This window comes from Psychrobacter sp. S4(2024) (assembly GCF_036861305.1).
Taxonomy (GTDB): Bacteria; Pseudomonadota; Gammaproteobacteria; order Pseudomonadales; family Moraxellaceae; genus Psychrobacter; species Psychrobacter cryohalolentis.
The window spans coordinates 459,696-690,381 of record NZ_JAZAQR010000002.1 but is presented as its reverse complement, the minus strand read 5'-3'; the positions used below and the strand labels follow the sequence as shown (position 1 = coordinate 690,381).

General features: G+C 42.4%; 192 protein-coding genes, 3 tRNA genes and 1 riboswitch (1 of these 196 running past the window's edge). Of the genes, 99 read left to right on the top strand and 96 right to left on the bottom strand.

Annotation, left to right across the window (positions count from 1 at the left end; genetic code table 11):
• Both hisB and VLA57_RS07840 read right to left on the bottom strand, forming a co-directional pair.
• Positions 1-620, bottom strand: the 5' portion of a protein-coding gene (gene hisB, locus VLA57_RS07845) for an imidazoleglycerol-phosphate dehydratase HisB (protein WP_011514741.1). The gene continues 55 nt to the left of window position 1, outside the view; only the first 620 of its 675 coding nucleotides appear in the window; its start codon is at positions 618-620; its stop codon lies off the left edge, out of view.
• 197 nt (positions 621-817) lie between these two features.
• On the bottom strand, positions 818-958 hold the full coding sequence (locus VLA57_RS07840; RefSeq protein ID WP_020444528.1) for a hypothetical protein: 141 nt from the start codon (positions 956-958) through the stop codon (positions 818-820).
• On the opposite strand from VLA57_RS07840, the gene VLA57_RS07835 reads away from it, so the two are divergent.
• The 4 genes from VLA57_RS07835 (at position 957) to VLA57_RS07820 (ending at position 3,032) form a co-directional block, all read left to right on the top strand.
• On the top strand, positions 957-1,379 hold the full coding sequence (locus tag VLA57_RS07835) for a hypothetical protein (RefSeq protein WP_011514742.1): 423 nt from the start codon (positions 957-959) through the stop codon (positions 1,377-1,379). The two genes, VLA57_RS07840 and VLA57_RS07835, sit on opposite strands and share 2 nt — an antisense overlap.
• A 122-nt stretch (positions 1,380-1,501) precedes the next feature.
• Positions 1,502-1,577: transfer RNA gene (locus tag VLA57_RS07830), tRNA-Phe, on the top strand.
• A gap of 180 nt (positions 1,578-1,757) precedes the next feature.
• A complete protein-coding gene (locus tag VLA57_RS07825) occupies positions 1,758-2,255 on the top strand; it encodes a DUF4385 domain-containing protein (RefSeq protein ID WP_133104047.1) in 498 nt (165 codons plus the stop codon).
• A gap of 99 nt (positions 2,256-2,354) precedes the next feature.
• Positions 2,355-3,032 (top strand): phosphoglycolate phosphatase, encoded by a 678-nt coding sequence (locus tag VLA57_RS07820; protein ID WP_333954777.1) that lies wholly within the window; start codon positions 2,355-2,357, stop codon positions 3,030-3,032.
• A 27-nt stretch (positions 3,033-3,059) separates the two neighbouring features.
• On the opposite strand, the gene VLA57_RS07815 is transcribed toward VLA57_RS07820, so the two are convergent.
• Positions 3,060-4,610, bottom strand: a complete 1,551-nt coding sequence (locus VLA57_RS07815) for a YifB family Mg chelatase-like AAA ATPase (RefSeq protein WP_133104045.1) — start codon at positions 4,608-4,610, stop codon at positions 3,060-3,062.
• Positions 4,611-5,093: 483 nt separating this feature from the next.
• Here VLA57_RS07815 and hemN point away from each other — a divergent pair, with 483 nt between their 5' ends.
• Complete coding sequence (gene hemN / locus VLA57_RS07810; RefSeq protein WP_442968868.1) at positions 5,094-6,557, top strand: oxygen-independent coproporphyrinogen III oxidase; 1,464 nt, start codon at positions 5,094-5,096, stop codon at positions 6,555-6,557.
• Between the two features lie 74 nt (positions 6,558-6,631).
• Here hemN and VLA57_RS07805 read toward each other — a convergent pair whose 3' ends face one another.
• From VLA57_RS07805 to VLA57_RS07790, 4 genes are all read right to left on the bottom strand, one after another.
• Complete coding sequence (locus tag VLA57_RS07805) at positions 6,632-8,008, bottom strand: esterase-like activity of phytase family protein (protein WP_133104075.1); 1,377 nt, start codon at positions 8,006-8,008, stop codon at positions 6,632-6,634.
• Positions 8,009-8,192: 184 nt separating this feature from the next.
• On the bottom strand, positions 8,193-9,053 hold the full coding sequence (locus tag VLA57_RS07800) for an SPFH domain-containing protein (protein WP_333954776.1): 861 nt from the start codon (positions 9,051-9,053) through the stop codon (positions 8,193-8,195).
• A 15-nt stretch (positions 9,054-9,068) separates the two neighbouring features.
• The gene (locus tag VLA57_RS07795; RefSeq protein ID WP_201530648.1) at positions 9,069-9,566 is read right to left on the bottom strand and encodes an NfeD family protein; all 498 of its coding nucleotides are present in this window, start codon (positions 9,564-9,566) and stop codon (positions 9,069-9,071) included.
• A 399-nt stretch (positions 9,567-9,965) separates the two neighbouring features.
• Positions 9,966-10,496, bottom strand: coding sequence for a porin family protein (locus VLA57_RS07790; protein WP_201530647.1), 531 nt, complete (start codon positions 10,494-10,496; stop codon positions 9,966-9,968).
• 320 nt (positions 10,497-10,816) lie between these two features.
• Between VLA57_RS07790 and VLA57_RS07785 the strand changes: the two genes are divergently transcribed.
• Together VLA57_RS07785 and VLA57_RS07780 are read left to right on the top strand one after the other, a co-directional pair.
• Complete coding sequence (locus tag VLA57_RS07785; RefSeq protein ID WP_333954775.1) at positions 10,817-12,049, top strand: 8-amino-7-oxononanoate synthase; 1,233 nt, start codon at positions 10,817-10,819, stop codon at positions 12,047-12,049.
• A gap of 66 nt (positions 12,050-12,115) precedes the next feature.
• Positions 12,116-12,949 carry a methyltransferase domain-containing protein gene (locus tag VLA57_RS07780; RefSeq protein WP_201530645.1) on the top strand — a complete coding sequence of 278 codons (834 nt, stop codon included), beginning with the start codon at positions 12,116-12,118 and terminating at the stop codon, positions 12,947-12,949.
• Between the two features lie 86 nt (positions 12,950-13,035).
• On the opposite strand, the gene dnaK is transcribed toward VLA57_RS07780, so the two are convergent.
• Positions 13,036-14,979 (bottom strand): molecular chaperone DnaK, encoded by a 1,944-nt coding sequence (gene dnaK / locus VLA57_RS07775; protein ID WP_011514754.1) that lies wholly within the window; start codon positions 14,977-14,979, stop codon positions 13,036-13,038.
• 294 nt (positions 14,980-15,273) lie between these two features.
• Positions 15,274-15,888: a nucleotide exchange factor GrpE gene (gene grpE / locus VLA57_RS07770; protein ID WP_333954774.1), complete on the bottom strand. Its 615-nt coding sequence runs from the start codon at positions 15,886-15,888 to the stop codon at positions 15,274-15,276.
• Positions 15,889-16,490: 602 nt separating this feature from the next.
• Here grpE and VLA57_RS07765 point away from each other — a divergent pair.
• Positions 16,491-17,942, top strand: a complete 1,452-nt coding sequence (locus VLA57_RS07765) for an alpha/beta hydrolase (protein WP_333954773.1) — start codon at positions 16,491-16,493, stop codon at positions 17,940-17,942.
• A 32-nt stretch (positions 17,943-17,974) separates the two neighbouring features.
• Here the strand turns inward: VLA57_RS07765 and VLA57_RS07760 are convergent, their stop codons facing one another.
• The 9 genes from VLA57_RS07760 to fmt form a co-directional block, all read right to left on the bottom strand.
• Positions 17,975-19,123 (bottom strand): metallophosphoesterase, encoded by a 1,149-nt coding sequence (locus tag VLA57_RS07760; RefSeq protein WP_149409120.1) that lies wholly within the window; start codon positions 19,121-19,123, stop codon positions 17,975-17,977.
• 80 nt (positions 19,124-19,203) lie between these two features.
• The gene (locus VLA57_RS07755; protein ID WP_333954772.1) at positions 19,204-20,157 is read right to left on the bottom strand and encodes a metallophosphoesterase; all 954 of its coding nucleotides are present in this window, start codon (positions 20,155-20,157) and stop codon (positions 19,204-19,206) included.
• A gap of 335 nt (positions 20,158-20,492) precedes the next feature.
• Positions 20,493-21,455 carry a TIGR01777 family oxidoreductase gene (locus tag VLA57_RS07750; protein WP_333954771.1) on the bottom strand — a complete coding sequence of 321 codons (963 nt, stop codon included), beginning with the start codon at positions 21,453-21,455 and terminating at the stop codon, positions 20,493-20,495.
• A gap of 143 nt (positions 21,456-21,598) precedes the next feature.
• Positions 21,599-22,243, bottom strand: a complete 645-nt coding sequence (locus VLA57_RS07745; RefSeq protein WP_333954770.1) for an L-threonylcarbamoyladenylate synthase — start codon at positions 22,241-22,243, stop codon at positions 21,599-21,601.
• Between the two features lie 79 nt (positions 22,244-22,322).
• Positions 22,323-23,546, bottom strand: a complete 1,224-nt coding sequence (gene dprA / locus VLA57_RS07740) for a DNA-processing protein DprA (protein WP_333954769.1) — start codon at positions 23,544-23,546, stop codon at positions 22,323-22,325.
• A gap of 54 nt (positions 23,547-23,600) precedes the next feature.
• Complete coding sequence (locus VLA57_RS07735) at positions 23,601-24,698, bottom strand: LysM peptidoglycan-binding domain-containing protein (RefSeq protein ID WP_333954768.1); 1,098 nt, start codon at positions 24,696-24,698, stop codon at positions 23,601-23,603.
• Positions 24,699-25,034: 336 nt separating this feature from the next.
• A complete protein-coding gene (gene thrC, locus VLA57_RS07730) occupies positions 25,035-26,456 on the bottom strand; it encodes a threonine synthase (protein WP_333954767.1) in 1,422 nt (473 codons plus the stop codon).
• A gap of 41 nt (positions 26,457-26,497) precedes the next feature.
• Positions 26,498-28,069, bottom strand: coding sequence for a transcription antitermination factor NusB (locus VLA57_RS07725; RefSeq protein WP_333954766.1), 1,572 nt, complete (start codon positions 28,067-28,069; stop codon positions 26,498-26,500).
• 70 nt (positions 28,070-28,139) lie between these two features.
• Positions 28,140-29,231 (bottom strand): methionyl-tRNA formyltransferase, encoded by a 1,092-nt coding sequence (gene fmt, locus VLA57_RS07720; protein WP_333954765.1) that lies wholly within the window; start codon positions 29,229-29,231, stop codon positions 28,140-28,142.
• Between the two features lie 279 nt (positions 29,232-29,510).
• Between fmt and VLA57_RS07715 the strand changes: the two genes are divergently transcribed.
• Positions 29,511-32,441, top strand: coding sequence for a response regulator (locus tag VLA57_RS07715; RefSeq protein ID WP_333954764.1), 2,931 nt, complete (start codon positions 29,511-29,513; stop codon positions 32,439-32,441).
• 137 nt (positions 32,442-32,578) lie between these two features.
• Here the strand turns inward: VLA57_RS07715 and VLA57_RS07710 are convergent, their stop codons facing one another.
• From VLA57_RS07710 to rpmH, 8 genes are all read right to left on the bottom strand, one after another.
• Positions 32,579-33,250, bottom strand: coding sequence for a riboflavin synthase (locus tag VLA57_RS07710; RefSeq protein ID WP_333954763.1), 672 nt, complete (start codon positions 33,248-33,250; stop codon positions 32,579-32,581).
• A gap of 370 nt (positions 33,251-33,620) precedes the next feature.
• A complete protein-coding gene (ribD, locus tag VLA57_RS07705) occupies positions 33,621-34,676 on the bottom strand; it encodes a bifunctional diaminohydroxyphosphoribosylaminopyrimidine deaminase/5-amino-6-(5-phosphoribosylamino)uracil reductase RibD (protein WP_333954762.1) in 1,056 nt (351 codons plus the stop codon).
• A gap of 99 nt (positions 34,677-34,775) precedes the next feature.
• A complete protein-coding gene (gene nrdR / locus VLA57_RS07700; protein ID WP_020444555.1) occupies positions 34,776-35,234 on the bottom strand; it encodes a transcriptional regulator NrdR in 459 nt (152 codons plus the stop codon).
• Positions 35,235-35,327: 93 nt separating this feature from the next.
• The gene (gene mnmE, locus VLA57_RS07695; RefSeq protein ID WP_133104074.1) at positions 35,328-36,764 is read right to left on the bottom strand and encodes a tRNA uridine-5-carboxymethylaminomethyl(34) synthesis GTPase MnmE; all 1,437 of its coding nucleotides are present in this window, start codon (positions 36,762-36,764) and stop codon (positions 35,328-35,330) included.
• Positions 36,765-37,009: 245 nt separating this feature from the next.
• Positions 37,010-38,704, bottom strand: coding sequence for a membrane protein insertase YidC (gene yidC, locus VLA57_RS07690; RefSeq protein WP_133104025.1), 1,695 nt, complete (start codon positions 38,702-38,704; stop codon positions 37,010-37,012).
• A 218-nt stretch (positions 38,705-38,922) separates the two neighbouring features.
• The gene (gene yidD, locus VLA57_RS07685) at positions 38,923-39,297 is read right to left on the bottom strand and encodes a membrane protein insertion efficiency factor YidD (RefSeq protein ID WP_133104024.1); all 375 of its coding nucleotides are present in this window, start codon (positions 39,295-39,297) and stop codon (positions 38,923-38,925) included.
• 1 nt (position 39,298) lies between these two features.
• Positions 39,299-39,670, bottom strand: coding sequence for a ribonuclease P protein component (rnpA, locus tag VLA57_RS07680; RefSeq protein ID WP_133104023.1), 372 nt, complete (start codon positions 39,668-39,670; stop codon positions 39,299-39,301).
• Positions 39,671-39,856: 186 nt separating this feature from the next.
• On the bottom strand, positions 39,857-39,991 hold the full coding sequence (rpmH, locus tag VLA57_RS07675) for a 50S ribosomal protein L34 (RefSeq protein WP_007394757.1): 135 nt from the start codon (positions 39,989-39,991) through the stop codon (positions 39,857-39,859).
• 656 nt (positions 39,992-40,647) lie between these two features.
• Between rpmH and dnaA the strand changes: the two genes are divergently transcribed.
• The 5 genes from dnaA to VLA57_RS07650 all read left to right on the top strand — a co-directional run bounded on the left by dnaA (position 40,648) and on the right by VLA57_RS07650 (position 48,625).
• Positions 40,648-42,093 carry a chromosomal replication initiator protein DnaA gene (gene dnaA, locus VLA57_RS07670; RefSeq protein WP_133104022.1) on the top strand — a complete coding sequence of 482 codons (1,446 nt, stop codon included), beginning with the start codon at positions 40,648-40,650 and terminating at the stop codon, positions 42,091-42,093.
• 160 nt (positions 42,094-42,253) lie between these two features.
• Positions 42,254-43,429 carry a DNA polymerase III subunit beta gene (gene dnaN / locus VLA57_RS07665; protein ID WP_133104021.1) on the top strand — a complete coding sequence of 392 codons (1,176 nt, stop codon included), beginning with the start codon at positions 42,254-42,256 and terminating at the stop codon, positions 43,427-43,429.
• A gap of 166 nt (positions 43,430-43,595) precedes the next feature.
• Positions 43,596-44,804 (top strand): DNA replication/repair protein RecF, encoded by a 1,209-nt coding sequence (gene recF, locus VLA57_RS07660; RefSeq protein WP_133104020.1) that lies wholly within the window; start codon positions 43,596-43,598, stop codon positions 44,802-44,804.
• 499 nt (positions 44,805-45,303) lie between these two features.
• Complete coding sequence (gene gyrB, locus VLA57_RS07655) at positions 45,304-47,919, top strand: DNA topoisomerase (ATP-hydrolyzing) subunit B (RefSeq protein WP_333954758.1); 2,616 nt, start codon at positions 45,304-45,306, stop codon at positions 47,917-47,919.
• A gap of 124 nt (positions 47,920-48,043) precedes the next feature.
• Positions 48,044-48,625: a manganese efflux pump MntP gene (locus VLA57_RS07650; RefSeq protein WP_333954757.1), complete on the top strand. Its 582-nt coding sequence runs from the start codon at positions 48,044-48,046 to the stop codon at positions 48,623-48,625.
• 113 nt (positions 48,626-48,738) lie between these two features.
• On the opposite strand, the gene rlmF is transcribed toward VLA57_RS07650, so the two are convergent.
• Complete coding sequence (gene rlmF / locus VLA57_RS07645) at positions 48,739-49,776, bottom strand: 23S rRNA (adenine(1618)-N(6))-methyltransferase RlmF (protein WP_133104018.1); 1,038 nt, start codon at positions 49,774-49,776, stop codon at positions 48,739-48,741.
• 65 nt (positions 49,777-49,841) lie between these two features.
• The gene (locus tag VLA57_RS07640) at positions 49,842-50,579 is read right to left on the bottom strand and encodes a LysE family translocator (protein WP_133104017.1); all 738 of its coding nucleotides are present in this window, start codon (positions 50,577-50,579) and stop codon (positions 49,842-49,844) included.
• A 216-nt stretch (positions 50,580-50,795) separates the two neighbouring features.
• On the opposite strand from VLA57_RS07640, the gene VLA57_RS07635 reads away from it, so the two are divergent.
• Both VLA57_RS07635 and VLA57_RS07630 read left to right on the top strand, forming a co-directional pair.
• Entirely contained in the window at positions 50,796-51,611 is an 816-nt protein-coding gene (locus VLA57_RS07635; RefSeq protein ID WP_133104016.1) for a crotonase/enoyl-CoA hydratase family protein, read from the top strand.
• 17 nt (positions 51,612-51,628) lie between these two features.
• The gene (locus VLA57_RS07630; RefSeq protein ID WP_133104015.1) at positions 51,629-52,606 is read left to right on the top strand and encodes a hypothetical protein; all 978 of its coding nucleotides are present in this window, start codon (positions 51,629-51,631) and stop codon (positions 52,604-52,606) included.
• A gap of 250 nt (positions 52,607-52,856) precedes the next feature.
• On the opposite strand, the gene VLA57_RS07625 is transcribed toward VLA57_RS07630, so the two are convergent.
• Positions 52,857-53,687, bottom strand: a complete 831-nt coding sequence (locus VLA57_RS07625) for a hypothetical protein (protein ID WP_133104014.1) — start codon at positions 53,685-53,687, stop codon at positions 52,857-52,859.
• A 239-nt stretch (positions 53,688-53,926) separates the two neighbouring features.
• On the opposite strand from VLA57_RS07625, the gene VLA57_RS07620 reads away from it, so the two are divergent.
• Complete coding sequence (locus VLA57_RS07620) at positions 53,927-55,111, top strand: MalY/PatB family protein (protein WP_133104013.1); 1,185 nt, start codon at positions 53,927-53,929, stop codon at positions 55,109-55,111.
• Positions 55,112-55,239: 128 nt separating this feature from the next.
• On the opposite strand, the gene VLA57_RS07615 is transcribed toward VLA57_RS07620, so the two are convergent.
• The 3 genes from VLA57_RS07615 to VLA57_RS07605 form a co-directional block, all read right to left on the bottom strand.
• A complete protein-coding gene (locus VLA57_RS07615) occupies positions 55,240-56,808 on the bottom strand; it encodes an FGGY-family carbohydrate kinase (protein WP_133104012.1) in 1,569 nt (522 codons plus the stop codon).
• Positions 56,809-56,988: 180 nt separating this feature from the next.
• Positions 56,989-58,644, bottom strand: coding sequence for a glycerol-3-phosphate dehydrogenase/oxidase (locus VLA57_RS07610; protein WP_133104011.1), 1,656 nt, complete (start codon positions 58,642-58,644; stop codon positions 56,989-56,991).
• Between the two features lie 230 nt (positions 58,645-58,874).
• Positions 58,875-60,626 carry an FAD-binding oxidoreductase gene (locus tag VLA57_RS07605; RefSeq protein WP_133104010.1) on the bottom strand — a complete coding sequence of 584 codons (1,752 nt, stop codon included), beginning with the start codon at positions 60,624-60,626 and terminating at the stop codon, positions 58,875-58,877.
• Between the two features lie 256 nt (positions 60,627-60,882).
• On the opposite strand from VLA57_RS07605, the gene guaA reads away from it, so the two are divergent.
• Together guaA and VLA57_RS07595 are read left to right on the top strand one after the other, a co-directional pair.
• Entirely contained in the window at positions 60,883-62,478 is a 1,596-nt protein-coding gene (gene guaA / locus VLA57_RS07600) for a glutamine-hydrolyzing GMP synthase (RefSeq protein ID WP_133104009.1), read from the top strand.
• Between the two features lie 149 nt (positions 62,479-62,627).
• On the top strand, positions 62,628-66,443 hold the full coding sequence (locus VLA57_RS07595; RefSeq protein WP_133104008.1) for a hypothetical protein: 3,816 nt from the start codon (positions 62,628-62,630) through the stop codon (positions 66,441-66,443).
• Between the two features lie 196 nt (positions 66,444-66,639).
• On the opposite strand, the gene VLA57_RS07590 is transcribed toward VLA57_RS07595, so the two are convergent.
• The 3 genes from VLA57_RS07590 to VLA57_RS07580 form a co-directional block, all read right to left on the bottom strand.
• The gene (locus tag VLA57_RS07590) at positions 66,640-67,644 is read right to left on the bottom strand and encodes a YhdH/YhfP family quinone oxidoreductase (protein WP_133104007.1); all 1,005 of its coding nucleotides are present in this window, start codon (positions 67,642-67,644) and stop codon (positions 66,640-66,642) included.
• A gap of 86 nt (positions 67,645-67,730) precedes the next feature.
• A complete protein-coding gene (locus tag VLA57_RS07585; protein WP_333954756.1) occupies positions 67,731-68,708 on the bottom strand; it encodes a zinc-binding dehydrogenase in 978 nt (325 codons plus the stop codon).
• Positions 68,709-68,847: 139 nt separating this feature from the next.
• A complete protein-coding gene (locus tag VLA57_RS07580) occupies positions 68,848-69,102 on the bottom strand; it encodes a DUF2798 domain-containing protein (RefSeq protein WP_011512396.1) in 255 nt (84 codons plus the stop codon).
• 252 nt (positions 69,103-69,354) lie between these two features.
• Here VLA57_RS07580 and VLA57_RS07575 point away from each other — a divergent pair, with 252 nt between their 5' ends.
• Positions 69,355-70,074: an aspartate/glutamate racemase family protein gene (locus VLA57_RS07575; RefSeq protein WP_133104005.1), complete on the top strand. Its 720-nt coding sequence runs from the start codon at positions 69,355-69,357 to the stop codon at positions 70,072-70,074.
• Between the two features lie 118 nt (positions 70,075-70,192).
• On the opposite strand, the gene VLA57_RS07570 is transcribed toward VLA57_RS07575, so the two are convergent.
• The gene (locus tag VLA57_RS07570; protein WP_133104004.1) at positions 70,193-71,764 is read right to left on the bottom strand and encodes an MATE family efflux transporter; all 1,572 of its coding nucleotides are present in this window, start codon (positions 71,762-71,764) and stop codon (positions 70,193-70,195) included.
• A 259-nt stretch (positions 71,765-72,023) separates the two neighbouring features.
• Between VLA57_RS07570 and VLA57_RS07565 the strand changes: the two genes are divergently transcribed.
• The gene (locus VLA57_RS07565) at positions 72,024-72,971 is read left to right on the top strand and encodes an alpha/beta fold hydrolase (RefSeq protein ID WP_333954755.1); all 948 of its coding nucleotides are present in this window, start codon (positions 72,024-72,026) and stop codon (positions 72,969-72,971) included.
• A 240-nt stretch (positions 72,972-73,211) separates the two neighbouring features.
• Here VLA57_RS07565 and VLA57_RS07560 read toward each other — a convergent pair whose 3' ends face one another.
• The 5 genes from VLA57_RS07560 to VLA57_RS07540 form a co-directional block, all read right to left on the bottom strand.
• Positions 73,212-74,255, bottom strand: coding sequence for an NAD(P)H-dependent flavin oxidoreductase (locus VLA57_RS07560; protein WP_333954754.1), 1,044 nt, complete (start codon positions 74,253-74,255; stop codon positions 73,212-73,214).
• Positions 74,256-74,525: 270 nt separating this feature from the next.
• A complete protein-coding gene (locus VLA57_RS07555; protein WP_011512403.1) occupies positions 74,526-74,903 on the bottom strand; it encodes a DsrE family protein in 378 nt (125 codons plus the stop codon).
• Positions 74,904-75,149: 246 nt separating this feature from the next.
• A complete protein-coding gene (locus tag VLA57_RS07550) occupies positions 75,150-75,692 on the bottom strand; it encodes an acyl-CoA thioesterase (protein ID WP_020442427.1) in 543 nt (180 codons plus the stop codon).
• 52 nt (positions 75,693-75,744) lie between these two features.
• Positions 75,745-76,797, bottom strand: a complete 1,053-nt coding sequence (locus VLA57_RS07545; RefSeq protein ID WP_133104001.1) for a YheT family hydrolase — start codon at positions 76,795-76,797, stop codon at positions 75,745-75,747.
• A gap of 119 nt (positions 76,798-76,916) precedes the next feature.
• Positions 76,917-77,513: a YigZ family protein gene (locus VLA57_RS07540; protein ID WP_133104000.1), complete on the bottom strand. Its 597-nt coding sequence runs from the start codon at positions 77,511-77,513 to the stop codon at positions 76,917-76,919.
• Between the two features lie 198 nt (positions 77,514-77,711).
• Here VLA57_RS07540 and VLA57_RS07535 point away from each other — a divergent pair, with 198 nt between their 5' ends.
• Both VLA57_RS07535 and VLA57_RS07530 read left to right on the top strand, forming a co-directional pair.
• Positions 77,712-78,416 (top strand): pseudouridine synthase, encoded by a 705-nt coding sequence (locus VLA57_RS07535; protein WP_011512407.1) that lies wholly within the window; start codon positions 77,712-77,714, stop codon positions 78,414-78,416.
• Between the two features lie 325 nt (positions 78,417-78,741).
• On the top strand, positions 78,742-79,827 hold the full coding sequence (locus VLA57_RS07530) for a disulfide isomerase DsbC N-terminal domain-containing protein (protein WP_133103999.1): 1,086 nt from the start codon (positions 78,742-78,744) through the stop codon (positions 79,825-79,827).
• A gap of 136 nt (positions 79,828-79,963) precedes the next feature.
• Here VLA57_RS07530 and VLA57_RS07525 read toward each other — a convergent pair whose 3' ends face one another.
• Positions 79,964-80,617: a DUF2939 domain-containing protein gene (locus VLA57_RS07525; RefSeq protein WP_333954753.1), complete on the bottom strand. Its 654-nt coding sequence runs from the start codon at positions 80,615-80,617 to the stop codon at positions 79,964-79,966.
• A gap of 483 nt (positions 80,618-81,100) precedes the next feature.
• On the opposite strand from VLA57_RS07525, the gene dnaJ reads away from it, so the two are divergent.
• The 3 genes from dnaJ to VLA57_RS07510 all read left to right on the top strand — a co-directional run bounded on the left by dnaJ (position 81,101) and on the right by VLA57_RS07510 (position 84,260).
• Positions 81,101-82,237, top strand: coding sequence for a molecular chaperone DnaJ (dnaJ, locus tag VLA57_RS07520; protein WP_011512410.1), 1,137 nt, complete (start codon positions 81,101-81,103; stop codon positions 82,235-82,237).
• 170 nt (positions 82,238-82,407) lie between these two features.
• Entirely contained in the window at positions 82,408-83,238 is an 831-nt protein-coding gene (gene dapB / locus VLA57_RS07515) for a 4-hydroxy-tetrahydrodipicolinate reductase (RefSeq protein WP_333954752.1), read from the top strand.
• Positions 83,239-83,339: 101 nt separating this feature from the next.
• Positions 83,340-84,260 (top strand): hypothetical protein, encoded by a 921-nt coding sequence (locus VLA57_RS07510; protein WP_333954751.1) that lies wholly within the window; start codon positions 83,340-83,342, stop codon positions 84,258-84,260.
• Positions 84,261-84,355: 95 nt separating this feature from the next.
• On the opposite strand, the gene VLA57_RS07505 is transcribed toward VLA57_RS07510, so the two are convergent.
• From VLA57_RS07505 to erpA, 8 genes are all read right to left on the bottom strand, one after another.
• Positions 84,356-85,531 (bottom strand): type III PLP-dependent enzyme, encoded by a 1,176-nt coding sequence (locus VLA57_RS07505; RefSeq protein WP_011512413.1) that lies wholly within the window; start codon positions 85,529-85,531, stop codon positions 84,356-84,358.
• Positions 85,532-85,773: 242 nt separating this feature from the next.
• Positions 85,774-86,328: a peptide deformylase gene (gene def, locus VLA57_RS07500; RefSeq protein ID WP_333954750.1), complete on the bottom strand. Its 555-nt coding sequence runs from the start codon at positions 86,326-86,328 to the stop codon at positions 85,774-85,776.
• A gap of 235 nt (positions 86,329-86,563) precedes the next feature.
• The gene (locus VLA57_RS07495) at positions 86,564-86,818 is read right to left on the bottom strand and encodes a GlsB/YeaQ/YmgE family stress response membrane protein (RefSeq protein ID WP_011512415.1); all 255 of its coding nucleotides are present in this window, start codon (positions 86,816-86,818) and stop codon (positions 86,564-86,566) included.
• A 313-nt stretch (positions 86,819-87,131) separates the two neighbouring features.
• A complete protein-coding gene (gene mpl, locus VLA57_RS07490) occupies positions 87,132-88,649 on the bottom strand; it encodes a UDP-N-acetylmuramate:L-alanyl-gamma-D-glutamyl-meso-diaminopimelate ligase (protein ID WP_133103995.1) in 1,518 nt (505 codons plus the stop codon).
• Between the two features lie 289 nt (positions 88,650-88,938).
• Positions 88,939-89,562, bottom strand: a complete 624-nt coding sequence (locus VLA57_RS07485) for a copper resistance protein NlpE N-terminal domain-containing protein (RefSeq protein WP_181209327.1) — start codon at positions 89,560-89,562, stop codon at positions 88,939-88,941.
• A 193-nt stretch (positions 89,563-89,755) separates the two neighbouring features.
• Positions 89,756-90,286: a disulfide bond formation protein B gene (locus VLA57_RS07480; RefSeq protein ID WP_133103993.1), complete on the bottom strand. Its 531-nt coding sequence runs from the start codon at positions 90,284-90,286 to the stop codon at positions 89,756-89,758.
• Positions 90,287-90,341: 55 nt separating this feature from the next.
• Entirely contained in the window at positions 90,342-91,925 is a 1,584-nt protein-coding gene (gshA, locus tag VLA57_RS07475) for a glutamate--cysteine ligase (protein WP_442968865.1), read from the bottom strand.
• 405 nt (positions 91,926-92,330) lie between these two features.
• On the bottom strand, positions 92,331-92,711 hold the full coding sequence (erpA, locus tag VLA57_RS07470) for an iron-sulfur cluster insertion protein ErpA (protein WP_011279349.1): 381 nt from the start codon (positions 92,709-92,711) through the stop codon (positions 92,331-92,333).
• A 503-nt stretch (positions 92,712-93,214) separates the two neighbouring features.
• On the opposite strand from erpA, the gene VLA57_RS07465 reads away from it, so the two are divergent.
• The gene (locus tag VLA57_RS07465; protein WP_133103991.1) at positions 93,215-95,206 is read left to right on the top strand and encodes an ATP-binding cassette domain-containing protein; all 1,992 of its coding nucleotides are present in this window, start codon (positions 93,215-93,217) and stop codon (positions 95,204-95,206) included.
• Positions 95,207-95,311: 105 nt separating this feature from the next.
• On the opposite strand, the gene VLA57_RS07460 is transcribed toward VLA57_RS07465, so the two are convergent.
• Positions 95,312-95,674 (bottom strand): septal ring lytic transglycosylase RlpA family protein, encoded by a 363-nt coding sequence (locus tag VLA57_RS07460; RefSeq protein WP_011512421.1) that lies wholly within the window; start codon positions 95,672-95,674, stop codon positions 95,312-95,314.
• A 543-nt stretch (positions 95,675-96,217) separates the two neighbouring features.
• Here VLA57_RS07460 and VLA57_RS07455 point away from each other — a divergent pair.
• Positions 96,218-97,198: a DnaJ C-terminal domain-containing protein gene (locus tag VLA57_RS07455; RefSeq protein ID WP_333954749.1), complete on the top strand. Its 981-nt coding sequence runs from the start codon at positions 96,218-96,220 to the stop codon at positions 97,196-97,198.
• Positions 97,199-97,283: 85 nt separating this feature from the next.
• On the top strand, positions 97,284-97,607 hold the full coding sequence (locus VLA57_RS07450) for a chaperone modulator CbpM (protein WP_011512423.1): 324 nt from the start codon (positions 97,284-97,286) through the stop codon (positions 97,605-97,607).
• An 87-nt stretch (positions 97,608-97,694) separates the two neighbouring features.
• Here VLA57_RS07450 and sstT read toward each other — a convergent pair whose 3' ends face one another.
• The 4 genes from sstT to VLA57_RS07430 form a co-directional block, all read right to left on the bottom strand.
• Entirely contained in the window at positions 97,695-98,897 is a 1,203-nt protein-coding gene (gene sstT / locus VLA57_RS07445) for a serine/threonine transporter SstT (RefSeq protein WP_011512424.1), read from the bottom strand.
• 194 nt (positions 98,898-99,091) lie between these two features.
• Positions 99,092-99,547: a DNA polymerase III subunit chi gene (locus tag VLA57_RS07440; protein ID WP_133103989.1), complete on the bottom strand. Its 456-nt coding sequence runs from the start codon at positions 99,545-99,547 to the stop codon at positions 99,092-99,094.
• Between the two features lie 35 nt (positions 99,548-99,582).
• Positions 99,583-101,262: a leucyl aminopeptidase gene (locus VLA57_RS07435; RefSeq protein WP_333954748.1), complete on the bottom strand. Its 1,680-nt coding sequence runs from the start codon at positions 101,260-101,262 to the stop codon at positions 99,583-99,585.
• 251 nt (positions 101,263-101,513) lie between these two features.
• Positions 101,514-102,119 carry a cysteine hydrolase family protein gene (locus VLA57_RS07430; protein WP_333954747.1) on the bottom strand — a complete coding sequence of 202 codons (606 nt, stop codon included), beginning with the start codon at positions 102,117-102,119 and terminating at the stop codon, positions 101,514-101,516.
• A gap of 463 nt (positions 102,120-102,582) precedes the next feature.
• Here VLA57_RS07430 and VLA57_RS07425 point away from each other — a divergent pair, with 463 nt between their 5' ends.
• Positions 102,583-103,869: an LPS export ABC transporter permease LptF gene (locus VLA57_RS07425; protein WP_333954746.1), complete on the top strand. Its 1,287-nt coding sequence runs from the start codon at positions 102,583-102,585 to the stop codon at positions 103,867-103,869.
• Entirely contained in the window at positions 103,869-105,095 is a 1,227-nt protein-coding gene (lptG, locus tag VLA57_RS07420) for an LPS export ABC transporter permease LptG (protein ID WP_333954745.1), read from the top strand. The genes VLA57_RS07425 and lptG overlap by 1 nt, the downstream gene beginning before the upstream one ends.
• A 94-nt stretch (positions 105,096-105,189) precedes the next feature.
• Here the strand turns inward: lptG and VLA57_RS07415 are convergent, their stop codons facing one another.
• A complete protein-coding gene (locus VLA57_RS07415) occupies positions 105,190-105,798 on the bottom strand; it encodes a class I SAM-dependent methyltransferase (RefSeq protein WP_020442451.1) in 609 nt (202 codons plus the stop codon).
• Between the two features lie 381 nt (positions 105,799-106,179).
• Between VLA57_RS07415 and VLA57_RS07410 the strand changes: the two genes are divergently transcribed.
• Positions 106,180-106,623 (top strand): hypothetical protein, encoded by a 444-nt coding sequence (locus tag VLA57_RS07410; protein WP_333954744.1) that lies wholly within the window; start codon positions 106,180-106,182, stop codon positions 106,621-106,623.
• Positions 106,624-106,746: 123 nt separating this feature from the next.
• Here the strand turns inward: VLA57_RS07410 and xerD are convergent, their stop codons facing one another.
• From xerD to recN, 7 genes are all read right to left on the bottom strand, one after another.
• Positions 106,747-107,685, bottom strand: coding sequence for a site-specific tyrosine recombinase XerD (gene xerD, locus VLA57_RS07405; RefSeq protein WP_333954743.1), 939 nt, complete (start codon positions 107,683-107,685; stop codon positions 106,747-106,749).
• Between the two features lie 108 nt (positions 107,686-107,793).
• Positions 107,794-109,020: a class I SAM-dependent methyltransferase gene (locus tag VLA57_RS07400; protein ID WP_333954742.1), complete on the bottom strand. Its 1,227-nt coding sequence runs from the start codon at positions 109,018-109,020 to the stop codon at positions 107,794-107,796.
• Positions 109,021-109,090: 70 nt separating this feature from the next.
• Positions 109,091-109,351 carry a sulfurtransferase TusA gene (gene tusA / locus VLA57_RS07395; RefSeq protein ID WP_020442453.1) on the bottom strand — a complete coding sequence of 87 codons (261 nt, stop codon included), beginning with the start codon at positions 109,349-109,351 and terminating at the stop codon, positions 109,091-109,093.
• A 60-nt stretch (positions 109,352-109,411) separates the two neighbouring features.
• Positions 109,412-109,939: a hypothetical protein gene (locus VLA57_RS07390; RefSeq protein ID WP_333954741.1), complete on the bottom strand. Its 528-nt coding sequence runs from the start codon at positions 109,937-109,939 to the stop codon at positions 109,412-109,414.
• Between the two features lie 221 nt (positions 109,940-110,160).
• Positions 110,161-110,682, bottom strand: a complete 522-nt coding sequence (ruvX, locus tag VLA57_RS07385; RefSeq protein WP_333954740.1) for a Holliday junction resolvase RuvX — start codon at positions 110,680-110,682, stop codon at positions 110,161-110,163.
• Positions 110,683-110,732: 50 nt separating this feature from the next.
• Complete coding sequence (locus tag VLA57_RS07380; protein WP_201530591.1) at positions 110,733-111,296, bottom strand: YqgE/AlgH family protein; 564 nt, start codon at positions 111,294-111,296, stop codon at positions 110,733-110,735.
• A gap of 130 nt (positions 111,297-111,426) precedes the next feature.
• Positions 111,427-113,106 carry a DNA repair protein RecN gene (gene recN, locus VLA57_RS07375; protein ID WP_333954739.1) on the bottom strand — a complete coding sequence of 560 codons (1,680 nt, stop codon included), beginning with the start codon at positions 113,104-113,106 and terminating at the stop codon, positions 111,427-111,429.
• 549 nt (positions 113,107-113,655) lie between these two features.
• Here recN and ppnP point away from each other — a divergent pair.
• The gene (gene ppnP, locus VLA57_RS07370; RefSeq protein ID WP_011512439.1) at positions 113,656-113,991 is read left to right on the top strand and encodes a pyrimidine/purine nucleoside phosphorylase; all 336 of its coding nucleotides are present in this window, start codon (positions 113,656-113,658) and stop codon (positions 113,989-113,991) included.
• A 204-nt stretch (positions 113,992-114,195) separates the two neighbouring features.
• A complete protein-coding gene (rlmB, locus tag VLA57_RS07365; protein WP_011512440.1) occupies positions 114,196-114,966 on the top strand; it encodes a 23S rRNA (guanosine(2251)-2'-O)-methyltransferase RlmB in 771 nt (256 codons plus the stop codon).
• Here the strand turns inward: rlmB and coaE are convergent.
• From coaE to pilB, 4 genes are all read right to left on the bottom strand, one after another.
• Positions 114,929-115,621, bottom strand: a complete 693-nt coding sequence (gene coaE, locus VLA57_RS07360) for a dephospho-CoA kinase (RefSeq protein WP_333954738.1) — start codon at positions 115,619-115,621, stop codon at positions 114,929-114,931. The two genes, rlmB and coaE, sit on opposite strands and share 38 nt — an antisense overlap.
• Positions 115,622-115,704: 83 nt before the next feature.
• Positions 115,705-116,604, bottom strand: coding sequence for a prepilin peptidase (locus VLA57_RS07355; protein WP_333954737.1), 900 nt, complete (start codon positions 116,602-116,604; stop codon positions 115,705-115,707).
• Positions 116,605-116,629: 25 nt separating this feature from the next.
• A complete protein-coding gene (locus VLA57_RS07350; protein ID WP_011512443.1) occupies positions 116,630-117,853 on the bottom strand; it encodes a type II secretion system F family protein in 1,224 nt (407 codons plus the stop codon).
• 237 nt (positions 117,854-118,090) lie between these two features.
• Positions 118,091-119,803 carry a type IV-A pilus assembly ATPase PilB gene (pilB, locus tag VLA57_RS07345; protein ID WP_333954736.1) on the bottom strand — a complete coding sequence of 571 codons (1,713 nt, stop codon included), beginning with the start codon at positions 119,801-119,803 and terminating at the stop codon, positions 118,091-118,093.
• Between the two features lie 397 nt (positions 119,804-120,200).
• On the opposite strand from pilB, the gene tpiA reads away from it, so the two are divergent.
• The 14 genes from tpiA to pnp all read left to right on the top strand — a co-directional run bounded on the left by tpiA (position 120,201) and on the right by pnp (position 133,818).
• Positions 120,201-121,010 (top strand): triose-phosphate isomerase, encoded by an 810-nt coding sequence (tpiA, locus tag VLA57_RS07340; protein ID WP_333954735.1) that lies wholly within the window; start codon positions 120,201-120,203, stop codon positions 121,008-121,010.
• A gap of 228 nt (positions 121,011-121,238) precedes the next feature.
• Positions 121,239-121,547 (top strand): preprotein translocase subunit SecG, encoded by a 309-nt coding sequence (gene secG, locus VLA57_RS07335; protein WP_011512446.1) that lies wholly within the window; start codon positions 121,239-121,241, stop codon positions 121,545-121,547.
• Between the two features lie 159 nt (positions 121,548-121,706).
• Positions 121,707-121,791 (top strand) — tRNA-Leu (locus VLA57_RS07330).
• A 123-nt stretch (positions 121,792-121,914) separates the two neighbouring features.
• Positions 121,915-121,991, top strand: a tRNA-Met gene (locus VLA57_RS07325).
• A 458-nt stretch (positions 121,992-122,449) separates the two neighbouring features.
• Positions 122,450-122,950, top strand: a complete 501-nt coding sequence (gene rimP, locus VLA57_RS07320) for a ribosome maturation factor RimP (protein WP_333954734.1) — start codon at positions 122,450-122,452, stop codon at positions 122,948-122,950.
• Positions 122,951-123,083: 133 nt separating this feature from the next.
• Complete coding sequence (nusA, locus tag VLA57_RS07315; RefSeq protein WP_011512448.1) at positions 123,084-124,568, top strand: transcription termination factor NusA; 1,485 nt, start codon at positions 123,084-123,086, stop codon at positions 124,566-124,568.
• A gap of 149 nt (positions 124,569-124,717) precedes the next feature.
• Entirely contained in the window at positions 124,718-127,444 is a 2,727-nt protein-coding gene (infB, locus tag VLA57_RS07310; protein WP_011512449.1) for a translation initiation factor IF-2, read from the top strand.
• A gap of 198 nt (positions 127,445-127,642) precedes the next feature.
• Positions 127,643-128,047: a ribosome-binding factor A gene (locus VLA57_RS07305; protein WP_011279383.1), complete on the top strand. Its 405-nt coding sequence runs from the start codon at positions 127,643-127,645 to the stop codon at positions 128,045-128,047.
• A 16-nt stretch (positions 128,048-128,063) separates the two neighbouring features.
• On the top strand, positions 128,064-129,143 hold the full coding sequence (truB, locus tag VLA57_RS07300; protein WP_333954733.1) for a tRNA pseudouridine(55) synthase TruB: 1,080 nt from the start codon (positions 128,064-128,066) through the stop codon (positions 129,141-129,143).
• A 384-nt stretch (positions 129,144-129,527) separates the two neighbouring features.
• Positions 129,528-130,052: a type 1 glutamine amidotransferase domain-containing protein gene (locus VLA57_RS07295; RefSeq protein ID WP_333954732.1), complete on the top strand. Its 525-nt coding sequence runs from the start codon at positions 129,528-129,530 to the stop codon at positions 130,050-130,052.
• Between the two features lie 58 nt (positions 130,053-130,110).
• Entirely contained in the window at positions 130,111-130,269 is a 159-nt protein-coding gene (locus tag VLA57_RS07290; protein ID WP_188004066.1) for a hypothetical protein, read from the top strand.
• Positions 130,270-130,314: 45 nt separating this feature from the next.
• The gene (locus VLA57_RS07285) at positions 130,315-130,494 is read left to right on the top strand and encodes a hypothetical protein (protein ID WP_333954731.1); all 180 of its coding nucleotides are present in this window, start codon (positions 130,315-130,317) and stop codon (positions 130,492-130,494) included.
• Between the two features lie 352 nt (positions 130,495-130,846).
• Positions 130,847-131,113 (top strand): 30S ribosomal protein S15, encoded by a 267-nt coding sequence (gene rpsO, locus VLA57_RS07280; RefSeq protein ID WP_011512454.1) that lies wholly within the window; start codon positions 130,847-130,849, stop codon positions 131,111-131,113.
• Positions 131,114-131,715: 602 nt separating this feature from the next.
• Entirely contained in the window at positions 131,716-133,818 is a 2,103-nt protein-coding gene (gene pnp, locus VLA57_RS07275) for a polyribonucleotide nucleotidyltransferase (RefSeq protein ID WP_333954730.1), read from the top strand.
• Between the two features lie 112 nt (positions 133,819-133,930).
• On the opposite strand, the gene VLA57_RS07270 is transcribed toward pnp, so the two are convergent.
• The 4 genes from VLA57_RS07270 to VLA57_RS07255 form a co-directional block, all read right to left on the bottom strand.
• Complete coding sequence (locus VLA57_RS07270; RefSeq protein ID WP_011512456.1) at positions 133,931-134,503, bottom strand: hypothetical protein; 573 nt, start codon at positions 134,501-134,503, stop codon at positions 133,931-133,933.
• A gap of 43 nt (positions 134,504-134,546) precedes the next feature.
• On the bottom strand, positions 134,547-135,077 hold the full coding sequence (locus tag VLA57_RS07265; protein WP_333954729.1) for a hypothetical protein: 531 nt from the start codon (positions 135,075-135,077) through the stop codon (positions 134,547-134,549).
• Between the two features lie 147 nt (positions 135,078-135,224).
• A complete protein-coding gene (locus VLA57_RS07260; protein WP_133103969.1) occupies positions 135,225-135,482 on the bottom strand; it encodes a YheV family putative metal-binding protein in 258 nt (85 codons plus the stop codon).
• Positions 135,483-137,678 carry a M3 family metallopeptidase gene (locus tag VLA57_RS07255; RefSeq protein ID WP_333954728.1) on the bottom strand — a complete coding sequence of 732 codons (2,196 nt, stop codon included), beginning with the start codon at positions 137,676-137,678 and terminating at the stop codon, positions 135,483-135,485. It abuts the gene before it with no gap.
• 561 nt (positions 137,679-138,239) lie between these two features.
• Between VLA57_RS07255 and VLA57_RS07250 the strand changes: the two genes are divergently transcribed.
• From VLA57_RS07250 to VLA57_RS07240, 3 genes are all read left to right on the top strand, one after another.
• Entirely contained in the window at positions 138,240-139,352 is a 1,113-nt protein-coding gene (locus tag VLA57_RS07250; RefSeq protein ID WP_201530576.1) for an AOC03_06830 family ribosome hibernation factor, read from the top strand.
• A 217-nt stretch (positions 139,353-139,569) separates the two neighbouring features.
• Positions 139,570-140,328, top strand: a complete 759-nt coding sequence (locus tag VLA57_RS07245; RefSeq protein ID WP_041752899.1) for an endonuclease/exonuclease/phosphatase family protein — start codon at positions 139,570-139,572, stop codon at positions 140,326-140,328.
• Between the two features lie 59 nt (positions 140,329-140,387).
• The gene (locus VLA57_RS07240; protein ID WP_201530575.1) at positions 140,388-141,383 is read left to right on the top strand and encodes an NADP-dependent oxidoreductase; all 996 of its coding nucleotides are present in this window, start codon (positions 140,388-140,390) and stop codon (positions 141,381-141,383) included.
• Positions 141,384-141,418: 35 nt separating this feature from the next.
• Here VLA57_RS07240 and VLA57_RS07235 read toward each other — a convergent pair whose 3' ends face one another.
• Genes VLA57_RS07235 through VLA57_RS07225 form a run of 3 tightly spaced genes read right to left on the bottom strand, consistent with a single transcriptional unit; the run spans position 141,419 to position 144,901 of the window.
• Complete coding sequence (locus VLA57_RS07235; RefSeq protein ID WP_011512463.1) at positions 141,419-142,045, bottom strand: alpha-ketoglutarate-dependent dioxygenase AlkB family protein; 627 nt, start codon at positions 142,043-142,045, stop codon at positions 141,419-141,421.
• An 8-nt stretch (positions 142,046-142,053) separates the two neighbouring features.
• Positions 142,054-142,941, bottom strand: a complete 888-nt coding sequence (locus VLA57_RS07230; protein WP_333954727.1) for an alpha/beta fold hydrolase — start codon at positions 142,939-142,941, stop codon at positions 142,054-142,056.
• Between the two features lie 49 nt (positions 142,942-142,990).
• Positions 142,991-144,901, bottom strand: a complete 1,911-nt coding sequence (locus tag VLA57_RS07225; RefSeq protein ID WP_333954726.1) for an ABC transporter ATP-binding protein — start codon at positions 144,899-144,901, stop codon at positions 142,991-142,993.
• A gap of 277 nt (positions 144,902-145,178) precedes the next feature.
• On the opposite strand from VLA57_RS07225, the gene VLA57_RS07220 reads away from it, so the two are divergent.
• On the top strand, positions 145,179-146,027 hold the full coding sequence (locus VLA57_RS07220) for an EamA/RhaT family transporter (RefSeq protein WP_133103962.1): 849 nt from the start codon (positions 145,179-145,181) through the stop codon (positions 146,025-146,027).
• A gap of 173 nt (positions 146,028-146,200) precedes the next feature.
• Positions 146,201-147,103, top strand: coding sequence for a fructose bisphosphate aldolase (locus VLA57_RS07215; protein WP_133103961.1), 903 nt, complete (start codon positions 146,201-146,203; stop codon positions 147,101-147,103).
• A gap of 171 nt (positions 147,104-147,274) precedes the next feature.
• Here the strand turns inward: VLA57_RS07215 and thiC are convergent, their stop codons facing one another.
• From thiC to argH, 3 genes are all read right to left on the bottom strand, one after another.
• Positions 147,275-149,161, bottom strand: coding sequence for a phosphomethylpyrimidine synthase ThiC (gene thiC, locus VLA57_RS07210; RefSeq protein WP_133103960.1), 1,887 nt, complete (start codon positions 149,159-149,161; stop codon positions 147,275-147,277).
• 239 nt (positions 149,162-149,400) lie between these two features.
• Positions 149,401-149,524: riboswitch (TPP riboswitch) on the bottom strand.
• Between the two features lie 79 nt (positions 149,525-149,603).
• On the bottom strand, positions 149,604-149,894 hold the full coding sequence (locus VLA57_RS07205) for an oxidative damage protection protein (RefSeq protein WP_011512469.1): 291 nt from the start codon (positions 149,892-149,894) through the stop codon (positions 149,604-149,606).
• A 145-nt stretch (positions 149,895-150,039) separates the two neighbouring features.
• A complete protein-coding gene (gene argH / locus VLA57_RS07200; protein ID WP_011512470.1) occupies positions 150,040-151,413 on the bottom strand; it encodes an argininosuccinate lyase in 1,374 nt (457 codons plus the stop codon).
• 116 nt (positions 151,414-151,529) lie between these two features.
• Here argH and VLA57_RS07195 point away from each other — a divergent pair, with 116 nt between their 5' ends.
• From VLA57_RS07195 to VLA57_RS07170, 6 genes are all read left to right on the top strand, one after another.
• Positions 151,530-152,681 carry a sensor histidine kinase gene (locus VLA57_RS07195; RefSeq protein WP_201530571.1) on the top strand — a complete coding sequence of 384 codons (1,152 nt, stop codon included), beginning with the start codon at positions 151,530-151,532 and terminating at the stop codon, positions 152,679-152,681.
• A 195-nt stretch (positions 152,682-152,876) separates the two neighbouring features.
• A complete protein-coding gene (locus VLA57_RS07190; RefSeq protein ID WP_011512472.1) occupies positions 152,877-153,614 on the top strand; it encodes a LytR/AlgR family response regulator transcription factor in 738 nt (245 codons plus the stop codon).
• Between the two features lie 183 nt (positions 153,615-153,797).
• Complete coding sequence (gene hemC / locus VLA57_RS07185) at positions 153,798-154,835, top strand: hydroxymethylbilane synthase (protein ID WP_333954725.1); 1,038 nt, start codon at positions 153,798-153,800, stop codon at positions 154,833-154,835.
• Positions 154,836-154,947: 112 nt separating this feature from the next.
• On the top strand, positions 154,948-155,937 hold the full coding sequence (locus tag VLA57_RS07180; protein ID WP_333954724.1) for a uroporphyrinogen-III synthase: 990 nt from the start codon (positions 154,948-154,950) through the stop codon (positions 155,935-155,937).
• Positions 155,938-156,066: 129 nt separating this feature from the next.
• Complete coding sequence (locus VLA57_RS07175) at positions 156,067-157,017, top strand: hypothetical protein (protein ID WP_201530567.1); 951 nt, start codon at positions 156,067-156,069, stop codon at positions 157,015-157,017.
• A gap of 106 nt (positions 157,018-157,123) precedes the next feature.
• Entirely contained in the window at positions 157,124-157,609 is a 486-nt protein-coding gene (locus VLA57_RS07170; RefSeq protein ID WP_201530566.1) for an acyl-CoA thioesterase, read from the top strand.
• 105 nt (positions 157,610-157,714) lie between these two features.
• On the opposite strand, the gene ribBA is transcribed toward VLA57_RS07170, so the two are convergent.
• Complete coding sequence (ribBA, locus tag VLA57_RS07165) at positions 157,715-158,827, bottom strand: bifunctional 3,4-dihydroxy-2-butanone-4-phosphate synthase/GTP cyclohydrolase II (RefSeq protein WP_011512477.1); 1,113 nt, start codon at positions 158,825-158,827, stop codon at positions 157,715-157,717.
• A 312-nt stretch (positions 158,828-159,139) separates the two neighbouring features.
• The gene (locus VLA57_RS07160) at positions 159,140-160,429 is read right to left on the bottom strand and encodes a replication-associated recombination protein A (RefSeq protein ID WP_333954723.1); all 1,290 of its coding nucleotides are present in this window, start codon (positions 160,427-160,429) and stop codon (positions 159,140-159,142) included.
• Positions 160,430-160,758: 329 nt separating this feature from the next.
• On the opposite strand from VLA57_RS07160, the gene VLA57_RS07155 reads away from it, so the two are divergent.
• Entirely contained in the window at positions 160,759-161,256 is a 498-nt protein-coding gene (locus VLA57_RS07155; protein ID WP_333954722.1) for a type IV secretion protein Rhs, read from the top strand.
• 100 nt (positions 161,257-161,356) lie between these two features.
• Positions 161,357-162,322, top strand: coding sequence for a hypothetical protein (locus VLA57_RS07150; RefSeq protein ID WP_333954721.1), 966 nt, complete (start codon positions 161,357-161,359; stop codon positions 162,320-162,322).
• Between the two features lie 79 nt (positions 162,323-162,401).
• Here VLA57_RS07150 and gltA read toward each other — a convergent pair whose 3' ends face one another.
• Complete coding sequence (gene gltA / locus VLA57_RS07145; RefSeq protein ID WP_011512481.1) at positions 162,402-163,682, bottom strand: citrate synthase; 1,281 nt, start codon at positions 163,680-163,682, stop codon at positions 162,402-162,404.
• Between the two features lie 1,031 nt (positions 163,683-164,713).
• Between gltA and sdhC the strand changes: the two genes are divergently transcribed.
• From sdhC to VLA57_RS07080, 13 genes are all read left to right on the top strand, one after another.
• A complete protein-coding gene (gene sdhC, locus VLA57_RS07140) occupies positions 164,714-165,100 on the top strand; it encodes a succinate dehydrogenase, cytochrome b556 subunit (RefSeq protein WP_011512482.1) in 387 nt (128 codons plus the stop codon).
• A 17-nt stretch (positions 165,101-165,117) separates the two neighbouring features.
• The gene (gene sdhD, locus VLA57_RS07135) at positions 165,118-165,504 is read left to right on the top strand and encodes a succinate dehydrogenase, hydrophobic membrane anchor protein (protein ID WP_262880863.1); all 387 of its coding nucleotides are present in this window, start codon (positions 165,118-165,120) and stop codon (positions 165,502-165,504) included.
• 177 nt (positions 165,505-165,681) lie between these two features.
• Positions 165,682-167,532 carry a succinate dehydrogenase flavoprotein subunit gene (gene sdhA / locus VLA57_RS07130; protein WP_011512484.1) on the top strand — a complete coding sequence of 617 codons (1,851 nt, stop codon included), beginning with the start codon at positions 165,682-165,684 and terminating at the stop codon, positions 167,530-167,532.
• 207 nt (positions 167,533-167,739) lie between these two features.
• Positions 167,740-168,450: a succinate dehydrogenase iron-sulfur subunit gene (locus VLA57_RS07125; protein WP_333954720.1), complete on the top strand. Its 711-nt coding sequence runs from the start codon at positions 167,740-167,742 to the stop codon at positions 168,448-168,450.
• An 813-nt stretch (positions 168,451-169,263) separates the two neighbouring features.
• Positions 169,264-172,149 (top strand): 2-oxoglutarate dehydrogenase E1 component, encoded by a 2,886-nt coding sequence (locus tag VLA57_RS07120; protein WP_333954719.1) that lies wholly within the window; start codon positions 169,264-169,266, stop codon positions 172,147-172,149.
• 155 nt (positions 172,150-172,304) lie between these two features.
• Positions 172,305-173,537: a 2-oxoglutarate dehydrogenase complex dihydrolipoyllysine-residue succinyltransferase gene (gene odhB, locus VLA57_RS07115; RefSeq protein ID WP_333954718.1), complete on the top strand. Its 1,233-nt coding sequence runs from the start codon at positions 172,305-172,307 to the stop codon at positions 173,535-173,537.
• Positions 173,538-173,808: 271 nt separating this feature from the next.
• The gene (lpdA, locus tag VLA57_RS07110; RefSeq protein WP_333954717.1) at positions 173,809-175,260 is read left to right on the top strand and encodes a dihydrolipoyl dehydrogenase; all 1,452 of its coding nucleotides are present in this window, start codon (positions 173,809-173,811) and stop codon (positions 175,258-175,260) included.
• A 187-nt stretch (positions 175,261-175,447) separates the two neighbouring features.
• Positions 175,448-176,614 carry an ADP-forming succinate--CoA ligase subunit beta gene (gene sucC, locus VLA57_RS07105; RefSeq protein ID WP_011512489.1) on the top strand — a complete coding sequence of 389 codons (1,167 nt, stop codon included), beginning with the start codon at positions 175,448-175,450 and terminating at the stop codon, positions 176,612-176,614.
• Positions 176,615-176,718: 104 nt separating this feature from the next.
• A complete protein-coding gene (gene sucD / locus VLA57_RS07100; RefSeq protein WP_011512490.1) occupies positions 176,719-177,594 on the top strand; it encodes a succinate--CoA ligase subunit alpha in 876 nt (291 codons plus the stop codon).
• A 107-nt stretch (positions 177,595-177,701) separates the two neighbouring features.
• A complete protein-coding gene (gene galE / locus VLA57_RS07095) occupies positions 177,702-178,742 on the top strand; it encodes a UDP-glucose 4-epimerase GalE (RefSeq protein ID WP_041752904.1) in 1,041 nt (346 codons plus the stop codon).
• A 53-nt stretch (positions 178,743-178,795) separates the two neighbouring features.
• Complete coding sequence (locus VLA57_RS07090) at positions 178,796-179,680, top strand: UTP--glucose-1-phosphate uridylyltransferase (RefSeq protein WP_263241047.1); 885 nt, start codon at positions 178,796-178,798, stop codon at positions 179,678-179,680.
• Between the two features lie 3 nt (positions 179,681-179,683).
• Positions 179,684-181,351: a glucose-6-phosphate isomerase gene (gene pgi / locus VLA57_RS07085; protein WP_263241045.1), complete on the top strand. Its 1,668-nt coding sequence runs from the start codon at positions 179,684-179,686 to the stop codon at positions 181,349-181,351.
• A gap of 37 nt (positions 181,352-181,388) precedes the next feature.
• Entirely contained in the window at positions 181,389-182,801 is a 1,413-nt protein-coding gene (locus VLA57_RS07080) for a UDP-glucose/GDP-mannose dehydrogenase family protein (RefSeq protein ID WP_442968864.1), read from the top strand.
• Between the two features lie 150 nt (positions 182,802-182,951).
• Here VLA57_RS07080 and VLA57_RS07075 read toward each other — a convergent pair whose 3' ends face one another.
• Positions 182,952-184,445: a phosphomannomutase CpsG gene (locus VLA57_RS07075; RefSeq protein WP_333954715.1), complete on the bottom strand. Its 1,494-nt coding sequence runs from the start codon at positions 184,443-184,445 to the stop codon at positions 182,952-182,954.
• A 155-nt stretch (positions 184,446-184,600) separates the two neighbouring features.
• Here VLA57_RS07075 and mazG point away from each other — a divergent pair, with 155 nt between their 5' ends.
• From mazG to yjgA, 8 genes are all read left to right on the top strand, one after another.
• The gene (gene mazG / locus VLA57_RS07070) at positions 184,601-185,464 is read left to right on the top strand and encodes a nucleoside triphosphate pyrophosphohydrolase (RefSeq protein ID WP_333954714.1); all 864 of its coding nucleotides are present in this window, start codon (positions 184,601-184,603) and stop codon (positions 185,462-185,464) included.
• Between the two features lie 73 nt (positions 185,465-185,537).
• Entirely contained in the window at positions 185,538-185,849 is a 312-nt protein-coding gene (locus tag VLA57_RS07065; protein WP_227500748.1) for a ComEA family DNA-binding protein, read from the top strand.
• A 164-nt stretch (positions 185,850-186,013) separates the two neighbouring features.
• The gene (pcnB, locus tag VLA57_RS07060) at positions 186,014-188,275 is read left to right on the top strand and encodes a polynucleotide adenylyltransferase PcnB (RefSeq protein ID WP_333954713.1); all 2,262 of its coding nucleotides are present in this window, start codon (positions 186,014-186,016) and stop codon (positions 188,273-188,275) included.
• Between the two features lie 34 nt (positions 188,276-188,309).
• On the top strand, positions 188,310-188,876 hold the full coding sequence (gene folK / locus VLA57_RS07055; protein WP_201530550.1) for a 2-amino-4-hydroxy-6-hydroxymethyldihydropteridine diphosphokinase: 567 nt from the start codon (positions 188,310-188,312) through the stop codon (positions 188,874-188,876).
• Between the two features lie 67 nt (positions 188,877-188,943).
• Positions 188,944-189,744, top strand: a complete 801-nt coding sequence (gene panB, locus VLA57_RS07050; protein WP_333954712.1) for a 3-methyl-2-oxobutanoate hydroxymethyltransferase — start codon at positions 188,944-188,946, stop codon at positions 189,742-189,744.
• A gap of 51 nt (positions 189,745-189,795) precedes the next feature.
• A complete protein-coding gene (gene panC / locus VLA57_RS07045) occupies positions 189,796-190,659 on the top strand; it encodes a pantoate--beta-alanine ligase (RefSeq protein WP_333954711.1) in 864 nt (287 codons plus the stop codon).
• 59 nt (positions 190,660-190,718) lie between these two features.
• Positions 190,719-191,681 carry an RNase adapter RapZ gene (rapZ, locus tag VLA57_RS07040; RefSeq protein ID WP_333954710.1) on the top strand — a complete coding sequence of 321 codons (963 nt, stop codon included), beginning with the start codon at positions 190,719-190,721 and terminating at the stop codon, positions 191,679-191,681.
• 68 nt (positions 191,682-191,749) lie between these two features.
• Positions 191,750-192,262 carry a ribosome biogenesis factor YjgA gene (gene yjgA, locus VLA57_RS07035; protein WP_333954709.1) on the top strand — a complete coding sequence of 171 codons (513 nt, stop codon included), beginning with the start codon at positions 191,750-191,752 and terminating at the stop codon, positions 192,260-192,262.
• Between the two features lie 150 nt (positions 192,263-192,412).
• On the opposite strand, the gene VLA57_RS07030 is transcribed toward yjgA, so the two are convergent.
• Positions 192,413-193,033, bottom strand: a complete 621-nt coding sequence (locus tag VLA57_RS07030) for a thiol:disulfide interchange protein DsbA/DsbL (RefSeq protein ID WP_011512504.1) — start codon at positions 193,031-193,033, stop codon at positions 192,413-192,415.
• 376 nt (positions 193,034-193,409) lie between these two features.
• On the opposite strand from VLA57_RS07030, the gene ubiG reads away from it, so the two are divergent.
• The 4 genes from ubiG (at position 193,410) to VLA57_RS07010 (ending at position 196,367) form a co-directional block, all read left to right on the top strand.
• Positions 193,410-194,240 (top strand): bifunctional 2-polyprenyl-6-hydroxyphenol methylase/3-demethylubiquinol 3-O-methyltransferase UbiG, encoded by an 831-nt coding sequence (ubiG, locus tag VLA57_RS07025; protein ID WP_011512505.1) that lies wholly within the window; start codon positions 193,410-193,412, stop codon positions 194,238-194,240.
• A 34-nt stretch (positions 194,241-194,274) separates the two neighbouring features.
• Entirely contained in the window at positions 194,275-194,985 is a 711-nt protein-coding gene (locus VLA57_RS07020; protein ID WP_011512506.1) for an HAD family hydrolase, read from the top strand.
• A 116-nt stretch (positions 194,986-195,101) separates the two neighbouring features.
• Positions 195,102-195,977 carry a YciK family oxidoreductase gene (locus VLA57_RS07015; protein WP_333954708.1) on the top strand — a complete coding sequence of 292 codons (876 nt, stop codon included), beginning with the start codon at positions 195,102-195,104 and terminating at the stop codon, positions 195,975-195,977.
• A 123-nt stretch (positions 195,978-196,100) separates the two neighbouring features.
• Positions 196,101-196,367 carry a DksA/TraR family C4-type zinc finger protein gene (locus tag VLA57_RS07010; protein ID WP_011512508.1) on the top strand — a complete coding sequence of 89 codons (267 nt, stop codon included), beginning with the start codon at positions 196,101-196,103 and terminating at the stop codon, positions 196,365-196,367.
• A gap of 120 nt (positions 196,368-196,487) precedes the next feature.
• Here VLA57_RS07010 and VLA57_RS07005 read toward each other — a convergent pair whose 3' ends face one another.
• Entirely contained in the window at positions 196,488-197,675 is a 1,188-nt protein-coding gene (locus VLA57_RS07005) for a CobW family GTP-binding protein (protein ID WP_333954707.1), read from the bottom strand.
• Positions 197,676-197,718: 43 nt separating this feature from the next.
• Complete coding sequence (ompR, locus tag VLA57_RS07000) at positions 197,719-198,483, bottom strand: osmolarity response regulator transcription factor OmpR (protein WP_011279439.1); 765 nt, start codon at positions 198,481-198,483, stop codon at positions 197,719-197,721.
• Positions 198,484-198,901: 418 nt separating this feature from the next.
• Between ompR and VLA57_RS06995 the strand changes: the two genes are divergently transcribed.
• Positions 198,902-201,424 (top strand): Tex family protein, encoded by a 2,523-nt coding sequence (locus VLA57_RS06995; protein WP_333954706.1) that lies wholly within the window; start codon positions 198,902-198,904, stop codon positions 201,422-201,424.
• A gap of 135 nt (positions 201,425-201,559) precedes the next feature.
• On the opposite strand, the gene VLA57_RS06990 is transcribed toward VLA57_RS06995, so the two are convergent.
• Together VLA57_RS06990 and VLA57_RS06985 are read right to left on the bottom strand one after the other, a co-directional pair.
• Complete coding sequence (locus VLA57_RS06990) at positions 201,560-201,967, bottom strand: hypothetical protein (RefSeq protein WP_133103930.1); 408 nt, start codon at positions 201,965-201,967, stop codon at positions 201,560-201,562.
• 463 nt (positions 201,968-202,430) lie between these two features.
• Complete coding sequence (locus VLA57_RS06985; protein ID WP_333954705.1) at positions 202,431-203,729, bottom strand: saccharopine dehydrogenase family protein; 1,299 nt, start codon at positions 203,727-203,729, stop codon at positions 202,431-202,433.
• A gap of 467 nt (positions 203,730-204,196) precedes the next feature.
• On the opposite strand from VLA57_RS06985, the gene VLA57_RS06980 reads away from it, so the two are divergent.
• Positions 204,197-204,352, top strand: coding sequence for a DUF1328 domain-containing protein (locus VLA57_RS06980; RefSeq protein WP_011512513.1), 156 nt, complete (start codon positions 204,197-204,199; stop codon positions 204,350-204,352).
• A 147-nt stretch (positions 204,353-204,499) separates the two neighbouring features.
• On the opposite strand, the gene VLA57_RS06975 is transcribed toward VLA57_RS06980, so the two are convergent.
• The 4 genes from VLA57_RS06975 to VLA57_RS06960 all read right to left on the bottom strand — a co-directional run bounded on the left by VLA57_RS06975 (position 204,500) and on the right by VLA57_RS06960 (position 208,342).
• Positions 204,500-204,793: a 4a-hydroxytetrahydrobiopterin dehydratase gene (locus tag VLA57_RS06975; protein ID WP_133103928.1), complete on the bottom strand. Its 294-nt coding sequence runs from the start codon at positions 204,791-204,793 to the stop codon at positions 204,500-204,502.
• 304 nt (positions 204,794-205,097) lie between these two features.
• A complete protein-coding gene (locus tag VLA57_RS06970; RefSeq protein WP_020442517.1) occupies positions 205,098-205,391 on the bottom strand; it encodes a GNAT family N-acetyltransferase in 294 nt (97 codons plus the stop codon).
• A 182-nt stretch (positions 205,392-205,573) separates the two neighbouring features.
• Entirely contained in the window at positions 205,574-206,920 is a 1,347-nt protein-coding gene (locus VLA57_RS06965; RefSeq protein WP_333954704.1) for a fatty acid desaturase family protein, read from the bottom strand.
• 129 nt (positions 206,921-207,049) lie between these two features.
• On the bottom strand, positions 207,050-208,342 hold the full coding sequence (locus VLA57_RS06960) for a flavin reductase family protein (RefSeq protein ID WP_333954703.1): 1,293 nt from the start codon (positions 208,340-208,342) through the stop codon (positions 207,050-207,052).
• 370 nt (positions 208,343-208,712) lie between these two features.
• Between VLA57_RS06960 and ettA the strand changes: the two genes are divergently transcribed.
• Complete coding sequence (gene ettA, locus VLA57_RS06955) at positions 208,713-210,374, top strand: energy-dependent translational throttle protein EttA (RefSeq protein WP_011512518.1); 1,662 nt, start codon at positions 208,713-208,715, stop codon at positions 210,372-210,374.
• A gap of 91 nt (positions 210,375-210,465) precedes the next feature.
• On the opposite strand, the gene plsB is transcribed toward ettA, so the two are convergent.
• Positions 210,466-213,258, bottom strand: coding sequence for a glycerol-3-phosphate 1-O-acyltransferase PlsB (plsB, locus tag VLA57_RS06950; protein WP_333954702.1), 2,793 nt, complete (start codon positions 213,256-213,258; stop codon positions 210,466-210,468).
• 247 nt (positions 213,259-213,505) lie between these two features.
• Here plsB and ybaK point away from each other — a divergent pair, with 247 nt between their 5' ends.
• Entirely contained in the window at positions 213,506-213,994 is a 489-nt protein-coding gene (gene ybaK, locus VLA57_RS06945; RefSeq protein ID WP_133103923.1) for a Cys-tRNA(Pro) deacylase, read from the top strand.
• Between the two features lie 81 nt (positions 213,995-214,075).
• A complete protein-coding gene (locus VLA57_RS06940) occupies positions 214,076-214,450 on the top strand; it encodes a 5-carboxymethyl-2-hydroxymuconate Delta-isomerase (RefSeq protein WP_020442523.1) in 375 nt (124 codons plus the stop codon).
• A 104-nt stretch (positions 214,451-214,554) separates the two neighbouring features.
• Here the strand turns inward: VLA57_RS06940 and VLA57_RS06935 are convergent, their stop codons facing one another.
• On the bottom strand, positions 214,555-216,375 hold the full coding sequence (locus VLA57_RS06935; RefSeq protein ID WP_333954701.1) for an acyl-CoA dehydrogenase C-terminal domain-containing protein: 1,821 nt from the start codon (positions 216,373-216,375) through the stop codon (positions 214,555-214,557).
• A 407-nt stretch (positions 216,376-216,782) separates the two neighbouring features.
• Between VLA57_RS06935 and VLA57_RS06930 the strand changes: the two genes are divergently transcribed.
• Complete coding sequence (locus VLA57_RS06930; protein WP_201550472.1) at positions 216,783-217,910, top strand: FUSC family protein; 1,128 nt, start codon at positions 216,783-216,785, stop codon at positions 217,908-217,910.
• Between the two features lie 233 nt (positions 217,911-218,143).
• Here VLA57_RS06930 and aroE read toward each other — a convergent pair whose 3' ends face one another.
• On the bottom strand, positions 218,144-219,010 hold the full coding sequence (gene aroE / locus VLA57_RS06925; protein WP_333954700.1) for a shikimate dehydrogenase: 867 nt from the start codon (positions 219,008-219,010) through the stop codon (positions 218,144-218,146).
• A 427-nt stretch (positions 219,011-219,437) separates the two neighbouring features.
• On the opposite strand from aroE, the gene VLA57_RS06920 reads away from it, so the two are divergent.
• Positions 219,438-220,103 carry a hypothetical protein gene (locus tag VLA57_RS06920; RefSeq protein ID WP_201530540.1) on the top strand — a complete coding sequence of 222 codons (666 nt, stop codon included), beginning with the start codon at positions 219,438-219,440 and terminating at the stop codon, positions 220,101-220,103.
• A gap of 3 nt (positions 220,104-220,106) precedes the next feature.
• Positions 220,107-221,099, top strand: a complete 993-nt coding sequence (locus VLA57_RS06915; protein ID WP_333954699.1) for an aminotransferase class IV — start codon at positions 220,107-220,109, stop codon at positions 221,097-221,099.
• Positions 221,100-221,110: 11 nt separating this feature from the next.
• Here VLA57_RS06915 and VLA57_RS06910 read toward each other — a convergent pair whose 3' ends face one another.
• Complete coding sequence (locus tag VLA57_RS06910) at positions 221,111-221,302, bottom strand: DpnD/PcfM family protein (protein WP_262880843.1); 192 nt, start codon at positions 221,300-221,302, stop codon at positions 221,111-221,113.
• A 291-nt stretch (positions 221,303-221,593) separates the two neighbouring features.
• Here VLA57_RS06910 and VLA57_RS06905 point away from each other — a divergent pair, with 291 nt between their 5' ends.
• Together VLA57_RS06905 and VLA57_RS06900 are read left to right on the top strand one after the other, a co-directional pair.
• Positions 221,594-222,160 (top strand): hypothetical protein, encoded by a 567-nt coding sequence (locus VLA57_RS06905; RefSeq protein WP_149408996.1) that lies wholly within the window; start codon positions 221,594-221,596, stop codon positions 222,158-222,160.
• Between the two features lie 59 nt (positions 222,161-222,219).
• The gene (locus VLA57_RS06900; RefSeq protein WP_149408995.1) at positions 222,220-222,714 is read left to right on the top strand and encodes a hypothetical protein; all 495 of its coding nucleotides are present in this window, start codon (positions 222,220-222,222) and stop codon (positions 222,712-222,714) included.
• On the opposite strand, the gene VLA57_RS06895 is transcribed toward VLA57_RS06900, so the two are convergent.
• The gene (locus VLA57_RS06895) at positions 222,711-223,475 is read right to left on the bottom strand and encodes a DpnI domain-containing protein (RefSeq protein ID WP_201550478.1); all 765 of its coding nucleotides are present in this window, start codon (positions 223,473-223,475) and stop codon (positions 222,711-222,713) included. The genes VLA57_RS06900 and VLA57_RS06895 overlap by 4 nt on opposite strands.
• A 169-nt stretch (positions 223,476-223,644) precedes the next feature.
• Between VLA57_RS06895 and mltG the strand changes: the two genes are divergently transcribed.
• Entirely contained in the window at positions 223,645-224,928 is a 1,284-nt protein-coding gene (gene mltG / locus VLA57_RS06890) for an endolytic transglycosylase MltG (RefSeq protein ID WP_333954698.1), read from the top strand.
• A gap of 111 nt (positions 224,929-225,039) precedes the next feature.
• Positions 225,040-225,717 (top strand): dTMP kinase, encoded by a 678-nt coding sequence (tmk, locus tag VLA57_RS06885; protein WP_333954697.1) that lies wholly within the window; start codon positions 225,040-225,042, stop codon positions 225,715-225,717.
• 137 nt (positions 225,718-225,854) lie between these two features.
• Here tmk and VLA57_RS06880 read toward each other — a convergent pair whose 3' ends face one another.
• A complete protein-coding gene (locus tag VLA57_RS06880) occupies positions 225,855-228,149 on the bottom strand; it encodes a cation:proton antiporter (protein ID WP_333954696.1) in 2,295 nt (764 codons plus the stop codon).
• Positions 228,150-228,963: 814 nt separating this feature from the next.
• Here VLA57_RS06880 and VLA57_RS06875 point away from each other — a divergent pair.
• Positions 228,964-230,421, top strand: coding sequence for a Do family serine endopeptidase (locus VLA57_RS06875; RefSeq protein WP_133103914.1), 1,458 nt, complete (start codon positions 228,964-228,966; stop codon positions 230,419-230,421).
• Positions 230,422-230,686 lie beyond the last annotated feature (265 nt).

The window sequence follows — 230,686 nt, the reverse complement described above, 5'->3', positions numbered from 1 at the left end:
CACGCCATACGTAGCGCACGAGCAAAGGCTTTAAAGGTAGATTCGATTTGATGATGACTGTTTTTGCCTTTTAGATTATCTAAATGCACGGTCATCCACGAATGATTCACAAAACCATAGAAGAATTCGCTAAATAAATCGACATCAAAAGTGCCGACATGCGAGCGCGTAAAGGGAATATCCATATGCAGACCTGGACGACCAGATAAATCAACAACCGCACGCGTCAATGCTTCGTCTAGTGGCGCGTAAAAATGCCCATAACGACGGATACCTTTTTTATCACCTAATGCTTTGTTAAATGCTTGACCAAGCGTAATGCCTGTATCTTCAACACTGTGGTGATCATCGATGAAAGTATCACCGGTACATTTGATGTCTAAGTCAAACAAACCGTGACGCTTGATTTGGTCAATCATATGATCCAAAAACGGGACGCCAGTGTCCACAGTACCTTGCCCTGTACCATCAAGATTGACCGTACAGGTCACTTGGGTCTCAGCAGTAATACGCTCAACAGTCGCGATACGTTCAGGGCGACCATGTAAATTTAGTTTTTGCGTAGGATCTTGCTCAGCTGTATTGGGTATATTGGCTGTCGTCGTTAAATTGGCGGTCATGGCTACTCTCTATAAATGAAAAGCGGTCAATAAAATAGGGCGAAAAATGCCCAATATATTCTTACTAGCGTCTAAAATAGATAATAAAACAATCAGGCTAAAAATAAGTTCAATGCTTATTCAAAAAGCCTGTTCAACAAGCCAAAATATGAGGCTTGATGCACACAGAACCTTGTCTATCTTCATCATAGCAAACCCTACCATTTACTGCCATGACCAAGCAGTAAACCACGCACAAAATTCTCGTATTCTGCTAAAATAATAGCTTCAGTTTTATCAATCGTCACCTTTGCTGATTCTATTATGCCTTGCTGTATTAAATTATAGGAATTGAACATGCCTTTAGAAGCCATTGCCATCAATAGTTTGGATGCGCCACTCATCAAAAAGCCTACTCGTGAAAACGAATTAGCCGAGCGCTTAGAGGCGCTCTATGACACCGATGATAGCCAGCCTGATGGTGCTGACGTATTGGCTATTATTGAGCAAGGTTTTAAACGTGGTCAAACGCTGTATGTCGGTATGTTTAATGACAAGCCTATCGCCGCAGTTGCTTGCTTTGATGATGGGCAGACCGATGCCAAACGCTTGCAGTATCTCACCGTACATCTGCAAAATCGCGGTCGTGCGATTGATGCTAAGTTTATCAAACTGGTTTATGATGCTGAAGTCAAAAAAGGCGTGCGTGCATTTGTTGCGGTTGATGCCGAGATTCATCGTATTATGACTGAATACGAGCTACTACGCGTCAAGGATTAATTTTAGCCTAAATAGGCTTATTTCGATGAATCGTTCATTATTTTTGCCCTTTTATCACCTATAATGCAAAAACTGCTTGACAGTAAGCGCTATATTTAGTTTAATAGCGCCTCAACGAAGACGGCTCGATAGCTCAGTCGGTAGAGCAACGGATTGAAAATCCGTGTGTCGGCAGTTCGAACCTGCCTCGAGCCACCATTCGTTTAAAGCATTCTAAAAAGCCTCAAACATCACTGTTTGGGGCTTTTTTTATGTCTGCAATAATAACTCACTTCTATTAATACTCACTTTCACCGATCTATAACATATCTATGCTACATTTAAATCGTCTCAGCTCTTTATACTAAGGCTATCTATGGACAGCTGATAGGTAAAATAATGAGAGAATTTGATTATGACTTGGATTATAAAAATCTAGATTTGCGTACGCAGCCTGAGCTGTACCGTGTCGGTCGCGGTGAACAAGGTGTATTATTGGTAGAGCCTTATAAGTCTGAGATTCTGCCGCACTGGCGCTTTGCTACTCCTGAGATTGCGCTTGAGAGTAGCGATGCCATTTATCAGATGTTTTTGGATTATCTGGCAGCAGATGACTTTGTCGGAGCCGATATGGCACGCAAATTTATCCAGATGGGTTTTACCCGTGCCCGCCGCTACGCCAATCATAAAGGCGGTAAAAAGTATAAAGGGGCGGTCCCTGATGATAAAAAGGGTCAAAGCGGTGCGCATGGACGTGAAGAGCTGCCACGACAAACCGAGGATCCTATCAAAGCAGAGTCGGCACGTATCTTTAAAGAAAAATGGGACTTGTGCCGTGAAAATAAAGATTATTTAGCGATGAAAGCTGAGCACCGTGAGCGCTATAAAGATATTTAATAGGATAGCAACATTAAGGCAGACTGTTTTCTTATGCTATGGTAATCACCACCAAACAAGCATGAATAAAAAATGCAGCACTTTTAACGGGTAGAAATAATGGATAAGCAACTTTTAATTTTTGATTTTGATGGCACCCTTATCGATAGCGTACCAGATTTGGCGGATGCAACCAATGCAATGCTAACGACCCTTGGCAAAACGCCCTATCCTCTCGACAGCATTCGTAACTGGGTTGGTAATGGCTCAAGGATGCTTGTTGAGCGCGCTTTGGTAGGTAAGATAGAGGTTTTAGAGGGTGAATTAGCCAAAGAAGCCGTCGACCATGCTGAGCAAGTATTTTTCGATGCTTATAGCAAAATGGGCGGCAGTAAAACCGTCGCCTATCCAAACGTGGATAGTGGGCTAAAAAAACTACAAGCCGCAGGGTATAAGCTGGCATTGGTCACCAACAAGCCGATTCGTTTTGTGCCAAAAATACTACAATCCTTTGGCTGGCAAGATTTATTTATTGAAGTACTGGGCGGTGATAGCTTGCCTACCAAAAAACCAGACCCTGCGCCGTTATTGCATGTCTGTAAAGCGTTGAATATTAATCCAGAACAAGCAGTGATGATTGGTGATTCGAGAAATGATATCTTAGCAGGGCAAAATGCCAATATAAATACCCTTGGGTTGTCTTATGGCTATAACTATGGGCAAGATATTCGTGAGCTTAATCCTACCGAAGCCTTCGATGACTTTGCGTCTTTGGTGGACTATCTTTTAAAGAGTTAGCCTGTAAATAACCAAACACCAGAACTATTATTTGCTACGATAACTTAGCGCTTCAGATAAATGAACGCTAGTAATATCGGTACTGTCAGCCAAATCAGCAATCGTTCGTGCAACGCGTAATACTCGATGATAACCTCGAGCAGATAAATTTAGGCGTTGTTGAGCAAGCTGTAATAGTTGTTGCTCGCCTTCTCCTAGCTGAATATATTTATCAATCTCACTAGGATTGAGCTCATTATTGACCTTGTTTTGCCGTATTAACTGACGATTATGTGCTGCAGATACTCGAGTACGTACTTGCTCGGACGTTTCTCCCGCCTGAGCATTTTGCAGATCCGCAATCGGTAATGCTGGTACGGTAATATGTAAATCAATGCGATCAAGTAGTGGTCCTGATAATTTATCTTGATAGCGTTTAATCTGCTCCGGTCGGCAGCGACAACGCCCTGAGCCATCGCCATCATAACCACACGGGCACGGGTTCATCGCTGCCACCAATTGAAAATTTGCCGGAAAAGTCATCTGCGAGTTGGCACGGCTAATGGTAATCTGCTTTGCCTCTAACGGCTGTCTTAAGACTTCCAATACCGTACGGTCAAACTCAGGCAATTCATCAAGAAATAATACGCCCTTATTGGCAAGGGTAATCTCACCCGGTTTCGGGCGTGAACCGCCACCGACCAATGCCACCGCTGATATGGTGTGATGAACTTGCCTAAAAGGTCGTGTGCCATAATCATAATCACTATCAGCAACCGAATACGTACTGGCAACCTCTAGCGCATCCTCCGCACTCAAATCTGGCAAAATCGTTGGCAGGCGTGATGCCATTAAAGTCTTACCCGAACCCGGTGGTCCTGTAAATAATAGCGAATGACCACCTGCTGCGGCAATCTCTAAAGCACGACGCGCATGATGTTGACCCTTTACATCCGCCAAATCTACTTGATAGCCTATATGCTGCTGGGTAGGGCTTGGCTCTACTGCCGCTAAGCGCTCATCCGAAAGACTGCTATCGGTAAGTGACTGCAAGTGATTGCATACGGCTTTTAAATTTGTCGCGGCCAATACGGTGATGCCATCGACGCGACTTGCTTCTGTCCCGTTGATAGTTGGGACAATCAATTGCCTTGTGACTGATATCACCTGCTCATTACCTTCTAAAATTTGCTCTGCCAATACCTCAGCTTTTATTGCCCGTGCGACCGCCAAACTACCGCTTACTTGGCGCAGCTCACCATTGAGTGCCAACTCGCCAATAAACTCAAATCCTGCCAGCACCTCTGGATCTAACTGGTCACTGGCTGCCAAAATACCGATGGCTATAGGCAAATCAAGACGAGCACCGTCTTTAGGTAAATCGGCGGGCGCTAAATTAATCGTCAAGCGTCTATTAGGAAACTGAAATCCAGAATTGAGTATCGCTGAGCGTACTCTATCCTTACTCTCACGTACCGCCGCTTCAGGCAAACCAACAATGGTCAATGCCGGCAACCCTTGTGATAGATGTACTTCAATAATCACTTTGGGAGCATGTAGTCCGACGACTGAACGAGTATAGACTTGAGCAAATGACATGAGCCATTCCTAATATAGATATTTATCGATAATAGAGTATTATCAATAAGTGCGCAAATGTTGCGTTTTTTATTTTTGAATGAATCATATCTTAACTCTCTTGTCTAAGGTTTATGTTTCAGATTGTCAAAATTATTTTTGCTTCTATACATAGTGAAGAAACAGTCATAGCTTCTTGGTACTTTAGGACAACCCTAAAGTCTTTTTTATTACCTAACCATACAACCTTATGGGTATATACCAAAGTCATTGTCCATGCCACTATAAGCTGTGATTTGTTATACTAGTCATTACTTATTTCAATCGCTTTTTTATTGGCTTTCTTCAGAAATATAGCTATTAGCAAAGCCATAAACTTGTTAAGCAAAATAGCGATTGATACAGTCAAACGAGGAATCTCGCATGTCAGAACAATTTGATATCAATAGCACACCTGAGCACTCAATTAACGCAAGCGAGCAGCCTACCACGGTGCGTCCTGTTATGCAGCCGGACAATCCCTATGCCAGTACTCGTGGCAGTATCACCAGCAAACAGCTGCCAGCATTCGATCAAGATATCATTAATAAGTATAATCGTTCCGGACCGCGCTATACCTCCTATCCAACTGCTTTAGAGTTTTCTCCGATACCAGAAGGGCTTGAAACAAAAATCCTCCAAGAGCGCGAAGCCCATGCGCCGTTATCGCTTTATTTCCATATTCCATTTTGTCGTCACCTTTGCTACTACTGTGCTTGCAATAAAATCATCACCAAAAAGAACAGCGATGCGGGCGATTATTTAGCGTATTTGATGGCTGAAATTAATCACAAACGCAGCTTATTACGCACATTAGAAAACGGCAAAAAACCCTTGGTTAAACAGCTACATTTTGGTGGTGGCACCCCAACTTTCCTGCAAGACAATGAGTTGATACAACTTTGGGAGTTTTTGCAGACCCAGTTCGAGTTTTTGCCGGAAGACCAAGGTGATTACTCTATCGAAATTGACCCACGCGAGCTCAGTGGCGAGACGCTAAAAGTATTGCGCAATCTTGGCTTTAACCGTGTCAGCTTAGGCGTACAGGATTTAGACGAGACCGTACAAATTGCCGTTAATCGTGTGCATTCAGCAGAGCTTATTGAAAATGTATTAAATGAGGCGCGCGAATTAGGCTTTCATTCTATCAATGTCGATCTGATTTATGGTTTACCACATCAAACGCCTGAAACCTTTGATAAAACCATACGCAGTATTATCGAGATGTCACCAGATCGCTTGTCGGTATTTAATTATGCTCATTTGCCTGAACGCTTTAAGTCTCAACGTCAAATCAAAGAGGACGATTTACCTACTCCATCTGCTAAGCTCACGATGCTCGGTAATACCATCAATACCTTAACTGAAGCCGGTTATCAATATATTGGCATTGACCATTTTGCCAAACCTGATGACGAGCTGGCCATCGCCCAGCGTGAAGGCAAGTTGCATCGTAATTTTCAGGGCTATACTATCATGGGCGATTGTGATTTATTGGGCTTTGGCGTGTCTTCAATCAGTCAAATTTCCAATGCCAACAGCAGTTATATCCTACAAAATCATACTGATTTGCAAGTATATAAAGACAATATTGATGCAGCACGTAATAATCCTACCATCATGCCAGCGGTTAACGTGATTAAAACCTCTATTAAAGATCGCTTGCGTGAATATGTGATTATGAATTTATTGTGTCACGATTATATGGATTTTAGAGACATCAATCAGAAATTTGGCATCGATGCTATTACCTACTTTATTAATGAGATTCAACAGCTTGGTGAAATGCAAGAAGACCGCTTGATTGATATGGATGCTGCTGGCATTCGCGTATTACCAAGAGGTCGCTTATTGGGTCGTAATGTAGCCATGGTATTCGATGAATATCTGGATAAAAAACATAAAAACCGCTTCTCAAAAGCTATTTAACCAAAAACAGACCTCAATCGAGGTCTGTTTTTGGTCAGCGATAAATATTATAACTTATAAACCATTATCCATATCTATTTGGTCGGCATCACAAGATACAGTCGATTGGCATCCTCTATGGTTTTTTCTTTATCTAGGTATTTTTGTTCAATCGTGCTTTTTGCATCCACTATCTCTGTATCTGTCAGCGCAAAATCATCATCATTGAGTAAACCCAATGCGCCGTCTTGCCGTAACCATAATCCTTCAAGCTTATCATGCGGATAATCTAGCGTAGCAAGCACATCGACAACCAAGGTTTTTCTAACAGGCTTTATAGCCATAGTTTCAAGTAATTGCCAGTTTGCTTCGTTTTCTGCAATAAGCTGCTCAAGTGTTTGCCCATTGATAGTCAAGCCGAGATTTTCATCTTGTCTGATAGTTTCAGTAGTTATCACTTCTTCGATATTCGTCGCCTGAGAGATACTAATTTTATAGATTAGCTTTTGTGCCGATTTATCTTGTAGCGGAAACTTGCGGTCATGCTCAATAAGATAAAATTCATGCTCATTGATAGCGACTATCCCTGATGCCACGTGCTCTGCAATTTCAAGACGATATAAATATTGTGCTATCTGACCTGAAATTAGGTTAATAGCAACGATACGCACCAAACTAGAGCCACGACCCGATTTGTCGGGATTGTCCATAGAGGATTCCATGATACCTACAAGCGTAGTCTGGTCGGGCGTAATGGTTAATGCTTCCATGCCACGATTGGCTCGGCGTTTGGTAAACTCTGCCGGTAATAAAAGCCGTTTACCGTTAACGAGTACGTTATTACGCTCATCAGTGGCAAACGCATTGATACGGGCTATCTCCACTCCATTCGCATCATAATGGACAAGATGTGGACCATATTCATCACTGACCCAAAAACTCCCATCTTTGAGTGCTGCCAGCCCTTCAGGGTCTAAACCATCGATATCAGTTTTAATAGGATTGCTCACCGCATCAAACGGTAAGTTTGGATTGACCGTCATCGGTCGACCATCAATATCGTAAGGCGCCTCGTTAGTGCCGCCAAAAGCTTTTGGATTGGGTAACCCAGAAATAGGATTGCCATTACTATCTTTAAGCACAATCTCTTTTATCTTGATAATTTTACCATCAGCCTGCAACTCAAACAGCCCGATATACGGTGTGTAATCTGGCACTAAAAACTGCTTACCTTTACCAGCAATGCCGTCAAAATCTGCATTGGGACCGCGATCGGTGAGTACGTAGAATTGGTTGGCATTGGTTGGATGCGCTGCGGCGTCCGAGCCATAACCACCACCGCGAATCTCTAATTTCTGCTCAGGATAGGCGGCATTGATGTGCGTCGCATCAAGCACGCTATAGGGTAACGGGCAACCTTGTGGGAAATCCTCTATTGAGATTATTCCTGTATTTGGCTTTTGCTCAGTCATGATCATTGACATTGTTATTTTCCTTATTTAGGTATTTTTATTGCTTAGAAAACGATATTTCACGCAAAAAGAATCATCAAAAAAAGTATGAGTAAATTCAGTTCCAAAAAATAGCCAGCGCGTTAGATACTCACTGACTATTTTTAAGCATTAAATTTATAGCATATGATTAAAGGGTGGTGATTTAAACCTTAAGCTTATCACCGACCATGCCTTTTACTGTACTTAGAATGTCAGCGGGTAATACCACCATTTTTGAGTTATCGGACTCAGCCAGCTGACGAATCGCTTTAATATACTGCTCGCCCAGTAAGTAGACAATCGGCATCTCTTCCGTACCCATCGCAGCAGTAATCAGACGGATAGATTCTTCTGAGCCTCTTGCCAGTACCACCTGCGCCTCAGCGTCACGGCGTGAGGCTTCTAAACGCCCATCTGCTTCTAAGATAGCTGCTTGTTTTTGACCATCAGCACGGGTCACTGTCGCTCGGCGTAGACGCTCTGCCGCTGCCTGCTCTTCCATTGACGCCTGCATGGTTTGTGACGGATTAATATCTTGAATCTCTACTGTCTTTAACGTGATACCCCAATCTGCAATATCTTCTGAGATGGCATGCTTTAGCTTCATTTTTATTTCATCACGGCTAGATAAGGCACTATCAAGATCCATCTCACCGATGATTGAACGTAAAGACGTTTGTACCAGATTACGGATACCATACTCATAATCTTCGATGCCATAGACCGCTTTATCAGGGCGAATAATATTAATGTAAGCAACAGCATTAGCGATAATAACGACGTTATCGCGGGTAATCACTTCTTGTGACGGAATATCAAGGACGATGTCTTTGGTCGTGACTTTGTAAGAAACATCATCAACATAAGGGATAATAAGGTTTAGACCTGGCTCTAACGTTTGGCTATATTTCCCTAAGCGCTGTACCACCCATTTATACCCTTGTGGTACGATTCGCACACCTTTAAACACGGTAAAGACTACCAGTGCAACCAAAACCACCATAACAATGCTAAAGCTTTCCATAATTTATCCTTATTATTATACGCGCATATTTTGGTTCACAGCTGCCTTCGATGTCATGCTACTCACAATCAGCTCATTACCAACGATATCTGTTACCACTACTCGATCACCGACTGCCACTTGCTCGCCTCGAGTACGGCACATCCATTCAGCGGCACCCACAATAGGCACATTAAAACGCACCATACCAGCTCTATCTGGCTGCGGCTGCACAATAATCATGCCTGTTTCACCAACGATCACACTGCCGCCAAGTCCTGCTTTAGTACGATCAACCGCTAAAGGTTTGATAAACTTAAACCATGCCAGCAAAAAGATAGCGGAGAGGAGTAACCAGATAATGATTTGTACGGATACCGAAACAGGCAGAAGCCATGCAAGCGCAGCCACTATGATAGCAGCAGCACCAAACCAAAGACTGGCAAAGGTTGGCACAAACATCTCGACAATCAGCAGCGAAAAGCCTAATACCAGCCAATGCCAAGGTTCAATCATCCAAAGAATCTCCATCATTGCTTTATTCCCTATCTTTGTTATCCTAGCTTTCAATGTAGCACATTTACTCCTCTAAGGACGNGCGAAAAGCCTAATACCAGCCAATGCCAAGGTTCAATCATCCAAAGAATCTCCATCATTGCTTTATTCCCTATCTTTGTTATCCTAGCTTTCAATGTAGCACATTTACTCCTCTAAGGACGTTTTAAAAGCGCTATAAAAACAATGTCTTAATCCTATTAACTTTCTTAGTATTAAAGCGCATCCATATTTGCCTTAAACTAAGACTATCTATATTGTGCTTAAAAAAAGCAAAAAAAAACGACCGCCGAAGCGATCGTTTTTTATTTTGGGCGTTCTTATTAATACTTTAATATAAATTAATACTTTAATATAAAGAGATTAAGTATCAAGAAATTAGAACTTTAGCTGTGCACCGACAGTCATAAGATCTGCGTCACTACCTAGCTTGTCATATTCAGCTTCAACACTGAAGTTAGGGTTTACTGAGTAGCCAAGACCAACACCACCAGCTAAACTAGTATCGCTGTCAGAGAAGTTATTAAACGCAGTACCAGTCGCTTCTATTTCAGTTCTTGCAACACCTAGCTTACCTTTAGCATATAGACCAGTATTTGGGAAAGCATAACGGTAGGTACCATAAGCGCCGTAAGTTTTTGCGTCGATGTCACCGCCTCTGTAATCTGCGTCATCTGAGCCTACAAATTCAGCTTCCATACCAAAGTTAGGATCGAAATTGTAGCCTGCATATACGCCATATGCGGTTGGATCATCAGCGCCATCAACGTCTAAATCAAATTGACCGACTTTAGCACCAACGTATGGTTGACCAGTGTAGCCGTTGCCATAAGAAACGGCAGCTTGTGCACCCATGCTTAATAATGAACCGGCTGCTAATGCAATTAGAGTTTTCTGTAGAGTTTTCATGTGTATCTCCTTAAAATCACTGTGGACAAACAAGTTATTTATTCATGTGGAATTTTTAGTCATATCGCCTTGTTTGCTAACGATGTATACATAGTAACAAACCATGTCAGAAACTCTGTCAGTGTTTAATGGTAAGAAAGTTAAGTTTTGCAAGCGTTTATCAATGTTCAAGTTACAAAGGCCGATATATGAAATCTTTTGTTACAACCACTCAGTTTGTGCAATAATCCCTACTTATTCTTGAGACGATTTATTCAGAACCTCATTTTAATAAGTAAAAACCATCAAATAAAAGCGATTAAATAAAAAAAGGGACCTCAATGACTGCTCTTATTATCAATCGTCTGCAAGAGTCGCTCAACGCGCTAAAAGCAGCGAATCAATACCGTCAGATACCTAACTTACAACACCATGAGCGATATGTGATTAGCGAAGGCAATCGATTACTCAATATCGCTAGCAACGATTATCTTGGCTTGGGCAGTAATAAGCAACTCCAGAGCGACTTCCTTAATCAACTCAATCAATTTCCAGTCGATAGCATACCTAGGATGAGTGCCACCTCCTCTAGGCTCTTGACAGGTAACGATGAACATCTGCAAGCATTGGAGTCTGAACTACAAGAATGGTATCAAAACGCTGTAGACAAGAAAAACCTATCCTCATCAAAATCGGTACTGGTATTCAACAGCGGCTACCATGCCAATATAGGTATTTTGCCTGCACTGACGACATTGCCAATCAAAACGCTCATTTTGGCAGATAAACTGGTGCATGCTAGTATTATCGATGGCATACGCCTCAGCCAAAGTAAGCTAGTCAGCTATCGTCGATATCGTCACAACGACTATAAGCATTTAGCCAAATTTATTGAGCAAGCAGATTCAAGTGTTGAGCGCATTATCATTGTCACCGAAAGCATCTTTAGTATGGATGGTGACCGCGCTGACTTGGCGCAATTGGTACAACTAAAAGCAAAAGATGCTCGTATTGAGCTGTATATCGATGAAGCCCATGCTATCGGTATCTTAGGTGATTCAGGTTTAGGATTGGCAGAAGAAACCCAAACACTGGCTGATATTGATTATCTGGTGGGGACTTTTGGTAAAGCTTTTGCCTCTATTGGCGCTTATATCATGTGTGATGATGTCGTCAAACACTGGCTAATTAATCAGATGCGCCCCCTCATTTTTAGCACCGCATTACCACCCATTAATCACGCATGGACACGTTTTATCTTAGCAAAAATGCCAAGCTTAACGGAGCAGCGCCTTCATTTGGCACAGTTATCCGCCACGCTTAGTGACGCTATTCCCGAACGATATCGCGTGTCGTTAATTCATCAAGATGCAGGCTATGCCTCCCCTATCGTGCCTTATATACTAGGCGATAATGCGCTCACTGTCGAAAAAGCAAAGCAGCTACAAGCAGCAGGATTTTATGCCTTACCTGTCAGACCGCCTACTGTTCCTGCCAATACTGCTCGTATTCGCTTAGTGATGAATGCAGCGCTTAGCCATGAGGACTGTCAGCGGCTGATAGCGCATTTATAATGCGATTATTTTTTAGTAACTACTTTCTTTTAGCGTTAAGCGAATTATTTGGATGCAACAAACAACATGAAACCTCCTGCTACACCTGACATCCTCAGCACAAGAAAACAAACCATCGCGCGTCATTTTGCCACTGCTAGCGATTATGACCAGCATGCCCATATTCAAGCGCAAATCTGTCAGCATCTCCTTGCCCTTATCGCTCGTACTAAGCAAGATAGCGTATTTGAAATCGGTGCAGGCACAGGTCAAATGACACGTTTGTTGTCAGAGAACGTTCAAAGTCAGCACTGGTTTATCAATGAGCTGTGTTCTGAAAGGGCAGCGATATTGCAATCGATAGTACCGACAGCTAATATAATAATTGGCGATGCTGAAACCATTGAATTATCCAAAGGCTCTAACTCAATAAACCCTAGTTTGATAGAGCACAGCCTAATAGTCAGTGCAAATGCGGTACAGTGGTTTGATAACCCATTGAGTTTTGTAAAACACTCTACCCAGCGTTTGCGAGCAGGAGGGCAATTAGTCTTTAATACTTTTACGCCAGATAACTTTTTGCAAATTAAGCAACTAACGGGTCAAGGGCTGCATTATCCAGCTATCAGTGAGTGGCAATCAGCATTAGAAGTCGTAGGTTTTGAGAATATCAAACTATTAACTCAGCGCTTTGATGTACCTTTTGCCAATCCCTACGCTGTTCTTAAACATATGAAGCTAACAGGGGTATCGACCAATCAAGCGCAGTCAAGCAGTGGTCAGCCATTTACATGGACCAAGTCCCGTCTAAAACAATTTGAGCAAGATTACTGGCAACAGTTTTCTGAATTAAATAAAGATGGTCAACTTCATGTGAATTTGACTTATGATGTGCTGATGATAAGCGCTTTTAAAGCGTGACATGTGAATTGCAATATTATTAATGAAATAAAAAAACGCACCCTGAAGGATGCGTTTTTTTATTTAACTACTTATTAGCAGTATAATTATTTTTTATCGTCTTCTACTTCAGTGAACTCAGCATCGACCACATCGTCGTCTGCTTGGTTGCTCTCGCCAGCATTATCCGCACCTTGTTGGAACTGGTTTGGATCCATACCTTCGGCGCTAGCGCCTGCATCAGCATAAATCTTCTGGCTAACTGGTAAGAAGGCATTGTCTAATGCTTCAAGCTTGGCTTTGATCTCTTCATGGTCATCTTCTTTCGCCGCTGCTTCAAGCTCAGAGATAGCCGCTTCTACTGATGATTTTTCATCGTCAGATACTTTATCAGCCGCATCTTTTAGCGCTTTTTGTACTGCATGGATACGACCATCCGCTTCATTACGCACTTGCGCAAGATTTGCGAATTTCTCATCTTCAGCAGCATTGGCTTCAGCATCACGAATCATTTGTTCAACTTCTTCGTCCGATAAACCAGAATCCGCTTTGATTTGGATACTTTGAGCTTTACCAGTACCTTTATCCGTCGCTGAGATATTCATGATACCGTCAGCATTGATGTCAAAGCTTACTTCGATTTGTGGCAAACCACGTGGTGCTGGTGGAATATCAGTTAAGTCAAAACGACCAAGCTGTTTATTTTGGTTCGCAATTTTACGCTCGCCTTGATAAACCTGAATACTAACCGCTGGCTGGTTGTCTTCAGCCGTTGAGAATACCTGTGATTTCTTAGTCGGAATCATGGTATTTTTCTCAATGATTGGCGTCAAGATGCCACCCATGGTTTCGATACCAAGCGTCAATGGTGTCACATCAAGTAGCAATACGTCGGTTTTTTCACCAGACAATACCGCACCTTGAATAGCTGCACCGGCTGCTACTGCTTCATCAGGGTTCACGTCTTTACGTGGCTCTTGACCGAAGAATTCTTGCACTTTTTGCTGTACCAAAGGCATACGAGTCTGACCACCAACCAAGATGACGTCGTCAATATCGCCGATTTTTATACCTGCATCTTCAAGGGCAATCTTACAAGGACCCATGGTACGTTGTACCAATTCTTCAGTTAAGCTCTCAAGTTTTGAGCGACTGATAGTAACAACTAAATGCTTAGGACCACTGCTATCAGCAGTGATATACGGCAAGTTTACTTCAGTACTTTGGGCACTTGACAGCTCAATTTTTGCTTTTTCTGCCGCTTCTTTGAGACGCTGCATCGCAAGAGAGTCACCTTTTAGGTTGACGTCTTGGTCTTTTTTGAATTCAGCGACTAAGAAGTCAATCAATGCTGAGTCAAAATCTTCACCACCAAGGAAAGTGTCACCATTGGTCGCTAGTACCTCAAACTGCTGCTCGCCATCAACGTCAGCGATTTCGATGATTGATACGTCAAAGGTACCACCACCTAAGTCATAAACCGCAACAGTGCTATCGCCTTGCTTTTTGTCCATGCCATAAGCAAGAGCAGCTGCTGTTGGTTCGTTGATGATACGTTTTACATCAAGACCCGCAATTTTACCAGCATCTTTAGTTGCTTGGCGCTGTGAATCATTAAAGTAAGCAGGTACAGTAACGACTGCTTCAGTAACGGCTTCACCAAGATAATCTTCGGCTGTTTTTTTCATTTTTTTCAAGATTTCCGCAGAAACCTGTGGTGGTGCTAGTTTTTTGCCGTTGATTTCAACCCATGCATCACCGTTATCGGCTTTGGCGATTTTGTAAGGCACCATACCAATGTCTTTTTGCACGACTTTGTCATCAAAACGACGACCAATCAAACGCTTGATAGCAAAAAGCGTGTTGTTTGGATTGGTGACTGCTTGACGCTTGGCTGACTGACCAACAAGGATCTCGTCATCTTTATAAGCGACAATCGATGGGGTGGTACGCGTACCTTCAGCATTTTCGATGATTTTAACTTTATCACCTTCCATTACTGCGACACATGAGTTGGTTGTACCTAAATCAATACCAATGACTTTACCCATAATGAATTGCTCCTAATTTATTTTTAAATAAAATTTTATTTCATCAGACCGTCGATCACTAGATCGTAGTCGGTCACTTGTTGCTTTATATCGGTTTGCTTATGTATTTTTTCAAGTCGATAGCCATGCAAATAATGCCTTTTGTGTGATTTTTTGTGAAAACCCTCACTAATAATAAGGTTTAGCACAGTTAAAGACTGAATATCTTTTGCCTATATACTCTATAAGCATCTAGGACTACATTGGCGACGTTATATGCTTAGCATACTACCGCTTTAGCGCCTGTCCTACTTACTACTGACCGACACGTACCATCGCCGGACGTAATAAACGTCCATTTAAACTATAGCCTTTTTGCAAGACTGTACCAACAGTATCGGCTGGCGCATCAGCGTCGATACCGACCGCTTCATGAAAATCAGCGTTGAATTTTTCGCCTTGTGGCTCGACCACTTCGACACCATTTTTGTTCAGCACATCTAGCAATGCTTTATGTGTCAGTCTCACGCCTTCAGTAACAGGATCGTCTGCATTGGCGTTTTCAATCGCACGCTCCAAGTTATCCACCACTTCCAAAAGTTCTTTGGCAAATTTCTGTAGTGCAAAACGTTTACTCTTATCCGCCTCTTGCTCCATACGCTTTTGCGCATTGTAAGTTTCGGCATTGGCACGAGCGGTACTTTCTTTAGCTTGTTTAACTTCGCCTTCTAGCTCAGCGATACGGGCTTTAAAAGTATCAAGATCAATATCATTTTCGATGACACTTTCTTCACCAGCATTATTTTGTGGGTCAAATTCTTTTAAAGTCTCTTCTAAGATGCTCTCATCGTGTACCACATTATCATGTGAAACATTGTCATGTGAAACATTTTGATCGATCGATTCGTGGTTGTTATTTTGCTCACTCATGATAACTCCTTGATAGTGTTATAATTTAATAGCGTCATAATTCAATAGTGTCATTATTTAATAGTGTCGTAATAATGATGGAATGTAGCACACAAAAAATTGGCGCAGCGCTCGCCACTCTGTGGTTATTACTAATGCATTTACTCATAATTCATAGGCTTATACTGCCTACTTAACCTTTATTACTGGTTCTTTGTATAACTATATGTAATCACCTTTCAATAGCTGCTTGATAAAGGTTGTGGAGGCAAATTTCAAGCCCCGCGCAAGGAATTTTTCTCACCAATAAAAAACCCTATGCAAATAAAGAAAAAACAGTCGGATATCTATCAATTTCGCATACACATTGCTGATCTTTATTAACCATAAATATGTAGTTAAGCCAACAAAAGGTACAAAAAGTCGTCATTTACTCCCACTCCTTTACGCTTTGTACCCAAACTATTACTAAAGAATACCCAACTTAATTTTCGATTATTTTATGATTGCTATAATCAAAATTGACTGCATAACAGTCATTACACATTTGCCAAATGTCAGCAAAATACTAACAGTGAGTACTTACCATCAATAAGCACTCACCATGATTTTTAAGAGGTGTTATGTCTAATTCAACAGTACTATCAGTCAACACCTTACTCAATAAAGCGGTGAAGACCCTAAATCTTATGTCATTTGGACAAGATAAGAACCCCAAAAGCACTGATATCAATGTATCAGCTGAAATAATAGATATAGAAGAGAGTGCTTTGCAAGATAGTCGCGAGGATAAAAGCTTATCTATCAAAGAAAAGATACTCGAGCACCATCTGATGACCAACTATCAACCGCATCTACTGCACTATGCCATAAAAAGCTTTGGCTGCTTACCTACGCCGATTCTTGAGAGTTTGATAAAGTGTTTAGATGGACCTACTTCAAAGCAATATTTGCATGTTGATGCCCATCTGCGCTTAATACTTGCGGTCAATAGCAAGCTAAAAACGCCTTTGCAGCTGATAGAGATGTCTGAGCTGCGTAAACGCTTTGCAACAGATGCGGTCGCTATGCAAGCACCAAAAGTATGGCAACAAGCTTCTGACAACCTGCTTAGCAATTTGAAACAGTTTCATAAAAAAGGCGATAGCGCTATCAGTTGGCAAGATAGAACGATTGCCAATGCCGACGACGGTGATATGACCATTCGCTGCTATCAAAATGAGACCTCTGATAATGGTTTTGGCTTTAAAAAAGAGCAAACCAGTAATCCTGATGAGACCGTGCTATTGTTTTTTCATGGTGGTGGATTTTGTATTGGTGACCTTAATACCCATCATGAATTTTGTCATGCTATTTGTGAGCAGACGGGTTGGCCGGTCATTAGTGTTGATTATCGCTTAGCACCTGAACACCCTGCCCCTGCTGCCGTAAGAGACTGTATCAGTGCTTATGCTTGGCTGGCTGAGCATTGTGAAGAATTTGGTGCTTTGCCATCACGCATTGTATTAGCAGGTGATAGCGCAGGTGGTGGATTATCTACTTTGATGGCTCAGCAAATCATCACGCCAAATAAAGAGGCTTGGTTAGATCTAGGTGATGAAGGTCAAAAGACCTTTGATATATTACAAGGTTTACCACATCCTATGGCACAGATGCCCTTATATCCTGTGACCGATATTGAGACCGATTATCCAAGCTGGGAGTTATATGGTGAAGGTCTATTACTCGACCATGCTGATGTTGCCATTTTTGATGCCGCTTGTTTAGAAAATAGTCCGTTACCGCGCCAGCATATCCTGACGTCACCGATGCTTGGGGACAATCGACACGTTTGTCCAAGTTATGTCGTTGCGGCAGAATTAGATGTCTTACGTGATGAAGCGTTTGCTTATGCCAATCAGCTAAAGAGTTATGGTATAGCCGTACAAACCCATACGGTACTTGGCGCACCGCATGGATTTATTCACTTTATGAGCGTTCATCAAAGATTAGGGCAAGAAACTCAGCATATCATCACAGGGTTTGCTAATTTTGTGCGTGAAATCATAAAAACAAGGGCGCTATTGAGCGCTTAATTAGAATTTTAATATTTGAGTGCTTATTGATCTTAAATTTGAGTACCTATATTGGTACCTATAAGATTGATTATCCAAATCTCTGATCGGGAGCCTAGTCGAAACGGTATCCCCCAAAATCCATAGCCTGAGGACACCACAAAATGTCCTTTGCCAATGGCTTCATAGCCATAACCCAAACGGTTAATCGCGCTGACGATAAAATTAGCAGGGAATATTTGACCGTTATGGGTATGTCCTGATACTTGTAAATCTATTGGTAGCTGACTGTGTTCGATGATAGCGCTGGGTCTGTGATCTAAAAGAACCACGGGCTCGGTACTATTGACTTGTGCGAGCAGCTCAATCGTTGCGACACGCTGACGCTTGTGATTATCAAAGCGTCCCATTAGCCAGACCACTTCTCCTTGATGGATGAAGTGTGTTGCTTCATCATTTAATAACTGCACGCCCGCCGCGCGTAAAGAGTTACTGATGGGCTGCTCATGACCATATAAATCATGATTACCCAACGTCGCATAGACACCATATGGCAAACTGGCGACAAGTTTTGCCAAGCTATCTTTCATATTATAAGTGTTAAATGCCTGTGTATTGTCATCCATGATATCGCCTGGCATCAATAAGATATCTGCTTGATACTTGCTTAGCATGATATGCAGCCGCTCAATAGCTTTATTACCAAATAGCCGACCTAAATGTAAATCACTAGCGACCGCGATACGCAATGGATTGTTTAAAGGTTTATGAATATGAATCGGCAGCTCACGCACAACGGGTATATAAGCACTATATAAAGCATATGCAAACAGCCCTATAAAAAACAACAGCGCAAAAATGCGTAATCCAGCAGCAATTATCTCTGAATGGTCAAGCGTACTATCAAGCAAGGGGGTTAAAAGCCAAGACCCTCCATACAATATACCAGTCGCTACCGCAGTCAGCATCATGAAATGCATCACTAACATCCAACCACTCATCCAGCGATAGCTATTAGAAAATAGCTTGGTAACGCTTAGTAATAATAAAACATGAGTGATTAAAAACACCCCTATCCATACCGCAATCGATGTAGGTGTAGAATCTATCCAAGGCTGCAGCCACCACTGCAAGCTGAGCGCTGCACCCGTGCTAAAAAGCTCTAGCAGCACAATAATGGTGAGAATAAAGGCGTAACGCATGAGGAAATCCTTGAGCGGGGTTTAAGCACTGTGTGTTTATTCTGAGCTAAATTCATTTAATCACAATATATTGAAGCGCATTAGGTCGGTTGTAAAGTAATCAACCAAATCTCAGAGCGCGTCCCTAGCCTAAATGGCACCGCCCCGATACCATAGCCTGAAGTGACCAAAAACTGGCTACCATTTACTGCTTTAAAGCCATAAACCAAAGGCGTAAACCATTTTAGTAAAACGGTTAAAGGAAATATTTGACCGCCATGAGTATGCCCTGATAAATGTAAATCAACCGGCAAGTCCTTTATTTCTGCTAAAGCCTCAGGACTATGCTCCAAAAACAGCACTGGTTTATCAGTTTGAATGTCGGCCAACAAATCTGCTGCAGCAGGACGCTTAGGGTCTGTCGCATCTGAACGCCCAACCAGCAATACAGCATCATCCAACCATACGCTTGTATTATCAATCACCTGTATGCCAGCACGCTCAATCGCTTCGGCAATCGCAATCTCATTACCAGAGTAATCATGATTACCCAAAGTTGCATAGACACCAAGTGGCGCTCTTAATTTTGATAAATGCTCATGCATATTAGTTTTATCATAAGCATCAGTAGAGTCGTTCATGACGTCACCGGCGATAAGCACCACATCAGGATTTTGCCCATCTATTAGCGCAACCATTTTATCTATCTGCTGATTACCAAACCATCTACCCAAATGGGTATCAGAAACTAAGGCTATTCTCATCGGTTTGACTAAGTTTTTTTCCGTTTTTACCGTCAAATGATGAATGACTGGAGAGTAGGCATTAAACACTGCCAAGCTTATAATCCCCGTATAAACAGCGACTGCAAACGCGCGAATGGATACGTTATTGAGCTTCTGTTTAAAAACCTGAGTATAAATAATAGCAATAATAGCGGTGACCAAACCAGCATACAACAGAAAGCCTTGCAAAATACTGGCGGCCAGATAGACATGAAAGCGCTCTCGCCAAAACTCACTCAGCCCGTAGATAAGAAAAGTATTATTAATCACAAAAATACTGAGGACTAAACTTATACGACTAAAGCGAAATTTTGGTTTGATTAACCACCAAAATATCATACTCGTCATAAACACCAGTAGTTGCGTACCTATTATAAAAAGCCACATAACAAAATTTAACCAGCCAAAGACGCACGTATAGTACGTCAATATTCTTACCTGTTGAAGACAGAGTTTTTGTTTATTGAAACCTGACCCTATTTATGTGCTTATCCCTTTATAAAAACCAAGAAAGCGGATTGTTTCACATGAAACAATCCGCTTTCTTAGTCTATGAAATAGCTATAGCGCTTACTATAGATTTATTATGCCAGGTTTGATGAGGACTATTTTACTGCTTGTTGTTCCAAAGCTTCTTTAAGCGTTTGATGTTTAAACTCAAACCCACTATCAAGCAAGGCTTTCGGCAGCACCTTCTGTCCATCAATAAGCAGTGTCGACATTTCACCAAATATCAGCTTGAGTAAAAACGCCGGCAAAGTAAAAAAGGTCGGACGATGTAGCCAAGCGCCTAATGTTTTGGTAAAAGTATGATTGGTGACAGGATTTAGCGCGGTTAGATTATAAATTTTCATGTCGTTATTGCTTGCTGGATGGAGCGTATTCTCATTAACCTGAAAAGTACTATCATCAAGCTGCTGCTCTATAACAAATGTTACTGCCGCTACCCAATCATCACGACTGATCCAACTCATGATTTGTTGACCATTACCTAACTGCCCACCAATACCCATTTTAAAAGGGGTTAAGAGCTTGCTAAGCATACCGCCTGCAGGATGGATGACCACACCCGTACGCACAAGCGTCACTGGCACACCAAACTCAGTTGCTTGTAACGCCAGTTGCTCCCAGTCATCGCATAACTGATGGGCAAAATCTGTCTGAAAACCACTGCTCTCGGTCAAGGGTTTATCACCTTGATTGCCATACCAACCAATCGCTGAACCACTAACAAGCAATTTTGGCTTTACATGACTGCGGGCAACAAATGCCAGTATATCTTTTGTCGGCTTGATTCGACTGGCTAGCAATTGCTCTTTACGATCGTCACTCCAGCGCGCATCAGCAATACCTGCGCCAGCTAGATTTAAAATCACATCAAAGTATGCATCTGAATTTGCAAGTTCATCATAGGTCATCATCGTGATATCACTAGGATGTGCTTGATTACTATCACGGGTCAACCAAGTAATCTGTAACGCTTTTCCCATCTGTTGGTAGCGCATCAAGAGCTCTTGGCTAAAAGCACTGCCCAAAAATCCCGAACCACCACTAATTAAAATATTCATCACTTATTATCCTTATTATTGATTATATTCTCATCAGTGTGACAAAAAGCACACTATGAAAACAAGGGGACAAGTGTAGACGTTAGGGCTAAGTAATAAGAAGCAGAGATAGTTATGCGAAATTTTGGCTATTAAATATTAAACTATCGAATAACTTGTCCTGTCAATGCATCGCCTATTTGGCTTGGCAATTGATAGCCTAGTGTTTCCCCTTTAAGATAACCAACGCACTCATTTGAGTTTACATTGTCACCTAAGAAATAACTCTGTGCTTCGATGAGTGACAGAGCAGGTAGCTTTCCTGATGGGTTGCAGCTTGTTGAGACGACAAAACCGTAAGGATTGCTAACTGACACCATTTGCGCACACAGTTGCTTGACCAATGGATGATTAATTACACGCACGGCAACACTATCATGAGTACCCGTAATCCACGATGGAATAGTAATCGGCAGATTTTTTGGAATAGGTAGTAGCCAAGTATGCGCTTGTTTGGCAGTAGCGTCTTTCGAATCAGTTTGCCAGCTATCAAGCACCCTTTGACGTTGGTCAATACTCAAACCTTCTAGCAGAGCCGTAATGCGGCTGGGACTATCAGTGACCACAATCATCCCCTTCTCTATTGGGCGCTGCTTAATATCAAGTAGCCGCATGACTGCTTGCTTATTGAATGGGTCACAACCAATGCCCCACACACTTTCGGTTGGGTAAGCAAGTAGCTGCCCCTTTTTAAGCCAAGTAGCCGCTTGAATAGTAGAGTCAGTAATAAGGGGTGTAGATAAGGACATAAATAATGCCTTTAGAACAAAGAGAATAAAAGAGATAGCGTGAATTTATTTTACAAAAAATGCAGTGCTGCAAGTATATTTAAATACGTAAATAGCGTCCACCTTGGACCGTCACTGCGCCCAATAGCTCTAGCTCCATCAACTGCCCAATCAATTGTGCGGGCACAAGATCAGTCACAAGGATAAGTGCATCCAAATCTTGACCATGCCAGTCCAACTTTTCAAACAAGGTGGTTAGATGCTCAGGTACAGTAATACTAGGCGCTGGCTTCACTTCCTGAGGTTTTATTGTTTTTTTAATGGTAGCAGACTGATTAAATACTGACTTATCAAGACTTTGTGCTTTTGAATTATGATCAAGTTGATGCTGCTGAGACTGGCTTGGCAATTGCACACTAATATCATCCAATACTTGCTGAGGATGATAAACCAAGGTCGCACCCTCACGTATTAGATGATGGCACCCTTCAGCATTACTATTGTCTATATGACTTGGAATTGCAAAAACTTGCTTACCTTGCTCGGATGTGAGGCGCGCAGTAATAAGCGAGCCACTTTTAATCGTTGCCTCAGTGACGATGGTCGCAAGGCTCAACCCTGCAACCAAGCGGTTGCGACGTGGAAAAGTATGCTTATGTGGTAGCGTATGCGGTAATAGTTCACTGATGATGCAACCACCTTGCTCAATAATTTGGCTAAACAGACGATCATGATGATTGGGATAATTGACATCAATACCCGTCCCCATAACGCCGACTGTGCGACCTTGGCACGTTACATCGGTCTGTGCCAATGCGCCAAGATGGGCGCGCTTATCCACACCAATGGCAAGTCCACTGGTAATGACGTAGCCTGCTTGTGCAAGATACTGTGCCATATCAAAGGTAATTTTTTGCGCGTGTGCCGTCGGCTTGCGACTGCCAACAATAGCGATTTGCGCCCAACGCAACAATTCACTATTACCTCGATAAAATAACAGCGGCGACGGATCGTAGATTTCTAACAATTGAGCAGGATAATTAGGTTGGTCGGCAAATAATAGACCGTACTTCTCTTCTATCAATGCTTGTTGAATGGTATTGATGCTGGCGCGCGTTTTCTCTGGATGTTCATGACGAGTTAAATGGCTATGATGAATCCCTAATTGACGCCACGACTCTACGCCAGCTTGCCATGCAAGCTGCGCACTATCATAGTTATGAATGAGTTTATGATAAGAGGATAATGACGCATTTAACTCAAACCACAGCGCCAGTATTGCACGCTGCTCATCTGATAAAGTAAAAGTGGCTACCGTCATCATCGTATGACTCTTATAGGCTTATCTAAGATCTGCTCGCTAAAACTTGAGGCAGCGTTATAAATAAGGAGGTGGCAACAGCTGATCACCAACACTCAATGGCAGCTCAGACTCAAGCACATATGCATAGCTGATATTGTCAAAACTATTGAACACCATCACCATACCGCTTGGCTCACTCGGCAAACGTACCGGTGTATCATTGTCCTTGATATCACGTATGACTGCGCCTTTTTGATAAACAGTCAATACATCACCCGGCTTCGCACCATGTATGCGACCCAAGTTAATTGCCACCACACTACCTTTGGCAGCTGAGCTGATAGAATCCATCACACGAACAATCATACCACCGCGATTAACGGTTGCAGGCGTCGGATAAAAGACTGGTGGGATAGCATTGTCTAATTCAACAAATACTCGATCGCCTTCACGAACTTCTTTACCGTAACTGTCGATAAGCTGCAAGCTCGTCACGCCATTGGTTGCCGTAGACGTAACCAATCCCGTTGCCACTTGTGTGACTTCTAAACCAATGACTTTTTGCGTTTTTGGCTCGATATACATCTCGCCTTCACGGTAGATACCATAACGTTGACCTACAAGCAGTGGCACGCCTTTGGCATAAACCTTGTCACCACTAGCCGTAATTAAATTGCCTTTTTTAGAGGCTAGAATATAAGGCGTGGTATTAAAATCTTGCGGATTGACAATCAGTGTCTTATCAAGCCAATGCTGAATGGCAGACCAAGGAATCGGCGGAATGCTATTGACAGCAGAGGTAACAGCGACTGTCGTAGTCACCACATTGCCTGTTAACTGTTTTTCAATCCCTGCACAACCCTCGCCCGTATCAACGCCGATCAGAGTTTTACCTTGTATGACGCATAAAATCAGAACATCATTAGGATAAATAAGATGAGGGTTTTTGATTTGCTTATTGGTCGCCCAAATCTCTTTCCAGCGCCATGGACTATCCAGATAACGTCCTGAGATATCCCACAAAGTATCGCCTTTTTTGACAATATAGCGATTGGGCGCATCCGCTTTAATGGTCGGCGGCGGATTATTAGCGTGGGCGGTGCTCATCAGCATTGCACCACTAAAGGTTGTCACCAATAGCGCTTTTACGATATTTTTTAAGCTCATCTTCATGGTTATATCCACAATATGTAACGCTGGTAGCGCCATAATCAAGGCTACTTAAGTTGGCTTATTCTACCTTTATTTAAAAATAACAACAAAGAATTAAGGAAAAATAAAGACTTATAGCACCTTATCATAACGTCTATAGAGCAGCTATTCAGTGTTAGTGACTGATATGAGTGACAGGTATGATTGCTAAAAAAGCGTCTGGTAAACCGATGACCTACCGACGCGATTTCTAATATTACAATTATATCTACAATAACACAATCATAAACACTTTATTACAATAGTGTAACCTTAGACTGGATATTCATTTTAAAAATTGGCTAAAAATAAAATCAATTAAGCAGGGTTTGGTGTGACCTGTCGACGGATTTGCTCAGCAACCAATTCTGCATCATTATCAAGCACTACCACATGTTGCGGTAAGCTCTCTAAGCCTTCAGTATGCGCTGGGCGAGCTATCTCTATCTGTCCAATAGCTTCAACGATGGTATCAGCAAACTTCACTGGCAGTGCGGTCTCAGCACAGACAATCACCTCACCCTCACGCTGCAATTCTTTGGCAACCTTGATACCATCAGCAGTATGCGGGTCGACTAGCTCGCCATGCTGCTCATAGAGCGCCTTAATGGTTTGTAAGCGGTCATTATGGGTAGATTTACCCGCTGCAAAACCGTAGCGAGTATTGACCGCCTCCATCAAATCAGGCAAATCAAAACCTTGACCGGATTTTACGCCTTCAAATAATTCATGAACGCGGGCGCTGTCTTTATCTAATAATAGATAAACAAAACGCTCAAAGTTAGAAGCTTTAGAGATATCCATTGAAGGACTTGAAGTAATATAGGTTTTGGCAGTCGGACGTGGCTGATAAGCACCTTGATTAAAGAAGTCGTTTAGTACATCGTTCTCATTAGTCGCGACGATTAGACGATCAACTGGCAGACCCATTTCTCGGGCGATGTGACCAGCACAAATATTACCAAAGTTGCCTGATGGCACGCTAAAACTAACCTTTTCGTCGTTACTTGAAGTCACGGCAAAGTAAGCTTTAAAGTAGTAAACAATTTGCGCTAGGATACGTCCCCAATTAATAGAGTTAACCGTACCTAGATTATAAGCCGCTTTGAACTTAGCATCTTGTTGTAGCGCTTTGACAATATCTTGGCAATCATCAAACATACCGTCGATGGCAATATTATGGATGTTATCATCGGTCAAGCTATACATCTGTGCGCGCTGAAATTCGCTCATTTTGCCGTGCGGTGACAGCATAAAGACTTCGATATTCTCTTTGCCGCGTAGTGCATATTCTGCCGCACTGCCCGTATCGCCACTGGTTGCACCAATAATAGTAATACGCGCGTCTTTTCTTTTAAGCACATATTCGAAAGCATTGCCCAAAAACTGCATAGCAACATCTTTGAATGCCAGCGTCGGACCGTTTGATAATCCTAGAATATATAAATTGTCTTCAAGTTTGCGGACAGGAACAATCTCATCAGAGCCAAATATATCAGCGGTATAAGTGCGCTCAATGATGTCTTGCAAATCAGCCGCAGGAATATCAGTCGCAAAGCGCTGCATAATCGCCATCGCAAGCTGTGGGTAGCTCAGCGTACGCCATTCAGTCAGCGTCGCACTATCAATATTCGGATAGTGCTCAGGCAACATCAAACCACCGTCTGGCGCAAGACCCATTAATAGCACCTCACTAAAATCCATCGGCGCTGTCTGACCACGGGTACTGATATATTTCATTAGATTGTCCTGTCTACAATGAGATGATTAATTAAAACAGTTTATTCAGCAGTTTTGTGCAGCAAGGCATAATAAAAACCATCACCACTTTCGCTATCAATTGGCAAGCATTGACGACCAATCGCTTGTTCGATACCCCAATTACAATCGTCGCTAAATTCAATGGCTACTACATTGTTATAGTGAGTCATAAAATCCTGCATCTGCTCAACGTTTTCTTGCTTTAGAATAGAGCAAGTGACGTATAACAAATAACCGCCAACTTTAAGTTGTGGCCATAGATTATGCAAGATATCGGCTTGTAGCAATGCCGTTTGCTCGACGTCTTCTTCGGTGCGCAAGATACTGATATCAGGATGGCGACGAATCACGCCAGTCGCCGTACAAGGTGAGTCTAGCAATATAGCGTCAAATACGAGCTTGCTCTTTTTCTTACCAGCGCCTTGCCATGTCGTTGCGTCAGCACAGACGATATTTAGCTCGATATTTTTCTCAGCTTGCTGTAAGTCGTGCTGACTTAAGTTCAAGCGTTGTAAATTGGTATGAATACGCTCGATACGTGGCGCTTCACTATCTATCGCAGTAATTTTTACTTTTGAAACTACATTAATTGACTCATCGTTTTGTTTCACGTGAAACAGCGAAGACTCTTTTGAGCTAATTAATTCTAACCAATGAGCAAGCTTACCACCCGGTGCTGCACAAGCATCTAAAATACGGACTTCGTCGTTGCTCGTATCCATATCGCCGTCTGCATCATCGTTTTTAACACTCAGCTTATTGAGTAGAGCGCTATGGATAAGCGGTGCTGCAAGCTGAGCATGCATATCTTGTACACTAGCCGCCCCATGGGCAAATTGTGGTAAGGCATTGACTGCAGTGCTTTGATGTAGTCTAAGACCTTTGGTTAATATACTATTAGAAGTGGCTGTATCCGATGAGTTGTCGAGTTGTAAGCCACTTGTTAGCTCAACTAAGTCCGCTTCAACTTCAAACTCCACCAATGCTTGCTGGTAATCTTCTACCGAGGTAACCGCTGTATTCACTCGCAAAAACATTGGCGCAGGTTGACGTAGACCCTGCATCAAATCGTCATACTGCTCACTCCAATCTTGCTTAAGCTGATAGGCAAGCCAATTGGGTAAGCTGTGCTTTTTATCACACTTTTTACGGAATTTACTTGGGTTCTTAGCAACCTTACGCAAGATGGCATTGATTAAACCCGTCGCATGCGCAAATTCGATTTCTTTTGCTGCTTCAACCGTTTCATGAATTGCCGCATGGTCAGCCACTTGCAAATAGAGCAGCTGCGTCAAACCTACTTGAATCGTCGTACGTACTTCTTTTTCATCAATCGAGTTATCAGCCAGACTATCGAGTAGACGCTCAAGGGCATACCACTGGCGCAACGTCGTTAGCAATAACGCATGAGCAAAACCTTTATCCCCATCATGAAGACTATTTAGTAACGGATCAAGGACGCTTGCTAGCGACTGACCATTTTGAATGGCCAGCAAAGTGCGAATCACGCGAACGCGAACGCTACCATTCATGATAAGGTTGCTTGACGGTTTGAGCTTGTTATTTCTTGGCGCAGTGCTGTTTTGTCTCATTAAATTGAATTTCCTTGACGTCTAATAGTTAACGTCTTGTGCGATTTGGATTAGGTATATCTAAATGAAATTATTTTGTCTCTTTACTAAACTGGTCGCCGTCATTGAGTTGACTGCCATGACAAATTTGTTCAGCGCTCACAGGTTTGCTACCTGCAAACTGTAGCTGAGTGATCGCTAAAGTACTGGCTTGCGGCGTATTAGCGTCTATATTAATATCAATATTATCGTTATGACCACAAGCGACTAAGATTGCTTTGCGCCCAACGCTAATAACTGTACCTGCTTGTTTATCGGTTGGTTGCGATGCATTCACAGGTAAACTGGCTAAAATTTTGACACGCTGACCTGCTAAAAAAGTATAAGCACCAGGCCAAGGAGTTAAGCCACGAATTTGTCGTTCAATCACAGTGGCAGACTGCGTCCAATCAATTTCACCTTCAGTTTTGACTAATTTTTCAGCATAATTGGCTTGGCTGTCATCTTGTACTATAGCCTGAGCTTGATAGTGTGGTAAATCTTGTAGCACAGTAATAATGGCAGTCGCACCAAGATCAGCCATTTTATCATGTAGGCTGGCAGCCGTATCATCAGACTCAATACTAGCACTGACTTTATAAAGCATGTCTCCAGTATCAAGCCCTTTATCCATCTGCATAATGGTAATGCCAGTCTCACTATCACCCGCCAATAACGCACGGTGAATAGGTGCTGCGCCTCGCCAACGTGGTAATAATGAGGCGTGGATGTTTAAGCAACCATGAGTCGGCGTATTCAAGACACCAACAGGAAGAATCAACCCATAAGCAGCAACAATCATTACATCGGGTTGATAGTCTTTCAAGGTTTGCCTTGCTGTCACCCCTTCTATACTTGATTTTTTAAAAGTCTCTGGCTGCTCAACAGCGATATCATGTGCCAATGCTACTTGCTTGACCGCAGATGCCGCCAGCTTTTGTCCGCGGCCAGCTTTACGATCAGGCTGACTATAGACCGCTACAATACTGATATTCAATGCCTGTTGCTGCTTGATTAATGCCTCAAGACTCACAGCGGCAAACTCAGGCGTGCCAGCAAATACTACCCTTAACGGCTCTATACACGTCGGTTTAAAGTAATCATTATTAAGAGATACATCAGGAGTACAAGCAAGTGTGGTCATAGTTTAGGCAATATTAATAAGTAATAAAGCTATTATAGGTGAGTTTGTGGCGTTGTGCCATGATTGTAATAGCCACAATCAAGCGCTACTAATGCGTCTGATTATCTTTATAATAGCAATAAGATTCAGTCTCATTTTTCACATTGTCATATACTAGCTAGCTATCAATATTTTTTATTGCTTTGTTGTAGGCTAATAATAAAGAATATAGCAGTAAAATCTAACGAAACCATTTTAAATTTACTGTGTATTATTATGCCGACTTAGGGTCATGCCTTTATGCCACAATTTCAGTCTCTGCAACGCCTGTTGGCTTTCTATACTTTGACATTACTTGCCATGTTGTCATTGTATTATTTCATCATGTTTCATGAGATGAAGAATGAGAGTAAGCAGCACAGTGTAGAGACGTTTCATACCCTGCAGTATCAGATTTCCGAGCTTAACAATCCTATAAACCCTGCCGTCAAAAAGATAGTAGAGAAGCCTTTTTTAGCAGGAATCAGTTATCAGCTGATTTTTATGATGCCCTCCGGCCAAACTTTCATTTACCATCAGACTGAAGCTGATGAACCTGAATTTACGGGGATTATGTTTCCAAGTATTGAGACTTCGCTTTTATCAAATAAGAATACTCATAGCACCTATACGTTATCTAACGAAAAACTAGTCGGAACCATCGAGCTTAAAAGCGGTCATAAATTTTATACCATTTTGCGTCATAAGCCGCTCAATATTAACTGGGTATCTTATCGCTATTGGTTGCCTTTAATGACCGCCATCATGTTTTTTACTTTGGCACTACTATATACCTTAAAACGCCGCGCCAATTGGGTGCAGTTACTGCTTTATACCGACAACTTAAGCAGTCATGCAAAAGAGGCATATACACCACCACCGTTTGTCAGCAAAGAATCTACGCCTGAATTTTTGCAATTGGGTCATGCACTTAGTCGTATCAACTATCAATTGCATAACAATCATCGTCATATTACCACTCTAAAGCATCGCCTAGAGCGTTTGGTTGATCACGCCCCACTACCGATGCTGATGATTATGAGACAAGGTCAAATTAGCTTCTTTAATCAACGTTTTGAGCAAGTATTCTCTACTGCCTTTCAAAATGACAGCAATTATAAATTAACAGATTTTGTTTTTACTGAAGATGAATCCACCCAGTTACTGCTGCAACAACTAGAAAATCTTCGTGTTACGCGTACGCTTATGGTATATGGGCTGGCTAATAAAAAAGCTTATCAGCTACATATTACCCCGTGGTTTGGTGAGCATGGTCAGGTTCACGGTTTTACCGTATTACTGAATAATGTAAATGATTTGACAAGCCAAAACGAACAGCTGCAGCAACAAAATACAGAAATACAGCGACAACTCGATGAATTTAATACACTCAAATCAACGATGGGTCATGACTTACGGCTGCCATTAGAGGCTATGATTGATACTTTGGAACCGATTGATACTAGCGTTTTGACTGTCAAAGAGCACCAGATTGTCAATACTTTGATTGAAACCAGTCATGCTATGCTCATTATGCTCAACGAGATGCTGGATATAGGAGAGATAGAAGTTCGAAAAACTCGTTTGAATATTGAAACTGTCGACATTTATAAAATAGGGCAACATGTCAGTCATTTAGTCACAAAAGATGCGAGACAACATGGGCTTGAATTACTATACTTTTTCACTCCTGATTGCCCTCGCCTCATTGATACCGACCATAAACGTCTGCAGACAATCTTACGTAACTTACTGGATAACGCTATTAGATATACCAGTTCAGGTTACGTTGTACTGACGATTGAAGCTGTGAATACGGAACAACTATCTGCCAAAAATACCATTCTGGTTAATGATTTAGTGAACGGTACAACTAATAAATTAGTGCCTGATAATACTAACAAAAAGACAAACCCAGCGCATGACTGGGTTCGCTTTAGTATCCAAGATAGTGGCATTGGCTTAGAGACAACCCAGAGAGATAAACTTCATAGTTATTTTAATCAAACAGCTCAACTAGAAAATACACAATTAGACCAGTCGAGTTACTCGCAAAAAGCCAGTCAAATTCATACTCAAGTCAGTCAAGCAGATGTAGGACTGACAACTGCTCATAGTTTTGCTAAATTATTGGGTGGTTTTATAGAGTTACACAGCACACCTGATGTTGGAAGTACCTTTGATCTTTATCTGCCTTGCCAAAATCCAAACTATCAACCCATCTACCATCTCAATCAGCAGTTAACGCGATTGCATCTTATTGCCGTCATCAATCAGCCACTTGCCGCTGAACATCTAAAACGCCTATGTACCCATTTATCTATAACAGTCACTATTTTTACATCTACTGATAGCGTGACCCTACAACAGCTCAACGACGAACTGATGCAAAACCAGCGTACACTCGCTCCAATATTGCTCCTCGACTACGATTATTATGAAAGCATTACGCTTGCTTTATCTAATCAATCAAAGATGAAAGATGAAAAAAGCATCCATGCCAATATGGTAGAGGAACAAATAAAAGAAGAAGATTTAGCAAATACGTTATCTAGTAATATTGACAGACAGCATACATTAAATCACTTATTGGCTAATGTATCGCTACCAAAGATATTACTAAGTATGAAGTCTGAGCGCCGCATCGCTTCTATGCTACTGGATAGATGTGATGGATTTTTAACCAAGCCGCTAGATGTGAATTTACTGCTCTCTGAGCTACTGCGCTTAACACTTCCTACCAGACAGATACTCATACAAGCAGCAGATATTAAGTATAACGACAGCGTTGTAGTGTCAGCAGATAATAGGTCTGATGAAATCATCTCACCTCTGATTTTAGTGGTAGAAGACAGTCCTACCAATCAAAAAATTGCCTGCAAAATGCTCGCCAAACTTGGTTATCGTAGCGTGGTGGCAGAAGACGGTCAGCAAGCATTAGATATACTGCAAGCGCAGCGTCGAGAGATTGATCTTATTCTGATGGATTGCCGGATGCCAGTGATGGATGGATTGCAAGCAACTCAGGCAATTAGAGCGCAAGGTGATGATATTCCTATCGTTGCACTTACAGCGAACAATACTGAAGAAGACCGCTCAGCGTGCTTAAAGGTAGGTATGGATGAGTTTTTAGCCAAACCTATTAATAAGGATAAACTACAAGACGTCTTAACAGCACTAATTAAACCCTAAAAAATACCACTAAAACTCATAAAGGATGTTAGTGATCACTTACACAAAACCATGCCAAAAAAAGATAGCTTCCATACTTCTCACTTACTGCTAATATAAAATTTGCAGTAAGATAAGACTGTTGTATCAAATATGACTTACTTCATAAAGCCATTATCTGCTAAAAAAGCTTCAGTAATATTGCTTTGCGGGCTAATATTTGCAGTGTCTTCCTGCGACTTATTTAATAAACGCTCCAAATACCTAGCCACAATATCTACCTCCACATTGACCTTGTCTCCTACCAACCAATGCTGTGCAATATTGGTCACTTGAGCTGTATGCGGAATGATATTGAGTGAAACAATATTATCACGCACTAAGTTAGTCGTGAGGCTAATACCATCAAGAGTAATAGATCCTTTCGTCGCTGTATAATGCGCCAGCTCTTTTGGTATCTCAATTTCGATATATATAGAACGTGCATCCTTTTGCAACTTACTAACGACCCCTACTCCATCGACATGACCTGCGACAATATGCCCACCAAAACGTGTAGTCGGTAGCATTGCCTTCTCTAAGTTGACAATATGCCCCGGTTTCAAATCTTCTAGCGCTGTTCGCGCTATAGTTTCACGTGAAACATCAACGGAGTAATGATTACTACCGAAATCTACAACCGTCAGACAGATACCGTTAGAAGCTATAGAGTCTCCAAGCTTCACATCGCTAAAATCTAAGCCATCAGACTCTATAGTCAAGCGAATGTCGCCGCCTGTAGGTTGCATCGACTTAACCTTTCCCACACTTTCTATAATTCCGGTAAACATATCAACCTCTTCTCATTATTTTATTGTCGTTATAGATAGCTTTTCTCAGTAATAAATGTGCTATATCACATATATTTCGGGATAAACTGTGGATAAGTAACGGATAACACTTACCTGCAAGCTTAAAAGCCTTAGTTATTAACAAGTTATCCACAATTAATATTGTTTTCACTCAATATTTATATATCTAATCACTACTATGCAAGTATTTGATTTTACTATGATTTATTTATAAAATTAACATTCGGCCAAAAAAAAGTTTCATGTGGAACAAAGTTATACACAGTTTCATGTGAAACTAATATTAGTAGTCATTATTTACTCCTAACAATTATATCTTGCATTAAGAGTGTGGATAGATAATTAAAAATTAAATGGGTAATAAGGTCAATTTCAGATCAGAACCAAGTTGTTCATGACATTGAATATCAAAACGCAACTGTTGAGCTAGCGATAAGGGGTTAATGTCAACCATCGCTCGCGCTTTTTGCCCTAACAGACATGGCGCTTGATACACAATCAACTCATCTACCAATTGCTGTTGTAAGAAGCTACCAGCAACACTGGCACCTGCTTCTATCAATACGTCATAACACTGATACTCAGTGACTAATACCTTTAATAACTCTCTTAAATTATCTTCACGCCAATACAGGGTATCTGGGCGACGACATAACTGATAGTCAGACTGTAGATCATGCTTTAAACGACATCGCCTATCAAGTATCACCACTTTAGGATGTGGAACCTCTTCAATTGCTATACCTAGTTGGTTAGAGCGTACATTTAACTGAGGGTTATCGACAATAACCGTTTCGCTACCAGTAATGATAGCCCCACTTTGCGCACGCAGTTTTTGCACGTCTTCTCGCGCAGCTGGACCTGTAATCCACTTTGATTCACCTGTCGCCATCGCCGTACGACCATCAAGGCTGGTCGCAATCTTAAGCCTGACATAAGGCATTTGGGTACGCATGGCTTTTAGAAAACCTTTATTTAACGCTTCTGCCTGCGCGGTAAGGATACCAACCGTCACCTCAATACCCGCTTGTTCTAACAATTTCACACCGCGACCTGCCACCTGTGGATTTGGATCTAGTCCAGCAACGACAACCCGTATAACGCCAGATTCTATCAGTGCTTTTGCGCAAGGTGGCGTACGACCTGTATGACTACAAGGCTCTAAAGTGACATAAGCGGTAGCACCAACTGTTCTTATACCAGCATCTTTTAGAGAAAATACCTCAGCATGCGGCTGACCAGCTTTAGGATGGAAGCCTTGACCGACAACTTCCTCTGCTTGAACAATGACACACCCTACAGCAGGATTGGGTCGAGCGGTATACAAGCCAAGCTTTGCTTGCTCAATAGCAAGCATCATAAAATAGCGGTCTTTCGCATTTTGAGAATGGTCTGAATTTGACATAAAAAAGGGCTTAATAAATGATGAGGGATTATTATCAATGGTTTCATGAAGTAGCATAAAATTATAGGCTTAAGAAAGCATCAAAACCTTAACTCAATGTTATTTATCATTAGGGCGTATATTGGCAATCTCTTGATGAAAAGCATCAATATCCTGAAAGTCACGGTAAACACTAGCAAAGCGCACATAAGCGACATCATCAAGCGTTTTAAGCTCACTCATAATGATTTCGCCAAGCACTTTACTGCTGACCTCACGCTCGCCCATTTGCCGTACACGCTTTTCAATCCGGCTAATCATCCCTTCTTGCTCATCGATAGTAATAGGACGTTTTTGTAGTGGTAATAAAATTGAGCGTCGTAGTTTATCATTATCATAAGGTTCAATCTTACCGCTGGACTTGATAATACGCGGCATCACCACTTCGACCACTTCAAAGGTAGTAAAGCGTTCTTGACAGCTATTACATGAACGACGGCGGCGCACTTGCGCCCCTTCAGCAGCAAGACGCGAGTCGATTACCTTTGTCTCTGACGCATTACAATAAGGGCAATGCATACGGCTTTCCTTGTCTTTATATGAAGCACTATTAAACGAGTCACAATCCTATCTTTACAGCTACATCATTCAAATTTATAACCGTAAATAAGATTACTTACCAATGCAAAAACTGCCAAAAATCTTGCCCAACAAATCATCTGCACTAAATTCCCCGGTAATTTCGCCCAGACTATGCTGAGCTTGACGCAAACTTTCAGCGACTAACTCACCCGCTTTAAAAACGGTTAGCTGCTCATGAGCTTCTGATAAATATTCGGCCGTTCTTCTTAATGCATCTAAATGACGCGTACGAGCTATCAAGCTATTTTCGGGTGGATGAAACCCTACTTTGGCACACAGAGTTTCGACTAAATCATCAATACCTGCGCCTGTTTCACATGAAACATTAACTTGCTCGTAACCGCGATTATGAATCTCTTGTTGCGAAATAGCAGTTATTCCTTTGCTGCTATTATTGTTTAATAAATCACTTTTATTAGCGATAATTAACAAGCGCTTGGCTTCTGGTAGCTCACCAAATAGCTGCTCAGCGAGCTGTAATGGGGTGATTTCTTCTTGAAGATCACGGGTTACATCATAAACCATTAACAGTATATCTGCCTGAGCAATCGCTGTCCGCGCGCGCTCAATGCCGATACGCTCGACCGTGTCTTCTGTCTCGCGCAAACCTGCCGTATCAGTCAAGTGTAGCGTCAAACCATTGAGGACAACAGTTTCTTGTAGTGTATCACGCGTTGTACCCGCCACATCAGTGACGATAGCACGCTCTTGCCCTGCCAAGCGATTGAGCAGGCTTGATTTACCAGCATTAGGTCTACCTGCCAACACCACATGAATACCATCACGTAATAATTGTCCTTGCTTAGCAGTCGCCAAGACCTGCTGGATTTTTTCTTGTGTTTGTTCAAGCTTACCTTGTATGACCCCATCTGATAAAAAATCAACGTCTTCTTCATCAGGAAAATCGATGGCTGCTTCAACATGCAGACGCAGATGAATTAACTGCTCAAGTAGCTGATTAATCTTTTGTGAAAACTCGCCGCTGAGTGACCGAATAGCACTGCTAGCAGCGGCGGCGCTGGTAGCATCAATCGCATCTGCAATGGCTTCTGCCTGTACCAAATCTAACTTATCATTATCAAAGGCACGATAAGAGAACTCTCCAGCGCTGGCTTGTTTTGCCCCTAACTCAAACACACGTGCCAACAACTGATTTTGCAAAATCATGCCGCCATGACCTTGCAGTTCAATAACATCTTCGCCAGTAAACGAGTGCGGACCCTTAAAATACAGCACCAACCCTTCATCGATAACCGTACCATCTGCTTGATAAAATCGGCAGAAGCTCGCCATGCGTGGTTTAAATGCTGACTTACCTGTCAGTGTACAAGCAATGCTATACGCATGTGTGCCAGACAGACGAATAACCCCGACCCCACCCCGTCCAAGCGGTGTAGCAATAGCGGCAATGGTAGGCAGACTCGAAAAACCGAGATTTTTTGATGACTCAGGGGCGGCTAACGCCAACTCTTGGGAATCCACAAGCACTCTCAATAACTAAAAACTCCATTATAGACGGCTTAACGCACACTGACAAAACAATCTTTAAAGAGCGTAATCTCCTCATTGTAAGTCTTTTCCAATATCATCTAGCTTGACTGCAGCGACTATAGCGTAGTCTTAAGTAGGTATTCATACCAGATATGACATTAAGGGCATAAAAAAACCACCGCCGTAGCGATGGTTTTTTAAAATTATAAACTATTAAATGGTTAATCCAGTACCTTAACCGTACGAAGCTTTTGCTCTTCTTCTACTTTTTTATTGACGATATATTGATGCGTCATACTAAATAAGTTATTCACAGTCCAATATAGTACCAGACCTGCTGGGAAGAACAGCATGAACGCGGTGAAAATAATCGGCAAGAATTTCATGACTTTCGCTTGCATCGGGTCAGCTGGCTGTGGATTAAGCTGCTGCTGAATAAACATCGATGCACCCATTAATAGTGGCAAAATAAACCACGGATCCATCGCTGATAGATCTTGAATCCACAAAATCCACGGTGCATGACGTAGCTCAACACTCTCAACCAGTACCCAATACAAGGCTAAGAAAATCGGCATCTGCATTAGAATCGGCAAACAACCCGCCATTGGATTGACTTTTTCTTCTTTGTACATTGCCATCATTTCTTGCGACATTTTCATGCGATCGTCGCCATGCTCTTCTTTTAATGCAGCAAGGCGCGGTGCAATCGCACGCATCTTCGCCATTGAGTAGTAGCTCTTGTTTGAGAACCACATCAATGCCAGCTTCACTAAGATAGTCAATAGAATAATTGACCAGCCCCAGTTACCGATGACTTTATGAATACCATCCAAAATACCAAACAATATCTTTGATATTGGCCATAACAGACCATAATCGACCGTCTGATTTAACCCTACTGCTACATCCTTAAGCTCAGATTGTACCTTTGGGCCTGCGTATAGCGTCGCATTTAAGGTTACTTGCTTGTTTGGTGCAACATTGACAGGCTGACTGTTAAAACCGATAAAGTAATCATCACCTGTTTCGCGGCTAAAGAATTTACCAGTAAAGTTTTCAGGCGTCCATGCTGACACAAAGTAATGCTGCACGATGCCAACCCAACCTTTATCACTGGTTGTGGTCAATTCACCATCATTAAACTTACCAAACTTCAGCTTATTATAGGGATCATCGGGTGTACCCCAAGCGCCGCCCAAATAGGTTGCCATACTAAGCGCACCTTTATCAGACATACCGGGATCTTTACTATCATCACGCTTTAGCTGCGCAAACATCTGACCTTGCCATGCCGCTGTAGAAGCATTTTGAATCTTATAGCTGATATCGATAGGATATTTATCGTGAGTAAAGCTAAAAGTCTTAGTGACTGTCACGCCATCTTTTTTATACGTAAGCGGCACTGATAACGTTTGCTGGCCTTTTTCCATCACGTAATTGTTAGCGGTATGGCTGTATTTGGCACGACCTTCTGCGGTATCGATACCATTTTGACCAATCAGACCAGACTGAGCCACGTAAACGCGGTTACTGTTGTTTTCTAGCAATACAAAAGGCTTATCGCTATCAAGGGTCGCATCATACTGCTTTAGCGCAGCATAAACGATGTCACCGCCTTCTGGATTGATTTTGATGTCATAACGATCAGTAGTGACTGTGATTAGTCCTGCATCAGTAGCAGGTGTAGCAGTCACAGCGCTATCAACTGTACCGTTGTCGACAGGTAGCGTCTGTACTGGAATATCACCTGCTGCACCGCTAGTAGAAGGAATATCGGCTCCTACTGAAGCTGCAGTTTCTGGCACCGTGTCTACAGCTGGGGCATCTGCATAATCATCACGCCATGCCAAAATCAGCAGATAAGCGGTGATTAACATCGCAATGATGATCATCACCCGAAATATCTTTTGCATAAACCTTTCCTAGATTAAAAAATTAGGGAATAAAAAAACTAGGGCATGTGTTATGACCACCACACAGCATTGGCCCAGATAGTGAACGGTAATGTCAGCAGTCAATCACATAAAATGTTCATCATTTTACTAAAAAACGATTCTAAATGATACCAACAGTGTGGATAACTTGTGGGTAACTAGGTAGATATGCTGAAACGCCTAGTAAAGCTTACGTCTTAGGTCAATTTCATCATATGATTTAGGCGAGTAACATAGCCATGATTATCTCGATAAACATAAAAACCGTGAAACTGTCCATGAGCTACTAGATTACGGGACAAGTATTGATAGCGATAAGAAGCTAAAGGTAGAGGCACAAAATCAACTCCATGTCCGCCTAATGGATGACAGCGACTAATGCGTTTTAATAACAGTAAACTCCCATTCCAAACACCATACCAAGCTAGAGCTTGCTTACCATAGTTTGAACAGGTTGGATAATATCGACACCGAGCAGGTAATATGGGACTTATTATTTTTTGATAAAAATCAATAAAATTATATATTAACTTATATAAGTATTTATTTATTATTTTTATAAATAAACTCATATTATTTTTTTTCTATTTTTTTAAAAATATTAATTACTTCCATTTTTATTTCTTTATTACTTAAGCCTTTAACAGAATTTTTAACGATAAAAACAATGTCTTTATTTTCTAAACTAGAAGCTTTTATTCGAAACTGCTCACGTATTTGACGTTTGATTAGATTTCGCGAAACTGCCGTAGGGACTTTGCGCTTGGTGATCGCCATACCGACTCGTGGCTGCTCATGAGTGTTAGTACGCACAAACGCCATCAGATGGCTCTGATGTAGCTTACGCTCAGGCGCGTCAAAGACCTCACGAAAGGCTGCAGGCGTGAGTAAACGCTGCTCTTTAGTAAAGCGGGCATTTAGTGTCGTTGGAGGAGTATTAGACATAGTACAACCTAGTATAAGAGATGATAACGATGGTAGAAATAATAACAAAATATAGAGACAAAAAAAGCGCCGATGTGGGCGCTTTTAATATATGGCTAAGTGTCAGTTGTGATGATTGACTATCGCAATCTATAAATAATAGAAACACAACAAGCACTATGAGCCATGCTTATCGCAATCTACTGATTATACAGTAAGGCGATGACGTCCTTTAGCGCGGCGACGAGCTAAGACCTGACGGCCTTTTTTAGTTGCCATACGAGCACGGAAACCGTGAGTACGTTTACGCTTGATCACGCTTGGTTGGAATGTACGTTTCATAACTCACCTATCAAAATAATGGACTAAATTCGTAATAACGGAGGATTATATCATTGCATAGGATGTGGGTCAATAAACTATTCACTACGTTTTAAAGCAGCGTTATATTGCTCTTCGATTTTTTACTTTTTGTAGAAAGCTGATGGATTTTAAAAACTCATCTAAGAAGTTAGTCATCCTTTGCGTACTTGATGAATTTACTACTGTAAATCTTATTATCTAGTTTGAAAACAATTTGTATTATTGGCGATGATTTTTAAAGTTATCCACAATTTTGGTTGATTCTTATAATAATTAATTGATTAATATATATAGATATTGTTGTTATTGGGGTACTGTTTTTCTGTGGCTAAGTGTTGATTTTCCTTTATAATCAAAAATTTAAGCTATGGGTAACCCTGTGTATAACCTGTGGGTGGAATATGGATAACTTAATATGATTACTTATACACAAAAATATCCACAGGCTTATCCCCAGAAAACAAGGTTTTATCCACAGGTTATTTGTGGTAGATTACTCCCCTATAAGATATAAGGTGTTAGTGTACTTTGTAATAGGTTGTTTAACGTAAACCTCAACGCCTTTTTAAACCTAATTCGATCCATTCTTACAATAAAAAATGCTAATACTTTGAACTATAGGGCTACTGATATTCATGATAGATACAGCAAATATTTGGGATAAATGCCTAAACGACTTACGTTATCATGTCAAAGATAACGTGTTTACCATGTGGTTAAGACCATTGTCAGCTCATCAAGAAAACAACACTTTAATCATTCTTGCACCTAATGATTACTTTGTAACTTACATCAAAAAGAACCACTTAGAGGATATTCAGCAGTTGGTTGCTAAGCATAGTCAGGGAAGTATTGAAGAAGTTATTGTACGTGTTGATAACGCTGGTCGCGATATCGATGATAGTAGCTCGCTGCAATCGGGATCATTATTCTCAGAAGATAACCTCTCCCCTACCCCTTCAAATCATGATTTTGAAACGATTCATCATAATAATGCTAAAGCAGATATCGATGCCAATATGCGTCATGCGGAAGCCATTGACTCTGCTGATGCGAAATCCTTAAATTATTTAAATCCTGATTTTACCTTTGAAACCTTTGTCACAGGTAAGTCTAACAATCTTGCTTATAAGGCGTGCTACGAGCTTGGTAAACGTCAATCAAAAAATCGTCACAATCCTTTGTTTATATATGGACCTTCTGGTTTGGGGAAAACCCATTTAATGCATTCAGTAGCACATCGCTATTTAAAAAATAATCAAACTTTTTATTATTTCACTTCTGAAAAATTTATTAATCAATTGGTTTATTCATTAAGAAATAATAAAATAGAAGACTTTAAAAAGAAAATAAAAAAAGTAGATTTATTAATAGTAGATGATATTCATGTATTAGCTGGAAAGACTAAAAGTAGTAATGAGTTTTTAACATTGTTTGCAGATTTTACTAGTGGTGATAAACAGCTGATTTTGGCATCTGATCGGCATCCATCACAAATGACTGAATTTGACGAGCGCTTTAGATCTCGTTTTTCTTGGGGCTTAACGGTCGCAGTTGATCCGCCTGAAATTGATACGCGCGTACAAATCTTACAAAGGAAAGCCGCCTCTTATGGAATGAGCCTTCCTAAAGAATGTGCGTTATTCATCGCTCAAAATGTTGTTTCTAATGTGAGACGTTTAGAAGGTGCTTTAAACCAGGTATTTGCCAATGCTAACTTAACCGGCGCCCCTATTACTCTTGAAATGGTGCAATATGCCTTAAAAGATATTGTTGCCATGCGCGTACAAGCCGTCAATATGGATAATATTCGTAAAGTGGTCGCTGAATATTATGATGTGACGATTAAGGATATGCTCGGTCGCAAGCGTACGCGTAGTATTGCTAGACCTCGCCAAATAGCGATGGCACTATCACGAGAGTTGACCAGCGAGAGTTTTCCTGAGATTGGGCAGTCTTTTGGAGGACGCGACCACACAACAGTGATGCATGCTTGTGATAAAGTGAATGAATTACGTGCCGCCGATCCAGCGTTTGACAAGGATTACAAGACCCTAGCTTTGATGCTGCAAGCTGGTTAGAAGGCTCTACTATCACTATATTTTAGTAGATAGATATAGTTTATAATGTTGAAAACGGGCGTATACAGACCCCTAATAGATTATCGTCAGTAGACAGGGTATATTAAGTCAATATTCTTTATTTTTACAAAAAGAATCAATCAAATAAGAGTAACTAAGCATGCAATTATCGATTAATCGAGAGTCGTTACTAAAAGCCATTAACTTGATCGCCAAGGCTGCTGATAAACGCCATAATATGGTTATCTTGGGTAATATCAAGCTACAGCTATTTGAATCAGAGCTTGTTTTGACCGCTTCTGATTTAGAAGTAGAGCTGACATCGACGTTGAAATTGCCTGCTGGAGCTTGTATTGAAGCAGGTACGACGACATTGCCTGCCACTAAATTAAGAGATATTTGTAAATCTTTACCCGCTCAAGCACAAGTTAGTCTGATAACTCAAGAAAACCAACGTTGTTTACTAACCAGTGGCAAAAGTCGTTTTACCTTAGGTACATTGCCTAGCGAAGACTATCCAAGTTTGGGTAACCCTGAAAATATCACGCCATTGACGATTAGCCGTAGTCGTCTTATTGATTTGATTCATAAGACCCAATTTGCGATGGCGATTCAAGATGTCCGTTATTATCTAACGGGTATGCTATTTGATGTATCACAGCAGCAGTTAACGACGGTTGCAACCGATGGTCATAGACTGGCATTAGCACGTAGTGTTATTGAAGTCAGTGCTGATTTAAGTATGCAGGCTATCTTGCCACGTAAGGCTGTAATTGAGCTTGAGCGTTTGGCTACCGAGCTGGGCAAAATGCTTGGTGATAAAGACAATGCCGTTACGTTGAGTTTCGGTCGTGAGTTTTTGCAAGTGAGCTTACCATTTGGTGACGTTGATAGTGCAGGGCAGGTTAGTCAGGATTTGATGGTGACTTTTACCGCGCGTCTGATTGATGGTAAATTCCCTGATTATCGCCGTGTGATGCCTAGCAATACAGACAAACTTGCTCTATTTAATCAAGAGAAAATGATGGATGTGCTGCGCCGTGTCGCGATTTTGAGTAATGAGAAGTCTCGCGGAGTAGTCTTTAATTTTGCCAGTGATGGTATGGTAGAAGTACGCGCCAATAATGCAGAGCAAGATGAAGCGGTGGAGATGATTCAAGCTAAGTATCAAGGTGAGCCGATGGAGTTGTCCTTTAATGCTGCTTATCTACAAGACGTGCTAGGTGTCATCCAAGGCGACTTGCAAATGCATATGAGCCAGTCAAATGCATCGGTATTGGTTAATCAGTTAAATGATGAGTTCCATCAGTACGTTATTATGCCAATGCGCATATAATCTATTCTTTAAATGATAGATTATTAAGGTTGAAAGTTATAATTGTTATGGATTTCAACCCTAATCATATTGATGAATTTAAGCTTCCTAAGCTTAAGATTCTATATTTTAATTAAACTTTTGCCTGCTAAAATACAAGCAGGATTTATAGGCGGCTGTCGGTATTATGATTGAACGTCTACAAATCTCTCACTTGCGCAATTTAACGCACATCAATTTATCGCCTGCAGCTTGTAATGTTATTATCGGCGCTAATGGCAGTGGTAAAACCTCGTTACTTGAAGCTATATTCTTGTTATCAAGAGGCAAAAGTTTCCGTCATCATCAGCCTAAACGCTACATTCAACACCATCAAAGTGCTACCACGGTGCATGCCAATCTCAATGACAGCTGTACCTTAGCTATCCAAAAGAAAGCAGATGCAACGACTATTCTGCGTTTAAATCAAACCACCGTTTACAACCAAAGCATCTTGACCGAGCAGCTACCAACATTGCTTATAGACCCATCAACGATGGACATGCTAGAGCAGGGTAGTGCCAGTCGTCGCCAGCTATTGGATTGGTTAGTGTTTCACATGAAACAAGGCTTTCACCCCCAGTGGGTTGCTTATCAACGTCTTTTAAAACAGCGCAATAGTTTACTAAAGCAACGGCGTCATTTAACTCAGGTTCAGCTCGCTGAGCTTAAAGCTTGGGATAAGGGGCTGGCCAGTCATGCAGCGCTGATTCATCATTACCGTCAAGCTATATTTGAAGCTTGGCAGCCTTATTTTTCTAAGAGCATTGCACAGTTATTGCCTGCTTATGCTGAACAATTGAGCTTAAGCTACAATGCAGGCTATGATACTGGTATAGCGCTCGACATACAGCTTAACGAACGCCTAGAGCAGGATTTGCAGTTGGGTTATACCCGTATTGGTAACCATCGTGCTGATATTCACGTACATTGGCGCTCGATAGGCTCAAGACAGATAGCTGATGAGAATCTAAACTCACCTTTATCAGCGGATTCGACTATTAAACTGCCTATTTTAAAAGAGCAGGCGGCTAATATCTTATCTCGTGGAGAGAAAAAACTGTTGATTACGGCATTGCGTTTATCACAATTACCATTGTTGCTTAATGCTAAAACTAATAGCGAGCTATATAACAGTGACGCTAAATTAAGTGCTACACCAGTAGTATTACTAGATGATATTACTGCAGAGCTAGATGATAAGGCGATAGAGATTTTATTATCAACATTAGCACAGCTACCATGTCAGGTATTTATGACCAGTTTGACAGACAGTATTTTACCTTTAGTACATAAATATTGGGAAAAATCTCAAGTGTTTCACATGAAACAAGGAGCTGTTTTACCAGCTCAGTAGCTTTTACTAGGGTACTGATATCTGCGTTATTAATCCTTATTTTATGTCCTTAAGCGCCCGTCCTCTTGCATATTTCACCCTCATTTTATACCGCATTCTGCTACTTAGAAATCGTTCCCTAAACAGTGACTTACAGGCAAAAAAATGCTAAAATAGAGCTTTATTTTTGTCCTATTCTTAGCAAGTTATCTTACCGTTTTATATGGATCTTTATTATTGGTTGTAAGGACTTAAGTTATTGATAATAATGAATTTGATTCAATATTTTTAAACTTCATAGTTTTAAGAATAATCGCAGTATGGATCAAATAGAGTATGCAGACCTGACATATTTTTCAATCTGGTTTTTTGCCTCTATATTATTTTCTAAAAAGCTTGGGCCAACCTTAATAAAGACAGAATCTGACTACAAAACGATATTATAGATAGCATCATTAAGTATCACCACTGTGGTGAGCTGATGATAAACAGCTGATAATGGCTAGATCAAGGAATGCACATGAGTGACTCATTACCTACCGACCACCAGCAATTAACGTCAGACAGCGCAGTTGAGACTATTGCCGCCGCTGTCGCTCCTGAGGTATTACCCTCTGATTACAGCTCGAAAGACATTCGAGTACTGCGCGGACTAGAAGCGGTGCGCGTGCGTCCTGGTATGTATATTGGTGATACCGATGATGGTACCGGCTTGCATCATATGGTCTTTGAGGTGGTGGATAACTCTATCGATGAAGCGCTTGCTGGTCATTGTGATCAAATTGATATCATTATCCACGAAGATGAATCTGTCAGCGTGATGGATAATGGTCGCGGTGTCCCTGTCGACATTCATCCAGAAGAAGGGGTGTCTGCCGCACAGGTTATTATGACGGTACTGCATGCTGGTGGTAAGTTTGATGATAACAGCTACAAGGTATCTGGCGGTCTGCATGGCGTTGGCGTTTCAGTCGTTAATGCATTATCCAAAAAGCTTGAGATGAATATCTGGCGTGAAGGTTATCATTATCATCAGACTTATACTGATGGTGTGCCTGATGGCGATATTCAGCAAATGGAAGCGACAGATCAAACTGGCACACAAATCCGTTTTTACCCTAGTAATGACGTATTTACTGGTACTATTTTTGAATATGATATTTTAGCCAAGCGTTTACGTGAGCTGTCATTTTTAAACTCAGGTGTACGTATTGTTTTGACTGATGAGCGTATTGATAAGCGTCATGAGTTTGAACACAAAGGTGGATTATCAGAGTTTGTCAGCTATATTAATGCTGGTAAAGATGGCATCAATGATGTGTTCCATTTTATCAGTAATCAAGATGATGGTATCAGTGTCGAAGTGGCGTTGCAGTGGACAGATACTTATAACGAAAAAGTGTTTTGTTTTACCAATAACATTCCACAGCGCGATGGCGGCACGCATTTATCTGGCTTCCGCTCAGCACTCACGCGTTGTTTGAATACCTATATGGATCGTGAAAATCTCTTCAAAAAAGAGAAAGTGGCTGCGACTGGTGATGATGCCCGTGAAGGTCTAACGGCTATTGTATCTGTCAAAGTTCCAGATCCTAAGTTTTCGAGTCAAACCAAAGATAAGTTGGTATCAAGTGAAGTAAAATCTGCCGTCGAATCAGCAATGCACGATAAGTTTAATGATTATCTGCAAGAAAATCCAAGCGCTGGTAAATTAATTGCCGGTAAAATCATTGATGCTGCTCGTGCTCGTGATGCTGCTCGTAAAGCGCGTGAGATGACTCGTCGTAAGACCACATTAGATATCGCAGGTCTGCCGGGTAAATTGGCGGATTGCCAAGAAAAAGATCCTGCATTATCAGAGTTATATATCGTGGAAGGGGACTCTGCTGGCGGTTCAGCCAAGCAAGGTCGTAGCCGTAAAACGCAAGCAATTTTGCCTTTAAAAGGTAAAATCCTAAACGTTGAGCGAGCGCGTTTTGATAAAATGTTATCGTCACAAGAAGTCGGTAATCTAATTACTGCACTTGGTTGCGGTATTGGTCCTGATGAATATAATCCTGATAAAGTTCGCTATCATAAAATCATTATCATGACCGATGCGGACGTTGATGGGTCGCATATTCGTACTTTGCTATTGACCTTTTTCTTCCGTCAAACGCCTGAATTGATTGAGCGTGGTTATATTTATATCGCACAACCACCGCTATATAAAGTTAAAAAAGGTCGTCAAGAGCTGTACTTAAAAGACGATGAAGCACTTAAAGCGTATTTATTATCTTCAACGATTGATAATACTAGGCTGCATATCAGTGCTGATGCCCCTGCGATTACTGGTCAAGCGCTAGAGACTTTATTAAACGATTATAATCAAACGCAGTTGATTAAAGCGCGTTTGCAGATTCGTTATCCAGCCGTTTTGTTGGATGCCCTAACGCATACGCCAAAGCTTAGTACTGATATGACGTATGATAAAGATGCAATGCAAGCATGGAAAGATACGCTACAGACTCAGCTTGAGCACTTTGGTAGTGACTTAAACCCTGAGATTGAGCTGGTGAATATCCATGCACCGCAGCCTAAAAATATGGATGCTGCTGCCGCTGATTTACTGGGTATGAAACCTGGCGTTGCCGTTGAAGAAAGTGATAGCTCTGACACTGAAGCGGTAGTCGCAAAAGCACAATGGCTGCCACGTATTACGGTCTATGTGCATCAGTTGGCCCATCATTATTTGCTCGATGCCAGCTTTATCAATTCGGGTGAGTATACTAAGCTGCTGCGTTTATCAGCTGAATGGAATACCTTGCTTGATGAAGATGCTTTTATTCGCCGTGACGCAACAGCGGGTACAACCAAAGACATCCCAATACGTGACTTCGATTATTTGTGGCAGCAAATGATGCTTGACGCGCGTCGTGGTCTAGCGATCCAGCGCTATAAAGGATTAGGCGAGATGAATGCCGATCAGCTGTGGGATACCACTATGGATCCTGAAAACCGCCGTATGCTGCGCGTCAATATTGAAGATGCTATCGCAGCGGATCATATGTTTACCTGCTTGATGGGTGATCATGTTGAACCGCGTCGTATCTTTATCGAAGAAAATGCGTTAACGGTTTCTAATTTAGATATCTAAATGGCATAATATTGTGAATCAATGAAAAACCACCGCTTTGGCAACCAATGCGGTAGTTTTTTAATATCAAGCCTGTTTCACGTGAAACTTAATTGAATAAATGCTTTAAATAATGGATATAGAAATGATCGAAGTTATTTTACTTGCTATAGCATTGGCAATGGATGCATTTGCGGTATCAATTGGTTTAGGCGCTAAGTCCCAAAAACAATCGTCCGCTTATGTTTTACGTTTAGCGGTTTATGCAGCACTGTATTTTGGTATCGCACAAGGCTTAATGCCACTGATAGGGTATTTATTGGGTGCAGTATTGCTAGGCTGGTTGGCGACTGCTGCCCCGTGGATTGGCGGTGGTATCTTGATTTTACTTGGCGCTAAGATGTTATATGAAGCTTTTAATGGTGAGATTGAAGCGGTATTAGAAGACAGTTTTGATAGAAATATGCAAGAAAAAATCAATCATCGCATGATGTTCACATTGGCTATTGCCACCAGTATTGATGCCATGGCAGCAGGATTTACTTTAAATTTACTGGCACTTAATGCGTGGTTAGCGTGCTCCATCATCGCTATTGTTACCGCTGGATTTGGCTTTTTTGGTATCTATTTAGGTAAGTCTTCTGGAACGTGGCTCGAGGACAAAGCTGAAATGCTTGGTGGATTGGTATTGATAGCCATTGGTATAAAGGTTATGTTTATCCGTTAATAAGCACCATTATTTGGATTAATTCTCTACAATAAAAAGCACCCCTTTGATGATCAAAGGGGTGCTTTTTTGTTTCACGTGAAACTATAGTTATTTATAATCTTAATTATTATTTACTCTTCATCAGTATTAAAACGCCATGCAAGTATACGAGTACTTTTTTGACCTTGACTCATCTCGATGATACGCATTTGGGCGACACCAAGTTGTTTCAACAGTAATTGCAGAGGTTTTACGTTTTCTGACTTAGATACCAGTGTCGTAAACCAGCCAACATGCTCAGCGAAATCTTGACTCTCTTTTGCCATTTTGGTTAAAAAGGCAATCTCACCGCCCTCAGACCATAGCTCTTTATGCTGACCACCAAAGTTTAGGTTTTGCGCGGCATTGCCAGACTTTGTTGAGCTACGGCTGATTTGTTCATTTTCATTCTTACCGCGATGTCGTTGTAAATTATGCTGCTTACGGCTATTGGCTTCCATCGCTTCCTCTAATGAAGCATGAAATGGCGGGTTGCAAACAACCACATCAAAGTAATCTTGGCGACCGATGATGTTTTTAAAGATAAATTTAGGCTCAGGTTGCAGTTTGACTTTAACAGCACTTTTTAGCTTTGGATTGGTTTCACAAATCAGCGCGGCGGTATTGACCGAAATAGGGTCGATATCAGAGGCAGTAAAGCGCCAGCCGTAGCTTTGACTACCAATAATGGGATAAATTGCACTGGCACCCGTGCCAATATCTAGGGCGTGGATTTCTTTGCCAGTTGGCGGTGTATTGTCTTTATTCACATGCGTGGTTTGCGCGAGCAGGTCAGCGATATAATGGATATAGTCGGCACGACCAGGGATCGGTGGGCAGAGATAACCTTCAGGAATATCCCAAAATTTCACGCCATAATAATTTGCTAGTAGTGCCTGATTAAGGACGCGCACGGCGGCACTGTCTGAGAAGTTAATCGTCGACTCACCTTTAGGATTGGTAATGGTGTGCTTAGCAAGCTCAGGCAAAGCGCGAGTCAATACTTCAAAGTCATAACGACCTTGGTGCGGATTGCGCGGATGCAGCTGACCGAGTTTTTTGGCGGTCTCAGGCGATCGGTTTCTGTGATTATTGGCGGTCGGGCGACGGTTCATAGGCTTACTGGTCATAGTATCGGGCTTTGATGTTTGAATATAATGCACCATTTTAGCAGATTTCACGAGTCACTAGCGTCTTATCGACTACGTAAAATAAGATTTAATCCCAATATTATCATCGCTGTACCCAATACGCGGTCGATCCAATGTTCAAAACGTTGAAAGCGACGATGAATGGCAGGAATAGATAGTAACATCACCACGGTACTAAACCATGCCATCTGCAAGACCATCATCCATACGCCATAAATAGCCAGTTGCCACAGCGGTATATCGGGTGATAGTACGAGGGTAAATATCGCGACGAAATATACTGGCGCTTTGGGGTTAAACACATTGCAAAAGAAGCCACGGCGCAGAATGGAAGCGGTCGATTCTGTATCAGTAGGCGGTTTTTTATTAGAAATAGCTTTATCAGAAAGCTCGGCATCATTGGTAGAAGTCATTTGCTTAATAAGCATATCTTGTGAAACGTGAGCGCCTGAAGTTATTGGCTCTACTGGATTTGCTAATTCTGATGTTTTTTTCGGTTTGGCTTGAATGCCTTGCCAACCTAAATAAATAAGATAACTGCCACCTAACCATTTAATAGCAGTAAGTAATGGCTGCGAATGGGCAATCACCGTCGCCAGTCCTAGCACCGAATAAGTGATGTGTATCGCAAGACCTAAAGTAATACCAAGGCTACAAATCAAACCCGTGCGTCGCCCTTTTGCCAAGGTTTGCTGCGACACCAAAACAAAATCAGGACCCGGAGAGGCGGCAGCGAGTAGATGAACGCTGGTGATCAGCAAAAAACCGTGCCAAAATTCCATAAAATGCTCTGAGTCATGTCTTGAGTTGGATAATAGTTGCACATTAGCGTAAATGAGGTCAACTGATATTGATACCAGCTATTGATGCTCATGCTAAAACGTTGCTTGCGTTGCACGTAGCGTATGTCTATATTGAAAGTAAGTTACATGATTTTTAGCAGTGTTAATTCGCCATGTGACAAACCATAAAACGATCGCTCTAATAAGGATAAAAATATGACTACGGAAAGTAATAATAGTAATTCTACTAGCAATGACACTCGCATTACTTATGAAACTCAAGATTACATCTGCTTGATCGGGCTCAATCGCGCTGATAAACGTAATGCCTTTGACAGTCATATGATTAAGCAATTATCTGAGGCACTCACTCAATACGAAAATGATGCCAATCTTCGCTGTGCGCTGATATTCGCTCACGGTGAGCACTTCACTGCAGGGCTTGATTTGATGGAGCTACAAGATAAATGGGATAAAGGCGCGTTTGAGTTTACTGCTGACGAAATCGATCCTTGGGGTATTGGTGGAAAATTGCGCAGTAAGCCCGTTGTCGTCGCAGTACAAGGCACGTGCTTTACCGCTGGGATTGAGCTGATGCTCAATAGTGATGTCGTCATCGCAAGTGATAACTGCAACTTTGCACAAATGGAAGTCCAGCGCGGCATCATGCCCTTTGGCGGCGCAACCGTACGCTTTGTCGCTGCTGCTGGTTGGCAAAAAGCTATGCCTTATTTACTCACTGGTAAAGCGTTTGATGCGCAAACGGCTGATAGACTGAATTTGGTCAGCGAAATGGTGGCAAATGGACAAGAATATGAGCGCGCGCTGACCATCGCCCAAGAGATTTGCAAAGCCGCACCACTTGGCGTACAAGGACTGCTGTCATCGGCGCAAGATGCCAGCCGCAATGGGGCAGCTGCCGCGCTTGCTAATATCCATAGCTATTTGCCGCCGCTCTTTCATTCAGAAGATGCAAAAGAGGGTGCGATGGCGATGGTTGAGAGAAGGGACGCTGAGTTTGTGGGTAAGTGAAACATAAGGTCTCATTTATGTGGAAGCAAAAAATAATAGCGATATGGTCTAAGTATTTTTTGAAAAGTTGGCAACCAGACTTTGAAGAGCTTTCACCTTGTATCTCTCCAGATATTCTATACTTCTTCACTGTAGATAAAGACTCTTCATACTGTATATCATGGAATACAACGTATTCTGAGTTATTAGCTCTTAATTTAGGACATCTAGAAACAGATATAAATGATGTACAATTTTATTATTTTGATATACCTATTATAGTGGGTCATATCAAATTTAATCATGCAAAGATTTTATGGAACTCTACTTCATTAGAGTCACCAATCCAGCATTATATAGTCGACATTAGAGAAGGAGTAAGGTATATAGACACTTACTCAAAGCTAGCAGGAATGCTCTCTAAATATGAGACATACGCGCAAAAAATTACCGATAATATGGTTATGGATGAAGACTCTTTTAATTTGTGCATAAAAGATATCTTCTACGTCCTTAATTATTCTATACCTGATAGATGTACTCGCTTAGATATTTATAATAAGAGAGATTATGCTTATCCTATTTTACTAGATAGTAATTATCAGCATCAAGGCACTGTTAGCAAAATTCACTATATGAGCTATGGGCTTAAAATTGAGCAATATCATCACTATTATGATTACTGTATAAAACCTGTACCAAGCTTCATCACTGCATTACTTGAGTATGATGAAGATAATATCTTATGGATTGATAATATAAATAAGGTAATAGGTTTCAAAGGTGATAAGTCTTGCTTGGTACTACCTAATAAAATCGAAAGTATACAGATTGACAATCTACGTCCTGCGAAAGGTTGGGGTGGTTGTTGGATGGAGATTAGGATAGCTGGTTTTAAAAATAGCATTCGTATTTATCAAGTACTAGATGTTAATCAATTAGATAAACACGTAGACGATTTTTCTGCTTTTTTTGGAATTAATGTTGTTATCAATGATAGAGGTTATGACTGTTAGATTAATAACGCCTATTTAATTTACACCATACGCTAGACAATCTATAAATTAAACGATAATAGCGAATGGCAGGATTGGCTCCAGCTTCATAACAACTTTGATAACCACGAAATCTAAAGCGGCACTTCAAAACACCATCAAGCAAACCAAACATACCAACCAAAAAAACCTCGCAATTGCGAGGTTTTTGTTTTTTCTAGTATGACTGACTATAACTACACCAGCGTCAGTATTAACCACTCAATTATAATTATTTAGCCGACTTGTAGTAGTCAACGAGCATTGTACCTAATGTGCCGTTGTCATCGATAGTGACGATTCTGACCATGCCTGACTGTGATGAAGTACTAGATTTCACCTGTCCAGCGCTGCCTAAGACGACTTGATTGTTTTTCGCCGCCATTGCTCCGTTACCGATAGCGATGCTATTCATGCCGCCAGCCATAGAATTATTGCCTAGAGCGACCGAGTTTGCACCTTGTGCGGCAGCCGCTTCACCAACAGCGGTAGAGCGAACACCACTAGCATTGGCTAGATGACCAAAGGCTTGCGCGCGTTCAGCTGTGGCTTTGGATTGCCAACCGATAGAGGTTGAGCCTAGACCTGCGGCATTGGCTTCGCCGCCGACAGCGGTTGCGGAGTTTAGACCTGCATTGGCTTTATTGCCGACAGCGACGGTATCGTTAGTGCCACCAGCCATGGCTGATTCACCAACTGCGGTAGCGCGAACACCGCTAGCATTGGCTAGATGACCAAAGGCTTGCGCGCGTTCGGCAGTGGCTTTTGATTGCCAACCGATAGAGGTTGAGCCTAGACCTGCGGCATTGGCTTGACCGCCGACAGCCGTAGCAGAATTAAGTCCTGCATTGGCCATATTACCGATTGCAACGGTATCATTGCTGCCGCCAGCAGTGGCTGTATTGCCAAGAGCGAGGGCAGTAGTGTTTGCGGTGGTTTGTGCATTTGACGTTTGATAGTCAGCGCCTGTTGCCATAGTCGTGCATGAAGCGGTGGCAGCGATGGCTAAAGTAAGGGCACACGTTTTGAGTGCTAAGTTTGGTAAAAAGTCCATTTTCATCATGCTAAATCCTTTTAGACAAGCCATCTTGGCTTAGTAGGGGGTTTGAGTAAAAGCTGATAGATCACAATCCTTGCAATATCAGCGTACTCTGGCATAAATAACTTGATCATATGTAGAGTCCGCAACATTAATGTAACACTAATTTTTAGCCATTATTCAAATAATGATGATGTTATATTTTTAAATATCATTTAAGCCGACGAATGAACAGTTATAATATAAAGCAATCGTAAAGGGGAATGCTGGTGTTGTACAACTTTGATGAAATAATAGACAGACGTGATACGGGGTCGTTTAAATGGCACTATACCGATGACACGATTCCGCTATGGGTCGCGGATATGGACTTTAAGGCCGCCCAGCCTATTTTAGCGGCGATTGAACAAGTAGCGCAGCATGGCATATTGGGTTACACCGTGCCGACCGAGCCGTTGTATCAAGCGATTATCGACTGGCATGGCAGTCGTTATGACTTGTGGCTGGATAAGCAGGATATCCTGTTTTCTCCGGGTGTCGTGCCAAGTTTGGTGCTGATGATGAAAGTATTTACCGAGGAAGGGGATGCGGTACTCATTAATGATCCTATCTATACGCCTTTTATGACCAAGGTTTTGGACAATGGTCGTAAGCTGGTGACCTCTGCATTAAAGGAGGTTGAAGGTAAGTATCATCTTGATTTAGCTGATATAGAAGCTAAGATTATCGAGCATAAAGTTAAGCTGTATTTGTTCTGCAATCCGCATAATCCGGGCGGGCGGGTATGGACGGCGGATGAACTTGAAGCGCTGCTTTCGATTTGCAAAAAGCACGATGTGGCAATTGTCAGTGATGAGATTCATCAAGATTTAACTTTGAGTGGGCATACATTTACGCCTTTTTTAACCCTAGCAAAAGACTATGAACACAAAGTCGTCAGCCTCACCTCGATGACCAAAACCTTTAATATTGCCGGTATCAAAGGCTCGATGATCTTTGCTAAAGACAGCGGATTACTGAGTAAAATTAAACAGCAGCAGCGTTTAAGTGACGAACATGAGCTAAATTTATTTGCTTATACAGCGATGCGTAGTGCATATGAGCAAGGTGGTGAGTGGTTGGCGCAGGCGCTGACTTATATTGAAGCCAATATTGACTTAACGCTACAGTTTTTAGAAGAGCATTTGCCTAAGATTAAGGTGATGCGTCCAGAAGCTTCGTATTTGATTTGGCTAGATTGTTCGGCATATGCGCAAGACGATCAAATGCTTTATGACAAATTGAGAGCTGCTAAGGTTGAGCTGAGTGCAGGGATTAAATATGGTGGTGAAGGCCATCTTAAAATGCGCCTTAATGTGGCGTGTCCTAAAGCGCTGCTGATAGAAGGGCTAAACCGTATGCAAACAGCATTAAATAGCGATGTTTTTAATATAGTCGATTCAATTTAAAAAGAATACAGTGCTGCTGGGATAAATTTTGCGAAGCTTCTGGAGTGCGAAGTGCACAGCAAGCGAGGAAAGTTTATCCCAGCATAACGCTATTTTTAACATGCCTCTTTTATATCGAACTGACTGTATTACTTAGCTGGATAACCCGTAATATCTTGAATGCTTTGATATAAAGGCTTTAAGCGCTCATACATTTTGAGATAAACCTCATTATAAAGGCGTTTGTAGAGCTGGACATTGGCTTCGATAGGTAAGAATCCATCACCCAAATGGGTCATGGCCTGAGTTGCGGTTAAATGGTCGGGATAAACGCCAAGTCCCACCGCACAATTGATAGCAGCGCCTAAGCCTGAGGCTTCATAAGTATGCGGTCGATAAGCGGGCATACCGAAGATATCTGCCGTCAGTTGCATCGCTGAGTCACTTTGGGAACCACCGCCAGACACACGCAGATGTTTAATGGCTTTGCCTGTACGCTTCTCAATGGTATCAAAACCAAGCTTTAGCTCATAAGCCAGCCCTTCTAAAATAGCGCGGTAGACATGCGCTCGCGTATGTACATCACCAAAACCAATAAGCGCACCTTTGCCTTCAAGACCCGGATGACGAACACCGGGCGACCAGTACGGCTGCATCATCAAACCCATACAGCCTGCTGGAATGTCTTTGACTGCCTTGTCGAGTAGTTTTTCAGTATCAACACCCTGCGTTTTTGCCAGTTGCTCTTCATACTGGGCAAATTGCTCTTTAAACCAGCTAACCATCCAAAAGCCGCGATAAATCATATACTCATGATTGTAGTAATTTGGCGCGGCGGCGGTATAAGCGGGCATGTGCTTGAGTATCTCAATATAACGGCTCGACGTGGTATTGATAGTCGCAGTAGTGCCAAAGCTTAAGCAGGCGGTATCGGCGGCAAGTCCGGCGGAACCCAACGCTTCGCAAGCTTTATCACTGGCGGCAGCAATCATTGGCGTGCCTTCAAGAATACCAGTAGCGGCGGCAGCGTGAGCGGTAATATGACCAAGTAGCTGCCCCGGTGCAATGAGTCTAGGCATTTGCTCTAGTCGACAACTGAACAGTCGCCATTTGATGTTGTTTGGCTTAAACCATGCTTGCGCTTTGTAATCGTAAGGCAGGTAGCCTAAGGCATGACCAGTAGAGTCGGCAATCTCGCCTGTGAGCTGATAGGTGAGGTACGCTGATAAATTGACATAATAGGCTGTTTTTGCCCATATCTCTGACTCATGATGCGCAAGCCAATTACAGCGTGCTTTTTGCTGAGCCTCTTGTACCAGCTCGCCCATACCGATGACTTTGGTGAGTGGACCTAGAAAGCCTATATCATTGTTCTCGCCGCGACGCAAATCCATCCACACAATGGCTGGGCGTAGCGGTTGTTTATCCTTGTCCAAACATATCATGGTATAGCGCTGGGTAGCGAGACTGACGCCGGCAATTTGCGCTGGCGTGATATCGCAATTTTGCCACAACTGCTGACAGGCCTCGCTTAATTTTTGCCAATAATACTCGGCATGTTGCTCGGCAAAATTGGGCTGCTCAGAAAAATACGGCTCGATAGGGACGCGTGCTTTGGCTATCTCGGTGCCGAATTGATCAAAGATAAGCGCTCTGACGCTTTGGGTGCCATTGTCGATCGCTAAGAAATAAATAGGCGCATCAAAGTTGTCGGTCATAGTCATCCTTAACTATGTGGGAATATAGATTGAAGCTAACTTAGAGTATCAAGCGGAACGGGTATTAATTTTTCTAGCTTGCTATGCCTACGCCGACAGAGGCTGAAAAAATTCATCCCAGTTCCGTCATATTTTTTCAACAATGAGTTTAGTATAGATAAATTAGGATGTAAAAAAGCGCTAAGCCGCAGGCAGATAATAGTAGCGTTGCCATAAGGCTTGATAACGGTCAGCCTCTTGCTGCCATTTTTGCTCATCCCAGCCTAGCTCCTGCTGACATATTTGTTTGACTCGCTGACTGATTAGCGGGGTCATCGCACCATTGGGCAATATAAGACCCAAGCGCGTGCGTCGTAGTAATAAATCATCCAAATGAATAACCTGCTCATAGCGAGCAGCAAAGCGAATCTCCGCCCAAATGGTATTACTATCGGTTACATAAGCCAAGTCATCGTCATGAGCCAGCTCTAGCAAAGTATCGAGCTGTAGGCCATAAAAACCTTTTAAGCGCTGTTGTAATGGTAGCGGCAGGGCAGTAAATTTAGGATTGATTGAGGTTTGATTGCTAAAAACTTGGCTGCTATATAACACATTATCTTGAGTAGCTGATTCATCGAGTTCGAGCACCTTTTGACAGACTTTTAGTACATCAAGGGCGATTAGGCGAAAGGTGGTTAATTTGCCACCGCTTACAGTGACCAGATTATTATCCAACCAGACGCTATGATCGCGTTTTTCCTTACTAGGACTGACGCGCTTACCATCATTGCCATCAGAAATCAGTGGTCGCACGCCTGCCCATGAGCTGATGACATCCTTGCGGCTAATATCTACATCATCAAAAAGATCGTTGGTCGCGGTCAACAGATAGTCTACCTCAGCATTGGTAATGCCGACTTCTGTATCATCTAAGGGTGGATGGTCCAAATCAGTAGTACCAAGAACGGTTCGGTTCTCCCACGGAAAGACAAAGATTGCTCTTTTATCGACAGGATGCAAAAAGGTATAGGCTTGATTGAGCGGTAGGCGCTCTTGACTGACCACCAAATGACTGCCACGCGATGGACGAATTTGCTTATGAAAGGTTTGTTCCGTTTGCTGACTGGCTTGCATCCGTAACGTATCTGCCCAAGCGCCCGTGGCACTGACCACGACTTTGGCCTCAACGTCGTAAGTATGAGTGCTATGTTGAGGAGAGCTGTCTTTTAGAGTAGCCCCCACCACTAAGCCTTGTTCAGTGGTTATGAGTGATTCTGCTTTAAGATAGTTAATCGCGTGCGCGCCATCATGAATAGCTTCGTCCAATACCCGCATCACGAGCCGTGAGTCATCGGTCACAGCATCACTAAATTGACTGGCACCCAAAAACTTATCTTGTCTAATATGAGGGTTAAGGCTAAGAAAGGCGTCTTTTTTAAAGTACTTAAAATAGTGCTTACCCGCGAGCTTATCATATACCCTAAGTAGATTATTAAATATCCATGGCGGTGGAAACTTGCCTTTGTAATGGGGCATGACATAGTGCATCTCATTAACGAGCCCACTTGCTTCATTCAGCATGCGTTCACGCTCGCGTACGCTGTGCAGTGTCGTCTTGAAATCGCCTGAGGCAATGTAACGTAGCCCGCCATGTACCATTTTGCTTGAGCGGCTGGAGGTGCCCCAAGCGAAGTCTTTTTGCTCAATTAATAGGACTGCTAAGCCGCGCCTTGCTGCTTCGCGAGCAATACCAGCACCAGTGATCCCGCCACCGATAATGAGCATATCCCATGGTTCAGAACGAGACAGTGGTGCTAATGCTTGCTGGCGTTGTTGATATTGATTAGCTCGGTTCATAGACGACTCATTTTAATTGTTATTTAATTTCAACTATGTATGTTATCCAAATAATCTAATTCATAGTCGTTACTAAATAAAATAAATACACTATATTATAATGCGCGACTGGTATTAATTTTCCTTGCGTGCTGTGCCTACGCCGACAGAGGCTGCGAAAAATCAATGCCAGCCGCGCTGTAACGCTCTTAAACCAAACTAACTATAAACAAGGTTTTTGAGTAAAGTTATTATTCAATCAAAACACCCGGATTCATACGCTGCTCAGGATCTAAGCTTTTCAGCATATCACTAGTCACCTGAATACCAAGCTCACCCTTTTCAGCTGCTAAGTAAGGGGCATGATCGCGACCGACACCATGCTGGTGCGATATTGTCGCTTTGCCATTTGCCAGACTTGAGCTGGCAGCATGCTTGATTTTTTGCCAGCGACTTAAGGTACTGGCGTGATCTTGTGCCGCTCTAAAGAAGTAGGTGGTATAAAGGCTAGCACCTTGCTTATACACATGCGAGATATGCGTAAATGCCATCACGGCTTCGCCTTCGTCTGCCAGTGCAGTTTGCACCGCTTCTTGTATCTGCTGCATTTGCTCGTCGATATGATTCCAGTTGGTTGCGGTCTCAAAGGTATCCACCATGATGCCTTTCTCCCACAAAGTACCGCGCAAATATGGAAATTTAAAACGCCCATGTGACCATATCTTGCCCATCAGATTGGCAAGCTTGCCACTGATACCACCATGCTGCTTTAACAGATTTTTAAACTGCGTCAGTGCCAGCGCATTCTGTGCTTTATCGCCTGATAGGCCATAAGTCAGCATGACTTTTTGAGAATCTAGCCCGCGGGCTTTTAAATAAGTACTAATAGCTAAAAATTGACTGGGCGTCGTGCCTAAATGTAGATGAGCATCAGTCTCGACCGCATTGCTCAAGCGTAGCATCGATAGGCGGATGTTTTTTTGTACTGCTTGTCTGAGCACTTCTTTACCCGCTTCCCAATTTGGCAAAAACACCACTTTGAATAGCTCTTCTTCCGGTTGCGACTGCACGCGCATTTTGACTTCGGTAAAAATACCGGCGCGGCCTTCAGTACCCATCATCATTTCACGCAGATCAGGCCCTGCTGCTGATGCTGGAATATCAGCGATATTGAGTACACCCTGCGGCGTGACCAACGTACCACCAGCAAACATCTGCTCGATACGTCCGTAACCCAATGACTGCTGACCGCTAGAGCGTGCTGCAATCCAGCCGCCAAGCGTCGATAATTCCCACGACTGCGGATAATGTCCCAAACGGTAACCGTGGGCATTTAATTGCGCCTCGACTGCTGGACCTTGTGTACCTGCGCCAAAAGTAGCAATTTGGCTCTCTATATCCAAGTCAATCAGCTGATCCATCCTACTCATAGCGATAGTCAATACAGGGCGTGAACCCTTTTGCGGATTGATATGACCAGCGACTGAGGTACCGCCGCCAAAAGGAATGACGATCAGGTTGTACTCGCTTGCTAGCTTCAATAAGGTTTCGACATCATTGGTTGATTGCGGATGCGCCACGCCATCAGGGAAAGCCCCAAAGTCGCCGCCGTGCATGGCTATCCAATCCGGAAAGCTCTGACCACGGGCGTGTCTGAGTCTTACTTCGTTATCGACAGATACAGTATCAAGCTCAATCATAGCAGCAGGTAAGCGTGATTTTGGAACGGTTTTGAGCACCTTTTGTAAGCTGACAGAAGACAGTTTTTTAGTTTTACCGATATGGGATTTGATCAGTTTTGCCCCATGTGGCGAGACTTTTTTATTGATACTGACATTGCCCCAACCATTCCAGCGCGTCTGTTCTATAGGGGTGTTGGCAGGCGTAATGACGGACGTATCTATTTTTGAGAGCGTATCTAAACTGGTATTATCAATAGGAGAGGTCGTTGAGATAGAGGCAGTTTTAGACGTTTTACGCATAAAGGATTTAATTTTGCTCATAGTAAATTTAACCTATCTATTTATAATCACGGTTTGAGTGTCGCTACTGTGGCTATCTCATTGTCCATAATCAGGCAATGAGGATATTATTCTTTATCGAATTAGCATATCACAAATGATCTAATTATTTGATATATGCTAAACATTAGTAGAATAATTTAAAAATAGACAATAATAAACGCATATCTAACCGCCACTACATTCGTGAAACTTGTTAAAATAGCGCACCAATTTATTTATTGATGGACACTACGTTATGACAACTGCTGCCAACGTTCCTACTATTAAAGAAGATCGCATCTTAATTCTCGATTTTGGCTCACAGTACAGCCAGCTTATCGCCCGCCGTGTCCGTGATTCAGGCGTATTCTGTGAGATGTTCCCTTATGATATCGACACTCAGCGCATCATCGATTTTGGCGCAAAAGGCGTTATCTTATCTGGTGGTCCTGAGAGCGTCCACGCAGATGACAGCCCACGCATCAACGATGCTGTATTTGATCTAGGCGTACCAGTATTAGGTATCTGCTATGGTATGCAAGCGATGGCAGAGCGTTTCGGTGGTAAAGTCCATGCCAGTGATATCCATGAATTTGGCGCAGCAACCATCAATATCGATGGCAAATCAACGCTGACTGATGGTATCGAAGACGCAGCAGCGAAGCTAAATGTGTGGATGAGTCATGGCGATAAAGTGGTCGATGCCCCACAAGGTTTCGATATCGTCGCCAGTACGCCAAGCTGCCCGATTGCGATCATGGCAGATGATTCGCGCCATTATTATGGTTTGCAGTTCCATCCTGAAGTGACGCATACCGCACAAGGGTCTGCATTACTAGGACGTTTCGTTCATGAAATCTGTGGCTGCGCGGGTAGCTGGACGCCGGATAACATCATCGATATGCGTATCGAACAGCTGAAAAAGCAAATCGGTGATAAGCAAGTATTGCTCGGTCTTTCAGGTGGTGTGGACAGTTCAGTCGTCGCGGCATTATTGCATAAAGCCATCGGCGATCAGCTGACGTGCGTATTTGTTGATACTGGTCTCTTGCGTCTGCACGAAGGCGATCAAGTGATGCAAATCTTCGCTGAAAACATGGGCGTAAAAGTCATTCGTGTCGATGCCGAAGAGTTATTCTTAACGGCATTGGCTGGTGAGTCTGATCCTGAAGCCAAGCGCAAAATCATCGGTAAAACCTTTATTGATGTATTCGCTAATAGTGCCCGTGAAGTGAGCGAGCAGAGCGATGGTAAAGTCATCGAATTTTTAGCACAAGGGACGATTTATCCTGACGTGATTGAATCTGCTAAGTCGCATCAAGGTAAAGCCCATGTCATTAAGAGCCATCATAATGTGGGCGGCTTGCCAGATGATTTGGCGTTTGAGTTGGTTGAGCCGCTACGTGATTTGTTTAAAGATGAAGTGCGTAAATTGGGTATCACCCTTGGTCTGCCAGCGAAAATGATCAACCGTCATCCGTTCCCAGGACCGGGTTTGGGCGTACGAATCTTGGGCGAAGTGACCAAAGAATTCGCTGATATCCTGCGTTCTGCTGATGCTATCTTTATGGAAGAGCTTGAGCGTTCAGGTTGGTATGAGAAGACCGCGCAAGCCTTTGCGGTATTCCAACCGATCAAATCGGTCGGCGTGGTCGGTGATGGTCGCCGCTATGCGTGGGTAATTGCGCTACGTGCTGTTGAGACTGTAGACTTTATGACGGCGCGCTTTGCGCATCTGCCGTATGATCTGATCGAGACGGTATCGAATCGCATTATGAATGAAATCGCGGAAGTATCACGCGTGACTTATGATGTATCGAGCAAGCCACCAGCGACGATTGAGTGGGAATAATATCCTATTTATTTTTTAGCTGATGTAAAGAAACACTCAACTTGGTTGGGTGTTTTTTTATATATAGAATTTAATTCAGGAAGGTTAAATTCTATATATAATAAATAAAAAAGAATGCCATTAAATAATTGGAAAATGAGAAGCATAAGATGAAAAGCTTGGAACTCACTGTTGAAGACATTACATCATTGAATGATGGCGACTTAAGAGAACTAATTGGACGCTTGTGCGAAGCTGAGTTTTTGCAGCAGCAATTGCCCTTAGCTGATGTAACTTGGGGAGGCGCACAGGAAGCAGCCGATGGCGGACTTGATGTGAGCGTTGATAGTAATAGCCGATTAAGTCAACCTAACTTTATACCAAGAAACTGTACCGGCTTTCAAGTCAAAAAGCATTCGATGGGGAAGGCAGCTTGTCATAAAGAAATGTTAGATGGGACTAATCCTAAACCGATTTTGTCAGAGATTGCTGATAAAAAAGGCGCTTATATCATTGTCAGTGGTAAAGATGATTGTTCCGATAAGATGCTGAAAGATCGCTTAGCCAGTATGCAAGAAGCTGTCGGCTCTCTAACTAACAAAGATGATTTAAAGCTCGACTTCTATGGTCGAAGTCGCATCTTGTCATGGTTGCATATTTACCCAAGTGTGACTCTATGGGTTCGCCAAATAATTGGTAAACCCTTATCTGGTTGGACATCATTTGGTAGATGGGCTGCAACACCGATCGCTGTAGAAGATGATTTTATTACTGATGATCATCGTTGTATAAGCGATAGTAGTTCAGGTAATCAAAACTCGTTAACAGTACTTGAAGGTATTAATGTAGTTAGAGAAAAGCTTCACTCTAGTGGTAGTGCTATTCGTATTACAGGCCTTTCAGGCGTCGGTAAAACTCGGTTTGCTCAAGCTTTATTTGAATCAGAAGTTGGAAATGAGCCTCTTCCATATACTAATACGATTTATGCAGATTTAGGTAATGATCTAGCCCCTTCAGCATCGGAAATGATTGACTATCTTATTGCTAACGATAGCGATACTTACATCATTCTTGACAACTGCCCTCCTGAAGTTCATCGAACCTTACAGAAAAAAGTAATGGCAAGTAACACGCAGATCAAACTGCTATCAATTGAATATGATATTTCTACTGACAAACCAGAAGAAACTCATGTTATACATATTGAACCAGCTAGTGAAGGTACGGTATCACTACTTTTGCAAAGGCGCTTTCCTAAATTAAACAAAACGAACTCCGATAAAATTGCAGAGTTTTCTGGAGGTAATGCAAGAGTTGCTTTAGCTTTAGCTGATCAAGTAGATATTAACGAAAATTTAAGTCAATTATCAGATGAAGAGTTATTTAAGAGACTTTTTCACCAGAGAAAACAAGTAGATGTTAGTCTTTTAGAAAGTGCAGAAACACTCTCTCTAATTTACTCTTTTGACATTTCAAATGAAAATAATGAACTGCTAGCGTTAGGTCGTATTTCAGGTATCGAAAGTAAAACCCTGTACCGTCACCAAGCAGAGTTACTTAGACGGCATATTGCTCAAAAGCGTGGTAATTGGCGGGCTGTCCTTCCTCATGCCATTTCTAACAAACTTGCTAGACGTGCATTCGAAAACCTTCCCATATCTCAGATTAATGCTGAGCTATTTAAAGAAGAAAATGAGCGCTTATTTATGTCTTGTGCTCATAGAATCAGTTATTTGCATGACAGCTTAGAAGCTCAAGGACTAGCTGAAAGTTGGATACAAGAAGATGCGCCATTATATAATCCCTCTACATATAGTCCTATTCACCTAAAATGTTTTAGCTATATTGCTACCGTTATTCCTCAGGCAGCACTCTCTATACTCGAACAAGCTTGCCAAAACGCTGAGTTTGCCTCTCGAAATAACCCTAACTTTAATCAGTTTGTTGGGCTCTTACGTCAACTTGCTTACGATGATGAGTATTTCAATCGTGCTGCCAACCTTTTACTTAAGTTTGCTGAGACTGAGAAACATGGTGAGAGAAACAATAGCATTGTTAACTGGATGGAAAACTTATTTTCTTTGTATTTATCAGGGACAGAAGCGACACCGAGTAAACGACAAGCATTTATTAGAGATCTTTTTCAATCATCTAATCCCAGATACTATGAGATTGCAAAGGTGCTACTCAATAAAGCCTTGCAGACATCTTCTTGGCATTCATTTGGTTCATTTGAATTTGGGGCGCGCAAAAGAGGAATGGGGTGGCAACCTTCTAATCAGGAAGAATGGAGGGACTGGTATTCTGGCTTGATAGATATTTTACAAGAGTTATTGCAGTCAGATGATACTGTACATATTGATATAGCAAAACAGCTCATTGTCTCCAATTTTAACGGACTTTGGATTAGTTCTGGATGTTGTAGCAAGCTTGAGGATATTGTTAGAAACTATGCACGAGATGGGGTTTGGCCTAAGCTATGGAAAGAAATTAAAAGTACTATAGATAATCTAACAGGTGAGTCCAATAGTAAATCACTTATTCGTTTGGAAATGCTAGAAAAAATTGCTGTTCCAAAAGACATCAATACAGAGATTCATGCCTATATATTTTCTAATACTTGGGATCATATAATATATGGCGGTAACGAAAGTCCTTCTGACCATAGAAAAGAGATTATCGCGAAAGTAAAATCCTTAGGAGAAGAAGCTGCTCAAGATACTAGTCTTATTAAAGGGCTAGGAATTGATTTGTGGCAAGAAAGATTTGATTCATTTATTCATTTTGGTGAGGGACTTGCTTTAGGAAGTTCTAACTTAGTAGAAACATTTAAGTATCTAATTAATCTTATCCAAACTATGCCAGTTGAAAGTTTGAACTCTTCTGTGCTACATGGATTTATTAAACAGGTATACGAACACGATCCTAATCTCGCACGTATTATGCAAAAGTCTGCTCTTGAGATAAGTAACCTAGAAGAACATTTTTTATACTTGCTCTGTAGTACGCCATTGGAAGAATGGAGTATCCAAAAGCTTATCGATTTAGCGACTAAGCAGGAGATTAGTGCATCTCAGTTCACGATTCTAGCCTATGGTCGTACTCATGAAGCAATAAACGACAATGAGTTATCCGAGCTATTAGATAGAATAATAAGTATGGAGCAAGGTATATATGCAGCTATAGAAATTCTCAGTATGCGTTTTTTTAGAGATAAGAAAGATACCTATCAATCAACTGCTACTATTTTTTCAGCAGGACGTAAGGTTATCAGGAAAGCAGTTTCCCTAGGTAGTTTAAGAAATTTATGCAGTCATTCTTTGAAAAGTGTAGCCAATTATTGCTTATATTCATCAGCACCTCAGAATGAAATAAGCGAATTATTAGGTTTAATCAAAGAAAATATCGAAGAGTATCGTATATCTAGTAAAGATATCGAACCACTTATGATTGTACTATTAAATAACTTTCCAGAGCTAGTGCTCGAAACCATACTATCTAATGATAATCAGCTGTCAGAACATGATTCGATTTATCAGCAATTTTTCAACCACTATGATGGAGTTTCACTCAATATAGTACCTGCTCAACGTCTTTTAGACTGGTGTAATAATGATCAGGCTAAAGTCCAACGAGTGGCAAAATTACTTAGTATATATACTCCAATAGAAGAACCGCTTTTCCCAACAGTGGATAAAAGGCCTGTTGAATTAAGCAGTCATATAAAAGCTTTTTTTCATATAGCTAAGGATAAAGACAAAATAGTTGAAATTATATATGACGAGATAATGCCAAGTGGTTGGTCAGGTTCTCTTGCAGACATTTTAGAATCAAGAGCCAAAGCTTTTTCCGAATTAAGCAACCATGCTTCTGTAGAGGTTCAGAAATTGATTGAAGAGAAATTAGCATTAGTTAATCAATGGATACAGAAAGAGAGAGAAAGAGAGGCACAAGATCATAATCAACGTGAACAACGCTTTGAGTGACTTAACATTGACGAATTACTATGATCGAAAAACATTTTTTAGAAGTAGAAAAAATGTATGTAGCAAAACTAAACTGTGTTAAAAGGCTTCATTTGAGTCTTAGTAATATAGACAGTAACCTAACAACTGACTAATAAAAATAGCAGCTCTTCATAAAAAGCGCTGCTATTATATAAAAACCCAAATTCTAAAAAAACTAACCCCGAACATTCACCACATAACGCCCAACCACTTTACTCGACATAAAGCGATCCAAGTATTCTGGCGTTTGCTCAAGCGTAATCTCTTCGCAATAACTCTCTAGGTTAGGCAACTTCATATCAGTAGCGACACGCTGCCAGATAGCCTTTTTATCCGCTAGTGGAATATAGACCGAATCGATACCTAATAATGACACCGCGCGGGTGATAAAAGGTATCACTGACATCGAAAACTCAGCGCCGCTCGCCAAACCACAACTGGTGACCGCGCCGCCAGATTTGGTTTGCTTAAGTAGGTTCGCCAAATAATCGCCGCCAATCGTATCAATAGCGTTTGCCCACAGCTCGCGACCGGCAGGTTTATCTCCGACCTCGTTAATGGTATCGCGATGACGGACTTCACTTGCACCAAGCTCTTTTAGATAGTCGCTTTGCTCAGGTTTGCCAGAGAAGGCGATGATGTCATAGCCTAGCTGACTTAAAATCGCGATGCTGATACTACCAACGCCGCCCGTTGCGCCAGTCACCGCGACTGGACCATCTTCAGGTTTTGCGCCCATTTTTTCTAGCTTTTGGATACTTAAGGCTGCAGTTAAGCCGCCAGTACCATATATCATCGCTTCTTTTAATGTTAAAGAAGATGGGCATTCGACTGCCCAATCAGCAGGGATAGATATCATCTGACTGAGACCGCCATCGGTATCCATACCCAAATCATAGCCAAAGACGACGACTTCTTGGCCTGCGATAAACGTGCCTGATTTATCACTGACCACCACGCCTGCCGCATCAATACCAGGGGTGTGCGGATAGTTTTTGGTGATTCTTTTATTGCCTGATGCCGACATGGCATCTTTGAAGTTTAGTGATGAGTAATGCACTTCGATTAATAAATCGTTTTCAGGTAAGTCACTGACGCTACGTTCTTGAATGCTTTTGCTAAAAGTGCCATCAGCATGTTCTTCGACGACCAAAGCTTTAAACGTTGTTTGTTTAGACATAAGGCTATTCCTAATTGGATTTTCTATGTAGATATCCATTTGCGAGTAGAGAAAAATGCTCGAAACCTTAAGATATAAAATGAATCTTAAGGTTTTAACAGTACCTTACCGTTTTTTTCTGACTGCATTTTCCCGTCAACTGCTTTTAAGATATCAGCCAAATCAAAGGTCGCTTCAACGGGCAGTTTTAAATTGCCATTGTTAGCACGTTCGATCAGCTCATCAACCAAGCGTTGCTTATTCTCAACGCTCATTTCTTGACTGATTTTGCTGCCCCAAAAGCCTTTAATCGTCGCTTGTTTAAAAATAATGTGGGTTGGATTTAGCACCATTGGTTTGCCTGACATGATGCCAAACGATGCTAATGTGCCACCATGACCCAGTAACGCCAGCAGATCATTACTAGACTCACCACCGATAGAATCAACCGCAGCATTGATTTTCTCATCACTAAGAATGGCTTTTACTTGATCTTTCCAGTCGTCATCTGAGGTGTTGATATTATGCTTGATACCCAGTGCTTCTAATTCCTTGATAGCATCGCCACTTCTAACGACATTAATGGTGTTAATACCACGCGCGGCAGCTAGCATGGCGAGCGATTTGCCGACCGCGCCATTGGCAGCATTATGGATAACCCACTGACCGCTTTTTAGTTCTAAAAACTCAATCAGCATCAGCGCGCTCAGTGGCATTGCAATCAATTGTGCTGCCATTTCGTCATCTAAGCTGTCGGGCATCGGGAATACCATGTCTTCCACAGCGACGAAATACTCTGCCCACGTCGCTTGTACACTGGCGGCTGCGACACGCTGACCGACTTTTAGATTCTTAACATCACTGCCTACTGCATCGATGATACCGACCGCTTCACTACCACCGATGGCAGGCATTTCAGGTTTAAAGCCATATTGACCGCGAATGGTTAGTAGGTCATGGTTGTGGATAGAGGCGAGTATCGTTTTGACTCGGACTTCATTGGCTTTAGGCTCTGGAGTAGGGCGGTCGCCGATGCTGAGTACTTCCGTTGGTTTGCCAAAATGATCATAAGTTGCGCTACGCATGATAAATCCTTTTTTTAGTTTTTAGATATTTGTCTAAGAAGTGAGTTGATTTGCAACCATCAACAGTAACAACTCTGCTTACCAGTTATCAGTACTTGTTTGGTTAAGGAACGTTGTTATGTACTTATTATCGTATGACTCAATAAAACTCAATCCGACTAAGCACGTGCTCTTGTACCAGATAAGCACAGATATAGGCGCTCGGCCACGCAAAGACAAAGGCCAGCACCCACGAGTGCATTAATTCCATAAAGAAGCCATCGACGAACCCTACTTTAACCAGTAATAAAGCGGATGAGATAATAAGTGACATCATCAGCGCCATCAGACCAGTAAAGATAAGACGGTAGTACTTGCGCCGCGCGCGTATTCTGATAATAGGGAAGTTTGCCATAATGTTGAATTTTCCTACATGATAATAGTGAGGCTCAATGAACGATGATGAATAGCATTATGAGGCGTCGTTATTGACTATCATAGCGTATGCTGGTGAGTGGATAAAATCGTTGTTATTAATAGTGACGTTCGTTACATTTTAATGGTCGTTATTTCTTTTCTAATAATGAGAATGTTCTAAATATTGGCAAATTAAAGCTGAACTTTTGCTACGATAAGTAAGATTGAAATACATATAAAGAGTAATAGTATGACCGTTCAAAAGCAGCGAACCTTAGGTATCATCGGCGGAATGAGTTGGGAAAGTACCCAAAGCTATTATCGGCTGATTAATGAAGGTATCAAGGCTAAACTTGGCAACTTACATTCAGCAGACTTATTGATTCATAGTGTCGACTTTGCCCCAATTGGCGAGTTACAAGCCCAAAGCAAGTGGGAAGAGCTGGGTGATGTCATGGTAAACAGTGGTGAGCGCTTACAAGCGGCTGGTGCCCAAGGTTTATTAATTGCGACCAATACCATGCATAAAGTAGCAGAGCAGGTAAAAGCGGCGACGAATTTGCCACTGATACATATTGCTGATGCGACCGCAGATGCGATTAAGCAGCAAGGTTTAACCAAGATTGCCTTACTCGGTACACAATTCACCATGACTGAGGACTTTTACAAACAGCGTCTGATTGATGCCAGCTTGCAGGTGCTGATACCAGATATTGATGCGCGTGCTGAAGTCCATCGCATCATCTATGATGAGCTGTGCCAAGGACAATTGCTTGACAGCTCACGGCAATATTATACGCAAGTGATTAATGAGTTAGCGGCACAAGGCGCTGAGGGCGTGATATTAGGCTGTACCGAGATTGGACTGTTAATTAGCCAAGCAGACAGTCCAATCCCCGTGTTTGATACCACCGCTATTCATGCAGCCGCAGCGGTACAGTTTTTGTTAGGTAATGGAAATTTTAGTTAAAGGTAAAACCAGTTTCGGTATTTGCAGTGGTAGGCAAGTATGATGAAGAATTTACTCGCCCATGCTAATGAGCAAAAGCCGCCCGACTAGGCGTTATGCGTGTATATAAGCCACGTTATTATCGTTTATTCTTTTTTATCACACGGAGTCTATGAAGATGAAGTCTTCTATGAAGTCGTCGATGCAACCTTGTGATACGGCGCAAAGGTGATAGCTTCCATACAGTCGTCGGTACAAGATCTCGAAACGACGCACTGGTGCCTGTATGCGCGCGAAACTCCTCGGACCTTTGCGCAGCTTCCTCTGCGGGCAAGTGTTTGCCTTTGCGCCATCCGCCATACAAATATAGTCCTGCTCCCATCACGGCGGTTGCCACCATGCCTGCTGGAAAGGATAGCCAAAGGGCATCGGTTCCAAGTAGAGGATAAAGCCCGAAAGCAAATCCAAGACGCACTGGATACATCGAAATGACCATGACAATCAGCGGCCAAATCACATAGCCGTTTGCACGCATGGTGCCAAACAAAACCTGTGCTATCCCAAAAAAGATAAAACCCCATGTCGCCATTAGCTGAATATGACGCCCAATCGGCACCGCTTCACTGTCACTGCCGAGGAAAAGTCCCAAGATAGTCTCATCAAAAATGGTCAGTAGCACAATAATAAAACCGGTCAATGCCAGATTAAAAATCAGTCCCCAGCGTGTGATCCCTGCGATTCTGTGCCATTGATTGGCACCGATGTTCTGTGCAACCATCGCACTGGCCGCAGCACTTAGCGCCATTGCTGGCATCTGCACGTAGGTCCAAAGCTGCTGGGTTGCGCTGTAAGCGGCTGTAGTCTGTACACCTTCGCGATTAATCAGCGATAACATTGTCAATGCTGCCGAAGAGATGACGATCATCTGTAGACCCATCGGTAACCCCTTAGAAAACATCGACTTCAGGATGTCTCGGTCTGCGCGCAAAAAGCGAAGCTCCGGCAACTTAAGCGTCAGCACAGAGCCACGCAGATACATAGTGACTAACATGCCAATAAGCGCTAGCGTATTTGCGACGGCTGTTGCGAAAGCCGAGCCAAATATGCCCCACTCGGGAAATGGTCCTAGACCCAAAATCAGCGTCGGTGTCAAAATCAGATCAATAACGACCGATATAATGATAAACCAAAGCGGCGTCGTCGAATCGCCCGTCCCGCGCAGTGCCATCATTATTAACGTAAAGGTAAGTGTGACAGGCATCGCAATAAAAATCATGCGCAGATAGGTTAGGGCAAGATCGACAGCACTTGCCGGTGTACCAAGCAGCTCAAGCAGCATCGGCGCAAATATCCACCCTACTGCCGACACTATTACGCTTATCGGAATAATGCTGCCCAGCGCAGTGCCCATGGTTTTCTTAACCATAGCGTTATCACGGCTGCCCATTGCCTGACCAATCAAAATAGTAGACGCCATACCGAAACCAAACACGAAGGAGATCAGTATAAACATCAAGATATTGCCGTTGGCTGTGGCTGCTAACGCTTCCTCACCCAAAAATCGACCTACCCAGACAGCATTGATCGAGCCGTTCAATGACTGTAATGCCGATGACCCAAGGGTTGGTAATGCAAATAAGAGCATGGTTTTAGGGATCGAGCCTTGGGTGAGGTCACGCCGTTTACCAATGGAGGTATCTGTTTTACTCAATGTTTATCCTTTTGCAATATGCAGGGCCAACTAAACAAAAGCGCTTATCATAAACCAGAAAGCGTCTACCGTCTTTATTAGAGCTGTAACCCCTCGGCAAACGCTATGATTATTTGCCTGTCATTTTTTTAGGCGATTGTCGAGCAATTTATAGGGGGAGGGTTGTTATTATAAGTTCTTAAACTTAAAATACTCTTGTGCTAGGATGATGCTTTTTACTTCTTACTTCATTTTTCTAGTTTTCAAAAAGGATATTTCGATGCTATTAAAACGCCTAGGCCTTGCCACTTTGTTAAGCTTTTCAGTCGTTGGTTGTACCACAGCGCCCAATACCTTGGCGATAAATACCACCCAAAAGATTATTCAGTATGAACGCTCAAAATCAGACCTTACGACTCAGTCATTTACGTTAAGCTCTGGCGATAAAATAGTCTATGCAGAAAACGGTAATGTCGCGGGCGAGCCTTTATTATTGATTCATGGCTTTGGCGGTAATAAAGACAATTTTACCCGTATCGCTCGGCAGTTAGAGAACTATAATCTGATCATTCCTGATTTGCTCGGCTTTGGTGACTCTAGTAAACCGATGGCGGCTGACTATCGCTCAGAGGCGCAAGCGACGCGCTTACACGAGCTACTGCAAGCTAAAGGCTTGGCATCTAACATTCATGTCGGTGGCAACTCAATGGGCGGCGCTATCAGTGTTGCTTATGCTGCGAAGTATCCTAAAGAAGTCAAAAGTCTGTGGCTAATAGATAGTGCGGGCTTTTGGTCAGCGGGTGTGCCGAAATCCTTAGAAAGTGCAACTCTCGAGAACAATCCGCTATTGGTCGATAAGAAGGAAGACTTTTATGCTATGTATGACTTTGTTATGTCTAAGCCGCCTTATATTCCTAAGTCTGTAAAAGCCGTATTCGCGCAAGAGCGTATCGCTAATAAAGCATTAGAATCCAAAATACTCGCGCAAATAGTTGAAGACAATGTTGAGCAGCGTGCCAAGGTTATCGCTGAATATAATATTCCAACACTAGTCGTTTGGGGTGAGGAAGATAAGGTCATCAAGCCTGAAACCGTGACGCTAATAAAAGAAATCATCCCACAATCACAAGTGATTACGATGCCAAAAATCGGTCATGTACCGATGATAGAAGCGGTGAAAGATACGGCGAATGATTATAAAGCGTTTCGTGAAGGGTTAAAGAACTAGTCATTTACATATGATATTTTAAGGCGTAAATGATCCAACGTTTGACTAGAGATGAGCTGTAGTTAGTCTTCAATGAGATAAGTACAAACATTATAAGGTGCTACTGGTATCAAATTTTGTTGCTTACTGTGCTTACGCAGACAGAGGCTGCGAATAATTAATCCCAGTAGCATTTTATTCTTTTAAAACTGTATCTACTCTATTGTAGGCTGAGTTAAAAATCAGCCTACGTCGATCAAACTAACTCTCTCTTACCAGTCGCTCTAGCAGTTCAACCGTGCGCTCTTGTCTGACCAAAGTGACACCTTGTCCTGACCATAAAGATTGATGTTCGGCATCGCGGTTTTTGGTTGCATGGGCACGCAAAAATTTGGTCATCGCATTTAATTGTGGATAAGGTGGTAGCTCATGCGCGCTCTCGAATTGAGCAAAATCACGCAAATAATCATTTAATAAACCACGAGCCTGTTTCCCTGAGAATAATCTGGTTAAGCGCGTCTCAGAGCTGCGTCCACCTTGACTGGCATCGAGTAGCGCCTGTTTATAAATGTCATTGATTCCGCATTTATCTGTGGTCAAAAATGCTGTTCCGATTTGCGCAAGCTCAGCACCAGCTGTTTGAACTGCTTTGATGTCCTTTCCGTTCATAATGCCACCAGCCGCGATTAAAGGAATATCGGTGCAGGCACGCGTTTGACTTATTAGCGTCAATAATCCCAATGGATCGTTTTCACTTTGCGGCAACCAACCACCGCGATGCCCACCCGCTTCGACCCCTTGTACGCATACCGCATCTGCGCCAATATCTGCCCATGCTTTTGCTTCCAATGGATGATTGGCAGTACCGACGACCCGTGTTCCTAGACTCTGCAAACGCTGCACCTGCTCAGCGCTGATAATGCCAAAGGTAAAACTGGCGACGGGAACGGGATTGTCATAGAGCACTTGTAGCTGCTCTGCAAAGCTTAGCGCTGGGTGCTTCGGTAGAGTAAATCCGATATTTTTCTCTTGATAGTACTTGCTTAGCCAAGTAGGGATTTCGCTATCCAAAGCACTAGATTCATGTTCTGATAACACCATCAGATTGATCATAAAAGGACGATCGGTGAGCGATTTAATGGTGTTGATTTCACTATTTAAAACGTCTGGCGCCGTCATGCCAGCCCCCAATGACCCTAATCCACCAAACTTACTCACCGTCGCCGCCAGCTCAGGGGTGGTTGCTCCTGCCATCGGCGCTTGAATAATAGGGTAGGTCAAATCAAGGGTATTCAGTAAGGTCATGACAGGCTTCCTTGTTATTTTATGAAGAGGTTTGCATGATTTACTTTAGCAAAGCTGGATGGCGTGCGTGTTAGATAATGTGTATTTAGTTGCTGAATATAGAAGGTGAGGTTTGACTATAAGACTGTTGCCAATACTTATCATTCAAACTGGGAATAAGGTCAGAAATCTAGAATTTAACGCCAAAAAATAAGTCAGCTCTTAAGTTATCAAAAAAAATAATTAAGAAAACTGACCCATTTTTATATACTAATTACCTAGCTTAAACGCTTAATTCAACTGCAAAGAACCTTTTGCATTCATCAGCAGCTCAACCACATCATCGCCACTGATGACCGTGAAGCGCTTATCAATGGCTGATTCTTCTACGCCACCATGTTTCATACACGCGCCGCAAACCAATACTTGACCGCCTTTTTCGATAAAGGCTTCTAGTAATTCGCCAGCAGGTTCAAAGGGATCACCAATATCGACATTATCTAAAGCGTTCGGCAATGCCAAATGCACCGCGTCCACCATCAATATGACTGATGCAGAGTGACCTTTTTTAAGCGCCACACCCGCCATAGTAAAAGCTAAGGTGATCTTGCTTGGGTTTGACTCACTATTATCAAACAGCGTACCGACATAATCCGTATTATTAACCATATTATTTTCCTTTATTAGACTGTTTCTAATTAGATAGTATTCAGTTGAGTATAAAACTCACTACTATCCTAACATTGATTATATTTATTTATATAATGTATTGTTAGCAAATAGTAGTTATAAGGTTAACTGATTGTGAATAGCTGTCTATGAAGAAGTTGATCATAACAAGCGGATTTTGACGAAGCGCTGCGATGCAAATGGTTAAATAAGCAGTCCTTATTTTGAGGTAAGCCTAGCAAAAACCTAAGATTGTGGCGGCCATGGACGATCGGCATCACTGACAATCCATTCTGCCACATAGCCGCTCGGCGGTAGCTGCCAATCCGATTGATCTAAAGCTGCCAGTACTCGTGCCGTCTCGATGACCTTACCGCCTTTGGTGACGCCTGTACGTAGTAGTGCCGACGAGCAAGGCTTGCCCTTTACCCACATCGATTGCTCAATATATATCCAGCGCTCATCGAAGCCGACGATTTTGGTCTTCATGGTGACTTTTTCAAAAGCACGGATGCGTTTGCGATATTGGATGGTACTACCAGCGACGACCAAGCCCCAACGCTGCTTAAGCAGTTGCGTGCCAAGCCCGCTCCGTACTGCAAAGTCGGTACGCCCCATATCATAAAGGGTCAGCACGCGACCATTATTCATCTCTAAGAAATTATCAATATCTGTCAGACGGCAGCGAAAAGTAATCTCACTGGTTTCTTTGAACGTCAAAGTATTGCCTTTTTTCACTTGCAGCGCGGCATGGGCGATGGTGCTGGCGTAACGGATAAATGGATACATAAAGCAGTCTCAAAATACTTAAAGATAAAAATGATGTTTTTTATTTTATAATTTATCTAGTTTTATTAGATGGCAGGCCAATATGATTAAAGTAGGCACTCACGGTTTCAGGTATCCAGTTGATATCAAACTTTGATTTTTTACTTGGAGTTTTTACATTGCTATTGCTTGTACGATAACGCAAATAGCCGATATGACCACCGTGTACCGTATCTAATATGGTAACACTGTCTGAGACATCATTGGGCGTAGCAGTAAAACCAATAAAGGGATCGTCTTTGGCGCTAATAAGTAACAGCGGGTGTGTGACATTCCTTAAGTAAGGTAGGGCAGAGGATGAGTGGTAGTAATCATTATTAGAGCGGTAACCATGCCTAGGCGCAGTGAAGATATTATCAAAATCGCTAATGCGTTTTACCGCTTTGATAGAAGCAATCTTGTCTGCAGTAATTTCATTTGCCAAGGCTTTTTTGATAATCGGGTTGAGCAAATAAGGGGTATAGATACGATGACTCAAAAAGCTATGCATCGTAATAGCAGCCGACGACATATCAACTGGCGCAGATATTACCGCAGCGCCGTCGCATAGCGCCTCATCACCATATTCACCCATATACTTTGCCAAGGCATTACCGCCAAGTGACACGCCAACCCCATAAATATGGGCGTAATTCTCGTGTAAGTTCTCTAACATATGATGCACCTCGCCCGTGTCACCAGCGTTATAGAACACTTTGCCATTAGCGGGAATACCACCACAACTGCGAAAGTGAGCGACGACAAAATGCCAGCCTTGCGCGTGCATTTGATACGCTAACGCACGCGCATAATGGCTATCACTGCTGCCTTCCATCCCATGAAATAGTACGATTAATGGTGTTTGTTCAAGTTTGCCATTTTCTGAATCTTGGACAGGATGAGCATCATAAAAGTCATAAGCGATATCAGTTTCGCCAAGTGAATCTTGTTTAATCACGCGTCGGTAATTCGGTGTTTTTGGCGCAAAAAACTTCGGTAAAATACTTTGCAAGTGCGGATTGGTGAGCCAAAACGGCGGTTTAAAAGGGGCAGGTGCGAATGGTTTTGTCGACTTAGAGGTTGGCATATTTCAGTCTTATTTTATGTTTGTTAAAAAATCGTCTTTGAAAATCAGTGCCTTATCATATCCAAGGTCGTCGTCAAAACCAATGGTTTTCAGTGAACGCATGATTACTCATTTAATTCTTATGACTTATCTAATACGCGTCCATCCATCGCAAGACGTTCTTTTAAGTGCTCGATATTTGCCTCAGCGAGCGTCACAGTCAAGGTAACCTGCTTACTATAAGCGACATTATCTATGCTGCCGTTTAAGCTCTCAACGACATAGCGGCACTGGGCTTCGGTGGCGAATTCTGCCAGTATTTGTACTGTGATCATAGGAACATAAGGACTTAGTATCATCTCATCGACTGCCGCTTGCGCTGAGCCTGCATAAGCACGAGTCAAACCGCCAGCACCGAGCTTGATACCACCAAAGTAACGGACAACGATAATAATGACATTGCCGATAGATTTATGTTGCAAGACGTTTAATATCGGTCGTCCTGCGGTGCCATTGGGCTCGCCATCATCATCAAACCCTGCGCTGGTGGTGTTATTGGGATCGCCAATAATATACGCCCAACAGTGATGACGGGCATCAGCATATTGCTCACGTAGTTGTTCCACATGAAACATTGCCTGCTCACGCGAGGTCACTGGATAAGCATAGGTAATAAAGGCAGATTTTTTGATTTCTAAGCGTGCAGTGACGACACGTTTTAGCGTTTGATAGCTCATATTTCATCAGGCTTAGGTTGGATATGGTAAACTTGTCTAACTTTCACTGTTGTCCGTATTTGGCGCAGTGTAAATTTCATTTTTCATTATAGTACCACTTCTGACCATTGAAGATAGCCAACAACAGACGTGCACGTGCATGCATCGTTGGTCTTTGATTGAGAGTGAGTATCCCAAAACGGATGGTAGGCAAATCGTATGCGTCTAGATAAATTTCTGAGTAAAGCCACTGAGCTGTCGCGTAAAGAATCTAAAAAAATTCTGCACGCTGGTGAAGTCACAGTAAACGAGCAAGTCATTAAAGATCCCGGTGTACATGTCGATATCGTTAATGACGATGTACAGTGGGCAGGCGAGCCATTGTCGGTCGCCACTGGCAATCGCTATATCTTGCTTCATAAACCAGAAGGCTTTGAATGTACCCTAAAGGCTAAAGAATACCCAATCGTCACTGACCTTATTGCGGTGCCAGAACTTGGCAGTTTACGTATTGCTGGGCGTCTTGATGTTGATACGACTGGTGCATTGCTCATTAGTGATGATGGCGGTTGGCTACATCGCGTAACTAGCCCAAAGCATGAACATGCCAAAGTCTACGAGTTGACGTTAGCAGATGCTATGGATAGTGATGCTCAAGCCAATGCTATTAAAGAAGTGGCTGAAGGCATCCTTTTAGAAGGTGACCACGAAGAAACCAAGCCTGCGACCCTCGAGTTCATCGATGAAACTCATGCGCGTTTAACCTTAGAGCAAGGTAAATACCATCAAGTAAAACGTATGATGGGCTATTTCGGTAATAGAGTGGTTGAGCTACATCGTGCTAGTGTCGGTCATATTACTTTAGACGGATTGGAAAAAGGTGACAGTCGCTTCTTAACACCAGAAGAAGTAGCAAAATTTTAGAGTTATAGCCGATTAGGTTATAAAATTATGCTTTAGAAAAATTACTCCAAAATCAGCAGCCACTCAATAGTGTGCTGCTTTTTGCGTTCTGCTACTCAGTTATTTCTGTCAATTAGCATTAGCGGCTGCCTGTGTTGCCTATCTCTTAAAGCTCAGTAGCAGTTTTGCAAAATTAAGTCTTTAATACTTTGAAAAACCCCTCCTTGTGCTACAGTCAGCCTATCTTTTTTAATCTATATTTTTACATAATGTTATTTACTGCTCTTTTATTAAATAGGCATGAGTGAATAACGATCATTATTAAAAACCAGATAGGACGGTCTCTGTGAAACTCCCTGTATTAAACTCCGCAAGTTTGATTGGTGTTATGTTGTTAGCAACCACTGCTTGCGCGCAGCCGAACACTGCCGATATGACCAATAAAACAGTCAGCCAAAAGGTTAACCACAGTGCCCAAGCTGGTCAGAATACGAAAGCTATTGGTACAGTCAGTAAATCTGTTGATAGCCGTTTGCGCCAATTGCTGACTCAAGCAGGTATCAAAACGCAGATAACCTCGATTGTACCCTCTAAATTACCCAATATGTATCAAGTCAATTTGGCTGAGCAATTGCCACTGCATATTACTGAAGATGGTAAATATGTCATTCAAGGCGAGCTGCAAAAGAATCCAAGCAAGCGAGTAGTAACCAAAACGCCAGCGCGTAGCAACAGCGCGCAAATAGGTAAGCCTGTCAGTGCCAGTATCAAATCTGACATATTGGCAAATATGGGCGCGCTTAAGAACATGAGTAACAAAACACCGTTCTTTTACACTGCAGTACCGGGTGTGATTTGGGGTGCGACTTTAGAGGGCGTACCGTTCTTGTTATCAGATGACGCCCAGTACATCACCGATGGTGAGATATCAGTCATCGAAAATGGTCAGTTTACTGGGCTTGATAACCGCTTTGAAAAGCTTAAAAATCAATCTGTCCTAACCACATTGGATACTAAGCAGCTGATTACCTATCCTGCCACTAGTGCTGAAAAAGCGGTGATTTACGTAGCAACGGATGTCAATTGCCCTTATTGCCGCAGATTACATAAGCAGATGCCGATGCTTAATGCCAAAGGCGTGACGATAAAAACCATTGGTTATCCGATTTATGAAGCATCGCCTGAGCAAATGCGCGGTATCTGGTGCCAAGGTAATGAGGAAAGTCGTCGTAAAGCGCTTGATCAGGCGATGCTACATGGCAAGATGACACCAGCGCCTGCATCTTGCAAAACTGATGATGTGGCAGGCAATCGTGAAAAAGCGGCAGGTTTAGCCGTAATGGCAACTCCTGCTATTTATCGTGAAGATGGCGTATTGTTTCAAGCGAGCTTTGAGAGTCCTGAGTTTTTAGAATTCTTGGGAGTAAAATAAGTCGTTGATATTTCTATAGTGTGATATTTCTATAATAGTTATGATGGATATCATATTGAATAATAAATAAAACCCGCCCTATGAATATAGCTCATAGGGCGGGTTTTTATTCATATAACAGTTGATGGTAGCGAGTCTATTGCGGCAAGACGATATCGACGATTTTCCAGTTCATCAAACCCTCACGCTGCATCTCTATAGTCAAAGGATAGCCTTTTACCTGACCACTGATGGTGAAGCAGTTGATGCCGCAATAACTTAATTGAGGTTTGTCACTGTCAGTCCCTTGGGCTGCCTGCTGTTCAAGCTCATCAGCCTGCTTTTCCATGATTTGCTGCATCTGATTTTTGACCACAGCATTAACATCACCGCGATGAATAATCAGATTTTGAATGAGATTTTTTAAATCTACTTGATTGCTAGCGATTGCCCACGCTGCCGCCAGCTCTTTAGTGGCAGTGTTGGCTTGACCTTGGGTATTAATAACTTTTTCAATGTTTTGCGGCGTGATGGCACCAGCGACTGCTTGCATAATAAAACCATTAGCTGCCTCTTTTAGTGGCTCGCCGCCAAGCTCAGCGACCAATGGGTATTTTGTCATGGTCACGGCAAATTGCTCAGTGAGCTGGTTTTGCATACTTGGGCGTACTTGCTCATAGTCGATAGCTGCCGCGATAGTCGCACCATCTTTGGCATCATAAGCCTTTTTAAGCTGATAAGCGCTGTAATAAGGCGAGCCTGCATAGATAGTAACGGCAATGACAATCAATAAAATAATCAGCTTTTTCATAAAATCGATACCTTGATACAAGCGTAATGGCGATGAGTATAAATAGGACTTTAAAGAGTAATGTTCGAGTACAGTTGGCTTAAAATAAAAGAGCATCACCTTTAGTGGCATTCATGCTTTAAACGGACTCGACTACCGCTATCTATATGGCGATAAATACTAGCATGGCTGAGCATTATGGAGGTATAAAAAACTTTGTTCATTCCTTAATGAATTCTTTTTAATATTAACTAAAGAGTCTAATTAACACTTTGTACTTCTGCCAACTTGATAAATGCTGCTGCCATCTCCATAAATAGCGCAAACTTTTAATAATTGATTTGACTAAGCAGCACCCCACTGTATTCGCTGGTAAGATTTATACGATTGTCATCACTGTTCTCTGTCTTCCGCTATGTTTCATGTGAAACATTTTTGCGATGATGAGCAGTATTGAACGATAAAGCAACCAAGCGGTGGACTGTGAAGACGATAGGAGAGCCCATGAGTAAGCGCGATTTTTATGAAATACTAGGTGTCAGTAAGACTGCTGATAACAAAGAGATCAAGCGAGCCTACCGCAAGCTTGCCATGAAATACCATCCAGACCGTAACTCTGAAGATCCAGATGCTGAAGAAAAATTTAAAGAAGCATCGATGGCTTATGAAGTATTAAGTAGCGAAGAAAAACGCTCAGCCTATGACCGTATGGGTCATGCTGCTTTTGAAAATGGTATGGGCGGTGGTGGTTTCGGCGGTGGCGGTGGTGGGAACTTCCAAGATATCTTTGGTGATATCTTTGGCAACTTTGGTGATATCTTTGGTCAGTCACGTGGCGGCGGCGGTGGGCGTTCGCGTCGCGGCTCAGACTTACGTTATGTGATTGAGCTGACTTTAGAAGAAGCGGTACGCGGCTGCAAAAAAGAAATCAGCTTTACAGCTCCTGCGCCTTGCGATACTTGTGATGGTAAAGGCGCAAAAAATGCCTCTGATATCGTGACTTGCCAAACTTGTCATGGTCAAGGTCAAGTTCGTATGCAACAAGGCTTCTTTGCCGTTCAACAGGCCTGCCCACATTGTGGCGGTACTGGTAAACAAATTAAAAACCCTTGTTCTGACTGTCATGGTAATGGCGTCAAAGACAAGTCACGCACGCTAGAAGTTTCTATTCCAGCAGGCGTTGATGATGGTGATCGCGTCCGTTTAGCAGGCGAAGGCGAAGCGGGCGGCGCTGGCGTACAAAACGGCGACTTATACGTCGAAGTACGTGTCAAACAGCACAACGTCTTTACCCGTCAAGGTGCCGATTTGTATATGGATGTGCCAGTTAGTATCACTGATGCAGCACTCGGTAAAGAAGTTGAAATCCCAACCTTAGATGGCAAAGTGAAAATCAAGGTTGCAGAAGGCACACAAAGCGGTAAATTATTACGTGTCCGTGGTAGAGGTGTGACACCAGTACGTACGACCATGAAAGGTGATTTGATCTGCCGTGTGGTTATCGAAACACCAGTGAATCTGACTCGTGAGCAAAAAGATTTGCTACGTCAATTCCAAGATACACTGGATGGTGATAGTAAGCATCAGCAGTCACCACATAAAAAATCTTTCTTTAAAAAGATTGGCGATTTGTTTGACTAACAGTATTTGGTATTTGAATGAATAACTGATAAAAGCTCGATAGTTTCACGTGAAACTATCGAGCTTTTTATTGGTGCTATAAAAAACCATTCATAAGCTGATATTTGCTAAACTTAGCCTAATAAATTTAAAAACCAGCGTATTAAAAATAAAGTACTTAGGATAATTATATGAGTCAGCCAGAGAATAAAAAAATGATTAACGTCGGTGTCATCGGTGCAGGTGGACGTATGGGACGTATGCTTATCGAAGCGATACAAGACAATCCACAAACGATATTAACTGCAGCGATTGAGCGTCAAGGTTCAAGTTTGGTTGGAGCTGATGCGGGTGAAGTTGCTGCGGTCGGTCGATTGGATGTGCAAATAGTTGATGATTTACGGTCAGTGATTAATAAGATTGATGTATTGATTGACTTTAGCTTGCCTGTTGCTACTGAACAAAACATGCAAGTCTGTGCTGAACACAACGTCGCTATGGTTATCGGCACGACAGGATTTAATGAGCAGCAAGAGCAAGTATTGGCAAAAGCGAGTGAGCAAGTTGCTATCGTTTATGCGGGTAACTATTCAACAGGCGTTAATCTGTCATTAAAGCTATTAGGTATGGCTGCCAAAGCTTTTGGCACTGATGCTGATGTAGAGGTCATTGAGGCGCATCATAAGCATAAAATCGATGCGCCATCAGGTACTGCTTACATGATGGCAGAAGCTGTAGCAGAAGCACGTGGACAGAATCTAAAAGACGTCGCTGTCTATGGTCGTGAAGGACAAACTGGCGAGCGCGAAGCAGGTACGATTGGTATTCATGCGATACGTGGCGGTGAAATCATCGGCGATCATACTGTGATGTTTATTGCGGATGGCGAAGTTGTTGAAATTACCCATCGCGCGCGCGCAAGAATGACTTTTGCTGCTGGCGCTATGCGTGCCGCTACGTGGATTGTTCAGCAATCGGCTGGACAATATAATATGCAGGATGTCTTAGGTTTGAATGACTAGACTTTAACGAGCAAGATTTGAATTATTAAGATTTTTTCTCATGGTTTGGTAGCTACTGAGTATGGCTTTTGATAGCGTTTAACTATTGCTAGAGGTCAATTATGAATAAGTTTAGTGAAAATCTGATAGCGAGTTTTGGTCGAAAGCTGGCTATTATAAAAACTGCCAAAACTATAAGTTATGGACGCCAGATAGCATTTATCCTAAGTTTAACTGTAGTGCCAATAGTTGTACAAGCAGCTGCTTATCAAACCTATGTCATTCATACGTATGGCGGTGATGCATTGCTACCTTCCGTTCGTCAGCAGTTAAATGCTAGTCGCGACGGCGGCACGGTGTCGACTTATCAAGATAAGCTAGTGCTTCGTACCACTGCCAGCAACTATCAGGCAGTACAAAAGCTATTGGCACAGATTGACCGTCAGCCACAGGCATTGACGGTCGCTGTGCGTGTTGGCAATAATAGCAGTGCTCAGGATAATATTCAGCAAGGTCGAGTCACTATCAGCAATAGCGGTATTCAAGGCGTAGGGATTATCAACCAGAGTAATAGCCAACAACAAACAAATAATTTATATCAAGTACAAACCTTGTCAGGTAGTGCCGCCAGCATTAGCACTGGTACACTCTACGCACTAAATCAAACCTATACTGCCAATAGTTATCCAACCTATCCAGCTTACAACCGTCCAGCAGGAAGGATTATTATCCAGCAGCAGCTCTTATTGCCAACGAGCCAAGGTATTGCGGTCACGCCAAGACTGTTACCGAATGGACAAGTCGAAGTACAATTGACCCAAGTTGAAGAAAAGCTCGTGCGCGCCAATCCTTCATACAATCGCTATGGTTACAATAGTAGCGTGCAAGGGCAAAGATTGAATAGCACCATTATTGTGCCACGTGGACAATGGGTGACTATCGGGAAAATCTCTCAAAACAGCCAAAATCAGACCACAGGTTATGGTGGCAACCAAAATAACAGCCGTAGCAATGATGTGCCAATATCGCTACTAGTACAGTAGCTAATGATAAATACTATAGCGAAATAAACATAAAAAAGCGCGGCACTGTTATTCACAATGCCGCGCTTTTTATAGTAACGATTATTTATCAAAAATTAGTCAACATAGACCACTTCTAACGGTGGAAAACCATTGAACTCAATAGATGAGTACGAGTTGGTATAAGCACCCGTAGTTAACCAAAATATCTTATCACCAATCTCCAGCTCTTCTGGTAGCTGATAACCTGCCTCTTCATACATAATATCAGTTGAGTCACAAGTAGGACCTGCTAATACCACCGTACCCGCGCTGGTTGAGGTTTCCATTTTAGGTGTATAAACGGGGTACTTGATAGCTTCACCTAAGGTTTCAATTAAACCTTGAAATAAACCCACATCGGTATAGACCCAACGTGTCAGATCAGTATGCGATTTACGAGAAATCAATACCACATCACTAACCAGTACGCCTGAACCGCCAACCAATGAGCGACCGGGCTCCAAAATAATCTCTGGCATATCTTCAGCACTATAGTCATCGCTTAAGTAGCTTTGAATCTCTTCAGCGTAGACTTTAATAGGATTGACTTCACTCAGATAGTTTGCTGGAAAACCGCCACCCAAATTAATCATTTGTAGCTTAATGCCTTCTTCGTTCTTCATCCAGTCAAACATATATTTGACCTTGGCTAAAGCATCATCCCAAGCGGCAACGTCTTTTTGCTGACTGCCCACATGGAATGAGATGCCATAAGGTACCAAGCCCAATTCTTGCGCTTGAATCAATAGTTCAATCGCCATATTGGGGTGACAACCAAATTTGCGTGACAATGGCCATTCAGCGGTATCTGACCCTTGTACCAAGATACGTACAAATATTTTTGAGCCAGGTGCATGTTTTGCGATATTTTTTAAATCTGCTTCTGAGTCGGTCGCATACAAATCAACTCCTTTTTCAAAGGCGTATTTGACATGTTCAGGCTTTTTGATGGTATTACCATAAGAGATACGTGAGGGCTCAACGCCGCAGTCAAGCACGCGATCAAGCTCATAAATCGATGCACAGTCAAAGTTTGAACCAAGCTCAGCAAGCAGATTGATAACTTCGACAGCAGGGCTTGCTTTCATCGCATAATGGATTTTAGCATGAGGAAAAAAACCAACCATTTCATGATATTTTATTTTAATGCGATTAAGATCAACCACCAAAAATGGTGTTTCACGACCTTCAGCCGCTTTAGTAAATTTCTGCCAGCCGGCAGGGTCAAAATATTGGTCGATTTTAATCATAATAAGACCTTTAATAAAAACAGTATTTAATGAGAACAAGGAATGAAGCTAACAAGGAGTGATGCTAACCAGAACTAATAATAAAAGCCAAACTCTTTACGCTAAAATCTAAGCGTTTAATCATCGCCTTATTGCTGCGCTATGTGCAGTATCTAAAACAGACAGCCTCTAAAACGTAGCAAGCCATAACAAAACCACTTGACGATAAACGTATGTGACAATCAGCTTATCAAAGAAATAGATTAAGAATTTGCTGGCTGCGGCTCTTTTTCCGCCAATTGCTCGCCTTGTTTTTCACGTATTTTAAGGACTTTACGCACCTTATCACGCGCACGTGTCTGTTTCAAACGCGACAAATAATCGACGAAAATCACCCCATTCAGATGATCCATTTCGTGTTGGATGCAAACGGCAAGTAAGCCTTCTACTTCTTCATCAATCTTATCGCCATTCTCATCTAGTGCTTGGATACGCACTTTGTTTGGACGCTCAACCTTGTCATAGACGTCTGGCACGGACAAACAACCTTCTTCATACGGCTGCTTTTCTTCAACCAATGGCGTCACTGTTGGATTGATAAACACTCTTGGGCTGTCTTTATCTTCTGATAAATCCATCACGATAAGCTGGATATGGTGATCCACTTGGCTTGCAGCCAGACCGATACCTTGCGCATCGTACATGGTCTCAATCATATCGGTGATTAAGGTTTTGATTTCAGCAGTGACTTCCTTGACAGGCGTTGCAATCTTACGCAGACGCGGGTCGGGATAGCTTAAAATAGGGAGTAACGCCATAAGGCTCACCTCAATGATAAAGATAAAAAATAGGTTTGATATTATAAGATAAATGGGGACAAAAGTAATGCTTATCAATAGCTAAAGAGAGATATCCTGACTGATAAATATAAGAAAAATATAGTAATAATGTATTGATAGAGGAATTTGAAACAATAAAAAAGGCCTTGATTGCACAAGACCTTTATTTTATGTATTCGTTATTGAAATGTATTAGCTATTTAGCTGTGTCCAATTATACGCGACGTTTACTCATAATCATCTCATAGATGAACAGTAAGATAATCGCACCAATTACTGAGAAGATTAGACCAGTGAAACCGCCATCAGCATTAATACCAATTAGGCCAGCAACAAAACCACCGAGCATCGCACCAACGATACCCAATACAATCGTCATAATCCAACCCATAGGATCGCTACCTGGCTTAATCGCACGTGCTAATAAACCTGCAACCAGACCAACAATAATCATCCAAATAAAGCTCATATCAATTCTCCTAAAGTGTCTATCATTTATAATGGTTTACTTATTTTGTTGAATCCATTGTAAACATTATCGACATTGAGAAATAAGCAAAAAATGTTACCTATGTATGGGCTCTGTGAGGAAAAAGCGATATTTGCTATTTAGCAGGGGAAATAGGTAAACGGGGTGTTACAAAGGTAGTAAAGTCGATAATGAAATGACTGTATGTCTCTATCAAAGTAGAAATAGTTTTTATAGGTATAAAAAGAAATAAAAAAGCGTAGCTCATTATTAATCAGCTACGCCTGTTATTCTACAGGGTTATAGAGCCAGACTAACTATTAGCTAAAGCGGTTAATAAACGCTGATGAATACCTTCAAAGCCGCCATTAGACATAATCACAATCGCATCACCAGCCTTGGCATATGTACAAATATGAGTAATGATATCTTCCACGCTAGAGAGTACCTGTTGGCTGCCAATATCTGGATTTGCGATAGTGGCATTATTAATGACTTCTTTTAGACCCCACTCAAGTCCGGTAGGCTCATACCACAATGTATGGTCGGCGAGAGCAGCGGACTCAGCCAAGCTGTCTTGATGGATACCCATTTTCATGGTATTGCTACGCGGCTCAATAATTGCCCAAAGTCGTCTATCAGCTAGCTTTTTCTTAGCACCATCCAAAGTAGTGGTAATTGCCGTTGGATGATGAGCAAAATCATCAAAGACCAAGATATCATTTACATTACCTATAAGCTCCATCCGACGTTTAATACCCGCAAATGCTGATAACGCCGCACAAGCAGTTTTGACACTGACGCCGATGTTATAAGCCGCTGCGACAGCAACCAAGGCGTTATTCACATTGTGAATGCCGCTCATCGACCAATCGACGACTCCCGTGGCTTCTTTATCAGCAATATCAGCCGCAAAACTAACCGCAAATTTACCACCATCTTCGCTGATAAGTTCAGCTTGCCAATCGCTACTATCTTTTACATGCTTATCTTTTGCGTGGGTATTATCTGTTGCATAGGTATTATGTGCCGCTGCGTCCAATACTGCTGTCCGCCAAACGGGTGTCCAAACACCTTTCGCTAACGTTTCCTCTAAGCTGGCAGTCGCTGTGGGCATAATGATTTTGCCAGTGCTTGGAATCATGCGCACCATATGATGAAATTGGGTCTGAATAGCATCAAGATCCGCAAAAATATCCGCATGATCAAATTCAAGGTTATTCAAAATAGCCGTACGCGGACGGTAATGTACGAACTTTGAACGCTTATCAAAAAATGCAGAATCATACTCATCTGCTTCGATAACGAAATAGCCAGTATTTGCTGAATCGTCATTATCAATTTTGTCAGCACCCAAATAACTGCTGTGAGCAAAGACTTGCTGCAAGTGTGCATCAGCAGTATCAACAAGTGGCACACCACCGATTAAAAACCCAGTGTCGATACCGGCATAATGCAATATCCACGCGAGCATGGTCGTCGTCGTGGTTTTACCGTGAGTACCTGCCACTGCGATGACATGGCGAGATTGCAACACTTGCTCAGATAAAAATTGGGGTCCAGAGGTATAGCGTAGACCTGTGTCCAGCATATATTCGATGACATCCATACCGCGCTTCATGGCATTACCAACGACGACTAAATCTGGTGCTGGTTGCAAATGCTCTACCAGATAGCCTTGCTCAATGGTCACGCCCGCGTTTTCCAGTTGGGTAGACATCGGCGGATAAACGTTGGCATCTGAGCCCGTGACCGTATGTCCAAGCTCACGCGCTAGCAATGCCAGTGAGCCCATAAAAGTACCACAAATACCAAGAATATGAATATGCATAGACGTTCCGTACGAGCTTGAATAAGAGGAATGAAAATCTAACGTAAGCCAATAAAAGAGATTGCTATATTTTGGCTGAGCTAATATTTATCTTAGCAAATTACTATTTAAGCCAGTACTCTTTTATGTTGAGCCAACGACCGTAGCACAGCAGGCAAGCGCTCATTGTAAAGTAATCATGGTTCATTGACCAATAAAAAACGCCTAGTAAATAGGCGTTATCAAAATTATAAAGTAGTCGGATTTAGTGTCATCTCAAAGATGCTATATGGCGTTGCCATTCACGCATTTATTGACGTGCTAAAGCATAGTTTTCATCAGGATTTTTATACTCATCCATCATGATCAAGTGATTGTCTTGAATTTGATAGGTTTCGATATTTTTTTTCTCATAAACGATAGTAATTACATCATTGTCTTGACGATAGACACCGGATTCTATCAAAGGCGGTTGCGGCGTTTTAGCCTGATTAAAAACACTGGTTTTCAATACTGAACCGTCAGCGAATAAGTTTAGCGTGAGGTCGATACTGCCACAAGATGGGCAAGGGACAACGCCACCATAATCGCCCATCAAGGTCGCTTGCAACATACTGTCGCTATTTGCTGCTGAAATCATCGGTGAACGTGCTGAATTATCATTCGAGTTTGCTGTTGCAATAAGTGCCTGTCCTTCTTGATCACTGTCTTCATTAGCTGATGCTTTAGCACTATTGTCTTCTAAGGCAGGCTCATCATTATTCGAAACGTTACTTTGGTCGCTGTTAATCGGCGCACCTTGGGTATTTTTATTTGTAGAAGAAGAGGCACTGTCACAACTCACCAGGGCGATACAGACCGGTACGGCTAATAATAGGCGTAGACAGCGGTTGTTAAGCGAGGAAGCAGAAAATACAGGCGAAAAATTTATCATAGTATTACCACAGAGCAGATTTTTAAACAATATTGCTAATTACAACTGATGTCATTTTGACTCTAAAATCAGCGTAAAAACCACATAGAACGAAAACGACTAGAGTAACGACAATAAGCCCGCGTTGCGAGCTTGATTTCGTTAAATTATGTGATAAAAATGGAGAAACTATGAATAGCGCGCCGTGCGTTATTTATCGAGCGAGAGGCTTAGGAGTAGCAGGACGTACGATACGCCACAAGATAAGCAAATGGGTCAGTATGAGAATACTAAATAAAATCAAGGATTGTTCAGGGATGCTTAAGCCCAGAAAGGTCCAGTCAATAGAGGCGCATTCACCAGAGCCCGCAAATACTTCTTTTAATACCTGCTGCATAGGCAAGGTATCAAGCCAATAATCTAAACCCGGACCACATGACGGGACTTGATCTGCTGGTAAATGCTGTAGCCAGACATGACGTCCTGCGACTATCGCCGCCCAGCCGATACCCGTTAAACTACCAAGCCAAAGTAGTAGTCTGATAACCATCGATTTTGGATGAAACAAAGCGGCGATTAAAGCAAACCCGCCCATGATCATCAGACCAATCCGCTGAAAAATACAAAGCGGACAAGGTGAGAACCCCATATAACGCTGTAAGAAAAATAGTGCAAAGCTCATGCCTATTGCGGTCATTATGACTAAAAACACTTGCAGATTGCGGTAAGTGGTTAGCTGTAGCATGGGGCAGATACTCTTATAAAGTGCTTGTTAATAAAGGACAGAAAGATATGAAAGATTAACGATACTGCTGCAAGAAATCCATGAAATCTTCTGTTTCAGCTGCTTCTATCTCCGCTTGTTGTAAGATAGATTTTTCGGCGAGCACTTCATATTTTGCTTGGGTATTTGGACTGAGCGTCTGCTGCAATAACGAGTCGCGATGCTGCTGCGCTAAGGTAAAGCCCAACTGCCATAAACTGCCCAAGCGCTTGCTATCAGAGTTCACTTGCGCTGAAATAGTTGACTCAGAGTGACCAGCTTTGCCTTGCATCAAGGCAACTGCTGCACGATAATCATTGCCGCCATAGTGTGCATCTAGTAGTGCCGCTAACGGCTGCATACGATTTAGATGCATCAGCATCCAGCTCTCTAATGATTGCTCGGCACCATTATTAAGGATTTGTAAATTGTCACGGCGACCTTCATTAACGACGCGCTCAAGATTGATAGCGAGCGCATCTTCTTCCTCAGGCATTAATTCAGGGGAATCACTAAGCAAGCAATAAAGCGCCATCACTTCTAAAAAGCAGGCACTAGATAAGCGGATACCGATATCGCTATAAGGGTCCAAATCAATCGCACGAAACTCAACATAAGCGATACCACGACGCTCAAGTGCTTCAGTTGGGCTTTCGCCACTCATGGCTATTTGTTTAGGACGAATAGGGCTGTAGTATTCATTTTCTATTTGTAAAATATGATTGTTGATTTGAATAGGATTGCCATTCTCATCATCTAAGCCGAGTTTCTCAAAGCTTTCGTGCGGGGTTTGAATCGCACGGCGCAGACCTTTGACATATTCAGGCAAATTGTTGTAGCGGATATCAAGGTGCTCTTGCACACTATTGGTGTAACCAAGTTTACCCATACGCAGGCTAGTAGCAGTTGGTTTATAATAGGTTGAATTATTGAACATCTCAAGGTCGTGCTCAATCCCTGAAACAAAACAAGGGCAAACACTCGGACTTGCGCCCAATAAATACAGCACCAAACTGGTCAGGCGCTTAAAGTTACGAATCAGACCCAGATATTTATCGTTTTTAAACTGTGTTAATGTCAGAGATTGTGCAGTAGGCGTTTGTGTTTGCCATGCAGTGAATAAATCGTCACCAAATGATAAATTATAATGTAAACCTGCAATTGTCTGCATCCGGCGACCATAACGAACACCAAGTCCACTACGGTACAAAGTTTTCAATTTACCCGTGTTAGAGCTACCATAGTCCGCCAGCGGAATATCTTCATCATTTGATGACAGCATACAAGGCATAGACAGCGGCCACATCAGCTCATCTTCAGGCATACCTTTATAGACCAATAGATGCAGCTGACGCAGCATATTTAGCGTCTCTTTTGGTGATGACTTGGGGTCGGTAATCAGCTCAAGTAAGCTTTCAGAGTAATCCGTCGTAATAAAAGGATGAGTCAGCTTGGAGCCGAGTTTGGCAGGATGCGGCGTTTGGGCCAAATAACCATCAGGCGTAACGCGCAATCCTTCTTTTTCGATACCACGTAACATGCCTGCTAAATGCTCGCTGGCAAACCAGTTTGGAATATCAAAATCGACAAAGCTACTCGCAAAATTACTCATAAGGATCATCTGTTGTTATTGGTTATTATTGGTTATTATTGATTAAAAAACCATCAATGGCTAATCGGAAAATAGAGAATAGTGACTTCAGTTTAGCCCAAAGACAGGCTAAAAACCACGCACGATTACAAATACGGTCAGTTTTACTGAAGGTGAATTCCACATTGTTTGGCAGAAAATCTAGCCATAAAATAGCAGTAAAGCCCTAAGAAAGTTATGACTTTAATTGATCGTTTGTGCTTATTTTCTTGAAAGCTTTTATGGAGGGCAATTCTATTTTTATCAATAGCCAATGCACCCAAATTTTTACAGGAAAAATATCTGAAATAAAAAGCACCTACCAATCGGATAAGTGCCATAGCAAAACAATTCTTTATATAGTCATTGAATATTAAAATATACCAAAGCGAGTATTTAGATCGAGAATGACGAGCCGCAGCCACAAGTGGTCGTCGCATTAGGGTTGGTTACGATAAAGCGTGCGCCTTCCAAACCTTCGGTATAATCAACGGTAGAGCCTTGCAGGTATTGATAGCTTAATGAGTCAACGACCAAGGTCACATCGTTATTATCGAAGTTGGCATCATCTTCATTGAGCTCATTGGCGAAGTTAAAGCCATAAGAAAAGCCCGAACAGCCGCCGCCCGTCACATAGACGCGTAGCATCAAGTTGCTATCACCTTCTTCTTCACGCAGGCGACGGACTTTTTGCGCCGCACTGTCAGTCAGGTTCAGAACCGTTGGATCGACAGGTTGGCTTGAGCTTGGATTAAATTGGTTGGCTGGTTGATTCATATCTACCTCAATTGCTAAAATCAGATGTTATTATTTTCACGTATGCGAGGTCGTCTATTGATACAGGCTAAGATGACTTGCCAGTAGCTTTTCATAGCTGCTATTCATGACCTACCGGCAACTGCACTATTCTTTATGCAAGGTATCGCTATTTTTGGACAACCACTGCGATATAGACAGCATAGTAACTAGGCTTTAATTGAGAATATCAGCACTTAACTGCCTGATGTCAATAGTGTTTTGCTAGTATAACATAGTTGGGCTAATGATTGATTTGTCAAGGCTAACAGTAGCATTTGCTATTATAACCTACTTATATATGCCCCTTGTTGTTTGTTAATACAAGGGAATTAGTAGCAGTATAAAGGTTTGAATTTAAAATACTTATTTAATTGTTTGCCTATCGGTTAGGCGTTTGAAATAATAGCCGCCAGTAAACACGCCAGAGAAGTGTTTTTCCTATTGCCTTATGTTTTATATTACCGCTGAGATGAAGAAATTATATGATCGAATTTAAAGACGTTGGTGTTCGCCGTGATGGTCGTGAGTTGTTTGCAGGGGCAAGCTTCCAGCTACATCCGGGCCACAAAGTTGGCTTAACGGGCAATAACGGGACCGGAAAATCGACCTTATTTGCCTTATTATTGACACGAATGGGTACCGGCGATACCGAAGTGACCCTTGATAGGGGTGAAGTGAGTATCCCTGATAGCTGGCATGTGGCACATATGGCGCAGGAAGTTGGCGCGACCACACAGACGGCGATTGATTATGTGCTAAGCGGTGATGAGCAGTGGTACGAGATTAATGCTACTTTGAATGACTTAAGCAGCGTCAGTGATGAGCAGATTGGTGTGCTGCATCAGCAGTTTGATGAGATTGATGGCTATCGTACACCAACCAAAGCCGCGCAAATTATGGCGGGTCTTGGTTTTAATACCAACCAGCACGAACTGCCAGTAGAAGGGTTTTCAGGGGGTTGGCGTATGCGCTTAAACCTTGCTAAGACCTTGATGAGCCGCGCTGACTTGATGCTACTCGATGAACCAACCAACCATTTGGATTTGGATGCTATCTTGTGGCTTGAGACGTGGATTAATGCTTTTACTGGTTTGGTCATCGTGATTTCGCATGATCAAACGTTCTTAGATAACACCGTTGGTCATATCTTGCACGTTGAGCAACAAAAAATCACCCTTTATACCGGTAACTATCAGCAGTTTATTCGAACCCGTCATGAGCGTATGGCGCAGCAGCAACAAGCTTTTGAGAAGCAAGAAGCGACCAAAGCACATTTGGATGACTTTATTCGTCGTTTCCGTGCTAAAGCCAGTAAAGCAAAGCAAGCGCAGAGCCGTATCAAGCAGCTTGAGCGCATGGCAGAGCTGTCGCCGATGATGGCAGACAACCCGTTCTCGTTTCGCTTTTATGAGCCGGCAAATATGAGCTCGCCATTGATTGAGTTGACCGATGCGGATATTGGTTATAGCGACACGCCACTTCTTTATAATGCAAACGTACAAGTTACCCCTGATACTCGTATTGGGCTGCTTGGAATGAATGGCGCTGGTAAGTCGACCTTGATTAAAGCCTTGGTCGGTGAGCTTGGCGTATTAAAGGGCAGCTATAACGTTTCTGATACGCTAAAGCTTGGCTACTTTAACCAGCATCAAATGGATATCCTTGATCCGAAGGCAACGCCGATAGAGATGTTGCGTCGTTTGGCAGGCAAAACGTCTGATGCGATGTTACGCTCGTTTTTGGGTAGCTTTGATTTCCGTGGTGACCGTATCGATACCATAAGCGAGCTATTTTCTGGTGGTGAGCGTGCGCGCTTAACATTGGCTTTGATTGTTTGGCAACGTCCGAACGTGCTGGTACTCGATGAACCAACCAACCATTTAGACCTACAAATGCGTCAGGCGTTGACGATTGCTTTGCAAGGTTTTGAAGGGGCAGTGGTACTAGTCTCGCATGACCGCGAGTTGATTGCCAATGTCTGTGATGAGCTATTTTTGGTACATGATGGTCAAATCGATGAGTTCGATGGTGACATCAGTGATTATGGTAAATGGCTTGCTGAAAAACGTAAACAAGAAAATTCGCAAGACAAAAATACCAGTAAGAAGAAAAGCAAAAAAGAGAGTAAGAAGTTTGTTTCACGTGAAACAGATGCCAATTCAGTAGGTAGCCAAGCAAGCAAGCAAGTGGGTAAAGATGCGCAGCGCAAGCTGGCCGCTGAACAACGCAAATTAACCGCGCCTATTCGCCGTGATATTGAAAATACAGAAAAGACCTTGGCAACAATTGATGGAAAGCTGCTGGTGTTAGAAGAAAAGCTGGCGAATACGGATCTTTATGAAGAAAGTCGTAAGGCTGATTTGATGATATTGCTGAATGAGCAAACCGCGCTACAGCAACAACATGGTCAACATGAAGAAAAATTGCTACTGGCAATGACAACCTTGGAAGAAATGGAAGCCAATATCGGCTAATATAGTGAAGTTTTTATCAATTGGTTTTTAATCGAAACCAAGCGATAAAACTCAGTCATTAAAAAAGGGAAGGCTTACGCCTTCCCTTTTTTTTACTTTATTGCCTTACTCTCTACGATATCGACCATCACCATAAGATAGGATTTCCATCGTAGTAGTACAAAGCTGACAGTTTATTTGACCAGCAGCAGCTTTAGATAAATCAAGGATGCGACCTCGTATAAAAGGCCCTCTATCTGTAATTTTCACAATCACACTCTGCTTTGTCTTTTTGTTGGTCACTTGTACCTTCGTACCAAACGGCAGCGTTCTATGTGCGGCTGTCAGGGAGTTCATATTGAAGATACTACCACTTGCCGTACGCTTACCGTGGAACTTGCTACCGTAGTAGCTGGTATTGCCGGCGAAAGCAGTGGCGCTCAATAGTATTGATAAAGTGATGACTAAAGACTTGATTAAATAAGACATTTAAAACCTTTTGGCTATTGAAGAAATAGACAGATACTCTTGCCTATGTTATGCATACTCCCTATGAGTACAAATAATATAAAACATCATACAAGAAATAACTTTTCACATTCTTACAGCTCTGTAAAAAAACTCTTTAGGTCAAAAACGCTGTTTTAACAGTAAGTTATGATATATATACCTATTTTGCTATATTTAGATTGCTGTCAATATAAACAATGTATTGGTCGATTCTCTCATTATAAAATCAGTTGAAAGTAAAAATTTTTCGTATTAAATAGTATGTTTCAGAGAAAAATATCCCTTGCATACTACTATCCGCCTAGCAGAGACGATAATAATGTATAGCGAGCGCAAGGTATCGCTTTTAAGTTGAATCCCCTATATTGGTAATATTTCTATAACGGTATTTGGTTTTTTTAGCGCTATCATTATAAGTAGACTAGGGTCACAATCTGTTATATCGCCAACCTAATTTCGATTACTAGCGTTTACAATTGGCATTTCATTATTATTAATAGATCTTATTTTGAGGAACATAACATGGCAGAAAAAAACTACTATGACATTTTAGGGGTCAAAAGAGACGCCTCAGACGCCGATATTAAAAAAAGATATCGTAAGCTCGTCCGTCAATATCATCCGGATGTCAGCGATGCGCCAGATGCCGATAATAAGATTGCTGAGATTAATAATGCTTATGAAACCATCAGAGATAAGGATAAGCGTGCTGAATATGATGCGATGCTAAACAATCCTTTTGCTGGTCAAGGCAGCGGTTTTGGCCGGCAAGCAGGTGCTGGTCAGGGCGGCTTCCGTTGGGAAGATATCAAAGATCAGTTTGGGGAAGGTGAGGCTTACGGCGATGGAGGTTTCCGCTTCGATGATATTTTTTCGGCATTTGGACGCGGCGCACGCGGACAAAATAGTGGTCAGTCGCAATATGGCGGCTTTAGCAACCAAGATAGCAAAGGTCAAGATCAACATGCCGAGATTACGGTTGATTTGGCTTCAGTCTATAACGGTGATGACTATAGTATTAAGTTAAATGTTCCGGTGCGTCAGCCAAATGGCAGTGTGGGCTACGATAATAAGACCCTTAAAATTAAAATTCCTAAAGGCATTACGGATGGCAAGCAAATTCGATTAGCTGGACAAGGAGCGGCTGGCAGTGGTAATGGTAAAAATGGTGATTTATTTTTAAAGGTTAAAATCAGTCATGCTTCAAATATCCGTATCGAAGGCGCAGATATTTACCAAACTGTAAACATCGCCCCATGGGAGGCAGCACTGGGTGAAAAAATTAATGTTAGTACGCCAGCGGGCACGCTGGGTGTAATTATCCCTAAAAATAGCAAGTCAGGTAGTAATTTACGTCTAAAAGGCAAAGGTATTCCTGCTAAAGAAGCAGGCGATTTGTACTTAACCCTAAATATTGTCAATCCGGATATCAATAGTGAAGCGGAAACCAACGCTTATGAAGCACTAAAACAAGCCTTCACTGACACAACTATTGAGCGATAAACAAATAGATTTATAAAAGCCGTTTAATACCCTAATAGAGATGTAGACGATAACGATAAAATAAAGAAAAACGAGGATAATCGCTATGAAACACTCGCCTGAATTTAATGACATTATCATGAGCTTAGATGAGCTGATATCTGCCTGTGGTCAAGAGCGCCAGTGGGTGATCGAGCTGATTGAAGAGAACATCATCGAATATGATGTACCAGAGCGCGAGCAGTTTACTGGCTATCAGCTGACGACTGTGCGCCGTGCGTCCCGCCTAAGTCGCGACTTTGAAGCCAGCGTGCCAGCAATTGGTCTGATACTTGAGCTGCTAGATGAAATCGAGCAACTGCGCCAACTAAAACGCCAATTGGATATGCAAGCACCTGTTATTGAAGTCACGATTGACCAATTAAAATAGTTAAATGAACAGTAAAAGCCGATCATAAAAAAGAGCCCAATCATTGATTGGGCTCTTTAGCATTTAAGCATACGATTTTATAGCAAATTAACGAGCATATTTTGGATCAGCAGCAGCGGTAAATAAGACGTCTGTTGATGAGTTCAGAGCAGTTTCTGCAGAATCTTGTATGACGCCGATGATGAAGCCAATTGCGACTACTTGCATTGCAATGTCATTTGGAATACTAAATAGGCTTGCCGCTAATGGAATCAGTAGCAATGAACCACCAGCAACACCAGATGCGCCGCAGGCACTAATCGTTGCTACCAAGCTTAATAGCAGGGCTGAGGCAAACGTCACTTCGATACCGAGCGTATGAGCAGCAGCAAGCGTTAAAACGTTAATGGTGATTGCAGCGCCCGCCATATTGATGGTAGCACCCAGTGGAATAGTCACTGAATACGTGTCTTCATGTAGACCCAATTTACGGGCAAGGTTCATATTAACGGGGATATTTGCCGCTGATGAGCGTGTAAAGAACGCAGTGATACCAGATTCACGTAAGCAGATAAACACGAGCGGATAAGGATTTTTTCCTGTCTTAACTAAGATAATGAGCGGATTGACGACTAGCGCGATAAATAGCATACAACCGACCAATACCATCAAGATGCGTGCATAGCCAGCTAAAGCTTCAAAGCCTGTCTCAGCAACCGTATTGGCAACCAAACCCAAAATACCAAAAGGCGCTAAGGCAATAACCCATTTTACCACTTGTGAGATGGCATCAGAAAAATCCCCGACCACGGTACGAGCAGTATCACTCGCTTGACGTAAAGCAAAACCAATGATAATTGCCCATGCCAAAATACCAATATAGTTGGCTTCAGCGATAGCCTGAACGGGGTTGGCGACCAAATTCATCAGCAAGTTGGTCAACACTTCTTTTAAATTTGCTGGCGGTACTTGCTCAATTACCGCATTGACTAAAACCAGCTCGGTTGGAAATAAGAAGCTTGCCCCTACAGCAGTCAGCGCTGCTAAAAAAGTGCCAAACATATACATGATCAGCACGGGTTTAACATAGACCTCGTTGCCACTACGATGTTGGCTAATGGCTGCCATGACCAAAACGAATACCAGTATCGGCGCGACGGCTTTTAGTGCCCCCACAAATAAAGTACCCAATAATCCTAATGCAATACCAACATTTGGTGCCAACCAACCTATTAATACCCCTAATACTAAACCGATAATAATAAGCGGTACCAGTCCTATACGCTGGTACATCGCAATCAATGAACGCATCTATACACCCTCAACCTTGTCAATAAATAAGATATTTATAGCGAAAACAGAAAAATAATCGGAGGATGGTAGCATTTTTTGGGATAAGCGCCTACCTTTAACCCGCATCTGACTGGGCTGATAGAGCTAAAGAAAAGGCGTTATATGTGGCAAAAAGAATGATTTTATCGTAATAAATAAATCGGTTTGAGAAATTAAACTTTAAAGTGGGTCAGCTCATAGCCGAGTTGTTGATAGCTTTTATATTTATGACGACCTTCTTGCACACTAGCTGCATCAGGTTTTATCAGCTCAAGGACACGAGTAGGTTTCGCATTGATAGTAGCTGTCATAAAAGTGCTTACTGGATGTATAGTGGTATTAAGAACCATACCTTTAAAGTTAGCAGGCATATAATTGCTAAGAAGTACAGGCGCTAACGCTTTATGGTTGATATCAGTATCAGCATTCAAAAGGCGTTGATGGGGGATAAAGCTAGTAGCCTCTTGCTCCCATAATGCCTTATCAAGCGTCGATAGCAATTCATCATCGTCGATAAGAATTAACAATGATTGATTACTTTTATTAAGCGCGGTTTGGGTCAGCTGACAAATAAAGCCCAAGAAATCTTGGGCTTTATTCTCAGTTAATACATAGAAGCTAACGTTCATAAACTGATTTTCATTAATTGGTTTTCATTAATAAGTTATGCCATGTTTGCACTATTTCTCAAATATTGCATAAACAACGGTACAGGACGACCAGTCGCAGCTTTGTCTTGACCTGAAATCCATGCCGTACCAGCGATGTCTAAATGCGCCCATGCTTGGCCTTCTTCTATAAAGCGCGATAAGAAACATGCGGCAGTAACAGCACCAGCACCTTTACCACCGATATTTTGAATATCAGCGATAGGCGAGTCAATCTGCGCTTGATACTCGTCATCCATCGGCATGTGCCAGATAAGATCACCTGATAAATGACTCGCGTTTTCTAAGTCAAACAACACATCTTCGTCATTACTAAAGACTGCTGAGCGGACGTGACCTAGTGCAACCACACAAGCACCAGTCAAGGTTGCGACATCGATGATGGCTTTTGGCTGATAATACTTCTGTACATAGCACAAGGTATCGCACAATACTAAACGACCTTCAGCATCGGTATTTAATATCTCAACTGACTTACCGTTCATTGCTATGATGATATCGCCAGGACGCGTTGCCTCTCCTGATGGCATATTTTCAGCACAAGCTAGCGCACCGACGACGTTGATAGGTAGACGCGCTTCACATAATGCTTTTAGGGTACCGAGTACCGCAGCAGAACCGCCCATATCAAATTTCATCTCATCCATCGCCGCACCCGGTTTGATTGAGATACCACCTGAATCGAAGGTGACGCCTTTACCAACCAATACGATAGGCGAGTCGTCATTTGCAACTTGCACATCGTCATTACTATCTTGTTTCGCGTTTTTAGCGACTTTTTTGCTAGCAGCATTGGTTGGTAACTTATCAACCAATGCTTTTAAACCACCAGCTACTTTTGCGCTGTTGGTAGTGGCTTTGCTAGTATCACCATCAGCATTGACGCTAAAATTAGACTTGCCACGATATTCCATTAACACCAGCTTGCCCTCTTTGGTCGAGCCTTGCGCGACCGATAAGAAGCAGTTCATACCTAATGCTGACATCTCTTTTTCACCTAATACGGTGACTTTTAAGAGGTCAGGATAAGTGGCTGCCAGTTCCTGTGCTTGCTCAGCCATATACGCTGGGAAACAGATATTACCTGGCTCATTGGCGACGTCACGGGTTAAGCTTTGACCAGTAAAGACCGCTTGTGCAAAGTTTAACGATTCCTCTAAAGATGGCTCTGCCAATAAGTAGATGTCCGTTAAAACAGGCGTTTGCTGCTCAGATTTGTACTTGTCAAAACGATAGCTTGCTGCCAGTAGGCTCAGCGCGAATTGACTAAAATGGTTTTCTTCTAAGCTATCGCCCAGCGCAACAGTGATAGAGTCAACACGCTTTTGCGTGCTCTTATAAATGGTATTGGCAATTTTTTCTAGAACGCTATGACGCAATTTATCAACATTACCCACACCGACCAATAACAGCTGTACTGGATTTTCTTTGGTGGTTTTTTTATCGCCAGCCAGCGCATAGTCAGCAACGGTTTCACAAGCTTTGCCATTAAAGTGCGATACTTCAATCAATTGCTCAATACGGGTTTGATAATCACTCAATACCGACTCAGCTAAGATGTTTTTCTTATCATCGATTAAGACGACAAGGCAAGCGGCGTCTTTACTTTTAGCTTCTTTTTTAAGAATTTTTTGTGTATGGGTTTTCGGTAAACTTTGCGTTAATTTAATATTCATATATTGTTATCCTTATTAGATGAATGCATTTTTTTAAAAACGTGAATACAGTAAGGTGTCAAATTTAAAAAGATATCAAATTTTAACTGCTAACGTATTTGAATCGGTAGGTTATTCTAACTGCTACCTATCTTAAATAGCACGCCTATCAAGCAAGCATAGTAGTGTAGCATATCGGCACACAGTACGCAGTTAGCAAGGGTTAGGTAATGTTTCTGGAGCTATTTCTTGCATTACTCTAGGGTCTGTCGTTAGCTGTTAGTCAACTTATCAGTCGCTACTAGAGCGGCAAATCTATCTTGAAGTGCAGCCATCGCACTATCATGCACAGTACTAGCCGTTATGACTTGTCCTGCAACACTAGGCAGATCGCGCGTGGCACAAGCATCATGACACACGAAATTTTCAAAACCCAAATCAAAGGCTGCTCTGACGCTTGAGCTGACGCACATATGGCTCATAAAGCCTGCAAAAATAATTTGTTGCTTACCAGCCGATTTTATTAGCGCTTGCAGCTCGGTATCATAAAATGCATTAGGGTGCATTTTAACAATGGTTTTTTCGTCATTAATAGGCTGCAGGCTATTAATAATATCTACTTTCGATGATAATGGATTGAAAATTTTGTCATTATCCTGCCCGTGATGAGTAACATGAAATATCGGAATAGCTTCGTTCCTAGCTTTATCGAGTAGCAGGCGCGCGTTCGCAGTGGCTTTACTACCGGCATCACCTAACGGCATCGCGCCGTCAACATATTCATTCTGAAAATCAATCATGACGATAGCGCAATTTGACCAATCAATCTCATTAAATTGACCACCAGCTAATCCAAGTAAGGTAGAGGGAATAGACATTTTATGCTCCGTTAATTAGTAAGCGATATAAGTATAGATGCTAAATCTTAAATAATTTTGAATGTTAACTAACGTTAAATACTAACAACTAATGCTGATAGTATTCAGTACGTGATACGTACAGTACACAAATTCAGTTAGAAAGCATGCATGAGAGACTTAATCGTGATGCCTGAGTTAAAGCGCTTATATCTTATATAGTGCGATTAGGTTTTAAATAGCGCAGTTACGTCCCAATTTAACCCTGTTAATGAATGAGTAATAAATGCGTTATTGGTAACGGCTAGGTAATGTTTCCAAACACATTTCCACGCTATTTTTTCTAGAAATATGCTAGCATTAGCGGTTATGCCTATCGTCTCTGATCAAGCTTAACTGTCCTTATCAATACAGATGCGATGAACCGCACGAACGCCAACTTCTACAACCGCTAAGAGTGCCTACTGTGATATTACGCCGCTATATGACCCAACAAGTTGCCTCAACGACCGCATTAGTCTTGGGTTTTTTAGTGGTGATGATGCTTGGCGGACGTTTGATACGCTATTTTGGTATCGCAGCTGAAGGTAATTTAGACATTGGTTTGCTGTTTACCATCATTGGTTATAACCTACCGTATTTCTTAGAGCTTATCCTACCATTGGCGTTCTTTATTGCGTTAATGCTGGTATTTGGGCGCCTGTATGTTGACCAAGAAATGGCAGTGATTAATGCCAGTGGCGTGTCGCGCGGTCGGCTTGGGCGCTTGATGACGCCATTAATTTTGGCATTATTCGTTGGTGAGGCAGCATTATCCATCGTTGGTAAGCCATGGGGCGTGCGTTCATCTGAGAATGTCTGGCAACAGCAAGCGTTGACCAGCGCCTTTGACTTAATTCGCCCTAATCAATTTATTAGCAGTGGCAATTATCATCTGTATGTGGGCAGTTTAAGTGATGATAAAAAACAATTACAAGATGTGATATTGATTCAGTCTGAGCCTGAAAAAAAGGGCAGTGGGGCTAAAAATAATACTGCTAAAAATAGTGCCATGGATCTTGAAAATAACATCGATGTCGAAACTACCGAACAGCTTAATATTCCAGAATTGCCCACAGCGCTTGCCAGTAATAATATTAGCAAAGACACGATTACGCTTGCCAAACGTGCTGAACAAGTAGATACGGGCAATAGTGGCATAACCCAATTGGATTTGTTCCAAGGTCGCCGTTATGAAGTCGGGGCTGGTAGCTTGAAATACAATCAAGTAGGTTTTGATCGCTATCGTATTACCTTGACGGAGTCGTCGAAAGAAGTCATCACTGAAGACAATATCGAGACGCAAGCGATTGGACCGTTATGGCAAGCGGCAACAGGCAATGCGCAAGTGGGCAGTAATAATGCCATGCGTGCGGCCCAAGGCGAGCTTGGTTATCGTTTATCGTTACCATGGCTGATGATTATTGCGCCGATGCTCGCCGTACCACTGGCGCAAGTTCGTCCACGTCAAGGTCGTTGGTTACGCCTATTTCCCTCTATTTTACTGTTTGTCAGCTGCGCGCTCGGTATCATCTCGCTCAAAAATGCTGTCGGTAAAGGCAGTGTAAGCGTTTGGGCTTATGCATGGCTCATCTTAGGGTTTATGGCATTGGCACTGTATATGAATTGGGGTAGCCGCGTGCAGCACCGATTGCGCTTCCGCAAGCCGGAGAATGAGCTTTTGACGGTTGCCGACAATCAAAATAGTAGCTCACAAGGAGGGCAATCCTAATGAGTGCTCTATTCTCTAAATCATCAAAGCCGAATTTGCCAAATGCTAAATCGCTACTTAGCCCAAAACCGACTAACCTCAAAGTGCTTAGCCGCTACGTTAAGACAAATGCTTTATTGGCGATTATAGCCGCAGTTATAGGGTTGTGGGCATTACAGCTGGTATTCTCTTATTTATCTGAGCTTGATTCGCTAGATGATAGCTATACGATGGGAGAGGCAATCAGATATATCTTTTATCGCTCACCTTATTTTTTAGAGCAATTTATCCCAACAGGGGCATTATTGGGTGCGGTCGTTGGTTTGGGCTTGCTGGCCAATAACAGTGAGCTGGTCGTCATGCGAGCTGCTGGTATTAGCGTTTATCGAATCGTCAGTTGGGTATTGCAGCCAGCTATGATTTTTGTAGTATTAGCATTATTCATTAACCAGTTTGTGTTGCCGTATTCCAATCAATTGGCAAATGAGATTAATAGTGAGGATAACAGCTCGTTAGTAACTTCAGTACGTGGTTACTGGACAGTGCAACCACGCTTTGAGAATACAAAAGACGGCAGTGCCAAGCCGGATGGTAGTGATATCTTGTATATCGATTATGCTGATGTCAAAGGGAATATCGGTCAGGTAAAGCGTTGGCACTTAGATAATAACGGCAACTTGCAAACCGCCATTCATGCTGAGGGCGGACAATATATCGGGCGCGAGGCGCTTGCTACCGCTAGCAGCAAACCGAGCGAGCAATATCGTTATGAGTGGCAGCTGAACAATATGACCAAGCTGATGATTAATCAAGGCTTTGAAAGTAGCCAAGCCATATCGCCCACAGACACATTGAGTTTACCGTTTGCCCCTGAGTCTGTGTATTTGCTCACGCGTCAAGCCGAAGATTTATCTCTTACGCAACTTTATGAGCATCGTCAATTTATGCGTCAGCAAGGCACTCGCTCTTTAAGTCATGAGTTGGCGTTTTGGCAAAAGCTATTATCACCTTTATCCATTCTGTCACTAGTGATTGTCGCCTGTTCGTTTGTCTTTGGCTCATTGCGTACGCACAGTCTCGGCTTGCGAATTGTCGTGGCATTATTATTTGGGCTGCTATTTAGTTATGTGCAGGATTTGGTCGGTTTTGTTTCACTAGCAACGGGATTTTCGCCACTAATGATGGTGATACTGCCAATTATTGCCAGTGCATTGTTGGGTGGATATTTACTGAAACGGCAGATGTAACTCTCAAAATGATGTAAATCTAAAAGTTTAGCCATAAAAAAGCACGCTAAATCCTTATAATTTAGCGTGCTTTTTATTTGTCTGATTCTAGCGTTTAATCTTTGGTTGCCATGGTAATCGTATAAGTCTTGCCCTGTTTTACCTTTTCGCTATTACCAAAGACTTCGGTAAATGAGCGTTTCATAAATTGACGTAAGCCATTAATCGTCACCACGTAAAAGCGTCCACCTTTACGCATACGCGCATGAGCATCTAGGAAATAAAGGTAATGCTGCTCTTTGCCTACTTTGGCTGGTAAGTTTGACATCACAAGACTAAAGTCTTTGTCTTTTGCCACGTGATTAAAGCCATTTGATAAATGTACATCGACATTTTTTAGACCATTCTTTTCACAATTAAGGCGCGCATATTCTACTGCCATAAAGTCTTTATCAATCAAAGTATGCTGACCATTAGGACATTCGCGCGCTGCTGCCATACCCAGAACGCCGTAGCCACAGCCCAAATCTATCGAGTCATCATCCGCCTGAAAATCCACATAATCAAGTAACATCAAGCTACCGTCATCGAGCTTTTGTGGTGAAAAAATACCCCACGTGGTCGCAAAATCAAACGGCTTGCCGAGTACGTCTTCGCGAAAATTAATATCTTCGCGCCAGTATTTGGCTTTTTCTAATAGATCGCTAGGTGGTCTATGGCTCATGGAGTTCTCGGATTATGGATAAGTAAAAGGTGGTGCATTGCTCAAACGAACAGGGTGCACATTATGATGAGTATTGTAACGATAAAAGGGAAGATTTGCAGCTACGTATTAGTGGAAATTGTGATGGGCACTAAAGGAGGAGTATTTGATAGGAACGATTGTCAGATTTATGTCAGGTTGAAGTTACCCGTTTACGCATTTATATCGTAAATGCTATAGCATCCTTATTAAAGCTATGGAATACTAATAAAGCTAACTAATTGGTCAACTATTTATTCTAGTGTCTTCTTGATATGAAGAATTACGGTCATACTAGGAGTTGTACCAGCTTACTAAGATTAAACTCACCAAGCTTTACTTAATTAGAAAGGATGCTTAAATATGAAGTCTAAAATCAAAACGAAAGTAAATCCAGCGCAAGAAACATTTATTCATATTGTACATAGTAAGCGTATTAAGCCTCTCAAAAAACAGCCGGGTGTCAAATGTGTGGAAGCAGTAAAAACTATCGATAAAGCTTATCTGGCTGAGCTATCTGGTTGTGATGAATATGTGTCTATCGCTTTTTGTTATAAAAACTATAATGAAGAGACCAAGCCTCGTCTTAGTGAAAATGAAAGCTGTGCTGTGATTAGTGTGGCCAAAGCCAAAGAGCTATTAAATACCACAGAGTTGGCTGAAGAAGCATTGTCTGCTGTCAGTATTATTTTATTTAGCGCTGTATCGCAGACGTTTGGTGGCTTCTTAACGGATGGGGAAACCAGTAAGCGTTATGTACTATCAAAAGGCACAGAATATGCAGGCTTGTCCTCATTATCGCTATAGCATATAAGCAAGATTACGTTTCTATTAAGTATGAAAAAACGGCAGTATTATTATAATATTGCCGTTTTTTTGCTTTAATTCATAGGTTTTTATGTTGGTAATAATATCTCGTAGATCATTAAGCTAACCCCTTGGATGATGTTCAGCATGGAGTTTTTGCAATCTAGCCGTCGCCACATGGGTATATATCTGCGTCGTCGATAAATCACTATGCCCTAATAATAACTGTACGCTCCGTAAATCGGCACCGTGATTGAGTAAATGAGTAGCAAAAGCATGACGTAAGGTATGCGGTGACAGCTCTTTATCAATACTGGCAACTTTGGCGTACTTCTTTAGCAGATACCAAAAGTTTTGCCGGGTCATATAGCCACCTTGGGCGGTCAAAAACACTGCTTGGCAATTTCCTGCTTTTAAATGGGCTATCAAATCACCACGTCCATGCGTCAAATAATCTTCAAGCGCATCTGCTGCATATTCCCCTAAAGGCACTAAGCGGGTTTTATTGCCTTTCCCCGTGATTTGTAGCCAGCCTGAGTTTAGATTCACTTGTTCAAGAGACAAGTTAACCAACTCACTAACGCGCAAACCGCAAGCGTAAAGTACCTCTAACATGGCTTTATCACGTAGCCCTAGCGCAGTACTGCTATCGGGCGCGGCAAGGAGATTATCGACGTCAGCTTCTGCCAAATCTTTTGGCAGTGGACGACCAAGTTTTGGACTTTTAATACGCTCACAAGGATTGTCTTCACGTAGGTTGCTGGCAATCATCCACAGATAAAACTGACGCAAACTTGAAAGCATGCGTGCTTGCGTACGCGGCGTTTTGCCATCTTGAGTAAGAATAGACAGGCAGTGCAGCACATCTTCGGGCTGCCAACGCGTTAATGCCGTATAATTGGTCAATTCGCAGGAGCGCAAATCACGCACATAGGCGTTACGGGTACGCGTGGCCAAACCACGAGCCAGCATTGCTTGACGAAATTCGGTTATATAAGCCGGTTCATCATCTACGGCCAGCGCTTTTGGTTGGCGCTGCTGTACGGCACGGTCGCGGCTCATAAGACATACTCGGCAGTGGTATAAGAAATTACAAGTGGATATAAATGATATTTTTTATATTTAAGTTGACTATCAGTTAATAAAATTTGGCAAAGTCGTTTTTATATTTTAAGTATTAACAGGTACCAAACACCATAGCGAGGTAACTTCCGCATTACGCGCTGCAAATAGCGGATCAGTATCGTCTTGGCTTCGACCGTGTTTAGGTTGGGTATCTAGACGGTATTTTACTTCTAAACCAGCATTAGCAAACCAGCCCAATAATTCATCGCGGCTGCGCAACTGCAAATGTTCTGCCAAATCTGACAGAATCAACCAGACCTCTCCTTGCTCAGCTAAATGTTGCTTTGCGCCTTGCAAAAACCCACGCAACATCGTGCTATTGGCATCATAGACGGCGAATTCTAAGGGCGAGGTTGGCTTGGCAGGCAACCAAGGTGGATTACAGACCAGTAAATTCGCCAGTGGCGCATCAGTCGGATACAAGTCTGCTTGCTGCAATTGCACTGCAGGTAAATCTAAACGTGTAAGGTTGTCACTAGCGCAGGCTAATGCACGCGGATTTAAGTCCGTCGCAATCACTTGCTTCACACCGCGCTGCGCCAGAATAATAGCAAGCAAACCGGTTCCGGTACCGATATCAAAAGCAACATCATAACTTGCTGGCAACGGTGCATCGAGCAACAGCTGTACATACTCATGACGAGTCGGTGCAAAGACGCCATAATGCGGGAAAATTGATAAACCCAAATTTTCGATTGCCACCCCTTTTACGCGCCATCCTGCCGCACCTAAGGCACCTTGCAGGTCACGAAATGAGAGTAGACATGACTCATTCAACTCACCAAAAGCAGCGGTACAAGCAGCACTGACATCAGGGGCGCGGCGTAACTGGCTGACATAACCGGCATCAAGCTCTAATAATAAACGGCTTAATAGGCGTGAACGCTGAGATTGGACTTGGCGTTGCTGATGAAAAAGATTAGGGATGTCTTTAGAGGATGCTGAAGCCTCATCTGTAGATTTAGCAGACTTAGCAGGTTTATTAGCTTCTTTATTAGCTTCTTTATTAATTTTACGCTGCTCAGAACGCTCATTCGCACGGTCAATGCGTCGAGTGATGGCTTGCAGTAGTTGCCTTGCATTATTAAAATCACCGCGCCACAGCATTGACGTTCCAGCACAAGCCAAGCGATAAGCCTCATCGGCTGTTGTTTTGTCGTCGACCATAACAATACGTGCAGGCGGCACATGATTGCTTTGAGACAACCAGCGGGCCTGATGTAAGGTTTCATTTTCGTGCCATTGCACGTACTGTATTTCTGTTGCTAACACGCGACCTACCTTTCAGATGTGAATGATGTATTTTTTATAACGCAAAGATATTTCTGCATTATATATTGCGCTAAGCGCTCTTTTTCTTGACTAAATAACGATAGGTTGGCGCATCGTTTAGCGTTTCTTGATGGACAAGGGTATGTCCCAAGTGCCGGCAGAAATTAGGAATATCACGCGTAGTGGCAGGATCAGTGGCTAATATCTCAATCACATCGCCGCCATCCGCTTTACGAATCGTCTTATGTAGCATCATGACTGGCTCAGGACAAATCAGCCCTTGAGTATCTAGATGATGGTGAATAGTCGTGTCTAATATTGAAGTCGTCATATTTTGTTTTATAAACCTAATAGATAAGTTTGGTAGCTGAATACTTGTTTACTAACGATTTTATAAAAGCGTATTTTCTGCATCAGTAGGGGTAATAATTTTATTATTTTCAGTGCTGTTATTATTCTCAGGTAAGTCGGCTAGGGCTAAGAAATTAAAGAAGCGCTTAAAGCTTACCTTAAATAAAAAAGCCACACCGAGCCACGATGCCAATCCTAACCAAGCCGTATCGGCAAATAACAGCCCGCCGATCAGGATAATACTTGAGACACCAATGGTCATAATAACCATCGAGGTTTGATTGAGACGATAGCGATAGATAATAAAGGCATTATATAGCGTCAATGGAATGGTCAGTGCCACCAAAGCATAAGGTAAGTTGTAGAATAGTTGATACAGGAGCTGATTGTCATGAAAGGCTTTGATACTAGCAATGGTGCCAAAAACCATAAAAGCAATAATAGCGGCATAAATGAGATAGACGGCTATTTGGTTGACACGTTGGGCGCCTTTGATACGCGCAATAGCAAGCGGTGCAAAACCATGTCGCGAGCTATTGTGCAAAGAGTGGTCTGAGACAGTGGTCATAGTAATCAGTCATTTATTCGTTTGGATTGAAGAGGTACAGTTGATTCACTTTTAAAAGGGTACAGAACTACTGGGGTTAATTATTCGCAGCCTCTGTCTGCGTAGGCACAGCAAGCAAGGAAAATTAACCCCAGTAGTGATTGATAACATTTGTATTTCTTTTATGTAGAACCGACTATATCAGGTATTGATGGGACATTAAAAAGAAAGCTAATGCTCAATTAATCTGCTTTGATGGCGTCGATGGCGATACTGCTATGAGGATCAGCAAAGTAGGTCGACATTAAAATACAGGCAGAGATATCATCAATCGGAGCGCGCTCATGTTTAATCCAGCCATTTTCCCATGCTATCTCACGCGCGGCGACCGATGTTAGGCGCTCATCGCATAGAGATACGATGACATGTAAATGCTGCTCCATGATTCTATGTGCCAGACGACGGGCAAATTTATGTGCGCGTTTTGACAGCATAGAGCTGCTACCGTCCATATTTAACGGCAGTCCGACTACTACCTTTGCCACGCCCCAAACCTTGATAATCCCGAGTAGATTATCCCAATCAGGTTGCCCATTATTCATCGCCAAGATATCAAAGGCACGCGCCGTTTCTGTCAAGCTATTACCGAGTGCCATGCCCATTTTTTTAACCCCATAATCTAAGGCTAAGATAAGGTGTGGCTTGATCGCTGGCTCAGCAACGCTAGTGTCAGTACTATCTTTTATAAGAATGCTATCTACCATAATAAGGGATGTTTCCTATTTTTAGTTCTGTATTCGTTCAGCATATGAGATTAAGCATGACCGATGTCACTGCTTAAATAATCAAAATTAACCCCAATCTTATCGGCGGCCATTTGCCAACGTTCCTCAAAAGGCGTATCAAACAATAAGTTTAAATCAGCAGGACATACCAGCCAGTCGCCGTTAGCAAGCTCACGATCGAGCTGTTTTTTACCCCAGCTGGCATGACCTAAACAGAGCTGATAATGACCAACGCCTTGACCGGCTGCAATACGTTTGAGGATATCTTGGCTGGTAGTGATGCAGACATTTTCTGAGATGGCAAATGAGGATGCCCATTCTGGCTGCCCTGTATGCAGTACAAAGCCAACCTCAGGGTACATAGGTCCACCTTCTAATGCCAGATCTTCCATCACCTGTGCGTTTGTAACCTCAATATCCAGATCTTCTAGCAGTTTTCCCACGCGTGCCTGCTCTAATGGACGATTGACCATCAGACCGAGTGCACCGTGTTTATCATGACGACAGATATAAATCAGCGCCTGCTCAAACCGTGGGTCTGACAGTTCAGGCGCCGCGATTAAAAAATGATGGGTCAAATTGGCTTTGGACATAGAGACAAATGCAACCTACTAATAAAGGTAAAATAACAGAGCTGACACCACTATATGGCGATAATGAATAAAAAATCAACTAAAGCAAGGATTTAGCCGTCAGAAGGTGTTTATGGTGGTCAATCAATGATCATTTAACATCGCTCAATAGACTGCGCGCATGGTCACGAGTGACATCGGTGATAATAACACCACCAGACATACGTGCCAGCTCATCTACTTGCGCACTCTCGGTTAAGATGACAAGCTCACTTTCAGTTTGCTCGTCATGGTGTTTTTGTACCAAGATATGCTGATGCGCTTGCGCAGCGACTTGGGCTTGGTGGGTAATGGCGAGTAATTGCTGCGTTTGCCCAAGGGCGCGCAACAGCTCACCCACCACTTGTGCCGTACCACCACTGATACCAACATCGACTTCGTCAAAGACTAGCATAGGTTTTGCCGCATTATTATCTGCATTGGTCGCTTGCAAGACCTGCATCACTAGCGCCATACGTGATAGCTCACCGCCTGAAGCGATTTTGTGTAGCGGCTGCATCGGCATACCGACGTTGGCGCTGAATAATAAGTCTATATCATAACAGCCTTGTCCATTATATTGGCTGACATCGGTCTTTTTGGTAAAAACGAATTCACAACGTGCATTAGGTAGGGCAAGCGGCTGTAGTTGCTTAATCAGCTGTTTACTGACAATCGGGGCAGCTTTAGCCCGTTTTTTATTTAGCTCAGTTGCTAGTGCTATATACTCTTGCCATGCTTGCTCAATTTGTGCCGCCATTGCATCACTGCTTGGCTCGTTTTTTAATTGTTCTAATTGCGCTTCCCAGCCTTTTGCTTCATGAATCAAGTCGCTCGCTGGCAAGTTATGCTTACGTGATAGGCGATGACCTAAACTGATTAAACTGTCTAATGACTGCAAACGCTCAGGGTCAGGCAATTGCTGCTCAGCATAATCTGACAATAAGCCAGTCACTTCAGTGATTTGCTGCTGCGCTAAATGTAGCTGTTCTGAGGCTTGCTCAAAGGTTTGGCTCACGTTCATTTGATTATCGCATAGTTTAATTGCTTGCCCGAGCAAGGTCATTATATCGGGCTCATCGGTATCATTATCGAGTAAATGCAAGCCATGACTGGCCTCAATCATTAGTGCTTCAATATTGGATAATTCTTCGTGTTCTGCTTCTACTTCAGCATAATCAACGACCAATAACGGTGCGATATCTGCTAACTGGCTTTGCAACAGTTGAATACGATCTTGGCGCTGAGCTTCACGGCTAGCGAGATCGTCAGCGCGGCGTTTAAGTTGCTGATAAGCTTGATAGCTACTTGAGGTCTGCGTAGCAAGAGAAGTTATCTGTGCCATTTCATCTAGCCATTGCACTACAAATTGTGGCTTGAGTAGCGCCTGCTGAGCATGTTGACTATGAATATTGACCAGCAATGCACCCAAACTCTTAAGCTCAGCCAAACTGACAGGTGTACCATTTAACCATGCTTTTGAGCGCCCTGTATTACTGAGTTGTCGACGAATCAATACATCTGGCTCTTCTAACGCCCGCTCATTTTTGGCAAACCATTCAGCAATGATACTATTGTTTTCTACATCAAATTGCGCGTAGATATCCGCGTGCGCCGCGCCATGCCGGACCATCGCACTGTCTGCGCGCTCGCCGATACATAAAGACAGCGCATCGAGTAATAGCGATTTGCCAGCGCCTGTTTCACCAGTGATGACATTGAAGCCTTCAGCCACACTCAGCTCATGCTGAGCAATTAACGCAAACTGATTTAAAGTTAATGATACTAGCATCAACGCCTCTCATGACAGACAACAAACCTCAAATACGATGTAATGTCGTACAAGGAGGTTATCTCTACAATAGGTTAAATAAAGGAATGAATCGGTTCAGTTCATACTGCAACATAGATAAATGCAATTGGCAAATAGTATGGTGGCAAATAATCTTAAATACAAATATTAAAGGTAATCAATAACATCACTTAAAGCCATCATAATAAGCGGAACTTTCCTGCCGCTGTAACAAACTTTATAGATATAATGTGGTAGCATAATCTCACATAATGATAAACTCTTACCACCAGATTTTCGTGCATTCTACGACAGAGCAGTTAGCTTGTAGGACATGATACAAACCTGTTTGTCAGTAAGTATCAGTAATAAATGGTTATTTTTAAACCTATAAGATAAATCAATTCTATAATCAGCGCACAGCAAAGTAAAAATGATTTAGAGTCGATGGTAAAAGGTAGATATAACAACGCTTATCTAAGCATTTGCTTATCTACACATTCAATTTGGTTTTTTAGTTGGCAATAATTATTTGATAAGGAAGCCACTATGACAGCGGCGCAATTTACTAATGTAACAGTCAATGCTCAAGCCACGATATCCTATGATGGTCGTTGCTCAAGCCATACCATTATGTTCGAGGACGGTCGTCATAAAACATTAGGTGTTATCTTGCCTTGTGATAATTTGGTCGAGCATTATCACTTTAGTACCAATACATCTGAACGTATTGAAATCACTAGCGGTGAGTGCGAAGTCAAAATAAATGGGGAAGAGGAGTTCAGCTACTACCGCGCAGGACAGTCATTCGTGGTTGAAGGTAATAGTGGTTTCAATTTACGCACAGAACAGATCGTTCAGTATATCTGTCACTTAGAAGGCTAATACGCCTTAAAGTGTCGTTAGATAATTGATGAAGCCAAAAGCCAATGATTCCAAAGAAATAAATCTTATCAGGTTTATTTCTTTTTTTTGCTGACATTATTTAGATGAAGCTGGTCATTAATTGCTACAATTACACATCTCTATTTTTATTGCATATTTTTTATAACACTGTGCAATACCCACTTTATAATCAATAGGCCTATTATGGCAAAACCTACCTATTTTTATGGCATTCATGCCATTGATGCCTTGCTCGAATACCGTCCTCTTGATGGACTGAGCTTGTTTGTACAGCAAGGGCGTGAGACTGACAGTCATGTACAGTCTATTATGGCGCAAGCACGTGATAATGGCATCAGTATTCAACCAACGCAAAAAGACAAACTTACTCAGCTGTGTGGTAGCCCGCAACATCAAGGCGTAGTGCTAAACGCCCGTCCTTTAGGCTTTGCTGATGAAGGTTTGCTAGATACGCTTGCTGGTCGAGATGATTGTTTGTTACTGGTACTAGACCAAATTACGGACGCCCATAATTTTGGCGCTTGTTTGCGTACAGCAGTAGCCATGGGTGTCGATGCAGTCATTTGTCCGAAACATCATGCAGCTAGCTTGACGCCAACGGTTGCCAAAGTATCAGTCGGCGCGGCTGAAATGATGCCTATTGTTAGCGTAACCAATCTGGCACGCACGCTGACAAAAATTAAAAATGCCGGCGTTTTTGTGTTTGGTACCGCTCTTAATGCCAATGCCAAACCAATCCATGCTGCAGATCTGACTGGTAAGACGGCTATTATCATGGGTTCAGAAGGTGAGGGGATGCGTCGCCTGACAACAGAAAGCTGCGATGAGCTGGTGTATATTCCGATGTCAGGTAACGAGCATGGCAACTTACAAAGCTTGAATGTCAGTGTGGCGACAGGTATGGCTTTGTATGAGATTAATCGGCAGCGAACTTTAGCTGCTGGGCAAGCTTAAGATAGTCTTGATGGAGCGGCTCTAATTGTAGATATAGCGCCGCAAGATCACTCTCATTTAATACCACATCATCCGCATGACGATTACGCTGTTCACGGCTTAATTGATTGACCATAATGGCTTTAATTTTTTGCACGCTTAGCGCATCACGTTGACTGGCACGCGCAAGCTGGGTATCTTCTGTAGCATCCATCACCAAAATACGTTGACATAAATTGGCAAGCCCGGCTTCTGCTGCTTCAATTAATAGCGGCGCTGACAACACCACATACGGCGAGGTACTCTCTGCCAATTGCTTTTTTGCAGCTTCGCGTATCGCGGGATGGGTAATCGCTTCAAGTTCAATTAGAGCATCAGGGTAAGTAAACACATGGGTTCGTACAGCGGCGCGATCCATATCACCATCAGCATTTAGCACCCAATCTCCAAATTTCCTCTGGATCTTGCGCAATGTTGAGCTGCCTTTGACCACCACTTCATGTGCAATGACATCTGCATCAATAATATCGATTCCCTGCTGTGCGAACCAGTCGCTGGCGGCTGATTTGCCACTGCCGATACCACCCGTTAAACCTACTACCAATGTTTTACTTTTATGCTCAGGCGTTTGCGGCTGATGCGAATAAGGTGAAGGTGCTGCTGCGTATTTTGACATAATGATGACTTATCTGACTGATAGAAGGATAATGACTGTACTCAATGAAAGGTTAAGATAACTGATTGAGAAGTGACTACTGCTTAAGTATACATGCCTAAATACCAATTAACGATATCTGAGCCGTATAACAACGCCACAATACCGGCAATAGCAATATAAGGACCAAAGGCAAAAGGTTTGCTCTCGCCTTGCTTTTTCATCAAGATAAGCCCAACGATGGAGCCTAGCAATGATGATAATAAAATAATCAAGGGTAACATCATAGGTCCAAGCCACGCACCCAGTACTGCCAATAATTTAAAGTCGCCTTGTCCCATGCCATGCTTTTTGGTGATTAAATAAAATATCTTGACCACTATCCATAACGATAAAAATCCCAATAACAAGCCCCATATCGACTGAGTAGGGGGCACAAACCAACCTTGTGAATTGACCGCCAATCCTAGCCCTGCTAATGGAAAAGTTAAGCGGTCAGGCAATAACTGAGTATCAAAATCGATACCAGTTAAGGCGATGAGTGTCCAGACTAAAACTAATGCCGACAGCCCTACCATATTAACGCCAAAATGATAAATGACTAGTGCAGATAGCAGAGCAGTGACCAGCTCAACGATAGGATATCGAAGCCCGATAGCCGCTTTGCACTCTGAGCAACGTCCGCGTAGTACTATCCAGCTAATTAAAGGTATGTTTTCATACCACTTAATTTTGTGGGCACAGTGCGGGCAGCGCGATGCTGGTTTACTTAAGGTAATAGGTGTATCAGTGGCAACAATATTAACTAGTGGCATCGTATGCTCACGCGGCATATCTGCTTGCTCATACATAAACTGGCTACACTCTTTTCGCCAAGCCGATACCATCATCAATGGAGTGCGATGAATTACCACGTTTAAGAAGCTACCGACGCACAGCCCTAGTAGACCAAATACGACCAAAGCAATGGTCATATTTTCTTGTAGTAACTGTATAAATTGCATGAATTAGCTGTCCTTTAATTAGCTTTCAACCTACTACTGAGCCCATCTGGAAGATTGGTAAGTACATGGCAATGACCAAACCACCAACTAATACGCCAAGTACCGCCATAATAAGCGGCTCCATCAAGCTGGTCAAACCATCAACAGCGTTATCAACTTCGTTTTCATAATAGACTGCTACTTTATCGAGCATCTCTTCTAAGCTACCAGACTCTTCACCGATACCTACCATTTGAATAGCAAGGCTTGGAAATAAATTGGTTGAACGTATGGAAAACTGTAATTGTTGTCCCGTAGAGACGTCATTTTTGATTTGCTGAATAGCGTTATAAAATACTACATTATTGGCCGCGCCAGCAGTTGAATCGAGCGCATCAATAAGCGGTACGCCGGCAGCAAAAGTTGTAGACAGCGTACGAGCAAAACGCGCAATCACCGCTTGGTAAGCGATATTGCCAAATATTGGGGCTTTTAATACCGCACGGTCTAGGACATCACGAAATTTCTTTGAACGCTTCTTAGCTTCTGAAAAGCCGATAATTGCGCCACCAATAAATACAATTAAGATGAACCACCATGCTTGCATCCACTCAGACATACCTACGACCATTTGGGTAAAAGCAGGTAATTCTGCACCAAAAGAGCTAAATAAATCAGCAAACACTGGAACGACTTTAACAAGCAGAATAATGGTGACAATAATAGCAACTACAACGACCGCGATAGGATATTTCATAGCTTTTTTAATTTTAGCTTTTAACAGCTCGCTTTTCTCTTTATAAGTCGCAACTCGCTCTAGCATGGTTTCTAACGCACCTGACTGCTCGCCAGAATCAACAAGCGAGCAAAAAAGATCGTCAAAATAGCGGGGATGGCGACGTAATGCCGATGCAAAAGTACCACCAGCTTCAATATCGGCTTTAATTTGTAATACCAAGTCTTTCATACTCGGATTATCTAGAGAGTCCGCGACAATCTCAAAGGATTGAGTCAATGGCACCCCAGCTTTCATCATAGTTGCCAATTGACGTGCAAAAATAGCAATATCGATAGGCTTGATGGACTTCTTAAAGGTGTATAAGGGTTTTGGCTTTTTCTTGATACCTTTAACCGTAATACCTTGTTTGCGCAACGTGGCTTTGGCAAGCTCTAAGCTACGACTGGTCGTCTCACCTTTTACCTTTTGCCCGCGCCGATTTACCCCATCATAGACAAAGTCTAACAGCATGTCGGTCTTAGCTTTTGCCATGTCCCTTCCTTCAAAAAATGGTCTGATATAGTCCAATATAGAGAATGCCTGCTATAAAACGTAGTTAACCCATTGTTTTAAGCGGATATACTTTATTTTAGCGCAAAATACCAGTGTTTATCTGTTTTATTTTTCCTACTACTTATTATTGTTTAATAGTTATTGAACAACAAGCTGTACGGAAATAATAAAATTTACTCAAAGCAATATCTTTACCAATCTTTTCAACCAAATATGCTATTCAGAAGTCACGCGCATCATTTCTTGAATACTGGTGACGCCTTGTAAAACCTTTAAAACACCAGAGCGACGTAAGTCTCTAAAACCGTTTTTTAGCGCCGCATCTTTGATATCTATCGCGTTACCATCTTCCATGATAATACGTGAAATATCTGGAGTGACTTTCATCACCTCATAAATACCAACACGTCCTTTGTATCCTTCACGGCACTCATTACAACCGACTGGCTCGTAGATGATATTGTCTGTATTGTCCAAATCTGCATCTGTAAAACCAAGCTCAAGCAGACTTTGACGTGGGATACTAATGGGTTTTTTACAGTTTTTACATAAGCGCCGTGCCAATCGCTGAGCAATGACCAAGTTCACGGAAGTGGCAATATTAAAGGAAGCGACACCCATATTGCGTAATCGCGTTAACGTTTCGGGCGCTGAATTGGTATGTAAGGTTGAAAGTACCATATGGCCTGTTTGTGCCGCTTTAATCGCAATCTCAGCAGTTTCAAGATCACGAATCTCACCAACCATCACAATATCAGGATCTTGGCGTAAGAAAGACTTAAGGGCGGTGGAGAAAGTCAATCCCACTTTTGGATTGACGTTGACCTGATTAATACCTTCAAGGTTAATTTCGACAGGATCTTCAGCAGTCGAAATATTGGTCGAACCAGTATTCAAGATATTAATACCAGTATAAAGTGAGACGGTTTTACCAGAGCCAGTAGGACCTGTGATAAGAAGCATCCCTTGCGGTTTATGTAACGCCTCCAAGAACATATCTTGTTGGTCAGGCTCATAGCCCAACGCTTCAATACCAAGCATGGCTGATGAGGGATCTAGAATACGCAAAACCAGCTTTTCACCAAACAAGGTAGGTAGGCAGCTTACCCGAAAGTCGATGGCCTTATCTTTAGATATCTTAAGCTTAATACGACCATCTTGTGGCACCCGGCGCTCTGAGATATCCATTTGTGACATCACTTTTAAACGCGCAGCAATTTTCCCCGCAAGTTGTACGGGCGGGTTGGCCATTTTTTGCATGACCCCATCAACTCGAAAGCGCACTCGATAGCTTTTTTCATAGGGCTCAAAATGTAAGTCGGACGCACCCATACGAATGGCATCTACTAGCATTTTATTAACAAACTTGACGACCGGTGCTTCCTCGACGCTATCAGAGATTTTGGTCTCACCGTCATCTTCTTCTTGATTCTCATCAAAGCCAATATGCAAATCACTATTAGAAAAGCTATCAAAATTCTGCATGCTATCAGCATAGAAGCTTTCAATACGCCTTTTAAGCTTATCTTCTTCGACTACAACGGTTTCAATTGACAAGCGAGAGTTAAAGGCAATAGCATCAATCGCATCGATACGGGTCGGATCACTCAGTGCCACAAATAAGCGTTGCCCACGCTTAAACATTGGTAAAGCATTAAACTTACGGACGATTTTTTCGTCGACCAAGTCTTTTGGGATGACCTCTGAGCTGAGCGCATCAAGATCAAATAAAGGATCGCCGAATGCTTGCGATAGCATTTGAGCCAATTGATAGGCATTGGCAAGCTTATGCTCTACCAGATAAGAGACCAGTCCTACTTGCTGCTGCTGCGAATCAGTCTGCGCCGCTTTCATATGCGCTTCGCTTACGATACCTTCGCTAATCAGCTGCTGTGCTAAGCCACCGTATTTACTGGTTGTGATAGACATTAAGACTTCTCCTTGCTCGATATCTGGTAGGCGATATATTTACCTAAATAGCAGGCTATTCACCATGTTTTACTTATTGCCATTCTATCGTTGATAGTTGAGCTAATTATTAAAATAGTTATTTTAAATACGGGTTTGAGATAAAAAAATCGATTGTCTGCACTTTATCCTATATTGAGAAAATCATATAGGGATTTACGTGAGCGCAAAGGTTTTATAGAGTGTAGGGCTCGATTGGCTAATCAAAAATAATTATTCAGCAATAGTTACTAAAGCAACGGTTGAAAGGTCAGTTTTGATTTGGGGCGCACTATACTATAGCACTTGTGAAATATTTGTTATACTTGCGCGCATATTAGCCATATTGGCAGCCATATATAAGACAAGGTAGAGAAGAATGCAAGCTTGGGTAATTGGAAATTGGAAGCAGAATCCAGCAACGAGCCATGATGTAAACGCACTACTGGACGACTTATGCGCTGCTATTAGTACAACCAAGCAAATGAGCCACGATAACTCCGCGCGTTGTCAAATAATGGTAGCACCAAGCTTGATACATTTAGCAGCAGTGAATGGTCGCCTAAAAGACACCTCAATACTGTGTGCAGCTCAAGACGTTAGTGGGCATAGTGCCAGTGTTGGTGCCTATACAGGTGAATGTTCAGCGCAGCAGATAGTCGATGCTGGAGCGACTTGGACAATCCTTGGTCACTCAGAGCGCCGTCAGTATCATCAAGAATCTAACGATGCTTTATTGCAAAAAATGATTCATGCGTTGTCACAAGATTTAGGCGTGGTATTTTGCATTGGTGAAAGCCAAGAGCAATATGATACTAAGCAAACTCTTACAGTCATTGATAATCAGTTAGTAGTTATCAAAGAATTCATTACACAGCAGCCAGAACTTATTGATGCATTACCGACTCGTCTCATTATTGCTTATGAGCCAGTATGGGCAATAGGTACAGGTAAAGTGCCAACGGTAGCAGAAGTCAGCGCCACTCATAAGCATATCAAGCAAACATTGGCAGGATTTGCCGACTCATTGTCTAATATGACGGTTTTGTATGGCGGTAGTGTCAATGCTGATAATGCTAATAGCTTTGCTGCTGATCCTATGATTGATGGCGCTTTAGTTGGCGGTGCTTCATTGAAAGCTGACAGCTTTCTGACGATTGCCACCGCTTTTAGCCAAGCCAGTATCTAGTAGATTCTTGATAGATATGATAAAAACGTGAGTCTTTATTGTAATTGTTATTCACAAAATGTCTTTATCAGTTGGCAAAAGTGGGTTTAACAGTCCCCTTGCAATCGTGTACAATACGCCCTATTTATATCATCGATATGGCAACATTTACCGCCAATCTTTATCACTATTACACCATACGATTTGTTTTTCGTTATCAGTCGTCATTACGCGGCAAAAGAGGCCACCATGTTTACGTTTATATTAGCCCTGCATATTATCGTGGCGATTGCCATGATTGGCTTGATTTTGATACAGCATGGTAAAGGGGCAGATGCAGGGGCTTCTTTTGGTGCCGGCTCATCAGGTACAGTATTTGGTGCAGCGGGCACTGCCAACTTCTTAACACGCGCGACAGCCGTATTGACCGCCATCTTTTTTATCACTAGTATGACCCTTGCGGTCCATGCTCGTAAGCAAGCAGAAGATCAGTTTCGTCTAGATGCACCGGTTTCAGCACCACAAACGCCGCGGCCTTTGACACAAAATCCTCAGTAGCTGCTGTTACTCTACTTTTTTAAGTAGGCAGCCCTTGCTATTTGAAAGCGTTACATTTACAATGCTTTTTCTGTTTTTACAAGTCTTAGACCTTTGATGCTTACCTTACGCGTCAACTATAATGGGTATTGAGAATATAGAGAGAACAGTTAGAGTAATGCGATTGTGGTGGAATTGGTAGACACGCCATCTTGAGGGGGTGGTGGCGCAAGCTGTGGGGGTTCAAGTCCCCCCAATCGCACCAAGTTTTAAAGTTGTATCGTATTAAGTGAGTCGTTCAAAATAGCTAAGATTTTTAATTTAAATTATTTTTAAATAAAGATTGACACTACTATAAAACCTCCCTATAATACGCGTTCTAGATTGATGCGGGGTGGAGCAGTCTGGTAGCTCGTCGGGCTCATAACCCGAAGGTCGTTGGTTCAAATCCAGCCCCCGCTACCACTTTTTATACTGATGTTTTGCACACTAAATTTGTCAGTAACAATTAGCCCACCATTATGCTTGTGGGTTTTTTTGTATCTGGCGGTCTGTGTAATCGCGATATCTATCCTACTTATGCTAAGCTCTATGTCTATAGAGTGCGATACCATTTATAGAAGCTTGTCATCACATGTCATTCATGGCGCGATGATACTTAAGCACACTATCTTTTATTCCTCACTCTTTTATCGATAGTACTGCTTTATAAGTAATAAAAGCATAGCGCGGCTGAGCTTGATATTTGTTAAGCTTACCCTGATATAAATACCCGGTAGATATCATTTGTGTTTATGCTTTAAGCATAAGACAATCACTGTGGTTTAAATAACGATAGGTTCTTATTAAATAATGATGAAGAAAAACTTCAGCAGGATTTATTAAGTAAGATAGATAAGTGAATAGGAAAATATAAATAGATTATGAAGCTTTCGACCAAAGTTACAGAATTGACTAATATCATTGCCCCTGCCGTCGCGGCTTGCGATGTGGCACTATGGGGTATAGAGTTTGCACCACAGGGCAATCGCTCTTTGTTACGCATTTATATTGAGGCATTGCCAGAAGAGCAAGCTCAAAATAAACAAGTAACGATTGAAAACTGTGCAGCAGTGAATCACCAAGTGAGCGGTATTCTTGAAGTTCATGACCCGATTTCCGGTGAGTTTATTTTAGAAGTCTCTTCACCTGGTTTTGACCGTGCGTTCTTTTCAGATGAGCAAATGCATGCTTATGTCGGTCAGACAGTGAGCTTGCGTTTGATACAAGCGATTGGTGAAGGTGATAAAAAACGCCGTAAAGCAACTGGTACTCTAAACAGTATCGATGCCACCTCTTTAAAGCTGACTGCCATTGATGGTGAGCAGTTTGAGATTGCATTAAGCAATATTGATAAAGCCAATTTAATTTATGAAGATACTTAATCTATTCGCTATTAGACCTTTTAGTGTATAAACGCAGTTAGTCTAATAGTTTAGATGGCTGATGGTGAAAATATAGAGTAAGTCAAAAATTATAAAATTTAAGTCAATTAAAAAATGATAGGACAGGCATAGTATGAGTCGTGAAATCTTAACGGTAGTAGAAACTGTCAGTAACGAGAAGGGCTTAAATCCTGAAGATATCTTTGAAGCAATCGAAGATGCTTTGGTCGTCTCGACTAAGAAAAAAGTATATACCGATCAGCCGGAAGTAGAAGTGCGGGTCTCAATTGACCGTACAACAGGCGATTATGATACTTATCGTTATTGGACAGTGGTTGCGGATGAAGACCATGAAATGCCTGCTTGTCAGCTTGCGATTACTGACCTTGATCAAGAAGAATGGTCAATCGGTGATATTAAAGAAGAGCAAATTGAGTCGATCGAGTTTGGTCGTATTGCTGCCACTCAAGCCAAACAAGTTATCATCCAAAAGATTCGTGAAGCTGAGCGTAATTTAGTAGCAGATGCTTTTGAGCCACGTGTTGGCGAGATGATGTATGGCGAAGTCAAAAAACAAACCCGTGATGGTTACATCATTGACTTAGGTGATAATGCTGAGGGTTATCTATCACGTGATCAGATGCTACCACGTGAGCAATTGCGCGCAAAATCGCGTATCAATGCCATCTTATATCATGTGAACCGTGAAAATCGCGGCGCTCAGTTGCTTCTATCACGTACTCATCCTGAAATGCTCTCGGCATTGATGCAAAAAGAAGTGCCTGAGATTGCAGAACAAATTATCGAAATCCGTAACGTCGCGCGCTTACCGGGTACTCGTGCTAAAATAGCGGTTAAGACCAACGATCATCGTATCGATCCGGTTGGTGCTTGTATTGGTATGCGTGGTACACGTATCCAAGCAGTACAGCAAGAGCTTGATGGCGAGCGTATTGATGTAGTGGTTTGGTCAGATGATCCTGCCCAATTTATCATCAGCGCTTTAGAGCCTGCAGACGTAAGCAGTATCATCCTAGATGAAGATACGCAAACGGCTGATATTATCTTTAGTACCAATGATCAGCTAGCACGTGCGATTGGCTCACAAGGTCAAAACGTACGCTTAGCTTCTGAGCTGACCGGCTATAAGCTAAATATGATGCTAGAAGAAGAGTATCAGCAGCGTCAAGCAAACGAATCTAAAGCATTCATCGAACTATTCTATGAACGCCTAGAAGTGGATAAAGACCTAGCACAAGCGCTTGTCGATATTGGTTTTACCAGTATTGAAGAAGTGGCTTATGTACCTGTCGAAACCTTCTACGATATTGAAGGATTAGATGATGAAGCGATTGATATGATCCAAGAGCGTGCGAAAGAAGTCGTTATTGCAGACGAATTGGTCAAACAACAGAACATGAAAGAGCCAAGTCAGGAACTACAAGATCTTGAAGGAATGACAGTCAGTTGGGCTTATAAAATGGCTCAAAAAGACATCATTACGGTGGATGACTTGGCAGAACAAGCCGTCTTCGACTTAGAAGATATCGAAGACTTAGATACTGAAACCGCAGGAAAACTCATCATGAAAGCTCGGGAATCTTGGTTCAATGAATAAGCGGTAACTGCATATCGCTGTCTTTTGGTGATATGCTATCGATAATAAAGTGCTGGTATGAGCAAAATTTATATCAGCCTTACCCCAATCATTTGTAGCCAACAACTGAATTGAACATATAGCAAATAATAGACAGTAGGTGATAATAAATGGCAGATAAGACCGTCAAAGAACTGGCAGATATGGTAAGCAAAACCGCAAGTGCTGTACAACAGCAATTGGTAGATGCTGGACTGCCTGCGCGTGCAGAAGGTGACTTAGTCACCGAGCTTGAGCAGGAAAAGTTGGTGACGTATTTAAAGCAAAGTCATGGTCAGGAAGAAAAGCGTCGCATTAGTCTGAAGTCTAAAACGACTAGTACTGCGCGTGTGACTGGCTCTTCGGGCAAATCTAAGAGCGTCAATGTTGAAGTGCGTAAAAAGAAAGTGTTCGAGAAGCCTGATCCAGAAAAGATGGCTGAAGAATTGGCTGCACGTGAGCAAGCGATGATTGAGTCGCAAGCGCGTGCTGCTAAAGATGCCGAAGACCGTGCTGCTACTAAGAAAAAATCTGAGGAGCGTCAAGCTGCTACTTTAGCTGCGATGCGTGCAAGCCTTGGCTCTAGCAAAAAGTCAGACGACAAGAATGACGATATTTCAACGTCAGTGGTTGTGAAAAAAGGCGGCAAGACTACTATTGAAGTTAAGCCGAAAGACCAACCTAAGAAGAAAGTTACAGCGACAAAACCAAAAGTTGAGACGGCAGTTGAGCGTAAAGCTCGTGAAGTGCGTGAAAAAGAAGAAGCTCGTTTACGCGAGATCGAAACTGAAACACGCCGTACCCAAGCTGAAGAAGCGCAAAAGCGTACGCTTGAGCAAATGCGTAAAATGGCTGGTCAATATACTGATCAGCCCGCAACTGAAGTTCGTAAAGATGAGCCATTGGCAGAAGGTTTGGTTGGTGACGCATTAGAAGAATCGTTTGAGAAAGAACGTCGTGAAATCAAGCGTGGCACCAGTACTACTAGTGCCCGTGGCCGTGGTCGTCGTAAAAATCAAGACGAGCGTGAAATTAAGAACCGCAAAAACGGTCTACGTTCAAGCCAGTCTTCACAGCATAAATTCGAAAAGCCTGTCGAAAAAATTGTTTATGATGTAGAAATCAGTGAGCAAATCACGGTTTCTGATCTTGCCCAGCGCATGGCAGTGAAAGCTCGTGAAGTGACTAAGTTACTCATGAAAATGGGTGAAATTGCTCGCGAATCAGACATGATTGATCAAGCAACCGCTAGTCTAATCGTAGAAGAGATGGGTCACAATCCAGTACCCGTCAGTGATACTAAAGTTGAAGACGATCTACAAGATGCTGTTGATGAGCGCAGCAGTAACGTACAAACGCGTCCACCAGTAGTCACTATCATGGGTCACGTTGATCATGGTAAGACGTCATTACTAGATAAAATCCGTGAAACGAAAGTGGCTACGGGCGAAGCAGGCGGTATTACTCAGCACATCGGTGCTTATCATGTGAAAACAGCACGTGGTGTTATTACTTTCCTTGATACTCCAGGACACGCCGCCTTTAGTGCAATGCGCTCACGTGGTGCTCAAGCGACAGATATCGTTGTATTGGTCGTTGCTGCAGATGACGGCATGATGCCACAAACTGAAGAAGCGATTGATCATGCTCGTGCTGCTGGTACGCCGCTGATTGTTGCTATCAACAAAATGGATAAGCCAAGTGCTGATCCTGATCGTGTTCTTAACGAGTTGACTGCAAAAGAAGTGGTATCGGAAGATTGGGGTGGCGATACTCCTATGGCTCGTATCTCAGCCAAGACAGGTGATGGTATTGATGAGCTGCTAGAGCTTATTAGCTTACAAGCTGAGCTAATGGAATTAGAAGCACCATTAGATGGTCCTGCTCAAGGTGTGGTTATTGAGTCAAGACTCGAAAAAGGTCGTGGTCCTGTCGTTAGTGTCCTTGTCAAAAAAGGTACATTAAAACAAGGCGATTTAGTCTTAGCTGGTGAATATTACGGTAAAGTTCGTGCGATGACTGATGAACATGGCAAACGTATTCAATCAGCTGGACCTTCTATCCCTGTAGAGATATTAGGCTTACCTGAAACGCCGGCAGCTGGTAGTGAATTCTTAGTCTTAACGGACGAGAAAAAAGCCCGTGAAGTCGCGGACTTTAGAACCAACCGTGAGCGCGAGCGTCAGCTTGAGCGTCAAAACGCGATGCGTCTAGAGAGCATGTTTGATCAGATGGAACAGGGTAATGTTTCATACCTAAATATCGTTCTAAAAACCGATGTTCGTGGCTCGCTTGAAGCACTACTTGCTGCATTGAATGAGTTATCGACGGATGAAGTTAAAGTCCGTGTGATCAGCTCAGGCGTTGGTCCTATCTCTGAGTCAGATGTGACGCTAGCAGAATCTAGTGAAGCGGTATTATTAGGCTTCAACGTTCGTGCAGATGCTACCGCACGTCGTAAATCAGATTCTGCCAACATGGATATCCGCTATTACAGCGTTATTTATGGCTTGATTGATGATGTGAAAGCGGCAATGAGCGGTATGCTTGCGCCAGAACATCGCGAGAAAATCTTAGGTGTTGCAGACGTTCGTGAAGTATTCCGCTCTAGTAAGTTTGGTGCAGCTGCTGGTTGTATGGTGGTTGAAGGTACGATTTATCGCAACAAACCTATCCGTGTATTACGTAATGACCAAGTTATCTTTACTGGTCAATTACAGTCATTACGTCGCTACAAAGAAGACGTTAATGAAGTACGTACGGGCATGGAATGTGGTCTAGCCGTCCGCGGTTACGATGTAGAAGCTGGTGATAAAATCGAAGTCTTTGAGATTCAAGAGTTCGCACGTACTATCTAAAGTCACTGGTGAAATTAGGATGGTGCATCATGCGACCCGCTTTATTAACTGCGCATGGCATGATGGATTAGCTATCTTATAAATATTCAGCTGTACTTAGGCCTAACAGGTACATCCTGCTAGGCCTTTTTTAACAAATATTAGTCGTTAAACTTATTAATAAATGATTATATTGATCAATAAAAACAAGGTAATAACATGAACCAACGTTTACAACGTTTAGCTGATCAGATTCAGCGTGAGCTTGCTGTCCTTATCCGTGACGCGGTCAATGATCCGCGTCTGACAGGTTTTGTCACTATCTCTAGTGTTAAAGTCAGCCCAGATTTGGGCTATGCTGATGTGTATGTGACCATTATGGAGCCTGAGCTCAATGATGCCATGACCATGTCAAATCATGAAGAAAGCATCAAGGTGCTAAACAAAGCAGCAGGATTTTTGCGTACGGAGCTGAGCCATAGTTTAAAGACTCGCACAACACCGCGTTTGCGCTTTCATTATGATGAAGTGACTGCCCGTGGTAATTACATGATGGATTTAATCAGTAAAGCAGTTATTAAAACTGAAGAAAATGAGTCTGACGAGCAAGAAAACGAAGAATAGAAGGGTAAAAGCCATTATGTCTATCGCGTCTACGCAAGCGGGTAAAAAGTCTAGTAATCACCCTAACAAGATTAAAGTTTCTGGTGTGATTTTAGTCGATAAGCCTCAAGGTATGACTTCTCAGCAAGTGGTTTCAAAGGTAAAATATTTATTTAAATCACCTAACCATGACAGCAAGAAAGCAGGTCATACCGGTACACTTGATCCAATGGCAACGGGATTATTGCCTATCTGTTTGGGTGAAGCGACCAAATTCAGTCACTATCAGCTTGATGCGGACAAATCCTATCAAGCGACTATTTTACTTGGCAGTCAAACTGATACTGGTGATGCCGATGGTCAAGTCACTGCTGAGGCACCGATTCCAGCGTTTGATGATGCACTGTTAGACAAAGTCGCTCAGCAGTTTTTAGGTGCCCAGCAGCAAATTCCACCGATGTATTCTGCCTTAAAAAAAGATGGCAAAAAACTCTATGAATATGCTCGTGCTGGTATAGAAGTAGACCGCCCGCCAAGAGACATTGTCCTTAAAGCCATTGAGTTAAAAGCAATCGATGAGCAGCAAATCCAGTTAACAGTAACTTGTTCAAAAGGCACTTATGTGCGTGTATTGGCAGAAGATATTGCTAAAGTGATGGGTACACTTGGACATTTAACGGCATTGCGCCGTCTACAAGTGGGTGATTTTAAAATCGATGAGACAATTGCGCTTGCAGATTTAGAAGCATTGCCATTAGAACAACGTCAGACATATCTATTGCCAGTAGATGCCTGCATTGATATTAGTGCTGAGCTGTCACTATCGTCAGAGCAGTGTGAGCGCGTACAAATGGGTCAACGCTTGAATGTTATTGATCAGTTGACTGATGATGTGCAAAGTTATATCACAATAGCTATCGATCAGCATTTAGCTGCTAACAATAACAGCGCTGCTGATAGTCAAAATATTGAAGATACTAACGATGATAACGAGCAGCAATTGGTACATGAAATACCGATAGATATTCGTCTTATCGATGAACAGGGTGCGTTTATTGGTTTAGGAGCAGTGAGCTTAAATGGTCGATTGCAACCTAAAAAGCTGATTCAGTTATAATTTCAATACGTAAATTTGGCTAGATTTATAACTTAAGAGCTGCAAAACTTACTAAGAGTTCACACAAATCACATATCGTCACATTTTATTGCAGGTTTCACCTATAGTGAAACCTGCTTTTTTTGTATCTTTATTAAGTCAGCTAGGGAAAGCATGACATGGATGAAAAAAAATAATAAGAAAGTACAATATAAAATATGAAAGGCTGATAATAATACAAAACGGATTTACTATAAATTTCGTTGAATAAAATAATAATAATGATAAATCTGAGCAGTAAAACTAAATAAAAATAACAAGACATTAATTCATATAAATTAATTTATACAATTATAAGAAAGTTATTCAATCATAAATATAATTTATAGATAAATAGGAAGTATTATGAAAACGATTGCTTTTTTACTTCATAACAACTTTGAACAAGCAGAATATGAAGAGGTTAACAACAAACTAAAAGCTAAAGGTTACATCACACTTCTAATAACGACCAATAAAGAAAAAGAAGTTCAAGGTATGCAGCAAGACGTCAACAAAGGCGATACTTTTACTGCTGATATTTTTGCAAAAGACGCAAAACCTGCTGAGTATGATGCTTTAGTTTTGCCAGGTGGTACGGTTAATGCTGATACCATGCGTGGTAACGAAAATGCACATAGGATTATTACTGCTATAAATGAGGCTGGTAAACCGCTTGCTGTTATCTGCCATGCGCCTTGGATATTAATCAATACTGGTATAGCTAAGGGTAAAACGTTAACGGCTTATCATACTTTGCAATTTGATTTAGAAAATGCTGGGGCAAAATTCGTAGACGAAAGCGTGCAGATAGACGGTAATCTGATTACCTCACGCAACCCAGATGATATTAATAATTTCGTCGCAGCGATTGACAAAGCTTTAACATAAGCTGCAATCGTTTTAACTTAGAGTAACTTTTATTCATTATCTATAAGGATATAACACGATGACACAGCCTAATCCAAACGATACCAAATTTGAGCAACAACGTTCTGATTCTGCCAAAGCAGCGCTTAAAAGCCAGACGGAAGATAATCATACAGAAGACACTGAAGCTGCCGCAGAGCGTATTGCTGATAACTTGGAAACGAAGGAAGATAAATAGCTCCTTAAGTATGAATATATGAGTTAAATGTAAATAGGAGTTACTATGAGCAATTCAGTAAAAGATATGGATGAGCAAGAACAAGAGATTAATCAACTTGTAGAAGATATCAATCCTCGTGCTGATAACTCTCCTGATAGTTTAGCAGAAGCTACGACTGTGCCTTTAGCAGACGATGAGCTAGGCGGTACGGCTAGCAAAGAAGATATCCAAAAAAATAAATAATTCTTAGATTATAAGGCTGCTATCTACATTTCATGTTTACTTTTGATGGGTACTAATAATTTAGTCAAATTACTTACCAATAATCAGATATTCTTAAAACCATAACAAAAAACTGCTGTTAGCCCAGCAGTTTTTTGTTATAATTGGCGTCATATTTAAATACGGTTTAGATTATTCTAAATGGTTTTAAATGACAGTTATGACTCATTGAGCTTGTCGTACACTAGGTCAACTCTAGTAATGCAGGGTTGTCGTGAATGACGTGCAGGCTATTTTATTGACTATTCTATTGCTCCTCGATACTTAAACTTTTAAGGTTATCTTGGTGCTCTTAGCATTGCCGGAGAGATTTATGCTAACTAATGCCGATCGCGAACAAATCATTGCTCAATACCAACGTGGTGAAAGTGACACTGGTTCACCAGAAGTTCAAGTAGCTTTGTTAAGTGCTCGCATCAACGATCTACAAAACCATTTTAAAGCACACAAAGCGGATCACCATAGCCGCCGTGGTCTTATCCGTATGGTTAATACCCGTCGTAAACTGCTTGATTACTTAAAAGGTAAAGATCTTGGTCGCTATACCACCCTTATTAGCCAGTTAGGTCTACGTCGTTAATTTGACGACAGTAGTACGAATGGTTGCTAAAACGAGATATGCCTTAACTGGGAAGTATTTTAGATTTTTTGCGCAGCTATTTGGAACTTGCTTGTTGATATCGATAAAATAGATTTTTCTAAAAACGGTGTGGAATAGTTTCACGCCGTTTTTTTATGCTTATTAGTATGGTATGAGTTTAAGTATAGAAACAAAAGCTTATATTTAACTAATTATTAAGAAATAGATAGTAGTGCATTAGGTTGGTCAATGACCATAAATCACTGTAAAATAATGCCTTAGTCGGTTTTTGCACTGTTTATGATAGATAAACATGCATAGGTAAAGTAGTGAAGAGGCTCCATAGATGGAGTGGTTTTGATGCTATAAAAATCTAAATGATCGTTATAGCAAACCGAATTTTAGCATTAACCAATATGCAGGGCTGTGCTTTATGTACCAGCCAATTGCATAAGATAAATATTTGATAATAATAGTTTCGATAGACAAGATTTATAAGTATAAAGACAGTCGATTAGAAGCTATATACAAAGAATTTTAATGACAGATATCAGTGTTTTTTGTGCTGATATTATTTCGTCAGTCAATATTAGGAAAATTATATGACAATGTTTAATACCATTAAGCGTGAATTCCAATACGGTAACCAGCAAGTTGTTATCGAAACAGGACGTATTGCGCGTCAAGCCAACTCGATTTTAGTCCACATGGGCGGCGTTACTGTATTGGTAGCAGCGGTTGTAAAGTCTGATGCTAAAGAAGGTCAAAACTTCTTTCCATTGACCGTTAACTATCAAGAAAAAATGTATGCTGCGGGTAAAATCCCAGGTGCTTACGGTAAACGTGAAGGTCGTGCGAGCGAGTCTGAAACGTTAACCTCGCGTCTAATTGACCGCCCAATCCGTCCGTTATTCCCTGAAGGCTATGTCAACGAGATTCAAATCACGGCAACGGTTGTGTCATCTGACAAAACTCAATCAGCAGATATCGCAGCACTAATCGGTGCTTCAGCGGCGCTAGCTATCTCTGATGCACCATTTAATGGTCCTGTTGCTGCTGCGCGTGTTGGTTTTATCAATGGCGAATACGTACTGAACCCGACGCTTGAAGAGCTTAAAGAAAGTGATCTTGACTTGGTCGTGGCTGGTACAAAGTCTGCGGTATTGATGGTTGAATCTGAAGCGGCAGAGTTATCAGAAGATCAAATGCTAGGCGCAGTATTATACGGTCATCAGCAGCAGCAAATCGTTATCGACAACATTGCTTCAATGGCAGCAGAAATCGGTACCGCTAAGCAGCAATATACCGCTCCTGTACGCAATCAAGCGTTAGAGACTGGTATGAAAGAGCAGTTCGGTACGCAAGTATCTGACGCTTATACCATCACTGATAAGCAAGCACGTTACAGCAAGCTTGATGAAATTAAAGACGCTGCCCTTGCAGCTCTTGCTGGTGATGCTGAATCAGAGAGCTATGCTGATACCGTATCTGAGTTAAAAGAAATCTATAACGATCTAAAGTATCGTACCGTTCGTGACAACATTTTGTCTGGTAAGCCACGTATTGATGGTCGTGATTTAGAGACTGTTCGTGCCCTTGATGTACAAGTGGGCGTATTACCATTTACTCATGGTTCAGCATTGTTTACACGTGGTGAAACCCAAGCATTGGTAACGACTACCCTTGGTAATACTCGTGACGTCAATATGATTGACTCGCTAGCGGGTACCATTCGTGACCATTTCATGTTGCATTATAACTTCCCACATTTCTCAGTAGGCGAAACAGGTCGTGAAGGCATTCCTAAACGTCGTGAAATCGGTCATGGTCGTCTAGCACGCCGTGGTGTACAAGCGATGCTGCCTGATAGCGATCGCTTCCCATATGTTATCCGTGTGGTTTCTGAGATCACTGAATCAAATGGTTCATCGTCTATGGCCTCTGTTTGTGGTGCAAGTTTGGCATTGATGGACGCTGGTGTGCCAATTAAAGCACCGGTTGCTGGTATTGCCATGGGTCTGGTTAAAGAAGGCGAGCGCTTTGCTGTATTGTCTGACATCTTAGGTGATGAAGATCATCTTGGCGATATGGATTTTAAAGTTGCTGGTTCTAAAGACGGTATTACTGCTCTACAGATGGACATTAAAATCGAAGGTATTACCCCAGATATCATGGAGCAAGCGTTAAAGCAAGCTCATGCTGGTCGTATCCATATCTTAGACGCGATGAACAAAGTATTGCCTGAAAGCCGTACTGAAATCAATGCTCATGCACCTAACTATGCCGTAATTGAGATCAATCCGGATAAAATCCGTGATGTTATCGGTAAAGGCGGCGCAACGATTCGTCAGCTAACGGAAGAAACTGGTGCGGTTATCGACATTGATGATGCTGGTACCATCCGTATCTTTGGTGAAAACAAAGCGGCAACTAAAGCGGCAATTGCTAAAATTGAAGCAATCACAGCAGAAGTTGAAGTAGGTAAAACTTACGAAGGTACGGTTGCTCGTATCGTTGACTTCGGAGCCTTTATTAACGTATTGCCAAATACTGATGGTCTCGTGCATATCTCGCAAATCGCTGATGAGCGCGTAGAAAACGTATCTGACTATCTAAAAGAAGGTCAAATCGTTAAAGTATTGGTCCAAGATGTTGATAATCGTGGTCGTATCAAGTTGACTATGAAAGGTATTGAGCAGAGCTAATGCTTGATATTTGATAGCGTTAATATTTAAAGAACCGCCTTGAATCACTTATTATGAGTGCTCAAGGCGGTTTTTTTATGGACGTAAAATATAACTAAAATTAGAAAATATGCTATATGGCAACGTCTCTAGGTACATGGATATCAATGCGAAGCTTAGGTAAATTTGCTAAATAATGGGTTATGAGAGGCAATATATCAATATGCCAATCTAATGGAAGCGCATTTGTTATAAGAGACTCATTGGTCGAAGGATTGGCTTCATTGCGTGAATGGTTGTAAATAAGGGGACGGGCAAGCAGAGCAATGTGACGGATACCTTGATAGCGTATCAGCGTCGTCAGTTGTTGTCGTAAATCGATTAAAGCTTCCGTCAACCAGCGTACTCTTACTGGATGATAAGAGTGATCTGATATAACAAGGTTAGCAATATAACTGGGTTGGTTGCCATTACTACTGACACTAAGCCCAGCTTGCTCACGTATGCGTTTATGCAGTAAACAGCTACCAACCATTAAGCTACCATCACAGCACGCACGATAGTAACGTTGATAATTATCAGGATATAGGGTTTTTGCGCGAGTCAAAATAGGATCTAAAAGGAGACCAGCGCTATTAACAGGAAGTATGAGCAGCTGAGCGCTGCTATTTAAAATAGGATTATGAGTGAGTTGCAAAGATGCCATCATCAACCCCTGAATAAAAGCATACATTATTTAGCGATAACTGCTAATTAGTGGTGTTTTTAACCGCAGTATCAGCTTCTAATTGGGCAATTTGTTGCTCAAGTAATGCGATTTCTTGAGCCTTAAGTTCGGTTAATTGTTTGGTCATGGCAATCTGTTCAGCAGCGAGCTTTTCTTGTTCGGCTAAGCGCTTACGTTCATCTTCTAAACGATCAATCTCTTCTTTGGCTAAGCTGTTCGTTTTTGGTAATGGGGCTTCTAAGATAGCTTTAGCATCTGGGATATCAGAATCCGTTATGTTAGCGCTACCTTGATTTTTATCATCAATAATATTATTAACGTCATCTTCTAATGGTACAGAAGCAATCTGTGTAGGCTTATCTTGTTCGGAAGTCACCGGCAAATTTTCAGCAGAGCTCTGATTAGATTGAGGTGCCGTGCCTTTCCAAACGAAATAACCGATTAACAGCACAATTAATGAAATACCAAACCACCATTTTTGACGTGGCTTAGCAGAATGGGTAGATTGTTTTGAGACTTTATGGGATAAAGGACGCATTTTTTTGCTTTTCATACTACGTTCAATTTAGGTTAAAGATATCCTGCCATACTATAGCAAACTCGAAATAAAAAAGCCCATCTATTGATAGAAGGGCGATTAAATACAGCATTGTTTATAGCAATCATGAGATATGACTGTCTGATCATCAAATATAAAGAGTTATTCTTTGAATTTGACCGTCCCACTGGTTCCGGTAATCATAGCGTCACGAGTTAATTGGTCTTCAAGATGGTTCTTTGCGCTGATCTCATCAGGATCAGGGCGATGTTCAGTATGCCCGCATAGCGTACATTCAATATATTCATCAGGCGCTGGCACAACGATATTGACTTGTACTACCGCATCCATGACCTGACATTTCGGGCAGCGAACGCCCGCTAAAAACTGCCGCTTTGGACGCGTTGATTGATAGCGCATTTAAATCACCTCGCGTGTTATTGAGGCATTGGCAGCCGTACTACTTTTAGTCTGGTCTTTAGTATCAGAAAAACCGCTATGACGTAGCAAAGCATCAATAATGGCGCTACGACCACGGAAATTTTCAAAATTCACCTTAGCTGGAAAACTACCGCCCACTGATAAAATAGTCTCACGGAAGGCTTTACCTGTGATGGGATTAAAAATGCCGTCTTCTTCAAATTTACTAAAAGCATCAGCAGACAACAGCTCTGCCCATTTATAAGAATAATAACCAGCGGCATAACCACCAGCAAAAATGTGACTAAAGCCATTGGCAAAGCGGTTGTAATCAGGCGTCTGTAAAATGGCAATATCATTACGTACGCTGTTAAGCGTAGTCAAGATACCTTCATAATTAAGCGCTGGCGTGTGCGCATGAATCAACAAATCGAACAAAGCAAATTCGATTTGACGGAGCGTTTGCAAACCACTTTGGAAGTTTTTGACTGCCAATAGCGCATCGAGTTTCTCTTTTGGTAATGGCGTGCCAGTTTCGACATGACTGCTAATAAGAGCAATACCTTCCGCGTCCCACGCCCAGTTCTCCATAAACTGGCTTGGCAGCTCGACGGCGTCCCATTCTACGCCATTGACGCCAGCAACATCACCTATCGTTACTTGAGTCAACAGATGATGTAAACCGTGACCAAACTCATGAAACAAGGTGACAACTTCATCATGAGTCAATAAGCTTGGCTTACCATCGAGTGCTGGGGTGAAGTTACCGACCATAAAGCACACTGGTAGCTGTTGGTGGTTTTGCTCTTCATAACTATAACGTGATTGAAAGCCACTCATCCAGGCGCCGCCGCGTTTACCACTACGGGCAAATAAATCAAAATAAAAACCGCCAAGCAAGTTATCATCAGCATCAAATAACTGATAAAAACGCACCTCATCATGCCAGCGTGATACGGATTCATTTTGCTCTTGTACTTTGATGCCGTATAAACGCTCAACGATAGCGAATAACCCGCTAATCACTTTTGGTAATGGGAAGTACGGGCGAATCTCTTCTTGTGATAAGCTGAACTCGCTTTGTTTGACCTTTTCGGCGATATAAGCACTGTCCCACGGCTGCAAATCTTCAATACCGTAATCTTGCGCATATTTTTGCAATTGCGCCAAATCTTGCGCAGCAGTTGGCGTTGCTTGCACTGCTAAATCACGTAAAAAGGTTTCTACTTCTGCCACGCTGTCTGCCATTTTGGTCGATAGCGATACCTCTGCATAGTTATGAAAACCCAATAGTCTGGCTTTTTGTTCACGTAACTGCAAAATCTCACTCATAATATTTGCGTTATTTAGAGACTGACCTTTAGCATTAGTATGCTCATCAAACTCAGAGCCGCGAGTGACATAGGCACGATATAACGTCTCGCGTAAGTTGCGATCATCGGCATGGGTCATAATGGCAAGATACACAGGAATATTTAAGCCTGCCACATAATAAGGCGTCGATAAGGTATCAATCTCTGTTTGCGTGAGCGAACCATTTGCAAGCTGGCTTGTTTTATATTGCTCACCAGCATCGGCTATTAATGCCAAACCACTTTCAGTCAAACCTGCTAACTGCTCTGTTTTAAGCGGCAACGCATAAGCTTGAGTGGCGTCTAAAACATGGTCTGAGAAAGTGGCTGATAACGTAGACAGCTTACTTTGAATGACTGCAAATTTATCTTGCTCAGCTTTTGGTAATGCGACCCCTGATAACTCAAAGCTACGTAGCGCAAGCTCAATAGCTCGTGCTCGTGCCGGCTCAAGCGCTGCGAAGAAAGCTTTATCGTTGACAATCGCTTGATAACGACTAAATAGCGGCTGATGCTGCCCAACGCGCGTACCATAAGCTGATAGCTTTGGTAACAGCTCATGATGGACATGGCGGATCTCATCATTGCTCATGACACTATTCAGATGCGACAAAATGCCCCAACTGCGATCCAATGCCAAATTGATGTGGTCAAAGTTTTTTATATCAATTAGCGCTTGCTCAGCGTCTATCGAGGTAGACGTATCCTTGCTATCTGTAGACACCTTCAACTCATCTAAAAACGCATTAGCCGTGTCAATGGCGCTGATTACTTGCTGTTGCAAAGTGCTTGGTGCAGTATCGGCAAAATCGACAAGATGTAACTTTGAAGAAATAGAAGTCATAAAAGGTTCCGTTATAAATAATGAGTTTGACAGATAAAAGGGTTTAATTTGGCGTAATTATTCAAATCGTTCAAATGATTAACAGGCATTACTGTTTATATTTTAAAGATATATTAAGATCAAGGTTTCTTAATGTTAAATAGTTTGATGTGAGGCTAATCGTTATGGTGTATTGATAAACATTGTTAATAATCAGCATTGTAATATTTAAATAATGGGTCTTCATTAATGAAAATACAAGCTGGAAGCTTGAGCTCTGCTAAGCTGTTAATCAAGTGACCTTTATTAAGGCTACTGTTATTAAGGTTATTGTGGCAAGCGTTGATATTATTTACAAAGCATCATCATTTGCTTGCAAATTAACCCTATAGCTTGTGTGGTCAAGTTGGTAGTGTAATAGGATAACAGGCGTTAATAGTGCTGTAGTATGAATAGCCTGTTAAGCATGCTATGTTATTAAGAGTATGCAGTCGCCTGACCGCAAAAATCTAGAATAAGTAACAGGCAAGGCGTACCAAAAGTAGTATTGGAAATTTATAGTCATAAAACAAGGAGTATTAAATGAAAGCAACTCTCAAAAGCTTACGCGAGACAAAGGCGAATCCAGCAGTCAGTATTTTTGTCAAAACGCACCGCGAACACCCTGCTAATGACAAAGACCCTATTGCCCTAAAAAACCAATTAAAAGTCGTCGAAGAACGTCTAACCAATGAGTATGACAAGCGTACAGCGACCACTATCTTAGACAATATCCATGCTAAGACCAAAGAGCTGAATCATAATCTTAATCTAGATACCTTAGCTATTTTTGCTAGTACTGACGATGTGCAAGTGATCCGTATGCCTATTGATACCACTGAGCGCGTGGTTATCTCACATCGTTTTGCGACCCGTGATTTAGTGCGTGATATGGCAAGCGCTGTGCATTATTATACTTTGGTATTGACTCGTGATAAGGCACGTTTAATTGAAGCCTCTAATGATCGCGTGATACGAGAGTTCGATCTAGACGATACTGCCCAAAATAATATGGAAAACATTCCTTTTCCTATCGACAATAATGGACTTCATACGACAAGCGATGGCGGATCAGATCGCTCAGCGAATAATGAGAGTAGTGCGTTAAAAGAGTTCTTTAACCAAGTAGATAAGAGTGTTCAAGAGCTGTGGGGCGAGCATAAAATGCCGCTAGTCGTAGTCGGTGATAGCAAAAATATTGGCTACTATAAAGATGTTTGTGACCGTCCGGATAATATCATCGCTACGGTATCAAACGCCACCAATCTAGATGAGGGTGGTGCACAGCATGTTATCAACAGTGTACAAGAAGCAGTAGAAGGTTATCGTACCTCCTTACACCAAGCGGCACTGGGCGAGATTGATAAAGCGCGCGGGGCGAACAAACTACAGACTGATTTGCAAGAAGTCTATCGCAGTGCTTTTCAGGGTATAGGCGATACCTTGTATGTCCGCCGTGGCTATATTCAACCAGCCAAAATTAATGAAAAAGCGCAAACGCTAAGTCTTGCGGACGACTCAAGTGCAGAAGGTATCACTGATGATGCTATTGGTGAAATCATTGAGCATGTCATTCATAATGGCGGTAAAGCGGTCTTTATGCCACAAGATATTATGAATGCAGACCAACCGATTGCTCTTGTCACCCGCTATTAATAGATGACATAGGCTCATTAACGAATTAGCCATTGGTCATTGATAGCACATAGGTATAGTATGAGAGCATTGGTTCAGTATGGGCCAATGCTCTTTTTACATGTATGGTTTTCTAGTGCCTCGATTCTATTTCAAACGATTATTTTTTATTTTGAGCTGACCATATTCAAAACCCAATATCTACTCTATAAATACTGAGTTTATGACTACTACCATTATGACTAATACCACCTCTTTTGTACTCACAAGTTATAACATTCATAAAGGCATGTCGCCGATGAATCGCCAGGTCAAAGTTCAGGGTATCGCCCAAGCACTTGATATTATAGGTTCCGACATACTCTGCCTACAAGAAGTACAGGGGCAAAACCTTAAGCGCAATATTCAATATAACGAGTACCCTGACCAGTCTCAGCACGAATGGTTTGGTGAATATCTGCAACTAGAAAACAGTTATGGCAAAAATTCAGAGTACGATAACGGCCATCATGGCAATGCGGTGTTGAGCCGATTTCCACTTGATCCCAAGCACAACGTCAATATTACGGTCAATAAGCTTGAGCAGCGCGGGGTTTTACACTGTGAAGTGCAGCCAGTGGGTTGGGAGGTGCCAGTGGTGGTTTTATGCGCCCATTTAAACTTATTTGAGCGCGATCGTATCAAGCAATATGAAGCGATTTCTAACTATGTCCGAGATGAGATAGCCCCTGACCAGCCACTGATTTTGGCGGGCGATTTCAATGACTGGAAAAAAATGTCTTGTGATAGATTGGCATCAAGCTTGGGTATGACGGAAGCTTTTAAACATTGTCACGGCAAGCTGCTGCCTACCTTTCCAGCAAAGCTACCTGTATTGAGTTTAGACCGTATCTATGTCCGTAATCTCAGAATAAAAGATGCTTGGGTACATACGGGTAAACCGTGGTCAACTCTGTCTGATCATCTGCCTTTGAGTGCAGAACTGGCGTTGCTATAGAGTAAAAATTATTAATAGAATAAAGAACGCTAAACTAAAATAAACAAGGATGATATACAATGTCTGATAAAAGCATACCAATGACTCAAAATGCCGTACTCATACGTGAGTTTGGTGAACCTGAAGTCATGATATACCAAGATGATATTGCCGTACCTGATTTGACAGATGATCAAGTGCTGGTAAAAGTTGCTTATGCCGGCATCAATCCAGTCGATTATAAAACTCGTCAAGGTAAAGGCTGGGGCGCCACCAATATCCAAAAAGATAAGTTTGATCATAATCAACCAGCGATTTTGGGTTTTGATATGTCAGGCACAGTAGTTGAAAGTCAAAGTACGAAATTTGCTGTTGGTGATAAAGTCGCAGCATTAACTTTTAACGGTGGATGCTATGCTGAATATGTCGCTGTTGATGCTAAAATGCTGGCACGTGTACCTGAAGCTGTCACCTTAGAGCAGGCAGGCGCATTACCTTGTATCGGACAAACGGCGCTACAATTTGTTGAGTTTGCTGATATCAAAGAGGGCGAGCATGTAGTGATGAATGCCCCAGCAGGCGGTGTTGGTCATCTATTGATACAGCTTTTGATGAAAAAAATCGCTAAACATAATATCAAAGTTACGCTTATTTGCTCAGCAGAAAAGTATAAAAAACTGGATAGCCTGATAGATACTAGCCAGCTTACAGGCTGGATTGATTACACCAAAAATGGTCCGTTTCCTGAGCTGCAAGCCGACGTCTTATTGGATTTGGTCGGTGATGAAGCGGGTGTAAGGGCGCTAGACGTTGTCAAAGAGTCTGGACGTGTATATGTACTACCAACAATTTGGGTAGATAAACTCAAAGAAGCAGGCAGTCAAAAAAATCTAAGCGTTGAAGGTTATGCGGCTCAGCGTAATGGCGAGGATATGGCACGAGTACTACAGCTAGTGGCAGATGGTCAGCTAACTTTACGTTTGCAAAAGACTTATCCATTGTCAGAAGTCGTTATCGCCCATCATGAGCTGCAAAAAGGCGATGCTTTTGGTAAATTGGTATTGAAAGTCAGTTGAGCCGAGGTTGATTGGATAATAGATTTAGCTAATGGTTAGCTTCGATTATTTGGATATATTTGCCGAAAGGTTAGGCTAATGCGTCCTGTGGTTACCTTTTTAGTCTTGGTAATACTGTGCTTCCAAAAGCTTTGGGTATCACCATGCATGACAATTAGCTGACCTGACTCAAGATAAAGCTCAACTTTATCTTGAGTTTTTTTATGCTTAAAGACAAATTTACGCGTAGCACCAAGAGATAATGAAGCAATAACTGGTTGCTCACCAAGCTCTCGTTCATCATCGGCATGATAGCCCATACCATCCTCACCAGAAGGATAATAGTTGAGTAAACAGGAATTAAAATTGGCATCAATTCCAAGATCTAATAATTTCTGTTCGATATGATGTTTCACATGAAACACAGTATCTGTCCAAGGTATGGTTTGACGCGTATGACCAGAGTACTGATAATCAATATCGCTATCACCCATCCAAACGATTTGACGCGTTGTGATATGTGTCTTGCCAAATAAAGTAACGATATCTTCTTGCCAAGGTAACTCAGTCACCAAGTTATAAAATAAAGGGCTGGGATAATCGATCACAATACCTAAATCATTTACCAGACCGTCATAAGGCAAAAGGTTGTCAGTCAGCTTGGGCGCAAAAATGTCAGTCATAGGTCAGCTTATTTATTGCTCTGATAATGCTCATTAATAATTTGAGCGCAGATTTCTGGCGCCTCCATGGGTAATAAATGTCCATATTCTGGTAAGGAAATAATACTGCTATCAGGAACAAATTTGTGCCATTGTTTACGTACTTTTGGATTAATAAATAAAGTAGGTTTGCCAGTAATCAAAGTGTAAGGGCAGCTTAATTTCTTGAGTGCGGCATCAATATGAGGGGCACCAAAATAATTAGCTAACTCTTGTTCTGGTGAGAATAGCAGAGTATAGCTACCGTCATTGTTAGTGCTCAGGCTTTGTGTAGCAAAGGTTTTTAGGTTTATATCACTAATACGTTGATATGCCCGCTGCTCCCGCAAGTGCTCGAAGTATTCCTGAATACTTGCCCAAGTGGTTTGCTTAGTTACTGTACTTTTAAAGGGTTCTTGGCTTAGTAAAAACTGCCGCGGCAACAGATTATATATTCTTGCTTGTTTTTTGGTAAAGGTAACAGGCTCGATAAGATAGAGCTCTGAGAAAAGCTCTGGACGCTGAGCCGCCGCTATTGCAGTAGCAGTTGCGCCCTGCGAGTGTCCAATACCAACAACTGGTTTATCTTGGGTTTTTTCTAAAAACTCAATCAGCATCTCAGCATCTTGCTCACGCGTTAGGCGGCGTGCTTGCGGTTTATCGTACCAATAGCCGCGTAATGCCAATGAACTCAGCTCAAAGCTGGCAGCCAGCTCATTTAACAATGGTGTATAGGTACCAACGGTAAAGCTGTTACCCCCATAAAAATGGGCAGGCGCACGCTTGTAATCAGTTTGATTGGCTGAGCCTAGTTGCTGTAAGTCATAATAGCGAGCCTGTCTGCCAGCAAGGTTGATGCGATTTGTATAAGCTTCCATAAAATAAACACGTCCCTGTGAGAAGTTGCTCTTAGTAAAATGCTTTTAATTAACTGTCTTCACCTAAGAAGCCGCCGCTTTGGCGATGCCATAATCGTGCATAGATACCATGTAGATTCAATAGTTCATCATGGCTGCCTTGCTCAATAATTTGACCTTTATCCATCACAACCAGTCTATCAAGAGCGGCAATGGTTGATAAGCGATGGGCGATGGCAATAACTGTCTTGCCAGTCATAATATCGTTCAGGCTTTCAGTAATTGCAAATTCGATCTCAGAATCGAGCGCACTGGTGGCTTCATCTAACAGTAGAATAGGCGCGTTTTTTAGCATAACACGTGAGATGGCAATACGTTGACGCTGCCCACCCGAAAGTTTGACGCCGCGTTCACCAACTTGAGTATCCAGCCCCATGTTGCCTTTATCATCATATAAATCTTTGATAAAGTCCCATGCCTGAGCTTGTTTTGCTGCGATGATAATCTGCTCGTCAGTAGCATCAGGACGACCATAAGCAATATTTTCGCGTACGGTACGATGTAATAAAGAGGTATCTTGGGTCACCATGCCGATTTGCTGACGTAAGGACTCTTGGGTCACCTCATCAATCGCTTGACCATCAATGAGGATTTTACCTTTATCGACATCAAAGAAGCGTAAGAGTAGATTGACCAAGGTGGATTTGCCGGCACCTGAACGTCCAACCAGACCGATTTTTTCGCCGGGTTTGATGTCCAAGTAAAAATTATCGAGAAGTTTGATAGTAGACGTGGCTGATAGGTTGCCGTCGTTTAAATTTCCACCATCATTATTGTCTGCATCATCGCTGTCATTCTCATAACTGAAGTCGACATGATCGAAGACGATACGCCCTTCTGTGACTTTTAAAGCTGGTGCATGGGGTTTGTCAATGATGGTTTGCGGTGCAGATAAGGTACGCATACCGTCCTGTACCGTACCGATACTTTCAAACAAACTTGCCGTCTGCCACATAATCCAACGCGTTAAACCATTCAAGCGTAGCGCCATAGCAGTTGCAGCAGCAATAGCACCGACACCAATGGCTTCTTGTTGCCATAAATACAAGCCAATACTGGCAGTACTACTGACCAAAACAACACTAATCAAATGCGTTGAAAACTCAAGATAGCTGACCCAGCGCATTTGTGCATGGACGGTACCCAAAAACTGCCCCATGGCGTTTTTGGCGTAACTGAGCTCACGGCGCGAGTGACTAAACAGCTTGACGGTCATAATATTGGCGTAGGCATCAGTAATGCGCCCCGTCATCAAGGCGCGAGCATCTGCTTGTACAATAGCCGTTTGTTTGAGTTTAGGTATGAAATACCACATCGCAAGCCAAACTAATACAAACCACGCGATAAAGGGGATCAGTAGCAAGCTATCAAGATTGAAGAGAATGATACCTGAAGTGATAAAATAGACCGCGACATACATAAACATGTCAGTAACTGTCATAACAGTATCACGTACTGCCAATGCCGTTTGCATCACTTTAGCAGAAACGCGCCCGGAGAATTCATCTTGATAAAACTGCATGGATTGTCCAAGCATGCGCTGATGAAAACGCCAGCGCATCTGCATGGGGAATACCCCTTGCAAGGTTTGAAAATGGACGAATGAAGACAAAGCAATCCACAATGGGCTGACAATCATCACCGCCAGCATGAGCAGCAGCATGTCGCCTTTTTCTAGCCACAGATTTTGCGGGGTATAAACCCCAAGCCAGTCAACAATATTACCAATCCAAGCAAAGAGCATGGCTTCGTAAATACCAATACCGGCTGACAAAATCATAAACAGCAGTAGCCAGCCGCGTAAACCATTGGTGCACGCCCACAGAAACTTTAGCATACCATCGCGAGGTGAGGGTAGCGGCATTGGAGTTTCAGGGAAGGCCGGCAGGCGATTTTCAAAAAAGCGAAATAGAGCGTTCATAGGCAATAGCAATACGTCAAGATAAGCGTGAATAGACGCTATCTTGAGCCATTATATAAGTGAGTAAGTAGTGTGCTATTTTAGCAAATCTTAACCCTCACGCTTACAGGCTAATTGTAATTTGAACGCAACAGACACTAATTTGCATATCTTATGACCCGTCAAAATAAATGGCTTGCTGGATATGAGCTATATTGTTACCTTCTATAATTTTCTCTCCTTTTAAATTAACACTGATATATGCCCTCGATATAATGGATGACTAAGGTAAAGAGTTATGATGTATTTAACGATAGCAGTGCTGTGTAGCGTTGCCGTCTCTGTATTACTTAAAATATTACGCCAACGTGATATTGATATTCGTCAAACCATCGTTGCCGGTTATCCGGTCGCCTTTTTATTGACTTGGTTTTTATTGAAGCCAGATGTCAGTGGCATGAGTGACCTTGGTGGAGCATGGACCATTATTATCGCTCTTGGTGTACTACTGCCTGCGGTATTTATTATACTCGGGCGCGCGATTGAAGCGGTTGGCATGGTAGCTACTGATGCCGCTCAGCGACTGTCCTTGATCATTCCTATTGTCGCCGCTTTTTTATTATTTGGTGAAGTATTGACAGGCATACGCGTTTTTGGCTTATTGCTTGGGTTTTTGGCGCTCGGGGCGCTGATTTATCGTCCGCAGCAGGGTGAGATTAGCAAACAAGCCAAACATACACCGCTATGGTTGTTTGGCGTCTGGGCAGGCTATGGCGTTATTGATATTCTATTTAAACAAGTTGCCAAGCAAGGTGCTGCCTTTCCACTGACACTCTTTGTCAGTTTTGGGTTGGCAGGTCTGCTATTGTTGATTTATCTGCTCATCATGCGCGTACGCTGGCAGGGCAATGCACTTGCAGCAGGGATATTACTTGGTGCGCTAAATATGGGTAATATTTATGCTTATATTCGCGCTCATCAAGTATTGTCAGAATCGCCAAGTATCGTCTTTACTGGGATGAACGTTGGTGTGATTGCTGTTGCTACTCTTATAGGCGTTGGAGTATTTAAAGAATCACTCAACCGTATTAATATATTGGGTTTATTATTGGCGATTTTCTGTGTCGCAGTCTTGTTTTTGGCGTAGATATTTTTGGCGTAATATAGGTATAACAACAATTTTATAAATGCTTTTGCCGTTCAGTTATAGGCACATATAGCATCCTATGGTAAGGTTATCTACGAACAGTTAAACTAATATCAGCTAAAAATATCATTTGTGACACTTGACCTCAATAAATAAAATAGGATGCTCTTTCCATGGAATATCAAAACCAATATAACAAACAGCTACAACGTATCAAAAATGGTTCAGGATTTATCGCAGCCCTTGACCAAAGTGGTGGCAGCACGCCAAAAGCGTTAGAGAATTATGGAGTTATGGGCGATGCCTATGACAATGACGAAGCCATGTTTGACCAAGTGCATGAGATGCGAGCGCGTATCATGACGTGCGACTGCTTTGATAATGAGCGGGTACTTGGCGCGATTTTGTTTGAAGATACTATGGAGCGCGCGGTCAATGGTAAGCCCACTGCCAACTATTTATGGGAAGACAAGCAAATCGTCCCGTTTTTAAAGGTGGATAAAGGCTTAGCAGAGCGTATGAATGGCGTGCAAGTCATGCGCCCGATGCCAAATCTAGATCTATTATTGGACAAAGCAAAAAACTATCCAGTATTTGGTACTAAAATGCGCTCCGTGATTTATGAGCCAAGTGTTGATGGCATTGAGTTAGTTGTCCAACAGCAGTTTGACGTAGCAAAGCAAATCCTATCAAAGGGTCTAATGCCGATCGTTGAGCCAGAAATTGATATCAATAGTGAGAAAAAGCATGATTGTGAGCTGATTCTTAAAACCAGTATTTTGCATAATCTTGAGCGCTTAAATGATGAGCAACAAGTGATGCTCAAGCTGACCTTGCCTGAAGAAGCCGGATTTTATCAAGAACTGATTGATCATCCGAAAGTATTGAAAGTCGTGGCATTATCGGGTGGTTATAGTCGCACGGATGCCTGCGCAAAATTGAAGCAAAATCCGGGTATGATTGCTAGCTTCTCGCGTGCCTTTACTGAAGGCTTGAGCAAGCAGCAAAGCGATCAAGAGTTTGCTGATACTATTAATACTTCGATTGATGAGATTTATCAGGCTTCTAAAATTTAACTTTTAGAGTCTAATTTGAAATTTTAAGTTTAAAGCATTCATCTATTAGTATAAAAAAAGCCCCTGTTATGTGCAGGGGCTTTTTTTATACTTGAACAATAGTTGTTAGCGTTGTATTTCTATACTTTTTTATATAACTGCCGAGCTTCTTTGTGAGATTTTTCTGTCAGTTTATTTGGCATTTAGTCCTTTGGCATACTCACGGACATTCTGAGTGATTTTCATTGAACAAAACTTTGGACCACACATGGAGCAAAAGTGTGCCGTCTTGTGTGCATCTTTGGGTAAGGTTTCATCATGAAATTCGCGCGCGGTATCAGGGTCGAGCGCCAGATTAAATTGATCATCCCAGCGGAATTCAAAACGGGCTTTTGATAAGGCGTTATCACGAGCTTGTGCGCCCGGATGACCTTTGGCAAGGTCGGCGGCATGGGCTGCGATTTTATAAGTGATGATGCCGTCTTTGACATCCTTTTTATTCGGCAGACCCAAATGCTCTTTTGGGGTGACATAACACAGCATGGCGGTGCCAAACCAGCCAATCATCGCCGCGCCTATCGCACTAGTGATATGGTCATAACCCGGTGCGATATCGGTGGTTAAGGGTCCTAGTGTATAAAAGGGCGCATCAGCACAAACTTCAAGCTGCAAATCCATATTCTCTTTAATACGGTTCATCGCTACGTGTCCCGGACCTTCAATCATGACCTGTACGTCATGCTTCCATGCCACTTGCGTCAGCTCGCCAAGGGTACGCAGCTCACCAAACTGCGCTTCATCATTGGCATCTTGCAAGCAGCCCGGACGTAAGCCATCGCCCAAACTAAATGCCACATCATACTGTTTCATAATCTCGCAGATGTCTTCAAAATGAGTATATAAAAAGCTTTCTTTATTATGAAACATGCACCACTGTGCCATGATAGAGCCACCACGCGAGACGATACCGGTTAAGCGTCCAGCAGTTAGCGGAACGTATTCAAGCAATACGCCAGCGTGAATAGTGAAGTAATCAACGCCTTGCTCGGCTTGCTCGATAAGGGTATCGCGAAATATCTCCCACGTTAAATCTTCGGCTACGCCATCGACTTTTTCTAATGCTTGATAAATCGGCACCGTACCAATCGGTACAGGTGAATTACGAATCAGCCATTCACGGGTTTCATGAATATGGTTACCAGTAGACAGATCCATGATGTTATCCGCACCCCAACGCGTCGCCCATGTCATTTTCGAGACTTCTTCATCGATAGAAGAACCCAGCGCTGAGTTACCGATATTGGCATTAATTTTCACCAAAAAGTTACGCCCGATGATCATCGGCTCAGATTCAGGATGATTGATATTGTTCGGGATAATAGCGCGACCCGCGGCAACTTCACTGCGTACAAATTCTGGGGTGATAATCGCTGGCGTGTGCGCACCAAAAGTCTCGCCTTCGTGCTGGCGCATATCAGTCAGCTCATGCTGTTTTTGGGTTTCGCGGATAGCTATATATTCCATTTCTGGGGTAATAATGCCACGGCGAGCATAGTGCAATTGAGTAACGTTACCTACTTTCCCATCAACAGCTTTAGCACGGCGAGGCTTGTCAATATGAGCAAAGCGTAAGTTTGCAGTACTGATATCACGTGCGCGCGCCAGACCGTATGAGCTTGATAAACCAGCTAGCTGTTCGGTATCACCGCGCTCATCTATCCAACCTTCGCGTAGTTTTGGCAGACCTTTGGTCAAGTCAATTGCGGCATTGGGGTCGGTATAGACGCCTGAGGTGTCATAGACATAAAACGGTGGATTTTGCTCCCACTCGGACTCGGACACGCCTTGGATAGGAGTAGGGTCAAGGGTAATCTCGCGCATCGGCACTTGAATATCAGGGCGTGAGCCTTCGATATAGACTTTGCGAGAGGCAGGCAAAATGCGATGTAGGTCGCGTGCGTCTTCTTCAAAACGGGCGTCAGTTTCGCTGCGATGGGCGGGAGTTTTTAGTGCGTCTGCTTTGCTTGCTTTTACAGGGGTATGCGTAGTGGCTTGCGAGCCAATATCTGAAATAGTCATATGCTGTCCTAGCGTGTTGGTTTTTGAATAAAATCAACACCGCCAGTATCTGCGGGGCAAGCCTATCCCATATCGATAAATTCAATCACGAAACAATAATGCTATCAAAATTTATTTTGATAGCTTATCTATAAAGGATTGGTGGGCATCGTTTTATTTATTGGCATACAGCAATATAAAGCGCTGCTAGATATGAACAATAATAAAAAGGCATTTCTGCGCGCCCTTTATACAGATATAACATAAGCTTAAGACTTCCCTGCGTCGGTACTAACCGCATCAGGTTCGGCGGGTGGTTTCTCAGCGACCATACGTCAACTGCATATTAAGCAGTCAATATATATCGCACCCCGAGTCTGTCAGTGTTGTGAATCTTCTTAATACTATCAAATTTCGACGACAAGTCCTAGTCATTTACCGATTTGTTAGTATCGTTTCAATATTAACTTTCTGGTGTCCAGCCCTGAGCACGCTCATAATCTTCATTATCTAAAAATTTATCACGCTGCTCAGTCAAAAATTGCTTCGCTTTTGGATCTAGCATACTAAGATGGTTTTCGTTAATCAGCATGGTTTGCTGCTCAAGCCACTCTTTCCAAGCCTTTTCAGACACGGTTTCTTGCAGTTCTTGACCTTTTTTATTCGGAAAAGGCGGATGCGGCATTTTTGGTAACTCTTGCTGATATTTGCGGCAAAAAACGGTATTGGCTTGTGGGTTAAAGGTTTCGGTCATGAATGACTCCTGTTTATAATGGTTTTTTTAATGAGGTTGATAATAAATAATATTACCTAATACTGTACCTGATTATGCTCAAAAAAACACCCGCAACAAAGGCGGGTATTTTTAATAATAAAGCGCTAATACTATTAAACAGATATTAAGCGAATAATTCCAATCGAGTACGACCACGGCTGACGGCTTGTTTGACTTGATTCGGCGCAGTACCGCCCAAATGATCACGCGCGGCAAGTGAGCCTTCTAAGGTTAAATACTCAAACACGTCTTCACCAATCGCATCGCTAAACTGCTGGAGTTGCGCAAGAGATAAGTCGCTTAAATCAACGCCCTCAGCAATGCCCAAAGCGACGGCATTACCGACCACTTCATGAGCATCACGGAACGCTACGCCACGGCGCACCAGATAATCCGCTAAATCAGTTGCAGTTGCATAACCTTTCATCGTGGCGGCGCGCATATTTTCTTTATTCGGCGTGATATTTGGTAGCATATCAGCAAATGCTAATAATGAACCGGTCAAGGTATCAACACAATCAAATAGCGGTTCTTTGTCTTCTTGATTGTCTTTATTATAAGCAAGCGGCTGGCTTTTCATGAGGCTAAGTAGCGTCATTAATTGACCAAATACTCGTGCGGCTTTACCACGAACCAACTCTGGTACATCAGGGTTTTTCTTTTGCGGCATGATAGATGAGCCGGTACAAAAGCGGTCAGGAATCTGAACAAAGTTAAATTGTGCTGACATCCAAAGAATAATCTCTTCGCTCATGCGTGACATATGCATCATTAAAATAGATGCTGCCGAAGTAAACTCGATGGCAAAATCACGATCTGATACGGCATCTAGCGAGTTTTGGCAAATACCTTCGAAACCTAATAGCTCAGCGGTAATGGTACGGTCAATTGGAAAAGTCGTACCAGCAAGTGCCGCGCTACCAAGCGGCATTTGGTTAATGCGACGACGGGCATCGACTAGGCGCTCGGTATCACGGTATAGCATCTCAAACCATGCCATGACATGATGACCAAAGCTGACCGGCTGCGCGGTTTGCAAATGGGTGAAGCCTGGCATGATGGTATCAGTATGTTGCTCAGCCAAATCTAGCAAGCCACTTTGCAAGCGCACCAATAGCGCAATGATATTATCAGTCTCTTCGCGTAACCAAAGACGAATATCAGTCGCCACTTGGTCATTACGGCTGCGACCGGTATGCAGCTTTTTGCCTACCGCGCCGACGATATCGGTCAGGCGCGATTCGACGTTCATATGCACGTCCTCTAACGCAATCGACCAATTAAACTCACCGGCTTCGATTTCGCGTAGCACTTGATGCAATCCATCAATGATCGTTGCAACGTCATCAGCTTCCAAGATACCGCATTCTCTGAGCATGGTCGCATGGGCAATTGAGCCTTGAATATCGTGGCGGGCAAAGCGCTGGTCAAAACCAACCGATGCGGTAAAGGCTGCCACAAAGCTGTCGGTCGCTTCACTAAAGCGTCCTCCCCACATCTGCTGACCCTGACTACTAGTAGTAGGGCTGTTCTGTGCGGCAGCGTTTGTTATTGAAGCATCTGTGCTAAACTCAGAAGCAGATGAATTTTTATTTGAATCAGGATTACTAAGGTTTGAAGAATTGGCGTTCATATCAGTCTAAGACAAGTCAAGAGAATAAGAACTCAAGTATAGCAAATGATGAGGTTGCCTTACTAGCGGAGCGCTTAGAGTTTTTTATACCCAAGCTCATGGAAATCATGAAACCTTGGCAATGGCTGCTGGCAATCTTTTTTTGGTCGCTTTTTTTAGCGATTGTCGATCGTCATAGCGTTGTCAATGAAACACAATTTGCCATAAAAATGACGGCAAGATTTATCCAAACCACCTTAACACTACTGCCTTCCTTTTATCTCATTGACTATCTACGCCCTGTTTTTAAACGTATGCGTACATTGAAGGTGAGCTTATATGTTCTGTTCATCATTACTATCAGTGCCATTATCACGTTGATATTGGTTCTGTTATTGATGATCAATACAGGCGCCTTTACCTTTACTCTCACTGCTTTTATTTCAACCGTTATCTTTAATACTTTAATTATTGCAGGATTTACCATTACAGGATTGCTGATCTTTTTACGTCGTTATCGTGAGATGATGGCGTTGAAGCAATCTTTTGAAAAAAAGCTTGCCGCCCAAAATGATGTATTAAAAGCGCGTCTGGCACCGCATTTCTTTTTTAATACCATCAATACCTTGATGTCACTGATTGAGACCAATCCTTCTCGCGCTGCCGATTTATTACAACACGTTTCAGTATTATTTCGTGCCAGCTTTAATGGCGCGCGCGAGATCAGTTTTGCAGAAGAGGTGGCACTTTGTGAGCATTATTTGGCCATTGAGGCGATTCGATTGGCAGACAAGTTGGTAGTAAGTTGGCAGCTGCCTGATGAAAATACCATGTATGACATGGTCATCACCGCTTTGAGTTTACAGAGCGTGATTGAAAAAATGCTGCTGAATGTGGTTGAGAGGAGCACTGAAACTGTATATATCGATATTCATGTCACGTGGCTACAGCACCGTGTGGCAATCACCATTAACGTGCAATTACCTAAAAATAGTTTAATGATCCATCATGATTTGCGCCAACATATGGATTTTCATATTCAAGCGCAGCGCTTACAAGCGTATTTTGGTCAGAGTGCAGATATCCAAAGTAGGGTGACAAGCAAACAGATTATGACCACTATCGATTATCCGCTACAGGACGTTAGCTTATAGCTTTTTTAACCGTGGCATATTTATTGCAGCATTTATTATATCGCACGAATAGTATGGACAGATGATAAGTCTGATTAAGGTAAATCTATTATCAAAAACCATTATTTCCCTATACTAAATGATAGGTTACAAGTGCTAATATATTATTGATATTTTTAAATATATGTTCAAAGTATGCCCTTGAAAGGAGCTTGCATGCGGATCGTAGTTTGTGATGATGAACCATTAGCTCGTGAACGTTTGGTTAGGATTGTTAAAGAGTCAGGTCATGAGGTGGTTGCCCAAGCAAAGACGGGTATCGAAGCCATTAGTGCCGTAAAATCTCAGCAGCCAGACATCATATTGCTAGATATTCGTATGCCTGAGATGGATGGCGTACAGTGTGCGCAAGAGCTTGCTAAGCTGCAACATCCGCCCGCAATCATCTTTGTGACGGCCTATGATCATTATGCCATTGCCGCTTTGAAAGCCAATGCTATTGGTTACTTGCTAAAGCCTGCCAATAAAGATGAGTTGCTCGAAGCCCTAGAAAAAGCCACCAATCTCAATGCTGCACAGCTCAATGAGATTCGTAAACTTGAAAGTCCAACGTCTCGTCCAGTGCGCGAACATATTGCAGCGCGTACCCATCGCGGTGTTGAGCTGATAAAACTCAAAGACATCTACTATTTTACGGCAGATCAGAAGTACGTCAAAGTACGGCACAAGGATGGCATCGTGCTCATTGATGACACCTTAAAAGAGCTTGAGCAAGAGTTTGAAGACAAGCTGTTCCGGGTACATCGTAACGCTATCATCAATATCAAATATTTAGATTTTTTAGAGACTTTAGATGCCGGCCAATATCAGCTACATTTTAAAGGAATTGATGAGACTTTAGCAGTGAGCCGCCGCCATTTACCAGGGCTGCGCGAAAAGATTCAAAACATCTAAGCATGCCTCACTTTGTCTCCTAAAATAATCACGCCATATCATCAAACCCTTATTTATGCTTAAATAGGGGTATTTTTTTTGCATTATTATCGTTATAAACCATTTTTACGCCCCATCTTGGGCGAAAAACTCACATTATCGTCGAGCAATGACCGTTTAGTATTAAAATTATTGAGGCCTTTTATGAGCACCATGCAGCAACCTGCTTTGACTACCTTAAATATCGCTACGCGCCAGAGCCCACTGGCATTATGGCAAGCTGAGCATATTCGTGATCGATTACTAGCTTTGTATCCTGAAATGACCATCAATCTGCTAAAAATCGTCACTAAAGGTGACAAAATTTTGGATACGCCACTGGCTAAAATTGGTGGGAAAGGTTTATTTGTTAAAGAGCTTGAGCAAGCACTGTATGACAAGCAAGCAGATATCGCGGTGCACTCACTCAAAGACGTGCCCATGGATTTACCAGAAGGGTTGACGCTAGGCGTTTATTGCAAACGTGCTTCACCAACCGACGCTTTTGTATCGAATACTTATCATAGTATCGATGAGTTGCCACAAGGGGCAGTAGTAGGAACCGCAAGTTTGCGGCGTCAGTGTCAAATCAAAGCTTATCGTCCCGATTTGCAAATTAAAACCCTACGCGGCAATGTCGGCACGCGACTAAGCAAGTTAGATGCGTGCGAGTATGATGCGATTATTTTGGCGACTAGTGGTCTACAGCGCATTGAGCTTGATGCACGTATTCGTAGTGAGTTGGATATCAATATTTGCTTGCCAGCAGTTGGGCAAGGCGCGTTAGCAATTGAATGTCGTGAAGATGATGCTGACGTATTAAAATTATTGGCACCACTCAATGACGACAAAGCCCGTATCCGCTTAATCGCTGAGCGCGCATTAAATCGTCATCTACAAGGTGGTTGCCAAGTACCTATCGCCGCTTATGCTGTATTACAAAAGGCAGATGCATTGGCTGCTGATAATGATAGCAATGATAATGACAATGGTAACAACGATGCTGGCGATACCTTATGGCTGCGCGGTCGCGTTGGTCAAGAAGATGGTAGTGAGCTGCTTAAGGTGGACAAGCGCCAGACGTTGATGGGCAGTCAAGCTGAGCAAGAAGCCCAAGCCAACCAGTTGGGTATCGAAGTTGCTGAGATGTTATTACAAGCAGGTGCTGGTGAGATTTTATCAGCAATCTATCATCCTGAATAATAGCTAGTCTGTATAACACTGGATCACCATTATCAACTCAGTCATAGAGTTATCATGGTTTAGATGACTCTATGATGGTGCTAACTCTATTTGCTTTTTTCACGGTATATTTATGTCTTGGTCATCATCTAAGTCCACGGATTCAAATCAACCAATTAATACGCCATTATTGCTGCCGCAGATCGTCATCAATACGCGCCCAGTCGAGCGTGCCGCCCCACTGACGCGACATTTACAAGCGGCAGGTATGTCGGTTGTTGATATGCCGATGTTGACACTGCAACCGCGTTTGACCACTGATAGTGATATGATACTGATGCGCCAATGGCTAGCAGGCGAGTATCAAGCACTGGTCATCGTGAGCCCGACAGCGGCAGCCTCAGGGTTGGCTATTTGGCAGTTGCTTGAGCGTGAGCGTGAGCGTGAGCACCAAGCTAATGGCGCGACTGATAAAGAAGTAGAGGCTATAGAAGGTAGCTCTAATATTTTAGTAGCGCCAAGCCATCTGATTGCGGTTGGTGAAGCGACTGCTACGGTGTTAAATGAGGCAAAGTTAGCAAACGCCAGTTATCAAGTACTACAGCCTGCTATTGCTAATAACGAAGGTATGCTGGCGATGCCTGAGATTGATAGCCTGCAGGCGGGGGATAAGCTACTCGTGTGGCGGGGTCTTGGTGGACGACGATTATTGGTCGATACTTTGCAAGCGCGCGGTGTGCATATCGATAGCATTGCTTGGTACGAGCGCAAAATGCCTATTGATGCCATGATGCAGTATCAGCAATGGCTACAAGATTTCAATAATCGAAATGCGACCGTTGGCATAACCGCGTCGCAGCAAGCAAAACCCATTGTCATTGTAAGTAGTGGTACCGCATTTGAGCATTGGGAAAGTATCGTTCAGGCTGCCAAAACATTCGATGTAGTAGCAGAACACCAAGTAATGTCAGTCAATGCGCCACTTAAACTATCAGACTTTTGTTATGTGGTATTGGGTGAGCGCTTAGCCAATATGGTTGCTGAGCAAAATTTAAGTTATTGGCGCGTAGAGGATTTGGCGCCAGAAACCATTCTCACTGCTATTAAGACAACCAGCTTATAATATTTAACACATAGTTAATTTGAGATAAAAAAGAGACGTTCAGCGTAACGTGCTACTACTCTAAAATTACTTAAACTACTTGCTCAACTGTTTACGCTTAACCTTATCAATCATGAACGGTGTGGCCTTATGCCAATGAATTCTGAATCGTTATCGAAAGATCCTTCTGCTCTTCAGCAGCGCCGGCAAGCAAATATGTTCTTGTTACGCTTGCAATGGGTGGTTATTTTATTGTTGATAGGCGTCTTACTGTGGCTATATATCAGTCAGCAGCGTTTTCAGCATACGGTCAATGAGCGCTTGCAAAGTAATGAGCAAGTTGTCAGCCGTTTAAATGAGATGGACGACCGCTTATTTGCGATGAGTCAACAAACGCTGCCAGCGACTAGTGCAGCAGTCAATAGCCAAGCTCAAAATCAGCTTGATTTATTACGTATCCAGATACAAGCTGCTGATAGGTTGCTGGCAGACAGTAATGGCAGTGCGGCGATTGATTTATTGCAAGGTCTACATTGGCAGCTTTCACAAAAAAGTAACGAGATTGCGCCTGCACTAACGGTCGTCATCAAGCAAAGCTTGGTTAAAGATATTGAGCGCTTACAAGCGAGAAGCGCTCAGCCAAGCTCTTGGCAGCTACAAAATCTTGCGATTCAAAATATCCAAGATTTTTTATATCGCCATGAGCGTGCTGCTAATACTGAGCTCAACAGTGCACCACAGAAAAACACAACGACGAGCCAATTTACTGACAATAGCCGTTTAACGCGTCGGCAGCTGACGATTCATGAAGCCATCATGACCTTAAATCTAGCCAGCCAAGCCAGCAACATGCATGATCGTGATCAGTTAGTCATGTATTTAAATCAAGCACGTAAGCAGCTGCAAACGCTGATGCCTAAACAAGCAGAGTCACAGGCTTCTATCGATAACAAGCAACAGTCAGAAAAAAATGACTTGCAGACCAAATCCTCTCCTAAGAATATGCCAGAAGTGATCGAAGATTTGGATAGACTGATTGTTAATGCACCAAAAGCATCGCCATTATTAACCTCACAGATTTTAAATAAGCCGCAACGTTAATGCACTACTGATTTATACGATTGTTTTAAAGTATTATTGTTTTAAAGTATTATTGTTTTAAAGTATTATTGTTTTAAAGTATTATAAAAATAAGAGACAGGCAGTTATGGAACTTTTCAATCAAACATCTATCATTGATAATTTGGATAATCATCGTCCTGAAGAGCTAGCGCATTATCCTATTATCCATCAGCAGCCGATTCATTGGGGTGAAATGGATGCCTTTAATCACCTAAATAATGTGGTGTACTATCGCTACGCTGAGTCAGCCCGTATTGACTATTTGCAGGCGCTGGGCATGTTTGATGGCAATATGGTTACGGTATTGGCACAATCAAGCTGCCAGTATTTGCGCCCAGTGATTTTTCCTGATACCTTGTTATTAGGCGTTCGTTGCCAGCGTTTGGGTACCACCAGCATAGTAATCGAGTACAGCTATTATAGTATGGCACAAGCTGCCATCGTTGCGACCGCTGAGGCAGTGATAGTGCGCTTGGAGAGCAATGGTCAAGATAAAAAGCCATGGACGAACGAGGAGCGTGAACGACTACTAGCTCTAGAAGCAACGTTCGGTCATATCCCACAACTCTAAGTATGATGCTTTGTGGTTAAGCTTTGAGCAAATAATAAAAAAGGCGCACCAACCTCAGTTGATGCGCCTTTTTTATTGATCATAAGTTTCTATTAATTAAGCCTATTAATCTTGCTTTGGTGCATGGACAAAATCAACCACGTTCAAATCAAAACCTGATAAGGCATAAAACTTCATCGGTGAGGACAAGAGGCGCATATCACGTACCCCTAAATGACGCAAAATCTGTGCGCCAACACCAATACTGCGATATGGTTGCTGTGTGATGGTAGACAGAGCTTCATTCAATGCCGCCTTGTCCAAGGCATCACCTAGGTCAGTCGGCTCATGATTGCCAATCCAAACCAAGACACCACGCTCTGATGCACTGATCTCTTCTAATGCTGAGCGTACGCTCCAGCCGCTACGACCAGTGGTATCATTTTTGGCAGCGAATAAATCGCGTAGAGGATGGAAACCATGGACGCGAACAGTGCTAATACCTTGGCTCACATCGCCTTTAACCAAGGCTAAATGGGTTTCAGTTGCACCGAACTCACGGAAACGATGTAAGGTAAAAGTGCCATACTCGGTCTCAAACGGATGCGATGCAATTTCTTCGACGGTTTGCTCATTAGCAATACGGTAGTTAATCAAATCAGCAATCGTACCAATTTTTAAATCATGTTCCTTTGCAAATACTTCAAGATCATCACGGCGTGCCATGGTGCCATCCGCATTGATAATCTCTACAATCACTGCTGCTGGCTCAAGTCCGGCAAGACGTGCCAAATCACAACCTGCTTCGGTATGTCCGGCGCGGTGCAAGACACCACCATTCTGTGCCATGATTGGAAAAATATGCCCAGGCTGAACGATATCTTCTGGTTTTGCAGAAGAGGAGACAGCTGCTTGAATGGTACGCGCGCGGTCAGCGGCTGAGATGCCCGTAGTCACGCCTTCAGCTGCTTCAATAGAAACGGTAAAATTGGTACTAAATTTTGCTTCATTACGGTCAGACATGAGTGGCAGTGCCAACTGCTGGCAACGTGCTTGTGACAAGGTCAAACAAACTAAGCCACGTGCATGAGTAATCATGAAGTTGATATCTTCAGGGCGCACGTGGGTCGCTGCCATGATAATATCGCCTTCGTTTTCGCGGTCTTCATCATCCATCAAGATGACCATTTTACCTGCACGAATGTCTTCGATAATCTCAGGAATCGTATTTAAACTCATAGTAGATCTCAATATTTTATTATATAAATAGGTGTCAATATGGGATATAAAGCGTTGTCTGCCTATTGTAGCAGTAGATGCGACAAAGCGCTGTTGTGGCTAAGCAAAACGCGCTGGATCAAATTTATCAACTGTAGACGTTATCTAATCATTGCTTACACATCATTATGAGGACATTTTAACGCTTTTCATCCCACTGTGCTGCCTCATCTTGAAACTATATAGGCCAGTCTATCTAAAATCGTGATTAGTATCACTAATGGTAACGACAATTGATAGATCGCCGCATATAATCAGTCATATTTTGAGTGATTAGTCATTACTCGCCGCTTGGTCTTTCAGCCAATCGATAAACTGCTTGCTATGCTGCTCACGCTGATTGTCCGCAAATTCATAAAAGCGCGTACCGATTAAATTGTCTGGTAAATAACTTTGCGCATAATAATGATTGGGATAATTGTGGGGATAGATATAATCTTGTCCATAGCCTTGATTGCGCATTAATTTGGTCACGCCATTACGTAGGTGTAGCGGCACAGGTGAGGCGTCTTTTTCTGCCAAGCTCATCGCAGCATTGATAGCGTTGTAAGTACTATTACTTTTGGCACTGGTTGCCAGATAGACCACCACTTGCCCCAAGATAATACGTGATTCTGGCATGCCGATGGATTGCACGCTGCGCAATGCCGCATCAGCAAGGAGTAGGGCATTAGGGTTGGCGTTACCGATATCTTCACTGGCTAAAATTACCAAACGCCGCGCGATGAAGTCGGCAGGCTCACCGCCCACCAGCATCCGTGCCATCCAATATAGTGCCGCGTCAGGATCTGAGCCGCGCACTGACTTTATCATGGCTGAGACCATATCATAATGCTGCTCACCATCTTTATCATAGCGTACGAGTGCAGTCTGGGCGACACGAGCGACTAAGGCATCGTCGATAATGAGCGGTGATTGCTTGGTATCAGCCGTTTGAATCGCCAGCTCTAATAAATTAAGGGCTTTTCGTGCATCACCATGTGCCAACTGGCTAATCGTATCTTGCGCCTGCAAATCGACCGATAGGTTTTTCAGTATATTATCTTCTAAAAGCGCCCGCTGTAATACCGCACTGATTTGCTCAGGCGTCAATGGCTCTAGGCGATACACTTGGCAACGAGACAAGAGGGCATTATTGACACTAAAGGAAGGATTTTCAGTGGTCGCGCCAATCAAGGTGATATCGCCAGACTCTACTGCACCAAGTAGCGCATCTTGCTGAGCTTTATTAAACCGATGAATCTCATCAATAAAGACCACCGGCGACTCAAAACTCAATGAATCCTTAGTATCTAATACCTCGCGTAACTGCTTAACCCCAGTATTTAAAGCAGATAGTGCGTGGAAGGGTCGTTCAACGGCATCCGCCAAAAGCATAGCGATGGTTGTCTTGCCAATGCCTGCTTCTCCATGCAAAATAATAGACGGTAGGTGTCCTTGCTCTACCAAGCGCCTTAGCGGAGCACCTACTGCTAACAAGTGCTCTTGACCAATAATGGCATCAAGCGTGGTCGGGCGCATACGCTGGGCGAGGGGTGTATCAGCATGAAAATTAGGTGGCATAAAATTCTCTATAGCTTCTGTGATTCAAAGCTTTTTATTGTAAGATTAAACAGTTATCCATAGTATTCAAAGTCAAATTACTGTTTTTGATATTTGTCTTTATAATGCTGTCCTTATTGCGATTAAGCAATAAGTCATAAATAAGGTAATAATTCATGATGTTTTTAACATTATTATAAAAGCTAGGCTAACGCAGATTCACGTTAATAAAAGTCAGCTAAATGTACAGCTTATGTCTTTAACGCTTTATTTATATCTATATTATCCCTATTAAGGTGTTAACTAACTTTACGAAAATGATAGATCACAGATAAAGGATGATAGTAGTCATGTTGCAGTCGATTTTTAAGCGTCTATTAAATCGTAGTTCAGCATCTGCTAACTTAGTAACTGCTAAACAACAAGCGCGGTCTCTTACTGAAGGTGAAATTACTCTTGCACGTTCGGTTTTTGGTGACAGCCTCAGACTTGATGACGTTCAGCTGAAAACAGCATGGTGGGTACTCAAACATTACGCTGTGAGTCCTAATGGTCATATTTATTTTCATGCATCAGATTGGATAGATGATTTTAGCCAAGCGCCATTGGGCAAACAAGGTTGGCTGATACATGAGTTGACACATGTGTGGCAGCTGCAACAAGGCTTGAAGGTGGTACGCGGTGCTATTATCGATCGTCGCTATAATTATGTACTAGAGATGGGTAAGCCTTTTCTTAAATATGGTATCGAGCAGCAGGCACGCATGGTACAAGACTATTTTGTCCGTCGTCAGCGCGGACAATACTGTCAAGATCTTGCAGGCTGCATTCCATTTTTAGTGGTTTAATTGCGACTAATCTTGAGCCTAGTAGACCATGCCGCGACTGATTCTTAACCTCTATATAGCTATGTGATATTTTTGTTTTTAACACAGGAAATAAATTCAGATGTTTAAATTTTGGCTAGTAGAACATGATAATGGTGTTTATGGTAACCTTACCAATAAAGGTATTGAGTGTCCACAGCACTCAAATGCCTTACTGGCGGCGGCATTGACTGGTGTCTTATTGTTAAGCGGATGTCAGCAGCAAGCAGCAGAAGAAAATGTAGCGGATAAGCCCCAAACCAGTGAGCAAACAAGTGAAGAAGACAGCCAACCGATGGCGCAAAGTGATTCTGCTGCAGCACGTATTGAGCAGTTCCAACCTTTATATGTTACCCAGTTTCAGGCATTGCAGGGGCGTCTGCAAGCAGAGTACGAGTCGCTACAAGCTGCTGATATTGCAGACAGTGAAAATGCTTTATTAGTCGATGAGCCTACTGTTGCAACTGGCAATAATCAGCCAGCTAACAACAGCGATCAAGGAGCTATAGCTGCTACGCCACAACTAACACAAGATCCGGTAGCAGCTGCAAAGGATGCAGCAAATGGCAACTCTGTGACAGATACTGAAATAAACGATGAAATTAACACCAGTACCGAAGTTGGTGAGCGCGATTTAACGGTGTTAAAGCGTATTAGCTTAGAGCCACGTAAGCCTGTGATATTAACTGAAAAGCAGATTATAGAACGCTATGAGCAAGCAATGGAAGCGCTTTATCAGCCAGTGACCACGCCACTGAATGCGCAGGATACGGATACTTTGATTAATATCGCAACCTTAGTACCACAGCTTTTTGAAGATGCAGAAATTGCTGGCAGAGTCAGTGCTAAAAGCCCTGCATTGGCACGTTTAATTATTCAGCATCAAGTTTGGGAGCAGATAGAAGCCCAGCAAGTACTAGATATGCAAAAAATGAAACAAACCCAACAACAAGAATTTGAGATGCTGATGGCGAAATTCAATGAAACGATTGAAGGTTATGATGAACAAATCGCTAAATATGAGCAAACGTTAAAAGAGTTTAAGTAATCCGTTAAATTTAGCCATAAAAAAATCTCGCACATGGCGAGATTTTTTATGGCTGTTTATTTTTACACATGCTTAATTACTATTTACGGTCTTCAACTTTAACGAAATCGCGCTGCGTTTCACCAGTGTATAACTGACGTGGGCGACCGATTTTGAACGGTGCGCTGTGCATCTCTAACCAATGGCTGATCCAACCAGAAGTACGAGCTAGTGAAAAGATAACGGTAAACATTGACGTTGGGATACCGATGGCTTTAAGGATAATACCAGAGTAAAAATCAACGTTTGGATACAAGTTACGCTCAACGAAGAACGGGTCTTCTAAAGCGATTTTCTCAAGTGCCATAGCAAGCTCAAGCTTAGGATCATTGATACCCAATGCGCCTAGTACTTCGTCACAAGTCTCTTTCATCACTTGTGCACGTGGGTCAAAGTTTTTGTAAACACGGTGACCAAAGCCCATCAGTTTCACTTCACGGCTTTTCACTTTTTCCATAAACTCAGGAACGTTTTCTACTGAACCGATTTCATCTAGCATCTCAAGTACGGCTTCGTTAGCGCCGCCATGTGATGGTCCCCAAAGGGCGGCGATACCAGCAGCGATACAAGCGTAAGGATTGGCGCCAGTAGAACCTGCTAGACGTACGGTAGACGTTGAAGCATTTTGCTCATGGTCAGCATGCAAGGTGAAGATTTTGTCCATAGCACGCGTGATAACGTCGTTGGTTTTATAATCAACATCAGCAGGGGTTGCAAACATCATGTATAAGAAGTTTTCCGCATAATTGAAATCATTACGTGGATACATGAATGGTTCGCCTTGTGAGTATTTATAACTCATTGCCGCAAGTGTAGGCATTTTAGCGATGAGACGAATCGCGGTAATTTCACGATGTTCTTCATTGCTGATGTCTAAATCTTCATGATAAAACGCAGATAAGGCACCAACGACACCAACCATAATTGCCATTGGATGGGCGTCACGACGGAAGCCTTCAAAGAACTTACGCAATTGATCATGAACACCAGTATGCTTACGAATTTTTTCAAAGAAATCGGCTTTTTGCTCAGCGTTAGGCAGATCACCATGAATCAGTGCATAAGCCACTTCTAGATATTCTGCATTGTTTGCTAACTGGTCAATAGGATAGCCGCGATGCAATAGCTCGCCTTTACCACCATCAATGAAGGTAATTTTCGATTCGACAGGAGCAGTTGCCATAAAGCCTGGATCATAGGTCCAGTAGCCAGCTTGTTGGAAAGCAGCAACTTCGATAACTGACGGCCCTAAAGTACCTTCAGTAATAGGAAGTTGGTAGTCCTTACCATCTACGGTCAATGTGGCTTGATTATCAGCCATAATTTAATCTCCATTGTTTTAACTTGTTAGAACAAAAATAATAGTGACGCACACCCTCGCATCATAAATAGTCAAATGGCCAAAATGAATGTGACCTATTTAATATGCAGGCTATATTAGCAGTTATTACTTAAGTTTTGAAAAGACTTTTACTTGCTAGACCACCAATAGACGTGCGCTAGTAGTGCTTATCGGTTGTAAACTTTGTATCAAAATATGTCTAGTAGGTAATTTGACTGTAAACCATCTTATTTATCATAGCGTAATGATTATTATTAACCTAGATATAAAGAGACAGCTTTAAACAAGTACTCTTCTGAGATATCTTCTAATATTTACTATAAAACAGACAGAGCATCATTAGCTGATACATTCGTTTAGCTTTATAGGTCACTAAGCCTGAGTAATACTAATGAATTCATATTGCAAATAGCCAGTTTTTTGTTAATAAATCTCTAATAACCACTATTTAGGGGATAAATTTGTAATTAGGGCTCAGTCATTTTATAATTAGAGGGATTTAACTGGCACTAGCTTTGCGCAAATTGATGACTTGTCCTAATAAAGTAGGTAAGGGGCTTTGCTCCACTCATACTTTGTTACGATTGAATAATCACTTTGTAGACCAAGACCGAGCTTATCGCTTGAATATTCTTGTTAACTGTTCTATTTTTAAATAGCCTACAGTGAAGTTTACCTTAACAAAAAAGGATAACATAGAGATGACTCCATGGCGTTGTCTTTTTTTTGTTAATGGGAACCAGTAAAAATAGAATAGTTAATCGATTTATCCCGTGCTTCGTTTTGTGGTCTGTTAATATGTAGAAAGCTTATTGTTGAAAGGGTTTATTGAGCAATAGTTGAATGCCCATAATGACCCTGTCAATCTCCGTATACTTTCAGATTTAGCGCAAATTAAATGACGTCAGCTAGCTCTTCCTTCCTTACTTTATTCGTCTTGTGTGGTGCTCAGTGTATTTGGCAGACGATTGCTAAATCATAAGTAACTACCAGACATAACCGCAAAAAGGATGCCCGCTGTGAAAAGCAACCGACCTATTGATCTGCCCCTCAGCCAAGTGATTAGTGTTAATCGATCACCGATTGCGATTGCTTCAATCTTGCATCGTATCTCTGGCATCATTTTATTTTTACTTATTCCAGTCATGCTGTGGTTATTGCAGAATTCTTTGGCATCGCCTGAGAGTTTTGAAACCGTTTTTGACAATGTTTTAGTGCGCTTTTTGGCATGGATTTTCGTCGCCGCCATCGCTTATCACTTTGTGATGGGTATGAAGCATTTATTTGCTGATATGGGCATGAATGAAGAGCTGAAATCTGGCCGTGCTGCCTCTATGATCAGCTTTGTAATTGCAGCGATATTAATAGTCGCGTCATTTGTATGGGTGATGTTCTAATGAGAAACGATTCAGGAATAAAAAGCGCAACCAGTCTAACCGGCTCAGGCTCACGTGATTGGATAGTCCAACGTATCAGTGCGGTGGTCTTAGCAGTTTATAGTGTGGTGCTATTGGGCTTCTTTTTGACCCATGGCGATGTGAGCTACACGGAATGGTCAAATTTTATGACCAGCTTACCGATGCGTCTATTTAGCTTAGTAGCAGTTCTAGCCCTTGCGGGTCATGCATGGATTGGCATGTGGACCGTATTCACAGACTATATCACTACCGGTAAATTGGGCGCGAGCGCAGCTGGCCTACGCTTGGTCTTACAGACATTAATGATTATTGCCGTTTTTGTATTTTTATTCTGGGGCATCATGATTTTTTGGGGTAACGGCTTCGGTGTCGTTGCTGTTTAACGCTCAGATAGATATGCACATTTTAGTAAGTGGTTGAAGGCGGCTTAGATACCCAGTTATATACAATGACATCATCCATATCCGTGCTTTGAGTCGATGATTCAGCTCGGATAAATAACTGGTTAAGCAGTCCTTATATTTACTTCGCAAGTATTAACAGGCATTAGGAAAACCGTAATGGCAACTAGACAAGACAATACCATTAGCAATATCAAAACCCTAAACTATGACGCGGTCATCGTTGGTGGTGGTGGTTCAGGTATGCGTGCATCATTGCACTTAGCTGAAGCCGGCATGAAGGTTGCAGTCTTAACCAAAGTATTCCCAACCCGCTCGCATACCGTTGCAGCTCAGGGCGGTATCGGTGCAAGTCTCGGTAACATGAGCAACGATAACTGGCATTTCCACTTTTATGATACCGTTAAAGGGTCAGACTGGTTGGGTGACCAAGACGCGATTGAGTACATGTGCCGTGAAGCGCCAAAAGTAGTATACGAGCTTGAGCACATGGGCATGCCGTTTGACCGTAATGAAGATGGCACAATTTATCAGCGTCCATTCGGTGGTCATACCTCAAACTATGGCGAAAAAGCCGTACAGCGTGCTTGTGCTGCTGCTGACCGTACCGGTCACGCGCTACTACATACGCTATATCAAAAAAACCTACAGCAAGGTACTGAGTTCTTTATCGAGTGGATTGCCCTTGATTTGATCAAAGATGAAGCTGGTAATATCAATGGCGTTATCGCGATTGAACAAGAAACTGGTACGGTTGCTGTATTCCAGTCACCAATTACTGTCCTAGCGACAGGTGGTGCTGGTCGTATCTTTGCCGCATCTACCAATGCTTACATCAATACAGGCGACGGTATTGGCATGGCAGTTCGTGCTGGTATTCCATTACAAGATATGGAATTTTGGCAGTTCCATCCAACCGGCGTTCATGGTGCAGGCGTACTATTGACCGAAGGTTGCCGCGGTGAAGGCGCTATCTTACGTAATAAAGATGGCGAAGCGTTCATGGAGCGTTATGCGCCAACGGTTAAAGACTTAGCACCACGTGATTTGGTTTCTCGTTCTATGGACCAAGAAATCAAAGAAGGCCGTGGTTGTGGTCCAAATGCTGACCATATCGTGATGGATATGACGCATTTAGGCGTTGAAACCATCATGAAGCGTCTACCATCAGTATTTGAGATTGGTAAAAACTTTGCCAACGTTGACATCACTAAAGAGCCAATTCCAGTTATCCCAACCATTCACTATATGATGGGTGGTATTCCAACCACGATTCATGGTCAAGTGATTGTACCGGATCTAGAAGCAGGCACGGATGAAGATGGTCTATATGCAAAAGGCAACGTGGTTAAAGGTCTTTATGCAATTGGCGAATGTGCATGCGTCAGTGTCCACGGTGCCAACCGTTTAGGTACCAACTCATTGCTTGATTTATTGGTATTTGGTCGCGCTGCAGGTAAGCACATCGTTGATGAATTCCATCATGCGGATCATAACTATAAGCCACTTGATCCTCGCGTCCTTGATTACACAGTCGGTCGTTTAGACAAGCTGCAACAGTCAACTTCAGGCTACAATGCGCAAGACGTTGCCGATGAGATTCGTGCAACCATGCAAACGCATGCCAGTGTATTCCGTACACAAGCGATGATGGATGAAGGCGTTGCAAAAATCCTAGCGCTAGGCGAGAAGATTGATCAGATTCATTTGGCTGATAAATCACAAGTCTTTAACACTGCTCGTATTGAAGCCTTTGAAGTAGGCAATCTTTACGAAGTAGCAAAAGCGACGATGATATCAGCGGCCCAGCGTCATGAAAGCCGCGGCGCGCACAGTGTCTCTGACTATGATCGTCCTGAAGATGATGAATACGCACCAAACGGTCGTAACGATAATGATTGGATGAAGCATACCTTATGGTATTCTGAAGGCAATAAGATTATCTATAAGCCGGTTCGTAAAATTCCATTAACGGTTGATTATATCGAGCCAAAGGTTCGTGTCTACTAAGTCAGACGCCTTGCGCCTGACGTGTATAGATAGCATAAACGTTTTATCCTTTATTCATTTATTAAAAAGGTGACCGCCAGCTACAAGCTCATGCCAGCGCCCTATTAATCAGTATTTGATCATTCTTGTCAGTACAGATTAATAGCCAGCGCGACTATGTTGCAATCCTTGTATACCCGCCATCACCGACGTGTGGAGTTTAGCATTATGACCCGAGGTACTCGCACCATCGAAATCTATCGCTACGATCCTGATCTGGACGCAGCGCCGCGCATGCAAACTTATACGATTGAGCTACTAGACTCAGATCGTATGTTGCTTGACGTGCTATTACGCCTAAAGAAGGAAGATGAAACTCTTACCTTCCGTCGCTCGTGCCGTGAAGGCATCTGTGGCTCTGATGGCATGAATATTAACGGTAAAAATGGTCTAGCATGTTTGATCAACATGAATACTTTGCCAGAAAAAGTAACCGTTCGTCCGTTACCAGGTTTGCCAGTGGTTCGTGATTTGGTCGTTGATATGAACCAATTCTACGAGCAGTACGAAAAAGTACATCCATTCTTAATTAACGATCAGCCAGCGCCTGCGACTGAGCGCTTGCAGTCACCTGAGCAACGTGACAAGCTAAATGGTTTATATGAATGTATCTTATGTGCCTGCTGTTCAACCAGCTGCCCGTCATTCTGGTGGAATCCTGATAAGTTCTTAGGACCATCAGCACTACTGCATGCTGATCGTTTTGTTTCTGACAGCCGTGATAGTGATACGCGCGCGCGTCTGGCTCGTTTAGACGATCCATTCAGCTTATTTCGTTGCCGCGGTATCATGAACTGCGTATCAGTATGTCCAAAAGGCTTGAATCCAACCAAAGCTATCGGTCATCTTCGTAATTTGTTGCTTGATCAAGCAGGTTAATATACCTTTTAGCCTCAATTAGCTTTATAATAGCGCTATAAAAAAACACCACCTAAGATAAGGTGGTGTTTTTTATTCGTTAAAATAAGCAAAACAATAGCGTAAAGTCACCATGCTTGTTAAGTCGTCTTAGAACAATATTTGAATTTGCATCAGAATAATCATGGCAAGTAAGGCCATACTAACAATACGTTGCTTATATGTAAGACAACCTGTTATCTGCTCCATCTGCCTATATAATTATAAGTAGTAATGGCTAAGCATAAAAAATGCATGGTTATTATAAGATTATAGGGGTGAATGACGATGATAGAAGGTATATAATACTGAGGTTAAAACGGATGCATAGCAGTAATGTGTGAATATGCAGGAAGTCAATCACCTATGAATTGCGTAAAGTGATAATAGATATTCATTGTGTAAATACTTAGTATTGAACAAACAAACTATGGCTGCAATTGTTGCCATGTTACGCTATACGGCAGTGTATCATTTGTCAAATAGTCATTGTAGAGCTACAATAGCCAAGTTATTCAGCAGAAATGGCTTGTAAATAAGCCAGCTGAACAAAAAAAAATTAAAAAAATGCTATAAATAACAATTTAGTTATAACTTGTAGCATTATATATAAATTAATGTTTTGCGACGAGCGACATCAGAAAACTGAACGTTCACAAATAATTTGAATGGTGTTCTATGTTGATTGTTCATTGTTAAAAGGCTATTTATTCAATAGCTGAGCCGCCTGTATACAACAGATTTTACAATAATAAGCACGATTCCATTCATTTATCTATCAAATAGACGATTATTATGAATAGTATAACTAAAGAAGCAGCGAGCGTAGATCAAACAGAGTTGGCCGCTGATAACGCCAATTATATTGATATTCTCTACGAGCAATACCTAGAAGATCCTAATAGTGTTGGCAGCGATTGGCAAACGTATTTTGAACAATACAAATCGCCAAATGATGCGCCGCATAACGCCATTAAAGACCAGTTTTTATTATTAGCGCGTAATCAGACGGCTAATAAGGTCAGCACCGACACCAGTAGCGCGACTACTCGTCATAGCAACAATGTTGGTGACAATAAGCAAATGGGCGTACAGCAGCTCATCTCAGCTTACCGTCGTCGCGGTCATCGCCGAGCGCAGTTAGATCCATTAAGTCTACACCCACGTGCGGAAGTAGAGGATTTGACCCTTGCCTATCACAATCTTTCTGACGCGGATCTAGATACGGTATTTCCTACTAATGATCTAAATATCGGTAAAAATGAAGCACCGTTACGTGAAATCATTGAAATCATGGAGCGCGTCTATTGCCGTTATATCGGTACAGAATATATGCACGTGACTACCAGTACCGAAAAACGCTGGATGGAAAAATATTTAGAAACCAATCTGGGTCATATCAAATTTGATCAAGAAAAGCGCTTGTCTATTCTTGAGCGTTTGACCGCAGCGGAAGGTTTAGAGAAGTACCTTGCGCGTAAATATACCGGCGTGAAGCGTTTTGGTTTGGAAGGTGGGGAGAGCTTTATTCCAGCTATCAATGAAATCATCCAACGTGCTGGCGGTTATGGTACAAAAGAGATGGTCATTGGTATGGCGCATCGAGGGCGTTTAAACTTATTGGTCAATATCTTGGGTAAAAACCCTGCCGATTTGTTTGATGAATTCGATGGTAAAGTACAGCCCGAAAAAGGTTCAGGCGACGTAAAATATCACAATGGTTTTTCATCGAACGTGATGACACCAGGTGGGGAGGCGCATTTAGCGTTGGCATTTAACCCGTCACATCTTGAAATCGTTGCGCCAGTATTACAAGGCTCAGTACGTGCGCGTCAAGTACGTCGTAATGATCAGCCACTTCATGAAAATAAGACGGGCAATTCAGTATTGCCAATCGTCATTCATGGTGATGCAGCGTTTGCTGGTCAAGGCGTGGTACAAGAGACATTTCAGATGTCACAAACCCGTGCGTATACGACGGGCGGCACCATCCATATTGTGATTAATAACCAAGTTGGTTTTACCACCAGCCGTCAAGAAGATGCACGCTCAACTGAATACTGTACTGATGTGGCAAAAATGGTTCATGCGCCAATTTTGCATGTCAACGGTGATGATCCTGAGTCTGTGGTATTTGCCGCGCAATTGGCGTTAGATTATCGTCATGAGTTTGACAAAGACATCATTATAGATCTCTTCTGCTATCGCCGTAACGGTCATAATGAGGCGGATGAGCCTTCAGCGACTCAACCACTCATGTATGCAGTGATCAAAAAGCTACCAACGACTCGTACTATTTACGCAAAACAGTTAATCGAAGAAGGTTTGCTGAGTAAAGAAGATGAAACGCGTTTAGAAGATGAGTATCGTGAATCATTAGACCGCGGTGAATATGTTGCCAATTCATTAGTAAACGAGCCTAACGAGCAGCTATTTGTCGATTGGAAACCTTACTTGGGTCACGATTTGGTTGATGATTGGGATACCAGTGTCGACATCGAAGTGTTGAAAGGCTATGGTCGCCGTATGGCACAAATGCCTGAAGGTTACAAACTACAGCGCCAAGTACAAAAAGTGGTTGAGCAGCGCTTAGCGATGCAAACTGGCGAAGAGCCCTTAAACTGGGGTGCAGCTGAGACATTGGCATACGCATCACTGGTTGATAATGATAAAGTGCTGGTACGTATTACTGGTGAAGATGTAGGGCGTGGTACGTTCTCACATCGTCATAGCGAGCTATATAATATTGAAGATGGCAGCATGTATGTGCCACTTGCTCACCTGAGTGAAGATCAAGCACGCTTTGCCACTTATAATTCATTGCTATCAGAAGAAGCGGTACTAGCTTTTGAATATGGTTATGCGACCACGGTGCCAAATGCATTGGTTGTTTGGGAAGCTCAGTTCGGTGATTTTGTTAACGGTGCTCAAGTAGTTATCGACCAATTCATCGCGAGTGGCGAGACCAAATGGCAGCGCGTTTGCGGCTTAACCATGTTATTGCCGCATGGCTTCGAAGGTCAAGGTCCTGAGCATTCATCAGCCCGTCTTGAGCGCTTCTTGCAGTTATGTGCTGAAGACAACATGCAAGTCATCACACCAACGACGCCTGCACAGATTTATCATGCGCTACGTCGTCAAGCGGTTCGCCCGATTCGTAAACCGTTAATCGTGATGTCGCCAAAAAGCTTGCTACGTCATAAGCTTGCAACTTCTCAATTAGAAGAATTGGCAAATGGTAAGTTTGAAACCGTGTTGCCAGAGATGGATCAGCAAAATCCGGACAATGTGACTCGTATGGTGCTATGTGGCGGTAAAGTTTATTATGACTTGCTTGAGCAGCGCCGTGCTTTAGGTCTAGACCATGTAGCAATCGTTCGTATTGAGCAACTCTATCCTTTACCAGAAAAACGCTTAATTGCTGAAATTGAAAAATACAGCAACTTAAAAGAAATCGTTTGGACGCAAGAGGAGCCTTTGAACCAAGGCGCTTGGTATTACTTAGCACCGCATATGTTCCGCATTGTTGTACCGCATCCAACCAGAGCAAAAGTGATGGAGCCAGTTGCACGTCCTGCAAGTGCAGCGCCTGCGACAGGATCAGCAAAATTACACGTTAAGCAACAACAAGATTTAATCGCTGGTGGTCTTGGTATCAGTGTAGATGAGCTGTCTATTTAATAGCTCATCTAAATAACAGATTGTATGTAATCAATGAATCAGGCGATGACAGTCAGTACCCAGTGAGACAATTTAAATATCACATTTTAAATGGCACTGACTGCCTATCACGACTTAATTATAAATAGTAATATCCAAATCTAAGGAGTATATCGATGGCTGAAATTAAAGCCCCCGTTTTTCCAGAATCGGTTGCCGATGGTACAATCGTTGAATGGCATGTCACTGAAGGTCAGCAAGTAAACCGTGATGACCTATTAGCTGAAATCGAAACTGATAAAGTTGTATTAGAAGTGGTCGCGCCTGATAACGGTGTTGTAACCCGAATCGTTAAGCAAGTAGATGACACCGTATTGTCTGATGAGCTGATTGCCGAATTTGAAGCTGGTGCTAGCGCCAGTGCTGAAGATGCTCCTGCCGTTGATCCAGATCAACCAGCTGCGCCAGTACAACCTAAGCAAGCAACAGATGGCGGCGAGCCAGTACAAGCGTCTGCTGAATCTGATCATAAAGATCAAAGCCCTGCAGTGCGTAAAGCAGCCAAAGAGTCTGGCGTAGATCCTAAAAACGTCGAAGGTAGTGGTCGCGGCGGTCGTGTGACTAAAACTGACATGTCAAACCCAACGTTGAAAGCGGACAGCTCAATCACTTCTGATAGTGGTCGTCCTGTTGCTGAAGCAGTTGGCGAGCGTACTGAAAAACGCGTACCAATGACACGTCTACGTAAAACAATCGCGAATCGTCTGCTAGCTGCTTCTCAAGAAACAGCAATGTTAACGACGTTTAACGAAGTCAACATGAAACCGTTGATGGACATGCGTACTAAGTATAAAGATCAGTTTGAAAAGCGTCATGGTACACGTTTAGGCTTTATGTCGTTATTTGTAAAAGCGGCGACTGAAGCACTAAAACGCTATCCAGCTGTGAATGCATCATTAGACGGTGATGATATCGTTTATCATGGTTACTATGACATCGGTGTTGCCGTATCTTCTAACCGTGGTCTAGTCGTACCAGTACTGCGTGATACTGATCGCATGAGCATGGCAGATGTTGAAGCCAAGATTCGTGAATTTGGTGGTAAAGCACAAGAAGGCAAACTTGGTCTAGAAGACATGGTTGGCGGTACATTTACCATCTCAAACGGTGGTGTATTTGGTTCACTGATGTCAACACCTATCTTGAACCCACCACAAACAGCTATCTTGGGTATGCATGCTATCAATGACCGCCCTATGGCAGTTAATGGTGAAGTTAAAATCTTGCCAATGATGTATCTTGCCCTGTCTTATGACCATCGTATGATTGATGGTAAAGAAGCGGTACAATTCTTAGTAACACTGAAAGAATTGGTTGAAGACCCTACTATGCTACTTTTAGATCTTTAAGTTTTTAGGCTTGTATTAGTAATGACTGATACAAGCTTTTTAGCTTTGTATAGATTATCTTTTAATGCCTTTTAGCTTTTTCAGTTCTATCTTATGAGCAATGAGCTAAGAATACTCAGCAGCCATCTTTATCGTCTTTTTAAACGCATCTATTATCTAGCATTTAGATATCGTATTGGTTATCGAATGGATAAGTCGATGGTTTACTAACGAGATAAAATTGGTTTATATGATACCTAACATTAAACTAAAATTAAAATAGGAACGTATTATGAAAGACAGTTATGATTTAGTCGTCATCGGCGGCGGACCTGGTGGTTATGAAGCAGCAATCCGTGCAGGACAGCTTGGCATGAGCGTCGCTTGTATCGAAAAACGCGTTTATAAAGGCGAGCCTGCACTTGGCGGTACTTGCTTAAACGTCGGTTGTATCCCATCAAAAGCATTGCTTGATAGCTCACATCGCTATGAAGCGACTAAGCACGACCTTAATGAGCATGGTATTACTACTGGTGATGTTGCTATCGATATCGAGCAAATGATTGCTCGTAAAGAAGGCATCGTTAAGCAGTTGACTGGCGGTGTTGCTGCGTTATTGAAAGGTAATGGGGTTGACTGGCTACAAGGCTGGGGCACATTAGAAGATGGTAAAGGTGCTGATAAAAAAGTTAAATTTACCGCCCTTGCTGATGAAGCAGAAACGACTATCACTGCTAAAAACGTGATTCTTGCAGCTGGTTCAGTACCGATTGATATTCCAGTTGCCAAAAATGACGGCGATCGTATCGTTGACTCTACTGGCGCGCTTGACTTCACTGCTGTACCTAAGCGTTTAGGCGTAATCGGTGCTGGTGTTATCGGTCTTGAGCTTGGTTCAGTATGGCGTCGTCTAGGTTCAGAAGTTGTGGTATATGAAGCACTACCTAGCTTCTTGGCTGCTGCTGACAAAGACATCGCTAAAGAAGCGGGCAAAATGCTGAAAAAGCAAGGTCTTGATATCCGTGTCGATACCAAAGTGACCAATGCTGAAGTGCAAGGCGATCAAGTCATCGTTACTAGTGAAACCAAAGGCGAATCTAGTGAAGAGAGCTTTGATAAGCTGATCGTTTGTGTCGGTCGCCGTGCTTATTCTGAAAAATTACTTGGCGACGACAGTGGTATTCAATTGACCGAACGCGGTTTGATTGATGTCAATGATCAGTGCAAAACCAATCTTGATGGCGTTTATGCTATCGGTGATTTGGTACGCGGTCCTATGCTTGCGCATAAAGCTATGGAAGAAGGCATGATGGCTGTTGAGCGTATTCATGGCGAAAAAGCTCAAGTTAACTATGACACTATCATCAACGTCATCTATACGCATCCAGAAATCGCATGGGTTGGTTTGACAGAGCAAGAAGCAGAAGCCGCCGGTTATGAAGTCAAAACAGGTTCATTTAACCTAGCTGCAAACGGTCGTGCTCTTGCTCAAAGTGAAGCTCAAGGCTCTATCAAAGTCGTTGCTGATGCCAAAACAGATCGTTTATTAGGCATGCATGCGATTTCTGCTGGTGCAGGCGATATCGTCCATCAAGGTATGATTGCGATGGAATTTGTATCAAGCATCGAAGATTTGCAGTTGATGACGTTTGCGCATCCAACGATCTCTGAAGCCGTCCATGAAGCAGCATTGTCTGCGGATGGTCGTGCGATTCACGCGATTCAGCGTAAAAAACGTAAATAATTTTAATGGCTAAAAATATTTGTATAAAGATATGTTAAGTGTCTTAAATGGTTATTAGATGATGACATGACCATCGCATTGTTCGAATAGCTATTTTGAATGCTGCGTTGGTCTAAAATACAGTAGAGCATTCTACGATGTATGAGTTTTCATTTTTTATTAATGGTAAAAATAAAGGATTCAATCAATGAATTTACATGAGTATCAAGCAAAAGAGCTATTGAAAAGCTATGGCTTGCCAATTCAAGAAGGCATCATTGCCTACAGTGGCGACGAAGCAGCGGCAGCTTTTGACAAAACCCCAACTGATATCGCAGTCATCAAAGCGCAGGTTCATGCTGGTGGTCGCGGTAAAGCGGGCGGCGTGAAACTGGTTAAGACTCGTGAAGAAGCGAAGCAAGTGACTGATGAGCTTATCGGTAAAAACCTTGTAACGTATCAAACCGATGCCGCTGGTCAACCAGTGAATTTCGTTTTGGTTGCAGAAGATATGTATCCAGTACAAACCGAGCTATATCTTGGCGCTGTTGTTGACCGCTCTTCACGTCGCGTGACGTTTATGGCATCAACGGAAGGCGGTGTTGAGATTGAGAAAGTTGCAGAAGAAACCCCTGAAAAAATCTTTAAAGTAAATATTGATCCATTAGTTGGTTTATTGCCATTCCAAGCGCGTGAAGTCGCGTTTAAATTGGGTCTTGAAGGCAAGCAAATCAATCAATTCGTTAAATTGATGTCTGGTGCTTATCAAGCATTCGTTGAAAACGACATTGATTTACTTGAAATCAACCCATTAGCGGTTCGCGAAAATGGCGAGATCGTTTGTGTTGATGGCAAAATTGGTATTGACTCAAACGCTTTATATCGTTTGCCTAAGATTGCTGCGCTACAAGACAAATCACAAGAAAATGAGCGTGAGCTTAAAGCGGCTGAGTTTGATCTAAACTATGTTGCCCTAGAAGGCAATATCGGTTGTATGGTAAACGGTGCTGGTCTTGCAATGGCTACGATGGACATCATCAAATTGTACGGCGGCAAGCCTGCTAACTTCTTGGACGTTGGCGGCGGTGCAACTAAAGATCGCGTTGTTGAAGCCTTCAAGATCATTCTTGAAGACAGCAGCGTTGAAGGTGTTCTGATCAACATCTTCGGTGGTATCGTACGTTGTGACATGATTGCAGAAGCTATTATCGCTGCGATCAAAGAAGTTGACGTCAAAGTACCAGTTGTTGTCCGTTTAGAGGGTAACAATGCTGAGCTTGGCGCACAAATTCTAGAAGAATCTGGTCTGAAATTGATCTCAGCTCAAGGTTTATCAGACGCCGCTCAAAAAATTGTTGACGCTGTTAAAGCTTAATTGCTCAAGAGTATAAGGTGTTTGCTGTTATTCTACCGACGTTAACATTTAACGTAGCAGGATAGGCAAGCGCCTACCAGACAACCGCATACAAGGATAAGATAATGAGTGTATTAATTGATAAAGACACCAAAGTATTGGTGCAAGGTTTTACCGGTAAAAATGGTACGTTCCACTCAGAACAAGCTATCGAATATGGTACAAAAGTTGTTGGCGGCGTAACCCCTGGTAAAGGCGGTCAAACGCACCTAGGTTTGCCAGTATTCAACACCATGTCTGAAGCAATGGCAGCCACCCAAGCAGACGCTTCTGTTATCTATGTACCAGCTCCTTTTGTACTAGATTCTATCATCGAAGCAATTGACGCTGGTGTGAAGCTGATTGTTGTGATCACTGAAGGCGTACCAACGCTTGATATGCTAAAAGCCAAACGCTACCTTGAAACAGCAGGCGATGTACGTCTAATCGGTCCTAACTGCCCAGGCGTTATCACCCCAGGTCAGTGCAAAATCGGCATCATGCCAGGTCATATCCATTTGCCAGGTAAAGTGGGTATTATCTCACGCTCTGGTACTTTGACTTATGAAGCCGTTGCTCAAACTACTAAACTTGGTTTTGGTCAATCAACCTGTATCGGTATCGGTGGCGATCCGATCCCTGGTATGAACCAGATTGATGCATTGAAATTGTTCCAAGAAGATCCACAAACTGAAGCGATTATCCTAATCGGTGAAATCGGTGGTACTGCTGAAGAAGAAGCAGCCGCTTATATCAAAGACCATGTAACTAAGCCAGTTGTTGGTTATATTGCTGGTGTAACTGCTCCTGAAGGTAAGCGTATGGGTCATGCCGGCGCTATCATCTCTGGCGGTCAAGGTACAGCTGAAGATAAATTTAAAGCGTTTGAAGCGGCAGGTATTGCTTACACGCGTGACCCATCAAAATTGGGCGAGAAGCTAAAAGAAGTGACAGGTTGGTAGTATCAGTAGCTAACTGACTGTTAATACTCAAATGACGTTGAAAAATAATGAAGGCACCCCTACAATGGGGTGTCTTTTTTTGTTTGAAAATTGCTTTGGATATCAATATGGAAAATTATAAAAATAAAATATTAGTGACTGGAGGCGCAGGATATATCGGTTCACATACTTGTATTGCACTGCATGAAGCAGGCTACGAGGTGGTGATATATGACAATTTATCTAACAGCAGTTTTGAGGCAGTAAATCGTGTTTCTAGCCTTATTGGGCAGCCTATCGACTTTATCGAAGGCGACATTCGTGATGCTGATTCACTCAGGCAAGTATTTGTCGCCCATCGATTTTTTGGCGTGATTCATTTTGCTGGCTTAAAAGCGGTGGGCGAATCTGTCGCTAAACCCTTGATGTATTATGATAATAATGTGAGTGGTACGATTACCTTACTTAAAATCATGGCTGAATATGAGGTTAAAAAACTAGTCTTTTCTTCATCAGCTACGGTCTATGGTGATCCTGAAATTCTGCCCATTAATGAAGACTCTCCACGCTCCTGTACCAATCCTTATGGACAGAGTAAGCTTACGGTTGAGCATGTTCTAGAAGATTTAGCACTATCAGATAACAGCTGGAGCCTTATTCCTTTGAGGTATTTTAATCCTGTTGGCGCGCACCCATCTGGACAAATTGGCGAAGATCCCAATGATATTCCAAATAATTTAATGCCATATATCTCACAAGTCGCGGTCGGCAAGCTTGATAAATTAAGCATTTTTGGCGATGACTATGCTACGGTAGATGGTACGGGTGTGCGTGACTTTATACATGTAACTGACCTCGCACAAGGTCATGTCGCCGCGCTCAATTATTTAAAGCAGCAAAAGCAAAGCTTAGGTTTTCTTCCGATCAATTTAGGATCAGGTAAGGGAACGTCTGTATTAGAGTTAGTTAGAGCGTTTTCTGCCGTATCAGCTAAAGATATTCCTTTTCAGTTTGTTGGGCGACGAGCTGGTGATATTGCCAGTTGCTATGCTAGTGCTGATAAAGCACAAGAGTTATTAGGATGGAAGGCAAGCTTATCTATTACTGATATGTGTCAAGATACATGGCGTTGGCAAAGCATAAATCCAAATGGTTATAACTCAATATAAGTATTATAGAAAACAAACCCTTATCCATTCTTATTAAGTATGTATTAATCCTTATGAAAAAAATTACTCACGCGGTGATACCCGTTGCAGGCTTTGGTACTCGTATGTTGCCATTGTCTAAATCCGTACCTAAAGAGCTATTGCCGCTTGGTAATCGTCCTGCCATCCATTATGTGGTGGCAGAAGCCATTGCTGCTGGTATTAAGCACATTGTCTTGGTTGGTCATGCACAAAAAAGTGCTATTGAAAATTACTTTGATCTCAATGCCGAGCTTGACAATCAATTGCGTGTTAAAGGTAAGAACGAGCTAGCAGACAGCTTAAACTGGCTACCAAATGATGTGACTATATCGATGATACGTCAGGGTCAGCCATTGGGTTTAGGTCATGCGGTGCTTGCCGCACGCCCAATCATTGGTGAGCATGATTTTGCAGTACTGCTGCCAGATGTGGTGCTTGATCCTTTTAATGGTGATATGTCTGCTGACAATTTGGCGTTTATGATTGACGCTTTTGCTGAAGATAACCATTCGCAAATATTGGTCGATAAAGTAGCCGATGAAGACGTGCACAAATATGGTATCGCTCAATTAAGTGAAGCGCTTATGGATGAGGGCGATATAGATGATAAAACAGATGAGAATGTCAGTTTTAAAGTGGCAGGTTTTGTAGAAAAGCCAAATCTGTCTGATGCGCCATCAAGACTCGCTGTGGTCGGTCGTTATGTCTTTAGTTATCATATTTTTGATTATCTGGCTAATACCCAAGCCTCAGTTGGCGGAGAAATTCAACTGACGGATGCTATTGATGCGCTTATCAGTGAGTATGGTGTCAATGTCACGACCATGCGTGGTAACAGTTATGATGCTGGCGATATGCGCTCTTATATGCAAGCTTTTATATATTTCGCTCAGCAGCAACTAGCCGATGAAGAGTAGTTAATGAACGATACAAAAAACAATAAAGTCTATAGCAGTGCCCGCCATTCTAAATATTGGCAGAAGCTGAAGGCAGCAGCTGAGTCGAAGTGGTCATTAGCTGCCTTGTTTGCACAAGATAATACGCGTACCCAACGTTTTAGTGCTCAAAGTGGGGCGCTGTATATGGACTACAGCAAGCAATGTCTAGATGATACTGTGCTAGAAAGTTTATTAAATCTGGCAAATAGTTGTGAATTGTCCACTCGTATTCAGTCCTTGCTGCAAGGGGCGATGGTGAATACCAGTGAAGAACGTGCCGCTTTGCATACTGCACTACGATTGCCCACCACAGCAAACTTACAACTTGATACGCAAGATGTAGTCGCTGATGTCCATCAAAGTTTGGGGCAAGTTGAACGCTTATCTGAGCGTGTACGCAGTGGGACATGGCGCGGGTTTTCAGGTAAAGCAATTACAGATGTTGTTAATATCGGTGTAGGGGGTTCTGACTTAGGGCCACTGATGGCAACCACTGCCCTTGATGAGTGGGCAGATACCTGTGTTGAGGTCCATTTTGTCTCCAATATGGATGGCACGCAGCTGGATAATTTGCTAAAACATCTAAATCCTGAAACCACTTTATTTATTATCTCATCTAAATCTTTTGGTACCATTGATACCTTATCCAATGCCAAAACGGCACTATTATGGCTGCTTGCAACCGCAAAGCTGCGTGCGGGCACTGAAGACAGTGTATTGCGTCGTCATTTCATCGGTATCTCGGCCAATAGTGAAAAAATGAGTGCTTGGGGTATTCATCCTGAGCACCAGTTGCAGCTTTGGGAATGGGTAGGGGGTCGTTTTTCTTTATGGTCAGCGATTGGTCTTGCCATAGCTATTCGTATCGGTATGTCTGGGTTTAAAGAGCTGTTGGCAGGCGCGCATAGTATGGATGAGCATTTTGCGCAGGCGGATTTTGCAGAAAACTTACCAGTATTATTGGGCTTAATCGCAGTTTGGAATAGCACCTTTTTGCAGGTAAATGCTCATACTGTGCTGCCTTATGATGGGCGCTTAAGCTATTTACCCAGTTATTTAACTCAGCTAGAGATGGAAAGTAATGGTAAATCGGTGACCCAGCATGGTGATCGTATTGATTATGATACCTGTCCTATTCTTTGGGGTGAAATTGGTTCCAATGCCCAACATGCTTTTTATCAGCTGCTACATCAAGGAACGCAGCAAGTCTCTTGTGATTTTATCGCTTGTGTACGTCGCTACAGTGATGAGGCAAAAAATACGCCACTACAACAGCAGCATGAACTGTCTTTAGCCAATTGTTTGGCTCAAAGCCGTGTACTGGCTTTTGGTAATGCTGCTATCGCTGAAACGGATGGTCAAATTGCTTGCGATGCTGATAAATATAAATACTACCGAGGCAACCAGCCTTCTACAACCTTGCTGATTGATGAACTTACCCCGCATAGTTTAGGGGCGTTAATCGCGCTTTATGAGCATAAGGTTTATGTCATGGCTAGTATCTGGGATATCAATCCATTTGATCAATGGGGCGTTGAGATGGGTAAGCAGATGGCAGAGTCCGTTCATGATGCGATGCAGCAAGAGGGCAACGCACCATTCGATACCTCAACCAATCAGCTATTAAAACACATCAAACAGCTTTCTTGAGAGCGCTGCTATATTAATAACCATTAAAGGTACACTCATGAGCGCCGAGACTATGGATAAAAATATGCCCCAATCTGAATCCAATTCGTTTAGTTATTTGGCAAAAAAATCTGCTGTCTGCGTACTTATTGGTCATAGTATTGAGGCGGTGACCAGTGCTGTCGTACTGGCAAGTCTTGGTCAGCAAGTGCATTTATACGCAGACCAAGAGATATTGGCGCAGCAGCTACATCAATATGGCTTTGAGCATCATTTGCAGGCACTATGGCAAATGTATACGCAGCAACAGCACATTATGAGTTTTGCACTGCCTAATACCGCTGATAAGCTTATACAGCTTTATGAAGTAGCAGGTCATAGCAATACGAAGGCTATCGACGAGCAGCAAGAGGTAAAACAACCAAAATCAGTAATCCTATATTGGTTGTTTTTAGACAGTGTCGATTCGGTATGGGTAGAGGATGATTGGCTTACCGCTTTTAATCACAGTCAACAGCAGACACAACCGCTCATGATGAGTGGCATTAAGCAGCTTGGCACTATAGATGCATTGTCTCAGCGCTTAAAGCGTGCTTGGGTCTATTATCTACCGTTCGTTTTCTTAAAAGATGGCGACGCTTATAGCTCTATGTTAAATCCGTCACTATGGCTACTCGGTGAAAAAACCTCTAATAGTCGTCATCATTTGAGTATGCTACAGCCATTAATGCAGCATGCGCGTGCTACTCATTATGCCAATATCGCGACTATCGAATTTGCTCGTAGTAGCATCATGGCGATGCTCGCAACGCGGGTCAGTTTTATGAATGAGATGTCGCGCTTGGCGGATAGTCAACAAGTCGATATCCAGCAAGTCAGCCATATCATGGGGCTTGATGAGCGCGTGGGCAGTAGCTACTTGCAGGCGGGCTGGGGGTTTGGTGGTAATACGCTACCGACAGAATTGCTTCAGCTACAACAATCAAGTCAAGCACAGAGCTTGGCCATGCCGCTATTGCAATCGGTTATCCATATCAACGAAGACCAAAAAGAGCTGATATTTCGCAAATTTTGGCAATATTTTGATGGTTTTATCGATAATAAAACGGTCATGATTTGGGGCGGTAGTTATAAGGCGGGCTCAGGACGGACGGCAGAGTCGGCGATTCATCCATTATTAGCATTATTATGGTCTTATAATATTCGTACGCTGGTTTATAGCGATAAAGCGCAAACGGAGCTAGCAGCGCTTTATAAGCAGCAGCCATTGCTTGAATTGATAAACAATCCTTATCAACAGCTTAGTGAGGCGCAAGCAATCTTTATTATCAGCTGGTTACCAGAAAATAGACTAGATATTGCTAAGCTTAATGAGCAAGCGATGCCCGTATTCGATGCGCAAAATGCCTTGTCACGAACACAGATTGATGGTCTAGTCGGCGACTATATGGGGATTGGTCGCGCTAAATAAGATTTTCTATTAAGTATAAAATAAGCTCAGTAGACAAATAGTTATTAGACTAAAGCTAAATAAAAGCGCCGATTAATATAAAAAATAATCGGCGCTTTTTTTATTTTTATAAGTTTAGAATGTCTTTATTTAGCATTGCAGCTATTGAAGTTAAGCAGGTACAGCACCTTTACTGGCAAGCCATTGTTGAATCTCCTGGGTCTTGGTCTGTAGTAAATCCTCATCACCGCGACTTTCAATATTTAACCGAATTAATGGTTCAGTATTTGAGGCGCGTAAGTTAAAACGCCATTCGCCAAAGTTTAAACTCAAACCATCGAGCATCGATTTGGTTGGGTTTTCGGTACTAAACTTTTCTTCGATAGCGCTAATAATCGTCTGCGCATCATGCGTGGTCAGATGAAAGTTCAGCTCGCCTGAGCTTGGATAGGCTGCAATATAACCACTGACCAATTCTGACAAGGTTTTACCGGTAATCGATAATAGCTCAATGGTCAGCAGCCAAGGAATCATACCGCTATCGCAGTAGAAAAAATCGCGAAAATAATGATGCGCTGACATCTCGCCACCATAAACCGCGCCAGAATCACGCATCACCTGCTTGATAAATGAGTGCCCAGATTTACTAATAACGGCCTTACCGTTATGCTCATGGATGACGGCTTCGGTGTTATAAATTACCCGTGGATCATAAACAATCGACTCGCCCGCATACTTATTTAAAAATGCTTGCGCCAGCATCCCAACGACATAGCTACCATCGATAAATTCGCCGTATTCATCGAATAAAAAGCAGCGATCAAAATCGCCATCAAAGGCAATGCCAAGGTCGGCTTTATGTGCTAACACCGCTTGCTGAGTGGCGGCTCTATTAGCCAAAATCATCGGATTAGGGATGCCATTAGGAAAACTACCATCAGGCTCATGATGCAGTTTAATCACTTCAATCGGCGCACCAGCTTGTGCTAACTTATCGATTAATAAATCAACCACGGGACCGGCGCTGCCATTGCCTGAATTTATAACCAGTTTAAGTGGTTTTAATTTGTCAGTATCAATAAAAGTCATCACATGATTGATATAGGTGCTCTTATCCGTCAGTAATTGTAGGTTGCCTAAGGTGTTAGCAGTGGTGAATTGCCCCGATTCTGCTAACGCTTGAATCTCTGCCAAACCATCATCGGCGCTAATCGGTTTTGAGTGCTCTTTGACCAATTTTAAGCCATTATAGTTAATCGGATTATGACTGGCAGTTACTTCGATACCGCCTAATGCCTGATAATAACTGGTGGCAAAATAAACCTCTTCTGTACCTGTCATTCCCAAATCAATCACATCGACGCCAGCATCTAGCATACCTTTGATTGTCGCTTGTTTTAACTGTTCACTTGAATGGCGAATATCGCTGCCAATAACGATAGCTGGTTTTAAGTTTTTCAGTTCAGCGGTAGCATCATTATCGGCACTGTTATAACGCTCGAATAAAATTTGCGCAAAGGCATGGCCGATACGGTAAGCGATAGCTTCATCGAGATTGACACCAAGCTCGCCGCGGATATCGTAAGCTTTAAATGAATCAATTTTAATCGGTGTGAACTGGGTTTGAGTCGCATAGCTGGCATTATTGGTATCGGATGTGGGCATAACGATAAAATCCTTGCGTTTAAGCAGTGAGATGATAATTAAGTAGGTTACCCAATTATAAGCTAATCAGTGTTCAATGCTACACTAACGACAAAATCGTTATAAACTTAATAGGGTTCTATTGAATAACCAATAAAAATATAAGAGTGTTTTTTATGAATAGCTTAGAAAATAAAATAACAGCGCCTACACCGGTATCAGGAACGCCAGAAGCAAGTGGCGAGTTAGCGGATCTGTTGTCCTTAATGGCACGGCTGCGAGCAGATTGTCCATGGGATAAAAAACAAAGCAACCATAGCTTAATTCCGTATGCGATTGAAGAAGCCTATGAGCTCGGCGAAGCGGTACAAGGCGATGATGATGAAGACATTAAAGGCGAGCTTGGTGATGTGCTGCTGCAAGTGGTTTTTCATTGTCAGATGTACGCTGAACAAGAGCGCTTTGATATGAGTGATGTGATTACCACTTTACAAGAAAAGCTGATTCGCCGGCATCCGCATGTGTTTGAAGCAGAAACGCTTAAAGATGAAGCCGCGGTAAAAGAACGCTGGGATGAGATTAAGGGGGAGGAACAACAAGTGCGCGCTGCACGTGGTAAACCACAGCGTCGTTTGGACAATACCAAAGCAGGCAGCGCGCTGATGCAAGCGCAGGATGTGCAAAAACAGGCGTCAAAACTGGGTTTTGATTGGGAAGGCGTCAGCGGTGCGTTCGATAAGCTTAATGAAGAAATTGCCGAGCTAAAGGCTGAGATTTTAGATAAGCCAAAAGTCGAGATACAAGATAATATTGCCGATATTGAAAAAGAGCTTGGCGATTGCATGTTTGCGCTGGTCAATGTCGCCCGTAAACTAAACCTCGACGCTGAAACTGCGACGTTGACCTGTGTGCATAAATTCAAATCACGTTTTGGCTATATTGAAGACCAGTTAGCTGCCGCTGGCAAGCGTTTAGAAGACAGCGATATCAATGAGATGGATGCGTTATGGGAAACGGCGAAACAACATGAACGCACCTAGTAAGTATTTACTCGCTACCTTGCTCCCTAAACTACTCCAAAAAAGGGGTTTTTATTTAGTGGGCATGCTTTCTATGATTTTTACGTCAATTAATGCTGCTAATGCAGCACCGTGTTTTGATAATGCCCAAAGTGCTTATAACTACTTATTGACGCAAGAGACAGCGCAAAATCAAGCACGTATGCAGTCAATCATTAATATTAATCGAGCAACAGAAGGTGAGCTTACGTTGCTACATGGTATCGGTAGCAATAAGGCGCAAGCCATTATCCTATATCGTGAGATGTTTGGCAGTTTTAGAACGGTTGATGAATTGACAAAGGTAAAGGGTATTGGCGCAAAAACCGTTGATAAAAATCGAGGACGTTTGACCGTGCAAGATTAATCGCTGTATTTTACTTTAATTAACCCCAATATTGACAAAATAGCATGTAAGTAACTGTCTAAATACACCCACCATGGCCAAAATTTGTTAAACTAGCACGTACATCCGCCTGATTGACGCTGTGTTCGTCAGGGTGGTTAAGAAAAAAGGCAAGGAGTAGATGCATGGCCGAGCGTGCCGCCAAGCAGTTAGAACTGAATAAATCTGAATTACCCAATTCTATTACCGAAGTAATCGCAACCTTAACCCGAGCTGGGTTTGACGCCTATATCGTCGGTGGTGGCGTGCGTGATACCTTGCTAGGACTGCGTCCAAAAGATTTTGACGCGGTCACTGATGCCAAGCCTCATGAGATTAAAGACGTCTTTGGTAAGCGCTGCCGTATTATCGGTCGCCGTTTTCAGTTGGCGCATGTGTACTCTGGGCGTGAGCTTATCGAAGTAGCCACCTTCCGTGGGCCACCTATTAACGATTCTAATACCAATCAAGACGGTATGATTCTGCGCGACAATGTATGGGGTGATATCAAACAAGACTTTGCCCGTCGTGATTTTTCTATCAATGCCCTTTATTATCAGCCGCTTAAAGGCATAGTTCATGATTTTTGCGACGCGCTTGAAGATATTGACAATAAAATTATCCGTTTATTAGGCAATGCACCGATTCGTATCGAAGAAGATCCGGTCAGATTGCTGCGTGCTTTGCGTTTCAAAGCAAAATTGGGTTTTGAGTTTGATAGCGAATTAGCCGCACAGTTCCATGATGGCAACTGGTCATTACTTGAGCAAATCTCTCCGCACCGTCTCTATGATGAAACGCAAAAGATGTTTACCGGTGGTTATTTAGTACCATTATTACCGTTATTGTTTGATTCAGGCGCGATTGATAGCCTCATCATTTATCCGCCTTCTGAGCCAAGTGCCTTAGTTAAGCAAGTCGCTATTAATACCGACAAACGTATTGCTGCTGGCAAAAGTATCAACCCAGCATTCTTTTATGCCGCTTTGCTGTGGGAGAACTACTTACATCAACTAGAAAAAGCCAAAAAGCGCAATATGCCTTTTGCGGATGCACAAATGCATGCAGCAGGCAAAGTGATTGATCGTCAACGTATCAAGACTGCCATTCCAAAATTTGCTGAACAGTTTATTCGTGATATCTGGATATTGCAGCCAAAACTGGCCGCGCCGCGTAGCAAACAGATTGTACAGCTATCTGAGCATCCACGTTTTCGTGCCGGTTTTGATTTCTTATTATTGCGCGAGCAGTGCGGTGATGCAGAGCATCCACTTTCTGAATCGACTAACGATATGGGCGAGTGGTGGCAGACCTATCAAACCTTGACTGAGCAGCAGCAGGATCAAGCGATTGATGACTTTGATGAAAATATCCGCCGTGGTGCTTATAAACAAGGTCAGCGTGGTCGTGGACGCAATCGTCAAAAGCAGCAGAATTCGAATGACAATGCTAAGTTAAGTCAGTTAGATAGTGACTATCAAGATAAAGCGCTGAGTAATGGTCATGCAAAACCAGCAATGGTTAATGATGCCTCAAATGTGCCATCACGTCGTCGCCGTGCCAGTCAGCATACTTCTGCTAATAGGAAAAGTTATAGCCCGCAGCAACTCACACAAGACAATAATGAGCTGGCACAGTTGCAGCAATTGTCTTTGGCGAGCAGTAATAATGGTAGCAATCAGCAGCACACGCCGAAACCTGCCCCATTGTTTGTCATAGAACAGGGCAACGTCGTACCGCCTTTGAAAAAGCAGCTATCTGGTTCAGATAAAGCACTGCCTAAAGCGACGCAAAAAGCGCCTATTCAAAAAGTGCTTGAGCAAGCAACAGTTAGTAACAAGGCATCGGCTGATAGTCAATCGCAGCCGCAAGAAAAAGCTGTTAATAAAGCGAGTGACTTAACTAATAGATCGCATGCACCAAAAGAGTCAGTGAATACTCAGGTGTCTTCAACTAATGCTCGTAGCTCCGCTTATGCAGAGCGCAACGTCGCGCAGTCACCAGCACTTGTTAGTATGAATAATGAGCCGATACCGCACAAGCGCCGTCGTCGTCAGCCTACTGTGATTGAAAATAGTGATATTGTCGCAGAGGTTAGCAGTGCTAAAGAAGCAACGACATTAGACACTAGTAGTAATGAGAAATCATCTGGGAAGTACGCAAAAAAAGTGCCTAAATTAGCTGTTGGCTCTACTGATAACGTCATTGATAAAGCACCGAAACCCGCTAAAGCATCAAGTACTAAGTCTACTAAAGCTAAACGAGACGCTAGTAGTCAAAGTGCTACTAATCAAAGTTCTAACGAACACCAAGATGCTAATAAAGTAGCTAACAGTAATATGAATGCCAATAAAGGCCGTGTGCCATCGAAACGTCGCCGTCGTCAGCCAAGCGTCAATGACGTTTAACGTTGACAGCGAATATAAGAGTAAAGTGATAACGATGAACACGCGCTTTAATAATACTGATTTTGATAGCAAATCTATCGCCATTTGCTCTTGGGTCACTTGTTATGTTGGCTTGGGTAGCAATCTGGCAAATGAGCTTGGGGCGCCTGTTGATCATTTACAGCACGCGTTTGAGATGATGCAAGAGCAAGAAAAGATACGCACTGTGCGTATTTCTTCATTCTATGCCTCGGTACCGATGGGACCGCAAGATCAGCCAGATTTTGTGAACGCCGTTGCTGGCTTTGAAACTATATTTACGCCGTTTGAGCTGCTGACATTTTGCCAACAGTTGGAGCAGCAAGCAAAACGCGCCCGCCTGCGTCATTGGGGTGAGCGTAGTCTTGATGTGGATATATTGTTATACGGCGATAAGCGGATTTCTGAGCCAACATTAACGATACCCCATGTGGGTTTGCATGAGCGTAATTTTGTTTTGATACCGTTACGAGAGCTCGCACCTGAGCTAATGATTGTAGGAAAGTCGATAATCGACTATCCCCAAAGCAGCGATTGGGCAGGTTTGAAGCTGTTAGAACATGATGCGTCAAGTCATAAATAAAGAGACATTCATTTAAAGTGAATGACAGTTGATTGATATTCATAAGTATTGAGGATGATATAACGATATGACAACGTTATCTACTTTAAATAAGTTTAAAGAAGACGGTACCAAATTTACTTGTCTGACCTGTTATGACGCCATGTTTGCGCGCATGATGGAAAAAGCGCAGATTGATACGATTTTAATCGGTGATAGCTTGGGTATGGTGGTGCAGGGTCATGATTCAACCTTGCCTGTTACGGTCGATGATATGGCTTACCACACTGCTAATATCGCCCGCAGCAATAAGCACGCACTTATTTTAGCGGACTTACCCTTTATGAGCTACGTGACGCTGCCTGAGGCCGTTGTTAATAGCCGCAAGCTGATGCAGGCAGGCGCTCATGTGATTAAAATTGAGGGTGGTCGTGAGCTTTGCGAGTTGATTACAACATTAGCGCAAGCAGGTACGCCAACGTGCGTGCATTTAGGCTTAACACCACAGTCGGTAAACGTTTTTGGCGGTTATAAAGTTCAAGGTCGCGGCAATGAAGCAGGTCAAAAACTCCTTGACGATGCAAAAGCTGTGGTTGACGCTGGTGCAGCGCTTTTGGTACTAGAATGCGTCCCTGCTGAGCTTGCTAAAGCAGTAACGGAAGCCGTTGCTGTGCCCGTGATAGGCATCGGGGCAGGCGCCGATACCGATGGTCAGGTATTGGTCATGCACGATATGCTCGGTATGGTTCATGGTCGCGCGCCGCGTTTCATCCATGATTTTCTGACTGATGAGCGTAACACTGAGCACAGTATCGAAGGCGCATTTGCCTTGTATCAGCAGTCAGTAAAGGAAGGTAGTTTTCCAACAGAGCAGCACCAGTTTAGCTAAGCAAATATAGAATTTCAGTAATTAGGTCCATCAGTAAAAGAGCAGTTAAACATGCCGACGATTCATTACCATATCTCAGACTTACGCGTTGCTCTGCAGCCTTACCGAACAGCGCAGCGCATTGCCTTAGTACCTACAATGGGTAATCTACACGATGGTCATCTGGAGCTGGTAAAAATTGCCAAACAGCATGCAGAGATCGTGGTGGTTAGTATTTTTGTCAATCCAACGCAGTTTGGGGTTGGTGAAGACTTTGATAGCTACCCTCGTACCTTAGATGAAGATGTAACAAAGCTTGCCATGGTTGGCGCTGACTATGTTTTTTCTCCTACTATTGATGAGATGTATCCGGTATTACCGCCGCCGACCACTATTCTCGCTGGGACTATTACTGAGCAACTATGTGGCAAAACTCGGCCCAATCATTTCGATGGTGTCGGTATTGTTGTCTCTAAACTCTTCAATATCGTGCAACCTAACATAGCCGTATTTGGGCAAAAAGATTATCAGCAATTAGCCATTATTAAGCAGTTGGTTCGTGATTTGAGCTATTCAATCGATATTATTGGCGCGCCTATTATTCGTGCTACTGATGGCTTAGCGTTATCATCGCGCAATCAGTATTTAAGCGAGTCTGAGCGCCAAACAGCGCCTATCTTACAGCAGGAGCTGCAGTATTTAGCCAAACAGATTACCGATAATAAACAGCCGTTAGAGGTGCTTTTGACAGCAGCTCACGAGCGTATTACTGGTGCGGGATTTATTATTGATTATCTAGAAGTAAAAACAACTGAGCTGACGGCTGTTGATGATGAGAGTATCAATGACCATCAAGTCTTGGTTATTTTAGTGGCTGCATGGCTAGGTCGTGCACGCTTGCTAGACAATCGATTGGTCACGATTAATAAAGTTTGATCACACTGCTATTTATAATATTGTAATTTGCGGGATGCAATTTATAAGGATGACGGAACATGCAGGCAAATCAAGACACCCATAATGCTCAATCAAAGCTAACAGATTCTAACGAATCCACTGGTGATAAACTGAGTATATTGGTAGTGTCAGGACGTTCAGGCTCAGGGAAAACCTCGGTACTAAATATCCTTGAAGATCTGGGTTTTTATTCTATTGACAATTTGCCTTTGTCTCTTGTGCCTGAAGCGGCGCAAAAGCTGGTCTGTGATAGTGGAATTAAACGCATTGCCCTTGGGGTGGATATTCGTACGCCGCGCGCAGATTTATCTAACTTTGATGCAATCCATGACAGTTTAAAGCAGACCTATGGCGAAGAGGCGGTCACGGTGATGTATGTGACGGCGCAAGAAGAGACGCTGGTTGCACGCTTTAATGCCACGCGCCGCATCCATCCGTTGATGGTGTTAGATACCAAAGGCGTAGAAAATAACGTTTATAATTTACCAGCAGCTATTGAGAAAGAAATACAGCTTTTGCAGCCGATATTTAAGCATGCCGATATCAAGATAGATACCAGTATGCTCAATATTCATCAGCTAAAAGAGCGTCTGCGTGATTATGTGGGTGTAGATAATCAAATCGTGATTAATTTACTATCGTTTGGTTTCAAGTACGGCAGCCCTATCGATGCAGACTTCGTTTTTGATGTACGCATCTTACCCAATCCGCATTGGAATCCGACACTGCGCTCGGCGACAGGTCTTGACGCTGAAGTGGGTGCGTTTTTTGCCGATTATCCAGAGGTCGCTGAGATGACGGGAGATATCGCTACATTCTTGAATCGTTGGTTACCTGATTTTTTACATAATAATCGTCATACGGTAACGGTTGCCATTGGCTGCACCGGTGGGAAGCACCGCTCGGTATTTATCACCAAACACCTGCAAGATAGATTGCAAAATAGCTTGCCAGAAGGCTTAACCGTGACGGCGAAACACCGTGAAAAGCATCGCTGGTAGCGTTTGCTAAACCTTTTATACCTAATTTTTTTATACCTATTATTTATTTTTAAACATGGAAAGCTTTTATGATTGACTGGTCAGAACAAGATATGCGCGTCTCACGCACAGAGCTCAAAAAAGCTCATGAGCGCCTGCAACAGTTGTCGATACCACTTGCCAGCTTATCGAAGAAACAACTTAAAGCTTTACCTGCCAGTGATTATTTTATGGCGGAATTAATGGCGCTCGCCGATATCACCAGTGCCAATGCGCGTAATCGTCAGACCAAGCGCGTTGGCAAGCTTATGATTGAAGAAAATCGCCATGAGCTGATAAAAGCATTATTTGATGCCTATTTTCCTAAAGAGCAAGTTTCTAAGATAGAGAGCTGGTATGAGCGTCTAAATATCAATGATGAAGGTACGCTCAAGCAGTTTGTCAAACAATATAAAGCGTCTGAGCAGCATAGTATGTATCAGCTGTTGCTCTGGATTGAGTACGCTAAGCATACAAATGATGAGGAGTTAATGGCGGAGTCAAAAGCAGATTTGGCCAGTTATATCCGTGAAGTCGCTATTTTAACGAATATAAAAAAATAGCGATAAGAGATATAGGCAAGCGAATTTGGTTAGTGGGTACCTATAAAACACTAAAGATAGAATACTAAAATACAAAAAAGCCAATCAGTAAAGATTGGCTTTTTTAATGGATCAGAAATAGCGTTTTTATATTTTTTTAAAAAACTAATGTTACTTTTTCTCTGCGCGTACTTTGTCGACTAGGAAATCAACTACTTTAGGTACGGTAGCACTTTCACCGGTTACCACGTACTTGCCTTGCACAACAACGGCTGGCACACCCGATAACTGATAACGCTTGGCACCTGCTTGTGAGCGACCGATTTTAGTACCAACAGCAAAAGAGTTGTAAAGGCTATTAAATTTCTTTTCGTTTACACCTTTTGAGGCATACCATTTGCTTAATGAAGACTGGTCAAATAACTGCTTACCATCTTTATGTACGGCATCAAATAAAGCGTCATGTGTCTTGTCTTCAAAACCCAGTAATTGCGCGGCATAAAAACCACGGGCACTGGCTTCCCAAACAGGGTTTAATGCTGCGGGTGTTTTAAAGAATGCCACATCTTTATCTTTGTTTTTTGCCCATTTTTCCATGTGTGGATTAAGGACATTACAATGCGGGCAACCATACCAAAAAAACTCACGCACAATGATAGCATCACCGCTAATTTTTTCTGGATTATCTAACACACGATAGTCTTTTCCTGCGACATAATTGGCAGCTTGTGCACCCATATTGGCAAATCCAATAGCGCAAGCCAAACCAGTTAATGCGATGATACGTTTCATACTTATTCCTTGAAATAACGACATTGAGAAGTTTGCTTTAATAGTTATAGCTTTGATAGTCATATAAATACCAAAGCAAATAAGCAATGACAGAGTCAATAGACGACGATAGGTCGACTGAGTCGACCTACTATAGAATAGCAACTATAATAGCGTAAAATGCGTCAGTTTGTGAACCGGATTCTTAACTAATGGTTGTAATGCTGTCAGTCATTATTTAAGGTATCTTACTTATAGCCTGTTATTCTATTTTTATTGATGTTTAGAGCATCAATAAAGCAGTTCACAATCGGTGACGATGTACTTACGGCAGCTTTGCGGCTCGCATGTTAATATTGAGTCTTTAGTCACATACTATAACAATAAAGGAAAAACTATGAGCCAAGCTTTATTTTCTGGGCAGCCTTTGCACACTCAAGCAAATGATAGTGGCATGGCTGACGATACCATAAACGCTATCAATGTCGATCCAAGCGAAGTTGAAAAATTTAATAAATTGGCGGGTGAGTGGTGGAATAAAACCGGTGCCTTTGCTACCTTACACGAAATCAATCCGCTGCGTCTAAACTGGATAGAGGAAAATGTGAAGCGTGGCTATGTGAGTGCTGATAGTCAAAAAACGGCAGAGATGGGATTGGCGGGTAAAAAGGTTCTTGATGTCGGTTGTGGCGGTGGTATCTTATCAGAATCAATGGCACGTCGCGGCGCAGATGTGACAGGTATCGACCTTGGGACAGAAAATCTCAAAGCAGCAAGCCTACATGCTGAACAAAGCAATTTACAAGATACCTTGCGCTATCAGCATATTCCGGTTGAAGCTTTAGCGGCTACCCATGCTGGTCAGTTTGATGTGGTTACCTGTATGGAGATGCTAGAGCATGTACCAGATCCAGCCGCTATTGTAGATGCTTGTTTTAAGCTGTTGGCGCCAGGCGGCGTATGCGTACTATCAACGATCAACCGTAATCCAAAATCTTATTTGTTTGCTATCGTGGGTGCAGAGTACGTATTGCGCTTGCTTGATCGCGGTACGCATGATTATGCCAAGTTTATTACGCCAGCTGAGCTCGATAAAATGGCAATTGATGCAGAGTTTGCGCGCCAAGATATCATTGGACTGCACTATAATCCATTGACCAAGCGTTACTGGCTAGCTCAAAACGTCGATGTCAACTATATGATAGCAGTACAGAAACCTCTCGCTTAATACCCTTTTATCACCTTAATTAAGAGCCTTCGTAATGAGCCAATTTGTAAAAGCGGTCTTATTTGACCTAGATGGGACATTGATAGATACTGCTGCCGATTTTGTACGTATTATTGGCAAAATGAGCCAAGAAAACGGCTGGCAAGCGCCGTCTGAGACAGAGATTCGTGAGCAAGTATCGGCAGGTGCTTCAGCGATGGTGCAGCTTATGCTACGTCATAATGAGCAAACAGACTTTAGCGAAGAGACGTTACTTGAGTTTCGTCAGCAATTTTTAGACGATTATGAAGCGGATATTTGTGTGGATAGTCATGTTTTTGACACGCTTGAGGACGTTTTAAGTGCCCTTGAAGAAAAAGGTGTACCGTGGGGTATAGTGACCAATAAACCGCGCTATTTGTCAGAGCTGTTATTAGAAAAAATGCAACTAGATACGCGCTGTGCGGTTTTGGTTTGTCCTGATGACGTATCACGCCCTAAACCTGACCCAGAGCCTATGTATGCGGCGCTAGAGAAGCTTGGTATCCCTCGCGGCGCTGCTGCAAGTGTGATTTATGTTGGCGATCATATCCGTGATATCGAAGCTGGTAATGCCGCTGGTATGCCCACGATTCTAGCCGCTTATGGTTATATTCCGCCTGAAGATCAAAACAACCTGAAGAAATGGGGCGCAGATTATATTACGGAAACCCCTGAGCAGTTGAGTAAATTACTGCTTTCTTCTGGTAAATTCGACTATTTATAATTCAAATGTTATAACTCAAATGAGCCACAAGATCAGCGTGTTATCAGGCAATATTTAACAACATAGCATAATGGTTAACCATCCCATTTATTAAACGATAAGTAGTGAGTAACGCCATGAGTGACAATATCAACCCATTAGCGAATCAGTCGGCAAACCATTCAGCCGACAATATAGCCAATAATATTGCAAGCCATCAGACTGAATTGCAATCGTCTGCAACCGAATTAACCCACGGGGATATTCGTGACTTTGTACCCTCTGAAAACTGCTTAGATGGCAAGACCATTTTAGTCACAGGTGCAGGTGATGGCATTGGTCGGGTCGCTGCTTTGACCTATGCACGCTATGGCGCAACGGTGCTGCTATTAGGACGCACCAGTAGCAAGCTTGAATATGTTTATGATGAAATCGAGAGCTTTGGTGGTAAGCAACCTGCTATGTTACCGATGAATCTAGAAGGGGCTACCTATGCAGAAATGCAAAAGCTAGAAAATTTGATTCATAGAGAAGTTGGTCAGCTTGATGGGATATTGCATAATGCTGGGATGCTTGGTCCATTGACGCCACTTGAGATGTACGATGTAGATATGTTTGCTCAAGTCATGAAGATTAACTTCACAGCGACCTTTATGCTTACCCAAGCGCTACTGCCGTTACTCAAAGATGCACCGCATGGTTCTATCGTATTTACCTCTAGCAGCGTTGGTACGCATCCTCGCGCATTTTGGGGTGCCTACGCGCTGTCTAAGCAAGCGGTAGAAGGAATGAGCGATATCTTTACCCAAGAGACGAAAAACACCACCAATCTGCGTTTTAACTGTATCAATCCAGGTGGTACTCGCACCAATATGCGTGCCCATGCTTATCCAGGTGAAAACCCGATGAGTCTGAAAACTCCTGAAGATATTATGGCAGGCTATGTATGCTTGATGAGTGATGAGAGTATCGGGGTACGTGGACAAGTGGTTGAGTTGCAACCCAAGGATTGAGCGACAATTTGTCTGCGCAGGTAGATTGAAATTGCTGATATCTAACCCCATCTATTTGTTATTGAAGACCTTTATGCTCGATTAAAGATACGCATAATGAATAAAAATAAATAGGATAATAATATGGCAGGTGGTTGGTCAAGAGATGGTGCTGAGCATGAGCAAATGGATGCGACCGTTAACGATGCGCTAGAGCGCGCACGCCGTGCATTACCGACAGGTAAAAGCGCAGAGTTTTGTGATGAATGTGGTAAGGCGATTCCAGAAGCTCGCCGTATCGCAGTACCGGGTGTGCAGCATTGTGTTGGCTGTCAATCTGAGCTTGAGCAAGAAGCAAAAGCTGCGGAATTGTTTAATCGCCGTGGTAGTAAAGACAGTCAGTTACGCTAATAAAAACAATGCTGCTCAATAAAAAAGCCCCCACTATCAAAATAGTGTGGGCTTTTTTATTGGTTCTATTTTTATCAACAATCTTTCTATCACTACAATAGATGGCTATGCAATCATTAGCTATAGTATCAACGCCATGAGTTCATGGTCATAGGCTTCCCAATCTAGCTTAACCTCTATCGCATCTTCTTGCCCAGTACTTGTTTGCAAAATAATCTCTAATCGGCTATCGGCTTGTACGCTCACTGTCTTTGTGGACAAGCTATCAGGCGTAAAATTGATTTGTAGCCAGCCATTAGACGTATGCAATACGCCTTTGATGCGTTGCCAGTTTGGTAGCGTTAGCAGCCAATCCTGTAACTTATCAGCATTTAATTTATAGTCCGCTGGTAGTCGCCAACCTGCAACTACGATATCTTGCTGTATTTCATGATAACGATAGGGCAGCTCGATGTCTTTGTCTGCCTGAATATTATTATCGTTTGTGGAAGGGTCGAATAATGACTTATTCGATAATGAATGACTCAGCGGCTGCAAGCTAATCACAGATTTTTTCGGCTGAGCAATATTAACTGTCCGCTGTTGTGAGATGGTCTGGCTAGGCTTGATCAGCTGCGCTCTTAAAGTTGCTAAATAAGTATTTACTGTGCCTATATCATTAGAAGTCGTTTGATAGTCGGAATCTGCCCAAATAATAGTGATTTGCGCATTTAACTCTGCTATCCAATCTTGTAATGCTTGCTTATCGTCAGTACTTAATTGGGCATAGCGATTAATGACCAAGACATCGGCATCACGAATATGCGCTTGGAACCCTTCGTGAGCACGATATTTTTCTCGTTGCCACTGCAGAGCGTTAAGTACAGTTATGACCGCTTGCATTTTTAGAGCCGTCTGCCAATGCGGCGCGCTCAGCTGCCGTATAAGCTCACGTGGATGAGCAAGCCCTGTTGGCTCAATAAGCAGACGTTGCGGATGATGGTCACTCAGTAGGCGACTAATAGCTATTTGTAGAGGTAACTGGCTGGTACAGCAAATACAGCCGCCGCTAACTTCACGAATGGCGATATTATTTTGAGCGGAATTGCTATCTTGTGAGCTTGAAACCAAGGCTGCATCGATACCAATCCGACCAAACTCGTTAATCAATAATGCCCAACGCTCATCAGTGGATTTATCGGCAATCAATTGATTAATAAGTGTGGTTTTGCCAGAACCCAAAAACCCTGTCACCAAGGTGCAGGGTATATTTCGATGAATAATAGAGGATTTCAATGTTGCGCCCGTTGTATTAATAGGATTACCCATTAATAGTATGATATATCAACGGACACAAGCAATACTTAGAAATTTAAAGTGATTCGCTCTTAGCTGCTTCGACTTCTGCTTCGTCAGGTACGAATACATAGCCTACGCCCCAGACAGTCTGGATATAACGTGCTTGTGAAGGATTGTCTTCAATTAAGCGGCGCAGACGTGATACTTGAACGTCAATTGAACGCTCCATCGCGCCCCATTCACGACCACGGGCAAGGTTCATCAGCTTATCACGGGTCAATGGCTCGCGTGGATGCTGAACCAATGCCTTTAGTACCGAGAATTCACCCGTCGTTAAGGTGACAACATTGCCGTCGCGTTTGAGCGTACGTGTCGATAAATCAAGTGTCCATGGACCAAATTCTACTACTTCAAGCTGATGACTTGGTGCCCCTGGTAGCTCACGATTTTGACGACGAAGTACTGCTTTGATACGTGCTAATAGCTCTTTTGGATTAAATGGCTTTGGTAGATAGTCATCCGCACCCGCTTCTAGACCTGCGATGCGATCAGCGTCGCCACCTTTAGCCGTGAGCATAATAATAGGGATGTCGCCATTGTCTTCGCGCAGACGCTTACAAATACTGATACCGTCTTCGCCTGGTAGCATCAAATCAAGTACCACTAATGAAAAAAGCTCACGCTGCAACAGCTTATCCATTTGACTGCCATCGTGGGCAGTACGGACAACAAAACCATCGTCTTCTAGAAAGCGCTGTAACAAAGAGCGCAATCGTGCATCGTCATCAACGACTAGAATACGCTGAGTTAAGGTATCGGGGCTGTTATTTTCAGACATACAGGCATCCTCTTATAAAAATTATTATTAGCAAAAATTATTGTTAAAACGCACCAGTCAGTATATTTACTCTCAATAAAAACAGTGTGAATACCACTTTTACCATTTATTAGTGCAACTATTTGAGCATCATTCCATCGATTGGCAAAAAAATATAAAAATGAGAACTATTGTTCATTACGTCGGTACACAGCAATATTTGTGCTGATGAGACTTTAGTGTATAAGATTGCAGTCATAATTGCATCACTGATAAAGGCAAATGCTGTAGGTGTTTGTTTAATAAAGCGTCAAGAGTGTGCTCATTAAACGATTTTTGCGATAAATAACACGATAAATAACGAAAAGATAAAAAGGATTTCTATTCATGCAGCTTTTGCTATAATGCAAAACTACATTTCTCAACGATTGATACGTCTATGAGTAGCACTGATACCTTAACGCCATCTCAAACCTCGACAAATGCACAGGTTTTGGATGCAACCACACACGCGAATATTCACGACAAGCTTGCTCGCGCGCTTGGCATTAAGACTGCTCAAGTCAATGCGTTTGTCAAACTGTACGATGAAGGCGCGACCGTTCCGTTTATTGCCCGTTACCGCAAAGAAAAGACGCAGAATCTCGACGATGCGCAATTGCGCGCGCTAGAGAAGTCTCTCAATTATGAACGTGATATGGCAACCCGTCGCCTTAAAATTATTGAATTACTGAGCACACAAGGCAATTTGACTGACGAGCTGCAGACACGTATTGATAATGCAACCTCAAAACTTGAGCTTGAAGACATCTACTTGCCATATCGTCCACGTCGCCGTTCACCAGCTGCCAAAGCACGTGCTGCTGGTCTTGATATTGCTGCACAAGCAGTGTTAACGCAAAACGTGACGCCAACCGATGCATTAGCAAACTATCAAGTACAATCAAGCATTACTGATGAAAGCGGTAATGAGATTGAAGTTGATTTTAATGATATCGAGAAGCAACTTGCTGGTGTACAAGCCATTATCGTAGATGAATGGACGCAAGCGTTAGACTTGTTAGATCATTTACGCAGCAGTTTTGCCAAAACAGCCAGTATCGTATCGAGCGTTGCCAGTGAAGAAAAGCGTGAAGTCGGTGAAAAGTTCAAAGATTACTTTGAGCATAGCGAAAGCCTTGCACGTTTGCCAAATCATCGCCTATTAGCGATGCTACGTGGTCGTCAAGAAAACGTCTTGGGTCTAAAGATCGAAGGCGAAAATGCGCCTTTTATTGAAAAAATTATTAAGCATTTTGAGATTGATGCTAAAGCGCCAACTGAGCGTCAAGAATTTTTGACAGAAGCGGCGAGCAGTTTATGGAAAGACAAATGGCGTCCGCATATCGAGCATCGTTTATTGACTGAAAAGCGTCTGACTGCAGAAGCGGCTGCGATTGATGTTTTTGCCAATAATTTACAGCATTTATTGATGTCGGCACCTGCTGGTCGCAAAGTTATTTTGGGTGTTGATCCCGGTATCCGTCATGGCGTTAAGATGGCGATTGTTGATGCTCAAGGTCATGTAATGTTAGATGCCGAAGACAAGCCTGTTATCGCAACGGTTTATCCATTTGCGCCTGATAATAAAATGACTGAAGCCAAAGTGGTTATCGATGAATTATTAAGTACTTATAATGTGGATCTAGTGGCTATCGGTAATGGTACGGCAAGCCGTGAAACAGATGCGATGATTAAAGAGATTTTGGCAGCAAATGATGCGCTAAAAGCCAAAGCAGTCATCGTGAATGAATCTGGCGCGTCAGTCTATTCTGCCAGTGAGCTTGCTACTGATGAGCTTGGTAATTTAGATGTCTCTGTACGTGGGGCAGTATCTATTGCTCGTCGTCTACAAGACCCATTGTCTGAGCTTGTCAAGGTAGATCCAAAAGCCATTGGTGTTGGTCAATATCAACATGATGTTAACCAAGCTCAGTTGGCAGATAGTCTTGATAAAGTCACACAAGACAGCGTTAACGCCGTTGGTGTTGATGTGAATACGGCAAGCCCCGCTATCTTGGCGCACATTGCTGGCTTAAATAAGAATGTTGCGCAGCAAATCGTTACCTATCGCAAAGAGCATGGCGCTTTTGATAGCCGCGAGTCATTGAAAAATGTGCCGCGCTTAGGTGCTAAGACCTTTGAGCAAGCCGCAGGCTTCTTACGCATACATGATGGTAGCAATCCACTTGATGCAACTGGTGTACATCCAGAAAGCTATGCGCTGGTCGACAGCTTACTTGCCCAAACAGGTAAAGCCTTGCCAGAAGTTATCGGTAACGATGGTGTATTAAACAGTATCGATACCACAGCGCTAGCTGCTAATGATGAAAATGTTAGCGTAAAAGCGATTTTAGATGAGCTTGCTAAGCCCGCTCGTGACCCACGTCCTGAGTTTAAGACGGCTAACTTCCGTGAAGATGTGAACAGCATTAAAGATTTGAGCGAAGGCATGACACTAGAAGGGGTTGTTACCAACGTGACTGCTTTTGGTTGCTTCATCGATGTTGGCGTGCATCAAGATGGTCTGGTTCATATCTCGCAAATGGCCAATGACTTTGTCGCAGACCCGATGAACCGCGTTAAGCCCGGTGATATCGTCTCGGTCCGTGTCATCTCTATTGACGAAAAACGCGGTCGTATTGGTTTTAGTATGAAACCTGAAGCTGAAAAACCTGCACGCCCAGCAGCGAAACCTGCGACGGCAAATGTTACTAATAATGATGAGAATACCAGTCGTCCGCGCAGCAATCGTCCAGCTGGCGATAAGCGTCCGTCTAAGCCTAAGCGTCAACCTAGTAGCAGTAATAATAGCGACAGTCGTAGTAAGGCGCCTCGTGCAGAAAAAGCAGAAGCGCCTAGCAAAATGGGTACTCTCGGCGCGCTATTGCAAGAAGCAGGTGTGACTAAAGTTAAGAAATAAGACGTCTTATTCTAAATAGAAACAAAAAAGGCAGCCATTAGGCTGCCTTTTTATTAAATCAAATATATCAATGGTGTTTTTTAATCATTATATTTATTTCAAGAATCGACTTAGTATAATTACTTAGATATTTACTTATAGCTCATCTTCTTCTACATCTAACACTACATCTTCAGAGATAATCTCAGTTGTTTGTAATTCTGAATTTTGTAAAGCTTCTGCAGGTGCTTTTATTTCGGTAGTCATCGGTTGTTGACCGTTTGGCGCTTTTATCTCAGTAGTCATTGGCTGTTGACTAATATTGCTATTGACGCGTGCGCGCGAAATCGTTTGAGTTTCGCTAATCGCAAACGGTGTCATTTTGCTTGTTTTAGAAGTATTTGCATCAGTCTCATTGCCTGTGCTTTCAACTTTGGCTTCAACAGCCATCTCAGCAGTGGTGGTCGTCTTTTTAGCGGCTTTAGTATCAGCTGGAGCTGCCATTGCCGGAACAGTAAGTGCCGCGCCAATCAGTAATGATAAAGCTAGAGTATGGTTTTTCATTTATTTAATCCTCAATTTATATTTTTATAATGTCAGCTAAAATGGTCGTAGAGATAACTTTGATTAAATGCGGTCTGATATGGTGCTTATCTATGTAGAATAAAGAATATATATATTTAAGATAACTAATATATAATCTATAGAAAAAATAAAATCATGATAATCAATAGGCGACTATCATGATTGATTCGTATAAAAATTCTGGTCATTACATAACGTTATCTATAGATATAAAAGACGTCAGATATAAAAGACGTCGTAAACACTAAGCGCAATAATAACAATTTAAATACTAAACATTCAGTGGTACATCCATGAAAAATCTAACAGACTCCTACTAATAAGTGATGTCGTGCAATTATTGTAGTGTTATTGTGAGATAAAAACCGCACCTTGTGACCAAAATGCGGTTATTTTAATAGTACTGATTGATATTCTAGAAACTGCTTTTTAAGACATAGGTTTAGCTATCAATCACATCAAAGCTCAGACCAGCGTGTTTCTCTAAACGAGCAAGTAGCTTGTCGCCCATTGCTGAAGCAGGTGTCCAAAAACCACCCTTCACTTCTTCTTTGCTGATATCTTGCGCTAGACATAATGCCGCTTGCGACAACATACGTGAAGTGCTGCCATAGCCTGGATCTTTATCACCCGTTACTTTGGTAGTAATACTGTCTTTGTTAGGTGTTTGTCCAAAGAGACGAATATCAAAATAGCCGTTTTCTTGCTCTTCTTTAGAAGGTCCTGAACCTGATTTAGGCAACACGTGCTTGGATAATAACTCGCGGCTTGGCGTAATCATCATGGCAGTGGCAAAGCCGAGCAAGCCTGCACTCAAGGCGTAACTCGTCAGCTTACCTTTGATACCATCTTTCATCCACATTGCTTCATCATATTTAAATTCGCGTCCATATTCATAACCAAGCAACTGATTACTGCGATGCACAATGCGCGTATTGATACTTGCCATCACAAAAGGTGCAAGCCAGCGCTTATGTTCGCTATCGTATTCTGGTTTGCTGACATTGCTCTGACGTACGTTTGGCGCATCTTTATCATCGTTCAGCAAATAAGGATTTGCCACTTGCTTACGACGAGATTTATCTTGTCCAACTTCCTCAAAGATGGTTGCCATTGAGGCAATCGTACCGCCTGATAGTCCGCCTTTCGCGGCTTTCACACGCATATGAATCACATCACAAGCACTGTCAAACTTCGCTTCTGCTTGCTTTTGCGTAAAGTAAACGCCTAAATCTGATGGGATAGAATCAAAGCCACAAGAGTTGACGATACGGGCGCCGCTTTGTTTTGCCGCCTCTTGATACTTATCCATCATATCTTTGATAAATATTGCCTCACCAGTGAGATCAACATAATCTGTGCCATTATCAACACACGATTTGATAAGCGGTTCGCCGTATTTAAGATAGGGTCCAACGGTTGAGATAATGACTTGTGTTTGCTCAGTCATTGCATCAAGGCTTGCCGCATCATCGCTATTGGCAATAATAATATCTACTTTGCTAGTAAGTTTAGATTGCAACTCGTTGAGCTTCTTTTGATCACGACCTGCTATCGCCCAATTAATTTCAGAGCCGCTCTTATCTTTGTTAGCAGACAAAAAATTTGCCAGATAATGGGCAGTGATTTGCCCAACAAAGCTGGTCGCCCCATATAAAACCACCGCATAAGCTCGTTTTTCACTACTAGATTTTTTGTTATTACCTGATGAGTTGGTACTCTTTGCTATATCCGTATTCATCGTTATCTTCCTTGTTAGTGTGCTTTGTCAAATGATTGTTATAAGAAAATGATCATTAAGTTCAATTGAGCTTAAAAAAGCATCATAAATAATATTTGTAAAATCGAGCGTAATATCTTTGAATAATTTTCTCATAGACTTAGTAGTACTTAAGTGTTTATTTACCGTTTCCACACATAAGTACTGAAAATATCTTTAAATGGTAAGATTTGCTACAAAGTTTACATAACCTATCGACATTATTACCAAAATGAACCTTTTAGATTGAAAATCATTGCTACTCTATATTCCTAAGCACTATCTAAAGCATTATCTAAAGCATTATCTATATTTTTAAACACTAAGAGCTGTAAAAAAATAAAAAGCAAAATATCGGATGACTGAGGTTGGTAATGTAAGAGTTAGTTAGTAATTACTATAGCAACCTTATTATTTGACTTTTCAATTACTATTTTAGGAGAATCATTATGTTTCGTTGGGCTATTATTTTCGCCGTAATCGCATTGTTAGCAAGTTTCTTAGGATTTGGTGGTGTTGCTGGATTGTCTGCAAACTTCGCCTATATCTTGTTAGCATTAGCAGTCATTCTATTCATCGTGGCATTTGTTAGCCGCCGTATGTAATAGGAAAAGTATACTCGTCCTATAAAGACATTAGCCAGTTAGAAAACTGGCTAGTAAAAAAGACCTCAGATACTATCTGAGGTCTTTTTTTATGGCTAAAATATAGCTATCTGCTAAGTGATACATAGTGAGCGCACAGCGTGATATTTATAGGCGTTTGGGCTGGACGATATGTTCCATGCGTTTTGCTAAACGAACATCATGGCTGGTGATGCCGCCAGTATCGCCAGTAGTCAGGCGAACTTCTACTACGTTATAGGTATTACTCCATTCAGGATGATGCTCTAAGGCCTCAGCATGAAAAGCAGCTTGATTCATAAAGCTCATAGCTTCAACAAAATCGCCAAAGTGGTAGGTTTTTACGATCGCATTACCTTCGCGCTGCCAGCCTGGTAATTCTTCTAACTGCAAATCGACTTGTTGATTAGATAAACTACTCATGGTGATATCCTTTATTATTATGGTGGATAGAAAAATCATTATTAACGATAAAATAGTGTGGCAACTACTGTAAGTTTTATTTGCCTTCACGAATGTAATAAACGCTTATAAAAAGTCATAGGACAAAAAACCCACCTGTCACTGACATTTTATTATATATTTGGTTAAAAAAATATAATAGAAGTATCAAGAAGATAGGAGGGCTATGACGTTATTATTGAGAGTATATAGCGCTAGTATAACGGTTAATAGAGCAAACTATCGTAGCTATTTATCGTTAAACATACTTATTCAATAGTTTGAACTATAGTAGATCCTTGTAGTCAGGATTTTTATCAATATACGAGGCAACAAACGAGCACTGCGGTACTACTTTCTTATTGTTTTCACGAGCATAGTCCAATGCATGTTTTACCAATGCCGAGCCAACCCCTCGACCACCTAACTCCTGTGGGACGATAGTATGATCATATACCAGCTTATCCTCACGCTCTTTGTAACTGATATAACCTGTCTGCCCATCGATCGAAGTCTCAAAGCGTCTCGCTGCCTCATTATGGACGATATTCATATCTGATTTTGTACCGACGTTACTCATAAAAACTCCCTATTTTCAAATATTATAATTATTTCTACTCTTGTTATTGTGCAGATTTCTAGTTTACATCTCTAGGCTGTTAGCGTAAGAGTAGATAGGGCAAATGTTAATATTTTTAACAGGCTTCTATTCTAAAAGCTCTTTTCAAGCTTAAAGACTATGCCAGTCTCGTTAATAAAAAATCAGGCATAAAACATAGCTTGGCGCACAACCTGAGGGAGAAACCTTCTAAAACCACGTAATGTCTCAGTAGCGTTGTTAGAGGCATGGTTATTACTGCTTTTGTTGGTAATGCTTCTATCATTATTTGATATCGATTGTGTATAAGTATGCCATTCATCGCTATTTGGTTTACTAAAATGGCGAATGCGTCCAATTACTTGTTGAAATTGATGACTAAAGTGCCCAGTATTATAGGTTAAATTGTATTTATCGCAGATGGCTTGTACGTTTGGTGCAATCTTCGCATAGTGCCTAGCAGGCATATCCGGAAAGATATGGTGCTCAATTTGATGCGATAAATTACCGGTCAAAATATGAAACCATTTATTACCTTGAATGTTGCTAGAGCCGAGAATTTGACGCACGTACCAATCACCTTTGCTCTCATTGGCATCAAGATGGGTATACATATGAGCCTGCTCGGTAAAGTGACCACAGAATATCACTGCCCATGTCCATAGATTACGAGCGATATTGGCAGTGATATTACCGCTTAGAGTCGTCAAAGCACTACCACGACCTAATGTCAGACCTACCACCGTAGGAAAAGCAATGTAATCTTTACCAACTTGTCGGGCGATTTTGCCAAATAGTGCACGAGCTTTTGGCTGCATTATGTCTGTCAGTTTTGGTACGTCTGCGTACTCGTCGACACTGATTTGAATATCATGGAAGGCGACGGCCCATTCAAAGCCTAATGCCAATATCATCGTCTTAAATAAGTTATAGCGATCGCTTGGCGTCCAAGGCTGCTCATCAGTAACGCGAATCAAGTGGTAGCCGACATCATGGTCGCGACCGACAATATTGGTAAAAGTATGATGCAAGTAGTTATGCGAATGCTGCCATAGGGGCGCAGGGCAAACGATATCCCAATCGAACTTTTGGCTGTTAAGGTGAGGGTGCTGCATCCAATCATACTGACCATGCATGACATTATGGCCAAGCTCCATGTTGTTTAAAATTTTACTAAAACTCAGTAAGGACGTGCCAAGTAGCCAAACGCTAAGTTTGCTACGTTTTGATGATAATTGCCCAGAAAATGCCAGTAATGCCCGTGAAATTACCTCGCTATATACCACCGTCCCATAAACACGCTGAATATAGCGCGCATCATCGCTGCCTAGTGAGTCCATCACGCCTTGATACAGTGTATTCAATTCATTAGCGAGCGCTTCGGTTTGCACTTTTGCTAGTGGCGCAGCCGTTAACGTCGGATATCGCGTGGTTTTGAATGGTGCATCGATTAACGGAGTTATAGCAGAGACTGCAGATTTAGCTTTAAATATAGGGGGTAATAAGCGCATAGATAGTCCTTATCCGAAGGTGCATCAATAAATCGCAAGCACAACGTTCGGTTTAATCATCGGTGTCAGTTTTAATAAACATTACAAATAAATGTTTATGCAAGGCTGTCTTATCCTTGATAATATTTTTTAAATATCCAATATGACATCAGTCATTGGTACATTAATGCAGGTTTGAATAGACTCATAGCCATCATTACTTATCTTACCAGTTTGAATGTTTTTGACCCTTCCGCTGATCTTATTACAGCGACACAGCTGACAGATACCTTGTCTGCAGCCGTGGCTCATTCGAATACCAGCGCTCTCAGCACCTAATAATAATGTCGTACTACTGTTATATTGTCGTTGCCGTCCACGTAAATAAATGGTTTTTACGTCGCTAGTAATCACTTCTTCGTCTGCTTTATCTATAGTAGAAAACATATAATCTAAGCTTTCTATCGCACTAAAACTCTCTATCGTAATGTTGTCACGCAGCTGCTTGTTATCTGGCAAATTAGTCTCATCGCAAGCGCGGTACAAACCCGCTAACAACGCCGGCGAGCCACAGGCAAATATCTGTGTATCTATCAGCGGTAATTTTAATGCTATTAAAGTTTCCACGCTCAAATGTCGCGAGCCGGCAAGATAAGTATTGGGGTCTTCCGTATTAACAAGATGATAAATGAACGTTGGATATTTAGTAGCTAACTGCTGCCATTGATCTTGCAATGGGGATTTATAGAAGATTGTACGATTGTAATGTAGTAACGTTACTGGATGCCCATTTTGCAGCGCCTGCGTAATCAAACCTAGCATTGGCGTAATACCACTGCCGCTAGCGATAAACAATAGTGGCAGTGGTATAGGGGTAAGGGATAAGGGTTCGCTTATTTGACTTGCTTGCTGTGCTAACACTGTATGAGCTAGAGTAAATTCGCCACTGGGTAAACCGCTATTAAATATAGTACCCAGTGCTGCACGTTTACTTAGATAATCTGATACTAGACCTTGCGGCTTAATAGCGATAGTCACAGTAGAAGTACCAATTTGCACTGGCGACTTTTTAGCGAAGCTATTATTTAAATTATTATTATTTTTATGAGGTTTTTGCTCGCTGTCCTCATACCACCATAATGGCTGCTGCGCTAGACCAACCAATGAATAGTGGCGTTGATGATAAATACCATCAATCAGTACGCTTAAATCAATATGCTGTCCGCCATGCCAACCATTGTTTGAGCTATTACCTGAACTAAAAGCTTGCTGTCTAAAGGCGCGGTTAGGCTCAAATTGTAGCGCTATCAAGTCATCACTGAGTGTACGGCGTGCTATAAGACGCAATTTAGGCACAGTTAATGACCAAAAGGGGTGCAGCCGCGTACTGATGAAATCAATAAACACACGTTGGATCAGTTCAGGGTGATAGCCAGTCGTCATGGAGTACCTTTTCTATCAAGCCGTTTTTACAAAGCTATTTTATTAAGATTAGCTAATATAATATCGTCTATTGATTAATTTTGCGAAATGTTTAATGCTGTTTTTTGTGGTTTTTATAAAACGGCCATGAATCAGAAAGATACACCAGTAAGCTGAATGATAATTTTAATAGAAGCTTTTATATAAAATGCGCTCAGCTTTGTGTCAAAAGGTATGAAACAAGCGGTAAAACAGCCAGTTAGCTTGCAGGTGCTTCATCACAATGCGATAATGACAGTCAATGAATACCCCTGATTTTGAGGTGCAGCTTACTTGGTAGTATTGCTAAGTCTGTTTGTTTGCCTCTTTTATGCAGTCTATCGGAGTGTTAATGGCTCAATATATTTACACGATGAACAACGTGTCAAAACTTGTTCCACCTAAGCGTGAAATCTTAAAGAACATCAATCTATCTTTTTTCCCTGGCGCCAAAATTGGTGTTTTGGGTATCAATGGCTCAGGTAAATCAACCTTGCTACGCATCATGGCGGGCGTGGATACTGAATTTAGTGGTGAAGCTCGTGCGCAAACGGGTACCAAAATCGGTTATTTGCCGCAGGAACCGCAGCTCGATGACAGTAAAGACGTCCGAGGTAACGTCGAAGACGGTATGCGTGAGGCGTTAGATGCGCTTGCTCGTCTTGATGCCATTTATGCTGAATATGCTGAACCTGATGCTGACTTTGACAAGCTTGCTGAAGAGCAAGGTAAGATGGAAGACATCATCCAAGCATGGGATGCGCATAACTTAAATACCCAGCTTGAAAAAGCGGCTGATGCACTTCGTCTGCCACCATGGGATGCGGATGTCAGTAAACTATCTGGTGGTGAAAAACGCCGTGTGGCACTATGTCGTTTGCTCTTATCACGCCCTGATATGTTATTACTTGACGAACCAACCAACCATTTGGACGCTGAGTCCGTGGCATGGTTAGAGCAGTTCCTGCAGAACTATAGCGGTACTATCGTTGCCATTACCCATGACCGTTATTTCTTGGATAATGTCGCTCAGTGGATTTTGGAGCTTGACCGCGGTCATGGCTATCCGTATGAAGGCAACTATACTGAGTGGCTTGAGCAAAAGAACACTCGTCTAGAGCAGCAGAATAAGCAAGAAGAATCGTTTGCTAAAGCGTTGAAAAAAGAGCTGGATTGGATTCGTAAAAACCAAAAAGGTCAACAAGCTAAGTCTAAATCTCGTGTACAGCGTTTTGAAGAATTGAACTCACAAGAGTTCCAGAAGCGTAATGAGACCTCTGAGATTTATATTCCACCGGGTCCTCGTTTGGGTAATAAAGTCATCGAAGTCAACGATATCTCCAAGTCATTTGGTGACCGTTTACTTTATGAAAACCTTAGCTTTAACGTCCCAGCTGGTGCCATTGTTGGTATTATTGGTCCAAATGGTGCGGGTAAAACCACACTATTTAACATGATTACCGAACGCGATACGCCAGATACAGGCTCAGTCGATTTGGGTGAAAGTGTCAAAGTTGCTTATGTTGGTCAGGTACGTGACAATTTAGATGACAGCAAAACGGTTTGGGAAGAAATCTCTGACGGGCTTGATATTATTACCGTTGGCGACTATACGACGCCAAGCCGCGCTTATATTGGTCGCTTTAACTTTAAAGGTTCAGACCAGCAAAAGCACGTCGGTCAATTGTCTGGTGGTGAGCGTAACCGCTTGCAGTTAGCTAAGACCTTGAAGCAAGGCGCAAACGTATTGCTCCTTGATGAACCATCAAACGATTTGGATATTGAAACATTACGTGCGCTAGAAGATGCGATTCAGGTCTTCCCAGGTACTGTCATGGTCGTGTCGCATGATCGATGGTTCCTTGACCGTATCGCGACTCATATCTTGGCGTTTGAAGATGAAGGTCCAGTTTGGTTCGATGGTAACTATTCTGAGTTTGAAACGTATCGTAAAAAGACGATGGGTGATGATGCCAATCCTAAGCGTATGAAGTATAAAAAGATTTCAACTTAAGATAGTTGCTTAGAAATTTCAAATGTAAAGTAATAAAAAAGACCTCTAATTATTAGAGGTCTTTTTTATGCATCATAGAATTGATTAAAAGTTAACGCTTACGCCCAAATTTACGTTGCTTTTTATTGCTGATCTCAGTAATAGCATGAGCAATCTCTTCTTCATTGAGACTGGCAACTTGATGCAAGATTTGCATCATTTCGGGTCTCAGCACATATTTTGCATGATGAGCAATATCATTGATACGTTGATCAAAGGTTAAGATGCCAGTTTCTGCATCTTTTTGCAGATAATCCAAACGAGTCAATGCACCAAGGAAACTGGTGAATAATGCGCGATCAAAGAAGTCAGGAATATCATCAGCATATAACACTGATAAACGTTGACCAAGCAGATGACATAAATCAACTACTTCGTTTTCGGTTAAGTTGCCTGAGCCTTGTTGAGCGAGTAGAGCCAAGGTCATAAAGTAGCGTTCAAGACTTTGCTCAACAGGTGTAGCAAGCACTTGCAGCTGTTGGTAGCATCTGCTATTAGCTTCAGGGACGCTGAGCATGCCATCGCCCAATTCTACAATCAAACCATGAGCAATCAGACTGTCAACTTTTTTGTTCAGGGTATCCGCCAAACCATGTGCAGGATAATATAAGAATAGCTCGCTTTGCAGAAATGGATAGAGCTGCATGGCGATATTGTCTAGACGGCTACGTTCGATACGACCATTACGGGCAACTAAAGCCGCTAAGAAAGACAGGAGAATAAAGACATGAAGAATATTATTGCGGAAATAACTCAACAGTGCTGCTTGTTTACCTGCAATCTGAATGATATCGCCCAAGATATGAGGGATACGTTCAATAAGTTTTAACTTAATACCATAATCAATAATTTGCTGCGGTGACATGTCGGTAACGACCGTATCACTTGAATACGGCAGCTGTTGAGCCAAACCTTGATAAAGGGCAATTTGCTCGCGGCAAATATCTTCATCGAGCGCCGATTTTGGTGCAGATAGTAACACCAGTGACAGCAAGGATACCGGAGTAACCACTGCTGCTTTATTGATATGCTGCATGACTTTGACACCGATATTATCAACCATGGCGCTGGCTTTATCATCGAGCGGCGTATCGGTGCGATCAGCAGGTAAGCTGTTTTCTGGTACATCAAATTTGGCCATAAAATCGGTTAGATGTAGCGGTGTACCAAAACTTAAGTGCACATTGCCAAAAATACGTTCAATCTTGCGACCGACTTTGAGGAGTCCAAGTAATGATTCAGACTCTTTTGGCTTACCTTTTAGCTCACCGATATAGGTGCCACCTTCCATGATGCGCTCATAACCGATATAAGTCGGAATAAAGACCACTGGCTTGTTACTCTGACGCAATTGGCTGTGCACTGTCATTGCTAGCATACCCATTTTCGGTGGTAGCAAACGTCCTGAGCGTGAGCGCCCGCCTTCGATAAAGTATTCAATTGGGGTATTACGAGTAATAAGCGTGTGCATGTACTCACGTAAAACTGCGGTATAAAGCGCATTACCACGGAAGCTACGACGTATATAAAAAGCCACTGCACCGCGTAATATTGGACCTAAAACTGGCACATCTAAGTTGTCACCCGCAGCGACATAAGGAATACTCAAGCCGCGTTTATAAATGACATAAGACAGTAGTAGGTAGTCAACATGGCTACGATGACAAGGTACATATACCAGCTCATAATCTGCTGCCAGTTCACGTACGCGCTCGAAGTGATGGACTTCTACACCATCATACAATTGCGTCCATAACCACGTTAAAAATTTATAAAAACCGCGGATGATGGCATGTGAGTAATCATTGACCATCTCATTAGCGTAGCTCTTTGCGAGTAGTCGCGCTTCTCGAGGGCTAGTACCGGTCTCTGCCGCTTCTGCCTCTATTGCATGTTTGATGGCAGGCGAGTAAACCAGTTTATCTACTAAGTTACGTCTGTCTGACAAGTCAGGACCGAGCATACTGGCGCGTTGTTTGTCCAAATAAATATTAAGCTGCTGCTGCAATGAGCGTACAAGCTCACGATTGCCATCAGCCGCAGCTACCACAGTATAATTTGGCGCTACACCGATTGTATTTTCAGTGGCGCTATCTGTAGCATCACTGGCATTCGTATCAAGAGTAGCAGATTCAAAGATAATGGAATTTAAGTCAGTAGGCTCATCATCATCGTCTTTAAGGCTATCATTAATAAGGGTACGCAAATCTTGCGGAGGATGGAACTGTATAAAAGTATCGCGTCCCATCACACCGATATTAAATAACTGTTTGGTAATGCTAGGATCTTGCCAGTTATCAGCCGTTAGCAGTTTAAATAAAGAATCCTCTTTTTCAGGCGCGCGTCCCCAGAGGATAGATACTGGTACCAAGCGTACTTTTAATTCTGGATACTGCAAAACAGCAGAGACCAGACGTGATAGGCGCGGTGATAGTTGGTTTTCTTTAGCATGGGGGTGATGTAAAAATATAATGGCAGCATTTTCTTTGATATTATGAGCACTGTCATTTACCCCAACCAATGCTGGCGGTAATTTATGTTCTTGCGTTTGCAGGTCAATCAAAATACTGTTGGAGCGCGAATAATCTTGCAGCACATAAAATCTTAACGTCTGATCATCCTGATCAAACTCAGGTAACTCACCCAAAAGCTTTGGTTTTACCGCCACATCTAGCATCTGTCCCGAGATTTTACGGTACAATTGATTAATGGGTGCATTAGTATAAGGCGTGGGTACAACAGGGCTGCCATCAATTTTTGGCGTGTCTGACGGTTCAGTGGCTGGCGTATTGCCGCTGACCACTGGTGCTTTAAAAATCCGTTTTTTTAAGAACTTCGGTATCATAATCGGTATCAAAATTAGTCAAATATATTGCCCTTATAATGCCATAAAAGCCATCAAAGCGATATATAGTGTCTGTAGATACTACCAATATTAATAAGCTCCGGTTACTGTGCAATAAGATACGCGCCGCATAAGCTATTCAATGATTTGAAAAGTAAAGTATTTAGGGTAAAAATAGTTTTGAACAAGATATACTATCTTGTATTTCTGCTTACTCATTAACGTCACTTAATTCAGTGAGAATATTATGACGCCAGCTATCAATCTCGCCAAACAACGTGGTCTTGATTATCGATTATATGAATATACTCATGACAGTAACGCTGCCTCTTTCGGGTTAGAAGCGGCCGAAAAGCTGAATGTTGACGTGACACAGGTTTTTAAAACCTTGGTCGTATTGACCGATACAGATGTGCTCGCTGTTGCTATCTTGCCAGTGGATAAAACCTTAAACTTTAAAAAAATGGCTAAGGCGCTATCTGTTAATAAAATGCTGGCCTGCAAAAAAGTCCAAATGGCAGATCCCAAACAGGTCGAGCGTAGTACCGGCTACGTATTAGGCGGTGTCAGTCCATTGGGACAAAAAAAACGATTGCCAACTGTTATAGATGAGTCAGCGCAAACACATTCGACTATCTACATCAGTGGTGGTCGCCGTGGTCTAGAGATTGAACTGCCGCCAGCACAATTAGCGACGACACTTACGGCTCGCTTTGCCTCTATTACCGATGATTGAAAACAGCTGATTGTCAGATACATTAGCTTTGCGAAGCTATTCACTTTTCGTTTTTTACCCGTATTGTATAAGGATATAATCATGCCGCATTTAACCATTCAAGTGACACCCAATGTCAGTATTGCTCACGAAGAATCATTCCTCAAAGCGTTGAATAAAATCTTGTGGGACAGTGGACACTTTGGTAAAGCAACAGATATTAAAGCACGCATCATTCCTGTCGAAACGTTTTTAGTGGGCGTTGAAGATGATGAGCAAGTTAATGGCTTTATTTATGCACATCTAAAAATCATGAGCGGTCGTGATATAAGTATCCGTAATCAGCTTGCTGAGCAATTGATGACTACTATAGAGCAAACTCTGAGCGCTGAGCAATCAGGACGCGCATCGTTACAAGTATGCGTAGAGGTTGAAGAGATTAGCGCGGTGTATCATAAGAAAATGTTAAATGCGTAACTGAATTTATTAGTTACTTGCTAATACAGTATAAAAAAAGCGCCTAGTTATTCAACTAAGCGCTTTTTTATTTATAACAGTCTTAGACTAGCTTTTAATCAATCCTAGTCTAAGAAAGCAAAGTTATCAATGTCCATTGCTGTCATGCTGCTGCTTGGTGCAACCATGCCTTCGGCGTGACCTGAAGTACGTGGTAACAGCTTATCAAAATAGAATTCTGCCGTTTGGATTTTGGCTTTGTAGAACTCTGGTGATTCTGTACCGCCATTTTCAAGCTTGTCATAAGCAACCGCTGCCATACGTGCCCAGTGGTAGCCCATCATCACATAACCTGAGTACATTAAGAAATCATCAGATGCTGCTGAGATGATTTCACGGTCTTTACGTGCCATCAGCATCAAGCGTACAGTCAGAGTGTTCCACTCAGCACACAGCTTAGTCAATGCCCAAACAAACTTGCGCATGTCTTTGTCTAAGGCATACTCGCCACACCATTTCATGATGCTTGAGGTATAGTCGCGAATGATTTTACCTTTAGACTGCAAGATAACTTTACGACCTAATAGATCCAATGCTTGGATACCGGTCGTACCTTCGTACATGGTTGCGATACGAGCATCACGAGCGATCAGCTCCATGCCCCATTCTTTGATATAGCCGTGACCGCCATAGACTTGCTGACCGTGTTTTGCCGCTTCAATACCAAGCTCAGTTAAGAAGCCTTTTAAGATTGGTGTATAGAAGCCAAGCTTATCATCCCACTTTTCAAACTCTGCGTCGTCACCATTGGCAATGCCTTGTGACATTTTATCTGCATAGCGAGCTGAATGATAAATCATCGATCGACCGCCTTCAGCAAAGGCTTTTTGGGTCAACAGCATACGACGTACATCAGCATGATGGATAATCGCGTCCGCTACTTTTTCAGGATCTTTGATGCCTGATAAAGTACGCATTGAGCGACGATCTTTGGCGTATGGTAGGGCGTTTTGGAATGACAATTCAGTGTGCGCCAGACCTTGGATACCAGTACCAATACGGGCCGTGTTCATAAAGGTGAACATGGCTTTTAGACCTTTGTTCGGCTCACCAATCAAGTAACCAACCGCATCATCAAAGTTCAAGACACAAGTAGCTGATGAGCTGATGCCCATTTTGTGTTCAATCGAACCACAGCTCACGCCATTACGCTCGCCGATTTCACCTTCCGCATTTGGTAAGAATTTCGGTACGATAAATAGTGAGATACCGCGCGTGCCTTCTGGTGCATCTGGGAGGCGTGCTAGAACGATATGTACGATATTTTCTGTTAAATCATGCTCACCGCTTGAGATAAAAATCTTAGTACCGCTAAGCTTATAACTTCCGTCTTCTTGTGGAATCGCCTTAGACTTAACTTGACCCAAATCCGTACCACATTGTGGCTCAGTCAGACACATAGTGCCTGCCCAAGAGCCTTCAACCAATTTATGGAGATAGGTTTCTTTTTGCTCATCCGTACCATATTGCATGATGGTATTAATACAACCGGTCGATAGCCCAGGATACATCGCCCACGGCCAGTTCGCCGTGCCCATCATCTCAGACTTAATAAGATTGATGGACATAGGTAGGTTCATACCACCGAATTTCTCAGGGTAAGAGATACCTTGCCAGCCGCCGTCTACAAACTGATCGTATGCTTCTTTAAAGCCTTTAGGGGTAGTGACAATACCATTCTCAAAATGACAGCCTTCTGCATCAGCTGGCTGGTACAAAGGTGCTAATACATTTTCAGCGAAGTCAGCAAAGCCTTGTAAAATCATATCGACCGTTTCAGGATCTGCATTTTCGCCATTGTCCAAATCTTTATAATGCGTTTGGTAGTCAAATACGTCATTAATTAAAAACTTGATATCACGTAAAGGTGCTTTGTAAGTTAACATAGTCGTTCTCTTTAGTTGTTCGCTATCATAGACGGTTGACTTAGTTTTTAAGCCAGAGTTTATGGAAACGATTTTAATTATTTGGAATAAAAACAGAGAATATCTTGAGTCAATGGGTGGATATGTTAAGGCTAGCTTGTCTATTTTGGAAACTGTTAAGTTATCCTTGATAAAAAACAGTCGTTACGCATTGATGCAGTATAAATCTTATATAGCGACAAATATATAACTAATAACTAATATTCATAGTTTATTAGTATAATTAAAACATTAAGTTATTATTGTGTCAATGAGCTTTTTAACCTCATATTTTGCTAAGCCATTATCTATTATAAGAATAACCGTATGATCAAGGCGAACGGTAAGCCCATTATTCTAATGCATTTACGATATAAGGAAGGCCTTGTATGAGCGCACCAAAGTCCAAGGCAAAGCGGGTGTCTTGGCTGACACTATTATTGACTCGCCTGAAGTTTTTGATAGATGGTGAGCTTGCTCATTTGCTCACCGTCAATCAAAGCAAGAGACCATGGCATATGCCCATTATCGCTGCCATTACCATCAGTTTCCCCGTATTTGTGGGCGCTTACTTTGAGGCTTTGCCATCAGGTATCAAAGCGTCTTTGGGGGCAATGGTCATCTTGAATTTACCTTTAATAGGCAAGCTGCCTTATCGTTTAGTGACTTTAATGGCATGGGGCTTTGCCATGTCGTTATGCTTTGCATTCGGCTTGGCAGCACAGCAAGTGCCTATTCTTAGGCTGCCAGTGTTTATGCTGATAGCCTTTGGTGTGGTTATGTTTGGACGTTATTATCGCCAGCCGCCGCCAGCTGGCTTGTTTGTGATGATGGCTGGGGCGCTAGCATTATTTATACCACTGCCATTAGAGAAAATCATGTCAGCCACTGGGCTTGTGATGCTGGGCAGTGGCTTTGCCTTAATCATGGGGTTGCTGTATTCACTATTTTTATTAGCGACGCGTCCTGCTACGCCGACACCAACTTATAGCTATGAGCCTGATACCATCAGTGAAAGCATTATTGTCGCAGGTTTTGTCAGTTTAGCGCTCTTGATCCCCTTAATGCTAAATATGTCTAATCCGTACTGGGCAGCGGTTAGCTGTTTTCTGATCATTCAGGGTATCCACTTACGGACGATGTGGATTAAGCAACTACATCGTTTACTAGGGACATTGGTAGGCGCGGGTCTGGCGAGTTGGATGCTATCTTGGGGGCTGTCGATATGGGGTATCGCTATTTCAATATTGGTTATGATGCTTTGTATTGAATCCTTGGTAGATCGTCATTATGGACTAGCCGTTGTATTTATCACACCACTGACGATATTCATTGCAGAATATGGCAGTGGGTTGCCGCTTACGTCAGCGGTCTATCAAGAGGTCACGCACACACGCTTGTTGGATACACTACTTGGCTGTATGGTTGGTCTTGGTGGCGGGGTTGTCATGCATTCAACGAATTTGCGTGTACCGCTGCGCCGTATAGAAAAATGGCTGCTGACACGATTTGGCTAGGGCGTGTCCTCATTTCAAAAATGGTGATAAAAATGAGATAAATTGCAGTCAAACAAGGAAAATAGCGCAGATAATATCGGGATATTAACCAGCTATTTAACGATGTTTGGCAAAATTTAGCCATTTTTAGCCCGTTTAGATATGATCAATTGAATTGAGGACACGCCCTAGTATAAAAACGTAGATCGTTTTTGTCATTTAGATAGGTGGTAGCTGCACTCGTGCACCGTTTATTATGTTGATACGTTTTCTAATGCGGCAGTCGTTTGCGCAACATCAATAGCGCGTCCTGTCCAACGCTCAAAACTTAACGCCGCTTGCCCGATCAGCATGCCGTAACCATCCGATGTCTGAGCACCACGGATAGAAAAATGTTGTAAAAATGGCAGCTCACGTCCATACATCATATCGTAAGCATATTGGCAGTTTAGCGTATCGGCTAATGGCAAGGCTTCACCTGATAGTCCGATGGATGTGGCATTGACAATGATATCAAAGTCACCACTTAAATCAGCCGTCGCATAGGTCTGAATACTATGTTGATTTATCTTTTCGCTTGCGGTGCTAAGTTCATCGACTAAAATTTCTGCCTTACTCACTGTACGATTGGCGATGGTCAGCGTTTCAATACCAGCCTCTATCAGTGGCAATACCACGCCGCGCGCTGCACCGCCTGCGCCAATGATTGCCACGCGTGCACCATTCAATGGCCAGCCTAAACGCTGCATATGATTGACCAATCCTTGACCATCAGTATTGTCACCAAATAACGCCTCTACGGGTGATACACCTTTTGCCAATAGTGCTTTATCTAACAATAAAGTATTGACCGCGCCAGCCACTTTGGCATGTTCAGATAAGCCGCCTCGTGCTGCACAGCATTCATATGCGATCTGTTTAAAAGGCACAGTTACATTAGCGCCCACGCCGCCACCGTGAAAAAACGCTTCTACCACTGCCGTAAAACTTGCCGCATCATCTGGACAATATTGTCGTTGATAACAGATATCAAGCCCTGCTTGCGTACCAAATAACGTATGGATTTCAGGAGATTTGCTATGGGCAATCGGATTACCAATAACAATAAAATGCTGGGTCATAAAGGCTCCACTGGCGGTACAGGGCATAAGTAAGGGTGATAGAGTAAGGGTATCAAAGCTCACTTATCATAAGGGATAACGCGCCGTTTGACAAACCTGAAGCTATTGATATAACTAGCTGAGTCGGGGTAAATTTTTATGACGTTAGCATCTTAACAAATCTGTACTCTCTGCGAGTGTTATCCGTAAGGTAAAGGGTGGTCAAGCGCTAAGCAGTTGGGTAAACTAGAGAGCATGAAAAAGTAACCATATTATTTTTCCCTGTGCTTTTTAATGTGATTTATAGAATATTTAAACAGAAAAAGCGTATGTATAGAATTCAGTGATAGCAAGATTTCAATAACAGACACTATTCATTATCAGCGGCATACCTAGCTGCTTGTTAATACCATTTTCAGAACTATCTTAAAGTGTGAGTAAGTTGCCCATGTGGAATAACACCCTACAGACCCTTATGGTCAGTACGATAATGGCAGTTGGCGTATCGTTAAGCGCCTGTGATAACAATAAAAGCAGCAAAGTATCAACAGAGGAGGTAAGTGCGGATAAGCAGACCGTCTCCGATACACCAAAACCAAAAGACCCTGCGCCAAATGCTGATTTAGATGGTGCAACGGCGCAAGAAGGCACCCCAGTCAAATATGATGTCGCGTCATGGGGTCCTAAGAAAGTCGAGCCGCTTCGTGTCGATCAACTAGACGATATCAAATCAACACTTGGTAAAGTGGTCAGCACCGATGAAAATAGCTTGGATTATGCCAGTAATCCTGCGTCCAAATACCGTTTTATGAATACCGAAGCACCTTATTTAGATCTTATCGATTCTGAAAAATATCTCGAGCTTGGCTGGTACTTTGCCAATCCTACCGACTCGGATAAAGAAAAAGAGCTGAGTCAAGGTCATGCCAAAAAATCCTATCAACTTGCCCGTCAATTAATGGGTGATGAGGGCGGTAAGCTGGTGGCTGATATGCTAAACGGTCAAATTATCAAAAATAAAGTCATCGGTGGGCAAAAAGTAGAGCTGGCAAAATGTGAGTTCTATAGCTGTATGCTGGTCATCAATAAGTCTGCTAGCCAAAAAAATCAGTAAGCCATGCAGCCATCAAATAGCTGGGTCTGTTTATCTGCATTAGACAAGCAGACCACAGCCAGTACCGCCTCATTAGACAATCGCGGATTGGCATACGCCGATGGTTTTTTTACCACCATGGGCGTTATCAATGGGCAGATACTGTGGGCGGAGTATCATCATCAGCGTCTCATCTCTCATGCGACTGCCTTGCAGCTTGATTTAGATAGTCATGCGATACTAACGATACTAAAAACGTATGCTACGCAGCTACAACAAGGTATGCTAAAGCTTATTATCACACGCGCCGCGCAAGATATCCGTGGTTATGGCTATGTGCCAAGTGAGTGCGGTAGCGCATGTGAGATTTGGCTAAAATCCTTAGCGATGAAGATTAGCACTACTGAGCCATTGCCGTTAGCTGATGGTATTTTTGTTCCGATGCAGCCTATGAGCACTGCTGTTTGTTTATCTTCGCAAATCGCTTGTCTGCCGCCGTCTCTTGCTGGACTAAAAAGTCTAAATCGTCTTGATAATGTGTTAGCGAGTGCGGAGTTGCAGGCTATCAAAGCTCGTTCATTAAACTCTAATGGCTCGCAAGATATTGGTGAGGGCTTGTTACGTGATATGACTGGGTGCTGGGTTGAGGGCACGATGAGCAATATGTTTTATCAATTATCTGATTACCGACTGGTAGAGTCGCCATCTTCAGAGATGATAAATACGGCTAATGATGATAAAGATAGTGCTGATAAAAACAAGGCTGTTAAAGGCAAAGCAAATTATTTAACCCAAGGTCAATGGTATACGTCATCAATGGCACAATCGGGCGTCGCTGGCGTGATGCGGCAAGTAATCATTGATGAGTTATCTACGACGAAATATCCAGTTGTTGTGCGGTCATTACAAGATAAGGATTTGCTACATTTAAGCCAGCTTTTCTTTTGCAATGCGCTGCGCGGTATTATGCCAATGACCAGTCTGACGTTACTGTCGGGTGAGGTGGTGGGTTTTTAATCTGTTTCATCCTAATCAAAAATATTAAATTTGGTGTCAATAAAGTCGTCAGGATACAAAACAACTTCTTCATTGCGATACATATCTTGCGCTTTTAACAGTGCTTCTTGCTCGTTCTCTGCATTAACTTCCACGATATTACTCAATGTTTCAACAACCTCTATCTGAAAAACTCTCTTTAATTTCTTATCTATTTTCATCATTACTATTCCCGATATACGCTTATCAAAATTTCTTTAGTATTTATATCCGCTATAGTCAAAATACTCTAAAAACGCTACGGTGCTGCGAGTATAAATTTTTTGCAGCCTCTGTCTGCGTAGGCACAGCAAGCAAGAAAAATTGATACCCGCAGTACATAATGTGTCGATATTACTTTTCACTGACTATAGGTTAGCAAAGGTGCTTAAAAAGAAGTGATCGTCTTTTGTTACGTAGACTTGTGCGATAAGGAAAATCGATCAATGATAGTGTTTTGATAAGGAGAGAAATCAATGGACTACGTCTACGAAGATGAACGTATACCTTTACAAATCCGTCGACTGTTAATTTTTGATGAGATTTGCAAATTAGCAAAAAAACAACCTGATGAAATTATTCACTTATCAAGATTCACGGAATTATCGCTCGGTGTTATGTATTTGAAAGACTTTAAAAAGTTTATTGCGTTTGGCGGTGTGTTTGAGTACGCAGAAACAAGAGAGGAAGTTATCGAGCAACGTATTAGAGTTTTTCCTAACGACGAACCAGTCACGCGTGCACTAACAGTCAATTTGAAACAGTTTACTCAGCCCGCGCGCACAGCTATCCAGCTGGTTTGGTATTGGAATAACTATGTTAAAAATAGAATGCACGCTTACGTCGATTATCGTGAAGAAGTGTTTTTTCGGATTAATGATGAAATTGACTCAGACTACCCACCGCATAAGTTTCATGACCGTCTCGTTGCAACGGCACGTTTACCTTTATGGGACGATAGAGAGGAATTAATTGCAGATGTATACCGTGATAATAAAGGGCAACCGAGACCTGAACGCTTTAATGAGAAACGCTTAATATAATTTAAAATACGTAGAAATTGATCGTACCTTATTAAATATTATTGAACAGGAGATAACAAATGCGCACTGCCTATGAAGAAAAACGTATCCCACTACAAATCCGCCGATTAATGCTATTTAGTGAAATATGTCGTAAAGCAAAAAAATATCCTGATGAAGTCGTTCACTTAGCTGGTTATTCAAAGATAGCATTCAATATTGTTTACTCTAAGAAAGATAAAAAATATACAGCATTTGGTGGGGTATTTAAGTATGCACATATACGCCAAGAAGTCATAGAGCAAGGCGTAGACAAGCTACCTCATGATGAACCTGTGATGTGTGCGCTTACCGTAAAAAGACAAGCTTTTACCAAGGCTTCTCGTACGCCATTAGGACTATTAATAGGCTGGAATAAACAGGTAAAAAACAAATCCTCTAAATGTATTAAAGACAATATGGACACTTTTTTTAAAGTAAATGATGAGTTGGAAATGGATTATCCTCCGCACAAATTCTATGAACGATTGGTAGCAAGCGCTTATTTGCCACTTTGGGATGATAATCAAACTTAGTATACTTTTCGATAATGACCACGCTGAACAAACTCAATAATGCCTCTATCGCGTAGTACTTGTAATTGCTGACGGATTTTATCTTTAATGTGGTTGTTTTCAGGATATTTGAGTTTTAATAAGTCAGCAAATGCATAAACCTGATTGAGAGAGAAATTAGCCTCTAGCTTATCAATACATTGCAGTACATCTAGTGTCCAGCCGCGTGAGGCGATAGATTGTGTACGTAAAAACAAGGTTTTTTGAAATTGCTCAGTGACATTATCTCGTGGTATGACTTGCTGGTCTTTGACTAAAAATACTTTTCCTGATTCGGGCACTTTACGCAAGTCAATATTACAGCCAACCCAGCCCGCACGTTTGGCAGTGACTGATAATGGCTTACGTTTTATGATCATATCGGGTTTAAAAAAATGCTTGGGAATGATTAAGAAGTTGTTGACGCTCAATGCTTGAGAATAGGTCAAAAAGAAAAAGCTGGGATTATTGTCACTGTTGATACGTTCAATCATGGTGTCATAAGCGCCATCATTAATAATGTTACTTAATTTTGCCTTCTTACTTTTTAGTTCGTATTCTTCTTTACAGTTTGCACAATAAAAATCAGCGACAGGTTTGCCGTTCGTAAATGCAGCCAATGGTTCGGCATTACAATTAGGACAATAACTTTGGTTGGCGACCCAATCTTCACTTAATATTCTAATGATTTGACTGGGAGATTTATAGTCTGCAGCGAGATTTTGATTAAAATTAAGGTTCATAGCCCGTTTTCTTATTAAAGGAAAGATTTGAAGTGATAAATAAGCGATATGAGTATTAAGCCATATAAATGAGCTTAAACGCTAAGTTAATGGATAAGCTAAGCAAATCCCATTGAAAAATAAGCGGTTCAATGCTAAATTCTAGCAAACTTCTGCCTCGCGAGTGACCATGAGCACGCCAACTCCTGAAACGCCTCCTGAACGTCCTAATGATACGCTATCGAATGACCAAAAAGGCACTGTTGATGAACGTGTCGACGGGGCACCTTTGAATTCAAAACCAGTTGATGAGACAGGTGTAGAGGAAGTTCCGCCTACAGATGTCTCGCTCATAAGCGGTAATAATAAACCACGTCATTATAAAGCCGACAATCCTTCATTCTTTATGCAGCGTGGTTATCAAGTGTTGTTGGTACTTGGGTTAATTGCTGCATTTTTCTTAGTCATGGTTTATCAGACCTTATTTGGTCGGATTGAACAGCCGCAGCAAATGGTGACGATTGAAAAGGGTCAGACCTATTACGGGTTGCTACCGCAGTGGCAACAGGAAATTCCGCTATTTTCTGCCACGATTGCCAAGCTTTACATGAAAACGCAAGTCGATGGTCCATTGCACGCAGGTATTTACCAATTACCGGAAAACCCTACCATTGCTGAAGCGCTACACGTGCTTGGGCAAGGGGTAAAAGCGGCGATGGTTAAAGTACAAATTATCGAGGGCAAAACCTCAAAAGATTTGTATCAGGCGCTACGTGATAACAAAGGCATCAAAAAAGAAGTGCTGACTGCTGACAGTACGAATGCTAGCATCGCAGAAGCATTAGATTTGGTTGGCATATTGCCGGATGCAGTTGCCAATAGTAATGATCCTATCGTCAATCACAATCTTGAGGGCTGGTTTGCTCCTGATACCTATTATTATGGGGAAGGCACTACCGATAAGAAGGTATTGACCGACTTGTACAAACGCCAACAGCAAGCGCTGACCAAGGCATGGGAAAACCGTGCGCCAAATCTCCCTTATCAGACTCCTTATGAGGCACTGGTAATGGCATCTATTATCGAAAAAGAAACCAGTGTGGCAGCAGAGCGTCCTTTGGTCTCAGCCGTCTTTAATAATCGCTTGAACAAAAGCATGCGTATGCAGACGGATCCTACCATTATCTATGGTATGGGCAGCCGCTATGAAGGCAATATTCGCCGTAAAGACATCGATGAAAAAACAGGCTATAACACCTATCAAATCGATGGTTTGCCGCCGACACCCATTGCACTGCCGTCAGCGGCTTCTATCGAAGCAACCTTACATCCTGCCGATAGCGCAGCGCTATATTTTGTGGCGACAGGCAATGGCGGGCATAAATTTACCAATAGCCTAGCTGAGCACAATCAAGCAGTTAAAGAGTATCTCGGTGTCATGCGTGAGAAGAAAGCTCAAACGCCGCAGCAGTAACACTATTTTATGTTGTTATTTATATTGCTTTAAAAAACCATCATTTATTGAGCATTATCGTTATAAAAATAAAAGTAATGATAACGCTCAACAATGACATAAGGTCATATCATGTCAGCATCCATACAAGCGCCGTTTTCTCAAACCACCACTACGCCCACTCAAGGGCGTTTTATTAGTTTTGAGGGCACTGAAGGCGTTGGTAAAACCACGGCGATTGAGCAACTATGTGTACGTCTGCAAGCGCATGGCATTGATTATCTGCGCACCCGCGAGCCGGGTGGTAGTCCGTTTGCTGAACGCTTGCGCGAGATATTGTTAGACCCGAATACCGCTATCAATGATGATACAGAGTTGCTACTCATGTTTGCTGCGCGCTGTGATCATATGCAGCAAGTCATTTTGCCAGCGCTGCAACGTGGTACATGGGTAATATGTGACCGCTTTACCGACTCGACGGTTGCTTATCAAGGCTTTGGACGTGCAGATGGCGATGCGATTGTCCGTGCCAAAATTGACATGCTTATCGAGCAGTTTGTGGTGCAGTTACCCGAGCTTACACTGTGGCTAGATCTACCAGTATTAGAAGGCATGGCACGTGCTAATAAACGCAGTGCCGCTGACCGCTTTGAGCAGCAAGCGACGGAATTTTTTACCAGAGTACATCAAGGTTTTAGTGTCCTTGCTAGCGAGCAGCCTGAACGTATCCAGCGTATTGATGCCTCAGGCAGCGCTAATGAGGTCAGCGCACGAATATGGCAGACGATCGAAGAGAAGTTGGATATTTAATAGACATTTTCATAAAGAAATAAGCTTGCTCCAATAGAAAGCCCCAACTAACTAGTTGGGGCTTTGTTCATTGATAGGCATTTAATAAACACTATTTAAGCGTTGTTTATTTAGGTTTTATCTATATGACCAGTATCTCAATCATTTTTACCTATATCTTTATTTAATATAACTTCAGCAGTATTACTCTTGGCCGCCTTATCTTGGCCTGAGTCCGGTAGACGGTTGGGGTCTAGAGAGCCGTTTTTATTTTTAGGCGCACTGCCATTACCGTTACCACTGTTTTTATTACTGCTGGCTGTTTTCGGTATTATTGGCGTATTGGGATTCGCAGGCAATACTTCGGGATTGACCTGACTAGTACTGGCAGATTCAGCGGTTGCTATTTTTTCGTTAGCTCCTTCATGATTTAATGCTGTTGGCATGGTTGAAGATGGATTAGACGCTAAGCTAGCATCAGCTGACACATCGTTAGGTAGATTTTGTTCAGCGTCTTTGTCGTTATCTATCAAAGATGCTTCCTCTACCTCACTATCATCGTCCGCCAGCTCTATTTCTTGGCGTTTTTCAGGCGCTTTAGAGTCGGACTCAAAGCTTGCGTCAGCTACAGCGCGTGCTTGCTCTTGCTTTGGTGTCACATCGACCGGTTTTGGCTGTACGTCATCATCGACGACCAATGAAACAAGCTTGCGATCACGCGGCACCGTACCATCGAATTTGTCAGTAATTACATGTAGCTTGCCTTCTTTATCGACCGTATAAAGCGGTACAAATTGCTTATTATCGGCTTTATATTGCTCAAAGCTATAGCTGTCGGTGATATTGGTGATTTTGATACGAGCTTTCTTGGACAGCATACTGGCAAGCTTGGTATAGGTCACATCTTTGCCAAATAGCCACTGCGAATGGAAGTTTCCTTGCTTGTCATCGCGCTCACTTTTGACTTTTTCATCGCTAAACTTTAAGCGGTACAGTTTGCGCTCACCGAACTCATGACGATAGTGAATCTCGGATAAAGTGTTCAGCTCTTTATCCATACTCATGGCAAATAAACGTCCGATACCGATGAGATCCAAATGATGGTCAGCGTGGTCAGAGACAGGATTGCCAAAGTAAGTACGCAAGCCACTCATGCGCGCGCTAGCGATGTTGGTATAGTTATTATGAGCAACGATGACATCAAAGCCCTGATCCTTTAGCGAGGTAGCGACTAACAAGGCGACAGGGTTTGAGCCAACGACCAAGATACCGTTGGTTTCAGGCTCACGAACACCCAAAAAGTTCCCTACCATTTTTGCGCCCAAACCCTGAATCATCACCGTACCAATAATGACCAAAAATACCAAAGGCACTAGTAGCTCAACCCCTTGAATATCATACTCTTGTAAACGAATGGCAAAGAGTGATGAGATGGCAGCAGCAACGATACCGCGCGGACCAATCCAGCTGATCATCAGTTTTTCTTTGGTCTTTAGGTTAGAGCCGATAGATGATACCCAAACCGATAAGGGGCGGGCGACAAACATTACAATCGCTAGTAGCACGAGACCTGCAAAGCCGACGCTCAATAAGCTTTCCAGCTCAACACGCGCTGCAAGAATAATAAATAAGACCGACACCAATAAGATGGTAAGCGATTCATTAAACTCTAAAATCGTATCACGCGGGAATTTTGGCCAATTAGCCAGCGCAACCCCAAGTACAGTCACCGTCAATAAACCGGATTCATGTTCCAGATGGTTGGAGATTGAAAACAACACCAGTACAAAAGCAAGGGTAAAAACATTGCGTAAAAATTCAGGAATCATATGGCGACGCATCAAAAATGCTAATGCCCACGCGCCAGCTAGCCCCATTGCCACTGCCAATACCACAATCTTAGCAAACAGCAAAATACTACTGGCTTCACCACCTGAGATAATATATTCATAGACCAATACCACCGCAATCGCGCCGATAGGGTCGATAATGATACCTTCCCATTTTAAGATATTAGAGATGGTTTTATTGGGTCGTACACTGCGCAGTAACGGCATAATGACCGTTGGACCAGTCACGCAGACCAATGCCCCAAACAATAAGGCAATAATAGGGTCGATATCAAAGAGCAAGTACGTCGACAGCGACACGATAGCGATAGTGATTAGCACACCGACGGAAACCAGCATCTGTACTACAGAGCCGTGTTGTTTAATCTCTTCAAACTCTAAGGTCAGCGATCCTTCAAATAAGATAATCGCTACGCCTAGTGAGATAAAGGGAAACATCAGTTCGCCGAGTACTAAGTCAGGATCGAAAACCCCTAATACTGGACCAACTATAATACCAATCAGTAATAAAAACAAAATGGACGGTTGCTTTAAATACCAAGCCAACCATTGGGCGGCAATGCCAATCCCAACCACGCCGGATAACAATAGGGCGGTATCCATAAATTAATCCTTTTATAATAATATAGTCATGCTGTAGAGCGATTCGAGGCTATAGCATTTAGCATAGACGGTTTTTTAGTTCATGATTCATTCATATCATTATCAAAAATCGCTATCGACAGTTACCGCAAGAGTCACAGCATGAGTCATGTATACTATATAGTAGCAAACACAGAATAATAGCAAAGATGAATACGCTTCTAGATAAAGTCGCGGAGCTTTAGAATATAAGATCTAATAGCCAGAAGCGCAAAAGAGAGAAGATACGGTAAAATAATAGCCAATTTAAACAATGAAACATTAATAAGTTTCAGCGCTAACTTTTGTTTGTTTTAAATGTGTTTTACTGGTTATCATAACATGATTTTATTTTATATAACTGAGTGCTCACTGTCACCCAAAGTGTTAGAAGACTCTTAAAAAGACAGACAGCATAAGTCATTTTGGCGATGAACTAGCGACTGAGTGCTGCAACGATGTTGTTCACTGGCTATGGTTGATCAGTGGTTTTAATAGCTAGCATGATAGCTCGATGAAGTCCTTAAGTGACGTCGCAAGTCATAATCGTATTCAGATGATTCTGAGTTTGCAGTGTGTGGTTTAGCGTATAGTGTAATTAGCATATTCAAGTTAACTTACCGTATTGAGATAGATGCTCAATAGGTGACAAACTAAGCTGCAGTCAGTAAAAATACTCTATAAACTAAGATAAAAGTACTCTTTATTAATCATGAATTAAAATGCCAAGCCGTGCTATAAGTTAATAGCATAGCCACTCACAAAAATTATAAAAATCACTTGGATGAGGGATAAGATGCCAATCGACATATCTAAATCGAAAATCACCATAGCTACCATGCAGCGCTTGCTTCAACGCAGCACCTTGGCAATCGCTGTCGCTACTACCATGGTTGTTGGTATTAATCTCAACACTATGCCAAGTGCGCAAGCTGCTGTCACCACAGCGGATTTTTCAGGATTGGTACAGCAAGTCACGCCAGCGGTGGCACGCGTCAATGTGACCAAAACTGTGAGTGAGGCTGAGCTTGCAAAAGCCCAAACGGCTGAGTTGTTACGGAAATTCTTTGGTGATCGCCTACGTATCCCTGATCAAGCCGCGACGCCAGCGATTGAGCATGCATATGGCACGGGTTTTTTTGTGACCGATGATGGTTATATGCTGACCAATCACCATGTAGTGGCGGGCGCAGACAAAATTACAGTGACTCTCAATGACAGAACTGAGCTGGATGCGACCTTAGTTGGCAGCGATGAGCGCTCGGATGTGGCAGTATTAAAGGTCACAGGCAAAAAATTCCCAGCGCTACCGATTGGTGATTCTAGTAGCCTAAAAGTCGGTGAACCAGTACTGGCCATTGGCTCGCCATTTGGTTTCGATTATTCAGCATCAGCAGGTATTGTCAGTGCCAAATCACGTAACTTTTCGCGTGAAACCAGTGTGCCATTTATTCAAACCGATGTGGCATTGAATCCTGGTAACTCAGGCGGACCTTTATTTAACCAGCGCGGTGAAGTGATTGGCATTAACTCACGTATTTTTAGTGGCACCGGTGGTTATATGGGATTGTCGTTCTCCATCCCGATTGATGCGGCAATGGATGTTTATGAGCAGCTCAAAACCAATGGGAAGGTTGAGCGTGCTTATTTAGGTATTTATCCGCAAGATATCGATCGCAATCTCGCCGAAGCCTATAACCTAGCGCGTCCGCAAGGGGCGTTACTGACACGCGTGTCGCCTGATTCACCTGCCCAAAAAGCAGGATTAAAATCAGGGGATATTATTTTACGCTACAATGATGTCCAAATTATGGAAGCCTCTGATTTATTGAACCTGATTAATCGCGCGCGTCCCAATGATGGCTTTCGCATGCAAATCCAGCGTAATGGTAAGCAATCGCTTGTCACTGGCAAGCTGAGTGATGCCTCAAATGACATGCAATCACAAAGCCGTGGTCAGCAAAATAACGAGATAAGTCTGGGCTTAGCCTTACGTAATTTGACCCCAGAGGAACAAGCAGAGCTGGCGTCTGATAATAAAACTGGTGTCTTGGTTACAGCGATTGAACCAACTGGATTGGCAGCACGCTCAGGTATATTAGCAGGCGATATCATTACCAACCTGCATCAAAAACCGATTAAAACCGTTAATGATGTTTCGAGTGCGGTGTCGGTATTGCCTAAAAAGGGAGTGGTGACGATCGAAGTTATGCGTCAAGGTATCCCCGGTATTATTGGATTACGGATAGAGTAGTTAAAGATATTGCTATTACTTGTGGCACAAAAGGACATAAGCGTTTTTTTGCTTGTATCGGCTAGCCAACGATGTGTTGACGATTGGTTAAAAGGCTTAAAAAGGTTTTATCGACCCTTGGCAATTACGCTAAACTGACGGTTTGGTTTAAAACTAAACGTCCTCAATCTCACTGTCTATTAATGGCGCAATGAGATTGAAGCAGCTGGGCAATTATTTTCAGAATGGCTTGATTTGGCATTAATTGATTGATAGCGGTCAATCC

Excerpts from the sequence above, each read along its gene's own strand:
- VLA57_RS07625 (WP_133104014.1), bottom strand. The coding sequence starts at position 53,687 with ATGATGAAAATGGACTTTTTACCAAACTTAGCACTCAAAACGTGTGCC.
- VLA57_RS07255 (WP_333954728.1), bottom strand. The coding sequence starts at position 137,678 with ATGACTTCTATTTCTTCAAAGTTACATCTTGTCGATTTTGCCGATACT.
- VLA57_RS07735 (WP_333954768.1), bottom strand. The coding sequence starts at position 24,698 with ATGAAGATGAGCTTAAAAAATATCGTAAAAGCGCTATTGGTGACAACC.
- VLA57_RS07075 (WP_333954715.1), bottom strand. The coding sequence starts at position 184,445 with ATGCCCACATCCGATACCAATAATGCCAGCTATGCGACTCAAACCCAG.
- xerD (WP_333954743.1), bottom strand. The coding sequence starts at position 107,685 with ATGAGCCGCGACCGTGCCGTACAGCAGCGCCAACCAAAAGCGCTGGCC.
- VLA57_RS07825 (WP_133104047.1), top strand. The coding sequence starts at position 1,758 with ATGAGAGAATTTGATTATGACTTGGATTATAAAAATCTAGATTTGCGT.
- VLA57_RS07305 (WP_011279383.1), top strand. The coding sequence starts at position 127,643 with ATGAACCAACGTTTACAACGTTTAGCTGATCAGATTCAGCGTGAGCTT.
- pcnB (WP_333954713.1), top strand. The coding sequence starts at position 186,014 with ATGGCCGAGCGTGCCGCCAAGCAGTTAGAACTGAATAAATCTGAATTA.
- VLA57_RS07510 (WP_333954751.1), top strand. The coding sequence starts at position 83,340 with ATGAATAAGTTTAGTGAAAATCTGATAGCGAGTTTTGGTCGAAAGCTG.
- lptG (WP_333954745.1), top strand. The coding sequence starts at position 103,869 with ATGAGTGCTCTATTCTCTAAATCATCAAAGCCGAATTTGCCAAATGCT.
- VLA57_RS07575 (WP_133104005.1), top strand. The coding sequence starts at position 69,355 with ATGACCGTTCAAAAGCAGCGAACCTTAGGTATCATCGGCGGAATGAGT.
- VLA57_RS07545 (WP_133104001.1), bottom strand. The coding sequence starts at position 76,797 with ATGCCAACCTCTAAGTCGACAAAACCATTCGCACCTGCCCCTTTTAAA.
- VLA57_RS06900 (WP_149408995.1), top strand. The coding sequence starts at position 222,220 with ATGCGCACTGCCTATGAAGAAAAACGTATCCCACTACAAATCCGCCGA.
- VLA57_RS07415 (WP_020442451.1), bottom strand. The coding sequence starts at position 105,798 with ATGAGCCATAGACCACCTAGCGATCTATTAGAAAAAGCCAAATACTGG.
- VLA57_RS07250 (WP_201530576.1), top strand. The coding sequence starts at position 138,240 with ATGAAAGCAACTCTCAAAAGCTTACGCGAGACAAAGGCGAATCCAGCA.
- odhB (WP_333954718.1), top strand. The coding sequence starts at position 172,305 with ATGGCTGAAATTAAAGCCCCCGTTTTTCCAGAATCGGTTGCCGATGGT.
- VLA57_RS07835 (WP_011514742.1), top strand. The coding sequence starts at position 957 with ATGCCTTTAGAAGCCATTGCCATCAATAGTTTGGATGCGCCACTCATC.
- VLA57_RS07190 (WP_011512472.1), top strand. The coding sequence starts at position 152,877 with ATGCGGATCGTAGTTTGTGATGATGAACCATTAGCTCGTGAACGTTTG.
- VLA57_RS07580 (WP_011512396.1), bottom strand. The coding sequence starts at position 69,102 with ATGGCAAACTTCCCTATTATCAGAATACGCGCGCGGCGCAAGTACTAC.
- VLA57_RS07065 (WP_227500748.1), top strand. The coding sequence starts at position 185,538 with ATGATTTTTACGTCAATTAATGCTGCTAATGCAGCACCGTGTTTTGAT.
- VLA57_RS07225 (WP_333954726.1), bottom strand. The coding sequence starts at position 144,901 with ATGAACGCTCTATTTCGCTTTTTTGAAAATCGCCTGCCGGCCTTCCCT.
- VLA57_RS07635 (WP_133104016.1), top strand. The coding sequence starts at position 50,796 with ATGACTACGGAAAGTAATAATAGTAATTCTACTAGCAATGACACTCGC.
- VLA57_RS07285 (WP_333954731.1), top strand. The coding sequence starts at position 130,315 with ATGAGCAATTCAGTAAAAGATATGGATGAGCAAGAACAAGAGATTAAT.
- recF (WP_133104020.1), top strand. The coding sequence starts at position 43,596 with ATGATTGAACGTCTACAAATCTCTCACTTGCGCAATTTAACGCACATC.
- VLA57_RS07160 (WP_333954723.1), bottom strand. The coding sequence starts at position 160,429 with ATGCCACCTAATTTTCATGCTGATACACCCCTCGCCCAGCGTATGCGC.
- VLA57_RS07780 (WP_201530645.1), top strand. The coding sequence starts at position 12,116 with ATGAAACCTCCTGCTACACCTGACATCCTCAGCACAAGAAAACAAACC.
- VLA57_RS07480 (WP_133103993.1), bottom strand. The coding sequence starts at position 90,286 with ATGCTACAGCTAACCACTTACCGCAATCTGCAAGTGTTTTTAGTCATA.
- VLA57_RS07605 (WP_133104010.1), bottom strand. The coding sequence starts at position 60,626 with ATGAGCAAAATTAAATCCTTTATGCGTAAAACGTCTAAAACTGCCTCT.
- VLA57_RS07750 (WP_333954771.1), bottom strand. The coding sequence starts at position 21,455 with ATGAATATTTTAATTAGTGGTGGTTCGGGATTTTTGGGCAGTGCTTTT.
- VLA57_RS07760 (WP_149409120.1), bottom strand. The coding sequence starts at position 19,123 with ATGCGTTACGCCTTTATTCTCACCATTATTGTGCTGCTAGAGCTTTTT.
- VLA57_RS07125 (WP_333954720.1), top strand. The coding sequence starts at position 167,740 with ATGACCCGAGGTACTCGCACCATCGAAATCTATCGCTACGATCCTGAT.
- VLA57_RS07455 (WP_333954749.1), top strand. The coding sequence starts at position 96,218 with ATGGCAGAAAAAAACTACTATGACATTTTAGGGGTCAAAAGAGACGCC.
- plsB (WP_333954702.1), bottom strand. The coding sequence starts at position 213,258 with ATGATACCGAAGTTCTTAAAAAAACGGATTTTTAAAGCACCAGTGGTC.
- ubiG (WP_011512505.1), top strand. The coding sequence starts at position 193,410 with ATGAGCCAAGCTTTATTTTCTGGGCAGCCTTTGCACACTCAAGCAAAT.
- rlmF (WP_133104018.1), bottom strand. The coding sequence starts at position 49,776 with ATGACCAGTAAGCCTATGAACCGTCGCCCGACCGCCAATAATCACAGA.
- mpl (WP_133103995.1), bottom strand. The coding sequence starts at position 88,649 with ATGCATATTCATATTCTTGGTATTTGTGGTACTTTTATGGGCTCACTG.
- VLA57_RS07640 (WP_133104017.1), bottom strand. The coding sequence starts at position 50,579 with ATGGAATTTTGGCACGGTTTTTTGCTGATCACCAGCGTTCATCTACTC.
- VLA57_RS07180 (WP_333954724.1), top strand. The coding sequence starts at position 154,948 with ATGTCTTGGTCATCATCTAAGTCCACGGATTCAAATCAACCAATTAAT.
- VLA57_RS06980 (WP_011512513.1), top strand. The coding sequence starts at position 204,197 with ATGTTTCGTTGGGCTATTATTTTCGCCGTAATCGCATTGTTAGCAAGT.
- rlmB (WP_011512440.1), top strand. The coding sequence starts at position 114,196 with ATGGCAAAACCTACCTATTTTTATGGCATTCATGCCATTGATGCCTTG.
- VLA57_RS07495 (WP_011512415.1), bottom strand. The coding sequence starts at position 86,818 with ATGAGCTTTATTTGGATGATTATTGTTGGTCTGGTTGCAGGTTTATTA.
- VLA57_RS07410 (WP_333954744.1), top strand. The coding sequence starts at position 106,180 with ATGAAGTCTAAAATCAAAACGAAAGTAAATCCAGCGCAAGAAACATTT.
- VLA57_RS07350 (WP_011512443.1), bottom strand. The coding sequence starts at position 117,853 with ATGGCAAAAGCTAAGACCGACATGCTGTTAGACTTTGTCTATGATGGG.
- VLA57_RS07240 (WP_201530575.1), top strand. The coding sequence starts at position 140,388 with ATGTCTGATAAAAGCATACCAATGACTCAAAATGCCGTACTCATACGT.
- VLA57_RS07290 (WP_188004066.1), top strand. The coding sequence starts at position 130,111 with ATGACACAGCCTAATCCAAACGATACCAAATTTGAGCAACAACGTTCT.
- VLA57_RS07840 (WP_020444528.1), bottom strand. The coding sequence starts at position 958 with ATGTTCAATTCCTATAATTTAATACAGCAAGGCATAATAGAATCAGCA.
- ribD (WP_333954762.1), bottom strand. The coding sequence starts at position 34,676 with ATGTCAAATTCAGACCATTCTCAAAATGCGAAAGACCGCTATTTTATG.
- hemC (WP_333954725.1), top strand. The coding sequence starts at position 153,798 with ATGAGCACCATGCAGCAACCTGCTTTGACTACCTTAAATATCGCTACG.
- pilB (WP_333954736.1), bottom strand. The coding sequence starts at position 119,803 with ATGTCTATCACAACCAGTAAATACGGTGGCTTAGCACAGCAGCTGATT.
- VLA57_RS07235 (WP_011512463.1), bottom strand. The coding sequence starts at position 142,045 with ATGACTGACATTTTTGCGCCCAAGCTGACTGACAACCTTTTGCCTTAT.
- ribBA (WP_011512477.1), bottom strand. The coding sequence starts at position 158,827 with ATGAGTTTAAATACGATTCCTGAGATTATCGAAGACATTCGTGCAGGT.
- panC (WP_333954711.1), top strand. The coding sequence starts at position 189,796 with ATGCCGACGATTCATTACCATATCTCAGACTTACGCGTTGCTCTGCAG.
- gltA (WP_011512481.1), bottom strand. The coding sequence starts at position 163,682 with ATGGCTGATAATCAAGCCACATTGACCGTAGATGGTAAGGACTACCAA.
- truB (WP_333954733.1), top strand. The coding sequence starts at position 128,064 with ATGTCTATCGCGTCTACGCAAGCGGGTAAAAAGTCTAGTAATCACCCT.
- VLA57_RS07485 (WP_181209327.1), bottom strand. The coding sequence starts at position 89,562 with ATGATAAATTTTTCGCCTGTATTTTCTGCTTCCTCGCTTAACAACCGC.
- VLA57_RS06940 (WP_020442523.1), top strand. The coding sequence starts at position 214,076 with ATGCCGCATTTAACCATTCAAGTGACACCCAATGTCAGTATTGCTCAC.
- VLA57_RS07540 (WP_133104000.1), bottom strand. The coding sequence starts at position 77,513 with ATGAGCTATCAAACGCTAAAACGTGTCGTCACTGCACGCTTAGAAATC.
- VLA57_RS06990 (WP_133103930.1), bottom strand. The coding sequence starts at position 201,967 with ATGAAAAACCATACTCTAGCTTTATCATTACTGATTGGCGCGGCACTT.
- VLA57_RS07710 (WP_333954763.1), bottom strand. The coding sequence starts at position 33,250 with ATGTTTACCGGAATTATAGAAAGTGTGGGAAAGGTTAAGTCGATGCAA.
- sucD (WP_011512490.1), top strand. The coding sequence starts at position 176,719 with ATGAGTGTATTAATTGATAAAGACACCAAAGTATTGGTGCAAGGTTTT.
- gyrB (WP_333954758.1), top strand. The coding sequence starts at position 45,304 with ATGAGTGACTCATTACCTACCGACCACCAGCAATTAACGTCAGACAGC.
- VLA57_RS07765 (WP_333954773.1), top strand. The coding sequence starts at position 16,491 with ATGTCTAATTCAACAGTACTATCAGTCAACACCTTACTCAATAAAGCG.
- dnaN (WP_133104021.1), top strand. The coding sequence starts at position 42,254 with ATGCAATTATCGATTAATCGAGAGTCGTTACTAAAAGCCATTAACTTG.
- VLA57_RS07815 (WP_133104045.1), bottom strand. The coding sequence starts at position 4,610 with ATGTCATTTGCTCAAGTCTATACTCGTTCAGTCGTCGGACTACATGCT.
- VLA57_RS07440 (WP_133103989.1), bottom strand. The coding sequence starts at position 99,547 with ATGAACGTTAGCTTCTATGTATTAACTGAGAATAAAGCCCAAGATTTC.
- dprA (WP_333954769.1), bottom strand. The coding sequence starts at position 23,546 with ATGATGACGGTAGCCACTTTTACTTTATCAGATGAGCAGCGTGCAATA.
- VLA57_RS07610 (WP_133104011.1), bottom strand. The coding sequence starts at position 58,644 with ATGAACCGAGCTAATCAATATCAACAACGCCAGCAAGCATTAGCACCA.
- recN (WP_333954739.1), bottom strand. The coding sequence starts at position 113,106 with ATGCTAGTATCATTAACTTTAAATCAGTTTGCGTTAATTGCTCAGCAT.
- pgi (WP_263241045.1), top strand. The coding sequence starts at position 179,684 with ATGAACGATACAAAAAACAATAAAGTCTATAGCAGTGCCCGCCATTCT.
- VLA57_RS06935 (WP_333954701.1), bottom strand. The coding sequence starts at position 216,375 with ATGTTAACTTACAAAGCACCTTTACGTGATATCAAGTTTTTAATTAAT.
- thiC (WP_133103960.1), bottom strand. The coding sequence starts at position 149,161 with ATGACTATTTCAGATATTGGCTCGCAAGCCACTACGCATACCCCTGTA.
- VLA57_RS07795 (WP_201530648.1), bottom strand. The coding sequence starts at position 9,566 with ATGATGGAGATTCTTTGGATGATTGAACCTTGGCATTGGCTGGTATTA.
- VLA57_RS06970 (WP_020442517.1), bottom strand. The coding sequence starts at position 205,391 with ATGAGTAACGTCGGTACAAAATCAGATATGAATATCGTCCATAATGAG.
- yidD (WP_133104024.1), bottom strand. The coding sequence starts at position 39,297 with ATGAGTTTATTTATAAAAATAATAAATAAATACTTATATAAGTTAATA.
- VLA57_RS07270 (WP_011512456.1), bottom strand. The coding sequence starts at position 134,503 with ATGGCATCTTTGCAACTCACTCATAATCCTATTTTAAATAGCAGCGCT.
- dnaA (WP_133104022.1), top strand. The coding sequence starts at position 40,648 with ATGATAGATACAGCAAATATTTGGGATAAATGCCTAAACGACTTACGT.
- VLA57_RS07010 (WP_011512508.1), top strand. The coding sequence starts at position 196,101 with ATGGCAGGTGGTTGGTCAAGAGATGGTGCTGAGCATGAGCAAATGGAT.
- nusA (WP_011512448.1), top strand. The coding sequence starts at position 123,084 with ATGAGTCGTGAAATCTTAACGGTAGTAGAAACTGTCAGTAACGAGAAG.
- VLA57_RS07550 (WP_020442427.1), bottom strand. The coding sequence starts at position 75,692 with ATGTATCCATTTATCCGTTACGCCAGCACCATCGCCCATGCCGCGCTG.
- VLA57_RS07460 (WP_011512421.1), bottom strand. The coding sequence starts at position 95,674 with ATGTCTTATTTAATCAAGTCTTTAGTCATCACTTTATCAATACTATTG.
- VLA57_RS06995 (WP_333954706.1), top strand. The coding sequence starts at position 198,902 with ATGAGTAGCACTGATACCTTAACGCCATCTCAAACCTCGACAAATGCA.
- VLA57_RS07020 (WP_011512506.1), top strand. The coding sequence starts at position 194,275 with ATGAGCCAATTTGTAAAAGCGGTCTTATTTGACCTAGATGGGACATTG.
- VLA57_RS07030 (WP_011512504.1), bottom strand. The coding sequence starts at position 193,033 with ATGAAACGTATCATCGCATTAACTGGTTTGGCTTGCGCTATTGGATTT.
- VLA57_RS07505 (WP_011512413.1), bottom strand. The coding sequence starts at position 85,531 with ATGATTAAAATCGACCAATATTTTGACCCTGCCGGCTGGCAGAAATTT.
- VLA57_RS07015 (WP_333954708.1), top strand. The coding sequence starts at position 195,102 with ATGAGTGACAATATCAACCCATTAGCGAATCAGTCGGCAAACCATTCA.
- erpA (WP_011279349.1), bottom strand. The coding sequence starts at position 92,711 with ATGAATCAACCAGCCAACCAATTTAATCCAAGCTCAAGCCAACCTGTC.
- VLA57_RS06930 (WP_201550472.1), top strand. The coding sequence starts at position 216,783 with ATGAGCGCACCAAAGTCCAAGGCAAAGCGGGTGTCTTGGCTGACACTA.
- VLA57_RS07785 (WP_333954775.1), top strand. The coding sequence starts at position 10,817 with ATGACTGCTCTTATTATCAATCGTCTGCAAGAGTCGCTCAACGCGCTA.
- infB (WP_011512449.1), top strand. The coding sequence starts at position 124,718 with ATGGCAGATAAGACCGTCAAAGAACTGGCAGATATGGTAAGCAAAACC.
- VLA57_RS07390 (WP_333954741.1), bottom strand. The coding sequence starts at position 109,939 with ATGACCACTGTCTCAGACCACTCTTTGCACAATAGCTCGCGACATGGT.
- VLA57_RS07435 (WP_333954748.1), bottom strand. The coding sequence starts at position 101,262 with ATGAATATTAAATTAACGCAAAGTTTACCGAAAACCCATACACAAAAA.
- VLA57_RS07590 (WP_133104007.1), bottom strand. The coding sequence starts at position 67,644 with ATGTCTAAACAAACAACGTTTAAAGCTTTGGTCGTCGAAGAACATGCT.
- VLA57_RS07595 (WP_133104008.1), top strand. The coding sequence starts at position 62,628 with ATGAAAAGCTTGGAACTCACTGTTGAAGACATTACATCATTGAATGAT.
- pnp (WP_333954730.1), top strand. The coding sequence starts at position 131,716 with ATGACAATGTTTAATACCATTAAGCGTGAATTCCAATACGGTAACCAG.
- gshA (WP_442968865.1), bottom strand. The coding sequence starts at position 91,925 with ATGATCCTTATGAGTAATTTTGCGAGTAGCTTTGTCGATTTTGATATT.
- VLA57_RS06880 (WP_333954696.1), bottom strand. The coding sequence starts at position 228,149 with ATGGATACCGCCCTATTGTTATCCGGCGTGGTTGGGATTGGCATTGCC.
- VLA57_RS07725 (WP_333954766.1), bottom strand. The coding sequence starts at position 28,069 with ATGAGACAAAACAGCACTGCGCCAAGAAATAACAAGCTCAAACCGTCA.
- rapZ (WP_333954710.1), top strand. The coding sequence starts at position 190,719 with ATGCAGGCAAATCAAGACACCCATAATGCTCAATCAAAGCTAACAGAT.
- rnpA (WP_133104023.1), bottom strand. The coding sequence starts at position 39,670 with ATGTCTAATACTCCTCCAACGACACTAAATGCCCGCTTTACTAAAGAG.
- VLA57_RS07555 (WP_011512403.1), bottom strand. The coding sequence starts at position 74,903 with ATGGTTAATAATACGGATTATGTCGGTACGCTGTTTGATAATAGTGAG.
- VLA57_RS07805 (WP_133104075.1), bottom strand. The coding sequence starts at position 8,008 with ATGACTGAGCAAAAGCCAAATACAGGAATAATCTCAATAGAGGATTTC.
- tmk (WP_333954697.1), top strand. The coding sequence starts at position 225,040 with ATGTCAGCATCCATACAAGCGCCGTTTTCTCAAACCACCACTACGCCC.
- VLA57_RS07380 (WP_201530591.1), bottom strand. The coding sequence starts at position 111,296 with ATGTCCAAAGCCAATTTGACCCATCATTTTTTAATCGCGGCGCCTGAA.
- sdhA (WP_011512484.1), top strand. The coding sequence starts at position 165,682 with ATGGCAACTAGACAAGACAATACCATTAGCAATATCAAAACCCTAAAC.
- VLA57_RS07425 (WP_333954746.1), top strand. The coding sequence starts at position 102,583 with ATGACCCAACAAGTTGCCTCAACGACCGCATTAGTCTTGGGTTTTTTA.
- ybaK (WP_133103923.1), top strand. The coding sequence starts at position 213,506 with ATGACGCCAGCTATCAATCTCGCCAAACAACGTGGTCTTGATTATCGA.
- grpE (WP_333954774.1), bottom strand. The coding sequence starts at position 15,888 with ATGAGTGAGCAAAATAACAACCACGAATCGATCGATCAAAATGTTTCA.
- VLA57_RS07800 (WP_333954776.1), bottom strand. The coding sequence starts at position 9,053 with ATGGAAAGCTTTAGCATTGTTATGGTGGTTTTGGTTGCACTGGTAGTC.
- VLA57_RS07525 (WP_333954753.1), bottom strand. The coding sequence starts at position 80,617 with ATGAAAAAGCTGATTATTTTATTGATTGTCATTGCCGTTACTATCTAT.
- VLA57_RS07150 (WP_333954721.1), top strand. The coding sequence starts at position 161,357 with ATGTTTAAATTTTGGCTAGTAGAACATGATAATGGTGTTTATGGTAAC.
- sdhC (WP_011512482.1), top strand. The coding sequence starts at position 164,714 with ATGCCCGCTGTGAAAAGCAACCGACCTATTGATCTGCCCCTCAGCCAA.
- VLA57_RS07215 (WP_133103961.1), top strand. The coding sequence starts at position 146,201 with ATGGAATATCAAAACCAATATAACAAACAGCTACAACGTATCAAAAAT.
- VLA57_RS07620 (WP_133104013.1), top strand. The coding sequence starts at position 53,927 with ATGCTGGTGTTGTACAACTTTGATGAAATAATAGACAGACGTGATACG.
- sucC (WP_011512489.1), top strand. The coding sequence starts at position 175,448 with ATGAATTTACATGAGTATCAAGCAAAAGAGCTATTGAAAAGCTATGGC.
- mazG (WP_333954714.1), top strand. The coding sequence starts at position 184,601 with ATGAATAGCTTAGAAAATAAAATAACAGCGCCTACACCGGTATCAGGA.
- thrC (WP_333954767.1), bottom strand. The coding sequence starts at position 26,456 with ATGAAATATATCAGTACCCGTGGTCAGACAGCGCCGATGGATTTTAGT.
- VLA57_RS07170 (WP_201530566.1), top strand. The coding sequence starts at position 157,124 with ATGGAACTTTTCAATCAAACATCTATCATTGATAATTTGGATAATCAT.
- VLA57_RS07535 (WP_011512407.1), top strand. The coding sequence starts at position 77,712 with ATGCGTCTAGATAAATTTCTGAGTAAAGCCACTGAGCTGTCGCGTAAA.
- VLA57_RS06965 (WP_333954704.1), bottom strand. The coding sequence starts at position 206,920 with ATGCGCTTATTACCCCCTATATTTAAAGCTAAATCTGCAGTCTCTGCT.
- VLA57_RS07650 (WP_333954757.1), top strand. The coding sequence starts at position 48,044 with ATGATCGAAGTTATTTTACTTGCTATAGCATTGGCAATGGATGCATTT.
- fmt (WP_333954765.1), bottom strand. The coding sequence starts at position 29,231 with ATGACCACACTTGCTTGTACTCCTGATGTATCTCTTAATAATGATTAC.
- secG (WP_011512446.1), top strand. The coding sequence starts at position 121,239 with ATGTTTACGTTTATATTAGCCCTGCATATTATCGTGGCGATTGCCATG.
- sstT (WP_011512424.1), bottom strand. The coding sequence starts at position 98,897 with ATGCGTTCATTGATTGCGATGTACCAGCGTATAGGACTGGTACCGCTT.
- VLA57_RS06915 (WP_333954699.1), top strand. The coding sequence starts at position 220,107 with ATGCAGCCATCAAATAGCTGGGTCTGTTTATCTGCATTAGACAAGCAG.
- tusA (WP_020442453.1), bottom strand. The coding sequence starts at position 109,351 with ATGACGACTTCAATATTAGACACGACTATTCACCATCATCTAGATACT.
- aroE (WP_333954700.1), bottom strand. The coding sequence starts at position 219,010 with ATGACCCAGCATTTTATTGTTATTGGTAATCCGATTGCCCATAGCAAA.
- VLA57_RS07585 (WP_333954756.1), bottom strand. The coding sequence starts at position 68,708 with ATGCGTAGCGCAACTTATGATCATTTTGGCAAACCAACGGAAGTACTC.
- VLA57_RS07080 (WP_442968864.1), top strand. The coding sequence starts at position 181,389 with ATGAGCGCCGAGACTATGGATAAAAATATGCCCCAATCTGAATCCAAT.
- VLA57_RS07450 (WP_011512423.1), top strand. The coding sequence starts at position 97,284 with ATGAAACACTCGCCTGAATTTAATGACATTATCATGAGCTTAGATGAG.
- yidC (WP_133104025.1), bottom strand. The coding sequence starts at position 38,704 with ATGCAAAAGATATTTCGGGTGATGATCATCATTGCGATGTTAATCACC.
- VLA57_RS07430 (WP_333954747.1), bottom strand. The coding sequence starts at position 102,119 with ATGTCTATTCCCTCTACCTTACTTGGATTAGCTGGTGGTCAATTTAAT.
- VLA57_RS07715 (WP_333954764.1), top strand. The coding sequence starts at position 29,511 with ATGCCACAATTTCAGTCTCTGCAACGCCTGTTGGCTTTCTATACTTTG.
- VLA57_RS07230 (WP_333954727.1), bottom strand. The coding sequence starts at position 142,941 with ATGGAAGCTTATACAAATCGCATCAACCTTGCTGGCAGACAGGCTCGC.
- galE (WP_041752904.1), top strand. The coding sequence starts at position 177,702 with ATGGAAAATTATAAAAATAAAATATTAGTGACTGGAGGCGCAGGATAT.
- ompR (WP_011279439.1), bottom strand. The coding sequence starts at position 198,483 with ATGTCTGAAAATAACAGCCCCGATACCTTAACTCAGCGTATTCTAGTC.
- ettA (WP_011512518.1), top strand. The coding sequence starts at position 208,713 with ATGGCTCAATATATTTACACGATGAACAACGTGTCAAAACTTGTTCCA.
- VLA57_RS07265 (WP_333954729.1), bottom strand. The coding sequence starts at position 135,077 with ATGAAAAGCAAAAAAATGCGTCCTTTATCCCATAAAGTCTCAAAACAA.
- argH (WP_011512470.1), bottom strand. The coding sequence starts at position 151,413 with ATGTGGGGAGGACGCTTTAGTGAAGCGACCGACAGCTTTGTGGCAGCC.
- VLA57_RS06985 (WP_333954705.1), bottom strand. The coding sequence starts at position 203,729 with ATGAATACGGATATAGCAAAGAGTACCAACTCATCAGGTAATAACAAA.
- VLA57_RS06960 (WP_333954703.1), bottom strand. The coding sequence starts at position 208,342 with ATGACGACTGGCTATCACCCTGAACTGATCCAACGTGTGTTTATTGAT.
- guaA (WP_133104009.1), top strand. The coding sequence starts at position 60,883 with ATGACAACTGCTGCCAACGTTCCTACTATTAAAGAAGATCGCATCTTA.
- VLA57_RS06905 (WP_149408996.1), top strand. The coding sequence starts at position 221,594 with ATGGACTACGTCTACGAAGATGAACGTATACCTTTACAAATCCGTCGA.
- ruvX (WP_333954740.1), bottom strand. The coding sequence starts at position 110,682 with ATGGTAGATAGCATTCTTATAAAAGATAGTACTGACACTAGCGTTGCT.
- dnaK (WP_011514754.1), bottom strand. The coding sequence starts at position 14,979 with ATGGGTAAAGTCATTGGTATTGATTTAGGTACAACCAACTCATGTGTC.
- folK (WP_201530550.1), top strand. The coding sequence starts at position 188,310 with ATGAACACGCGCTTTAATAATACTGATTTTGATAGCAAATCTATCGCC.
- VLA57_RS07295 (WP_333954732.1), top strand. The coding sequence starts at position 129,528 with ATGAAAACGATTGCTTTTTTACTTCATAACAACTTTGAACAAGCAGAA.
- lpdA (WP_333954717.1), top strand. The coding sequence starts at position 173,809 with ATGAAAGACAGTTATGATTTAGTCGTCATCGGCGGCGGACCTGGTGGT.
- VLA57_RS07260 (WP_133103969.1), bottom strand. The coding sequence starts at position 135,482 with ATGCGCTATCAATCAACGCGTCCAAAGCGGCAGTTTTTAGCGGGCGTT.
- VLA57_RS06910 (WP_262880843.1), bottom strand. The coding sequence starts at position 221,302 with ATGATGAAAATAGATAAGAAATTAAAGAGAGTTTTTCAGATAGAGGTT.
- dapB (WP_333954752.1), top strand. The coding sequence starts at position 82,408 with ATGAGTCAGCCAGAGAATAAAAAAATGATTAACGTCGGTGTCATCGGT.
- VLA57_RS07745 (WP_333954770.1), bottom strand. The coding sequence starts at position 22,243 with ATGTCCTTATCTACACCCCTTATTACTGACTCTACTATTCAAGCGGCT.
- rimP (WP_333954734.1), top strand. The coding sequence starts at position 122,450 with ATGAAGCTTTCGACCAAAGTTACAGAATTGACTAATATCATTGCCCCT.
- VLA57_RS07565 (WP_333954755.1), top strand. The coding sequence starts at position 72,024 with ATGCTATTAAAACGCCTAGGCCTTGCCACTTTGTTAAGCTTTTCAGTC.
- VLA57_RS07615 (WP_133104012.1), bottom strand. The coding sequence starts at position 56,808 with ATGACCGACAACTTTGATGCGCCTATTTATTTCTTAGCGATCGACAAT.
- VLA57_RS07630 (WP_133104015.1), top strand. The coding sequence starts at position 51,629 with ATGTGGAAGCAAAAAATAATAGCGATATGGTCTAAGTATTTTTTGAAA.
- tpiA (WP_333954735.1), top strand. The coding sequence starts at position 120,201 with ATGCAAGCTTGGGTAATTGGAAATTGGAAGCAGAATCCAGCAACGAGC.
- hemN (WP_442968868.1), top strand. The coding sequence starts at position 5,094 with ATGCAGCCGGACAATCCCTATGCCAGTACTCGTGGCAGTATCACCAGC.
- VLA57_RS07120 (WP_333954719.1), top strand. The coding sequence starts at position 169,264 with ATGAATAGTATAACTAAAGAAGCAGCGAGCGTAGATCAAACAGAGTTG.
- coaE (WP_333954738.1), bottom strand. The coding sequence starts at position 115,621 with ATGTCAAAATACGCAGCAGCACCTTCACCTTATTCGCATCAGCCGCAA.
- VLA57_RS07090 (WP_263241047.1), top strand. The coding sequence starts at position 178,796 with ATGAAAAAAATTACTCACGCGGTGATACCCGTTGCAGGCTTTGGTACT.
- VLA57_RS07175 (WP_201530567.1), top strand. The coding sequence starts at position 156,067 with ATGCCAATGAATTCTGAATCGTTATCGAAAGATCCTTCTGCTCTTCAG.
- VLA57_RS06975 (WP_133103928.1), bottom strand. The coding sequence starts at position 204,793 with ATGAGTAGTTTATCTAATCAACAAGTCGATTTGCAGTTAGAAGAATTA.
- ppnP (WP_011512439.1), top strand. The coding sequence starts at position 113,656 with ATGACAGCGGCGCAATTTACTAATGTAACAGTCAATGCTCAAGCCACG.
- VLA57_RS07355 (WP_333954737.1), bottom strand. The coding sequence starts at position 116,604 with ATGCAATTTATACAGTTACTACAAGAAAATATGACCATTGCTTTGGTC.
- rpmH (WP_007394757.1), bottom strand. The coding sequence starts at position 39,991 with ATGAAACGTACATTCCAACCAAGCGTGATCAAGCGTAAACGTACTCAC.
- nrdR (WP_020444555.1), bottom strand. The coding sequence starts at position 35,234 with ATGCATTGCCCTTATTGTAATGCGTCAGAGACAAAGGTAATCGACTCG.
- VLA57_RS06875 (WP_133103914.1), top strand. The coding sequence starts at position 228,964 with ATGCCAATCGACATATCTAAATCGAAAATCACCATAGCTACCATGCAG.
- VLA57_RS07560 (WP_333954754.1), bottom strand. The coding sequence starts at position 74,255 with ATGACCTTACTGAATACCCTTGATTTGACCTACCCTATTATTCAAGCG.
- VLA57_RS07820 (WP_333954777.1), top strand. The coding sequence starts at position 2,355 with ATGGATAAGCAACTTTTAATTTTTGATTTTGATGGCACCCTTATCGAT.
- rpsO (WP_011512454.1), top strand. The coding sequence starts at position 130,847 with ATGCTAACTAATGCCGATCGCGAACAAATCATTGCTCAATACCAACGT.
- VLA57_RS07245 (WP_041752899.1), top strand. The coding sequence starts at position 139,570 with ATGACTAATACCACCTCTTTTGTACTCACAAGTTATAACATTCATAAA.
- panB (WP_333954712.1), top strand. The coding sequence starts at position 188,944 with ATGACAACGTTATCTACTTTAAATAAGTTTAAAGAAGACGGTACCAAA.
- yjgA (WP_333954709.1), top strand. The coding sequence starts at position 191,750 with ATGATTGACTGGTCAGAACAAGATATGCGCGTCTCACGCACAGAGCTC.
- VLA57_RS07790 (WP_201530647.1), bottom strand. The coding sequence starts at position 10,496 with ATGAAAACTCTACAGAAAACTCTAATTGCATTAGCAGCCGGTTCATTA.
- VLA57_RS07205 (WP_011512469.1), bottom strand. The coding sequence starts at position 149,894 with ATGACCGAAACCTTTAACCCACAAGCCAATACCGTTTTTTGCCGCAAA.
- VLA57_RS06895 (WP_201550478.1), bottom strand. The coding sequence starts at position 223,475 with ATGAACCTTAATTTTAATCAAAATCTCGCTGCAGACTATAAATCTCCC.
- VLA57_RS07220 (WP_133103962.1), top strand. The coding sequence starts at position 145,179 with ATGATGTATTTAACGATAGCAGTGCTGTGTAGCGTTGCCGTCTCTGTA.
- VLA57_RS07155 (WP_333954722.1), top strand. The coding sequence starts at position 160,759 with ATGTTGCAGTCGATTTTTAAGCGTCTATTAAATCGTAGTTCAGCATCT.
- VLA57_RS06920 (WP_201530540.1), top strand. The coding sequence starts at position 219,438 with ATGTGGAATAACACCCTACAGACCCTTATGGTCAGTACGATAATGGCA.
- VLA57_RS07465 (WP_133103991.1), top strand. The coding sequence starts at position 93,215 with ATGATCGAATTTAAAGACGTTGGTGTTCGCCGTGATGGTCGTGAGTTG.
- def (WP_333954750.1), bottom strand. The coding sequence starts at position 86,328 with ATGGCGTTACTCCCTATTTTAAGCTATCCCGACCCGCGTCTGCGTAAG.
- dnaJ (WP_011512410.1), top strand. The coding sequence starts at position 81,101 with ATGAGTAAGCGCGATTTTTATGAAATACTAGGTGTCAGTAAGACTGCT.
- VLA57_RS07005 (WP_333954707.1), bottom strand. The coding sequence starts at position 197,675 with ATGGGTAATCCTATTAATACAACGGGCGCAACATTGAAATCCTCTATT.
- mltG (WP_333954698.1), top strand. The coding sequence starts at position 223,645 with ATGAGCACGCCAACTCCTGAAACGCCTCCTGAACGTCCTAATGATACG.